At 50.0% G+C, this 165,000-nt stretch carries 107 protein-coding genes, 3 tRNA genes and 1 rRNA gene (1 of these 111 only partly in view); 62 read left to right on the forward strand and 49 right to left on the reverse strand.

Translation table 11 applies throughout. The annotated features are described in order from the left end of the window. Positions 1 to 212: 212 nt before the first annotated feature. The 4 genes from ACN0YN_RS24435 to ACN0YN_RS24450 form a co-directional block, all read right to left on the reverse strand. A complete protein-coding gene (locus ACN0YN_RS24435) occupies positions 213 to 2,828 on the reverse strand; it encodes a PQQ-binding-like beta-propeller repeat protein (RefSeq protein ID WP_417387652.1) in 2,616 nt (871 codons plus the stop codon). A gap of 342 nt (positions 2,829 to 3,170) precedes the next feature. Then, on the reverse strand, positions 3,171 to 4,481 hold the full coding sequence (locus ACN0YN_RS24440; RefSeq protein ID WP_417387653.1) for a DUF1501 domain-containing protein: 1,311 nt from the start codon (positions 4,479 to 4,481) through the stop codon (positions 3,171 to 3,173). Between the two features lie 84 nt (positions 4,482 to 4,565). Continuing rightward, the gene (locus ACN0YN_RS24445) at positions 4,566 to 6,545 is read right to left on the reverse strand and encodes a DUF1549 domain-containing protein (protein WP_417387654.1); all 1,980 of its coding nucleotides are present in this window, start codon (positions 6,543 to 6,545) and stop codon (positions 4,566 to 4,568) included. Positions 6,546 to 7,110: 565 nt separating this feature from the next. Then, positions 7,111 to 7,632 (reverse strand): hypothetical protein, encoded by a 522-nt coding sequence (locus tag ACN0YN_RS24450; RefSeq protein ID WP_417387655.1) that lies wholly within the window; start codon positions 7,630 to 7,632, stop codon positions 7,111 to 7,113. Positions 7,633 to 7,777: 145 nt separating this feature from the next. Between ACN0YN_RS24450 and ACN0YN_RS24455 the strand changes: the two genes are divergently transcribed. The 8 genes from ACN0YN_RS24455 (at position 7,778) to ACN0YN_RS24490 (ending at position 17,644) form a co-directional block, all read left to right on the forward strand. After that, positions 7,778 to 9,823 (forward strand): GDSL-type esterase/lipase family protein, encoded by a 2,046-nt coding sequence (locus tag ACN0YN_RS24455; protein WP_417387656.1) that lies wholly within the window; start codon positions 7,778 to 7,780, stop codon positions 9,821 to 9,823. Between the two features lie 59 nt (positions 9,824 to 9,882). Next, complete coding sequence (locus ACN0YN_RS24460) at positions 9,883 to 11,028, forward strand: hypothetical protein (RefSeq protein ID WP_002649541.1); 1,146 nt, start codon at positions 9,883 to 9,885, stop codon at positions 11,026 to 11,028. Positions 11,029 to 11,344: 316 nt separating this feature from the next. After that, entirely contained in the window at positions 11,345 to 12,046 is a 702-nt protein-coding gene (locus tag ACN0YN_RS24465; RefSeq protein ID WP_417387657.1) for a hypothetical protein, read from the forward strand. Positions 12,047 to 12,122: 76 nt separating this feature from the next. Beyond that, positions 12,123 to 12,755 carry a hypothetical protein gene (locus ACN0YN_RS24470; RefSeq protein WP_417387658.1) on the forward strand — a complete coding sequence of 211 codons (633 nt, stop codon included), beginning with the start codon at positions 12,123 to 12,125 and terminating at the stop codon, positions 12,753 to 12,755. Positions 12,756 to 12,888: 133 nt separating this feature from the next. Then, a complete protein-coding gene (locus ACN0YN_RS24475) occupies positions 12,889 to 13,272 on the forward strand; it encodes a BlaI/MecI/CopY family transcriptional regulator (protein WP_417387659.1) in 384 nt (127 codons plus the stop codon). 3 nt (positions 13,273 to 13,275) lie between these two features. Next, the gene (locus ACN0YN_RS24480) at positions 13,276 to 15,264 is read left to right on the forward strand and encodes a M56 family metallopeptidase (RefSeq protein ID WP_417387660.1); all 1,989 of its coding nucleotides are present in this window, start codon (positions 13,276 to 13,278) and stop codon (positions 15,262 to 15,264) included. Between the two features lie 422 nt (positions 15,265 to 15,686). Next, positions 15,687 to 17,111, forward strand: coding sequence for a cytochrome B6 (locus tag ACN0YN_RS24485; protein ID WP_417387661.1), 1,425 nt, complete (start codon positions 15,687 to 15,689; stop codon positions 17,109 to 17,111). 377 nt (positions 17,112 to 17,488) lie between these two features. Next, on the forward strand, positions 17,489 to 17,644 hold the full coding sequence (locus ACN0YN_RS24490; protein ID WP_417387662.1) for a DUF3309 family protein: 156 nt from the start codon (positions 17,489 to 17,491) through the stop codon (positions 17,642 to 17,644). A 21-nt stretch (positions 17,645 to 17,665) separates the two neighbouring features. On the opposite strand, the gene ACN0YN_RS24495 is transcribed toward ACN0YN_RS24490, so the two are convergent. The 4 genes from ACN0YN_RS24495 to ACN0YN_RS24510 all read right to left on the reverse strand — a co-directional run bounded on the left by ACN0YN_RS24495 (position 17,666) and on the right by ACN0YN_RS24510 (position 24,352). Further along, a complete protein-coding gene (locus ACN0YN_RS24495) occupies positions 17,666 to 19,090 on the reverse strand; it encodes a sulfatase (RefSeq protein ID WP_417387663.1) in 1,425 nt (474 codons plus the stop codon). Between the two features lie 423 nt (positions 19,091 to 19,513). Further along, positions 19,514 to 20,212: a hypothetical protein gene (locus ACN0YN_RS24500; RefSeq protein ID WP_417387664.1), complete on the reverse strand. Its 699-nt coding sequence runs from the start codon at positions 20,210 to 20,212 to the stop codon at positions 19,514 to 19,516. Between the two features lie 214 nt (positions 20,213 to 20,426). Beyond that, positions 20,427 to 23,321, reverse strand: coding sequence for a COR domain-containing protein (locus ACN0YN_RS24505; RefSeq protein ID WP_417387665.1), 2,895 nt, complete (start codon positions 23,319 to 23,321; stop codon positions 20,427 to 20,429). A gap of 509 nt (positions 23,322 to 23,830) precedes the next feature. Beyond that, entirely contained in the window at positions 23,831 to 24,352 is a 522-nt protein-coding gene (locus ACN0YN_RS24510) for a hypothetical protein (protein WP_417387666.1), read from the reverse strand. Positions 24,353 to 24,634: 282 nt separating this feature from the next. Here ACN0YN_RS24510 and ACN0YN_RS24515 point away from each other — a divergent pair, with 282 nt between their 5' ends. Continuing rightward, positions 24,635 to 26,176 carry a hypothetical protein gene (locus ACN0YN_RS24515; protein ID WP_417387667.1) on the forward strand — a complete coding sequence of 514 codons (1,542 nt, stop codon included), beginning with the start codon at positions 24,635 to 24,637 and terminating at the stop codon, positions 26,174 to 26,176. A gap of 62 nt (positions 26,177 to 26,238) precedes the next feature. Here the strand turns inward: ACN0YN_RS24515 and ACN0YN_RS24520 are convergent, their stop codons facing one another. The 3 genes from ACN0YN_RS24520 to ACN0YN_RS24530 all read right to left on the reverse strand — a co-directional run bounded on the left by ACN0YN_RS24520 (position 26,239) and on the right by ACN0YN_RS24530 (position 27,830). Beyond that, positions 26,239 to 26,688 (reverse strand): DoxX family protein, encoded by a 450-nt coding sequence (locus ACN0YN_RS24520; RefSeq protein WP_417387668.1) that lies wholly within the window; start codon positions 26,686 to 26,688, stop codon positions 26,239 to 26,241. A gap of 169 nt (positions 26,689 to 26,857) precedes the next feature. Next, positions 26,858 to 27,292: a cupin domain-containing protein gene (locus ACN0YN_RS24525; RefSeq protein ID WP_417387669.1), complete on the reverse strand. Its 435-nt coding sequence runs from the start codon at positions 27,290 to 27,292 to the stop codon at positions 26,858 to 26,860. A 46-nt stretch (positions 27,293 to 27,338) separates the two neighbouring features. Then, complete coding sequence (locus tag ACN0YN_RS24530; RefSeq protein ID WP_417375423.1) at positions 27,339 to 27,830, reverse strand: carboxymuconolactone decarboxylase family protein; 492 nt, start codon at positions 27,828 to 27,830, stop codon at positions 27,339 to 27,341. Between the two features lie 118 nt (positions 27,831 to 27,948). Between ACN0YN_RS24530 and ACN0YN_RS24535 the strand changes: the two genes are divergently transcribed. After that, complete coding sequence (locus ACN0YN_RS24535) at positions 27,949 to 29,430, forward strand: PLP-dependent aminotransferase family protein (RefSeq protein ID WP_417387670.1); 1,482 nt, start codon at positions 27,949 to 27,951, stop codon at positions 29,428 to 29,430. Positions 29,431 to 29,436: 6 nt separating this feature from the next. Here the strand turns inward: ACN0YN_RS24535 and ACN0YN_RS24540 are convergent, their stop codons facing one another. Continuing rightward, complete coding sequence (locus ACN0YN_RS24540) at positions 29,437 to 30,114, reverse strand: PH domain-containing protein (RefSeq protein WP_417387671.1); 678 nt, start codon at positions 30,112 to 30,114, stop codon at positions 29,437 to 29,439. Positions 30,115 to 32,151: 2,037 nt separating this feature from the next. Between ACN0YN_RS24540 and ACN0YN_RS24545 the strand changes: the two genes are divergently transcribed. From ACN0YN_RS24545 to ACN0YN_RS24560, 4 genes are all read left to right on the forward strand, one after another. Beyond that, positions 32,152 to 33,765, forward strand: a complete 1,614-nt coding sequence (locus ACN0YN_RS24545; protein WP_417387672.1) for a sulfatase — start codon at positions 32,152 to 32,154, stop codon at positions 33,763 to 33,765. 184 nt (positions 33,766 to 33,949) lie between these two features. Beyond that, complete coding sequence (locus ACN0YN_RS24550; protein WP_417387673.1) at positions 33,950 to 36,958, forward strand: PVC-type heme-binding CxxCH protein; 3,009 nt, start codon at positions 33,950 to 33,952, stop codon at positions 36,956 to 36,958. Positions 36,959 to 37,061: 103 nt separating this feature from the next. Continuing rightward, positions 37,062 to 38,861 (forward strand): exo-alpha-sialidase, encoded by a 1,800-nt coding sequence (locus tag ACN0YN_RS24555; protein ID WP_417387674.1) that lies wholly within the window; start codon positions 37,062 to 37,064, stop codon positions 38,859 to 38,861. Between the two features lie 244 nt (positions 38,862 to 39,105). Next, the gene (locus ACN0YN_RS24560; RefSeq protein WP_417387675.1) at positions 39,106 to 40,287 is read left to right on the forward strand and encodes a fasciclin domain-containing protein; all 1,182 of its coding nucleotides are present in this window, start codon (positions 39,106 to 39,108) and stop codon (positions 40,285 to 40,287) included. Positions 40,288 to 40,349: 62 nt separating this feature from the next. Here ACN0YN_RS24560 and ACN0YN_RS24565 read toward each other — a convergent pair whose 3' ends face one another. Beyond that, positions 40,350 to 40,970 carry a GntR family transcriptional regulator gene (locus ACN0YN_RS24565; protein WP_417387676.1) on the reverse strand — a complete coding sequence of 207 codons (621 nt, stop codon included), beginning with the start codon at positions 40,968 to 40,970 and terminating at the stop codon, positions 40,350 to 40,352. A gap of 346 nt (positions 40,971 to 41,316) precedes the next feature. Between ACN0YN_RS24565 and ACN0YN_RS24570 the strand changes: the two genes are divergently transcribed. The 3 genes from ACN0YN_RS24570 to ACN0YN_RS24580 all read left to right on the forward strand — a co-directional run bounded on the left by ACN0YN_RS24570 (position 41,317) and on the right by ACN0YN_RS24580 (position 51,030). Continuing rightward, positions 41,317 to 46,503 (forward strand): PVC-type heme-binding CxxCH protein, encoded by a 5,187-nt coding sequence (locus ACN0YN_RS24570; RefSeq protein ID WP_417387677.1) that lies wholly within the window; start codon positions 41,317 to 41,319, stop codon positions 46,501 to 46,503. Positions 46,504 to 46,998: 495 nt separating this feature from the next. Next, a complete protein-coding gene (locus ACN0YN_RS24575; RefSeq protein ID WP_417387678.1) occupies positions 46,999 to 49,383 on the forward strand; it encodes an ABC transporter substrate-binding protein in 2,385 nt (794 codons plus the stop codon). 417 nt (positions 49,384 to 49,800) lie between these two features. Then, positions 49,801 to 51,030 carry a serine/threonine protein kinase gene (locus ACN0YN_RS24580; RefSeq protein WP_417387679.1) on the forward strand — a complete coding sequence of 410 codons (1,230 nt, stop codon included), beginning with the start codon at positions 49,801 to 49,803 and terminating at the stop codon, positions 51,028 to 51,030. 126 nt (positions 51,031 to 51,156) lie between these two features. Here the strand turns inward: ACN0YN_RS24580 and ACN0YN_RS24585 are convergent, their stop codons facing one another. The 5 genes from ACN0YN_RS24585 to ACN0YN_RS24605 form a co-directional block, all read right to left on the reverse strand. Beyond that, complete coding sequence (locus ACN0YN_RS24585) at positions 51,157 to 54,069, reverse strand: protein kinase domain-containing protein (protein ID WP_417387680.1); 2,913 nt, start codon at positions 54,067 to 54,069, stop codon at positions 51,157 to 51,159. 56 nt (positions 54,070 to 54,125) lie between these two features. Further along, a complete protein-coding gene (locus tag ACN0YN_RS24590; protein WP_417387681.1) occupies positions 54,126 to 54,758 on the reverse strand; it encodes a sigma-70 family RNA polymerase sigma factor in 633 nt (210 codons plus the stop codon). Between the two features lie 233 nt (positions 54,759 to 54,991). After that, entirely contained in the window at positions 54,992 to 56,641 is a 1,650-nt protein-coding gene (locus ACN0YN_RS24595; protein ID WP_417387682.1) for a hypothetical protein, read from the reverse strand. 15 nt (positions 56,642 to 56,656) lie between these two features. Then, positions 56,657 to 58,576, reverse strand: coding sequence for a multiheme c-type cytochrome (locus tag ACN0YN_RS24600; protein ID WP_417387683.1), 1,920 nt, complete (start codon positions 58,574 to 58,576; stop codon positions 56,657 to 56,659). A gap of 283 nt (positions 58,577 to 58,859) precedes the next feature. Next, entirely contained in the window at positions 58,860 to 60,602 is a 1,743-nt protein-coding gene (locus ACN0YN_RS24605) for an adenylate/guanylate cyclase domain-containing protein (RefSeq protein WP_417387684.1), read from the reverse strand. Between the two features lie 333 nt (positions 60,603 to 60,935). Between ACN0YN_RS24605 and ACN0YN_RS24610 the strand changes: the two genes are divergently transcribed. From ACN0YN_RS24610 to ACN0YN_RS24660, 11 genes are all read left to right on the forward strand, one after another. Further along, a complete protein-coding gene (locus tag ACN0YN_RS24610; protein WP_417387685.1) occupies positions 60,936 to 62,123 on the forward strand; it encodes a multiheme c-type cytochrome in 1,188 nt (395 codons plus the stop codon). A 39-nt stretch (positions 62,124 to 62,162) separates the two neighbouring features. Continuing rightward, the gene (locus ACN0YN_RS24615; protein WP_417387686.1) at positions 62,163 to 63,905 is read left to right on the forward strand and encodes a cyclic nucleotide-binding domain-containing protein; all 1,743 of its coding nucleotides are present in this window, start codon (positions 62,163 to 62,165) and stop codon (positions 63,903 to 63,905) included. Continuing rightward, positions 63,902 to 64,726: a hypothetical protein gene (locus ACN0YN_RS24620; RefSeq protein ID WP_417387687.1), complete on the forward strand. Its 825-nt coding sequence runs from the start codon at positions 63,902 to 63,904 to the stop codon at positions 64,724 to 64,726. The genes ACN0YN_RS24615 and ACN0YN_RS24620 overlap by 4 nt, the downstream gene beginning before the upstream one ends. Beyond that, on the forward strand, positions 64,723 to 66,855 hold the full coding sequence (locus ACN0YN_RS24625) for a hypothetical protein (RefSeq protein ID WP_417387688.1): 2,133 nt from the start codon (positions 64,723 to 64,725) through the stop codon (positions 66,853 to 66,855). Before ACN0YN_RS24620 ends, ACN0YN_RS24625 begins: the two co-directional genes overlap by 4 nt. A 412-nt stretch (positions 66,856 to 67,267) precedes the next feature. Further along, positions 67,268 to 67,717, forward strand: a complete 450-nt coding sequence (locus ACN0YN_RS24630; protein WP_417387689.1) for a general stress protein CsbD — start codon at positions 67,268 to 67,270, stop codon at positions 67,715 to 67,717. A gap of 50 nt (positions 67,718 to 67,767) precedes the next feature. Then, the gene (locus ACN0YN_RS24635) at positions 67,768 to 68,070 is read left to right on the forward strand and encodes a hypothetical protein (RefSeq protein WP_417387690.1); all 303 of its coding nucleotides are present in this window, start codon (positions 67,768 to 67,770) and stop codon (positions 68,068 to 68,070) included. Positions 68,071 to 68,162: 92 nt separating this feature from the next. Beyond that, positions 68,163 to 68,660, forward strand: coding sequence for a hypothetical protein (locus tag ACN0YN_RS24640; protein WP_417387691.1), 498 nt, complete (start codon positions 68,163 to 68,165; stop codon positions 68,658 to 68,660). Positions 68,661 to 68,679: 19 nt separating this feature from the next. Then, positions 68,680 to 68,877: a hypothetical protein gene (locus tag ACN0YN_RS24645; RefSeq protein WP_417387692.1), complete on the forward strand. Its 198-nt coding sequence runs from the start codon at positions 68,680 to 68,682 to the stop codon at positions 68,875 to 68,877. After that, positions 68,874 to 69,329 (forward strand): phage holin family protein, encoded by a 456-nt coding sequence (locus tag ACN0YN_RS24650; protein WP_417387693.1) that lies wholly within the window; start codon positions 68,874 to 68,876, stop codon positions 69,327 to 69,329. The genes ACN0YN_RS24645 and ACN0YN_RS24650 overlap by 4 nt, the downstream gene beginning before the upstream one ends. A gap of 40 nt (positions 69,330 to 69,369) precedes the next feature. Further along, positions 69,370 to 69,582 carry a hypothetical protein gene (locus ACN0YN_RS24655; protein ID WP_417387694.1) on the forward strand — a complete coding sequence of 71 codons (213 nt, stop codon included), beginning with the start codon at positions 69,370 to 69,372 and terminating at the stop codon, positions 69,580 to 69,582. Between the two features lie 65 nt (positions 69,583 to 69,647). After that, positions 69,648 to 70,850: an AI-2E family transporter gene (locus ACN0YN_RS24660; protein WP_417387695.1), complete on the forward strand. Its 1,203-nt coding sequence runs from the start codon at positions 69,648 to 69,650 to the stop codon at positions 70,848 to 70,850. Between the two features lie 45 nt (positions 70,851 to 70,895). On the opposite strand, the gene ACN0YN_RS24665 is transcribed toward ACN0YN_RS24660, so the two are convergent. Next, positions 70,896 to 72,452, reverse strand: coding sequence for an alkaline phosphatase family protein (locus ACN0YN_RS24665; protein ID WP_417387696.1), 1,557 nt, complete (start codon positions 72,450 to 72,452; stop codon positions 70,896 to 70,898). 324 nt (positions 72,453 to 72,776) lie between these two features. Here ACN0YN_RS24665 and ACN0YN_RS24670 point away from each other — a divergent pair, with 324 nt between their 5' ends. Then, positions 72,777 to 73,382 (forward strand): ANTAR domain-containing response regulator, encoded by a 606-nt coding sequence (locus ACN0YN_RS24670; RefSeq protein WP_417387697.1) that lies wholly within the window; start codon positions 72,777 to 72,779, stop codon positions 73,380 to 73,382. A gap of 6 nt (positions 73,383 to 73,388) precedes the next feature. On the opposite strand, the gene ACN0YN_RS24675 is transcribed toward ACN0YN_RS24670, so the two are convergent. The 6 genes from ACN0YN_RS24675 to ACN0YN_RS24700 all read right to left on the reverse strand — a co-directional run bounded on the left by ACN0YN_RS24675 (position 73,389) and on the right by ACN0YN_RS24700 (position 77,862). Next, complete coding sequence (locus tag ACN0YN_RS24675) at positions 73,389 to 73,664, reverse strand: GlsB/YeaQ/YmgE family stress response membrane protein (RefSeq protein WP_417387698.1); 276 nt, start codon at positions 73,662 to 73,664, stop codon at positions 73,389 to 73,391. A 77-nt stretch (positions 73,665 to 73,741) separates the two neighbouring features. Further along, entirely contained in the window at positions 73,742 to 75,139 is a 1,398-nt protein-coding gene (locus tag ACN0YN_RS24680) for a DUF2254 domain-containing protein (RefSeq protein ID WP_417387699.1), read from the reverse strand. 192 nt (positions 75,140 to 75,331) lie between these two features. After that, entirely contained in the window at positions 75,332 to 76,315 is a 984-nt protein-coding gene (locus ACN0YN_RS24685; protein WP_417387700.1) for a PRC-barrel domain-containing protein, read from the reverse strand. Between the two features lie 215 nt (positions 76,316 to 76,530). Then, positions 76,531 to 76,734, reverse strand: coding sequence for a CsbD family protein (locus ACN0YN_RS24690; protein ID WP_417387701.1), 204 nt, complete (start codon positions 76,732 to 76,734; stop codon positions 76,531 to 76,533). An 88-nt stretch (positions 76,735 to 76,822) separates the two neighbouring features. After that, on the reverse strand, positions 76,823 to 77,014 hold the full coding sequence (locus ACN0YN_RS24695; protein WP_417387702.1) for a hypothetical protein: 192 nt from the start codon (positions 77,012 to 77,014) through the stop codon (positions 76,823 to 76,825). Between the two features lie 119 nt (positions 77,015 to 77,133). Beyond that, positions 77,134 to 77,862, reverse strand: coding sequence for a PRC-barrel domain-containing protein (locus tag ACN0YN_RS24700; RefSeq protein WP_417387703.1), 729 nt, complete (start codon positions 77,860 to 77,862; stop codon positions 77,134 to 77,136). A 730-nt stretch (positions 77,863 to 78,592) separates the two neighbouring features. Between ACN0YN_RS24700 and ACN0YN_RS24705 the strand changes: the two genes are divergently transcribed. From ACN0YN_RS24705 to ACN0YN_RS24740, 8 genes are all read left to right on the forward strand, one after another. Continuing rightward, positions 78,593 to 80,068, forward strand: coding sequence for a sigma-54-dependent transcriptional regulator (locus ACN0YN_RS24705; RefSeq protein WP_417387704.1), 1,476 nt, complete (start codon positions 78,593 to 78,595; stop codon positions 80,066 to 80,068). Positions 80,069 to 80,542: 474 nt separating this feature from the next. Next, positions 80,543 to 80,710, forward strand: coding sequence for a DUF1328 domain-containing protein (locus tag ACN0YN_RS24710; RefSeq protein WP_002647858.1), 168 nt, complete (start codon positions 80,543 to 80,545; stop codon positions 80,708 to 80,710). Positions 80,711 to 80,840: 130 nt separating this feature from the next. Beyond that, complete coding sequence (locus ACN0YN_RS24715; protein WP_417387705.1) at positions 80,841 to 81,137, forward strand: hypothetical protein; 297 nt, start codon at positions 80,841 to 80,843, stop codon at positions 81,135 to 81,137. A 231-nt stretch (positions 81,138 to 81,368) separates the two neighbouring features. After that, the gene (locus ACN0YN_RS24720) at positions 81,369 to 84,791 is read left to right on the forward strand and encodes a PAS domain S-box protein (RefSeq protein ID WP_417387706.1); all 3,423 of its coding nucleotides are present in this window, start codon (positions 81,369 to 81,371) and stop codon (positions 84,789 to 84,791) included. Between the two features lie 393 nt (positions 84,792 to 85,184). Next, positions 85,185 to 85,343 carry a YqaE/Pmp3 family membrane protein gene (locus ACN0YN_RS24725; RefSeq protein WP_366055319.1) on the forward strand — a complete coding sequence of 53 codons (159 nt, stop codon included), beginning with the start codon at positions 85,185 to 85,187 and terminating at the stop codon, positions 85,341 to 85,343. A gap of 51 nt (positions 85,344 to 85,394) precedes the next feature. Further along, positions 85,395 to 86,147: a TrkA C-terminal domain-containing protein gene (locus ACN0YN_RS24730; protein ID WP_417387707.1), complete on the forward strand. Its 753-nt coding sequence runs from the start codon at positions 85,395 to 85,397 to the stop codon at positions 86,145 to 86,147. A 1,260-nt stretch (positions 86,148 to 87,407) separates the two neighbouring features. After that, positions 87,408 to 88,355: a carbonic anhydrase gene (locus ACN0YN_RS24735; protein ID WP_417387708.1), complete on the forward strand. Its 948-nt coding sequence runs from the start codon at positions 87,408 to 87,410 to the stop codon at positions 88,353 to 88,355. A gap of 576 nt (positions 88,356 to 88,931) precedes the next feature. After that, entirely contained in the window at positions 88,932 to 89,117 is a 186-nt protein-coding gene (locus ACN0YN_RS24740) for a hypothetical protein (protein WP_417387709.1), read from the forward strand. Positions 89,118 to 89,455: 338 nt separating this feature from the next. Here the strand turns inward: ACN0YN_RS24740 and ACN0YN_RS24745 are convergent, their stop codons facing one another. Next, entirely contained in the window at positions 89,456 to 90,874 is a 1,419-nt protein-coding gene (locus ACN0YN_RS24745; RefSeq protein WP_417387754.1) for an OprO/OprP family phosphate-selective porin, read from the reverse strand. Between the two features lie 547 nt (positions 90,875 to 91,421). On the opposite strand from ACN0YN_RS24745, the gene ACN0YN_RS24750 reads away from it, so the two are divergent. Together ACN0YN_RS24750 and ACN0YN_RS24755 are read left to right on the forward strand one after the other, a co-directional pair. Then, positions 91,422 to 92,780, forward strand: coding sequence for a two-component system sensor histidine kinase NtrB (locus ACN0YN_RS24750; protein ID WP_417387710.1), 1,359 nt, complete (start codon positions 91,422 to 91,424; stop codon positions 92,778 to 92,780). Beyond that, positions 92,777 to 94,138 (forward strand): sigma-54-dependent transcriptional regulator, encoded by a 1,362-nt coding sequence (locus ACN0YN_RS24755; RefSeq protein WP_417387711.1) that lies wholly within the window; start codon positions 92,777 to 92,779, stop codon positions 94,136 to 94,138. Before ACN0YN_RS24750 ends, ACN0YN_RS24755 begins: the two co-directional genes overlap by 4 nt. Before the next feature lie 46 nt (positions 94,139 to 94,184). On the opposite strand, the gene ACN0YN_RS24760 is transcribed toward ACN0YN_RS24755, so the two are convergent. The 4 genes from ACN0YN_RS24760 to ACN0YN_RS24775 all read right to left on the reverse strand — a co-directional run bounded on the left by ACN0YN_RS24760 (position 94,185) and on the right by ACN0YN_RS24775 (position 100,772). After that, positions 94,185 to 94,595: a hypothetical protein gene (locus ACN0YN_RS24760; RefSeq protein WP_417387712.1), complete on the reverse strand. Its 411-nt coding sequence runs from the start codon at positions 94,593 to 94,595 to the stop codon at positions 94,185 to 94,187. Positions 94,596 to 94,923: 328 nt separating this feature from the next. Continuing rightward, complete coding sequence (locus ACN0YN_RS24765; RefSeq protein WP_417387713.1) at positions 94,924 to 96,378, reverse strand: DUF1501 domain-containing protein; 1,455 nt, start codon at positions 96,376 to 96,378, stop codon at positions 94,924 to 94,926. 44 nt (positions 96,379 to 96,422) lie between these two features. After that, positions 96,423 to 99,242 carry a DUF1553 domain-containing protein gene (locus tag ACN0YN_RS24770; protein WP_417387714.1) on the reverse strand — a complete coding sequence of 940 codons (2,820 nt, stop codon included), beginning with the start codon at positions 99,240 to 99,242 and terminating at the stop codon, positions 96,423 to 96,425. Positions 99,243 to 99,296: 54 nt separating this feature from the next. Further along, positions 99,297 to 100,772, reverse strand: coding sequence for an Nramp family divalent metal transporter (locus ACN0YN_RS24775; RefSeq protein WP_417387715.1), 1,476 nt, complete (start codon positions 100,770 to 100,772; stop codon positions 99,297 to 99,299). Positions 100,773 to 100,920: 148 nt separating this feature from the next. Here ACN0YN_RS24775 and ACN0YN_RS24780 point away from each other — a divergent pair, with 148 nt between their 5' ends. Then, a complete protein-coding gene (locus tag ACN0YN_RS24780) occupies positions 100,921 to 103,719 on the forward strand; it encodes a sialidase family protein (protein ID WP_417387716.1) in 2,799 nt (932 codons plus the stop codon). Between the two features lie 109 nt (positions 103,720 to 103,828). Here the strand turns inward: ACN0YN_RS24780 and ACN0YN_RS24785 are convergent, their stop codons facing one another. Both ACN0YN_RS24785 and ACN0YN_RS24790 read right to left on the reverse strand, forming a co-directional pair. After that, positions 103,829 to 104,308, reverse strand: a complete 480-nt coding sequence (locus tag ACN0YN_RS24785; protein ID WP_417387717.1) for a hypothetical protein — start codon at positions 104,306 to 104,308, stop codon at positions 103,829 to 103,831. 80 nt (positions 104,309 to 104,388) lie between these two features. Further along, complete coding sequence (locus tag ACN0YN_RS24790; protein ID WP_417387718.1) at positions 104,389 to 104,805, reverse strand: hypothetical protein; 417 nt, start codon at positions 104,803 to 104,805, stop codon at positions 104,389 to 104,391. Between the two features lie 243 nt (positions 104,806 to 105,048). Here ACN0YN_RS24790 and ACN0YN_RS24795 point away from each other — a divergent pair, with 243 nt between their 5' ends. The 4 genes from ACN0YN_RS24795 to ACN0YN_RS24810 all read left to right on the forward strand — a co-directional run bounded on the left by ACN0YN_RS24795 (position 105,049) and on the right by ACN0YN_RS24810 (position 113,688). Next, a complete protein-coding gene (locus ACN0YN_RS24795; protein ID WP_417387719.1) occupies positions 105,049 to 105,558 on the forward strand; it encodes a HEAT repeat domain-containing protein in 510 nt (169 codons plus the stop codon). A 51-nt stretch (positions 105,559 to 105,609) separates the two neighbouring features. Further along, a complete protein-coding gene (locus tag ACN0YN_RS24800) occupies positions 105,610 to 107,649 on the forward strand; it encodes a PQQ-binding-like beta-propeller repeat protein (protein WP_417387720.1) in 2,040 nt (679 codons plus the stop codon). 288 nt (positions 107,650 to 107,937) lie between these two features. Further along, complete coding sequence (locus tag ACN0YN_RS24805) at positions 107,938 to 112,026, forward strand: response regulator (protein WP_417387721.1); 4,089 nt, start codon at positions 107,938 to 107,940, stop codon at positions 112,024 to 112,026. A gap of 3 nt (positions 112,027 to 112,029) precedes the next feature. Further along, a complete protein-coding gene (locus ACN0YN_RS24810; protein ID WP_417387722.1) occupies positions 112,030 to 113,688 on the forward strand; it encodes a Glu/Leu/Phe/Val dehydrogenase dimerization domain-containing protein in 1,659 nt (552 codons plus the stop codon). Between the two features lie 13 nt (positions 113,689 to 113,701). Here ACN0YN_RS24810 and ACN0YN_RS24815 read toward each other — a convergent pair whose 3' ends face one another. The 4 genes from ACN0YN_RS24815 to ACN0YN_RS24830 form a co-directional block, all read right to left on the reverse strand. Further along, on the reverse strand, positions 113,702 to 116,236 hold the full coding sequence (locus ACN0YN_RS24815) for a response regulator (protein WP_417387724.1): 2,535 nt from the start codon (positions 116,234 to 116,236) through the stop codon (positions 113,702 to 113,704). Further along, positions 116,229 to 117,737 (reverse strand): ATPase domain-containing protein, encoded by a 1,509-nt coding sequence (locus ACN0YN_RS24820; protein ID WP_417387725.1) that lies wholly within the window; start codon positions 117,735 to 117,737, stop codon positions 116,229 to 116,231. The genes ACN0YN_RS24815 and ACN0YN_RS24820 overlap by 8 nt, the downstream gene beginning before the upstream one ends. A 626-nt stretch (positions 117,738 to 118,363) precedes the next feature. Continuing rightward, positions 118,364 to 120,865, reverse strand: a complete 2,502-nt coding sequence (locus ACN0YN_RS24825; protein WP_417387726.1) for a hypothetical protein — start codon at positions 120,863 to 120,865, stop codon at positions 118,364 to 118,366. Between the two features lie 21 nt (positions 120,866 to 120,886). Then, a complete protein-coding gene (locus ACN0YN_RS24830; protein WP_417387727.1) occupies positions 120,887 to 123,400 on the reverse strand; it encodes a DUF1549 and DUF1553 domain-containing protein in 2,514 nt (837 codons plus the stop codon). A 283-nt stretch (positions 123,401 to 123,683) separates the two neighbouring features. On the opposite strand from ACN0YN_RS24830, the gene ACN0YN_RS24835 reads away from it, so the two are divergent. Then, entirely contained in the window at positions 123,684 to 125,111 is a 1,428-nt protein-coding gene (locus ACN0YN_RS24835; protein WP_417387728.1) for a DUF1501 domain-containing protein, read from the forward strand. Positions 125,112 to 125,303: 192 nt separating this feature from the next. Beyond that, positions 125,304 to 126,680, forward strand: coding sequence for an FAD-dependent oxidoreductase (locus ACN0YN_RS24840; protein WP_417387729.1), 1,377 nt, complete (start codon positions 125,304 to 125,306; stop codon positions 126,678 to 126,680). A gap of 93 nt (positions 126,681 to 126,773) precedes the next feature. On the opposite strand, the gene ACN0YN_RS24845 is transcribed toward ACN0YN_RS24840, so the two are convergent. Then, positions 126,774 to 126,847, reverse strand: a tRNA-Arg gene (locus ACN0YN_RS24845). 440 nt (positions 126,848 to 127,287) lie between these two features. Between ACN0YN_RS24845 and ACN0YN_RS24850 the strand changes: the two genes are divergently transcribed. Together ACN0YN_RS24850 and ACN0YN_RS24855 are read left to right on the forward strand one after the other, a co-directional pair. Next, the gene (locus ACN0YN_RS24850) at positions 127,288 to 128,568 is read left to right on the forward strand and encodes a right-handed parallel beta-helix repeat-containing protein (RefSeq protein ID WP_417387730.1); all 1,281 of its coding nucleotides are present in this window, start codon (positions 127,288 to 127,290) and stop codon (positions 128,566 to 128,568) included. A 29-nt stretch (positions 128,569 to 128,597) separates the two neighbouring features. Further along, positions 128,598 to 129,704 carry an alpha/beta hydrolase gene (locus tag ACN0YN_RS24855; RefSeq protein ID WP_417387731.1) on the forward strand — a complete coding sequence of 369 codons (1,107 nt, stop codon included), beginning with the start codon at positions 128,598 to 128,600 and terminating at the stop codon, positions 129,702 to 129,704. A gap of 12 nt (positions 129,705 to 129,716) precedes the next feature. Here ACN0YN_RS24855 and ACN0YN_RS24860 read toward each other — a convergent pair whose 3' ends face one another. The 6 genes from ACN0YN_RS24860 to mprF all read right to left on the reverse strand — a co-directional run bounded on the left by ACN0YN_RS24860 (position 129,717) and on the right by mprF (position 140,189). After that, positions 129,717 to 131,786, reverse strand: a complete 2,070-nt coding sequence (locus ACN0YN_RS24860; RefSeq protein WP_417387732.1) for a serine hydrolase — start codon at positions 131,784 to 131,786, stop codon at positions 129,717 to 129,719. Positions 131,787 to 131,893: 107 nt separating this feature from the next. Then, a complete protein-coding gene (locus ACN0YN_RS24865; protein WP_417387733.1) occupies positions 131,894 to 132,742 on the reverse strand; it encodes a DUF6159 family protein in 849 nt (282 codons plus the stop codon). A gap of 136 nt (positions 132,743 to 132,878) precedes the next feature. Then, on the reverse strand, positions 132,879 to 133,895 hold the full coding sequence (locus ACN0YN_RS24870) for a prenyltransferase/squalene oxidase repeat-containing protein (RefSeq protein ID WP_417387734.1): 1,017 nt from the start codon (positions 133,893 to 133,895) through the stop codon (positions 132,879 to 132,881). Positions 133,896 to 134,030: 135 nt separating this feature from the next. Beyond that, positions 134,031 to 135,308, reverse strand: a complete 1,278-nt coding sequence (locus ACN0YN_RS24875; protein WP_417387735.1) for an FAD-dependent oxidoreductase — start codon at positions 135,306 to 135,308, stop codon at positions 134,031 to 134,033. Positions 135,309 to 135,578: 270 nt separating this feature from the next. Further along, a complete protein-coding gene (locus tag ACN0YN_RS24880) occupies positions 135,579 to 137,639 on the reverse strand; it encodes a glycogen debranching protein (RefSeq protein WP_417387736.1) in 2,061 nt (686 codons plus the stop codon). A gap of 3 nt (positions 137,640 to 137,642) precedes the next feature. After that, the gene (gene mprF / locus ACN0YN_RS24885) at positions 137,643 to 140,189 is read right to left on the reverse strand and encodes a bifunctional lysylphosphatidylglycerol flippase/synthetase MprF (protein WP_417387737.1); all 2,547 of its coding nucleotides are present in this window, start codon (positions 140,187 to 140,189) and stop codon (positions 137,643 to 137,645) included. Between the two features lie 358 nt (positions 140,190 to 140,547). Between mprF and ACN0YN_RS24890 the strand changes: the two genes are divergently transcribed. Continuing rightward, complete coding sequence (locus ACN0YN_RS24890) at positions 140,548 to 141,516, forward strand: YybH family protein (protein WP_417387738.1); 969 nt, start codon at positions 140,548 to 140,550, stop codon at positions 141,514 to 141,516. 63 nt (positions 141,517 to 141,579) lie between these two features. Beyond that, entirely contained in the window at positions 141,580 to 143,373 is a 1,794-nt protein-coding gene (locus ACN0YN_RS24895; RefSeq protein ID WP_417387739.1) for a protocadherin, read from the forward strand. An 87-nt stretch (positions 143,374 to 143,460) separates the two neighbouring features. On the opposite strand, the gene ACN0YN_RS24900 is transcribed toward ACN0YN_RS24895, so the two are convergent. Then, the gene (locus ACN0YN_RS24900; RefSeq protein WP_417387740.1) at positions 143,461 to 145,131 is read right to left on the reverse strand and encodes an arylsulfatase; all 1,671 of its coding nucleotides are present in this window, start codon (positions 145,129 to 145,131) and stop codon (positions 143,461 to 143,463) included. 359 nt (positions 145,132 to 145,490) lie between these two features. Here ACN0YN_RS24900 and ACN0YN_RS24905 point away from each other — a divergent pair, with 359 nt between their 5' ends. The 4 genes from ACN0YN_RS24905 to ACN0YN_RS24920 all read left to right on the forward strand — a co-directional run bounded on the left by ACN0YN_RS24905 (position 145,491) and on the right by ACN0YN_RS24920 (position 149,485). After that, positions 145,491 to 146,231 (forward strand): PDZ domain-containing protein, encoded by a 741-nt coding sequence (locus tag ACN0YN_RS24905; RefSeq protein ID WP_417387741.1) that lies wholly within the window; start codon positions 145,491 to 145,493, stop codon positions 146,229 to 146,231. Positions 146,232 to 146,531: 300 nt separating this feature from the next. Continuing rightward, positions 146,532 to 147,023 (forward strand): ATP-dependent zinc protease, encoded by a 492-nt coding sequence (locus tag ACN0YN_RS24910; protein WP_417387742.1) that lies wholly within the window; start codon positions 146,532 to 146,534, stop codon positions 147,021 to 147,023. A 42-nt stretch (positions 147,024 to 147,065) separates the two neighbouring features. Continuing rightward, positions 147,066 to 148,316: a RimK family alpha-L-glutamate ligase gene (locus tag ACN0YN_RS24915; RefSeq protein ID WP_417387743.1), complete on the forward strand. Its 1,251-nt coding sequence runs from the start codon at positions 147,066 to 147,068 to the stop codon at positions 148,314 to 148,316. An 8-nt stretch (positions 148,317 to 148,324) separates the two neighbouring features. Further along, entirely contained in the window at positions 148,325 to 149,485 is a 1,161-nt protein-coding gene (locus tag ACN0YN_RS24920) for a succinylglutamate desuccinylase/aspartoacylase family protein (protein ID WP_417387744.1), read from the forward strand. 237 nt (positions 149,486 to 149,722) lie between these two features. Here the strand turns inward: ACN0YN_RS24920 and ACN0YN_RS24925 are convergent, their stop codons facing one another. Together ACN0YN_RS24925 and ACN0YN_RS24930 are read right to left on the reverse strand one after the other, a co-directional pair. Further along, entirely contained in the window at positions 149,723 to 150,253 is a 531-nt protein-coding gene (locus ACN0YN_RS24925; protein ID WP_417387745.1) for a carboxypeptidase regulatory-like domain-containing protein, read from the reverse strand. An 85-nt stretch (positions 150,254 to 150,338) separates the two neighbouring features. Further along, entirely contained in the window at positions 150,339 to 151,277 is a 939-nt protein-coding gene (locus tag ACN0YN_RS24930) for a DUF1559 domain-containing protein (RefSeq protein ID WP_417387746.1), read from the reverse strand. 572 nt (positions 151,278 to 151,849) lie between these two features. Between ACN0YN_RS24930 and ACN0YN_RS24935 the strand changes: the two genes are divergently transcribed. The 4 genes from ACN0YN_RS24935 (at position 151,850) to corA (ending at position 156,947) form a co-directional block, all read left to right on the forward strand. Next, positions 151,850 to 152,590 carry a DUF2071 domain-containing protein gene (locus ACN0YN_RS24935; protein ID WP_417387747.1) on the forward strand — a complete coding sequence of 247 codons (741 nt, stop codon included), beginning with the start codon at positions 151,850 to 151,852 and terminating at the stop codon, positions 152,588 to 152,590. Between the two features lie 34 nt (positions 152,591 to 152,624). Further along, on the forward strand, positions 152,625 to 153,539 hold the full coding sequence (locus tag ACN0YN_RS24940) for a hypothetical protein (RefSeq protein ID WP_417387748.1): 915 nt from the start codon (positions 152,625 to 152,627) through the stop codon (positions 153,537 to 153,539). 607 nt (positions 153,540 to 154,146) lie between these two features. After that, positions 154,147 to 155,706 carry a GNAT family N-acetyltransferase gene (locus tag ACN0YN_RS24945; RefSeq protein ID WP_417387749.1) on the forward strand — a complete coding sequence of 520 codons (1,560 nt, stop codon included), beginning with the start codon at positions 154,147 to 154,149 and terminating at the stop codon, positions 155,704 to 155,706. A gap of 161 nt (positions 155,707 to 155,867) precedes the next feature. Further along, the gene (gene corA / locus ACN0YN_RS24950) at positions 155,868 to 156,947 is read left to right on the forward strand and encodes a magnesium/cobalt transporter CorA (protein WP_417387755.1); all 1,080 of its coding nucleotides are present in this window, start codon (positions 155,868 to 155,870) and stop codon (positions 156,945 to 156,947) included. A gap of 78 nt (positions 156,948 to 157,025) precedes the next feature. On the opposite strand, the gene ACN0YN_RS24955 is transcribed toward corA, so the two are convergent. Next, positions 157,026 to 158,603, reverse strand: a complete 1,578-nt coding sequence (locus ACN0YN_RS24955) for a sialate O-acetylesterase (protein ID WP_417387750.1) — start codon at positions 158,601 to 158,603, stop codon at positions 157,026 to 157,028. Positions 158,604 to 158,757: 154 nt separating this feature from the next. Between ACN0YN_RS24955 and ACN0YN_RS24960 the strand changes: the two genes are divergently transcribed. Then, complete coding sequence (locus ACN0YN_RS24960; RefSeq protein WP_417387751.1) at positions 158,758 to 159,702, forward strand: polysaccharide deacetylase family protein; 945 nt, start codon at positions 158,758 to 158,760, stop codon at positions 159,700 to 159,702. 11 nt (positions 159,703 to 159,713) lie between these two features. Here ACN0YN_RS24960 and ACN0YN_RS24965 read toward each other — a convergent pair whose 3' ends face one another. Together ACN0YN_RS24965 and ACN0YN_RS24970 are read right to left on the reverse strand one after the other, a co-directional pair. Next, positions 159,714 to 161,939 (reverse strand): acetylxylan esterase, encoded by a 2,226-nt coding sequence (locus tag ACN0YN_RS24965; protein ID WP_417387752.1) that lies wholly within the window; start codon positions 161,937 to 161,939, stop codon positions 159,714 to 159,716. A gap of 162 nt (positions 161,940 to 162,101) precedes the next feature. Beyond that, positions 162,102 to 162,404, reverse strand: coding sequence for a hypothetical protein (locus tag ACN0YN_RS24970; protein WP_417387753.1), 303 nt, complete (start codon positions 162,402 to 162,404; stop codon positions 162,102 to 162,104). A 710-nt stretch (positions 162,405 to 163,114) separates the two neighbouring features. On the opposite strand from ACN0YN_RS24970, the gene ACN0YN_RS24975 reads away from it, so the two are divergent. The 3 genes from ACN0YN_RS24975 to ACN0YN_RS24985 all read left to right on the forward strand — a co-directional run. Then, positions 163,115 to 163,188: transfer RNA gene (locus ACN0YN_RS24975), tRNA-Ile, on the forward strand. 91 nt (positions 163,189 to 163,279) lie between these two features. Then, positions 163,280 to 163,352: transfer RNA gene (locus ACN0YN_RS24980), tRNA-Ala, on the forward strand. A gap of 755 nt (positions 163,353 to 164,107) precedes the next feature. Next, positions 164,108 to 165,000, forward strand: a 23S ribosomal RNA gene (locus tag ACN0YN_RS24985) (it continues 1,996 nt past the right edge of the window).

Here is a 165,000-nt window from a genome sequence, read left to right on the forward strand (position 1 = left end):
ATCCTCCATGAAATGAGACTTCACCAGTCTACCAGACTTACCGCATTCGCGCTAGACTAAAATGTGACGCGCTCTAACGTATCGGTGAATTTTAAATTGTGTGAAACTGCAGTGCAAACCTGTGGGCTGAAAATCTCGGGATGCACGGCGACGTCTCTTCATTGTTTCTTAACCCTGCAAATAGTCAACTTGCGATTTGGAAACTTTTTTCATCAGGGGCGTTCCCAGACGGCGGGCAGTTTTTTCGAAGCTTCTCCATAGGTCTGAGAGACAATAAAGCCACTGGCCTGGGATGTATAAAAAATCCGTCCGTTGGAAACGACGGCTCCCAGACACTCGCGCGAGTCAATCGCGGGGCCGGTGGAAACCAGCTTGCCGTCGTCTGATAAATCGATCATATCCATATTGGCACCCAGTACATAAGGTTCGGAAAGCGTGAACCGGCAGCAGGCATAGTTATGGCCGATACTGTTCACGACTTTACCTGTCTGGTGGTCAAATACATTGCCTTTACCGCGGAGCGCATTGGAAAAGATGTAATCCTTGCCGACCGTAACCACATTCAAAGCGGAAGTGACCGCATCGGACTGCCAGACCAGGGAGCCGTCTGTTGCATCCAGGCACCAGACAAACCGGTCCTGTGTGTCTTCATTCGCACGGTTGTATCCACCTATGTAAATGCGTCCGTCGCGGGCACTGAGTGTGCATTTGGAGGTGACATAATATTTATTGGTCAGCCAGATGACGTCCCCTGTCTGGGGATCGATACAGGCGGTGATACCATTGTTTTCGACGGGTAAGCCACGACGTTTTCGCTGACTGCTGGCGTAGCCGAAAAAGGTGGAGTAAAACAGCTTCCCGTCCAGAATGGCGATGCCACAATCGTTGCCGCCGCGACCGTACTCGGAGAAATCTTTCTCCCAGACGACTTTGCCGGTATCGAGATCCCAGGCCCAGATGCGCGGTCGATGATCGCGGGGGTAGTAGGGATTGTCGTTCGAATAAATCCAGCTCATGACTTCGCGGCCATCTTCTGTAACCGCTGGTTTGCCGCCAAAGGTGAAGGCTTTCTCTGTTCCCTGGGCCGCATATTCACCAGACCCGGAAGCGTAGATGGCGATGTTACCGGCTACGACGGGGGGAAACTGTCGGCTCCAACTGGGAGAACCGGTGAAGGGGGCTTCCCAGAGCAGATCTCCGGTGGCGGCATCCAGGCACCGCATGACCGACTTCTTCATTCCGGCCTGTGGAATCAGCAGTTTACCATCGATGTAAAGTGGCGAAGTAAACGAGAGATAAACGTCGGGCCAATAGCGTCGCCAGAGCATACGGCCGGTATCCTGTTCGACGGCAATGATCTGTCCTTCGGCGGTATGAGTATAAAGGCGACCGCCGCCACAGACGGGCAGGTGTTTGACGGTGCCTTCCAGGCGACGCGCCCACCGCATCCGCAGTGGTGGTTTTAAGCCCTGGGCATTCGCATTGGTGCCACCAAAATCGCCGTAGTTGGTGTACCAGTCGAATTCGGGTTTGGCGAGAGGCCCGGTAATGGGGTTGCGGATTTTCCAGAGTTCCAGATCCTGCGTTGGCAATGCGACATTTGTTTCAGGTGTTGTACCGTCGGCGTTGAGAATATACAGGTAACCATCTTCACAGGGGACATAGATTTTCTGGTCGGCAATGGCGACGGGAGCCGTAATCGGCGCGTTGAAGGCGGTTTTGAATTTCGTTGTGTTCTTATCTGAGAGAGAGACAACATACAAAACGCCATCCAGACCGCCGTAGACAATGTGTTTGTCTGTGATCACCGGCGGGCAGACCGAAGGTGCTTCACAGAGCACGTCTGTGGTTTCAGAATCGAGTGTGTGACGGACCAGTCCGAGGCCGGCTTCGGGGCGAACGCGATAGACATTGTTGCCGCGAATACTGACCGAGGCAAAGCCGAGCAGGCCGGGATCGCGGATGGAAGTTTGCGTGCCTTTAAGATAGTCGGCCTGGATTTTGTCGCCGTCCAGCCGCATGACTTCGACGCGGCCTGCGTTGTCGCGACGATGCCATTGTACGAAAACGTTACCGGCGGCATCTGCGCTTTGACCAAAGGTGGCGGGGAATTCCGCACCGGCGTACTTGGGGATTTCTCCCACGACCTGTAGCTGAGGGGCAGTGCCTGTGTCTTTCAGAAAGACTGTACGACCGCCGGCGGGGATCACCAGAGAATCGCCGGCCAGACAGATATCGCGGGAGCAGACAAAGTGATCCCGCCAGGTGACACGATCTTTACGATGTTTCAACCAGTCTGCACCACTCCAGCGATTGCCATCAAAGTCGACGACTTCTTTGACGAAGTCCCAGGTCCAGACGACTTTGCCTTCGGGTTCCACGGCATAAACCTGTGCACCCAGGGTCGCGAAATAGACGCGGCCCTGATTGACGACCGGGGCAGAGAAGATCGGTTCCCGGCAATCCAGCTCTTTGATAACGGCGCCGGTTTTGAGATCGAATACGTAATAATAGCCGGCGGCGGTGCCGACGTGCAGATAGTTGTCGATGATGGCAGGTGAAGCGACATTATTACAGTTTCCCGGTCCCCCTTTGGTGGCATGTTTCCAGAGGATGTTGCCGGTCTGCCCATTGATCGCGAAGACGACGCCTGCGCCATCAATCACATAGACGTTACCCTGGCTGACAACGGGTGAAGTATAAATGCCATCGGTTAAGGGGACGGCGGCTGCCAGTGAGAGAGGCGTTTGAATTGAGAGTTCAGCGGCATTCCCCGAACGCTGGCTGTCTCCTTTCAGCTGCAGCCAGTTTTCTGCGGCTTGCGTCAAGGAACAGCAGAGAGTCAGTATCAGGCAAATCTGAAACCAACAAAAGCAGTGGCGGGATCGTATCATCATCGTCTTTCCAGACTGCGGTTTTGAGGAAAAACTGGCGGGACTCAAGGTCGGATACTCATAATTAATTGTGGATCATCGTGGTTGTGGGGAAGGACTTTCAAACCTCATATCAATGAATTCACATATTGATCATAGACGCCTCAAATTTAAGAGTCCACCATTTTCCGGGTAATTCATTGAGATCAGCGAATATTTTTTAAGGTTGCTAATAATAAAAAAACGGCTCCCGGAAGGGGGAGCCGTTTTCGATTCAATTCTGAAATCGTGCTCGGTTTAGAGAAGCTTGGTAACGGCTTCGCCATCGTGGGCCACTTTGAAGGGGCGACCGTCAGGTGAGAAGATTTCCTTGTCCAGCGGCAGATTCAAAGCTGATGCGATGGTCGCGTTGAAGTCAGCCGGCAGTACGCCGTCAGCATCAACGCTCTGTCCACCTTTATCTGATTTGCCGTAGAACTGGCCTCCCTTGATACCGCCACCCATTAAGGCAGCAGAGAAGACGCCGGGATGATGGTCGCGGCCTGCGTTCTGGTTGATCACAGGAGTACGACCGAATTCTGTGGTGAGCACGACCAGTGTTTCATCGAGCAGTCCGCGTTCAGACAGATCCTTCAGCAGATTGCCGACGGCTTTGTCCATGACGCCTGCACGGCTGGGAAGAATCCCGTCGTCGTAAATATCACGGTGCATGTCCCAGCCACCAAAGGTGACTTCGACGCAGCGAACGTTGTTCTCGACCAGGCGGCGTGCCAGCATACATCCCTGACCGAATGAGTTGCGGCCGTATTTGTCACGGTCTTCCGCTTTTTCTTCATTCAGGTCGAAGGCTTTCAGTTCATCGCTGGAGAGCAGGCTGGTGGCCTGAGAATAAAAGTCCGTGTAAGCCAGGACGTTTTGATTCTTGAACTTGGTCTGAAACTTTTTGTCGAACTTATTGATCAGATCAATGCGTTTTTCAAATGTGTTTTCAGAAAGGTAGGCAGGAGTATCTGTGTTCTCCAGCCCGCGATTGGGGTCACCAATCGGCAGTGGGCTGTAAGAAGGGTCCAGAAACCCTGAACTCGGGTGTCGGGCGGGCGCACTGATGAGAACGGTATCGGGCAGATTTTTATTCTGACGTCCGCGGAAACGCTGAATCCACGGTCCCATGGAGGGGTGCCGGGTCGAAGCAATTTCCTTGTAGCTGGTCCGCATCAGGTATTCACCCGGACCATGGGCGCCGGTTTCGGTATACATGGAATTGATGACGGCCATCTTGTCGAATTCTTCTGCCAGTGTAGGAAGAAATTCACTGATTTGAGCACCGGGCACGTTCGTTTTGATGCCTTTGGTGTCCCCCTGGTTTTTATGACCCGGTTTCAGGTCGAAGGTATCCAGGTGGGTCATGGCGCCTGCCATATACAGGTAAATCAGGCGTTTAGCTTTTCCGGCGACTGGTGCGCCTTTGGCACCTTTACTTTTTGCCGGAGCAGCTTCCAGCATGTTGTTGAAGACGGGCAGAACGCTGACACCCAGAGCGGATTTGGCAGCGTATTCCAGAAACTGACGACGACCCACTCCATCGAGTTTTTTATAAATTTCTCTCATCTGTTTGCCTTATATATTGATTTGGTTTGTTTGTTATTTGCAAAGCCGACTCCCGCCGTTCGAACGAGGGGAGTCGGGTTGGTTTTATTGAATAAACAGGAACTCGCGTGTATTGACGAGTGACCAGATCACATTTCCGTAACCTGCGGGACCATTGGTTTCGATTTCTTCCATGGCAATTTTTGCCTCAGAGTCGTCGGGACGACGGTTGAGGATCGTCATGAAGATGACATCGACGCCATCTTTAATGGTTTTCTGCTCGATCACGTTGTTATAGATCGTAGAACCTTTTTCCAGCATCATGTGAGTGACAGGGCCGTTAAACATGAACAGCACCTGAGGCACGGAGCCTGTGTCGGATGATGCGGAAATCAACTCACGATCGGACTGACCGAAAGTACGCAGGAAGTGGCTGGGCGAAACCGGTGAAGGGAGTTCTGAAGCCCGGGCCAGCAGCTGGCCTTTGTACCGGTATTTCTTTTCCCGTTTGTAACGGTTCCGGTCGATTTCTTCCCGTTTCTTGTTGTCTGCGTCCAGGACTTCCTGGGCGGTAGCTTTATTCAGGTCGACGGCAATGATTTCCGTTTCCATTTCTGCAGGCAGTTCCCGGTATTCTTCGGGATCGACAACGGCAATCGTCAGGAAGGAATCCCAGGCCTGTTCGGCTGTCATGCGACGCAGAACCGGACCCGGAAAGTGATAGAGTTCGCTCAGCGGGACATCCTTGGTGGAGGCCTGTCGCTGATAGGTTTTTGTGTTTAACAGAATTCGCAGATATTCCTTCATATCGAAATTCAAACGCTTCATTTCTGATTCGAGAAATTTCATCAATTCGGGGTTTTCTGCGACAGTGTCGTCCATCATATCGTCGACGGGTTCGATCTGTCCCCGACCGAAGATCTGTGTCCAGAGCCGGTTAGCAATGGTCAGAGCAAAGCGGGGATTGTCTTCTGAAACCATCCAGCGGGCGAATGCCTGACGCGGAGTTTCCCCTTTGCGGATATCAGCCGGCTTACCAAAGATGGTTTTGGGTTCCACAACTGACTTCGGCTTCGCATCGGTATAGGCGTAGTCGTGAGGCAGTTGGATTTTCCGGTTACTGTCATTAACGACCATCATGTTCACACGGATCATACGGTTGAACCGACCCTGATTGCGACGACGGTCTTTTTCTTCCTGATCGAGTTCCGCGTATTCTTTGCGCAGACGGCTGTTGGGATCTTCGCCGGTATAGAACCGTTTGTCACGACCATTCGCACGTGTGGAAGAACCAAACGTGAACGCAGCCATTTCGTAGAACTCTTTCTGTTTCCAGCGATCGAAAGGATGATCGTGGCACTGGGCACAGCCGATGCGGGTTCCGAGGAAAATCCGCACGGTATTATTCATGTTGTCCAGCGGCATGCCGGAATCACGCTGCATGTAACCTGTGGCGGGGTTCTCCCAGATCAGGCCTTCTGCGGTGATCATTTCGCTGACCATTTTGTCCCAGGGCTTGTTCTCTGCCAGTGACTGTTTAATCCACTGACGATAAGGAGAGCCGTCAACGTTGTTATTCAGACGGTCGGTGTAACGCAGGACGTCGGCCCAGTAGTTGTAGAAGTGGCTGGCGTAACCATCGCTGTTCAACAGGCGATCGATCAGCATCTTGCGTTTGTCGGGATGGCGTGATGCCAGAAAGTATTTTGTTTCCCGGTAGGTCGGAATCGCGCCGGTAACGTCGAGATAGACGCGACGCAGAAACTGTTCGTCGGTCGTCATCGGGTTGGGTTCCACTTTGTATTTGCGATAGTTCGCTTCAACGAGCTTGTCGATCTCTTCTGCTGATTTGATCGCTGAAGAAAGTTTGGTCGTACTGACCGGTTTGGATTTGACCATGAATCGTGGCGGGAGCGGTTCTTCTTTTTTCGGAGCTGCTTTCTTGGCGACTGGTTTTCGTCGTGGTGCTGCCTCGGTGTCGGGCAGGCTGGAGAAGACGATGACGGCAAAGACGGCAACACAACAACTGCTTAGCTTCCAGTGCCGCGCGAGCACAGAGCGGCGACCGATTTGTTTTCCTGACATGCAATAACTCCCAGAGTCGTTCCTTGAATTGTTCAGAGATGACAGAACGCCAGACCCTTATTCAGATTAGCGTCTGGACCTGTATTCAATATTCTATACAAAACAGATCAGGAAAAACTAATGCAAAGCAGATTAATTTTATCTTAACCGACAGGATTATCTGCTTAGATAAGGGTACAAAATGTAACTGGTGACAGGGCTTTTTTCGGTCTCTTTTCGCCGCTGATTCCTGTGTTGGAAACACAGCAGGACCAGCAGCAGCCAGTCTGAAGAATCGCGACACGAAACAGGCTGCAAATGATTGCAGGTGATCAGAGCCGGGGGATCAGTCGATTTATTAAAATCGGCACGATTTTGCAGGACTCCGTCGATACAACCGTTATTTTCTGATGTCGTCTGTTGAGAGCATCGGCACTCCTGAAGATAGGATGCGGGTCATCGCTTTCAGAGCGACTTCGGAATTCTTTATCAGAACGTATCAGTGGTTTTCCAGATGAAGGATCAGACACTTGGAAAGTTCTGAGTTTCCGGATTCTGAGGAGCCCAGTAAATTCACCAGGGTCATCTAATCCTGCTTCTTCTTTTTCTTCTTTCTCTTAAAGGGTGGGTCGATCGGTTCTGCTTTGCCGTATTTGAATTGAGATTTGGGATCGGCCAGTGCCTCGGTCCAGAGTGCATGCAATCTGTCGCGTTCCGAAAGTTGATACCTTACATTACCGATGGCTGGAATTTCTACCGTCAGTCCATACCAGGCACCCAAAGACCGTTCCGCTTTATCTTCTGAAGCAGGGAGCCCCCAGTGCATCAACAGGATGACATGGCAGAGGGCGAAACGATCCTTGTGTTTCAGGTTTTTCACCAACCATTTGATGTCATTGGCTGACAGCTTTCTCGCAAACTGATCTGCGCGGCGGGAAATGCGGGGAAACATGCCAAAGAAACCCCCTTCAAATCTGACATCAGAATTATCGAGAGCGGGTTCGGGCTGTTTCAATTCCGGTTTCTCGCCGACGCGTGCAGTGAGCGTTGTTGTCGAAATCAGCAAGATCGATAGCGTAGCAACTGTAATCAAAAATGAATTGCGCATACTTGTCTCCGATCTGACTGATGGTTTCAGATTGTCGGGAATTCTCTCAATTTAGCAGACAAACGAAATTGAACGCGTTACAATGCAGGTCCGTTTTATTGTAACTGTGATATCCTCGTCCAGGCAGCTCAATCGGAGGTTTTTTGTGAACAGTCCTAATCCAATTCACGCCGGGTTTTTCCTCTCTCAATTCAATCTCAACAGATCCTGGCGACTGGCTACTGCTCTGACAGCGGGAATGCTGTTACTGTCGGGATTCACTTTTGCCGCTGATCCCGATGAGAAGGCACAGTGGAAGTATCAACCGGAGTTGCTGGAACCGTTCTGGCAGGGGGATACGGTCCGCGGGGAATCGGTTCTGTTTATTAAAGATCCCCAAACAGGGGAATCACATGCATCGGTTCTGTTTCCGATCGACAAAGTTTTGAAAGTGAGTAATTCCGCAGGGACGGAGACATATGAAGAGGGCCGCGACTACCGCTGGAAACCGGGTACGCACGAAATCATTCTGACTGCGAATTCGAGAATCAATTCGCAGACGCCTGCTGACCTGCGTCGTCCCGATGGCTCACAGCGACATAAACTGACACATCGCGACGGGAATGGCGAAATCTTTTTTGGCGGGAAACTTGAATACCATAATATGCAGACCTGCATTACCTACACTCACGAGCCGGTGAACTGGCAGGGGACTGTACCCGTTTTTGATAAGAAAACACTGCCTCGGACGATTCAGAAACTGCGCGAGCAGAAGCCGGTTTCCATCGTGTTGATGGGAGACAGTATCTCCACGGGCTGTAATGCCTCGGGCTGGGCGGGTGAAGCGCCGTATCAGCCGGCGTTTCTCGAACTGCTGCAGCAGCATCTGGAACATCAGTATCAGACGAAGGTCAAAGTCACCAATCCTTCAGTCGGAGGCAAAGACACGCGCTGGGCTCTGACAGAAGTCGATCAGGTGGTGGCGCCGCAACCCGATCTGGTGATCATCGCGTTTGGCATGAACGATTCCGCCGGTCGCTCTGCCAAAGAATATCAGACCAACACGAAAGCCCTGATGGAAGAGGTACGAAAGAAACTGCCGGAAACCGAATTCATTCTGGTCGCCCCAATGCTGGGCAACCGGGACTGGGTGCGACTCAAACATGAGCTGTTTCCCCAGTATCGCGATGCTTTGGCAGAGCTCTGTGGTGCAGGAATTGCGCTGGCGGACATGACTTCTATCTGGACCGAATTCCTCAAACAGAAACAGGACTGGGATCTGACCGGTAACGGCGTCAATCATCCCAATGATTTCGGTCATCGTGTTTATGCGCAGGTTCTGTCAGCCTTGCTCGTTCCACCAACGGTCACTGTTTCAACAGCAGCAGAGAGTCCTGCTCCCGAAGAGTTGATGCTGTGGAACGGTCACGCACCGATCGATAAGGAACATTTCAAAAATGAAGATACGAAAATTACCGTGCATCGTCCGGCAAAAGGGAACGGGGCCGCGATTGTGATCTGCCCGGGTGGCGGCTATCAGCGTCTCGTAACCGGCGGAGAAGGGCACGGCATTGCGAAGTGGCTCAATCAGCATGGGATTGCCGGGATCGTACTGGAATACCGGATGCCCCACGGTCGTACGTATGTGCCTTTAATGGATGCCCAACGGGCGATCCGTCTGGTGCGGGCGAATGCCAAACGCTGGGACATCGATCCCAATCGGATCGGCATCATGGGCTTTTCAGCCGGCGGCCATCTGGCTTCGACTGCGGCGACACACTTTGATAAAGGAAATCCCCAGGCCAAAGAACTCGTTGATCGCGAAAGCTGCCGTCCCGATTTTGCCATCCTGGTCTATCCCGTCGTGACGATGGGCGAAAGTACGCATGGGGGCTCGCGTAAAAACCTGCTGGGCGACAATCCGACTCCGGAGATGGTAAAACTGTTTTCCAACGAAAAACAGGTGACCGCAGAGACACCTCCCATTTTCCTGGCGCATGCCGTTGATGACAAACCGGTGCCCATCAAAAACAGCCAGGATCTGTATGCGGCTCTGCAGGCGAAGAAGATTCCTTCCAAACTGCTGGAACTTCCTTCCGGCGGTCATGGACTGAATGGCTATAAAGGCCCGATGTGGGACGCCTGGCAGAAGCAGTCAATGGAATGGCTGGCCAAGCTGAAGATCATTCCGGAACAGGACGCGAACGATTGAAGAATGTTGAATTGAAGAAGCTGGACTTCGTTTCTCATTGAGTCACCAGGAGAATCAACGTGCTGTTACAGATAAAACTGATGGGAAATGCTTTATATATCTCTCTACTGATTCTGATGCCAGTCCATGTATTCTCTGTCTCTGCTACTGGAGCGGAACCAGATAAACCCCGGGCGCAGGCTGAGTCGAAGGAACCTGCATCCGGGGAACAGCAGATCGAAACGCTGCAGGATCTGATTCGTGAGATTGAACGCAATGAGAAGTTCTATGCAGACCAGCGGCTCAAACTGACACGAGTTTACGAAAAATTTCCCAAAGCGGCAGACCCGGATCAGCAGATTCGAAAACAGTGGGACTATTCACTCACGCTACAGGGACAGAAATTTCGACTGGAAGAGAAATCCAAAGGGCGTTTAAAAGTGGGATATATCGGGGCAGTGAAAGTCCCGAAGAACGGTCCTAAAAGCAGATACAGTGAGTCGGAATCAATTCAGGTTTTTGATGGAACCACCTTTCGCAGTTTGCGGAAGTTACTCATCGAGACTCCAGAGAACGCCGAGCAAACTCACTCCCAGCGTCAAGGTCAGGTTTCGGATGAGTACCCGAGCCTGACGAACCTGGCCCGGCCGCATATGTATCTGCTCAGCAGTGGAGCCCCGAAGGTTCCTCTCTCCACGTATATGAAAGGGGCGCCAGCAGTATTGGCGTACCCGAACCCTTCTTATGTTGCTCCCGGTTCGAAAATTGAAACTCAACTCTTAGCAGATCGTGAATTTCAGGGGCACAAATGCAAGAGGGTGCTCATTGATGTCATTCTCTCCAACGGAACCCGTCATAACGGCTGGGAACTCTGGCTGGCTGTGGATCGAAACCTGCTGCCTGTGCGGAATTTGAGTTACACGTACCGCTGGTCAACAGAGATGCCCATTGCGGAATCGACGGTCGATGAATGGCGAGAAGTCCAACCCGGTGTCTGGATACCTGTGAGGTTTCACACCGACCGATACGATTCGTTCGTGATCAAACGGGAAGGGAAACAGCAGCTTTCGTGGCGGGAAAAATTCCATGTCACCAGCATCTCGCTTGATCTGCAGCAACTGTCTGAAACTGTTTTTTCGAATCTTGATTTCCCAGCAGGAACTCGGGTTTATATCAAAGAAGAGGGAACCGTCACGGAACGCAAAGAAGAAAAAGCAGATCCCTGAAAGGGGGCTCATTTTTTTCTCGATTCTCTCACTGATAACATGATGAAGTGGTATGCCTGAATTCTCATAGAAGGTAGTGATCTCTTGGTGCGCCGCAAACAGAAGCAACCGAAATTACAGCAGACGGTTTCGATTCCGGAAGAGACCTGCTTTTACTGTGACTATGTAGATGAAGACAGTTAGTCATTTAGGGGAGGTTACCTGGACTGGTGTAGGTAGTGGGTGATCAAAATCGAATCAGAGGGACTCATCTCCTGGATTCATTATCTCAAATCAAGTTAATCTCTCTGATACGCCCCAAAAGGGATTAAACTGAATGAAACTAATGAGTATGGCATTCGAACAGGAAGAAACACAATTTGTTTCCTCCTTTCCCTCTCGAGCTAGTGATCCTGAATATTATGCTGCCCTTGATCTTGCTGTCCAGCAATTCTTAACGTTCCTGGAAACGGTTGAAGGGCCGAGCTTGTGGTATTCCAGAAATAGCTCACTTTTCAGTTTCTACGCTCGTGATTCCCAACATGAAAATGATCGTGTACCACCATTGGCGTTCGTCAAAATCTCCGGGTTTAACAGTTACCATTTCAATTCCTCACCTGTCTTTTACAAGATTGAATATCCTTTGCCACGCGAAGCACGTCCCTGGGTTCCAGCGTCCGCGCAAATTGTGGAGGAGGGGGCTCAGACGGTACCACGTGATGTCATTCCCAGAGTTAAAAGGCGGCATGGGAATAATAATCTCTGGTCAAGTGCCTGGGTTACTTTAACAGCCAGTGGTGAAGAGATGGCGGCAACCCAGTTATTAAATGCGATTGCCGCTTCGGATACGAATCCGAGTCGAACGCGTGCCCACTGGATGTGGTATATCTGCCCGGTCTGTGACTTGCACTCTCCCCATTACATGGTGCACTGTGAGCGTTGTCGTTTTTCTTTTCCTCCAGAAAATGAGATGAAATCAAAAGGCCTGTATCGGACAGTATCCGCTCCTGACGGCATTATCGCACCTGAAACGGATTGATCAGGAACGAGAACAGGCAAATTTCTGTTCGCCAGGTTGTCGGTAGATTATCGATAAATATGAGAAATAAGAGTCTATGAAAATTACAGGAATCAAGCATCAGTGGGGGGATCGACTTCTGGAACGGTGGGGGCCCGATCCGGAATCATACAATGTCTATCGGGAATACGATTTTCCAAACTATCAATTACTCAGATATCTCGAAACGATAGAAGGGCCGGATCTCTGGGTTGGTACTTCACATTCGATGATGAATTTCAATGCCCGGGATGCGGAAGACCCCTCCGATCATGTGCCTTCTCTGGCGTGGATACACGCATCGCGTGAACCAGGCTGGTATCTGCTGGAATATCCGATGCCTCAGGAATTCTGTCCCTGGTTCAATTTGAAGCAGGGACAGCAGGATTATTCTGAGGCAACCGTCACAACTTATACATATGGCGTAGAGTCGACAGCAGAGATGTTACTGGCTGCGATCGCAGCTGCGGAAACCAATCCCGAACGCACGCGAGCTGACTGGTTGTGGTATATTTGTCCCCGATGTGAGTTTCACTTTCCTCAGTACCGGTCACAGTGTGAGCGTTGTGGTTCACATCTGCCGAATCAGGAAGTGATGCAGGCCAGGGGGCTTTATCGGAAATCTCGTACTCCGGATGGGGCCGTAGTTCCCCGTCAGGCGAATTTGCACGTGACAGAGACGCAGGACTGATTTTTTTGATCATCGTATGCTTGTATGCTTACATTTCTAAAACGCTAATAAATTAGCTTTTCGTATTGACACGCCTTGCGTAAACGCTAATAATTTAGCGTATCAGTTTTAAAGAGAATTTAGGGATCGGGAAATGTCACAGCACATCGAACTCAGTCGGCGGGAACGTCAGATAATGGATTCGATTTATTCGCGCGGCGAAGCGACGGTGCTGGAGATCCAGAGTGATCTGCCGAACGCACCAACTCCGACCGCGATCCGGACCATGCTTCGCATTCTGATGGAAAAGACCATCGTGCGCAGGCACAAGCAGGGGCGCGAGTTTGTGTATGCACCTACGTCGCCACGGCGACCTGAAGGGACGAAAGCGTTAAAGCATGTGATTCAGACCTTTTTTGATGGTTCGTTCAAACAGGCGTTAGCGGCCCAACTGACCAGTGGCGATGAAACGCTGACCGACGACGAATTGCGTGAGATGGTCAAATTAATCAAAGCAGCTCGAGAAAAGGGGAATTAAGCGATGGATATACACTGGAAGCTCATTGCGTTCATCGGGCAGCCCGATTTCCTGCTGGACCTGGTGATCAAGTCGACTGCGATTCTGATTACAGCTTTTCTCATGACGCGGCTGTTACGACAGGCGAGCGCCTCCATGCGGCATTCGGTCTGGGGCGTTGCGCTCCTGGCGGTTCTGGCGTTGCCTGTAATCAATGCCAGTCTGCCGAAATGGACAATGGGGGCATTTTCCCTGTCACAGACAAATATTTCCAATCCGATTCAAACTGCATCCGCAGAGTTGCCTGTTAAGAAAGCGATCCCGTCTGTCCCTGCAAACAGTGTGATCAGCCAGCCACAGATATCGGCTCCAGCCGCGATTGCAGATCAGGAACTGCTTCAACGCAGCGAATCCGTCGCAGCGTCTGCTTTTCTTTCCAAGGCAATGCAGTGGTTGAGCGTCTGCTGGTTGACTGGAGTGGTGCTGATGTTTCTGCGACTGGCGGTGATGTCGGTTCGACTTCAATCGATTGGTCGGCAGTGTGAAGTGGTTTCAGAAGGACGCCTGTTTGACATGCTGCAGACCTGTCGCGAAACAATGGGTTGTACGCAGCCTGTTACCTTACTGGTGAAAGAGGAATGGACGATGCCGATGACCTGGGGCATGCTGCGTGCCTCGATCCTGCTGCCTCGCGAAGCAGAACAGTGGTCGGATCAGGAAGTCCGTGGTGCGCTGCTGCATGAACTGGCGCATGTCGTACGTCGCGATTGTCTGCTGCAGCTGTTTGTGCAACTGACGTGTGCGATTTACTGGTTTAATCCGCTGGTCTGGCTGGCGGCCCGCTCAGTGCATTTCGAACGCGAACGTGCCTGCGATGATATTGTCTTACGAAATGGGACACGGGCTTCTGACTACGCCGACCAGCTGCTGCAGGTAGTCTCGCGTTTCCAGTCGGGGCGCAGGATGAAATATCTGGCGGTCTCGATGGCGTCTCGCAACGGCTTTGCAGAACGCTTGCAGGCGATTCTGCAGGAGACTCAGGATCGACGGCCGGTCGGCTTGCGAACGACAATGGCTCTGGCGGTTGCCTTTGTCGGGTTGACTGGTCTGCTGGGAATCTTACCGGTGGCATTCAGCGGGACAGCCCATGCGCAACAGGTTGAAACGACTCAAGAGGGTAAACAGCAGTCCCAGGCGGCGTCGCTCAGACAGTCATCACAGCCTCAACCGCCGACGAAAAAAGACGAACTCTCTATTACGGTGAAGCCAAATTCGGTCTTACCTGTGCAGGCACAGGTTCCCCAACAGCGACAGTCCCGACAGGAGCCACTGCTTCCCTCAACTAAGCAGAACAAATTACAGTCGATTCCCGTCGCTCCCACGCAGGCACCTTTCAAGAATGGGAGTCGTCCCGATCTGGTTCAGGCGCTGGAACGGCCGCCGGTACGGTCGCTGAATGTGGTATTCGCCCATGATCCGGGGATCGGAAATTACGACGGCATCGTTGGTCGTCCTACTGATGTCTGGAATTCGGTCGATATTGGCACGACGGCTGTCGACTATATGCGGTACAGCGACGCCACTTCGAGTACGGCCCGGCTGCGGGTGACCCGACATGACGGTGAGTGGGGAATCAAGGGGCAGAGCGGAATTTTCCAGGGTTATATTTATCACAACTGTCGCTGTGTGGATCTGGAAACAAAAGTCCTCGACCTGCCGGCGGGCAAGTACAAAATTTACGTCTTTGCCCACGGTGATGCCCCTGACCAGAATGCGGAGATCGAACTGAAGGTCGGCGCGCGGGTGATTGGTAAAAAAGCGACCGCCAATGACGGGACCTGGGATTATCGCACACAACCTTACCGTGAAGGTCTGCAGTACGTCAGTTTCAACTTTAAGAAGAAGGTGGGCGAAGATGTAACAATCATCAGCCATCGCGGTCCCACCGGTTACTCAATGTTCAATGCCATTCAGATTGTGCCTCTGAATGAACCTGCGGGCATCAGAAAGTGATTTCCTCTCCTCGTAACGGGCGATGACGACGACAGGCAGGACATCTTGTCTGTCTGTTTTCAGCAATTGAACTGTGGATAGTCTCTGTTCGTGCTGACTTCCCATAAGCCACGCTGATCGAAAAACAACCACCCATCGGTTGTTTGACAATTCCTTTCAGATTAATACCGCATCAACCTGATTCTGTAATGTGCATAATTACCCGTTCTAAAGCGATTTGACGAAGTCGTCATTTTGAGACGGTTGCTGCATTGGCATAGTATCTGCTCTTTCACTGATTTGCCGAATCATTCAAACCGTCACCTCAATCAGGTGTTTCAGGTCAGTCGGCTCTACAACCGTCGGGTTCTCCATTCGGAACGGCAGACGTTGATTGTAGAGGAATCAAATCAGATGAACCGCTTTGGAAAAGGGACAGTCTCATGCAACGCTCACGGTGGAACAGAATCACGATGCTCGGTTTAGTGACCGGCGTTCTTTGCACGTCTTTTGCACCCGCTTTGAAATCACAGGAAGCAGAGCAGGTAAAACCAAAATTGCCCGCGCAGACTTACATGCCTGTCGTACCGGACAAACCATTTGAGGAAGTCATGCAGGCAGACGTGGCGGCGAAACCTGAAGTGATGCAGAAGCAGGCGGACCTGTATGAACAGCGGTACGACATGAGCGATCAACCTTCTGAAGCGAAGATGTCTGCCGGTCGTAAAGCGGTTCAGGATGGCGTACGCGTGAAGCTGCCGGAAGGCGTGACCTGGGAGCAACTCTCGGCAGCGACTCCCGAACGAATTAAAGAGACGAATACGTTTCCGTATGGATTCCGACCTTTGCCTCATACCAAACATCCGGTGGGAGGACAGGTATTTCCCAAGCAGCAGATTGACGCCATGCAGAAGCTGGAAAGCCGCGATCTCTCGCGGTTCGATGTGGACTTTGATCTGCCCGATCATCTGACACCGGAATTTCCGCCTCCTATTTTTCTTTCCGGCCGTCCTGACCTGGGTGATGTTTCGCAGGGGCAGGTGCTCTCTATCAAGAATTATTACAAACTGCTGAAAGGGAAAGTGACTCCCGTGCAGATGGAAGGGATGCGGTTACTGCTGACTCCGTTTCCGCAGCAACAGTTTAACCAGACGGAAGACCGCAAAGTGAAAGAGGCGAGTCTGGGAGTGACCTGTCTGGACTGTCATGTGAACGGTCATACGAATGCGGCCTTTCATTTGAATCCTGATACCCGACCGCAGGCAGCACGTTTTCGCCTGGATACAGTCAGTCTGCGCGGCATGTTCAATCAACAGATACATGGGTCAAAGCGATCGTTGCGGAGCGTCGAAGATTTCAGTGAGTTCGAACAACGAACCGCCTATTTTGATGGTGACCATGTAATCGCCGCCAAGAAAGGCGTGCATCTTCCTGATCGCAGCGACGCCGTCGCCATGATGGCCCAGATGCAGAACATGTTTGATTTTCCCCCGGCTCCCAAACTGGATGTCTTCGGAAAATTGATTCCGGAAAAAGCGAGCGAACTGGAAATGCAGGGTCAGAAAGTCTTCTTCGGGAAAGGTCGTTGTGCCGAATGCCATCCTGCACCGTTCTACCTGGATGACAAAATGCACGACCTGCATCTGGAACGGTTCTATAAAACCGAAATGATCAACGACCAGTACAATATGCCCGATGGGCCGATTAAAACATTCACACTGCGTGGGATTAAAGATTCACCCCCGTATCATCATGACGGTCGACTGTTGACGCTGGCGGATACCGTTGAGTTCTATAATCTGGTGCTGCAGACCGATCTGACGGAGCAGGAAAAGCAGGCCCTGGTTGCCTTTCTGAAGTGCTTATAACGGAAATGGCCGGAACGAATCTGAACACATTCGTTCCGCTGGCTGGGGCCTTCTGTTCAGACCCGGGAAGCAGACACTACGAACTGTTTTCCGGGTTCTTTTATGCGCGGTAGATCGCTCGTCTGCTTGTCTGCCAGCGTGGTTTCAGATCGCGCGTTTTACCGAATAAACCAGTTTATCATCGACGTTGGGGACAGAATCTTGAAACGAAATAAACCCTGTAAAAACAGGGTTCTCAATCAAATCTGAGGAAAATAGACCAGGTTAAGATTTGGCGGCACACAAACTGCATTTCAATGAGAGAGACAAAGAAGTGTCTGTTCCGTCGCGGCGTTTCAAAGCGGAATCAATGAAGTCTACATCTAAGGAGCGAAGCCATGCTGGGAACCATTTTACTGGTCATTCTGATTCTGTTTCTACTCGGAGCATTACCCACCTGGGGATACAGTCGCAACTGGGGCTACGGACCCAGCGGTGGCCTGGGACTGGTGCTGATAATCATCCTGATCCTGGTTCTGCTGGGGCACATTTAAAGTGTGCCTGAAAACAAGAGATCAGGGGGCTTGCTTCTGCTTGTTTTTGCCAGGCTTTCGGTTACGTCCCTTGAGCTGGTCCAACTGCACGGACAGCGCTTTGACGGCGTCGGCCTGCTGTGCAGAAACGTTGACGTTTTCGAGCGGGTCGGTGCTGTGATCATAGAGCATTTGTGAGACCTGCTTGCCTTTGGGGAGTGAGTACTCGGTGTAACGGAACTGATCGGTGCGAATGGTATCGCCGTTTTTGAAGCGGCTGACGGCGGCCTGCTTCCATTCTGCTTTTGAGTCTTTCATCAGGCCGACAAAGCTCTGCCCTTTCAGATGTTTTGGCTGCGGAATACCAGCCAGATCGCAGAGTGTGGGGTAGATGTCAATGGATTCAATCAGCGGTGTGCGGCGTTCTCCCCCTTTGATGCCCGGTGCCCGTACGATGAGAGGAATGTGCAGCGAACTTTCGTAGCAGCTGTGTTTGCACCAGAGCGTGTGGTCACCGAGGTTCCAGCCATGATCGCCCCAGAGAACGACGATGGTGTTGTCGCTCAGTTTCAGACGATCGAGTTCCGCCAGCAGCTTACCGATTTGTGCGTCGGTGTAGCTGACGCAGGCGTAATAGCCGTGAATCAGATTGCGGGCGGTTTCTTCAGAGACCGGGCCCTTTGCGGGAATGTCGGCGTACGCACGCAGTTCGCCGAACGAGTGAATCGATTCCTGAGGCGCATCCTGGGGAACTTTATAATTGTCTGGCAGCTGGATCTTGTCGTGGTCGTACAGATCCCAGTATTTCTGTGGCGCAATGAAGGGGAGGTGCGGCTTGAAGAATCCGACCGCCAGGAAGAAAGGCTGATCCTGTCTGTTCAACTGCTGGAGTTTCTCGATGGCTTTTTCTGCCAGTACGCCATCCATGTACGCGTTATCGGGGACGTCGGCAGATTCCCAGGCAGGGCCTTTTTTCTTGTTGCCCAGCTTCTGTTGTGCGGCGTGCTTTTTCTGGTTTTCCGGTCGCTGATACCACTGGACTCCGGTTGGTCGCCACGCCGGTTCCGACCAGCCCTGCTTGTTGTCAGCGGGGTGATGGAAAATCTTTCCCAGCGACGCCGTGTAATAACCGTTCTGTTTGAACTGGGTATTCATGGTTGTAACATTCGGCGCATCGCGTTCGGCCCAGGTGAGAAAATTGACAAAGCGATTCCGCGCGGGACGGATGCCGGTCATCAGACTGGCCCGCGAAGCACCACAGGTCGGCACCATGCAGAAGGCCCGTTCGAACAGCACGCTGCTCTCGGCCAGCTTGTCGATATGAGGCGAATGAATGTGCTGCTTGCCATAACAGGCCAGTTCGGGTCGTAGATCATCAACGGCGATAAACAGGACGTTAGGACGCTCCGCAGCAGAAACGGGAGCGGCACAGAACAAAGCAAACAGCAGCAGACTCAAGCGGTACATCTTCAGTGGTCCTTGAAATCGAGTGCAGGATTTAAGGGGGCGCGACGTTTTGTCAGCGAACCGGCTTTCTTTCTGTCTCAGTATATCAGTCGATTCGGGGGGAGTCTTGTCCTACCTGAAGCGTGGCGGAAAAAAAGTGACTTTTCACGGGGCTTTTGAATAACGAATAGTTCCCGCCAGGCAGGCTAGCAGGATCACAGCGGCGGTAACCAAAGCGGAATACATTACAGCAAATACAAGGCTCGTCATTTTCTCTCTCCAGCGAATTCGTAGTGTGAAACTTACCAGCGGAGTGCCGGCATGGAGAGAAGTATCGCAGAGAGGATTAAACAGACGCTGAAGCGAAGATAAAATTTCGTTCATCTTCGTAAAAATGAATTGTTACGCTCAAACACTGGCTGGGATGAATCAATTCAATGCTGATTAGCGCTGTTGTTCAACCGACCAGCGGGCAAAGGTGTTACCACGTTCGCTTCTTCGATGAGAGTCCGCCTGCGGATACAGGCCCGGTGGGACATCGCTGACGGCAATAGAGGCGTTGAAACGGTTGGGGTAGTATTCCATGATTTTATGGAGTGATTCATTCGCAGCGAAGCCAGCGACGGTCAGAAATAATGTGGATGATTGTTCATGGGGGATGATGCGCCCGGTATAATCACCGCCGACGTGGATGCGTGTGGAAGAGAATCCGGTTTTCAGTACACCTGATAAATCAGACTCGATCCAGGCTTTGGTCGAACCGGCTGACTGCAGCGTGCCTTCGAGGCGGCCACCTATAAATGCATGGCAGAAGTTATCTGCTCTGATATACCCGTCCGGCCTGACATCGCCGGTGATAATGATTTCTGAGAAGCCGTTCACGTCCAGAGTGGAGTACAGATTGCCGCAGACAATAATCGTGCCTCCTTCCGGAGCCGAGACTTTATGCAGACAGTCCCCTTCGATGATGACGGCCTGTTTCTCTTCAAGAAAAATGGCACCCGAGTCACCCGTCCGCTGCAGCCAGGGATTGGATGCTTTCGCGCCCCGCTGCTGCCAGTATTCCAGCGAATAAGAGAATGCCATATCCATCATCACATCCGCATGGGCAACACGAACCTGTATTTCAGTAGAGACGGGCATGGCGTGAGACGCAGATGAATTATAGGACCGTGAGAAGAAAAGTTGAAACTCTAATTATCTACTCGGAGTGTGTTTAGTTTCACTGAAGATAGTGTTCTCAGACGTCGACACATGAATGTCAGTGTAAAAAGAAGTAAAGTATTATTGAACATCAAAGGCTTTAGAAAGTGTATTTGCATCTATATCAAATATATCGCATTGAAATTGATCAGTATTATCTTTCATGATTTAACGAAACACGTAGATCATATTTATCTGCAAACTGCTTATGAACCCAGAAATAGTTGTATTGTTTGTCCTGCACACATACGAGACCACCAAAACTGTTATAAGGATCTTTGTCTTTTAAAATGGCATGAAGTTTTCGTAATAACTCTCCTTGAGCATATATTTCGCGAGCAGGTTCTAGATTAGTGTCATTATTATTAACTAGCCAATCACTTACATGAGTTCCAACATCAAGAAAACTTTCAGCAAAAGTTTTGACAAAATCCAACTGTTTCGCAAACGTCTTATCGTCTGTTTCATTCATTACGTATTTTGTAGTTGAACTAGCGATCGGAAGTACAAGGCTTAAAGTTGCTGAAAGTACTTTTAGATAAGGGGCAGACTGTCTTACCCATTCTCGAGATATTTGAATTTCGTAAACACCAAGGCGTTGATCGCCTGTCAAAACTGGTAATGGTAACCTTGAATGTTCGCACCACAATGTTAAACGAAATTTATCAGCAATCCATTTTGGTTTGTCTAGGAAATTAGGATCAACTGGTTCGAAACTAAATAAGCGCGGTCCTTCTTTAGCAGGATCTGTCAAAGTCATCATCAATGCTGCAAACTGTTCATCAGCTTGGCTGATCAGTCGTCGCAAGCTTGTACCTACTGTTTTAAATCCTGTTTCCATGCCAAGTTTAATTTCTTCCTGCCCCTGTTTTAGCTCTTTAACAGCATGGAAAAAATCTGGTCTCGGAGCAGTAGTTGTAAGTTTATCGTTAATTAAATGAAATTTTGCACACACTGGACATCGAACTTTATCTATCCCTTCTTTGATATAATCGATCATTTCATCGAGTTTTAAGAGCCCTTTACAGGATGGTTCACAGGGAACTGCAAATTGACAATTCAAACCTATCCAAAAAGGCTCAACGAGCCAACGAACTTCTTCGCAGAGTAAATGGAGAAAGCGTTCAGGATAAGCGGCTCGTACCTTAATATAGATATCACCTCCAACTTCCTCGATAAAAGCTCGACCATTTGGACCATCATCAAGGATCATCCCTGTCTTCCAGTGACGACTATTAAAGAAATTATTCCGGCCAAGTGAGTACCGATGAAGTCGTACTATTAGACGATACATCAAACCTTCTACTCTGACGGTTCTTCCAGTCTCTGCATCTACTAGACGACAGACTTGTGTCCTTTCGGTGTCACCTGGTTCTGACTCTTTTGGCCATTCCTGCTCCCAGCCTTCACTCCTTCGTCCAGGAACCAGTTGTGCAACAAGACTGCATTTGGGCGCATGTTCTTCGGGGATTACAACTCGATAAGAAAGGTCGAATCGTTCCATAAGTTTTAAGAAGACTGGGTGCAATTCGTCAGGATATCGTTCTCGAACAGGCCGATCGGAAGCATTCCAGATTTCCTTTAATCGATCATGTCGTACTAAACCATTCTGTTCCTTTACTTGCTTATCCTCTAAAACATAACTAATGGCTTTGCTCAACCATTCTGGTTTTAAAATAACAGTATTTCGTAATTCAGCATCGCCATCATAGTGTATGAGGTGTCCCAACTCATTCAGAATTGCTGCATAAGTGTTTGCGAGTTTATTTGTAACTTTAAGTTGGTTACAAGTTGATTGGAATTGTTTGAAAGTGATGTAGGGTTGTGCTTCACTCATTTCTCTGAGGCTATCCAGAACATTCTTCCAGTTGGCTGGAACAGTCCGTCCAACAGAAGGGATTTCTGCAGCTGTTTTTGCAATAGCTTTTTTAAGTTCTTCTAATCCATTTTTTTTGTGGCTATCAACATGATGGAAACTCACAATTAAGTCTCCAAATTCATCACGGAGTGATTGCTCGTCAATGTGAGCTAATCGTTCCTTAGGACCTCCGTGGGTAGCAACAACAAAAATCCTAGGGCGTTCTTCCTGTCGACTTTCGTCATAAGCTCGATGTTTGACCATCTTAATCCACTCATCTACACAGCATTGCTCAGGACCGCGACGTGGGTTCCAAACTGCCAGATAAATCGCTGGTGTAGTGAAAAATAGCTGATGCGTATGTCTGTAGATATTCTGACCACCAAAATCCCAACCATTAAAAGTTATTTTCTTTCCACTCTCATCATCTGTGAGAGTAAGTGTCTTGATATCTACCTCAACACCATGAGTAGTCTTTCTTTTTTCAATCCAAGGGTCTCCCCGTAGGGCACCGAGTAGGCTTGTTTTACCCACTTCTCCTTCGCCGATGAGAATCAATTTGGCTTCATTTAGGGTTATTTTTTCTTCGGCTTTTGCCTCTAAGTATTCTTGGATAGCCGAGAATCCAACCTTTTGTGCTGCACCTAATTCGTTATTTAGCGGATTATCACTAAGCTCTAGAGTCAATAACTTCTTATTAATCTGTACTATCGAATCTGGGAGATCTTTTAGTTCGTTTTTCTTTAGATAAATTCTCCGTAAATTTGTTAGCTCTCCAATCCAATCTGGGATTTCTTTTAGTTGGTTCTCATTGAGATTAATGGACTCTAATTTTGTAAGTTTTCTCAAACATTTGGGAAACGAGGTCAAGATATTTCCGGAAATATCAAGTTCTCTTAGTTCGTTTAATTGATCTAACCATTTCGGCAAGGATTTGAAGTTGTTTTGGGCGAGATTTAGTACTTCCAGTTTTTTTAGCTGCATTAGCCATTTTGGAAGCTGCTTAAAGTCATTGAATGATAAATTTAATTCTTGTAACTTTGGAAGTTTGAGAAGAGATACGGGTAATTCATTGAGTTTTCCTTGGCCCAGTTCATAGCTCGGATAACTTAAGTCGAGGTGATTCGACTTTGTATACCGGGCATCGGCAATCTTTTTTTCTGCCTTATAATATGAAGAATTTCGAGCCAAAATGATTTTTCCTAATGGTTGCAGCTTAATTCTTAATTATTGAGTAATTCAATATTCACAGATCATTCGCGGTGTTATTGATGTGTTCAGTTGACATAAGGTCATGCTAGTGTTGTCTGTATTAAAATACAAGCAAACTATCCACAAAGATAATATTTGTAAAAACGAAGTTATCAGAAGAATTAGAGGTTGTAGTCTTTTGAAGATGAAACAAAGACAGGAATTACATCACTGATTAGTATCTATTGAAACCAAACTCTTATTTGACTTTGGATCTGTTTTTTTCCAACTTACTATCACGGTAAAGCAATCTAAATGATTACTACTATTTGTTTGAAATTGTGGGTGATAGATATGTTCTAAGAGAGAAGTGATACCCATGCCTATGGTAGGAATCTGAGGATTTCAAAAAAAAGTGGCAGGTCCAAATTTTTATGGACCTGCCACGAGTTGCTTTCAGTTCATATTAATCTTATGGACCTAGTATCCAGGTGACTCTTTTGCTTTCTTTACCAGCGGCGGAACGAACCGTAACAGCCGCCACCATAGTATCCCCCGTAACCGCCGCGCCCTGTGCTGGCGTAGCTGGGGATGAACTGATCGAAATAAGGAGCGAGTGCGTTGCCTCCTGGGGGTGGTCGGAAGATGACGCCGCCGTCAGGAAGAGACTCAATCATAGGCGGTGTTTCCGGAACAGGCTCCAGCCCAGGCTCCGCGGGAACCTGTGAGGTGTAGGAACTCATCTGCAGTGTCGGCGTAATCTCTTTCATTGGTCTGGAGCGTTTCCAGGCGCCGTTCTGATGGATCAACCATTGACCCTCTTCGGTCTCAAACATCCAGTGACCGTCGTGGAAGTGGTAACGCGCCCGGGTCGCGTCGTCGTAATTCAGATGAGCGGTCCCTTCACGGACGATGGGATCCAGCTGGATGGTGTCACTGGCTTTAGAATCCTGTTCCGCTGCGGACAGGAGCAGGGGGCTGATAGCCAGCGCCGCTGCGATGGTGAAGACTTTCAATCCAAGGTCTCTCATTGGTATTCTCCTCTATGGTTGTTCGAGTAAACAGTCATTCTGGAACAGCGACCTCCATTATAGTCACGCTCGGATCGATCAGCGAAGAAAAAAGTGGATGAAAATAGAAATATCAGTTTGCCGCATGCGGTGTCATCGATCTTGATTCGCACCACGTCTGCGTTTAATACGTGACGATTATTATTGGATTCGCACAGCGGAAACCGCTACACTGCTTTAAAATTACGCCCATCGTCATTGCCTTAATCGGTAGTGCCATTCAATTAAAGCCAGGAGCATTTCATGATTCGTCTGCTACTGTTTGCGATTGTGTTTGTACTGACCACTGCGGTTCAAGCGGAAGATTCGACGGAATACGATGTCAGCCTGTTCGCTTTTGACGACCAGAGCATCCCGTGGAAGTCGAACCTCAAGTTGACGATGACGCCGCCGAAGAAGCATCCGGACAATCCGCTGATCCCCATCGGTAAAAAGGGAGCCTGCGATGCAGGGGGCGTTCAGTTTTACGGTTCGATGATTGAACACGAGGGAAAATATAAACTCTGGTACGTTGCTCTGGACGATACCGTATTCAAGCGGGCGTACCAAGGCCTGCGTGTCGCCTATGCAGAGAGTGACGATGGCATTCACTGGACCAAACCGAATCTCGGGCTGGTCGAATATCGAGGCAATACCAACAATAATCTGGTCGCCGTCGATCCTCCGGAAGCCTGCACGATCCACATGATCGTGCTCCACGAAGCGGACGAGCCCGATCCCACGCGTCGCTTCAAGATGATGATGAATGTGCAGACCCGTCTGGCCGCACGGAAGAAAAACGTCGCGACCTCGGTCGCTTTTTTCAGTGCAGACGGACTGCGCTGGCGGGCTGCCACCAAGATGGAGTTCGAGAACGGCCAGATCAAAGATGAATACCGCACACTGCCGCCCGTGCATTTCGAACAGGGTGGGCTGTTTCGCTGGAAGGGTATGTACCACCTCGCCGGTCAACAGATTACTCCCTGGGTGTATCAGGCCGATGGCAAAGTGGCGGGGCGGGTGATGACGACGTATCGCTCGCCGGATCTGATTCACTGGCAGGAAGCGCCCGCATTCGGTTTCATGCGCGGCACCGCAATTGGCATTCCCGGCAAGCCCGCTGAAGATGAGGAAGCACATTTACCTTCATCGGTGTGGCATCGCAACAATGTGCTGCTCGGCGTTTACGGGATCTGGCGGGGCGCTGCCGAGTGGAAAGATCGCATCATCGATCTTGGCCTCAATATCAGCAACGATGGCATTCACTTCCGCGAACCGATCCGCGACTACGTGCTGATTAAAGCCGGTCAAGTTGGCGAGTGGGACGTAGGCGGCCTGCTCCAGGGACAGGGCTTCGCTCATGTCGGCGACGAGACCTATATTTACTACGGTGCCTGGGATCTGACGGTAGCCCCGAAGTTTCCGCCACGTGGCGGCGTGGGAGTGGTCACGATGCGACGTGACGGCTTCGGTTATCTGTCGCGAATCGACGAAAGTGCCGCTGCGGTATTTGACACGATGACCATTCACCCACAGCAGAACGGCGTCCGACTGATCGCGAATATTGACCAGGCCAATATCGGATCCCCGCCGCGCGTTGAGCTGATTGATAACCGGGGCAAATCCATCGCCGGTTATTCCGGCAAGGACGCTGCCAGGCTCACTCACAACGGCACGCGTCAGGCGATCGTCTGGCCGGCCACAAACAGCGACGATATTGCGGTCACCGAACCATTCTCAATTCGGGTTACACTCGACAACGACAGCAGCGCACACATCTACGCGCTTTATGTTGATCAGCAATGAACCGGGCAGTGATTGAAACGGTGTGATACGGTTCTATTCAACAATTCAAATGTGAGAGAGACTTAGTTTTCAGCAGGCTTTCGTTGCAGCTGCGGATGTGTGGCCAGCAAAAAGGCGGCGGCGGAGGCGGTCCAGACGGAGAAGGAGAGGGGGCCTTCGGGTCCGGTGCCGAAGGTCATGCACAAGGCGAATGTCAAAAGTAACAGACTGCTGGCGAAGGCAACGTAGCGTAACTGAAAGCCGATCAGCAGACCGATGGCCAGCAGGACTTCCAGGATGGTAGCGGCCCAGGCAAACGGCAGGACCAGTGGTTCGGGCAGGAACCAGAGCAGCAGGCCGGTAAAGTCGACGAACGGGGAAAAGCTGCCCCAGGAAACTTCCCCGGTGCCGGCTGCGCCCCACAAGCCAAAGCGATCGGCGACGGCGGAAAGGAACGAGGCTGCCAGAGCCAGGCGGACAAAATAGAGGGCAATACGGGTGAGACGTTCAGGACGCGTGGAAGGGGGATTCACGGTGTTGCTTTCTGTAGATCAATCACAAGTTTCGTGTTTTTCGTGGTAGTTCATTTCCTGACATCAGCCATCAAGAGATTGGCTTAGTTGATAGCGACTTCGTAGCACAACCGGGGCAAAGGCCCTGCGGCTAATGAGTGTGTGCGACGGTTTAATTTATGACGCTTTTTTATTTGGGTTCAGGGATCACCAGTTGTTTTGCATCGGAGGGATGCACCATGGTGACGATGAAGCGGGTTCGTTTTTCAGGATCGGGGTTGCGGCCGATGCGGTGCAGGATCATGGCGGGTTCGAAAAACGTGTCGCCGGCTTTGAAGGTCTGCAGAGGACCATCGCCGACCTGAAATTCGAACGTGCCTTCGATGATGTAGCCGGAGACGGAACCGGGGTGCCGATGCGGCGGGCTGCCTGCGAGAGGATCGAGGGTGACTTCCAGCATCGTGGCCGTCATACTTTTGCCGTTCTGTTGCAGTTTGAGTTCATCCGCACGCAGCACTTTGACGTGGACTTTCGGTTCTGCTGCGCCTGCTGCAAACGTGAATGCAGCAAGGCAGCAGACGCTGATGAAGAACAGGGTAGCTGATGAGACGCTGTTTAATTTCACAGTAGAATTCCCAGGCTAGTATCCGTAAATTTTTTCTGACAGAATTTCAGGCATGAGCCAGTTCGTTGCGCTTGGCGCGGAGGAGCTGGTCTATGAAGCCGTGATCGGTGTGGAAGGCAATGCCCAGTCGATTCCAGGTGTTGATCATGCCGACGGCAAGTGTGAGTTCACTGATGCCGGCTTCGCCCCAGGCGTCGAGTGTGGCCTGGTACAGATCATCGTTGACGTAGCGGGTGTCGGAGATTTTGGTCAGGGTTTCGGCCCAGCGAAAGGCGGCTTTTTCCTGTGCGGTGAAACAGGGGGCTTCTTCCCAGACGGCGGCCTGGTTGATGCGTTCGGGAGTTTCTTCCAGCAGGCCGAGGACCTGGGTGTGATAGTTCACACAGAAGGAGCAGCCGTTGATCTGTGAGATCCGCAGGCGGATCAGTTCCAGGAGTTTCGGGCCGAGCGTGGTCTGCTCGAGCAGTTCTTCGATGGCCATCAGGTGCTGGGCGGCTTTGCCGACATGTTTGTAATAATTGACGCGGGTTCCGGACATTTCATTGTCTCCTTATCTGCAAATGTGTGGGAATGAGCTGCTTGTGATGCTCTGATTATACCAGTACGATGGACCCGTTAAAGAACCACTTTGGGTTAATCAGTTGGGGCCACTTTTCATGAGCCGACGTGCTAAAGAACGATTCGAATTTGAAGCGATTTTTATTGAGAAATCGGCGAATCAGAGTCAGTATCAGCAGTTAGAGGATCAGATTCGCGAAGGGATTTCCAGCGGGATGCTGACGCCAGGCTCGCGGGTCCCCTCCAGTCGCAAGTTATCGCAGATGCTGGGGATTTCGCGGAATACGGTGCTCGCCGCGTATGAGCAGTTGATTTCGGAAGGTTACCTGGAATCGGAAACCGGTTCGGGAACGCGGGTCGTGCAGTTTCCGCCTGAGGCGTTTGAGTTTGGCAATGCAAAACGGACGCAAACGTCGGAGAATAATTTCAAAGCGTCTTTGTCGGCATCGGGAAAACTGCTCGATGAGTACGCCAGCTGGATGCCGGAATTTGCTGCCCAGGCGGAGCCGTTCCGACCGCATCTGCCTGCGGTGAAAGAGTTCCCGCGGGCAGCGTGGAATCGTCTGGCGAATGAACAGGCCCGCTGGTCGATGCGGCATCTGGAACAGTGTGATGCCCAGGGGTATGAACCGTTGCGGTCCGCGGTTGCTGAGTACATGGGAGTCTCGCGGGGTGTTTCCTGCAGCAAAGAGCAGGTGATCATCACATCGGGAGCGCAGCAGGGATTGCACCTGGTGACGCAGGTACTGCTGGAGCCACGGGATGAGATCTGGGTGGAGGAACCGGGCAACGCGCCCGCCAACCAGTTACTGGAACTGCTGGGATTTAACATCACTCCGGTGCCCGTGGACCGGGAAGGGATCGACCTGGCACGGGTGCCCGCGCGGAAGAAGTCTCCGAAGCTGATGTATGTGACGCCGGGCGGACAGTGGCCAATGGCGATGACGATGAGCCTGAATCGCAGGCTGGAATTGCTGGCGGAAGCGGAACGGCAGCAGAGCTGGATTATCGAGGATGACTATAATGGCGAGTTCCGGTACATGGGGCGCCCGCATCCAGCGCTAAGCAGTCTGGATCAGCGCGGCAGAACGATTTATATGGGCTCTTTCAGCAAGCTGCTGTTTCCGGCGATCCGGCTGGGGTTCCTGATTGTGCCTGAACAGATCGCAGGTGCTTTTGCGTACGCCCGCTGGCTGAACGATCGGTTCTCTCCACCGTTGATGCAGATGGTGCTGCATCGATTTATCGAATCGGGTCAGTTCCTGAAACACATTCGCCAGATGCGATCGTTGTACCATACGCGTCAGACCTGCCTGTATGACGCATTAAAGAGCGAGTTTGGGGATCAGCTTGACCTGGAACTGCCCGAATCGGGCATGCATCTGGTCGTGCAGGGGAAGACGGCGAAACAGGACCGGGCCCTGATGGACGCGGCACAGCGGGCCGGTGTGGAATTTCATCCGGTGCACATCTATGCCCGGGAACCGAAACAGGCCCGCGGGCTGATCCTGGGCTTCGCGGCTTTTGATGAGAAGTCGATCAGAAAAGCGGTCCGCGCGTGGGCGGCGGCGTTCAAGTGATTAATCCTACTGATATTCGCGAATGATGTCGATCACCCGCTGCGGTGACTTCAGTCCGCGAACGTCGATCTCCATGTCATCCTGGCCGGAGCTGGAGATTGCTATGTGTCCGACGCCAACCAGGCGATCGAAGAAACTCTGATCCACCTGCATGTTGCGAACGTCATCGTGCTGCACTTCGCTCGTTTGTTTGGAAAAGATGCCCTGAGTGTAGATTGTTCGTTTTGAAGTCACGGTCACGGATCGGAACCGGGTCTGAAGCCACCAGTACGACAGAATTAAGCCCCCTGCTAAGGCGAGAATCAATCCGGAATACAACTGGATCAACTCGTCGCGACCCATCACTGCCCCGACAATACCCCCGATGATAACCAGCAGACACCCAAGAAACGAGAACGGATGATTACCGAATATCGCCGGGTGCACGGTGAAGAGTTCCTGCTCAGCCTGAGACACCGAGGTATCCCGATGATGGGCCCGCGCCGCGACCACCTTTGGATCGTCGTCGCGAAGCAGGTGACCGGCGGGGGCATCAATCTTGAAGACCTGACCACAATTGTCATTCACACAGGTGACGAGCTCGCCAATCGCAGTGGGATCGACTGTATTGGCCGCTCCACAGTGGGGGCATTCATAGGCGAGAGTTCGCGTTGCATGGCTGGTATGTGTTTCGGAATCAGTCATCTGTAAATCCCCTGCAGTTGCTATGAACGGGGCCGCCCATGCGGCCTTGTGGAGTTTCACTTCAACATGATGCGAATATCGTTCCACCCGAGCGGGATTCGTGGGGCGATGGCTGATTGCTCCCCAGGTGAAGATGTTTTGCTGGCAGGATCGGTCGGCCGGCGATCACTGTGGTCGTTCGAGTGCCAGTGATCGTCGGTTGAAAATCCTGATATATGAACCGGGGACTGACGGTGAAGAGTCGTCGAAAGCTTGAACTCGTGGCTTCGTTTCTGGAAGGCCCGGCGTTTGTGAGGCTGGCAATACGTGATTGAACGTGAGCCGCATGAGTCGTTTAACGCAGTTCATGCAGATTAATTGATACCAACGAAACTATGCGAATTGAAAACAAATGGGGGCTCCGGATATGATTCCTGGCTTACTTCTTTTTTTCTTTCGTGTGGTTTCGTGTTTTTCGTGGTAGCTAATTTTCTTGCTTCAGTCGTCAAGAGGCAGGTGTGGTTGATGACAATTTCGTAGTACAACCGGGGCTAATGATGAATGTTTTCGGTTAATAATGCTGCTCTTCGCAATCTTTATTTCATTTGATCGGTTTCATCACGCGGTGAGAAACTTGCTATTATTTTTTTAGAAAACCATTCCACTCGAAAAGAAAACAGAATGAATATCAAAGAAGAAAGCAGAATACAAAAGAATAAGAAAATCACGACAAATTCTAAACGTTCCCACAGATGAGACAGATCAGGCCAGATGTGAATTATTATGAGGTCCAATCCAAAAACACTTAAAATGAGCAACACACTCGAGAGCCAGGAGAGCAATGCAATAAATAATATTTCACCTTTGAGTCGTAACCGCGAATTTCGGTACGCCATAAATAGCCAGATCGCACCGGACATCACACAGAATAAAGTAATAAATAATGCGCTGAGCATCTCAAGCACCTGTTTGTATTAAGAAAAAACATCTGCAAAACCGTCAGTTTAAACCAGTCTCACCCGGTATTTGAATCAACGAATCGAATCCCCTCCTGGATCAAGTGAATAATTGTTTCAATCACCTTTTTCCTAATCTTACTACATTGATGGTTTCTGGTTCTGCATAGCTTTCCAAATTTGAAACTGATTTAACATTCAGTGAGCTTTCACTGACAGCTTTCTGCTCACTTTGCCTGGTCCGGATGTGCATCCGGGCTCACCCTTTTATTACTTTCGTGTGGTTTCGTGTTTTTCGTGGTAGTTCCTTTTCTGGCTTCAGCCATACAGAGGTCGGTTCGGTTGATGACAAGTTCGTAACACAACCGGGGCTGATGCCCTGCGGCTAATCTGTTCTATTGTGAATTGTGTAGAACTTACTAAGCCGGCTGTTTCTTCTTCAGTGGTTCGGGAATTTCATCTGCGGGGGTGGGGGTGCTTCTTTTATAATGACCTTTGTACTCTGAAATGAGCTGGTTGTGACAGTCACTGTTGGGCGAGCCAACAGTGCCACCCGATCAAGCCAACAGTGCCACTCGATGGCTGATTATTTTCTACCACGAAAAATACGAAACTTCGCGAAAAAGGAATGAGTTGGATGTCAGGTTCTGGGTGTCGTGGGTCACTTTTCAATAATGCTTTCGCCTGGATGATCGGGACATGCGGGGTTTCTTATCTGGCTGGTTTTGTATTTCGTTTTGAATCGGTGATCGGAAATTGGGTTTCCCGTTCGAGGATGAATCTTATGCAAGGGCGCGGGGGGAGCAAGTGGAAATTCGGAACGATGTGGCGATACAGGTTGATCCGGGGACGATGGATTGCGATGTTGAAGCGGTGCCGGGGCGAGGGGACTGCGATGTGCGGCGACCCACACGAGCACTTTCGGAACCTCTGTGGTTACAGGCAGTGCAAATCTGGAAAAAACGGGCTGTTTTATAGTGAAGAAGCGGAACAAGCGACGCGTGTTTCAGTGCACTGTAAACTGGTCACGCGCGCGACACGTTTTAGCGTTTATCTCTGCTGGCTCGGTGGAGTCAAGATGAGTTTATGCAGGAAGAAACAGATGAAAGGGAGACAGAGCAGCAGTACTGCGATTTGTGAAGCAGGTCGGAAGTCTGGTTCCGGTCCTGCCAAAACTGCCAGCTTACTTGATTCAACCGGGCAGTCTGGTACAGTGAAGTCTCAACCAATTCGTCCGCGTGCTCAGACGATGATTTATGAATCTCAACCAGGAGCAGTTTTCGTGAAACGTTTTCCCCGGTTCGTCATGGTGCAGACTCTGGTCTGGTGTTGTCTGGTCGTCTGTCTCTGTCTGAATGCGGTCTCTGTGAAAGCCGCTCCCGCGCAGCCTAACATCGTTGTGGTGCTGGTAGACGATCTGCGCTGGGACGAACTGGGCTGCATGGGACATCCGTTTGTGCGGACGCCACACATCGATCGGATCTCCCGCGAAGGGGCCCGGTTCCGCAATGCCTTCTGTTCCACGCCTCTCTGTTCTCCCGTGCGGGCCTGTCTGCTGACGGGACGCTACACGCACAATCATGGAATTTTCGATAACATCAACCGCAGCGAACACAGCCATACGCTGAAGACGTTTCCACAGGAACTTCAAAAAGCAGGTTACGCGACTGCGTATGTCGGAAAATGGCATATGGGGAATGACGATACCGCCCGCCCCGGTTTCGATTACTGGGTGAGTATGAAGGGGCAGGGGACTTCGTTTGATCCAACGTTGAACGTTAACGGCGAGCGGATTCAGTTTACCGGGCATACGACGGATGCTTTGAATCAGAAGGTGAATGAGTTCGTCGCAGCACAGAAAGAGAAGCCGTTCTGTATTTACATCGCGCACAAGGCGCTGCATCCGGAACTGACGCAGCGCGACGATGGGAGTATTACCGATCCGTCCGCAGCGAAGTTCATGCCGGCTAAACGACACGAAAAACTATACAGCGATGATGCGATTCCGCGTCGTCTGAACGTGGTGGATACGCTCGAAGGAAAACGGGCGTTGAAACGAAGTGTGCCGGGACTGCCGCCGTTGAGTCAGAAGACGGGGACCGATGATGAAGTGATCCGTGATCGTCTGCGGATGCTGGCCGGCATTGATGAAGGGCTGGGTTCGTTGTGTGATCTGTTAGAGTCGCAGGGAAAACTTGACGACACGGTCATTGTCTTCACCAGCGATCATGGTTACTGGTACGGCGAACATGGTTTGAGTGTGGAGCGACGGCTGCCTTACGAAGAGGGGATTCGGGTGCCTCTGCTGGTGCGTTATCCCCCTGTTATCAAAGCGGGGACTGTGATTGATGAATTTGCTGTGAGTGTGGACCTGGCACCCACGATGCTGGATCTGGCGCATGTCAAAACCGATCAGAAGTATGATGGTCGCAGCCTGGTGCCTTTGCTCAAAGGAGAACATCCGGCGGACTGGCGGCAGTCGTTTCTGGTGGAGTACAACAGTGACACCGTGTTTCCGCGACTGGTCAAAATGGGATACACGGCGGTACGCACGCCACGCTGGAAATACATTCAATACAACGAACTGGAGGGGATGGACGAACTCTACGATGTGCAGCATGATCCTTATGAAATGAAGAACCTGATCAACGATCCGGCTGAGAAAGAGACTATCAAAAAGATGCAGGCAGAGCTGAAACAACTGATGCAGGACTGAACGTTCACGCGTTGCAGACAGGTACTTGCATCAGCGGATACTGATTTAAAGAAAATGGATCAGAATCGGGATCGGATGCTTCAACTTGCTGTGATTCCTGCTTTATAATGCAGAAAATATATTATTTAGGGATGTTTAATATTATCCCGTTCCCCGCCTCCTGAGCCTTCAACAGGATTGATTCATGCCTTCTTATGTACCTGCCTCACGATTTCGTATTTCTGTGTTCGCCTTCGTTCTCATATCGGTTTTGCTGACCGGGCTGACGCTGACCGTGCAGTCGGCTGATAAAACGGAGAGCAAACCCAAGGTCGATTATTCAGCTGAGATGCCTCGGATTCTGCCACGCACTCCGGAAGAGGCGTTGAAGTCGTTCAAGATCCATCCTGATTTTGAGATTCAACTGGTGGCGGCAGAGCCTCTGGTTCGCGATCCCGTCGCGATGTGCTTTGATGCCCGCGGTCGTGCGTATGTAGTCGAAATGCCGGAATACAACGATGCGAACAAGGAAGGTTACAGCTCGGTCAAACTGCTGGAAGATACTGACGGCGATGGTCAGTTCGACAAGAGTTATCCGTTTCTGTCTGACATGACACTGCCGACCGCTGTCTTCAGTTATAAGGGGGGCGTCTTTGTCGGGGCACCGCCTTACGTGTATTACTGTAAAGACACCGACGGAGATCGGATTGCTGATGTTCGCGAAGTGGTGATGACCGGATTTGGTCGCGACAAAGGCGATGAAGGAATGATCAATTCCTTCCGCTGGGGGCTGGATAACAAAATTCATTTCTCCACAGGCATCGATGGCGGGAATGTGACGCTCGCCGCCGACAAAGAGAAGAAGGTTTACAACACCAAAGGGCGCGGCGTGATTCTGGATCCGGAAACGCGCACGATTGAACTGACGACCGGAGGCGGACAGCATGGCATGAGCCTGGGGAACTGGAATCGTGAGTTTGTCTGCGCCAACAGTATCCCGATGCAGGTGCTGATGTACGATGACCGGTATATCGCCCGCAATCCTTACCTGGCTCCGCCGGCTGCTCCGGTTTCGATTGCCCCCGGTGGAAAATTCACGAAGCTGTTGCGCATCAGTCAGGTTGAACCGTGGCGCGTGCTGCGGTCTCGCATTCGTGCAGCGAGTGAGCGGGGGGATTACGAAAAGGGTCAGCCTTCCGGTTTCTTCACTGCAGCGACGGGGATTACCGTTTATCGTGGCGGTGCCTGGCCTGCAGAATATCAGGGGAATCTATTTGTCGGCGAGCCGGCAAATAATCTTGTGTATCGTGCTGCTCCCAAGCCGGACGGACTGTCGCTGGTGGCGCCGCGTGCTGACCAGGATGCGGAGTTTCTGGCTTCGACGGATGTCTGGTTCCGACCGGTTCAATTTGAAAATGGGCCGGAAGGTGCTCTGTATGTATTAGACATGTATCGCGAATTAATCGAAGGGGCGCCGTTCATTCCGGAAGAAGTGATCAAGCATCTGGATCCAGTTGGCGGACAGGACAAAGGGCGGATTTATCGCATCGTTCCCAAAGGATTTCAGCAGCCTGAATTGGCCGAACTGACAAAATTGAGTTCACAGGAACTGGTAGCGTTACTCGAAAGTGATAACGGCTGGACACGCGATACCGCGCAGCGACTGTTGTACGAGCGTCAGGATACTTCGGTTGCCAGCGAACTGAAGCAGTTGGCGGCAGGTTCTTCAAAACCAATCACCCGGGCGACGGCACTCTGGTCGCTGCAGGCTTTGAAATCGCTCGATGCTGCGATGTTGCTGAAAGGGCTGCAGGATGAAAGTTTCCAGGTTCGCAAGCAGTCATTGAAAATCGCCGAACAGTATGCGGACGCGAAAGCGATTCAGCAGCAGATGATTGCATTGGCGAAAGATCCTTCGCTGGAAGTACAGTATCAGGCGGCATTCTCGCTGGGAGCATTTGAATCGTTGGCGCGCAATCAGGCGCTGGCGGATCTGCTGGAGCGACGCGCCTCCAATCAGTGGATGCGGATGGCGGTGCAGAGTTCGCTGGATCAGGGGGCCGGCGAAGTCTTCGAAATTCTGATTAAAGATGCAGAGGCATTGAAAGAGAAACAGATTGAGCAGTTTCTCGTCGCATTAGCCGTGCAGATTGGAGCCCAGCAGGAAGCGGGGAATGTGAAACGGGTGCTGACTTCACTCGCATCACTGCCGACTTCCGATCAGAAGCTGGCGGAGGTTCTGTTTCGCAATCTGCTGTCTCGTGCTTCCAATGAGACCAAGCAGGTCGTGGCGAAATCTGAGAGTGATCAAATCAAGAAGCTGCTGACAGGGATGATGCAGACAGCGATTGCCCAGGCGACGAATGACAAGGCTGCGGTGAAAGCACGTGTGGAGGCGATTCCGACATTGAGTATTGGACCCTTCGATGAAACGCAGGAGGTGTTTGAAGAATTGCTGTCGGTGCAGCAGCCTCTGCCGGTTCGCCAGAAAGCGATCACGGCGCTGGGTCTGGTCAACGATGACCGTGTCGCGGAACTGCTGATTGAAGCCTGGCCTGGGTTGAGTCCGCAATTGCGGATGAGTGCCGTTGAGACGCTGTTTTCCCGTAAACCCTGGCTGGTCAGTCTGCTGGATGCGGTGAAAGCGGGAGACATCAATCCCGGTGATATTGGTCCGGAGCGGGTGCAGTTGCTGAAAACGAATCAGGATCCAGCCGTCAAAAAGCTGGCGGAATCGCTGTTTCATAATGAACGTCTCACCGGACGTTCTGATGTGATCAAAGAGTATCAGTCTGCATTGAAACTCAAGGGGAATGCCGCCAGCGGGAAAGAGGTCTTCAAGAAATCCTGCTCGGCCTGCCATCGTCTGGAAAATGTGGGCATCCAACTGGGAGCCGACCTGAAAGCGATTAAGGACCGGGGAACGGAAGCGGTGCTGCTGAATATTCTCGATCCCAACCGCGAGGTGAAGCCACAATATGTCACGTATCTGCTGGTGACGACGCAGGGGAGGACAATCACCGGTCTGATCAAGGAAGAGAATGCCAACAGTATCACGATTGCCCGGGCGGATGGCACGAGCGATACGGTGCTGCGGATCGACATTGATGAGCTGATCAGCTCGCGTCTGTCATTCATGCCGGAAGGACTGGAAAAGCAGATCAACAAACAGGAAATGGCGGATCTGCTCGCCTATTTGAATTCGATCAAATAGCTGCGGACGGTTTCCGTTTGGCACGAATGGCTGAAAGTCGGTCCGGTTTTGGATAAGATATAGAAAAACCGAAAATCGACTTTCTGCGCTGAAAGGTCAACTTATGAAAACTGTGCTGCTGTTGTCTGTCTGTTTGCTGTTTCCCGCTGTATTGAACGCCGCGGATGATCTGATTTATCAGAGTGGATTTGAAACCGATCAGGTGGGAACCGTACCTGCAGGCTGGTCAGTTTTTCTTCCCGGGACGACACCGGATGTGAAAGTTATCGCGCAGGGGGCTGGTGGGTCAAAACATGCTTTGAAGAGCGTGCGATCCTCCTCAGGCGGTTTGACAGCCATCACGCAGCGGTTTTCAGAGCCTCAACAGAGAGTGTTGATTGAACTTTCATTTGCCTTTTCAACGGGTGCGGGGCGATCGTTAAATCTGTGGTCGTTCGAACCGGAGGGGACTGATGCGAGCCAGTTGAATCTCTGTATTCAGAATGGCAGGCTGCAACAGTATGACGGTCGCACACGATCGTGGCGATTGATTTCCAGTGATGTTAAACCTTCGAAGGACCCGGCGGAGCCAGTTTGGCATCGACTGCGGATTCTGGTTGATGCGCAGCAGTCTGGCATTGATTTCTGGTTATCGAAACCGGGAGAGGATACGTTGCCGGATTCTCCCACGAGGACTCTGCACGTTTATCGCAGTGACCTGGATCTGGCGGGGTTTGCGGTCGTCTCGGGGACACGGCTTGCAGAGAAGGCGTGGTATCTGATTGACGATCTGCAAATTAAAGCAGGGGCACAACTGCCGAGTCCGGGCAAAGTGGAACCATTGCCGGAACCCGTGACGCTCTGGACGGGGCCGCCGATCCCCGCGGATGTCGAAACGATTCCTGCTGTCCCCGGCATGACGCATCAGACCATTCATCGGGCTGAGAAGGAGGGATACAAGTTTCTGCATGGCGCTGCCATTATTGATCATAATGGGATTCTGTATGCGAACTGGGCGAACAGCCCGGAAAATGAGAATGGACCACATGAAACTTTGCAAGGCAGGCGTTCTCTTGATGGCGGAAAAACCTGGACAGAACTGGAAATGATCGGCCCCGGTTTCGAGGGTCCTGAGCGACACAGTCATGGCGTCCTGCTGGAACACCAGGGAAAATTGTGGACGATCTGCAGTCGGTTTGGCGTGGGTAAATCAGCCAGGCGATTTCCCGGTTTAACAGGCGAAGCGTTTGTGTTAAATGAGAAGACGGATCAGTGGGAGTCAAAGGGCAACGTGATGCAGAACTGCTGGCCTTATGATGAACCGGTTCGCATGCCCGATGGGAATCTGATTACCGGCGGCCAGGATCAGGACGGACTGCCGGTCGTCGCCATCAGTCATGGGGATGATCTGCTGCATTGGGATACGGTACTGATTCCATATCCGCCTGAACTGGCTCCCTCTTTTGCTGAGACTACGGTTGGTCTTGATGGAAAGAATGTCCGCGCGATCATTCGTGGAGGAGGGGGGACGGCGTGGGTTTCGACCAGTCAGGATAACGGTCGCAGCTGGTCGGTCGCCCGGCCTGCCAATCTGCCCATGCCACGAGCCAAGGCGTACCTGGGGATGTTGAGTACGGGGCAGCAGTATCTGGTTTCTAATTTAAAGAACAGGGATACACTGGTGATTTCCGTCAGCAGGCCCGGCGAATCGACGTTCAGTCGCATGTGGACCATTCGACAGGGAAAGTCAGGACCGCCGCGGTTTACCGGGTTCGCGAAAGGCAAGCAGTGGTCGTACCCTTATGCACATGAGCATGACGGGAAACTGTATGTTGTGTATTCAATCGGGAAAGAGGATTGTGGTCTGTCGATTCTGCCGGTGAAGTCTTTGCAGGTTGACTCTCCAGCAGCAGTTGGTAACTGAATTGTTTCAGGCATCTTCTGATCTGCCGTGCCTGTTCTCTTAACCGGTTCTTAATCAGATATTGCTATCACTTTTTGGAAAGGAGCAGTCAGGAATTTCTGGAATCTTCTCAAACTGCTGGTTGTCAATCAGCCTTGTCGATCTAAGGTATTAATAGCTTGGAAACAGTAGTGGCCACTTACGTTTCTCTTAAGTTACTTAGAAACCGAGTCAACTATATCTCATCACCCAAGGAGTCTGATTGATGAATCGCTTACTTAAGCAGTCAGCGGCTGTGGCCACCGCTTTTGCTGTCACATTGTCAGCCACGCTGATCCATGCCGCTGAAAAGAAAAACATTGTAGAAACTGCGGTTGAGGCAGGATCGTTTAAAACACTGGCAGCTGCACTAGGGGCTGCTGACCTGGTCGGAGCATTACAGGGGGATGGCCCGTTCACGGTACTGGCTCCCACTGATGCCGCTTTTCAGAAGTTACCCGCTGGCACAGTAGAATCATTATTGAAGCCGGAAAACAAAGATCAGTTGATAGCCATTCTCAAGTATCACGTCATTTCAGGTAAAGTTCCTGCCAGCAAGGTGACAAAGCTCAAAGGAGCGAAAACACTGAATGGACAACGCGTGGATATCATGGCTAAAGACGGAAAAGTGAAAGTTGATGGTGCTACCGTCGAGGCCACTGACATCATGTGCTCTAACGGCATTATCCATGTGATTGACGAAGTGATACTACCCAGTGAGAAGAGCATTGTCACAACCGCTGTCGATGCAGAGAAATTTAAGACTCTGATCACTGCTGCCAAGGCTGCTGGTCTGGCGGATGTGCTGTCTGAACAGGGACCTTTCACGGTATTTGCCCCAACGGATGATGCCTTCGCGAAACTGCCGGAAGGGACTGTTGCTTCACTGTTGAAGCCTGAGAATAAAGACAAGCTGGCTGCGATCCTGAAGTATCATGTTGTCGCAGGACGGGTCTATTCAGAAGATGCCTTGAAAGCAGGGAAAGCGAAAACCTTGCAGGGTAAGCCCGTGATGATCAAAGTGGAAGACGGCGTTGCAAAAGTCAACAATGCCAGGCTGCTTATGACCGACCTCGATGCTTCTAACGGTGTCATTCATGTGATCGATACAGTGATCATACCACCGGAAGATAAGAAGTTCAGCGCAACCGAAGCTCGAGAAAAAATCAAGCATGCGGTAGCACGGGGAGCGAATCTCTATAACTGTGGTGATTATCACGCAACAGCTCAGCTCTATCAGAAGACGATGCAGGACGTCCTTAAAACTACGGACAGTATGCCTGCAAGCATTCGCATGAACATGAAACATGCTCTGAATGAATCGCAGCAGATGAATTGTGTCTCACAACAGGCCTGGCGATTGAGAACGGCCCTGGATCATGCTTATACAGAACTCTCTTCTTTGTAAAATGATATCCTGAAATCATTCGCTCCCGTAGTCACTTTATGTCTGGTGGCTGCGGGAGTTTTTTAATCGATATTGGAAATGAGTGCCTGCAGGGATGGTTCCAGTTTACCTGTGCGAAACATGGCCACGATGGCGACGTGTTCGTAGTAGATTTTCATCGGGTCGTTCGGTTTCTGGAAACCTGCCAGGAAGTGACGGCGGAGTCGGGAGACGAGAGTGACCCAGATGGACATCAGGCCCTGCTCGGGAGATTTGGCGACAATCGACTGATGGAACTTGATGTCGAGTTCGGTAAGCTGCATATAATCCCGGCTTTCGCAGGCGGCTTTCATTTCGTCGAGCAGCTCATCCCATTCCTGAAAGTCGGCTTCAGACAGATCAGCAAAGATCGACTTCAAGGCAAAGGATTCGACCGTTTGTCGGAGAGGGATAACCAGTTCCTGCATGGATTCAGAAGAAGCAGGAGCCACGCGCATGCCACAGTTTGGTTTGGATTCGACCATGCCTTCATGAGCGAGCTGCTTGAGAGCCTCGCGAATGGGGGCCCGACTGACCTGGAAGCGTTCCGCCAGGCTGACTTCTCTTAAGGGCATGCCTTCTTCAAATCGTCCGGTGATGATTTCCATCCGTAACTGTTCGACGATGTCCTGGCTCTGATTCGCGGCTGACTCGATCTGGGACATGCTGTTTCCTGGTTGATTTGTGGTACAGGTCTGGGTTGATTAGGGGTTTACTATTCTGGGTAATTGTGAACAATATTGCAATTCTTATTTTGGGATTACTGATTGGTAGCGATTGCAGGATTTATGAAAACAGCTGGAAAATGTTCATTGTTTCGTGTTTTTAAGAAAACGGGGACAGGTTTCTGGATTTTGGCAGTGTTGCAGAGATTGTATACAATTAATGCTTTGTTTGGTTGACATACCACCAGCGGGCAGCCAGACTCTTAGGAAGAGCGTTTCCTGAAAATCGTCGGTTACCAGGCTTTTAAGTCTGTGTGCCAGGCTTCTACGAGTTGGAGAATTCCAGATGCTTCTGTCAGTCACAGATGTTTTTCAATCCGCCTGTTCCAATCGGTTTCGAGGTCTCGCGGTTCTGATATTGAGTTTTGTTTTTCTGCCTGGCATCCTTGGGGCTGCTGAGAAGAATGTCGAAACAGGAAACCGCCTGGTCTATCTCGATCAGGATGATCCATACTATGTTTCGCAGCATTTCCCCAAGCTGACGACGCCGCAGTGGTATGGAGATCCAGCCGTCAAAGCAGTCTGTGTGCTCGCGATTGACGACATGCGGGATGTTCAGAAGTACGAAACCTATCTGCGCCCCATTCTGGAGCGACTCAAAGAAATCAACGGCAACGCGGGCGTCAGCATCATGACCTGCCGCGTAGATCCGGTAGACTCTCATCTGCAGAAATGGATTCAAGAGGGAGTCAGTATTGAGGTACACACCTATGATCATCCCTGTCCCCTGTTGAAGGATCGGGATTTCGAAAAAGCCAAAGGGACGGTAGATCGCTGCGTCGATCTGCTGAACGAAATCCCTCACAGTCAGCCGGTGGCCTATCGCATGCCCTGTTGCGATTCCCTGAATACAGTAAGTCCCCGGTTCTTTACTGAGATTTTCAACAGCCGGTCTTCCCAGGGAAATTTTCTGCAGATTGATACTTCGGTCTTCCATGTTTTCACCGACAAAGATCCGGAACTGCCGAGAGAGTATGTTGTCGATCCGGACGGTCAGGGACGGATCGAGAAGTATGTTCCCGTGGATCGGGGTTTTGTGAATACCATCTTCGACTATCCCTATCCGTACCCGATTTCACGCTTGTGCTGGGAGTTTTCTTGTGTGACGCCCAGTGACTGGTCCGCCCAGCATCGCCAGAAACCGATGAATCCGCTCACGGTTCGCGACTGGACCGCGGTGCTGGATGCGACGGTTGTCAAACAGGGAACGTTTAATCTGGTCTTCCATCCGCATGGCTGGATCAGTAATGAGCAGGTCATCAAACTGATCGATCATGCGACTGTCAAGCATGGAGCCGCGGTGCAGTTTCTTTCGTTTCGGGAAGTTCTCGACCGGATGAATCAGCATCTGCTGGCGGGTCAACCTTTGCGAAATCAGCAGGGGGCTGATAATGGAGTTCGGCTGCTGGACTTGAACGGTGACGGTTTCATGGACGTCGTGATCGGCAATCAGAGCGTGCAGAAGACACGAATCTGGAACCCGGATCAGCAAAGCTGGAGCGAAAGTGCCTTTCCGACTCAGCTGGTTTCAAAGTCTGCTGCCGACGGGACCCAGTCAATTCGCAGTCGCTTTGGTATCTTGAATGGTCAGGTGGTGTTGTTCACACTGACTCCCGATGAATCGAACTCCTGGCGTTTTGATGGCAAAAACTGGATTGAAGACAAAAGACTTCTGGCCGGTTTACCTACAGGCGAGGAGTCATTGTTCATTCTCAAAGCAGGCATCGATCAGGGACTTCGTCTGCGTGATTTGAACCACGATGGTCAATGCGAGCTGATCGTTTCGAATCCCGCTCAACAGGCTGTTTTCAAGTGGTCTGTGGAAGATTCAAGATGGCAGCAGCTTCCCTGGTCGCTTCCCGAAGAGGCGTTTCTTGTCGATGCAAAGGGCCGTGATGACGGTCTGCGGTTTGTAGATATTAATGAAGATGGCTTTGAGGATGCACTCTTTTCCAATGAGAGCCGCTATTCGCTGCATCTGTTTAAATCGATTGAGGAAGGCTGGCAGCAACTGTTTGATAAACAGAGAAACGATGCTGGCGAAGTCCCTGCGATTTCACGTAATGGCACGAATAACGGTGCCTGGTTCCACTCGAAACACCTCTGGGTTCAAAATGAAGATACTGCCAAACTGAAACATCTTGTCGCCGGCAAGTCATTTGAAGAATTAATGCAGTTACAGGGACCGCAACCCAGGTCTCCTTCTGCTGCACTTGAAAGCATTCAAGTCAAACCCGGATTTCATGTGGAACTAGTTACCGCTGAACCGCTGGTACAGGATCCGGTCGCCTTCGACTGGGGACCTGATGGAAAACTCTGGGTGACAGAAATGGCGGACTATCCACTGGGAGTGGATGAAAGCGGTAAATTCGCCGGGCGGGTTCGTTATCTGGAAGATACTGATGGCGACGGCAAGTATGACAAGTCGACTCTGTTTTTAGAGGGGCTGGGATATCCTACCGGTGTCATGTCGTGGCGGAAGGGGGCGATTGTGACAACCGCGCCCGAAGTCTTTTATGCAGAAGATACCGACGGCGATGGGAAAGCGGACCTACGGGAATCACTTTATACCGGCTTTGGTGAAGGGAACCAGCAGCATCGCGTCAATGGCCTGCGGTGGGGGCTGGATAACTGGATTTATCTGGCCAACGGTGATTCCGGTGGCGATCTGTTGTCTGTCAAAACGGGAGAGAAGCTGACGTTTGGGCGGCGGGATCTGCGCATCAGGCCGGACTCCGGATTAATGGACCCGCAGTCCGGGCAGACTCAGTTTGGTCGGGAACGGGATGACTGGGGGAACTGGTTTGGCAGCAACAACAGTAACCCCGCGTTTCATTATGCATTGGCAGATCACTATCTCCGCCGTAACCAAAGTCTGATTGCCCCGGATGCGAAAGTCCAGGTTTCCATTCGACCCGGCGCTGCCACGATATTTCCTGTCAGCAAGACGCAGGTTCGTTTTAACGATTTCAATAAGGTGAATCGTATTACGTCCGCCTGCGGCCTCTGTTTCTATCGAGATGAATTACTGGGAAGCGAATACGTGGGTAATTCGTTTATCTGCGAACCGGTCCATAATCTGGTGCATCGAGAGATTGTCGCTCCCAAAGGGACCACGTTCACCAGCCAGCGGGCAGAGAATGAACAGGATTCCGAGTTCATGGCTTCGACGGATAACTGGTTTCGACCCACAATGGCTCGCACCGGTCCTGATGGCGCGATCTGGGTGGCGGACATGTATCGTCATGTAATTGAGCATCCGCAATGGATTCCGCAGGAGATGCAGGAAAAACTGGATCTGCGTGCCGGGAAAGAGCAGGGGAGAATCTATCGAATTGTCAAAGATGAGACTCCGCTGCGTTCGGTTCCCCGGCTGGATCAGTTGTCAGATTCGGAACTGGTACAGGTGCTGGAAAGTCCGAACGGGACTCAGCGTGATATGGTTCATCAGTGGATCGTCAGTCGGAAACTGCTTTCGACAGTACCAGATTTGAAACGCATGGTAGCAATGGGCAAAGCAGCAACAGCCCGTTTGCATGCCCTGTGTATTTTGGATGGATTAAGTAAGGTTACCGCGGAAGAAGTGCTCTCTGCTTTGTCAGATTCGCATCCGGGGGTACGCCGCCATGCGATCCGGATTGGTGAAAACTTCGTGAATGAGTCACCGGCGATCGGTTCAAAGTATTTGAACCTGGTGAATGACACTGATCCGCAGGTGCAGATGCAGCTGGCTTACTCACTGGGGGAATGGAACTCACCGGAAGCGGGAGCTGCGTTAGCGCGGCTGGTATTAAAGCATGATCGGGACGTTTACCTGCGTACTGCGATTTTGAGTTCGACTGGTTCCCATCTGGATTCCTTTACAACCGCGTTATTTCAGGAACTTAAGGGGAAACAGCCTCCCGCAGAGAGCTTTAACGCGTTGGTGGCGATGGTGGTTGCGAGCAAAGATCAGGTCACATTGCAGCAGATCTATCAGGTTGTCGGGAAGCAAACAGCCGGGAAACCATACGAACCGTGGCAGTTCCGTGCTGTTGCGACTCTGCTTCAATCTCTGGGGAGACGGAATCAGACTCTTGCACAGTTCTATCAGAAATCTGATCCACAATTACAGGCGGTACTTGATCAGCTGAAACCCCTGTTTGCAGCAGCACGGACTATCGTTGCGGATGAAACTGCTGCTGTGCAACAGCGTCGAGATGTGATTGCTTTGCTTGGACGTGGTTTTGCACAGCGTGATGAAGATCTGAATCTGCTGGCTGATCTGCTTTCTCCCCGCAACTCGCGTGAACTGCAAAGCGCCGCGGTTGCGGAACTGTCACAATTCGGAACTCAAAAGACACCGGAAATATTACTTGAACGCTGGAAAAGTTTCGGTCCCGACCTGCGTGCTGAAGTGTTGAAAGCTTTATTGAGTCGCAGTGCCTGGAGCCAGTCTGTTTTAACGGCTCTGGAGCAGAAAACCATTCTCCCGGCTGAGATCGACGCTTCCAGTCGCCAGCTTCTGTTAAGCAGTAAAGACAAAAACATTCGCAAGCGGGCAGAACAGCTGCTGGCTTCAACCGCGAACTCGGATCGAATGAAAGTTGTGGAAGAGTATTCCAAAGTACTGGAACTCAAGGGAAATGCGGAGTCGGGACATCAGATCTTTGTGAAACGCTGTTCGGTCTGTCATCAGCTGAATCAGGAAGGGAAACCAATCGGCCCGGATTTATCAGCGTTAACTGATAAATCAACTCAGGCACTCATCACAGCGATACTGGATCCGAACCGGGCGATTGAAAATAAATATGTGAGCTATCTGGCAGTCACGGTCAACGGTCTGACATTTAACGGGCTGCTTGCCTCGGAGAGCGGGGAAAGTATCACATTGGTTCAAACTGATGGTAAATCTAAAACTCTGTTGCGGAATGATCTGGAGGAACTGATCAGCACGGGGAAATCACTGATGCCGGAAGGATTGGAGAAAGATATGTCTCCTCAGGATCTGGCTGATGTGATTGCTTATCTGAATGCAACGGAACTCCCCCGCAAAACATTCGAGGGAAATGAACCTGCTGTTGTGCAGGCAGAGGCACTCAGAGGAGATTACTTTTTGACTCCACAACTTGCTGAAATTTATGGCCAGACGTTGAAGTTCGAGAATAAATATAAAAACCTGGGGTACTGGCAGAGTGAAAATGACCGGGCCGTCTGGATCATGGATGTTCCGAAGTCCGGGAAATATGACGTGTACCTGGAATATGCCTGCCCACCGGGAGTTGCCGGTAATCTGATGCAGCTGGAAGTGACAGGTCAACGTCTGACCTGGCCCGTTGCCGCGACGGGAAGCTGGGACGTTTATCAGAGTCGCAAAGTCGGTACGATCTCCGTTCCCGGTGGCCAGACGAAATTGACGGTCCGCAGTGATGGAAAAATCAACAAAGCATTGCTGGATCTCAAAACAGTCCGTCTGCGTGTTGCCAGTCAATAAATATTGACCGAATCTCTTTAGCAGTTAGACTGGCTGGACGTGTCAACCTGGCCAGCAACGGAGCCGATATCTACTTCATTATGCCGGTTATTCTGATTCTGCTATCTCCGAAATCCCTGTTTTCGGTGCAGAGAAAACTCTGCACCTTCTGGAAATAATTGGTGAAAAACAGGTGTCAACTCCAACGTTCTGCCGTTATTGGAGGTAGATAGGTACAGCGAGTGTGTACATTCCCTGTTCTCGTTGATTTTTCATGAATATTCTATCGAGTTTGGAAAAAATCGATTGCGTAAATATTTTTATGAACGATGATTTTGTATATCTGTAAAAGCCTCACTATTCAATCTCAACGCGCTGTGAAAGTGTTCAAGGGGACACTGTGGCTTTGAGGTGAATCGATATTTCTCTAAACTACTTAGACGCCTGACTGGAAACCTGCATTCCGGGGCGTAAACAAACCTCGTTTGAGACGATCGTATTTCTGGGAACTGACCCGTGTCGGACAAAGGTTATCAAGATCCCATAGATGGTGAAGAAACCGTCGATGAATTTCCGCCCGTCGACCCTGCGCAGGAAGAAACGGTCGATGAAATTCCGCCGATCAACATCAAAGAGATCGACAAGACGATGATTGGCGGTGACAGTGTCACCGGTAAGTCGTCGTTTCATCCGGAAGGGCCATCTGCTGAAAAAGCGGCCGCCTGGATTGGGAAGAAGCTGGGGAAATACACCATTTCCGGCCTCTTGGGACAGGGGGGGATGGGGGTCGTTTACAAGGCGCACGATACAACGATCGAACGTGACGTTGCCATTAAACTGCTGCCAGCCGAGCTGGCTTCCGATAAAATGATGCTGGATCGGTTCCTGGCAGAAGCCAAAGCCGCAGGTCGCTTAACCCACCCGCATGTTGTTTCCATACACGAAATCAACCAGGAAGGTGACATCCATTACATCGTGATGGAGCTGATGTCAGGTGGCAGTACGGACGACCATCTGGAGTCGATCGGGCCTTATTCTCCACTGGAAGCATCGCGAATTATTGCAGATGCCTGTGAAGGATTGATGGTGGCTCATGCTTCCGGCCTGGTGCATCGCGATATTAAACCGGGAAATCTGCTGCAGTCAGCCCACGGGACGATCAAGGTTGCTGACTTTGGACTCGCAAAACGAATCATCCAGCAATCGATGCAACTCACCCAGGATGGTCAGTTGATCGGGACGCCTTACTTCATGAGCCCCGAACAGTGCGAGTCCAAACCGGTCGACATGCGGAGTGATATTTATTCTCTGGGAGCAACGTATTACACCCTGTTGACGGGAGATCATCCCTATGAAGATGCCGGCAGCATCGTGCAGATCATGTATGCCCATTGCCATGCAGATATTCTTGATCCCCGTGATGTAAATTCCAGCATTCCCGATAAATGCGCTGCTATCATCAGTAAGTCGATGGCCAAAAAGCCGGAAGACCGTTACCAGTCTGCCAAAGAAATGCTGCTGGATCTAAAGGCCATTACAGCGAGTGCAGAAAAGTATGATGATACAAAAATACTGAGCCAGGAAGAGCTGGAAGGATATCCTGCAACAGCTCCTGCTTCGAAAACAGCACCCTGGCGCAGTACGGTGTTTAATACAGTTATTTTTCTCGTGACTTTTCTGTTGTTGACGCTGGTTCCTTACTATTACTGGAATAACAGTCATCCTCAAAAAGTGACTGAGCCGGCTGTTGCGAAACAACCAGCGGGACCTGCTTCCCAGGGAGTCACCAGCGATAAAATCATCCTGGCAACTTCCACTGCCATGACCGGTGCCAATAAGGAACTGGGAACGAATATGGTCATGGGAATGCAGGCCTGTTTTAAATCGATCAACGAGGCAGGTGGAATCGGTGGTCGTCAGATCGAACTCGTTGTGAAAGATGACGGGTATGAACCGGACCAGGCTCTGAATAACATGCACACCCTGTTTGAAAAGGATAAGGTGTTCGCAGTGATCGGGAATGTCGGTACTCCGACTGCCCAGGTGACTGTTCCTTATGCCAATGAGAACCAGTATTTATTCTTTGCACCTTTCACCGGAGCACAAAGCCTGCGACGCGATCCTCCCGACCGCTATGTATTCAATCTCCGCGCCAGCTACGCTGATGAAACAGCGGCGATGGTGAACTATTTTGTTGAGAAGAAAAAGATCGCACCGGAAAAAATTGCTGTGTTTGCACAAAATGATTCCTTTGGTGATGATGGTTTTGCCGGAGTGGCGAAAGCTCTGGAAAAATACAAAATCCAACCGGAAAATATTTTCAGGGTTGGCTATGAACGTAATACTACACAAATTACGGATGCGGTGAAACAGATTGAGCAGAACCAGGGGCGTATCGAAGCATTGATCATGGTGGCAACTTATAAACCTGCCGCGTTAATGGTGCAGAATCTCAAAGATCGTAATCTGAATATTTATACTGCCGCGGTTTCCTTTGTGGGTAGCGAACTGCTGGCCCAGCAGTTTAAAGAAATGGGACCGCAATATGCAGATGGGGTGATTGTAACTCAGGTGGTTCCCTACTATCTTTCCAGTGCCACCGGTGTATTACGGTACCGGAATGCTATGAAAAAGTTCTACCCTCTCTCCAAGCCGGGATTTGTTTCGCTGGAAGGGTTCATTGCGGCAGAATGTCTGGTGGAAGGCTTGAAAGGACTGGAAAAAGCCGGCAAACCGCTGACTACAGAAAATCTGATCAATGCTCTGGAACAGATTAATGGTCTGGATCTGGGGATCGGTCCGATCATTAACTTCGGCCCCTCGCGCCATCAGGCTTCCAACCGAGTCTGGGGTACAATTCTCAATAATAAAGCACAGTACAATGAACTGGATATGCAATAAAGGCTGCCTGACTGGATTACAATCTGGTGGCTTGAGTTAAAATTGTGCTATATTCTGCTTTATTAAAAAACTATGAAATTGTCGGTAGCTGACCTGAAATGGTGTTCGTTATAGAATTGCGGGCCCATTTGATTCTTACCTGCCTTCCATCGAATGTAGATCGTAAGTCTTGCTGATGAAACCAGATGGTTCCGCTTGAAGTCAGTTCAGGTATCTATTTTATCCGATCTGCTGAAACTGTTGTTATTCGCATTTGTTCCAATTTTATCAGATTGATCTGATGGCGGCTTTCCCTGAGGAAGTTGTCGTCAATGAAAACGACTGCACTACAGGCCTGTTGAAACGGGAAGCAAGTCGATTTCACAATGGTGAACCGGGCAAATACCAGCTGACTTCAGAATTCCTTGAGGGGTCAACATGAATTCTGAATCATCATCTGGAATCATTGAACGACCGGAAACCGTTTCCGAGCGGATTACATTAGAGGTTCTAGCATCACGATTTGTTGAAGAGTATCGCCGCTGGCTGAATCCTTCTATCGATGCTTATGCGAATTCCTGTCCGGAGTATGCCGACGAAATTCGTGAAAGTTTCCCTGTCCTGATCGCCATGGAAGAGTGGAAAACGGATCAGGAATTGACCAGGTTGCGGAGACAGATTCCAGCTGATTTTAAGATCACCCAGTTGGGAAACTGTTGCCTGCAAAAAGAAATCTGCCGAACTCGGACTTCGATTATCTATGCCGCTGCGCAAGGTCCACAGAAAAGAAGGGTTGCTGTCAGGCTATTGCCCTGGAAGTCTGACTGTTCCTCTCGCCTGCGGGATCGATTTCTTCGTGAAGCCCGTCTGGTTTTACGACTCAGGCATCCCAATATTATTTCAGTCGACAGTGCCGAGCAGGATCAGGGATATTCTTATGCTGTCATGCAGCTGATTGCAGGAATCAGTCTGGATCAGATTTTACATGGTCTGATGCAGCAGCAGACAGGGACCCGATACCATGAGCAGTCAGTACCACAGGCCGGTTACCTGTTTGAAGAACAACTCCCTCAGGTAGTACAAGTTTTCATGCAGAATTACTGGCGGTTGATTGCTACTCTGGGATTACAGGCAGCAAATGCTCTGCGATTTGCTCATAGTCGTGGAACGTTACATTGTGATTTGAAGCCGGGTAATTTCATTCTGAATCGGGAGGGACACTGCTGGCTGACCGGTTTCTGCCTGACACAACAACCGGAGGGCACGCTCAAGCAGCAGCGGGTTCAGTCTCTGTTATATCAGCCTCCAGAACGTATCCAGGGGGAAGTCGACGAACGCAGCGATCTCTATTCGCTGGGTTGTGTACTGTATGAACTCGCGACACTCTCGCCGGTTTTTCAGGCCAGGAGTTCCAGTGCTTTGATCGAGCAGATTCTCAGTGGGAGATACACACGTCCGCGTGAAATCAACAGCGAGATTCCAGCCACTCTGGAAAGTATCATTACTGGCTGCCTCGCCAGATCAAAGCAGGATCGATTTCAGTCGGCTGATGAACTGAGTGTTGCTCTGGTACGTTTTATTAACGGTCGAGCGGTTAAGTCTCGCATGCGTTCGGAATCGAATGGACGAAAACGATGGTCAGGCTTCGGTAAAAATAATATCGGCTAGACTGTGTCCAGTTTTATTGTCGCGTTTCCAGCGCAACTTGGGCCGAGTAGATTAGATTGAGAGACGCTATGGTTACATGTGATGCGCTCTCGCATATTCGACGGTCTCGTATCGAATCATCGGTTTTCAAAAGCGAGGTGGCCCCGGTCTGTTTGGTCCCCGGGGAGGTCGGTTCCCATGCTCACCACGACGAGGACCGTCATGTGGTGAATGAGGATGTCCATTTGACATGTGGTAAACTGCATTGGGGAACTTTTTCCTAAATTCTTCCATGAGTTGATCGTGTTGATCCCACATCAGCCAGCTTTCAACTTCGTTGCCGGCATGATGGTAGGTTCTGGCAAGTTCTTCCAGCGAGTGTATCAGATCGGTGTAAACACGTTGTGAGTTCGGATCGGCTTGCAATTCAGGTTGCAGAATTTTGATCGAACTTTGCAGAAGGCTGATCGCTTCGTTTTCACTCCCTTTTTTATTCAGGACTTCAGCCAGTTCTGATTGAAATTTAGCCAGCCAGATACGGTGATCCGGAGTATCTGGAAACTGGATGATCAGTTCTTTCTGTAGTCGGACGGCCGTCCTGAGTGAGAGTTCGGCAGTATCGTGCCTGGTACGGATTTCATCGGAGTCCCCTGGCCGAGTGGTCATTTTATTGAGTCCATGCGCGAGCTTGTTATGCGCATGGATCAGAGAAATTTTATATTCCGGAATGGTAGGGTAATCAGAGACCAGACGACTGGCATGCTGAATCGCTTTCTCCAGCCGTTGAATGACGCTTTGGTCAATCTCCTCGGGTTTCACACGGCGGATATCGATTCGTTCATAAGATTTGACCACTGCCTGACGGTAATCAGCGACATGTGGGTGCTCTTGTACCAGGGTTTCCAGAATCTCCAGAGCACGGGCCTGCTTTTTCAGGTCCTGCGAAGTTCGTGCATAATCGGCGGGAATCTGCTCCTGGAGACATAATGCGAGCAGGTAACGGTACTCTGGATTGGTCTGGTCTGATTTAATCAGCTTTTCAAGAATTTCTATTGCCTGTTGGACATTGAGCTGATCATTTTCGGATGGTCTGGATCCCTCAGGTGGTGAACTCAGATCCATTTCCGGCATTGCATTTCCCAACTGGTCAGGATGGAACTGGATGGCTTTCAGAAAGTAAGTCCGTGCAAGTTCAAACTGCAGGTCTTCCTGATCGGGATGGGCGGTAATCGTTGACCGCAACAGTTTCTCAGCACGCTCATGTGCTTCAGTGGCTTCGTTCTGTTGACCCAGATAACGGAATGTACGGCCGATTTCGTTGCATAAATTAGCAATGATCAGCGCGTTCGATTCGCCAGTGTTCTGTTGGTACAGATTGAGGGATTTCTGGTATGAAATCAGGGCCGAATGAAAGTCCCCCAGGCGACGATGGATATCTCCGATTTTACGCTGTGCGTTCGCCGCCTTATTCTGGAACTCTTCCTGTTCGCCTGTTGAATCGGCCAGCTGCTCATAAAACTGGACCATGCCTGCCAGCAGGTCTGCCGATTCACGTGACAGAACAGGCTCCCCATAACCATCCCCGCCTCCGGATACTTCAGTGGAATGCAGCCGTGCAGGGACAAAGCGATCAAAGACACGGTCCAGCGCATTAGTTGCCAGTTGAGCCGATGCTTCTGCTTTCTTACGTTCCCGACGTTCCCTTTCAAATCCCACTGCCATGGAAATGCCCAAAGCGAGCATCAACAGTAAAGCTAGTCCGGAAAGTGAGGCGACTGCAGGGTTACGGCAGCTCCAGCGCCACAGATACTCGATTGGTGAAACCCGCTTTGCCCGAATGGGGCGATTTTCCAGAAACCGTTTAAGGTCTTCAGCCAGTTCACTGGCCGACTGATATCGATGCTTCGTATCGGTGGCGATCGCTTTGAGAATGATGGTTTCCAGATCCCGTGGGATGCGTGGATTGATCCGCCTTAGTGAGGTGATCGTGCCATGTGTGATCTGTTCAATCATGGCATGTCGGCTGGTTCTCTCTATTGCAAAGCGTTTCGTTAATAGTTCATAAAGTGTGATTCCCAGTCCGTAGATATCACTCTGGCGGCAGGTATCTCCCCGAAACATTTCCGGAGCCATGTATCCCAGTGTTCCCACGATGTCTGTCGACTTACTGAGGTCGCTCTGCTCGGCGGCCCGTGCCAGTCCAAAATCGGTGATGCATAATAAGCCGTCACGATCGAGGAGCAGATTTCCTGGCTTGATGTCGCGATGCAGGATTCCCCGGTCGTGTGCATATTGCAGGGCATTTGCTGCCTGAATTCCCAGTTGCGCAATATTGGCAGGCGTAGCAACAAACTTTGCAAAGTCCGCTGAATTCGGTCTTTCGAGATCCGAACGCTCCAGAGGTTGAAACTCAATCGTTTCATCCAGAGCAGTGGAAATGTCAGTGCCGGTCTGAGTTTCAGATCCAGGTTTGACTGCCTGGCCTTTGAATTCCGTATCCTCAGCGGTAGCGACAATTTTCTGTGTCAGTTCATCCAGTCCGACGCCTTCAATCAGCTGCATGACGTAGTAATGAAAATTTCCGTTTTCACCGACACCGAAAACCGGGACGATATTCGTGTGATGCAGGGAAGCAGTCAGTTCCGCTTCTCTGCGGAATCGTTTCAATTGTTTGTCATCAAGCAGCGAATGACGTGGCAACAGTTTTAAGGCGACACGGCGATTGAGTGATTCCTGGATGGCTTCGTAGACGACACCCATGCCACCACGGCCGATTTCCCGGACAATTTTAAAATCCCCCAGTTGTTCCGGTGCACTGGCACCCAGGGAGACTTTACCCTGGGCTTGAGCTGCATGCTTTCCGCCTTCCAGGGCAACGATTGCGGGAAAGATTTCTTCGATTTCACCTGCCAGTTCCGGATAGCGGTCTGCATAGTCAGAAATTTCTGGTTTATCACCCTGACGAATTTTAGCAATGAATTCGTCTGCGAGCTGATCCAGATCGATGGTTCCTGGCGGAGTCAGATTCTTGATTGATTGAGGTGAATCGGGTGATAACATTAACTGTTGTCCTGACGATTTCAATCTGTGAAGAAACACGCTTCGAAAAAGTCTGTTTACTCTATAATACCGGGTATCTGAACCAGAATGGAGCGTAATCTGGTCAGAGCACGAAAATATCGCATGCTGGCTGTTTTGGGTTCAATTTCCAGAACTTCTGACGCCTCAAGGTTTGACAGTTCTTCAAAATGCCTCAGGACCAGAATTTCCCGATCAATCTCATTGAGTGACTCCAAAGCTTCACGCAGCTGAATAGCCAGTTCTTCCTTGAGGGCCGCCTGACTGGGGGAAGTCATATCACCCAGAAGTACGTTCGCAATCTGAAAGGATGTCGACGCTGAAAAAACGCGACGCTTGGCTTTTACTTCTCGACGCACATCTCGTTTTTGTGCCCCCAGGTGTCGACGGTGTACGTCAATCAGTGTCTGTCCAACGATCGTTCGCAACCAGATAAAAAAGGAAGTTGCCGGGTCGTTCAGAAAATGTTCAATCCGAGTGGCAGCATCAAGATATGCTTCCTGCAGTATGTCATCCGCATCAACGCGACCGAGCAGTCGTGAATCCAGTCGAAAGTTGACAATACGCCATAAACGGTCCCGATAACGGTTATATTCGTCCGCAAGCACCCCTTCCGGATTCTCTCGTAACCGGTTGAGAAAGATCTCAGGGTCTTCGTGCTCATCAAACAACCAACAAATCTCCCAGTCAGTACAGTATCGATTTCATGAATCGTATCAGGCATCCGGGCTTGGCCGGAGAATAATGAGGAGATTGTACCCGATTGCCAGCAATATCGACAAGTCGTGCCGATCATGCGTGTTTTCTGCGAGAAAACCGCCCGACTGATCACAGTTATCGGTTATTGGTAAATGAGAGGACTGGATTTCAATACGTGGATGCAGCTGCTGATGACGGATCTACTTTAAAATTTCGCGAGAAATTCGAGCCGAGCCCCCGAGCCGACTCCCCTCGACTCCTGTTTGCCCACAAAACTGTCGAGGAGCATAATCCAATGTTGTCCGATGGCTTTCTGGTAGCGAATTGCACCCGCCATCGCGCCATCGTTAATTCCCTGTGTGTTTTTGCGACCACCTATTTCGAAAATCAACTGTTGCCGGGTTTTATCATAAAACAGCTGATAGCCCAGGCTGGCTCCCGCGGCATCGGTGGCCTGATTGCTCAGGGGGGCACCATATTGTCCCAGCCCGGGTGAGGCGAACAAAATTCCGACCTGTCCCAGGGGACCCCCCGCCAGTGTGCCACGTGCAGGAGAAGTAAACTGGTCAATTGCCCAGAACGCATTGAAATAGACCAGGTCATTTGAATGATGAGGCGTCAAAGAGAGCTGACTGAATAGCAGTTCTCCCTGACCGGAAACAGCCGTTGCTCCTTCGTGAGGAAACGAGGCAAGTACCTGGAGCGATGAGTTGTAGGTATTGTGGAATCCATGCAGACGCTGGATCGCACTCAGTCCAAATGCCGTATTGCTGCCGAACTGCTGATTACTGGAATAGACGGTAGCAATATCCGCGTTAATCGTACTGACAGCCAGATCTGTTTCTGTGAAAATACCATACAAGCGGGCATCCGGGTCTCGTTCATTATTGTTGCGGTTGATATCACTCTCTACATACACACCAGTGATACGCATATTCAGAATGCCTCCGCCATTCACTGTGTTACGCGTGACAGTCACGGCATCGACCATGTCTTCGTTGATCAAAAGCCCCTGTTGAAATGACATCGGTTGTCGTCCCACAGAGAACCCTATGTCGTAGCGATGGACATCATAGGGGTCCAGATTCGGAAAGATTTCGCCGAAATCTCCTTCGAAGAACAGCGTCTGAATATTTGCGTTCAGACCATCCAGCCACTGTCCATCGTGGAATTCGTAGCTGGTGAATAAACGAGACGCCGTCAATTCCTTGTCCAGCGATCTCAGACCGACGACCAGTCGTTCTGTCCCGGAGAGATTCAGTTGTCCGAACAGATCGAGCCGGTTGGCCCACTCAGTGACATTGGTTCCAGTACGATTATTAAAATAATCGAGGGATGTACGGTATGTTCCAAAGACCCAGAACGACGGACGCCAGACAGCACCTGTCGGCAGCACGATCCCTTGGTTCAGGAATCCGACATCCAGAAACTTCTCATTGGTTTCGATCAATAAGTCAGGTCGTGCCGGGATGGGTTGCAGGCCGATCGCATGATCGTCCAGTGGTGTTTCCGGACTGTAATGTTCCGAACAGAGCAGCCATTCTCCCAGGTGCGCCAGCGGCTTAGCGGGAGATGACAACGCTTCTAATGCCAGCTCTCCCAGCTTCCAGGGGAGGGGAGCGTGGTCGTGATTGACATAAGGGTCATATTCAACCCGGTCCGCATAGGGGTTGATATAATAGCTGTCGAATTCATCATTTTCCGTCATCTCCTGAAACTCTAACGCTGCTTCCGGAGAAGGCGGGAGGCTGACGCGGCCCGGTTCTTCGGGATCTTGCGCAATGGCAGTCAGCGGACACAAAAGCAGTGCGCCCGTGACGATCATCAACAGAAAATACCGTGCGTTAGATTTCATCTGCGTCATTTAATTTCAGGGAATACAAACCGTCTCGACTTTTTCATATAACACCATGTGGCCATCAACGACACCATCTGCGATATCACGGGCAGACATGCCATAGTCAAATCCCACATCAGAGATTTCATGTACCAGATTGACCGGCACCATACCTGCGATCAATTGAACGCGTATCGTATAATTTCCCGGTCCGGTTAACTGTCTTCTCGAAACATGATAGTTTGCCAGTCGACTGCCTTTGGCTTCGATATTCTGCTTCTGCTTTCGTGCTCCAATGGGGCGTCCCAGTACTGTGAACGGACGGGTTGCCGGCCGAAAGTAGGGTAAGGGATCCAGAGAGTAAGGAACATTTAAGACCTGCTCTCGTTCTCCCCCGCGAACATTACGCGTGATAAACCGGGACTGCAGAGTAAACAGCTGACGATCCAATGGGATTTCTCCATTATGGACGTAGAGTGAATGCGAATCGCGTATATCGCCGTTCGGGTCGAGATCGCCAGATTGAAATACCAGTCGTCCGTTTTGATCCCAGACCATGGTACGCAAAAAGACAACCCGTTCTGCATCAAAACCAGTTGGGACTCCATGTCCGAGCGTGATGTTGGAAACAGGGACCGAAAATTTCAGGTCGTACCATTTCGCTTTCTCAACCTCGATTTCCCCCAGGTGATACCCCGCTCGTAAAATCTGCAGACGTTGAGTGGCTGCTTCTCCCAGCAGTTCATATTGATCGTTCAATATTTGTCTGGCTTTTATCCGCATGATCTGGTCTCCCCAGGGAGGCGGGAAGTAATCTGTGTCTGTTACATGTTTTTCAAATTCGGGTGTTCCCCAGCCGGCAGCATCGTCAAAGCAGAGCCATTCCCGCATCGTTGCCAGGCCCGTATCGGGAGAAGGAGGCGTATCTTCCTCGCGCACTGCAGCAGGATTGTGAGGGAACAGACCGCGGTGAATGATCGGGTAATCCGGGCCAATCATCATATGGTTTGTATGTTTCCGCACGGGAGTTTTGACATTACCAACGACTGCTGCGGGAGAGTAGGTATAGCCCAGCGCTTCACCGGGGACGGCTCCCATGTGACAGTCCTGGCAGTTCTCTTTACACTTTTTAGCAGCAGGCGAATGTTTGAATTCACTGAAGGCATCTTCGAGTCGAAATCCGTTGGGAGCAAATACGTCATGGCAACTGCCACAAAAACCGGGTGTGATCAACTGGAAGAACTGATAGGCTTCTGCATGAATCTCCCGTCCACGAATGGCTGGGTCGTCATTGGTTTTAAGCACACCATACTTATCTGGATTTGCCAAAACCTTGGCCAGATTTTCTCCTCCCATCGGGCCGTAAACGACCTGATTGATGTCGCCGCTGACCAGAGCCTGGCGTCCTGCTCCTTTTCCCCAGGCCTGATTAATTCGATGGCATGAGACGCAGGTCACACCTTCACGAGAGGAAGGGGGACGATCGAGATTACTCATATTGATCGGCTCTGAAAGCGCCATTCCCACTGGTGTATGACAGCGGATGCAAAAATCACCCAGCGTGCCATTATTCAGTTTGATCAACTTGTTGGACATCGCATTAAAAACCGGGCTCAACTGAGCGTAGGCATGCGGTGAGACGGACCATTCCCGATAGTGATCCGGATGACATTTTGCGCACTTGGCAGCGGAAGGAAAAGGATCATTTTCATAGCATTCCGCGTGTGCACGATCGACGGCAAGCTGCATCACCTCATCCAGCTTGCCTGCTGGTTCAGTTTTGGCTGGTTCCGTCTGATGAGGAGAAGAAGCGGAAGAGAGTTTGGCGTATCCCTTGTTCTCTGCTTGAACACATTGCTCGTAAATCAGAGGCAGTATGAATCCGCAAAACAGCAGTCCCAGCGTCAACTGGTGATAAACTGTGATTTTATTTTTTTGAGGAGAGGATTCCATTCCTGCGCTCCCAGGTTCAATCGATTTCAGGTCAGACAGTCAAGCCTGAAGAGGTTAAGGCGCACTGCGCCTGTAAGTTGCCTTAATAGTCATAATCGGAATAATCGATATATCTGTTGAGGTAATAAATAGTTCTATATCCAATTAGAAAATGTTATTGAAATCTTTCTAAATTGATTTCGTATAAATCAAATCACTTAATGGGCTTAGGGGAATTAATGTCTGCGGAGCATAAAACGGTGTGGAGAGAGTTCAGACGTGTATCCCGTTCCACATTGGGGATCTATTTATTCAAATTCACAACACCGTCCCAGTTTTCCGGCGCTTTGTAATTTTTGCTGGCGATTTGCAGCAGCAGAAAATCCTTCGCTCGATCTTTGGGGGGGAGATAGCCGAGCAGATCAAGGGCACTATCCCAGTCGCCATCAATAAAAGCATCAACCGCAGCTTCGAAGTCCTGGATGTTCTGATTTGAGATCGTGCTTTTTCCCTCTGAGGGAAGCAGTTCGTACACGGAAAATGGTGCCTCAAATCCGGCAGGGCGAAATAATCCAATGTGACGACAACGGCCTTCCGACTCCGGCATGAAATCACGAACATCGGCTGCCGTTTCTTCGTCAATTAATATGGGGACCCCTATCAGTTTCGTCATGTTTTCCAGTCTGGAAGCCAGATTCACGACAGGTCCAAACACGCCCACCTTAGCCTGTTCCCTCGTTCCGATCTTACCCGCGATTGCATTCCCACGAGTAATTCCGATGCCGACTTCAAAACCGCTCAGTTCATTCAGGTCTGTGCTGTTAGAGATCTTGAACATCTGCTGAATTCGTAATGCTGCCTTGCAGGCTGGCAGTGAACCTTTTGTTAATGGTAAAGGCCAGCCCCAGAAACCCAGTGCGCTGTCACCCTGAAAATCAGCGATGACTCCATTTTGATTGATAATACTCTGGGTCATCACTCCCAGTGCATTTTTCAAACGATTCAGAAACTGCTGAAGGTTCTTTCCTGCCTGCTCCGTCATGTGTGAAAAACGGCGCAGATCACAGAACAGGACGGCTGTTTCGGTTTCCGTTGGTTCGAGTGTGTGTTTCGCGTTTTCTTCAGATACGACTCTGATAATCGCAGGGGAGAAAAACTGTTCAATGCCGGAGAAGCGATCTTCCAGTTTACGAACCCGGCGGATGGCAGACAGCATATGCGCCAGCAGTTCCACCAGATTCATATCATCCTGCAGGTCTAGCGTGGAAAGATAAGCCTGTGAAGGCGACTCTTCGCCAAACCGTCCACAGACGTAAAGACACCATTTATGGTTCCCTTCTGTTTTCACCGGTGTGCAGAAGGCCCAGCGGCCATTAGCCAGTGGTTCCCCTTTTCGACTGTTTTCTACTTCAATGGCGGTTTCGCCATTTCGTAATGCGTCGCGTACCAGAGAGCGCACGATCGAAACACGTCTGAAGCCGGGAACGGGTTGTTCCCACTGTGCGACGCTCCATTTTTTGGGTTCATCACTCTGAATCACAGCGACGACATCAGCATGATTCATCACATCTTTAAGCAACAGGGCAGCCTGTTTGGCGAGATTCATTTCATCTTTGGAAAGCCACAAACTGGGAACCGCTTTGGAGACAATTTCGATGCGAAAATCTGTGACACGTAAACTGGCTTCTGTCAGGATTCCAGAGTCGGTATCCAGGTCATCCATAATTTGAAGGACACCATTATTGGCATTTCTCTCAATCGAGAGGAATTGTGTCTCGCCAATCTGGAATGTATCTCCTACGGATAATACGAGCTCACTATGAAACTGTTCTCCAAACTTGATCTGATTGAGCACGCTAGGAAAACAGCGAATTTTAAACTGATCCTGCTGATGTTGAAATTCAGCATGCATACGTGAAATCGTGGAATCCCAGGGGACAGCGCAGTCATTTTCAGCACTGCGTCCCAATAGCATTTTTTTGGCTTCCGGAATGTGCCATTCAATTTTTTCACCGGGGCGGGGGCCCTGAGCGATCAGATGTATCATCGACTGGTCCTGATACGGTATTTTCTAAAAATCGTGAGCTGAATAAGACAGACTGAAAATTGACTGATAGATGCGATCATGTCATCTGGTGTTTAAACGGGAATTTCCGGGAATGGTAACCGTAAATTCACTAATCCTTCTGGAAAAATCTGAATCCAAATAAATTATGAGTAGTGATCTGCTACAGCAGCCCGTTATTTCTCTAAGTGCTTTGTTGATTTCGCGTGAGCATTCAGGGCCGTCTTTCTGAGAATTCTTGAGGAAAGATTGACCTGCTACGCGAAGAGAAGCGCCGTCCCGTCTCCTGTCACATGTAGAAGAAAGAATCTCGGAATGCATTTCGACTACTGCAGAGTCCGCTCGTTTAAACTGGTGAATTATAAGTACTTGTTACTGCTGACTGGCTTCCTGCTGACGCTTTCAGGCTTGTTCATTTCTTCTGAAATGTATGCAACTGAAGATGCGCCTCAATCCATGTTTGTTACCACTGATTCAAAGAATCCAGCGGATCAGACAAACAGGATCATGGGGGTGACAGCCGCCGATTGTAAGAAATGCCATCCTTCTGAAGTGGCTTCCTGGATGAAGACTGTTCATTTCCAGTCTCCGGATATTCGGCTTTATAAGTTTGAGGGTAATACAAAAAAATATGCCACTGCGATGGGATTGACGAGCGCAGAGCTTCTGGGGGATTCGCTCTGTGCTGACTGTCATGGGACGAAAGCAATCCGTGACGGGCAGGTGAAAGTGATCTCTGGTGTCTCCTGTGAAAAATGCCATGGTGCCTCGGGAGGGGAAGAAGGCTGGTTAAATCGCCATCAGTCCTATCATGCTTCGATGCCGGTTCCCCGTGCTGACGAGACGGCCGCGCATCGGGAAGCGCGCCTGGATTATTGTGATAAAGCCGGCATGAATCGTTCGGCTAACCTTTATGGTTTATCCAAAGCCTGTTTTCAATGTCACCTGGTTGGAAATGAAAAACTGATCGCAGCCGGACATAAGGCAGCGAGTGCCTTTGATTTTGTATCCTGGACCGGAGGCGAGCTGAAACATAATTTCCTGGTTGATAAAACAACCAATGCCGCAGCCCCCTCACTGTGGATGGAACGCACAGGGGGAACCGCCGAGAACCGCAGACGGATGAAGTATGTGGTGGGAACACTGGTTCAACTGGAGACTGCGCTGCGATTAAGAGCTGATGCAACGAATCCAGCCGTGATTCCACAATTAAGCGGCGTCATCGCTGCAGCCAATGGTCAATTGACTCAGATTAATGCTCTCGCGCCAACGCCGGAAGTCCAGGCGGTGACGGCTCTGATTACTCCCATGTTTGGGACATTGTTTGCCCCGCTCCCAACTGACAGGGAAACCTACAGCACCGCTGCAGATAAAGTTGCCGAACAGGCAAAACAGTTCTCACAGAATCATAATGGGGAGCAGTTTTCCAGTCTGGATTCCATGATTAACCGTCTCCCACCACACTACTCTCAGCAGTATCAGGAAAAATATCTGAAGAACTGAACCATAGCCTGTTTCCAGATCGATTTGAGTAGAACATACATGTCTGAGCCATCCATCTCACGTCCGCGTCGCTGGGATAAACCTTTCTCGCTCGAAGCGGGCAGTGAAGCAGAAATGACAGATGTCGAAGTGGAAGCCCTTCTCTGTAAGAAACCTTTTTCGGAGATTGATGCTTCAGGATTTAAGCGTTCGATACCCCTGCATGATATCCTCCGCAATGATGCCCGCATCGTGGGATTTGACGATGGCGATATTATTGTTCGTCGGGGAGACTGGGGGAATTCGGCTTTCTTTGTGCTGGCGGGAAATGTGCGCGTCGAACTGGAAGGGGGGGAGTCTTCCTTACCGGATGAAATTCTTGGGCGTCGTCGCAGTCAGTCAAAATCGTTTTGGCAGAGTCTTTCTCAACTCTGGGGCAATCATCGCGTTCCGGAAGTTCGCGAGGTAGCTGTGTTACGGGACAGCCAGTCTTTACAAAGCACCCGCACGACCAGCGGTGGCACACGCATCTACCTGCAGGAAGTGTCTGCGGTTCTGGATAAGTATCGTACTGCTCAACTGAAAGAGGGACACTGGTTCGGCGAACTGGCTGCATTGGGAAGAACCAGCCGGGTCGCGACGGTTTTTTCTGAAGGTGTCTCGCAGTTACTGGAAATCCGCTGGCAGGGGATTCGTGATATTCTCAGATATGACCAGAATGGTGGATTGAAAGCATACATCGAAAACGTATTCCGAGAACGGGCACTGGCAGCATTCTTAAGAACAGACTCGTTATTTCAGGACTGTCCACAGGAACTGATGGAACGTATTGTTGCGCAGGTCGAATTCCAGACCTTCGGAAATTATGACGCTTCCAGACCATTTAAGGACATGGTTCAGGGGAATCAGAGTTCGTCAGCGGCTGGAGAACCAGTCATCGTGGAAGAGGGAGCGATTCCTCATGGAATTGTCATGATCCGCAGTGGCTTAGCGCGTATCAGTCAACAGTATTATAACGGACGGCGTACGATTGGTTATTTATCCCCAGGCCAGATTTTTGGACTGAATGAAGTTCGCGATGCGCTTCATGCTGACTCCCCCGTTCCCTATCGTGCACAATTGAGTGCAATCGGGCATTTGAATGCCGTCGTCGTCCCCGTTCCTCTGGTGGAAGCACTTTTACTGCAGAACCAGGGAGCGCATCAGAAGTCTGCGGTTCCGTCACACACGTCCCTTTCTCAAGACAGCAGGCAGTCTGTCAAAATCAAAGACGATGCTCTGCTGAGTCAATTGATTGACCAGGATTTTGTGCAGGGGACTTCACTGATGGTGATCGATCTCGAACGCTGTACGCGATGTGATGATTGTGTGCGTGCCTGTGCGACTGCGCATGACAATAACCCGCGTTTTATTCGACATGGGCCGATTCTAAATCAATATATGGTTCCGAATGCCTGCCTGCATTGTGTGGACCCGGTATGCATGATTGAATGCCCTACAGGGGCAATATTTCGTGATCATGGTAATGGTGATATTGTCATCAACGAGCAGACTTGCATCGGTTGTGCTCAATGTGCGAGTAATTGTCCCTTCGATGCGATTCGGATGGTTGATATACGCGACTCTGCAGGAGAACTGATCGTCGATTCAAAAACACTCGCGCCTCTGACTCAGGCGACGAAATGCGATCTCTGCATTGATCAGCGGGGGGGGCCTGCCTGTGAACGAGCCTGCCCGCATGATGCTCTGTTTCGGGTGAATATGCAGGAATCGGCCAACGTGCAGGAGGTCTTCTCGCGATGAAACTGTATCCCACGCAAACTATCAGGAACTGTTCCATTTTTGGGGTGATCGCTGCGGGATTGCTGGCCGGGGAATATCTTTTTTCTATTTCGCTTGCTAAAACCTCGTTTGCTTCAGGTACGCTGTTGCTGTTCTGTATTATTTTTCTTGCCGGCTATCAGCTTCGGAAAAAATTATCATTCCTGTCGATGGGAAGTGCGACAGCCTGGCTGCATTTTCATATCTTTATTGCCTTTCTTTCTTTTCTACTGTTTTTGATGCATGTGAAACTCCAGATCCCTCATGGATTGCTCGAGAGTATGCTCTATCTGACGTACTGGATCGTATTCCTGAGTGGTCTGATCGGTTGGTGTCTGTCGCGAGTCATTCCCTATCGTCTGCTTTCCCGGGGACAGGAGGTGATCTTTGAACGGATTCCCATGCATCGCAGGAAAATCAGAGACTCTGTCGAAGCACTGGTCTTTGATAATCAGGATACTTCCCGGGGACCCGCTTTACCTGATTTCTATGAGAAGTATCTGAGAACGTTCCTGTCAGGTCCACGAAATCAGTTTCGTCATATCCTGCATTCTCGAAGACACCGGCATCAGCTCTCACAAAGGATCGCTGCACTGCGTCCTTTTCTCAATGAGCAGGAGCGTGTTGTGCTGCAGCAGATTGAACACCAGATTCAGATAAAAGATGACCTGGATTATCAATATGCACTTCAGGGAACACTGAAATTGTGGCTCTTCGTGCATGTTCCGTTTACCTATTCTCTGATTGTATTTGCCCTGTTCCATACCCTTGCCGTCTGCGCATTTGCGAGTACGAACGGATGACCGAACCACTACAGTCATTCGACTGGAAAAACAGTAATTACGAGCGACCCGCTAATGACTGGGTTTGTGGGAAAATGTGCGAACTGGGAGTTCCCTGTCGTCTGGGGCCGAGTGAAAAAGGTGCCTGTCAGGTCGTAAGTCAATGCGAACCGCAGGAGAAGGGGGGCAAATACCATTGCACACGTTCTGCGATGCATGGAGGAAAATGTAAATCCGATCCTGCTTCTGACGGAACCTGTTGTCAGTCAGATACCAGCTGTCGACCTCGTCGCAGTCTTCCAGCCAGACGTCGGTTACTCGGAGTCAGTATCGCTGCAGCCTCTATCTGTATCGGACTGTTCCTGTTTCATGGCAATACCCCGTCGCGGCTGCTTTCTCCCGGTGAAGTAATTGCTTCCCATGCCACAATCGAAGCGGACTGCAGTGCCTGTCATTCTGCTGCGGAAGGGGGAATGAATTCCTGGTTACATACCGCCTTTGATTCTCAGACTGCGAATCGGGATTCTGCATTATGTCTGAAATGCCATGCTGATCTGGGGACGAATGCATTATTCGCGCATGGTCTGTCACAAAAAGAATTAATGGCTTTGACAAAACAGGCTCAAACGGGAGATGCGCGCAAACCATTCGCTTTGCAACTGACAGCTCTGACCGATCCACGTGCTGAGAACCAGAAGCTGACGTGCGCAACCTGTCATCGGGAACATCATGGTCGTAAAGCGGATCTCAAACATTTGACAGATCTGCAGTGTCAGACCTGCCACACCCAACAGTTTGAGAGTTTTGAGCATGGACATCCTGCGCTCGGCGATTATCCCTATCAACGCAGGGCTCGGATCAACTTTGATCACAATGCTCATCTCAATCGATACTTTGTAAAAGGAGAATTCAAACGCACCATGCCTGACGGACGCGGGGCAGAATCCTGCAGTGAGTGTCATACCCCGGATGCAGCAGGTCGATTGATGTTAACGGGGACTTTTGAGAAAAATTGTGCCAGCTGCCATGAACCACAGATTAAAGATGTTGAATTCCCGGGAATCCCCTTTGTTACTCTGCCGGTCATTCCCCAGTCAATGCTAGGGACGGAACAGATCTGGCCGCGCACTAAAGGTACATTTTCATCAAGCCGTTTACCTCGTTTCATGGAATTGTTATTAGAATCGGATCCAGGTTACCAAAACGCACTTGCGGAGTTGGGTACACTTGATTTTCGCAGATTAAGCGAAATCAAACCGGATCAATATCCTGCGGTTGCTGAAATAGCAGCGGCAATCACCCGAATGTTTTACGATATTTCGCATCACGGCGAAGCTGCCGTCAAACAGCGTCTGGGGAATTCCGGTCCCGCCTATCTGCAGTTGAAACCGTCCATCGTTCCCAGCATGGGACAGGCACAGAAGCTCTGGTTTTCCAATTCTGTAAAAGAAATCAGAAATCAGCCGGAAAATGGTACGGTAACCAGTCTGAACTTTCGAAGAGTAAAGGATCGAAATGGTTTTCTTGAAGTCAATGTCAGTAATGGCTGGTCTCTGAATCATTCTGATTTTACGATCCGCTATCGCCCGGTGGGGCATGCAGATCCTTTGATCAGAGGCTGGCTGGATCAAGCGGTTCAAAAATCATTCGAAGGACTGGCTCAGGATTCTCTCTGGCAGATTCTTTCCAATCCGAGCGGTTCCGGTAGCGAAGATGTGTCAGGAGCCATGGCTTCCGGGCGCTGTCTGATGTGTCACTCCGTTGACCAGAATGCAGAAACGGGAAAAGCGAAAGTGAACTGGCGTGCCTTTTCCGGTCAAGAGGCGTCTGAACCCCTAACACATTTCTCGCACGCGCCGCATTTGTCGATGGGACAGCTACAGAAATGTGAGTCCTGTCATTCGTTTGAACCGCAGGAAACCGGATTGAAGGGGATCTGGAAGAGTGAGTATTTTGTCCGCGATGCGAAATCGCTTGCCTGGGAAATTAATCGAAACAGTCAGGAATCCTGCAGCAGTGGATTTCGATCTGTCAGTCGCGAAATGTGTGCTACGTGCCACAACAGACAGACCGCTACACAAAGCTGTCTGCAATGCCACAGCTATCATGTCCATAATGCTCGAACGATGAAAGACAGCCGGACGAATTGAGCCGGAAAATCTGTTCATTTCTGAAGTTATTTCAATCCGTCAGGCATATTGTTGGCACGAATCTTTCTCTGGTGAATCAATCGTTCACCTGTCATCCCCTAATCAATCGATGATTGTGACTCTCTCGTGCAAACAGAGAAAATTGATCGAAAGGGAGTCAGTTTGGCACACTGGCGACCGTTCCAGAATCGCATTACGAAATCCATTCTGCTGGCGTGTCGTATCACCAGCAAATGATGGAAATCGGCATTTCAGACTGCATTTTAAGGGTTTTTCTGTGATCTCAAACTGATTAATTCAAGGGGCAGAGAGTGAATATGCGAAGTGGCATGCTAGTTGCTTTTTACGTTTCATAACGTTCAGCGTTTCAAATGAGATTAATCAACCCAACATTTAAGGTAAGGAGAGAATAATGACCACTCGAGAAGAACTTCGCGGTCACTGGAATGAAATTCGGGGACGCATTGAAGAACGATGGAGCCAGCTTAATTCGAGTGATCTAGATGGGCTGGAAGGCAAGACAGATCAACTAGTCGGAAAAATTCAGCAAAAGACGGGTGAAACCAGCCGTGATATCCAGAAAGAACTGGATGCGATCGTTGAGAGCTTTTCTCATTCAGCCTCCACAATGGCGGGTAAAGTGGGTGACACTTTCAATGAAGCAGTAAAAAATTCGAGAGAGCAGTTTGCCCATGCATCAGAAGCCGCCCGCGAACAATATGAGCAGGTGAATCAGTCGGTTCAGAAAGGATATCGCGAGGCGGAACGGACAGTACGTAAGCATCCCGCTGAGTCAGTTGCTGTTGCCTTTGGTACAGGTTTGATCGCCGGTGTGATTGTCAGTCTGGCGTGGCGTCGATAGTACTGAATCGAATGCTCAATCTTAAGACCGAATCTAACAGGGAGTTAAAAATGATTCATCAATACGAAGACCTGGAAAAGAATATTGTGCCTGTCTCACACGATCAGGTGGAACAACAGGTTGCCTCAAAATCTTCACAGGTATGTCACTATGTCGATGAGCAACCGGTCAAATCCGTTATGATCAGTCTGGGAGTCGGCATTGGGGCAGGGTTGTTACTGGGTTCTATGTTCCGTGGTTCAGTCAAACACTTTTCACGGGATCAGGCTTTTATGGACCGGGTAGGATGCAGTATTCGGGAGTCACTGTCTGAGATTGTTCCCGCTTCTATGAAGAAGCATTTTCGTTCCTGATGTCGGAGCAGAGAAACAGGTATCGGGAACAGTTTCCATTTTTGGAGAAGTAAAACCGGGACAATATAAAGTTTCAGACAGGAGCCTGAATCGTGGCCAGTCAGCCTGAAGACAAACGAGCAAATGAGATACGTCGTGCGATGCATGAAATCCGCTGTGAACTGGATGACGATGTCAGCCAGATTAAGCAATCTGCATCGACCCTGACGGACTGGCAATACTACATCAGACATTATCCCTGGGCGTGTGTTGGCGCAGCAGCAGCGTTTGGTTTTTTGATTGTCCCCAGAAAATTGAAGGTGAGTAATCCTTATACGGACGAATTATTGAAGCTGGCTAAGAAGAAGCGTCTGGTCATCAATAAAGCAGACGATGATGATGAAGTAAAAGCAGGGGTTGTAAAAACCGCGTTTACATTTATATCCGGACTGGCCATGCGAGCTGCCGTAGCACAGGTTGCTCAACATCTGACTTCGATTTTAAATCAGGACCAGGGGAGCAGGAATCATGCTGGTGCTTCCGATCAGACAGAGGCATCTGCTCCAGCTGCTCCCAGTCCTTATACGAAACATTTCGATCGGAGATTTTAAGCTAATGAGTCCCTATCAAATGCAGTTTAAACACAAAACACGACCGTTGAGCGAAAGCAGGTCACAGGCTGAGGGACTGAAAAATGTCGCAGGCCCTGCAGTAATTCTAGCGGATGTGAAAGAACGCTTGCGTGAGCAGATCTGTGAGCATCCGGCTGAGGCTCTGAAAATCAGTCTGATTACTGGTATCTTTGCCGGATGGTGGGTGAAACGATGATTGGTCAGAACGGAACTGTGCAGTCGGAATATAAACCTGATATGCGAGGTGACCTGGGTGACCTCGGTGCAGATTTACTGGCTCTGAGTGAGCTTCAGGTTGAGCTTCTGTCTGTGGACACACGCGATGCGATCCGAGAATCTTTTTCTCCGACAATTTTTCTGGCTCTGGGACTCGGGCTGTGTGCAGGAGCATTTCCTGTATTGCTGTTAGCATGTGCCTGGTGGATGAGCAATGCATTTGAATTAACCCTGGCTTCGAGCATGCTGACGGTCTCCGTTTCAGGTCTGTTTCTTGCCAGTGGTTTTCTTTACTTTGCCTGGAAAGGTTTTAAGAAAAGCTTACGTACATTACAGCGTTCGGGAACAGAATTACGCAGTAATATCGATTGGATTAAAACTATTATTTCTGATAAGCACCGTAACCGTCAGAGTCCTTATCAGAGGAAATAAGATCGATCTTGAAAAAAATGAATTTGAAAGGAAATCAATCATGAATATGTATACCACCTCTTCTCAAAATGCCCAGACAATGGATCGAGAAACAGCAGCGAATGCGGCTCGCGTAGAGAATTGCGACCAGTTGCAACCGGTTGATGATTTCGTCGATTATGTTTCTACTTATGCACGACAGAACCCTGGGACTGCAGCCTTATGGTGCTTTGGAATCGGATTCATCGTTGGTTGGAAACTGAAGCCCTGGTAAGAAAGCATCAGCATGACAGGGAGACGCTCTCTCTGCTTTGATATTTACCGATAAGGAGAAGGTCCGTGTCCCTCACATCATCATCGATAGAATCCGATTGCCAGCACCGCAGTCAAGAAGTTCGAAGCGGTGATGATCCGGACGCTGACTCTTCTTCCAGTACTCAAGAGCAATTGAGGGAAGAGCAGGCAGTCTCAGCGACTGTTTTGAAAGACAAAGTTGAGATTCAACCCTTTGGCCGCATTTCATTGGCTATTCTTGCGACTCTGGGTGTCGTTCATGCGTTGTATTTTGCCCGGGCGATATTTATACCCATCGCGCTGGCGATTGTTTTATTCTTTCTTTTGGCGCCTGTGGTGCGGTTTCTGTCACGTGTCTGTCCGATTCCCGAGTCGCTCTCCGCTGCGATTGTCGTACTCTCTCTTACGTTTACTATCGGTCTGGCCAGCTATTTCCTGGCAGTACCGATTTCGGACTGGCTTTCGAGCGCTCCTGCCACATTCAGGAAAGCCGAACAGAAGCTGCGTTTCATCATTGACCCGGTCGATAAAATCGATCAGGCTTCGTCCCAGGTTTCTGACATCGCTGCAGGAAAAGAGAAAGACGATGTCGTCAAGGTCTCCATTCAACAGCCACCAGTGACCAGCTACCTGTTAAGTTCAACCGTTAATTTTCTGGCTGGTGTGACCATCACGGTGGTACTGGTTTATCTGCTGCTGGCGATGGGGCATCGGACTTTGAATTCAGTCGTCGAGTTGATGCCGACTCTTACAGACAAGCGTGGTCTTGTGACGATGATTCGTAGTGTTGAGCATGGCATCTCCCAATATCTGGTGACCATTACTGCGATTAATATCGGGCTGGGGATTATTATTGGAACTGTGATGTGGTTCCTGGGACTCCCCGATCCTGTCCTTCTGGGAATCATGGCTGCCACTCTCAATTTCATTCCGTTTGTGGGCGCATTTATTGGTGCAGCCGTTACTTTTTTGATCGGAATTGTTTACCTGAATACGCCTGCAGAAGCTGTTATTGGCCCATTGATGTATATTGTGATTAACACACTGGAGGGGAATGTCATTACGCCAATGATTTTAGGGCGTTCGATGAAGCTCAACCCTGCACTGGTTTTTATCTGCATCATCTTCTGGGGCTGGGCCTGGGGAGTTGGCGGTATTTTACTGGCTGTTCCCCTGATCGGGATGGTCAAAATCTCTTGTGACCATTTTGAATCTCTGCAGCCAGTCGCACGTATTCTGTCGGGGTGATCTGGCACTCAGGAAAGAGTATCCGCGTACAGCCGATTTACTCTCTTAGTCTTTCTGATTCTGCGGATTGTTGATCGCGCTTTCACCAGGCAGACGTGGCGTTTCCAGTCCCAGTAACTGCAGACAGATTGGTGTCATGTCGATAATACGAGGATTATCAGGCAATTCAAAATTGTCGGGCAGTCCCGCTGCGATCAGCGGCGCGGTGGAATCTAGCTTATGCAGTGAACCATGCGAACCGGCTGGATTACACTTCATTGCCGGCAGACAGAATTCCTTACCCAGTCGGGCTGTCACCCAGATGTTTCCCGTCTTTTCGGAAAAGCCTGTTGCGATACGTTCAAAGGCGTTTGGATAGTCACCGAATTCCAGCTGATTGTCAGATGTGACCTTTGCATCGACGGCACTTAAGTCACCGTCCCAGATCCAGGCGGTTCCGTAGATATCGAGGCCATTACCTGTTGAGTCCGGGGCCGGTTTGAAAACCAGATGTCCCCGATCTCGTGTATGAACGTAGAAAGCCGGCCGGTCGGTACCGTTCAATCCGCTGTTATGATCGCACCACATCACCTGATCGATTTCCGGGTAGTTTAAAAGGCACTCAATGACTTCAGTGCGACGATCCCATAATTCCGGTTGCATATAGATTTGTGCTGACCGCATATTCGGACAGACCATTAAATCTTCTGAGCTGTTCCAGGGTTTCCCTGCATCTACGACTTTGAACTGTTTGAGTACTTCGTTTAAATCAATTCCCGAATTCTCATCCAGATCACTCTGAGAATGATCACCTGTCATCAGGATTACATGCTTCTCCAGAAACTGATCGATTCCGCCGAGAACTTCAATCAGTTTACCCAGGTGGCTGTCGACATTCTGCAGGGTTGTCACTGCGTTTTCAGGACCTTCTGAGTGGCTGTCAAAATCATTATTGGGAAAATAAGCCAGAGTAAAATCAGGAAGACAATCCTGTTCTGCCATTCCCAAAAGGTAGTCGGCTGTTGTATCGTCATGGAAACCAAAACGTCGCGTTACACCCCCTCGTACCGAAAGCGTATTTCCATAAAGGGGGGTCGAAACAAACTCTCCCAGAAACATCGTATGCGGCCCGATCATTGATTCTGCCAGGGTTACTCCCGGAGCCAGATTGAGGAGTAAAGGAGTGCTGGTTTCGTGTGCCACGGTCCCCCGATACCACATAAAGTTGACGACTGCATCGGCCAGCGTTCCGTGTTGCTCGATTCGTTCGAAAATCGTAGGGACCTGGAGGCGGTCCATATTCAGTTTGATTTGAAAATCATTGACATATCGTTCCATGCCTTCATTCATGATCGCCGGCAGATCGGAACCAAAATAAGCGACTTCATTCTCGCCTCGATCGTACCAGTAGGCACCAGAGATACCATGTTCGAAAGGATAAGCACCCGTCGCCAGCGCGCATGTTGCTGCCGGCGTAATCGAGGGGAAAATGGATGTACATTCCCTGCGTAAAACTCCGCGTTCGATTAACTGCTGAAAATTCGGCAATAAACCTTTTTGCAATGCAGGTTGCACGACTCGGGAAGCCAGAGCATCAATAATGACTAATATGACTTTTTTCATTTGTGTTTTATCGCTCCCGGCCAGAACTCAATCAGAGTGTGTGAGATCTGGCCAGTAATAAAATAAGTGGAATCATCAGATTACCATTTCAGTTTAAAAAGAACAATTCGTGTGACGATGTGCCTTCCTAATAAATACGTTCTCAACAGAACTTGCTTTCCGAGTTCAATATTTCGGGGATGAATATTCGTAGAATTCATCAGACTGCCATTTCAAAAAAATGAAACCCGGAATATGGTGAGAGAAGCGTTAATTTGATCTAATAGGACCAGATTGTATCTTTTAGCGCCAGTTCTGTAAAAAAAAGCGGACCAGGAATCTTCGATGATGGAAATGGAATCTCTTAAGATTCTGATTGCACATAATAATAGTGAGACTCTGAAACTCATTCAAAAGGCAGCGTGTAAATTAGGGCACCAGATTATTGATGCGGTTCAAACCGGAGAGGCTATGATCGAGGTTTGCAGCGCTCACCTTCCGGATCTCGTCATCAGTGGTGTTCGTATGCCTGACATGGATGGGATTCGAGCCTTGACCCTGATTGGGAAAGAGACTCCCATACCGGGAATAATTGTGACTCCCAAGTCTGATCTTGAACTGGTGGAGACGGCTGCCCTTGATCATATTATGGCCTGGCTGGTTGAACCGATTCGTATGGTTGATCTTGGTCCTACCATTCTTCTGGTACATCGACGTGCTGCAGAATTTGCTGAGCTTCGACAAGAAAATCAGGATCTTCGTGTTGCACTGAACGATCGAAAGACCATTGAGAAGGCCAAGGGAATTCTGATGAAAACAGCAGGTCTTGATGAAGGGACAGCGTTCCGTCAGCTTCAAAAACTCGCCAGTCGTAAACGCATGAAACTGATTGAAATTGCACAGGCAATCATTACCGCTGAAGGTGCCTTCGATCTGGTCCAGGAAAACTGAGTTCGTTTATTTCTTCCGAAATGAAATCAGACTGAGTAGTGCCACAAACAGGGCAGCCCCGATAATCGACCACAGAATGGGAAATGGTTGATCGCCAAATTGAATCGTCAGTAATTCGGGGAGCCCCAGCTTGCCCGAAATCCAGGTTCCCAGCAGGGCACCGATGAATCCCAGTGCGATCGAAGTCAGGCAGCCTCCACGAGAATAACCTGCCAATGACTGGGCAATACCACCACAAATAGCAGCGACTAACAGTAATAATAAAAATTGAAAGATTCCCATAACAGTGTCCTCTCTCGTAGTAAAAATTCTGATTATCTGAATACTGGTTCGTAGCAGATCTACGCCAGTTTGATGTTTCAGTTGGTCTGCAGACTGGACTCCAGCAAGTCGTTTAGCTGACCGAAAGCCTGATGAAAAGTATTTCGGTCTGCCTGGATATTATGCTGCTCTTCAAACGCGGTCTGTAATGCTTCTGCTTCCTGTTGGATGACTTCAATATCTTCCGAGCGAGAAGCATGGCTGGCGATTCCTGCCAGTGCCTCCAGCAGTTTCAGTGAAACGGCGGTGTTGCTGGAACCATATTCACGAATCATGCCGAATGAACGTGTCAGTACTTCTGCAAAGCCGTCGGCTGTTGTCACTAATACACGAGGTACCGATTCGCTGTCTCGCCGAATCTGGCTGGGATTGGATCGTTCTACAAGTCTACCCAGAGAGCCTCCCAGTCGATCCACACAACTCATGGCAGTAAAGGGATCGTTGATTCCCGGGGACAGGGCCCGTACAGCGATTTCAACCAGTTCTCGGGCTGCATAGCTGACATCCTGGCGGGGAGTGCGACGCAGGCCGATAATGATGACTCGATTTATCGTATTGACGACCTTTTTTATCTGTTCTTCAGAATCTTCTTCTGTTTCCGTTTGATCCTGGAACCAGACGCGTACCAGCAGTTGTTCTTTTGTGATGTAATCTCCGGGCTTGCACTTCAGTTCTACTACTCCGTTCAATTCCTGTCCCAGCGAGACCAGGCTTTCCCCGTCAATGCCTTCGATATAACCCTCCAGTTCCGAGGGAACTGTAATATTATGTTTTCCAACACCAGCTAAAATTTCGTCAAATGATTGATAGTTCTGTTGTTCAAGTTCTTCTTCATCAGTTGCTTTTTCCGCTGCGTCTCCGATCAATTCAGGAAAGAGTCGGTTAATGGCTTCGTCCAGATCCCGGGAAACCTCTGAAATAATGGTCGGTGCCTGAATGGCGGTAGCCACATGATGAATAAACCAGATCAGCATACCCATACTGATTACTCCGAGAATCAGACCAACGGCCGTTCCCACCTGTGGAGTAAATGCGGGGAAGTCTCCATGTGCCTCTCGCACCTTCTGCAGAACCAGCATGCAATACAGACTCGTTCCGATATACTGACCGATTACCAGATCGGCGATGCTGGCACCCATCACATTTCGAACCAGTCGGGAACCATACTGCGAAGATGCAATGGATAAAGTCACGATGGTGATCGAAAATACGACTCCTGCCAGGGCAATCGTGGCTCCCGCTACAGAGGAAAGGGTAGAACGGGCGGCAGAGGCAGTTGTTGAAAGCCAGCCGAGTTTACGGTCAGATGAATCCAGCAGGCCATCCAGTTGATTTGTTCCAAATGCCAGCAAAATCGCCATGAATGCCATAATGGACGGGACAAACCAGAAACTGGTGCGAAAAGAATCCCAGAGATTCTCAAGTCGTGCTCTCATACTGCAGGTCTACTCCTCGTATTTCGTTGTTTCTCTAAGGTTGTCTTACTGGAATGCAGGATTGCTGCTGCTGACTGTCTTCAATTATGGCACTGATCTGTCTAAGAATGATACAAAAAAAGCCGTGAGCAGTAGTAATTTACTCCTCACAGCTTATTTAACTCTGGAGCATTATTTATTTGCCGTACCGACTCAGGTATCGAGTTTCAATTTTACATCACGGTCTTTATGCTCGATGTCTATCCGATAACGTTTGTGAAGTTCTTTCGAGAAGTCCGGGTCTGCGAAATCAGGCCAGTTATCTTCATCGAAGCCCTGGGCTCCTTCCAGCTGTTGCTGAGTCACATTCAAAACCAGAATCTGTTCTTCAGGATCCTCGGGATTCTGTTTCAGTTCAAAAGCTTTAAACGGCACGGCGAACATTTTATTACCAACACCGAGGAATCCTCCGTAGGTAACAGCTGCATATTGCACATTTCCGTGTGATACGTTGATGACAATATCTTTGATTTCACCAACACTTTTTCCCTGTGAGTTCTGAATATTCATGCCATTCAACTGGCTGATTCGTACATTTGATCCTGAAGTTTTAGGATCTAATTTACTTGCTTTATTTGAACGTTTTTCCTCTTTGCTCATTTTTTTATGTTTGACTTCATAACGTTTGTTGAGGTCGGTAATGTAGTTCGTATCCGCAAAGTCGGGCCAGTGATCTTTATCAAAACCAGACGCACCCTCGAGCTGTTTCTGAGAGACCTTCAAAACCAATGTCAGTTCATCGGGTGAATCTGCTTTTTGTTTCATATTGAATGCTTCAAAGGGGACAGCGAACATTTTATTTCCTACGCCGAGGAAACCACCGTAGGTAACAGCTGCATATCGAATTTCCCCTGTTGACGTATCCATGACAAGGTCATTGATTTCGCCCAGACTCTGTCCTTGAGGGTTTTCGATGTTCATACCAATTAATTTACTGGCGCGGGTCACCATTCCCGCTTTTTTCATATGTTTTCTTTCAGCCTTGGATGCTTTTTTATCTGCCTTTGAAGTCTTCGAAACATCTGGCGATTCCACTTTCTCTTCATTGGGATTGTCAAAAGCATGAGCGCTTCCGGCCAGGCATAAAGCAGTGACACTAAACGCAAGAATACTTGCGAGTGCAGTATAACGTTTCATTTCAGTTCTCCTCGGGTATCAAAGAATTTGATTTAGATGTGACCAGAAGTAATTAACTATCACAGCTGATAATAGTTCATTTAAGACAATGCAGTTGACTGGCCCTCATTGAGTGGTGCTATACCGTTAAAGCGAAAAGTCGCTGGCAGTCCTGGATTATCCTCAGATATTATTATCAGCTGATGATAGTGCTGATTCATCGCTGGAAATCAGTTTCAGCAGTGGCATGAGCTTTCAAACTGAGCCACCTGCTTTTCTGCTTCTTCCTTCGCGATGCCATATCGTTCCTGAACCTTGCCAACCAGTTCGTCTCGTTTACCGTCGATCTGGTCGAATTCATCATCGGTCAATTCTCCCCATTTCTGTTTAGCCTGACCTTTGATCTGTTTCCATTTACCTGCAAATTGGTCTGAATTCATCACTCTTCTCCTGTATTGGAATATTCGTCTAAAAACTATTCTTAACTGCTGATTACAGACTGGAAATCAGCAAACAACTCATTTTTGATTACTCTTTTTTCTTGATGTCAACACCGATGTTGCCATCACTTTTGTCGCGTTCTACTTCAAGTTCACCGCCTGGGGTTTCAATATCGAGTACTTTTTCTTTTTCTTCACAGCCCGCCAGGGTGAAAGCAGTAGCTGACATCAGCAGCAGGGCTATCGATAAAAAGCATGAATTGATGATGTTGTTTTTCATAACGGTTTCCTTTTTGCTAAAACTTACCTGGCTCGCTGTATGCGCACCGGGAGCCCGTTAAAAACTCATGTTGAATGGCTCTGTCAAATCAGAGGTGTTATCAGAGAAAACTGGCTGCTCTACCAGTAGGTAGGGCGTCCGTAGAAATCATAGAGTTGTGTTTCATAAGCGCGATTCACTGGCAGACGCGGATCGTACAGCGGAGCATTTTCAACCTGTTCTCGTGTTAAATCTACATGTGCTTTTTGATTTTCCCAGGTAAAATGAGTGATCCAGTCGAATGCGATGATCACTTTCTTACCGGGTAGCCAGTTACGAGTATCTATTACCAGATACCGTAAGCTCCAGCTTTCTGTATCCACGATAATGTCTTCCACATGTCCGAGCGTATCTTCCATACACTGGATATTGTAACCTGTGACTTCGCTGACACTTCGTAGATGGGGGTCACCTTTCCCGGCAGCCACCCGTTCTTTGAGTTCAACGGTTGTTGTGGAGTGATTCAGTATGGGCGCAGGTGAGTTCCCCCAGTAAACGGGCCAGTTATAGAATGTAGTTAGCGCTGATTCGTATTGTCGGGAAACTGGTTGATCAGTCTCAACCAGTGGTGCTGCTTCAATGTTGGCTTTTGAAAGTACTGTTGGTAGTTCTAGACTATCCAGATCCGGTTGTTCAATTGCAACGGGAGATACCAGAACCTGGCGATCTGTCAGCCAGTCTCCAGTATCTACCACGAGATACCTCACAATGTTGGTATCATCGTCAAAGAGAAAATCCTGAACGGTTCCACAATCTCCATCGGTAGCCAGAACCTTGTATCCTCTAAGTTCATTCGTGCTCCGAAACATATCTGTCTCCTTTCCTGGTTCTGTCTGGAGACGAAATGCAGATCGTGTGCCATTCCGTGGATTTTCCATTGATTTAGCTGGGATTTCATTGTTTTCCATGCACAAGGTTCTTTATTTTAATGACTACTGTCTGATTTCAAATTATTCTCAGATCTCATTGCTGCGTTCGAAATCTCATTTATTAAAGGTTCTGATCGACCGCTGAGAAACCGGTATGCTTGACAATCAGTCAGCATTTAGTCGATACACAGCCAGGAAATAAAAAAAGCCCTGCGGCGTACATGGTTGTTCGCCGCAGGGCTGTCATAGGCCTGCTGATGACCCTGCTCCGGGAGCAGGGCGTGGATACTTAAAGTGTAACGAAGGCCTGTACACAGTCAATCATCCACAAGCCGGAAATCGATTTATATTGCTTCATTTACAGAGAATGGAACCCGTTCTCGACTGGCTGAGTCGACCCGATAGAGCCGATTTCCGATTGTAATCACAGATTGAGAAAACCTCTTGAACAAGCTTCTTTGACGTTATAATGCCCATTGATTACCTGGTGTTTTTTATCTACAACGAGAGAACCTTTTCGTCTGAACCGATTATTGTCACGGTTCGGGAAGGCAGTTGAATTGTCAGGGATTTCTTTTCAGACTCTTTGTAATGCAGAAATCAGCTTGCTAGAATAGCGCAATTCTCTGAAAGAGATCCTTTCATATTTAAAATCAGTTCGGATTAAATTATGTCTCAGGCATTAGTGGTGGATGATGATCGTACGGTACTCGAAATGGTACGTCGATCACTGGAAAAAGTGAACGTCGACGTCATCACTGCGGGTACCGCCGAAGAGGCGCTGGAAGCCATTCGTGAGAAGGCTCCCGAAGTTGTATTACTGGATATTATGCTTCCTTCAGTTTCCGGTTTAGATGTTTTTCGGGAAATCCATCAACTGGACCGACGCTTACCAGTCGTGTTTATCACGTCATCCAGCGAAAGTAACCTTGCGATTGAAGCCATGCAGCTGGGGGCGTTTGATTACCTTGCCAAGCCACTGGATCTGCCAAAATTGAACCAACTGGTCCAGAAAGCTATTGAGACACGGCGGCTGATGAATATCCCGGTTGCTTTGCCGGTAGGTGATACAAAATCCAGTAAAGGTGATCAGTTTGTAGGTCGTAGTCCACAAATGCTTGAGGTGTTCAAGTCGATCGGACGGGTTGCTGCGGAAAATGTCAATGTACTTATCCGTGGAGAAAGTGGTACTGGTAAAGAACTTGTTGCCCGGGCCATTTACCAGCATAGTCCCCGCTCCAAAGACAGTTTTATGGCTGTCAACTGTGCTGCTCTCACGGAAACGCTGCTGGAAAGCGAACTGTTTGGCTATGAAAAGGGGGCATTTACTGGTGCCGACCGACAGCGAATCGGAAAATTTGAACAATGTAATGGCGGGACAATCTTTCTTGATGAAGTAGGCGATATGTCTCAATTGACGCAGGGAAAAGTCTTGCGTCTGCTGCAGGAACAGAGGTTTGAACGGGTTGGTGGAAACAAGACGATTGAAACCGACGTCCGTATTATCGCCGCTACGAACCGCAACCTGGAAGAGATGGTTAAAGCTGGTTCATTCCGTGAAGATTTATTCTACCGACTCAACGGGATGACCATTTCGCTGCCTCCTTTACGTGAACGTGGTGATGACATCGCATTACTGGTCGAGCATTATCTGAATGAAGCCTGTTATGAAATGGGGCGTACTGAAACGGAAGGTGTCTCTTCTGAAGCTCTGGAGTTGCTGATTCAATATCCCTGGCCAGGAAATGTCAGGGAACTTCAAAGCGTGGTTCGGCAGTCTTTGTTAAAGAGCACTTCTCCGATCATTGTTCCTTCATTTTTACCAGATGAGTTATCCAGAAGGTTCAATACGCAGGCGGTCTCCCTGGAACCAGAAAATGATATTTCAGGTGATGATGATTTTCCTTTATCCGATCTACGTTTGTTTGTGGATCAACGTCTCGCGGAACAATCAACAGATTTGTACAGCGAAACGCTGGAAGCCATGGAACGCTATCTGTTGACACGGGTCTTGAATGAAACAGGGGGTAATCAGACTCGCGCTGCAGAAATTCTCGGCATCACACGAGGCAAGATCCGAGATCGCATTGCACAGTTTGGCATTTCTCTTGAAAAAACGGTCAGTATTGAAGATGACTCGCCTTAGTCATTCTTAAAAACACATTTGCCGTCAAGCAGACACTGCGATTACTCTTCTAAAGTGGTAGTCCCCATCTTTTCTGTATTTTCTGATACAGCTGTGAGCCAGAAATCCTGTTCCAGGCCAGGGTGACAAGCGGTCGCTTAACGCGCAAACGAACTTCCCAGCGAGCGATCAGCAATCGATCTTTCACACTATCTCAGTGAAATATGATTCATGTACGGATTTTGTCAAAGTTCCAACATCCTTTCTTATAAAGCCTTATGTCAATCTGTTGGGCTGGCGTTTCAACTTGGCACAGCGATTGCGATGTTAGTAATCATCGCAGCAATGTGATTGAAATTGAAACATGCAAATCGAATGAGCCAGGGGGCATTCCTGGTCGGCTGGTTGAATTGAAACTCAATACTCCCAGCCGGATCGGAATTGAAAACCCGGTATCCCAGGGATTTCCATCCCGCTTATTGAAAGGGTAGCACAATGTTGAGTTGGGCATTAATGTTTTTAGTAATTGCACTGGTAGCAGGACTCTTTGGTTTTGGCCTGGTCGGCGGTATGGCCTATGGCGCAGCGAAGATCTGCTTTTTTATCTTCCTCGTTTTAGCAGTCATCAGTCTGCTGACTGGAAAAAGAGTCCCTACAGAATAAGCCTTTGAATAAAGTCACATGTACTTGATTCAAAACTGCTGGGATGATCGACCGACGGCGCTCAAATGGGCGTCGTCGGTCCGATTTATCATATCTTCGCAGTAAAGAGGCATTTTAGTGGAGAAGACCGATGCAAAACGTAACTATTGTCATTCTGATCATAGTAGCAATTATCGCTATGGTATTAGGTGGTTGGATTTCGTTTGCAGACATGGACGACAGTGCAACCATGACGATCCATAAAAGTGAAGTGAAAAAGGATACAGAGGAGGCTGTCAAAAAAGGAGAAGAGTTAGTCAAAGATGCAGCCAGAGAAGGTAAAAAGTTGATCGACAATACTGAGGATGCTGTAGATTCTGGTGAACCTGCTGAGAAAGAAGTAGAGTTCGAGCCTGAACAATCAGAAGTTTTAGAAACTCCCAGATAATGTAACCTGTGTGATGATGAAACAAGTGTTTTGAAGTTGTGTCCGAGATGTGCGATGCTGGGATTCCTTCCATTTCATAGCGATATTAGTAACACTATCCCCTCTACAGAGTTCCTGCTCTCATCCGGTAGTCGTGGTAAAATCAATTCCATTCTGTTAAGTTACTGTCATTCCCCCTTCAGCGTTATCACTAAGTTTTTCTAATCTTTTTCCAGTCGGGCACGAAAACGAATGGGACTCCCTTCTAATCCAGAATTCCCGAGCAATGCCTTATGGGCATCCGATGACCGGTTGCAGACAATTGTCGATTCCGCGATGGATGCAATCATAACCATGAACATTGATGGTTATGTACTGGACTGGAATCGGCGAGCCGAAGAAATATTTGGCTGGTCCAGAGATGAAGCCACTGGAAGTTCCGTCTCAGAATTAATCATCCCTCCTCAATACCTCAATCAGCATCAAGATGGACTTCGGCAGTTCAAAGCTACCGGGGAAGGACGGTTGATCAATAATAAAGTAGAGTTGACGGCACTCCGCAGGAACGGTCATGAGTTCCCGATCGAAATGATCATCACACAAATTGAATGGCAAGGGCAGGATATTTTCAATGCTTTTGTTCGAGACGTTTCTGACAGGAAAGAAGCCGAACAGCTGATTGCCCGTGAGAAACTTGAGGCCGCATTATTACAACAGGCGAGTTTTTCATCGTCTACCAGCGACGCGCTCGAAGATGCATTGCGAATCTGTGTAGCCAATCTGGGAGACATTTCAGGTTGGCCCGTTGGTCATGCTTACCTGCTGAACCAGGGAGGAAATCGTCTGGTCTCTTCGCGAATCTGGCATCTGGCGAATCGAGACCACTTTCTGGATTTACGCGATGAATCCGAGAAGCAGACATTCGTGCGTGGTGAAGATCTTCCCGGTTATGTCTGGAGTCGAGGCGAACCTGTCTGGGTCACGGACTTTGAAAATGAAGAGACCATTAATCAGAAAAGAGATTTTGCAGCCTTTGGTGTGAGATCTGCTTTTGCATTTCCAGTTAAACTTGATGGGAATGTGATTGCTGTGGTTGAATTCTTGAATACCAGGCTCATTTCTCCGGATCTGAATCTACTGGCGTTATCACGCGGGGTGAGTAATCTTATCAGGCATGTCATCGAACGGGTTCAATGGCAGGAAGAACGTACCAGACTGGCGGCCATTGTTGATTCTTCAGGGGATGCGATTATAGGAAAAGCACCCGATGGTACGATCACTTCCTGGAATAACGGAGCCGAAGTGATATACGGTTGGCTGGAAGAAGAAGTTATCGGAGAGACCGTATCGATTCTGCTGCCTCCGGGGATGGCCCGTGAAGAATCTGAAATATTGGAAGCGATGAAAACGGGACGCAGGCTGGATCAGTTTCAAACGAGGCGTATGCGAAAAGATGGAACCATCATCGATGTGGCCATTACTGTTTCTCCCATTCGCGGGATGGATCATCAGGTTGTTGGGTCATCAAGTATTGAAAGAGATATCACTGCCCGTCGACGTCGCGAAGAGGAACTCAGCAAAGCCAAGGACGAAGCCGAACAGGCTACTCGCACCCAAGGCGAATTTCTGGCTAATGTCAGCCACGAACTCCGCACCCCTATGAATGCGATTCTGGGGATGCTGGAATTGACATTACAGGAAGATCTGTCAGCGCTCAAACGGGATTATCTACAGACAGCAAAAGATTCGGCAGACTCCCTTCTTTTGCTGGTCAATGATATTCTTGATTTTTCCCGATTGGAAGCAGGGCGTTTTGAACTGGAACCGGTTCCATTCAACTTACGGGTCATGCTCGACGAAGCTGTGAAAACACTTTCGCTGCGCGCCTGTGAGAAAGGTCTGGAATTAATCTGCCGCATCGATAAAAGAGTGCCGATGCAGGTTCTGGGTGACCCGGTTCGCCTGCGTCAGATTCTGACAAATCTGGCCGGTAATGCGATTAAATTCACAGAGCAGGGGGAAGTGGTTGTTGATGTCAAAGTGATTGAGCCTTCTGTCGAACAAAACGGAGGCTCCGAGGAACAACGATCTGACAAGCCACTTCCCAGGCTTCAACCGGGAGAAATACCCCTGCTGGAATTCAGCGTTTCTGATACAGGGATTGGAATCGCTGCGGAAGATCAGAAACGCATCTTTGCTCCTTTTGCACAAGCGGATGCATCGACAACGCGGCACTATTCTGGCACGGGGCTGGGACTGGCGATATGCCACGAGCTGATTGGCTTAATGGAAGGGGAAATGCACCTGTCGAGTGAACCGGGAAAAGGGAGCCTCTTCTCATTTCGTGTCAGCCTGCCGGTAGTCGAACCAGAGGAATCTGACATGAATGGCGACGAATCGTCTGTGTCTGAATTACGAGATCTACCCGTGCTGGTCGTAGATGATAATCAGACGAATCGGGTGATTCTTGAAGAAATGCTGTCAAACTGGTCCATGTCTCCCACACCCGTTGACTCTGCGCAGGAAGCACTAAATCAACTCTCTGCAAGTAGCGATAAAGAAAAATCTTATCCACTGGTGATTGTGGATGCCCTCATGCCGGAAACAGATGGCTTCATGCTGCTGGAACAGGCGCGGGAAGAAGGGCTGCTCGATTCGGCGACGATTCTAATGCTGTCTTCCGCCGATCATCAGATTTTCAGCGAGCGATGCCAGGGGCTTGATATTTCTGCATTTCTGGAAAAACCTGTGTCACAATCTGATCTGCTGGATGCCATCATGACTGCCTTGAAAGGACCACAACTGGAACGTTCCAGTGTGTCCCAGATCAGAGAATCAAAACAGTCTTTAAGGGTCCTGGTGGCTGAAGATACTCCTGCGAACCAGAAAGTGATTACTGCAATTCTGAAGAAGCGGGGACATCAGTGTGTCATCGCCGATAATGGTCGTGAAGCGGTTGATTATCTGCGAAATGAGTCATTTGATGTCGTACTGATGGACGTGCAGATGCCTACGATGGATGGTCTGCAGGCAACTACTATAATCCGCGAGAACGAATATGGATCGGGTGAGCACACTCCCATTATTGCCATGACGGCATATGCAATGCGCGGGGATCGTGATAAATGTATTGCTGCTGGCATGGATAGCTATATCTCTAAACCCATCGATGCTCAAAAACTGATTCTGATACTGGAGCGACTGGCAATGCGTCATCAAAAGAACAACTTACCCGGGAATAGTCCTGCAGGTTCAAAACTCTCCCCTCAAGAATCAGCAAATGAAGCGTTACAGAAAACATCCGCATCGAATCATTCATCTGTAAATCACAGTCCAGTCATGGATATGCGAGCCGCGCTCAAACGAGTCGGTGATGATGTTAATATTCTCAACGATATGGTCGACTTCTTTTTTGAAGATGCCCCCGGTCTTCTGAAAGAAATCAATGCACAGTCCGTTGCCGGAGATGCGGAAGAACTGATGCGGGCAGCTCACAGTTTGAAAGGGCTCTGTGCCAACTTTAATGCTTATCCAGCTGTGGAAGCAGCTAAAAAAATTGAAGAGTATGGACGCGAGGGAAAGTTGAGGGAAGTACCTGCAGCGATTCCCGAACTTGAGTCGGAATTCACTCGACTTAATGAACAGCTCTGTGTTTGGAAGTCTGAGAATTCCTGATCTAAAGAGTCTGGTTGAATTTTTCGGGCCAGAAGTGTCTCGCCAGAGTCTTCCTGGACTGATGGCTCCGCATTCAAACTGGTCGCACTGCTGCCAGGATCGCATTGAATTTCCCGTTTTCTCTCCTGAATTTACGGCATATAACCCCTGTTTTTCAGGGTGTACAGATTGTGTTCACATGATTGAGGCTTTGGTATGGGATGTGCTTTCTATATTCCTGAGTCAATTTGAAATGTTTGATCCGGAAACGAATTCGGATCGTTTACAGAACTATTGAGAAATCAGTATCCGTTTCAAATGGCATTATAACAGATTGCATTAAGCAATTCAGAAAGGAAATAGACAATGTCAACTCAATACCCTCAACATGTTCAGCCACAGTCTTCTACTTTCATGGATGTGATCAGAATTATCCTGGCAATCATTTTGCCGCCAGTGGGAGTACTGATGCAGGTCGGACTGGGAATGCATTTCTGGTTGAACATCGTCTTAACGCTGTGTGGTTATATTCCCGGGCTGGTGCATGCCGTCTGGGTCATTGCGAAAAAATAATGGAATCGCATGAAGTTCAATCAACAATCAATCTCTGAACTGAAATAAGTCATGTATGCGATTATTTCACTGATAGTGATTATCGTCATATCGATTATTGTGGTCCGAGTGGCGACAGTGGCATTAACGCTGACAGGACTTTCTACTCCACTGGCACGATTCCAGGCACGGTCTGCTTTTACCAGCACCGGTTTTACATCCAGTGAGACAGAAAAGGTCATGCGACACCCTGTTCGTCGTCGGATCATTATGATGTTGATGATTCTCGGCAACGCGGGAATCGTAACTGCGATTTCTTCTCTCATCATCTCCTTTGTTGGTGCAGATTCCAGTTCTGGTCTCTGGTTACGTATTGTGCTTCTGGCCGGTGGTTTATCATTACTCTGGTCGCTCGTGTATAGTGAATGGATTGACCAGCACATCTCCCGCATCATTCAATCGGCTCTGCAACGTTGGACTGATCTTGAAATTCGAGATTATGCCGGACTCCTGCATTTGACGGGAGACTACATTGTAGTGGAGTTGAATGTAAATCCGGATGACTGGCTGGCAGAAAAAAAACTGACTGAGCTCAAGCTGGACACAGAAGGGATCCTGGTGCTGGGGATTGAAAAACCGGATAGCAGCTATGTCGGCGCTCCGCGGGGGGAGACGCGTCTGGAGATTGACGATCGCGTCCTGCTTTATGGAAAAGCCAGTGTGTTGAGAAATCTGGATGAGCGGCGGTCCGGTGCCGCCGGTAACTGGGAACACCATAAAGCAGTCGATGAACAGCAACGAAGTGAACAGGTCTCTCAGATTTAATCTGATTCTATTGGTCTGCATTCGATCATCTTCCACTGAATAAATTCCTCTTGACCTCGCCGAGCGGTTTACCAGGATAAGCGTCTAAGTGAGTCGCGCGCGTGGTCCAGTATTTGAGCAGGTAAACAGCACGAACCTGTAATGAGATCAGCACTATAAAAGTCTCTCATTACAGCACGATTTAAACCAAAGCCTGCTCAAACGCACTCTGTGGATCGACACACAACGCCCCGGTTTCGCCCCGGTTTCGCCCCGGTATGATCCGGTGTCACTCCAATATCGGTAGCATATCAGCAGGTATCGCCAGGTTTTGTAGTTCAGCTCCGCTTGACTCAATGGTGCACTTCGACAAAATCGCCACCACAAGTAGAGAGCAGGGCGGAATAAACATTCCAACCAGGTAACAGTCAGGCATAAAGTAAATCCATTCAACATCAATTTCATCCTTGTAAAAAATGTTCACTGCAGCAGAAGTCTGAAGAGTTCTTTCGTCAAGTCAGTCCGTTTTCCCGGAGAAAATATGGGGCACCTGTTTGCAATAACCATTCATCAGGCAGAGATTTCTGGAAGACAGATCCTACCAGATTTCACCCGTAGCCTTAGATGTGAAAATCCTGAAGTACTTCCGGCAGGCAAAGACAGATGACGCTTTTTTTCAGGAGCCGAAGTTGCAGATCATTTACTCTCGCGTCCTGCATATTATTGCGTCCGGGGTGCAATATCTTGCATGTGATTTCTCGCAGGATCGGATTGCTGATCCATAAATTGATTTGAGAACGGATACGAACAGAAAAATTTTCAATTCGAAAACCACTACATATCAAGGCATATAATTCATCCGGAGTCATCAATGTCGATAATTTAGATCAGCCGGTATGCTGATTGCATTAGGGAAAATTGTTTGTTCATTTTCGAAATCCAGATAGTCAGCAAGGCAAATCTTTCGCTCAGGCTGACGACTTAATGTGTCTGGCCTCGTTGCAATATTGAAAATCATTTTCACCCCTGCCTGGTGTAACATCACTCAGGCTCACGTTTACTTACAATGTTACCATCGGTATTCCCGTCTACATGTTGGTTGCACAGGTGGTCATGAAAACTATTCCAGTGGCATGACCCGGATCGCTCTGGCTGGAACGTCCTGATATCCAGCCAGAGCATGTTTTAAAACTTGTGATTACTCCTGATTTGGATGTAGTAGAAACCTGAGACAAGGAGATACTGATGGTTCCTTCACATATAAAATATAAATGTCAATGTATGAAAGAATCTTTGAATCATGGCAATATGGAATTCGTGGAACTGTTAAGGAGTGAATATCAGCAGAAACAGGTTTCAACAACAGATACGGATTCTGAAAATCAATCGGGGATACGAATTTCAAAAAGTTATCTTGAACAACTGGGGTACCCGGGAGAGGTTTCACCACAAACTCCCAAGGCTGCAGTGCTGACCTGCTCTGATGCACGCGTCTCTGTACTGGACCTGTTTCAGCAACAGCCGAACCAGATATTTGAAGTACAGTTAGCTGGAAATGTTGCTTCCACCGAGTGTCTGGGAAGTATTTCCTATGCAGTAGAACATCTTCCCTCTATTGAGGGGGTCGTTGTTCTGGGGCATACCGGCTGCGATGTCGTTACAACTGCCGTAGATCAGTATCTGAACCCCAGGCCGGATACAACTCCGGCTGACAACACAATTCGTTCCCTGATCAATTCCATCACACCTTCCGTTGAAATTTCAGCATCGGCTTTGTCCTCTAACCCGGACTTATTACAGGGGCGTTTTCTACGTGAATCACTGGACCGGACTCGATTGATCGATACTTCAATTTTTGTAAATACAGCCGCGATGGCCTGGAAAATACAGGAATTTGTAAAGCGATTATCACGACAGGTTCCAGTCTGCTACGGAATTTATGACCTCGCCTCCTGTCGTATATTGCATGTTGATCTGGAACATCGGGACGGTTCTTTATTGTTTGGTCTGGGGAATGCCCCTGGAGTGATTGATTTGAGTGATGTGGCAAAATGTCTGTCGCTCTATTTGAAAAAGATGAATACGTTTGATGCAGCCCGATTTGCAAGTAATGGTCTGAATCAGAAAACAGAGAAAGTGTGGGAGAGTCTTTCCGGTCGAAAAGAACCGGCTGTAGCTACTCACAAAAGCAGAACAGGTAGAGAGAATACCAGCAAACTTCACCAGTGAATGAGTGGGTTGAAAAGTGATGCCTCTCCATTGCATTCAGTTTGACAATCCAATCATTCATTTTAATGATACATCCCGGTGGAGCCTGTGCTCACAGGGATCAGTGATAGGACGTCAACAACAACAGAGTTGGCAATCGTGATTAAGATAACAGAAGCTCTTTTTGAGCAGGAAATGTAATCCAGTTTTCTTAAGCTGGGTATCAAATGATTTTCGTGAAGGATTCATTTTGTGATCAATTCACTTTTGGGTAATGGTCGTCTAAAAGCGAATCTGGTCACACAAATGAGGAGTCGTGTTCCGTCGTGCCGGTTTCCTGAGATTAATCAGTTGCGCATGACCTTTGCCCATGCGAATGGGAAGTTCAGTTTATTTCTCGACAGGAGTTAACGTAGTTTGCCAGTCACCTTCATGTGCTTACTTTGGCGGGTAGCTAGCATGATGGGTGACTGGCAACTACGTAATTTCTATCAAAGCTTCTGAGCTTCACGGCGGACACGTTTCTCTTTTCTCGACAACAGTCAATCGGGCCATCGCTCATTTTTTTCCCTGCATCTGCTATAAGCAGGGATCGTCTTGGACTCAGGTTACCTGCTTTATCCACTGGTAAGCAAATCTCAGAGCCAGCCACATCTCCCGAGTCTCTTCCATTCTGCCCTCCGTCTGAACGGCTTTGATGATACTTCCGTCAATCTGGAGGTAGGCCAGGCAGATCCCGACTTGAAACAGGGGACTTCAATCTCTGTCTATCAGGCTAATTGAAGGCAGCATACACTGCCACATAAAGTTTCGGGAAATGGAAAAAGCACTGATGAAGATCTGGACGTGTGACTGATTGTGCAGGTTGGTTTTGGGTTCTGTTTCAGCAGAGTTCGCAGTTGAAACCTGCTGCATGGTCATGCATCTGCCCTGAGTGACCGTTATTTCGATCAGCCGGGATTCTGATGGGGAACTTTACTCGAAGCATCGGTCAGCCTGAAAAAATAACCTTCAACCCGAAGTCAGGTTGAAGGTTTCAAATTTCATTCAAATGAACTCTGGCAGTATCTTGTGGAAGGGAACCTTTGAACGATTGTCACTTCCGTTCTATGTGATGCGCTCTAGAAATCAACCTGAGCACGTACCGCCAGGATATCGGCATTACTGTTATCAATCACGGGACCATTCACATTAGAGCTGCTGTTCAGGAAAGCATGAATGTAGTTAAACTGGAACTTGGTGAATTGATTCAGATACCAGTTCACTCCCAGCGTCAGGTCAGTCAATCGGCCCCCCTGAATATTCTTGTCGTTCAGGTCGATATAAGACCAGCGACCTGCCAGTTCCCAGGCACCGCAGCCACAATCTTTACCGACTGGGTCGAGGGGAACCACGCGGCCAAAAACCCCCCCCTTGCGATTATAGGCTCTGGATTCACCTGTCAGAAAGTATCCGAATTGAGCATAAGCACCAGAGAAGTTATTGGTAGGCCCATTCCGTTCTTTGACGACCGTATAGATGACTTCAGATTGGGCATAAAATGAACCGACGGCATATGCCAGTTCGGCATTAAACATACTGAAGTTCTGGGTAGGAATCAGCCCGGTATCTACAAAGGGGGGCACGGCTAAGGGGACACCGACGGGAACCTGAGCTGCTCCCCCTGTCTCCGAGACGAAAATTTCCGGCTGATTACGATATTGCACAAGATTGTTTGCCGGGTTAGCGAATGTGAATCCACCACCGATGTGCAGCAATCCATTCCCATCGCCATTATCAATCAACAGGTGAGTCAGGCGGGTGGCGAGACCAAAGCCGCCACTGTCACCAATATTGCCTCCGTAAGGGCCGGTGGGAAAACGAAAGCCGGACACGGCATATGTCGACTGTTCATCTTCTGTATTGCCAAAATACATGGCTCCGATTTGTCGGAAGGGGAGAAAGGCAAAAGGCAACGCCCGTTCCAGGAATGTCAGTTCCTTGACGCTGGTCAGACCATCCATGCCGAATGGTTGTCGATACTGGCCGACTCTCACGTTGTTGCCACCCAGCACGTCGCGAACTTCCAGCCAGACATCCATGAAACTGGGACGACCCGGAAAAGCAAAGTCCATTTCCAGCATGTAACCGACATTTTCCCAGGCATCACCTGTCGCAGCCAGTCGCGCACGACGAAAGTCGGCACCATTCTGGACGTCACCGACCGCCTGGATATTCGCGGCATCCTGGATAAACCCGACCGCATCTGTCTGGAAAAAACCTGTCAGACGTGCCGTGGGAAACTTATTACTGTCGCTGGAATCTCCAAACATGTACTCAGGTAAATCAGAGTCATATTCGTCTTCCCCCATTGATGCAGCGGGGGCAGGAGGGATTTGACTCGTGAATTGAGCTGGTTTTACCTGCTGCGATTTCAACTCATCTATTTGCTGCTGCAGGATCTGCAGTTGCGCTTGAATTCCTCTTTCATCCTGATCAATCTCCGGAAGCTGAGCTCCGGCACCGGACAACTGAAAAGTGAATAACCAGAGCAGGGTCATAACCACGAACGAACGATTTCTAAAAGTTCTCAACGGTTGGCGCACGTTTTGATACTTTGGATTCAGAACAGATCGTCGTTTTCCAAAAGTATGTTTCTGATGCATTAAATTTTTTCCCAATTCGATCATTTTCAGTTATTGTTCAGGCGACCATCTCTCCGTTTGAGATCGCAGAGAAAACCGGGTTGAGCACAAGCTATAAACAAGGATTTTTTATCAACGTGCCCGGCTTACTTACCTGATACTCGGTATCGGAATAACCGTTAAATCTCGTGATTATTTCAGTCGAAAATTCCAAATCGGAAGATTTTGATTAAAGGTTTGTGCAAACAACTGCACGGTACCTGCAAAATTCTGCAGGTAAATTATTCAGAGGGGAGCGTGATTTTTAAAATATTGAGAAATTACAGTTTGAGGTTATAATATTTTGTATGCAAAAGGTTTGCGTCAGATCGATTTCAGCCGTTAAGTGGTCCTCCAGGCAGTTTGAAGTGTACGCATAAAGCAACGATTGAATGTGAATGTAGGGAGGGCAGGGATTCGATAGATGTTTCATGTCTATGAGACGCGTGTCAGTCGCGGATTTCAACTGGCTATCGCTGGTCTGACGATACTGAGTCTGACTGGTTTGATTGTGACGCTTTGGATTCTGGCGGATTTCCAGCATGAACAGGAAATTGTGGCACGAATCATCCGAGATCTGCCTGACAGCGATCTGGCGGTCGCACGGGAGCTGGCCGGGGAATTACGATTTCAGTCACAGTTATCGATCCTGCTCGTATTAAATATCTGTGTGACTGCGGTTGCCCTGGCTTTGCTGGTTCGAGCCTATCTGAATAGTGAACGCTCTTTGCGCGAGGTCAAAGTTCTGGCAAGTGATGTTCTCGCGAGTATGGATCAGGGAGTCCTGACAACGGACCGGGAAGAAGTCATCACCAGCATCAATCCGCGCGGCATGGAGTTGCTCGGTCTGCATGGCAACGTAGTCGATCAGCCTTTGTCCGTAGTGGGGATTGAGCACACGCTGCTTTCAGTGATCTGCAGTCATGTCAATGCACATCATTCTCCCGTCAGAGACTGTGATTATACGATAACAACGCAGGGACATGAGCAGACTCTCAGAGCAGGCTGCAGTTTACTGAGGAACGAGCAACAGGAAGAACTGGGGACCGTCATCCATGTTCGCGATGTTACTGAGCGTGCTTTGATGGAACAGCGACTGCGAAGAATGGAACGTTATGCAGGTCTGGGGTCACTGGCCACGGGGCTGCAACACGAAATTAAAAATCCGCTGAGCGCGCTCTCACTGCATGTTCAGCTTCTGGATGAAGCGCTGGTGGGGCAGACCACCAGCCCGGAAGTCAATGAAATGCTGGGGGTGATCCATACAGAAATTATTCGGTTGACTGCCGTGCTGGAAGGATTTCGGGACTACGCCTCCATGTCTGAGCCAGGACGTTCGGACGTTGATTTGTCAGTCCTGATCAAAAAGCTGGCGCGGTTCATTCGACCACAGGCGGAACAGCAACAGGTGAAGGTGGAGGTGAATCTTGCAGAAGGACCTCTCCCCACGATCAAAGCAGACTCGGTTCACATGGACCAGGTACTCCTGAATCTGGCGTTAAATGCCATACAGGCAATGCCTGACGGAGGCACTCTTACGATTGGTTTACAACAGGAAGGGGAATGGCTGCGGATTAAGGTGACCGATACCGGGAAGGGGATTCCGGTGGAATATCGAGATCGAATCTTTGACCCTTACTTTACAACCCGTAATGACGGAACCGGCATGGGACTTGCACTATGTGAAAAGATTGTAAGACAACATGATGGTACCATTGATTTGAAGACTGGTGCTGGTGGAACAACTTTTTCAGTGATATTGCCAATAAACGAGAAACTATGAGCTCTGAGGGATTCGGAATACTGATCATTGATGATGAACCCAACATTCGTTCGGGGCTGGCAAAAGGTTTAGCTCGCGAAGCCGATGTCGTGGAGACGGCATCGAGCGCGGAAGAAGGGCTGGCCAAATTCCGCGAAGGGTTCTTTCAACTGGTCATTGCCGATGTTCGCTTACCGGGGGAGATGGACGGACTGGAACTGATTGATCAGACTTTGCGGATCCGACCACAAACAACGGCAATTGTCATCACTGCGCATGGAACCGTGGAAACAGCAGTCAAATCCATGCGACTGGGGGCCTTTGATTTTATCACAAAGCCTCTCGATCTGGATCTGATTCGGCACCAGGTACGCAAGGCGCGAGAGCATCATCGGTTACAGATTGAGAACCTGGAATTACGCAATCGACTCGTGAATGCCGGCGAGGTTTCCAATATCATTGGGAACTGCGCCGCGATGAACGATGTGTTTCAGCAGATTCGTCAGGTGGCAGCGACCGATGCGACGATTCTGATTCAAGGTGAAAGTGGCACGGGTAAGGAACTGATTGCCCGGGCCGTGCATGATTTAAGCAATCGTTGTAGTGGTCCTTTTATTGCCGTGAATCTCGGTGCGATGCCTGAAACACTGCTGGAGAGTGAGCTGTTCGGACATGAAAAAGGATCGTTCAGCGGTGCGACCCGACAGAAGCCGGGCTGCTTCGAGCAGGCCCAGGGAGGGTCGCTGTTTCTGGATGAAGTAACAGAAATGCCTGCCAAAAGTCAGGTCGATCTGCTTCGCGTCCTGGAAACGCAGCAGTTCATGCGGGTGGGGGGCGAAGAAGTCTTTACCAGTGATGCCCGTATTATTTCTGCCACCAACAAATCAGTAGAGCCATTGATTGAAGAAGGTTCGTTTCGTGAGGACCTGTTCTACCGCTTGAATGTCATTCCCATTCATATTCCGGCACTGCGCGAACGCAGAGATGATATTCCCCTGCTGATTGAACATTTTCTGACGCACTTCTGTCAGAGGCATAACCGCCCGTTGAAGCAGGTTTCCCCCGAGGCAATGCAGAAGTTTGTCACAGCACGCTGGCCTGGAAATGTTCGACAGCTTCGTAATGTCATCGAGCGACTGGTGGTAACATTACCGGGCGAAGTGATTCACGCGTCAGATCTGCCCGTTGAATTGAATCCCGAAGTATCGTCCACATCCGTTCCCGTTAAAACGCTGGTCGAAGTGACCGAAGAAGCAGAGAAGGCGGCAATCACGGCAGCATTGGCTTCCTGTGATTATCATCGCGAAAAGACAGCCAAACTGTTAGGTGTCAGTGTGCGGACGCTGCATTATAAAATGAGCCGTTACGGCTTGCATTAAACGGCTCAGCTCTGTTCTGATGATTTCACTTCGGGCCCGGTACGTGTTACATCTCTGACTCTCGAATTGATTCCATGGAGGCCTGTCTGACGGGGACCGAGATATCAACATACCAGTCTTGCTGATCAGCTGCATGATCAAGGCTGGCATTCGATACGAGATTCTGTTCCCGCTCCCGTTTCATCTGGGCCAGGGTCTCGCACAATTTGTCAACCTTCGATACCAGCACCGGATCATCTTGCCAGTTTAATTCACTCGTGGCTTCGATTAACTCCTGGGTGACCGGGTGATTTTCAAACACGGTGCGTTTAGGATTTAACGGTCTTCCCTCTGCATCCACATGGATCAGGTGGTTACAAAGCAGCAGAGAACCTGAAAAAAACGAAACGAGAATAATACACAAGACAGCTGGATTGAGCAGTAGAGAATTCAACCACGAAGTAACACGTTTAAACATGATGCCTCCTGCCGGTTTCGAATGAATTGTTTTTAAAACTGCCTGCTTTTTTTCTGATACTTTTAAATGGTTTTGATTTTCCCGAACCGGGACTTTTACATGAAATATAGACGCTTGGCCTGACTCGGAAAGAATCAGGCAGAGAGGGTTTCCTATGATCCTAGCGTTTTGAATTAGGATTGCTAATTAATTGTGAAAAGATTTTCACATTTGTTTAAGAAGACATTTCGTCTCAATTCAGCAGGAGGGGATTCCCTTGGCTGTAAAGATGTAAACTCTTTTCAGACAAGTGTTTTTGTCAGGAATTGCTGGGAAGAAGTAGATCTGCTCAGGCCAGAATTTCCTGTATGACCCGGGGATCATTGCCGACTCCGGTCAGGCGTTCTTTCAATCCATTGCGTTCAATAAACAGTTCTTCGTGGTTTAGACCCAGTAAATGCAGCATCGTCGTATGCCAGTCAGGTACGCTGACGCGGTTCTCGACGGCTGCAAAGCCCAGTTCATCGGTGGCACCCCAGACCAGCCCTTTTTTCACCCCGCCCCCCGCCATCCAGGTACACAAGGCGTTCTTGTTATGATCGCGACCAGATTTTCTGGCATCTTTATTCGCAGCCAGTTGGGCAATCGGCAGGCGTCCCATCTCGCCTCCCCACATGACCAGTGTGTCGTCCAGTAAGCCGCGCTGTTTCAGGTCTTGAAGCAAAGCGGCCACAGGCTGGTCAGTCCGCTGGCAAGCTTTCTTCAGGGTGGAGGCGATGGAGCTGTGCGTATCCCAGATCTGGCTGTTGATGAAGAGCTGGACGAACCGCACGCCGCGCTCAACCAGACGCCGTGCAATCAGACAGCGGCGACCATAAGATTCCGTCACAGACTGATCGATGCCATACCGTTTCTGAGTCTCCTCCGTTTCCTGCGAGAGATCGAGCGCATCGGAAGCAGCGATCTGCATGCGGGCGGCCAAAGCGTAAGAGGAAAGCCGCGCTTCCAGCTGATGATGGTGTGACCGTTTTCGCTGATGGATTCGATCCAGGCGGGTGATCAGATCGCGTTCCAGTTGTGTGACTGCAGCGGGTTGTTCGTAATCGGGTTTGAGATTTAAAACAGGAGAACCGGTGGCGCGAAATCGGGTTCCCTGATGTTGTGCCGGCAGAAAACCGGCTTGCCAGTTTTCAATCCCGTTCACAGGCAGTCCCAGCGGATCATCCAGCACAACATAAGCAGGCAGGTTCTGGTTCTCACTTCCCAGCCCATAGGAGACCCATGCGCCCAGGCTGGGGTGCCCCGTGAATTCGCTGCCCGATTGAATTTTATAGAGCGCCGGTTCATGGGTGAGATTGGTCGTGTACATCGACCGGATCATCGTGATTTCATCGACCTGCTTTGCCAGGTGTGGCATGATATCCGAGACCCACATCCCCGATTCACCATGCTGTGCAAATTGAAACGGGCTGCGCATGATGGCACCCGCCTGGGCAGGAAATTCGACTTCACCGGCGATTTTTTGAAAGTAATCTTGGCCATGATGTTTGTCCAGATAAGGCTTGGGATCAAACAGGTCCATCTGACTGGGACCGCCATTCATGAAGAGATGAATGACGGATTTGGCACGCGGCCGGTGATGGGGGCCGAACAGGGGAGTCTGGTGAGCCGGTTTCGGTTTTTCCTCGGCGTACAGATCCCGTTGCAGTAACCAGGTCAAAGCCGCTCCCTGCAGACCCGTGGAGACCTGCTGAAAAAAACTGCGTCGAGGAATTTCGCTTTGAACAGAGGTTTCCGGATTCATTCGACTCAACTTTCTGCTGCAGTAGGATTGATCAACAGACTCAATCAATCGATGTATTGAAATTCGGCCAGATTAAAGATCGCATGACAAAAGTTTGTCAGTGATTTTTGAGCTGCTTCCTCTGCAGTGGTTTTCGGGTTTGCTTTCAACCACTCCTGATTCAATGCGTTCATCGTCTCGATTCCAATGGTAATTTCTTCCTCAGATGCCTCGCGGCCAAATGCCAGCCGGTAGATCAGTTTCACCTGATCACTCGGACTGTTGCCAGCCTGATTGCGGAGGTTCACAGCGAATTCGGTCGCCAGTCGATGAATCATCTGATCGTTGAGTAAGTGTAGCGCCTGGGGGGCAACCAGGGATTCACCACGTCGAACGCAGTTTGGTCCCATCTGCGGATAATCAAAGTTTTCCAACAGCGTGGGAATCTGTGTTCGTCGCTGCAGCACATAGATGCTTCTGCGCCAGCCCTGATCGGAAGCTTTAGAGGTCACCAGTCCATCGCGACGTACATCAACCGGATCAGCCGGTCCAAACGGAGTTTCATCCAGCTGCCCCGACAGGTAGAGCAGCGTATCCCGCAGGACTTCCCCTTCCATCCGCTTCAAAGGCATCCGCGAGAGCAGACTGCCATCCGGATCCTTTCGCAACGCTTCATCCGACACTGCTGAAGTCTGCCGATAAGTTTCTGATGTCACCATCAACCGATGCAGGGCTTTCAGGCTCCAGTTCTGCAGGACAAATTCGGTTGCCAGCCAGTCGAGCAGTTCCGGATGAGAAGGGCGTTCTCCTGCCCGACCAAAGTTCTCGGGGGTCTTGACGATCCCTCTGCCAAAATGATGCATCCAGATGCGATTGACCATGACCCGCGCAGTCAACGGATGATCCGGCTGAGTCAGCCAGCGGGCAAACGCCAGTCGTCTGCCTCCCTTATTTTCCTGTTGAACGGGCCTGGAAATCACCTCTAACGGATTTTCTTTGCCGGAGAGGACAGCAGGCACACCCGGTTCGACAGGACGACCAGGTGTGAGGTAGTTGCCGCGCATGAGAATATAACTGGGGGAAGGGGTTCCCCGGGACCAGAGGGCACGAATCCGCGGTTGGGGCTGCCGTCGGGCTTCTAATGCTTTGATCTTCTGCTGCAGCTGATCGCATTTCTGTTTGTATTGCGGGTCGGCTGCTTCCAGTGATTTGGCCTGCTTCTCCATCTGCAGTTGCTGGGTCTGAGCTGTCAGTGCAGCGATTTCCTGCTTGAGGTCCTGAACTTTGGCAGACAGTTCCTGTTCGCGCTGCTGATATTTATCGCGCTCTTCCTTCGGTATAGAGGACAGCGTCCGCGGTCCCTGCGATTTGAGCCAGTCGTGTTCGTCATAGGCTTCTTTGAAGATCGCAGTCAGGCGATAATAATCGCGTTGCGGAATCGGATCAAACTTATGGGAATGGCAGCGGGCGCATTTGATGGTTAAGCCCAGCACAGCGGAGCCGAGGATGTCCATCTCATCAGCAATGACTTCCAGACGATCGGGGACAAAATTCGTGATGTCCGCAAACGTACGATCGGGCGCGGTTCGCAGAAAGCCTGTCGCGACCAGGCAGTCGTACACCTCCGGCGTGATTTTTCCCGACTGATAATCGACCAGTTCATCGCCGGCAATCTGCTCTGTCAGAAAACGGGAGTATGGCTTGTCTTCATTCAGAGACCGAATGACATAATCGCGATAGCGGTACATGTGAGGCCGCAGTTTGTCTTCATTCTGTGCGCCTTCCGAATCGGCATAGCCGGCGGCATCCAGCCAGTGCCTCGCCCAGCGTTCCCCATAGCGACGGGAGGCGAGTAGCTGGTCCACCAGTTTATCATAGGCCCGCGGATCGGTATCGTTGAGAAACTGTTCGATTTCCTCAGGCTGCGGCGGCAGGCCGGTCAGGTCGAAATAAAGTCGTCGAATTAAAGTTCGTTTGCTGGCGGCAGGAGACAGGCTCAACCCTTTTTGTTCCAGTCGCTGTAAAACAAAAGCGTCGATCGGATTCCGGACTCGATCCTGCCCTTTGACCACCGGTACCGTTGGCTGCTGCGGAGGTTGAAATGACCAGAAACCGCGGTCTGCTTCCGTTACGAGTTCTTCGTTCTCATTTTGCGATAATTCGACTTCAGGTAATTTCAACGCAATCCACTGCGAAAGAAGTTCCCGTTCATTGTCCTGCATCGGTTTAACACTGGCAGAGACCAGCCTGCGCGGGGGTGGCATTTCACCTGCATGAATCCGTTTGAGCAACAGGCTGTCTGACGCATTGCCCGGTATGACTGCGGGACCGGATTTGCCCCCTTTGAGAATAGATGCTTTCGTTCGCAGGTCCAGACCAGCTTCCTTGCGACGCCCCCCATGGCAGACAACACACCGTAAATGCAGCAGGGGAATAATATCATGCTGTGTGACAGCAGGTACTGTTTTAACCGCCGTGCGAAAGTGGGCACCCGCATTCAGCCAGTCTCGCAGCGATTGCAGTTCCTCTGTGCTCAGGTGATTTTTCTCATCGGGCGGCATCTCACCCGCGTCGATCATCTGAAACAACAGGCTGGCGTCCGCGTCTCCCGCCTGGATGATGCGGCCCGACTCGCTCCCTTTCAGAATGCTTTCGGGGGAACTCAGATCCAGACCTGCTTTTCTGGTTTTTGCATTATGGCAGCTGAGGCATTTCTGCTCGAAGACTTTTTGAATCCGGCTTTCATAAACCACCGGTGTTTGTGCAGCGGGATTTTCAGCAGCGGCAGAGAGTGAGGGAATCGCAGCGCAGAACAGGATCGCGATTAAAATCGTTCGCTGAATAAAAAGTGTGCGGCGTTCTCGGAATGATGCAAGGGGCTTCACAGGGGGGAGTCTCCATGATCGAATGAGCACTCTCGTTGTACACTATAGTCTGCCTCATTTCAGCGATAAATACAAGTCCCATAGCATCGCCAGAGACAGACATCCATAACAGATCGCACACAAAATCAGTGCCCCGCGCCGCCAGAGACGAGGTCGTAGTTCGTTGGGCAGCAGTGTTGAGTTGACGATCAGGATCTGCACCGCAGCGATTGCCAGTACCGGACCGGCGACGGCTCCGAGAATCTTGAACAGAGATAATGCATGGCCCCAGTTCACCGCCAGCAGTCCCCAGATCGTGGCAAGTGTCAGGAAGAAGTAATACAGCCTGCTGATGCTCATTCGACGACGTTCGCGTACCTGCGGGCTGGCCACCCAGACGATATCGGTCACCGTACGAATCAGAACGTCGGTATTGCTCAAGTGGGTCGACATCAGCACCCAGAACCCGTTCAACAGTGCCAGCCACCAGAATCCTGACCAGAGATGTTCTGCCATGTAACGGGCCTGGAAAGCGCCTGAAGCCATATGGTCCATCTCCGTATTCTCAGGGATGACAGCTGTCGCCAGATTGACATTCAAAAACATCCCGATCAGGCAGCCCATGCCCCAGAGCCAGATCTGATCTGCTGACACATACTTCCACCAGGATCGCCAGTTTTTGAGATTCTCCTCCGTAATGGGAAACACCTGCCCCGTTGCGGACAGCTGTACTTCGCTGTGACTGAACGCACTCGAGATCGAGCCAACCCTGCCGCCCATGCCGAAACCTTTATCGCGGTACCAGTTCGTGATCACCAGGTTACCGATGCCTCCCGAACCCGCAGTCGCAGCAAAAGCGGCCAGTAATAAGATGTCAATATCTGCGGGGAGGTTTCCAAACTGAAAGAAACCACTCAGCGTTTTCAGCCAGTGCTCAAGCGGAACGAAGAGTACATTCACGACGATCAGGAATGAAAAAATGAACGCGATCATGACCCAGGAAAAATATTCCAGCATGCGTTCAATCGTCTTGCCGGAAAGCAGAATTCCGACCGTTACCAGAATCACGACATAAGTTAAATAACTGAGGTACGTGGCATCGCCTTCACCGGCGAGATGACCGGCAAACGCAGCGAAGAGGACGGAAGCACAACCTGCCGCCAGAGCAGGGACCCCCAGTTGAGCGATCGCAGCGAAGATGTAGCCACTGGCCCAGAAACGGGAACCGGGCCGCAATCGCATGATGCCGACCAGAATCGGTTCGCCTGTGTAAAGTGTGTAACGAATCGCTTCCAGGTTGAACAGCAGCTGCAGCACAATCGCGACCGTAGCAATCCACAGAATCCCCAGACCGTATTTGACGGTGATCGTCGGGCCGACCAGCCATTCGCCTCCCCCGATGGAACCCGCCAGCAAAATCGCTCCGGGTCCAATCGTGCGAAATAAATTGCGAATCGTAAAAGGGGGCGGTGCAGGCAGATCACCGGTCGTCCACGGTGGCAGTTTTCCGCTGGTGGTTGGTTCTGACTCCTGATTTGAATTCGTGCTCATCACGTATTACTTTTCTCTACAGGCCTGACAAAGTTGTTGTTCTCGGACGGACTGACTGTTCGGAAAGGGTTCGATTGCGCATAATCAATAACGTTATAACAGAGACCATTCAGCAAATCATTGAAAACTAAAGAAAAGTACAACTCCTATGAAATTTGCGCTCACATTATGCCTTCCCCTGTTTCTGGTTGTTTCGCTGACCACTGCTGCTGAACCGCTTGTTCCCCCTGGCTGGGATGCTGCGCTCGCCGGCGATCAGGTTCTGGAACGGTTGATTCCTGTTACAGGCAAACAGGTGAAGGGGGCCCACGATGCGGAAATGGTCCTGTTGAATGACCGTGCTTTTATCGTAGCAGAGGTCAACGATACCCGTGCCGGGGAAAGTGCCGGCTGGCCTGAAATCTACTGTGCACTATCCATTGTGAACCTCAAGACGTTAAAAGTCGAAGCCGTCATTCCTTTCGCGCGCAGCGGTCAGAAATATGAAAATGAAACATTACCCGTTGGTGCCTGTTTTGTGCCCCGGATTCTGAAACATGATGAAAATACCCTGCGTTGTTTTTTTGCCAGTGAGCAGCCCGGCAAGCGACAGGCTCAAACCTGGTATATCGATATTGATATTCCGGCCCGTGCTTTCGAAAACAAAATCCATAAAGTCAAACTGAAAACCGCTGCCGGTACCTTTGACATGCAGCCACAGTATTTTCATGCTGATGCTGTTGCGAGCGGATTCAGGAAACCGATCAAAGATTTCGGATTCTATCTGTTTGATTCCTTCAAGAACTGGGGAGATCAGACTTATATCGCCATCAATAATTTCGCCGGAAAACAGAACGCACTCGCCCGTATGAATGACAAACATGATACCGTCGAAGTACTCGGGCACTATAACGAACCACAGTCCGCACAACTGAGTGAATCGGCCGTCAATCGTCTGCCAGACGGGACCTGGATGGCCATCTGCCGCAATGATGGCGGCGATCGCAATTACTATTTTACTACCAGTCCGGATGGCATCAACTGGACACAGGGCACACCAGTCGCGGCAGTTCCCAATGGGACCAACTCGAAACCGACCTTCGATAAATTTGGTGATGTCTATTACATGGGCTGGCAGGAAGCGACTCGCATTGATGGCGTGAATCGCAGTGTCTTCAACATTGACGTATCCCGGGACGGAAAGACGTGGCAGCGTAAGTATCGGTTTGAAACGCCTCACTCATTTCAATACCCGGCTTTTGCAGAATATGAAGGGGCCATCTGGCTCTGCGTCACACAGGGAGATACTTCACCCAGCCGCAAAGAACGAATCATGTTTGGTAAACTGGAAGAAACAGGCGCCTTCGCATCTCAAACCGGGCTGCAACGAAAGCCGAAACCCAAAGCGGTCGTTCAACCTGCAGTTCTGCAACCGGGCGTCGAACTCTTTACCGATCGCCAATACACACTCCAGGAAGTCCCCGATCTGTTAAAAGGGCGCTCATTCCTGAAAACAACGATCGAAGGATATGAAGCGGTCTGTAAAGATGCGGGTACACTCTACGCGTTGACTCCTGCCAGACGACCCGGAGCAGCGACCCGGGAACTTGATCTGATCCGACAGGGGTTTGAAAAAGTCGATCTCCCGGAATTTCCACTCTTCCCGGGAGAGATCAACCGTGTGACCACCTGGCAGAAACAGGTCAAGGCAGGGGAACATCTGCGATTTAAGAAACTGGTGTTGCTCGTAATGGGGCAGGGGACGCGCGTGACAGTGACAGCAGCGACCCCCGTGTCCAAATCCGAGCAGCAGGCAGAAATTAAGAATATGGAACGTCTGGCTGATCTGGCGCTGGTTCCACCTGTTGTGAATACTTCACCGTTACCAGAATACGATTATGACAAACTCGACTACGGTATGACGATTGGAATTGAAAGAACTCCGGGCGGACGACTCTGGGCCTGTTGGGTTGCGGGAGGTGACAGTCCGAAAGCATTTTTCGTGCTCGCTTCCAGTGACGATGATGGGGCGCACTGGTCGCGGCCGCGTGTCGTCCTGGATTCCCATTCGCCGGAACATCCCATCGACCGCAGTATTCTGGTGGGTAATCTCTGGACCGATCCCCTCGGACGGCTCTGGCTGATCTTTGATCAGTCGCTGCATATGTTTGATGGAAGAGCGGGGGTCTGGGCGACAGTTTGTGAAAATCCCGATGCCGACCATCCCCAATGGTCCGAACCACGGCGCATCTGGCATGGCGTGACCTTGAATAAACCAACGGTCCTCTCCAGTGGTGAATGGATGCTGCCAATCTCTCTGGATCAGCGCAGCGGTTTTGGCCCGTTTAAAGGTTGTTTTAAGGAGTTAGATTCCCTGCGTGGTGCGAATGTCTTCGTTTCGACCGATCGGGGAGCCACCTGGCAACGCCGCGGTGCCGCGACCTTTCCCAACCCAGACTGGCACGAACATATGATTGTCGAACGCAGGGATGGTTCACTCTGGATGCTGGCGCGAACTGCCAAAGGGATCATGCAGACCACATCCACAGATGGCGGGCGAACCTGGGCAACTCCTTCATTGCCTCCGCAAATCCGTCAGCCTAACGCGCGTTTTCATATCCGACGACTGGCTTCGGGACGGCTGCTCCTCGTGAAACATGGAGACCAGATAGACAAGCATCAGGGACGTGTGCAGTTAAGTGCCTGGCTGTCGGACGATGATGGCATGACCTGGCAGGGGGGGCTGGTGATTGATGAGCGAAAAGGGATCTCTTATCCCGATGGCTTTCAGGCACCGGATGGTTCGATTTACATTTCGTATGATCGGAATCGATCCACGGATGGCGAAATCTTGCTGGCAAAGTTTACTGAGCAGGATATCCTGGCGAAAAAACTGGTCAGTCCCCAATCAAAGTTAAAGCAGCTGATCAGTAAAGCGACCCATCCGAAAAAAGAGAAGCCTGAGTAAACCGCATCAGCTGGCGAATGCAGCCTGTATGGAGCTGTCGTTAAAATAAATCACCGCCTGCTGTCCGGAGAAGGCAGGCGGTGATAAGTTATCTGAGACGGTTTTGAAATCAGGGTTTCAACTGGTGCTTGCCGCCGGCAAACTGCTGATGACAGGCGTTACAGTTTTTCAGCATCGACTGGTAGTGCAGCTGTGCTGCTTTAAAATCTTTGGCTTTCGCTGCTTTATAAAGCTGACCGCCTGCTTTGCGGACTTCGATACTGTGCGCGTCCCACTCTTTGCGGTCTTTTCCGGGATCATGCAGAAGTAAAAGGTTGCCCCCTTCTGCAAGAATCAGCGAGTCGGCTTTGATCGTTTTCCAGGCACTGCGGTCAGCTGGTTCTGTCGCCATTGCCTGTTTGAGTCGTTTGTAGGTTGGCTGGAACACGTATTCCATAAATTCGTGCATATCAGGTTCAACCGGTTCGCCGGCACTCATCTTTTCATTTGCTGATTCCGCCTGCACAGTGGAAGCGGAATGGAATGTCAGCATCAGACCAAAAAACAGAGTAAAACAGACAGGTAAGATCATTTTTATAGACAGGTTCATTACAGGGAATTCCTTATAAGGTGAAGTATCGGGAAGATCGAATGAGTATTTTTCAAGATCTGCATGCAAGGGGTTCATGGTTAAATCAGCAGAACCTGAAGCTGCAGATAAATCTGCGCGTGTTGATCAGCGTGTATTCTGACTTCATGAAAAAAACATGAAAACTGCCGGTTCGAGGCCTCCCTTTCAAGGATTCCCGAATCCACAGTCTCCAGGTCAGACTGTTCCTTCTCAACAGAGATTTGAACTCTGTTTTCAGGCAGAATATCGAGGACAAATGGATGGGAACATTTTTCCTGGACAATGCCGGGGAAGAGCGGGTGTGAGTGCCAGCCAGCGGGGAGTGACTGATTTTGTAAAGGCGGATGGAACTGCTGCAGGTGTAGAGATAACTGCTGCCCCGTCATCCCTTCATGGCTGTGTCCCCAGCGTAAGGGAAGACTGACCACAATAAGCAGGAGTGGGAAAAGCAGAAGTCTACCGAATCGATGCCGCATGCCATTTCCAGTTTCAATAATTCCTGGAGGTTCATTTGCTGTTAAGAGACCGGAGACCTGATTGTAATGTTTTAAATGGAATTCAGCAATCTTGGCAAACTGCCTGTTTGTGCTTGTACCGGCATAAATCGGATTTGCAGTTCCACACGGGAAAGACTGGTGTCTTTTGATTTGCGGAATGTTATAATTGAAGCAGTTTATAGAGAGCAGCAATGACCGTCCCGCACAACAGGAGAGATGTGAATGACCGACGAGCGTTCAACCCAGCCACAGATTTCTGAATGGATCAGTCAGCTCGACAGCACTGACAGTGAGTTGCGTCAGGCCGCACGGAAAGGTCTGACAAAACTTGGTAAACCAGCAGTCCCTGCATTAGCGGAAGCATTGGCAGATGATTCCGAAATGCGCCGCTGGGAAGCTGCCAAGGCACTTGAAACCATCTGCGATCCGGCAGCGATACCTGCTTTAGTAGAAGCATTGACCGATGACACCAGTGTGAAATGGGTGGCCGGCGATGCGTTGATTGCCTTAAACGAAAAGGCCGTGCCGGAAATTTTACACGCGTTAATCAAAGATCCCGCGGTGTTCAGAGATGGCGCCTGTTTTGTGTTGCATCATCTGGCCTCTGATAATGAGGATTTGCGAGATAAATTGACTCCCGTGATTCAGGCAATGAAATCACTGGATTCGTCAATGCACGTACCGATTCAGGCACTTGAGGCACTCTCTAAATTTTCCAAAGTCGACTCCTGACCCTTCTGACTTTCAATTCAGATCCGTTTTCATTATTTGAATGAGCAGCCAGTGACATTTGAACCAGTACCCCCTGCGCGAGGGATTATCGTTCAACTGCGTCAGGCAGTCTGGCTGCTGTTGTTGCTTTCGCTGCTGACCTGCTCGGGATCTTTATTTGCGCAGTCAGACGCTGCCAATCCGTTTCTACCGGCGGATGTCAAAGAGGTCGGCTGGCCTTCCGTCAGGGGCCTGCATTTTGACGCACATTCCCCTGAAATCCACATCGCCGATAACTGGCCTTCCGCAGGGCCTCCGGTTTTGTGGGTGAAAGAACTGGGACAGGGGTATTCTGCTTTTGTGGCAGAGGGCAATCGTGTCTATACGCTGGGGCAGAACCTGCAGGGACAATATGTGTATTGTCTGGATGCCCGTTCCGGAAAAGAGATCTGGAAGTACTGGTATGACTGGCCTTATGAATTGGCGGGAGTCTATCCGGGACCGCGGGCCACACCCACGCTGGCAGCAGGACGTCTGTTATTTGCCGGACCGAGTGGGCTGCTTGGCTGCCTGGATGCGGAGAATGGAAAACTAATCTGGTCACGAAATCTGGTAACAGACTTCAAGGGTGATGGGGGAACCGGCTTTGGTTACGCCTGTTCGCCGACAGTCGTTGATCAACTGGTCATCATGCCTGTCGGCGGTCCCGGGGCAAGCCTGGTCGCGTTGCATCTGAAGGATGGAAAAACGGCCTGGCAGGCGGGGAGTCAACCAGCCAGCTATACCCCCGCCATGCCCATTACCCGCGAGGGGCGAAAACTGATTGTGGGGTACCTGGAAAATGCACTGGTTCTCCACGATTTGAAAACGGGGGAATTACTGCTGGAGCATGAACTGTCAGAAGGGTACGACGAACATTCCTCCTGGCCACTTTACCGGGAGCCTTATTTGTGGATTGCCGCTCCCTTCAGGGCCGGATCTCAACTGTATGAAATCCCCTCGGAATTTGAAAAAGGGACGACGCTCAAAAATATCTGGCGCTCACGGACCATGTCGAATGACGTCCTTTCGAGTGTTCTGGTGGAGGGACATATCTACGGTTTCGATATTTTTGATCAACAGTCAAAAACGCAACGTCCTTCGCGGGGAAAATTCCGCTGCATCGACTTTCTCACAGGAAACGAATTATGGGAGCAGGGCTCAGGCAGACCGGAACGTTCAAATAACGATACATCGGACGAGATCGGTCAGGCCGGGATCATCGTTGCCGATGGTAAGTTAATATTACTCAACGAACGGGGCGAACTGATTTTGCTGAAAATCAATCCGGAAGAATGTGAAATTCTGGCGCGGTGTTCTGTGCTGGCCGGCGAACTGACCTGGACGCCACCGATTCTGCATCGTGGTTGTGTTTATCTGCGCAACCAGTCACGGGCGGCCTGTATTTATGTGGGGGAGCCTGAATTCCTGCCAACACAGCAACAGACATTGCGTGTGGATGAGATACCGCAGGAACAGTATGTGGACTGGGCAGGGCAGATACTTTCGATTGAACCGGAGTATGCCTTTGACCTGCCTTCTCAGAGCTGGCTCTGGAACTGGTTTTTCTGGTCCTCGGGTTTGCTGCTGGCCAGTCTGTTGATCGCGCTGGTCCCTGCCAGTCTGGTTCGCGTTGAACGTCGTTTATTCACTTGGGTAATCTGTTATCGAACGCTCGCGTTTTTAGGTGGTGCACTGGGGACCACCTGGATCAGTGCCTGGACCCGGGATTTTGTTTTTACCTGGCCGCTCTGTCTGTATATTGCCTTCGATCCTGTTCTGGCTGTCGTCCAGTTTCGCAGATCGCAGCAGCGTTCTCTCTGGCGCGATTATCTGCCTCTGTTTGTCTTTGCAGGTATTTCGATTTGCTATTTTCTTTTATGTCGACGTCTTAGTCTTGTTTTCGAATGGGCCTTTCTCGCCGGTCCAATCGGGGCGCTTCCGCTGGGGTTACTGGAAGCACAGCTTTCGAAAGAAAAGTTCAGTGGGATCTGTTTTTCCCTGATCTTAAAGCTGATCACTTATGCCGGGTTTTATGGAAGCGGCATTGTCGTGCTCTGGCTGAAATACTGAGGGGAGGCAGCATCTGTATCCACCTGTTTTCAATGTGTGGGGCATCAGGTGATTCCTTAAAATCGATCATTTCCGGATGAAAGTCCAGGAGATCTTTCCGAAGTTTTAAACAACCTGTTTCCAAAGCGCTGTTTCCTGCATAGAATACATGTAAACGCATACGATGCAACAAATTGCAGATTGCAGTCGACTGACGATTGCAATGAAAATGCCGCGCCGGAAAGGGGGCTGAGGCACAGCCGTTTTTTCCTGATGCAGGCATCGTATGTGTCAGGAAGGATCAGCTCCATGTGCGCTTCCATCGATCGAGAACAGGTTGCTCCCGCAGCAAAACAGCATACGTTTACCAATGAGCCCCCTTCCTTCTGGCGCTCACTGTTGTTAAAGAATACTCTGTTCGTCGCAGCCGTCGTTGTTTTAAGCGGCGGGATTCTCGGGCACCTGGCTTATGTCGCTGCACGCGAGATTATTCATGACAATATTCACCTCCGTCTGCAGCTGGTTGTCACAGACCGGGCTGCACTGTTCGAAGAATATGTAAAGCAGCAACTCGAACGCGCTGCTCTGGTGACGAATCGCACCAGCCTCCATGAATTGATCCATGAATTCAATGACGGCGAAATCGATCTGGACTCGTTCCGTGAGCAATCGGAGCGAATTCTGGAAGACACAAAATTTGGAAGCTCATCCGGCTTTCGTGATCTGTGGATCGTCAATCCGCAGGGAACCGTCATCACCGCGACCAATGATGATTATTTGAGTAAGACCTACGCGGGTGATCCCGGATTTCTGGAAGGCAAAGAGCATCCACGCCTGGATCTACCCCAGGAAGTCAATGGTCGCTATCTCACTTATCTGGTTGCACCGATGAATGATGAGACGGGAAACCTGCTGGGCGTCCTCATGGTCTGGCTGGATGTGACCCCGCTGAAAGAAATACTGACGAATCGCGTTGGCCTGGAGAAGACGGGGGATTTACTGGTTGCGACCAAGCAGGGAGATCATGTTCGCTACCTGTTTCAACCCCGTGACAGCGATGAATGGTCTGTCCCCATCGCTGATGTGCCGGCAATGGCCAAGGCACTGGAGGACGAAAGTGGATCAGAGGTGATGGATTACGACGGCGATCGGGTGCTTGTCTCTTATCGCCCCGTGAATTATCAGCCGGATCTGGAAGCCCCCTGGGGAATGATTGCCAAAATCAGCCTGGAAGAAGCCTACGCACCGGTGACTTATTTGCGCAGGCTGCTGCTGTTGCTGCAGATGGGGCTGGTCGTTTTCGGGATGGTCGTTTCGTTTCTGGTGGCACGACGCTTTACGCGGCCCGTATTAGGCCTGGCGACTTCCGCCTCAAAAATTGCGCAGGGAAATCTGGATGTCCGGGTTCCCATCAATTCGTCAGACGAAGTGGGCATGCTGGGGTCGGCCTTTAATCATATGGCAGAGGAACTGTCGGCTTCCCGAGAGGAACTGGAAGACCGGATCGAACAACGGACGGCTGAATTAAAAGCTTCACAGAAACAGTTCCGGCGGCAGTCGCAGATTCTGCAGTCCATTCTGGACAGTATGGGCGATGGTGTGATCGTCGCAGATAAGGATGGAAATTCCGTATTCTGGAATCCGGCCGCAGAGCAGATTGTTGGCATTGGTCCGCAGAATGTGGATCCTGAAAAATGGTCTCAGATTTATGGATGCTATCTGGCGGATGGGAAAACCATGTGTCCCTCGAGAGATCTGCCTCTGGCGCGTGCGATGCGGGGAGAGTCGCTGGATGAAGTTGTGTTGTATCTGGAGAATCCGGATATCCCGGAAGGGACCTGGATCAGTGTGACCGCCCGTCCGCTCAGGAATGATCGTGGTGAGTTACGAGGCGGCGTCATTGTGATGCGGGATATCACCGAGTCCCGCGCCAACCAGGAGGAACTTCAGTCAAGAGATGAAAAGAACCGGGCAATTCTGGCGACGACACATGAATCTTATATTGCCATCAACGAGAAGAGCATCATTTGTGAATGGAACGAACAGGCAGAAGTAACCTTTGGCTGGTCGCATGAGGAGGCGATAGGACGTTCTCTGGAAGAGACGATTATACCGGAACGTTACTGGGTACAGCATACGCATGGTGTTGAGCATTATCTGCGATCCGGCGAAGGGCCATTACTCAACAAACGGCTGGAACTCTCTGCGCTGCACCGCGATGGTCACGAATTTCCCGTGGAATTAACCATCACGCCGGTTCCCCAGGGAAATGGATTTCTGTTTGCCGCTTTTATCCATGATATCACCGAAGAGAAACGGGCAGAGGAAGAATTACGACAGGCAAAAGAAGCCGCCGAAGCGGCCAGTCGTGCGAAAAGTGCATTTCTGGCAACCATGAGTCACGAAATTCGCACGCCGATGAATGCTGTGATCGGGATGACAGAGCTGCTGCTCGATACCGAACTGAATTCCACTCAACACGAATACCTGACGATGGTGCAGGAATCGGGGGAATCGTTACTTTCGGTGATTAACGATATTCTGGATTTCTCGAAGATCGAAGCGGGGCGATTCGATCTTGATAAAGCGCCATTCCATCTGCGGGAAAACCTGGGAGATACGATGAAGTCTCTCGCGGTCCGTGCGCATCACAAGCATCTGGAGCTGGCATTCCATCTCGATTCGGATGTCCCGGATACGATTGTCGGTGACCGCTTCCGTTTAAGGCAGATCATTGTCAACCTGGTCGGGAATGCCATTAAATTTACAGAAGAGGGCGAGATTGTTCTGGATGTGAATTATGACTTTCAGTCAAAGAATCAGGTGCAGCTGCATTTTGTTGTGCGTGATACGGGAATCGGAATTCCTGAGGACAAACAGCAGCAGATCTTCCAGGCGTTCGAACAGGTCGATGAATCGATGGCCCGCCGGTTCAGTGGTACGGGGCTGGGACTGGCAATCGCCTCTCGTCTGATTGAAATGATGGGGGGAAAGATCTGGGTCAACAGCGAAGTCGGCAAGGGGAGTGAATTTCATTTTACGGCACGTTTCGAATTAACAGAAGAAGAGGTTCCCGCCAACGAACCTTTATTGAAAGCGGAGCTGGACGGATTGCGGGTGTTGATTGTTGATGACAATCAGACCAATTGCCAGATTCTCGAAGAGATGCTGAGAAGCTGGAACATGCAGACGCAATCCATCAATCGAGGCAGTGATGCTTTGGATGTCATGCACGCCAGCCAGCAGGCGAAGCACCCGTTTGACCTGGTGCTGGTTGATGCCAATATGCCTGTCATGGACGGTTTTTCTGTCGCAAAAGCCATCAAGCAGGATACCACACTGGGCAGTGCCGTCATCATGATGATTACTTCCAGCGACCGTCAGGGAGAAATATCCCGTTGCAAAGAACTGGGGATCGCCGCCCATCTGATTAAACCGTTAAAGCAATCGGAGTTGTTCAATTCGATCGCAGAAACACTGGGAATGAACGGGGCACCTCAGCATGAGGTTCGAACGGCAACCGCTGAACTGGCACGACGGATTCCCCCTCTGACGATCCTGCTGGCAGAAGACAGCCTGGTCAACCAGAAGCTGGCGCTCGCTCTGTTAGAACCTCATGGACATGATATCTCAGTTGTCCTCAATGGCAGAGACGCCGTTAAAGAGAGGAAGGCCCGCGATTTCGATCTGATTCTCATGGATGTGCAGATGCCTGAAATGGATGGGCTCGAAGCCACGCGACAGATTCGAGAATACGAACAGGAAACGGGAGAGCACGTTCCCATTATCGCGATGACCGCGCATGCGATGAAGGGAGACCGCGAACGCTGTCTGGAAGCCGGCATGGATGGTTACGTTTCTAAACCGGTTCGTGTCAGAGAGCTGTATACGACCATTGAAGACTGCCTGCATCTCAATTCGGCAGAAGCACTCACGGAAGAAATACCGATTCTGGATTTGAACGAGGAGGGGGAGGCTGTGAATGCTGCAGATCACAATTCCACATCGAGTCAATCAGAAGAGTCTGATGATCCTGATACAGAGAACATTATCGACTGGCAACAGGCGATGGATAAGTCTGAAATCCCCGCAGAAGCGCTCAATGAACTTGGACAGATCTTTCTGACCGAAGCGCCAAAATTATTGTCAGAAATCAGAGAGGCATTGAAAGATAATGACGCACAGTCACTCAGACGCGCCGCCCACACATTGAAAAGTTCGGCTGCTCTGTTTGAAGCGCATCCCGCTGCGGAAGCCGCGTATAAGCTGGAAATAATGGGGAAAGAGAAAAAGCTGAGCGAAGCCAGGGAGGCACTGGAGAATCTGGACCGGGAATTCGATCGATTACTCCCGGCGGTTGCCGACCACATTGAGTCAACTACTTCAGAAAAGGAATAAACGATGAATACGGCATCTGGGAATACAGTAAAAGTACTTCTGATTGAAGATAATCCGATTCACATTGGTCTGGTGAAAACCCTGCTGGCAGAATCAAAATCTCCCATATTTCAACTTCAGTATGCCGGCACTCTCCAGGCAGGTCTGAACCAACTGGATGCGGCGTCGGTGGATGTCGTGCTCCTCGATCTGACTCTGCCTGACAGCGAAGACCTGGATACATTTATCAGAGTTCGTTCCTTTGCCCCGGCGATACCGATTGTCATTGTGACCAGTCTGGATGATGTCAAACTGGCAGCCAAGGCGGTTGAAGCGGGAGCTCAGGATTACCTGGTGAAGACGCAACTCAGCAGGACTTCGCTGATTCGGTCGATACGATATGCGATCGAGCGGACCAGGGTAAGAGACGCTGAATGGGATTCTCCCATGTTTCGTCTGGCCCAGCGACAGTTTCTGAAAGCAGCGCAGTTTATGGGACTGGACGATAATATCAGGCAGCGCCTGTTGTTCCCGCAGCGAACGCTGGCGGTGACGTTACCTTTTCGGCGGGATCATTACACCGAGGTCGAAACAGTGTTTGGCTATCGCGTTCAGCATATTCTGACCATGGGCCCGACCAAAGGGGGGATACGCTATCACCAGGATGTCAGTCTGGGTGAAGTCTCTGCACTGGCGATGTGGATGAGCTGGAAGTGTGCGCTGGTGCATCTTCCATTTGGAGGAGCAAAGGGGGGAGTGCGGATTGATCCGACTGGTTTGAGCAGCCACGAACTGCAACGGTTAACGAGACGCTTTGCGACAGAAATCAGCCCGATTATTGGACCTGATAAAGATATCCCGGCACCCGATATGGGGACTAACGAAAGAGTCATGGCCTGGATTATGGACACTTACAGCCAGGAAGTCGGTTATACCGTGCCTGCGGTTGTCACCGGAAAACCGCTGGTACTGGGGGGAGCCCGCGGCAGGAATGAAGCGACGGGACGTGGCGTGGTTTACCTGATTCAGGAAGCGGCAAAACACCTGAAACTGAACCTGAGTGAATGCACGGCAGTGGTGCAGGGTTTCGGGAATGTCGGCAGTCACGCCGCTCAGTTTCTGAGCGAACTGGGAGTGAAGCTCATTGGGGTGAGTGATGCCACCACGGGGATTTATAATCGACACGGACTATCGATGCCTTCACTTTTGGAATATGTGGCGGAAAACCGGTTTCTGGAAGGTTATCCCGAAGGAGATCACATCAGCAATGAAGAACTACTGGAACTGAAGTGCGATATTCTGGTTCCGGCAGCGCTGCAGAATCAGATTACTGCAGAGAACGCCGACCGCATCCAATGTAAACTGCTGGCGGAGGGAGCCAATGGTCCGACGACTCTGGAAGCGGATGAAGTGCTTAATGAAAAAGGAGTTTTTATCCTGCCTGATATTCTGGCGAACGCTGGTGGCGTGACCGTTTCGTACTTTGAATGGGTTCAGGATACGCAGAACTATATGTGGACGCTTGATGAAGTAAACGAACGCTTGCATTCAATTCTCAAAGACGCATTTCAACGAACGCTGAATCGCGCGCAAAAGAATCAGTTTGATATGCGGACCGCTGCCATGATTGAAGGGGTGGAACGTGTTGCCCAGGCCAAACTGGCTCGGGGATTGTATCCGTAATTCTGAATACAAACTATTGAGTATAGCGTGCGACAATCTCAATCAGTTCTTTGATATTAATCGGTTTGCTGAGAAAAGCATCACAGCCACTGGCCAGGCAGCGGGTCATATCGCCGTGCATCGCATCTGCAGTGAGTGCAATGATCGGTCGGTTATAGCCGAGGCGGCGCAGTCGTTCTGCAGTCTGATATCCGTCCAGTCGAGGCATCTGCATGTCCAGCAGAATCATATCAAACGAATGCTGATCCTGTTCAACCCGTTCGATTGCTTCCAGACCGTCATTGGCCGATTCGACATCTGCTCCGGATTTCACGAGAAACTGCTTCACGAGATAACGGATATCACGACGGTCATCGACGACCAGCACATTACATGACAAAATCGGCTGCTCTTCCTGTGATTTTGATGCGACGAAAGTCAGATTCTGTTTTTTCTCAGGGTGAATCAACGGAGCAGAGTCGACCAGCCCGGCGTGGATTTTACAGGTGAAAACTGTTCCCTTCCCGGGTTGGCTGGAAACCTCGATCTTTCCGCCGAGTATGTGAGCCAGTCGCGAACTGATCGCCAGCCCCAGTCCGGTTCCGCCGAAAGAGCGGGTTACGGAAGTATCGCCTTGAGAAAATTCCTGAAAGAGCTGGGAAAGCTGTGTGTCGGTGATGCCAATGCCGGTGTCGATGACTTCAAACTGAATGACAGGAAGCTCACCCGATGCATCATACGAGATGACAAGTCGAATCGAACCATCAGACGTGAATTTGACCGCGTTCCCAATCAGGTTCACTAAGATCTGACGCAGTCGTTTCGGGTCGCTTTCGATCAGGGCTGGAATGGTCGTCGCATATTCAACACTGAAGTCGAGCTGTTTTTCCAAAGCACGAACCTGCATCATGGAGTACACATCAGCGATCAACTCATCCGCGGCGAAACGTTCTGACACGCATTCCATTTTTCCTGCTTCAATTTTGGAAAGGTCCAGGATGTCATTGATGATGTCCAGCAGGAAACTTCCGTTTTTCTGAATCATTCGCAGATGACGTAATTTATCGGGATCATTTTCTGATTCGGCAAGTAAATCAGCGTAGCCGAGAACTGCCGTCATGGGAGTACGTATTTCGTGGCTCATGTTGGCAACAAATTCGCTTTTGGCAGCACTCGCCTGTTGACCGATTTTAAACAGTCGCGCATTGTCGATGGCAATCGATGCCCGGCGTGCCAGTTCTTCGGCTGTTTTGAAATCGCTGAGTTTGTGACGAAACGCCGCATCGGTCCGAATCAATGTTAAGACACCAAACTGCTGGTCGCGTATGCCCAGCGCAACGACAATTAATGATTCCGCGCGCAATTCACGCAGCAGAGGCAGATGCTCTGGGGTAGGGACGACATCACTCAGTAACTCATCTGTCAGATTCTCAATAAAAACGGTTTCGTTCCCGAACAGATGAGGATTGGCAGGCAGTTCTTTCATTTGAGAGTCTGTATCGGCCTGCATCAGCTGCTCTGCCAGCATCGATGCGCCCGGTTCCGCATGCGCAATCTTCATACGCCGGATGTTATGATCATCGCCGATCAGTTCCAGGATGGCCCAGTCGGCTAAGGTCGGAACACACAGTGAAGTCACATTTTCCAGCGTCGTTTCAAAATCCAGCGAAGCAGCAAGCGTCATGGTTGCTTCACTCAGGAACCGTTCGATTTCAGCAGCGCGCTGTTCGCGTTTTTCCTGAATTTTTTCCGCTGTGATATCCCAGAACAGACCGGCGAAATGTCCGGGGTTTCCCATTTCCGATTCAACAGATTCACCCATCAATTCCATCCACCTCTGTTCGTTGCCAGCGTACAGGATGCGAAATTCCTTCTCGAATGGCTTCTTTTTTCGGACGGAAGTTTCCCAGACTTTTTTGAGTGCTGGTAAATCATCGGGATGGATCGCAGAATAAAATCGTTCCAGCGAAACAGGTTGTCCAGAAGGCAACCCGAGTAGACCATAAATGGCATCAGACCAGTACAGGTTGTCGTTCTGCAGCTCCCACGCTGCCATGCCTCCTGCTTTTAGTGCCAGCGAAAACCGTCTCTGCTGAATCTCCAGATTCTGATTGACTTCGTTTCGTTCTTTCAGCAGGTTGCGCACACTGTATTGGCGCTCCCGGTCTCGCAGGTTTGCCCGGATAGTATTAATAAAGACTGCGATCCGAACCGGTCGTCGAATCAGGGTGACATTCCCCAGTTCCTGTAACTGATTGAGGGAAGGTGAAGTATGTTCTCCCGAGATGAGTAAGACCACGATGGGAAGATCGGACCACGCCGGTTGACGGGACAGTATTTCTGGAATCAGACGATTCTTGTCTGTTTTCAGATATTCTTCTGCAATCAATGCGACGGCGGCATTTCCCTGGCTCACCTGGTTACAGAGTTCCTGCAGGTTGGCGCAAACCCGGGTTTCGATCCTGGCATCTTCCAGGACCTTCACACAAAACTCATTATCTTTTGGTGTCGGAGCCAGAATCAGCACACAGAGACTGTCGGAATCCTCTGTCACTGATTCTTTACTCATGCTCTCTCCCCAGCAGTTTTGAGATTTTTCCTGTGTAAGTAGGCGTCCCACTGAGAATCCCCTGAAATTCGTCTAAAGGCGCACCAACCCTGATGACACCATCTCGCATTTGAAATTCTCGTATCGTCCGCTCATGGGAGCCCGTTCGCTTCTTCACCACAGAAATGGCCTGCCGCAGTTCTCCTACCGCTTCAAAGTAGCGAAACAGGATAACGGCATCTGCCAGGTAACTGGCATCGACGGGGGTCGCCATATGACCGAGCATCCCATGCTGGGCGACCACGAGGAAGGTCAGGATTTTCCGCTTGGCTAATGTCTTCAGGATTTCGTGCATCTGCACAATCAGAAAACGCTCGTGAGGCATCGCGTTCATATACCCGTTCAGACTGTCAATCACCACAACAGAAACCCGCTTGCCATCGTTACTGGGGCGGATGGCTTCGCGAACCTGACAGGCGAACTCACCTGGCAGTAATTCACCGGGATCCTGCTGATGAATGACAATATTCCCCGAATCGAGATGTTCCTGGAGTGGCATGTTTAAACTGGCAGCCCGCTCCATGAGAACTTCACGCGTTTCATCGAAGATAAAAAAGACCGCTTTTTCGCCGCGACTTGCCGCTGAAATTGCATACAGCATGGCAGTGGATGATTTACCGACACCTGCCGGCCCCATGAGCAGAGTACTCGTTCCGGGAGAGAGGCCCCCGCCTACCAGCTGGTCTAAGGAAGCGTTACCACTTAAGACGAGTGGGTAATTCGTACTTTCGACCGGCTGTTCCTGTCCCTTACGGGGAAACAGGTTGAGCCCTCCCGTCAGCAACTGGAAGTCATGGTTGCCTCCCTGAAATTTCTGGCCTCGATATTTGATGACCCTCAGACGTCGGCGTTCGCCCCCGTAATCACCCATCATGTGTTCCAGACGGATCACACCATGCGCAATACTTTGTAACTGCTGATCGGCATCATGGGCAGTATTATCGTCAAGCATGAGCACCGTACAGTTGCGCCCGGTGAAAAAATGCTTGAGGGCCAGGATCTGGCGGCGATAACGCAGGGGACTTTGTGCCAGCAGCCTCATTTCGGAAAGTGAATCGAAAGCGACGCGCGTAGGTTTGCTGCGTTCCACGTGTTCCAAAACCCCGCGAATCGTTTTACTTAATTCCACTTCAGAGGGTTCGAACATGGAATACTGTGAGGCAGTGGAGTCAACCAGCTCACTGGAGTCAACCAGCTCGTAGACTTCAATGTCTTTCATAGTCCAGCCGTGGGAAGCGGCGACTGCTTCCAGCTCTTCTTTTGTTTCCGATAGAGTTACATATAATCCGGTCTCACCATTTTTAGCTCCTTCCAGCAGAAACTGGAGGGCGAGGGTTGTTTTCCCTGTGCCAGGGTCACCTTCGACTAAATAGACCCGGCCGGATGTGAAACCACCTTCAAGAATAGTATCTAATGCATGATTCCCTGTCTGCACCAGCTTTTCACGATTCGAATCTTTCATCATCGCTTTCTCACATTCAGGTAAATGTTGTTCCAATAATGATAAGGTTTGATATTTGTCGGCCCTGAATCACATCTCTGACAGACTGGAGGAACAGTCGAATGCAGGATTGTGATACACAATAAAGTGAGTTGACTACTCAGGTTAAATAAACCCCACTTGTTGAGTTATTATCAGCAGGCCAATTCTCTCTGTCTACTGGCTACTCAAGAAAAGTCCCTGCACCGTAGCGTCATTCAGGGCAGAATCGAGACATGCGATATTTTTTCGTAGTCATTCTTGAAGTGAAAAATGTGGTGATTAAGCGGGCCTCAGTGATACCGTAATTGATACTTATGGACCGGGAACTCCTGAAAATAAGGGGAAACACTACCGGAGAGGAAGTCGTTCCTCTCCTATATTTTTTTGAGCCGATTTTTAACAGGAGCCCGACACCGACATATAAGAGTCTGTTGAAGACAATTTGTCGCAGTGTCAGATTATTGAGGCGAAAACGGGGGCGCAGCACCGATTTTCAAAACGGGATTGGATCGAAAACCGACTGTAGAGAAAAGGAAAAGTGATCAGAGTCGAGATAACGGTAGCTACAATTATTGTGAAGCTGGAGAGACGTTACCTCAATCCTGTTATTTCTTTGCAGGTTGAGTCACATTCACGGTGATCAGCTTTGACCAGGCGGCGAATTTATTATCTGCAGCCGCCGCTTTTTTCGCGGTTGAATTCGCTTTGTTTGTTGCCTGAGTTAAGGCGGTTTCTGCTCGTTTCAGGCGATCTTCAGCAGACCGATTTGCTTTCAAAGCGGTATCATACTCCGCCTGCGCCTGTTTCAGTTGATCTGCATTCTGCTTCACCTGTTCCAGTGTGGCTTTGAGTTTCTCGGCTTTTGTTTTGGTGGTTTCCAAGTCCGACTTGAACGTTTTAATCAATGCTTCGATACGTTTCACCTCGGCAGCCGCCGCTTCGGTCGCAGGAACATTATGCTGGTATTGGGTAACGCCGACTCCCATTAAAGCAAACTGATACTGGCCAGGTTCGATCTTAAAGTTACCGTTGGGTTTGAATTCGATGACCAGCGTTCCCTCTGAATCTTTCTCGGCAATATTCACTGTCGGAGGACGGCGTAACAGTCCAAACAGCTCACTCGGTTCAATCGTCAGGTTTCCTTTACGAGTCCCTTTGCCAGCCAACTGAATCGGGATTTCCAGTTTCTGATTCAGCTCCACATTCCAGACTTTATCCTCTTTCGGTGTAATAATGACGGGAGCCTCTTCATCTTCATTCACGGCCAGCGGGATACGTGTCGTCAGACGGGAACGGACCCGGATGGCATCCGAAAAAACATGGCCCCAGATCAGCGAAGCGAATTTGGCTTCACGGACTTCCTGTTTGTTATTGATGAGTGCTGTTCCCACGATCTTAATTTCACCCGCCCAGCGTTTCGCGTCAGGAGCTGCAGAGAGGACCAGCAGGCCTCGATCCGTTTTCCCACTCAGAACAAGCGGCGTTGCCGTGACGCCTGGTGGCAGTCCTTCTGCAGTCACAGTGATATCGCCGGTAAAACCATCCTGTCGCGGGGCAACAATCCGCACCCCCCAGTTGGCACCCCGCCTGAGCAGAGGCGTGACAGCGAAACCGGTGCGGTTGGTAGGCAGAGTTCTTTCCGTTGATGCGAGCAACTGAAAATCAGGAGTCGGCTCTCTGATTGCCAGCCGATAAATATGAGCCGGGCTGCCACCCCCAAACTGATTCAATACGACCACTTCATATTGCCCATCCGCATCCGCTGTAAATGAAGCTGACGCGTCCACGGTATCAAAATTGATCGCATCTTTATTGTCGGTACTGAAAAAAGAAGCCAGATCATCGTTCTCTGCGACTTTCTTGCGTGAGACTGTTCCCTCTGTCGATTTTGTGATCTGATAAACTTCAATGTATGGATCCACCTTCGATTTCATGCGGTCTGCGATGACTTCGAGAAAATAAGTTTTCCCTTTGGTCGCTTGAAACTGATAGACATCCTCTTCATTGGGTTCATTGAACTGCCCGGCAATTTCAACGGGAACCGAAACGTTTTGTATTTTCTTTTCAGCGGATTCCAGAACAACAGGGGCTGTGGCAAATCCAACACTGATACTGTTTGAATTTTCCAACTGGAATTCATGCCCGTTCAGAATTCCCTGGCGCGGCTTCCAGGGCTGATAACCGGCAGGCGGCGTCGCGACTTCGGGGAGCTGGATTTCCACTTCGATCGATTCCAGTTTCTGTCCATTCACTGAGACGGCATTCCCCAGGCTGCCACCTGGTAAATTGCGTCCGTAGACGGTATACACATTCCGGGAGCCCGGCTCACCCGCAGGTGGGAAGACAAAATCGATGTGTGGACGATCGGAAATACTCAGTCGATAAAAGTGTTCAGAACCGCCTCGGTACAGGATGTCGGAAACCGCGAGGAAATATTCCTGGTCCTGTTCCGGCTGGAGTTCCAGAAATGGATCGCGTCCATACCAGTCCCGGTTGCGGGTGACTTCCCGTCCTTCGGAATCGTAGACCACAACCTGGCCATCCAGGCGGGAATCGACTCGTTCTGCAAACAATTCAACAAGGACGCGTTGCCCCCCCTTTGCTGTAAATCGATACCAGTCGATACCTCGTGAGGGAACGCTGCCGGTCACCGTTGAATTGACTTCAACCGCTTGAGCTGTTTCCCGACTTTCATGGGAACCGGTTTCAGCGACTTCCCGACTGTTGGCAGGCGCAACAACAAACGGTCGCGCTGTGGACAACCCGAAATAAGAGACGGCTCGGACTTCGTAGATTCCTGGGGGTACATCATTCGCAACACTGACTTCAAACCGTGAGCCTTGAATTCTCGGTTCCGGGTATATGTCATCTGCAGGCAGCATGACCGGTTTCGCTGTAATCCCCGGATGAGAAAATCGAAGTTCGCTGGCATCATCCAGATTCGATCCGATGATTGACAGTTCGACTGTTTTTCCCGCAGGCGCTGCGAACGGTCTGATCTGTCTGAGATCCGCAGTCGGTAGTTGTGCGGACACCGGCTGCTGACAGGATAGAAACAGCAGCGAAAAGAAACAGACGTTTAAACTCAAACGATGGAACGTTTTCATATTTAATTCATTCATCGTGATTTAATGGTTAAACAAAAATTCTTTGGTGTTGATGATCACCCAGATAATGTCTTCGTATGCCTCTTTCACAGCCTGTTCTTCTGAAAGTTTCGTAGGATCGGCTGTTGATTGTTGACGTTTCTTGGCCAGATGCGCCAATGCGGTGTCGAGCTCTTCCTGTGTGGGTTGTCTCGACATGGTCAACAGATATAGTTCTGTGATGTGAGTACGATCATCCTTGGATTTATCGCGCGCCAGTTCCAGGGCTCTGCCATTGGGAGCAGAGAGAATATTCTGGATCGTATCGGAATTAATCAGATGCAGGCTTTGGGCCAGATCTGCGTTTGCCGTGCGTTCACATTCGCAGGCGGTGTCCATCTGGGGGCGACCAAAGACGCGCAGGAAGAACGATTCCACATTCGCGGAATCATCGGGTAATGCTACTGCTCGTACTCCCACGGGCTGATGATTGAAGTTATTTCTGGCACCGGCGGCATCATTCATCGCGTCCAGCATGATTTCCGCAGACAAACGCCGTGGATAATATCGGGCATAGTTCTGATCGTCATCCTGGTTAAATTGATTGGGAAACGAACTGAACTGGTAGGTGCGGCTGTTACAGATCACGCGGCACAACTGCTTCAGATCGTAATTCGATTTCACGAATGACGCAGCCAGCTCATCCAGCAGTTCCGGGTGTGTTGCCGGGTTGGTAATTCGAATATCATCTTCCGGTTCAACCAGTCCGCGGCCGAAGAAATGTTTCCAGTAACGGTTCACCAGCATCTTGGCGAAGAAGGGGTTCTCAGGGGAAGAAATCCAGCTTGCCAGATCAATTCGCGGATCGCGACGGGCAGGGATGTCCAACGCTTCCCCATCGAGGGGTGTTGGTTTCAACTCGCGATTGGTGTTCGGGTTCTTCGCGACGGCAACCATGCGTTTGTGATAAACCGTGTCATCTTCAGGCAGCTTGTAAACTTCTTTGCGCCCCAGTGTGGTGAAGAAGGCTTGGAAGCCATAGAAGTCATCCTGGCTCCATTTTTCATAGGGGTGATGATGGCACTGGGCACACTGAATTCGTACGCCGAGAAACACCTGAGCGATGTCAGACATTTGATCTTTGGGATCTTTGACAGCCCGGTACCAGGAGACAGCGGGGTTCGTTCCCGGTTTCCCTTTTGCAGTCACCAGTTCCGTGACAAATTCATTATAAGGCTTGTTTTCAGAGAGACTGGTGCGAATCCAGGAGTGAAAACCAAACGTTTCCCGTGCTACCTGTTCCAGGTTGCCGCCTGCTTTGTTTCGCAGAATGCCCGCCCACTTGGAAGCGAACAGATCAGCGTAGCCGGTACTGTCTAACAACTCGTCAATTTTTCGTGCCCGTTTATCGGGGCGCTTGTCCGAAAGAAACTCGCGGGTCTGTTCGAGAGTTGGAATCCGTCCCGTCATGTCGAGGGTCACACGTCGCAGGAAGGTGGGATCGTCACAGGCTTCTGAGGGAGGCAGTCCCAGGACTTTCAACTTGGCGAAGATATGCTTGTCGATAAAATTCGTGGGATCAGGCAGATCGGGAGTAGGCTTTCCCAATGGAATCGTTGCCATAAAAACCGCAACATGTTCCTGGAACCGCACCATGACTGACGTTGTGCCGGTCATGTCTTTGATTGTGACCAGCCCATGATGATCCACGTCTGACATCTTAGGCTGGTTAGGTTTATACTCGGCAACCCGGGTGATGTCCTGAGTCGTTCCATCAGAGAAGTACGCGGTAACCGTTAACTGCTGCTCGGAATGTAAGGGGAGCACTCGGTTCTGGGGATAGATTTCAATGTGTTTGACAGTAGGGCTGGTCTCAGGATCATAATGCATGCCTTCCTGAATCCAGCGCTTGATGAGTTCGTACTCCGCGCCTCCCTTTTTAAAACGGCTTCCCCCTCCGTGAGGGAGTTCCCCTGTTGCTTTACGGAGCAGCAAGCTTGTTTCAGGAGCGGCGGGAGAAACGCGACGTCCCAATGATTCTTTCGTGAGATATTCAAAATCATTCGCAGGTTCAAAACCGAGCAGGGAAAGATGAAAGTTGTTCTTCCCGGAAGGAGTACCATGACAGGCACCACTGTTACAGCCGCCGCGGGTCAGTTGAGGAATCACGTCATTGTAAAAATTGACAGGCCGCTGCTTTTCAAAAGAAGAAACTTCAACGGAAAATTTGACCGTCAGTTGCTCATTCAACCGGGCGGTGATGGTGGCGCTGCCGTTAGACAGCGGCGTCACAATACCGGTGGGGCTGACTTTAACAATCCCTGCCGGCAGCAGTTCATATTTGACCTCCCGGGTGACATCGCGCTGGGCTCCTGTCTGATCATCTTTTAATGTCACCAGCAGTTGCTGGCAGGCATCGGGATCAGTCAGTTCAATTGTCTTTGCCTGGCGAGGGAGATATCCGACCAGCTCCGCAGCTTCCGCAGACCCTGGATACGAAATGTAGACAGTAGTCAGACAGAAAACCTGCAACAGTATAAAAGAAATCGATTTCATAGAGCTTCCCGGATTTTCAGGCTCAGATGGATCACTTTTGGCTGTAAATTCAACCGTCTCGAAAAACCTCGTTTCAGGAGACTAACCGCACTTAAAGTGAGCTAAACTGGCTGCTGAATCGGATTTATCGATCATTATTGTTCAATCAGTTCAAATTTCAGAAGTTTCTGAATTAAATTGAACTTGTATTTCCATTCTAAACGATGCAAGATACATTACAATACGTTGATGTGTACTAGTTTTCAAAGCGAATCGAGTTTTTTTACCGATTGGGATGATTGCAATGGGTGTGAAATCCGGAACAGGTCGCTGTGCGGGTCCGATGAAACGTCGTACATTCCTGGAGTTCGGCGGGGCCAGCCTGCTGGGACTTGGAATGAATGATCTGCTGCGACAGCAGGCTCTGGCGAAATCAATGGGCGATTCACTCGAAGACACCTCAGTAATTTTCGTCTGGCTTCCTGGCGGTCCTCCACACATGGAAACCTATGATATGAAGCCCGGTGCGCCGGCTGAATATCGTGGGGAATTCCGACCGATTCACACGAACGTTCCCGGTCTCGATGTCTGTGAAATGCTTCCGCAGCACGCCAAAATTGCAGATAAGTTCAATCTGATCCGTTCCATTCATCATGAATTCGCGGATCATGGCGGCGGACACAAACGCCTGATGACAGGCCGGGTTCCTGCCACGCCTGTCGGCACCATTAATGATGCTCCCGCAGTGAGTACCATCGTCAAAAAGATGCTCGAGAAGAACGGCAACGAAATGCCGGTTTGTGTTTCCGAAGTCGATGCATCCCGAGCTTCCATCGATACATTTGCCATGGGCCCCGCATATCTGGGACCTTCTTCAACTCCCTTCATGGTCGCCGGCAATCCCAGTGATCCGGATTTCAAAGTCCAGAACATCGGCGTCAAGTCCTCCATGGAAACGCGACTGGATGACCGGATTGCCATGTTAAAGGGCATTGATAACTTCCGCCGCGATGTTGACAAGAGCGGCTCCATGAAAGCCATGGACAGCTTCAATCGCCAGGCAATCGATATGCTGACCAGCGAAAAAGTTCGCGCTGCATTTGATCTGTCACAGGAACCGAAAGAACTGCGAGACCGATATGGCTGGAATGCTTACGGACAGCGGGCCATTCTGGGACGGCGACTGGTAGAATCAGGAGTCCGGTTTGTGACGATGGTCTGGGAACATCCTTTTCCTGGAAAAGCTACGCCGAAGACAGCCGCCTATAACTGGGATTCCCATGCAGTCAACGCACACCTGTTTAAAGACTGTGACTGGCGCCTGCCTCCGTATGATCAGGCGGTTTCTGCTCTGATTGAAGACCTCTACCAGCGTGGTCTGGATCACAGAGTCTTACTGGTGGTCACCGGTGAATTTGGACGCACGCCAAAAATTTCCGTTCAACGTGGAACACAGACTGGCGTCATGCAGCCCGGCCGTGATCATTGGCCCAAAGCCATGTCGGTTCTGGTATCAGGTGGCGGGATGCGAACAGGTCAGGTGATTGGTGCGACCAATCCCAAAGGAGAATACCCGGTTGAACGGCGGATGACTCCCAACGATCTGTGGGCCACCGTCTATCGTCATCTGGGAATCGACTACGAGCACGTCCTCCACGATCTCCAGGGACGTCCCGTCGCCATCCTTCCCTTTGGCGAACCAATTCCCGAACTTGCTCCGGTCTCTGCCTGAGATTCGGAATACCATTCCTTAAGCTAATGCCGGAAGACAGAGTCTTTGCGCTCGCTGATCAGCCAGTCTTCTAATCTTTCAGACGTTGATCTGTATTCAGAACGCGCTGTGGGTATGTTGCGACCCGCTTGAGTGAATGCTATTTTGACGGGTGCACTTATAGCACGATTCACTCCTGCCGGATTAACAACCATGACCATTGAGACTGAGTTTATTAATAAATGCTGGGATATACCACTGCGCGCCAGCGTAGATGTCGCTGTGATTGGCGGTGGCTCTGCCGGCGTCGCTGCCGCTTCGGCAGCCGCCCGTAACGGGGCTTCGACAATTCTGGTCGAACGCTACGGTTTTCTGGGAGGAACTTCAACGGCCGGGATGGTAGGCCCCTTCATGACGTCCTACACACCCGATGGTAAGCGGCAGCTGGTCGCCGGTCTGTTCCAGGAAGTCATTGATCGCATGGTAGCGATGGGAGGCGCCGTCGATCCTTCCACAACTGAAGCCGGTTCTGCGTGGGGATCTTTTATTGAACTGGGACATGCTAATGTGACTCCCTTTCATGTGGAAGCACTTAAGATGGCAGCTCTGGAAATGGTCTGCGATTCCGGTGCGCAGATTCGATTTCATACTTCGTTCGTCGATGTCATCATGGACGGCGATCGTATTTCTGATATTGTCATACTGGATAAAGGGGGGCTGGGACTGTTGCGCCCCAAAGTTGTCATTGATACTTCCGGAGATGGCGACATTGCAGCGAAAGCGGGAGCGCCTTTCAAAGTCGGTCGTCGCGAAGACGGCAAGATGATGCCGGTAACCTTATTTCTGACGATTGGCAATGTGGACGATGATCGCGTTGTTGCCTGGATGCGCGAGCATGAAAAACTGCATCCGGGCGAACGCCTGTTTGAGTGTATTGTCAAGCAGGCACGCGAAACCGGCGACTGGACTCTGGAACGCGAGTTTCTGAACATCTATCGCGAGCCGACAGCCGGGCAATGGCGGGTGAATACGACCCGTGTTCAGAATATCGATGGGACGAATCCCGATGACCTGTCTCGCGCTGAGGTCGAAAGCAGACGTCAGGCCTGGGATCTGATTCGTTTTTTCCGTTCGCATTGTCCCGGTCTGGAAAACGCACAACTGCTCGCCACAGGCAGCCAGGTTGGAGTGAGAGAAACGCGACATATTCTAGGCGACTATGTGCTCAATGGTCAGGATGTTCTGGATGGACGCAAGTTCGAAGATGGAATCGCCCAGTGTTCCTATCCGATCGATATCCATGATCCGCAAGGCCCCCGCGGCCGTCTGGAAGGGATTCACGCCGATCATTACGAGATTCCCTATCGCTGTCTGGTGCCACGAAATGTCAGCAATCTCCTGGTAGCAGGCCGCCCTATTTCAGCAGATCACGAAGGAGCCGCTTCCGCTCGTGTGATTCCACCCTGTTATGCGACCGGCGAAGCCGCAGGGACCGCCGCCAGCCTGTCGCTTCAGCAAAACGTTACACCCCGCGATGTGAATATCGAACAACTGCGAAAAACACTGCAGGAGCAGGGGGCGGTCGTTTAGATTTCCATCGAACTGCAATGATTTCAGAGAGACCAAAAAAAGAGCCTTCTTCGCTGTGAAGAAGGCTCTTTTTGATTGATCGACTTGAAAAAATACACCCGAAGGGATTCGAACCCCTAACCCCCGGTTCCGAAGACCGGTGCTCTATCCAGTTGAGCTACGGGTGCCTGTCAGAATAATGGACTATTCTGTTGCAATTCAGGTTCCCCCAATCATTGGAATGTTCCTGATTTTTGCGGTTGCCTGCCTGTGTACTGCAGGTGCAACCTGTTGCCACTGTTTATGTTACTAAAATATGAAACAGATGCAACTGTTGCGGAACGCGATTCTAGCATTCCACGCGTAAAATACAAGTCGCTCTGCATCGAGAAACTCAATCGCCCGATTTTGTCTGTGATTGACTGCTTTCTTACCGCTTCCTTTTTCCGACTCCCGCTCGATGCTGCTTGACTATCTGAGCCATTTCGGTTGTGATGGTTGAATTACGAAAGAAAGTTAAGCTGGTGCAAGTCCATCGGATGGAATTGCATATTAAGAGTGAATAGCTGTTTTCAAAACGGTTACCTTCCCGCCCCCTGATCTGATTTGAAGAGAGGTCCTGCCTGCTATGAAACGTTCTCTTACTACTGCCGGAGTTTCGATATTGTCATTGGCTTTCGTACTTTTGATCAGCTCAGTTTCCGTGTTGGCGGGACAGGAAAAAGAGGGCGGCCAGAGCAAACCCAGACTGGCAGGGGCGCGCCCTGTGATTCATGCGATCAATTATGAATCCATTCAACAGGCGCTGGATGCTGTGCCTGCGGAAGGGGGAGTCGTCATGCTGCCTCCAGGCAAATTTGAGATTGATGAGCCGCTGGTGATCACCAAAGGGGATGTGCTGCTGATGGGCTCTGGTTCTGCAACACATATTCATAATAAGAATGAAGAGGGTAAGGATGCGATCCAGATTCATCCACCCGCAGATATGAAGCTTCCCGATGGTAAAAAGGATCCCAAACCGCGGATCTGGCGCGTGCAGTTACAGAACTTTCGTGTGACGGGAACGGAAAAAAGTGGTAAAGGAATCAATGCCAAATGGGTTCAGGAAATTTACATTCATGGCGTCACCTGCAGCTATCATGGCAGCGATGGAATCTTTCTGGATTTCTGCTTTGAAGATCCCCGTGTGTCCGATTGCCTGATTACTTATAACAAAGCCACGGGACTGAATACGGTTGGCTGTCACGATATTGTCGTGTCAGCGAATCATTTTGAAGAGAACCTGGATGCGCTGAAATGTGCCGATGGATTCAATCTGTGCATGAGCGGCAACAACCTGGATGACCATCTTCGGGATGGAGTGATCATTGAAAATACCTATGGCTCTATCGTCTGTGCCAACATGATTGAAGAATGCCAGGGGAGTGCCATCATTCTGGATAATGAATGTTATGGTATCACCATGTCTGCCAACGTGATCGCACATAATGGCAAAGGTATCATTCTGAAAGATGCCCACGGCTGTGCCGTCAGTGCTAACACATTTACGTTGCTGGCTGAGGATGCACTCTGGATCGGACCCAAGTCGGGGCGGATTACGGTGACAGGCAATAATTTCTCCAACAGCTATATCGGGAACGGGCAGGTTAAACGCCGTACAAATGATTTGAAGGCCGCCGGCCTGACGCTCGATAAAACTCGTGGCGTCACTGTTTCCGGAAACCTGTTCTCATCCGTTCGTCCCAAAGCAGTGGAGGTCATTGAGCCGACGTCACATGTGATCTTCGGGAATAATCTGTTGATCGACGTCGAATCCGATCATGAAAAACTGACCGATTCCCTTATCAAAAATACGCTGATCGCTCCTGCGGAAGCTGTTAAAACAGAGGCGAAATCTTCTGAAAAATAGTCGGATTTCAGTTTAAGAAAGGTGCAGACGTGTTTTTAAGATATTGCTGTTTCTTTGTCTGTTTGATTACCTGTCACCCGGTTTTGTGGAGTGCAGACGGTTCAGAGAATCGAGATCAGAAGGTTCCCGTTTATCGGGAACATCTGGATCTCTCCTATTATCTTGATTCCGCCGGGAAGAAGCAGCCGGTTCAGAGTTGGGATGACTGGAAAATTCGTCGCGGTCATATTCTGGCGAACATGCAAACCGTGATGGGCCAGGTTCCCCGTCCGGAGAAACCGGTTCCCCTGGAGATGCAGGTGCTGGAAGAAACGACCGTTGGTTCTGTCAAACGGCTGAAGATCTCGTATCACACCGACGATTTAAAGCAGCGCGTACACGCATATCTGTTTGTGCCGAAAATGGCAACAGCGGCGCATCCACAGCCTGCGATTCTCTGTCTGCATCAGACGAATTCCAGTACGGGAAAACAGGAACCGGCGGGGATAAAAGGCCTGCCGAATCTGAAGTATGCGCTGGAACTGGCAGAGCGGGGCTATGTCACACTCGCGCCGGATTATCCTTCGTTTGGTGAATATCCCTACGATTTCAAAGAACATCCCGAATACCGCAGTGGCACGATGAAAGCCATCTATGACAATATGCGGTCCATTGATCTGCTTCAGAGTTTGAATTATGTCCAAAGAGATCGCATCGGCTGCATCGGGCATTCACTGGGAGGGCACAATACGATGTTTACGGCTGCCTTTGATCCCCGGATCAAAGCGCTGGTTTCCAGTTGTGGGTTTACCCGTTTTCATAAATATTATGGCGGTAAACTGAAAGGCTGGACCAGCGATCGCTATATGCCTTTGATCAACAGCGAGTATCAGAACAATCCCGATCTGGTTCCGTTCGATTTTACTGAAATCGTTGCCAGCTTCGCCCCCCGCGCGTTTCTGGCATGTGCGCCGGTAAGCGACAGCAATTTTGAGGTGTCCGGCGTGAAAGATGTGATAAAGATTGCATTGCCCGTCTATCAGTTATCTGGGCAGCCGGAAAATCTCAAAGCCGCCTATCCCGAAGCAAAACATGATTTTCCCCCGGAAACACGCGAAACGGCTTACCAGTTTTTTGACCAGCATCTGAAGCAGTGAACCGGCACAGGATCAGTTTGACTGGAACTGATCTTTGCGGGGCCAGCGTTCGATGCGATTTATCCAGGTATGCATGGGCGCATCAATCAGAGCCGACAGTTTCTTTTCATCGATTCCACTCCGCGCGTTAAAGAGAATCGCCCAGTTGATCCGATCGAGCCTTCTGACCAGGAGTGTCGACGTTCCATCCAGTGAGCCGGTGTGCCATTGATTGGAGTTGCCGGCGGTATCGATGGGGCGGACCATCCAGCCGCAGGCATAGTAGGCGTCTTTGGGTTTGCCTTTCTCATCGAAACCGGCGCGCCCCGGCGGGCGTTTCAGCATCAGAGAAATCGTCGGGGCTTTCAAAATGGGACAGCGGTCCGGGATATTGAAAGCAGTTGCAAAGCGCAACAGGTCTGGTGCCGAAGAAATCCAGCCACCATGGGAGTCCATCGCTTCCAGGTACCAGGCACCGTAAGGAGCAGGGACCTGCTTGCGTAGATTGGCCGCAAAGACAGAGCTCCCCTCCCGGGCACTGTGGTACTTGACTTCTTTCTCGCTGCGACCCTCGAGAAGGGTTTTGCCCAGTTGGGTCTCATTCATGTGGAGTGGTTTGCAGATTGTCTGCTGGATATAGTCTTCGTAACTCTGACCGCTGACTTCTTCAATGACCCGTCCCAGCAAACAGTAGCCGAAATTGGAGTAAGCGTACCTCTCCCCAGGTGTGAAATCGAGTGGCTGCTCCAGCATGATCCGGATAATATCATCGATCTCTGCCGGAGCGGGTTTCCCCAGCTGTTTTGCAAAATCAATCGAACGAAACATCGGATCAAATGAAGCCTCCCGATCCCAACCAGCGGTATGATTCAGCAGTTGCTGGATGGTAATGTCTTTCAGTCGCGGATCCACTTTCTGCTGGGAAAGAAGAGGGCGATACTGCTTTAAGATCTCAAAGACACGATCGTCAAGCTTCAGTTTTCCCTGTTCCACCAGTTTCAGGATGGCGACGGCGGTGATCGGTTTGGAAATACTGGCGATCCGAAACTGACTGTCGGGTTGTACCGGTGTTTTTGTTTCTTTGTCTGCATATCCAAAGCCCCGGGCATACACGAGCCGACCACGATAACTGACGGCGACAGCCATTCCCGGCGGGTTATGCAGCATCATGAAATCTTTAATCGCATCATCCAGAGAGGTCATTTCTTTCTGATTCAGACCCGTCATGGGGATGGCATCCGGTGATTTCCAGAGTGGTAACTCAACCCGTTGTACAGGCACGACCTTCTCCCAGATTCCAGTAAAGTACGGCTGATTGTTAATGGAATAGGCATCGAGACTGACCAGCTGAAAATTATCTGCGAAGTTCTTCTGATTTGTTTTCTGAAACTCATCTGGCGTGAGATGAAAGTAACAGATCCATTCAGGGCCGGCTGCTTTCGACCAGATCGCATGGTAGAAGACCGCTCCATCCACCACATAGCCACTCAGGTCAACGAGTCGAAAACCTTTCGCTGTATAATCATCAAATGTTTTCTGAAACTGATTTAACGGAATCTGACAGCTGGCTTCCCACGCGGTTGCTTTTTGTTTTTTCCAAATCCCTGTGTGTAGAACCTGGTTGTTGACAATGTAGCCGTCCAGTTGAAGGGGAGCGTAGCCTTCCTCTTTTAAGGATTGCAGGGTGGACTCAAGTTGATCGCTGGAAAGCGAGTGTTTGAGTAGCGTGTCGGCTTGCGACGCCTTATTAAAAATAACGGCAAATCGCGGTTCGCCCCGTTTCTCATAGCCGCTGATCACCTGCGGATAAAATTCTTCAGTCGCCAGCTGTTTTAATCGGTCGTCCAACTGGTTGCCATCCAGACCATGAAAGGCTTTCCACTCTTTGGGGTTCGGTTCTTTGACTCCCAGAGCGGCAAATCGCTCTGCGCGCTGGCCTTCATAAACACTCAGATCAGTCGCTGTAAAACCCAGTTTTCCCCAACGTGTGATTTGTCGCTGATAGATTACCGGGTTTAACTGCAGCTGTAGTTCAGGCTCTTCAGCAGTCGCTGTCACAGGTATATAGGAGAGGCACACTATTATGAGAATTCGCAAAGCCATCGAGTAGCCCTCAGTATGAAATCAGTGGAAACGAAAGATCCACTCGATCATAGATACTGAGACGAACTGACTTCAAGGAAATTCTGACAGACGGTGACACTACGGGCTTATTTTTGATTGAAGGCGTGTGCGATCAGTGCTCGGTCAAACTGTTCTGGAGCTTCGCCTTCGGCAGCGAACAGGTAAATCGCGGCGATCAGAATCGCATTGACGGCAGAGGAGACCAGCGAGATCAACAGAATAAACAGAATGGCGCAGCCAATGAGGACACCGCCTGCCACCGCATTTCCCGTTGCAATCAGCATGCCGCCGCCGACCATCATCAGAAATACGGGAATCATGATCAGAAACATGATGGCGCCGATTCCAAAATTAGCGACCAGCGATTCTCCCCATGTTTCGCGCAGCACACTTACCGAACGTTTCATTGCTTCGAATGGATTCTTTTTTTCTACAACAAGCACTGGTATGACAAAGTAAGTGGTGATCGACCAGGCCATTCCCAGAAGACCGGCGACGATTTGGCCGATTCGCTCCGAGCGGGATTCAATCATTTTCAGAATAAAGCCGACCGTTGCACTGACCAGTGCCCAGCCTGCAATTTGAGGTAGTCGATTGAGGGCAGCATTGAATCCGTCGCCGACAGTGGGGTTCCCCCCTTTCAAGCGGATAATCGCGCAAGCCATCAGGGCTGAGTTGAAAAAGATCATCACAAAATAATTGACAAAATAGAAGGCGAATAAAAGCACGTACGCCAGAGGATCCTGGGGCGCCTGCTGGTCGTTCATAATGGTATCGATGTATTTACTGTTCCAGAGAGGCAGAGTGAAGCTGGCTAAAACCAGCAGGCAGGAAATACCGCTCATAATGGGAAACAGCAGCAGTTCCTTGTCCAGCATTAACACTCGAAAACTCTGTTTCGATAACGCCCAGCCATTCGAAATCCGTTCAAACATGGTCTGTCAGCCTTCTGATATGAATCTGAAGTATTAGGGGATTAAGTCGCCATTCACTTCCGTTTTTTTAACGGGCAGCAGGCTGGTTGAGGTTATATCAGATTGGCCGACATTAACGGAATGGGAATTGTGGTTTTTAGTTTACTTCAGGCAGGGTGAGTAACAGAGCCACTGTGGCCCAACTGCTGCCTGTGACCGAAATAAACTGATCTTTTCCATAGGGAAAACCGGTTTCAAAATAAGTTTGAAACGGTTTTGCATGGCTGATCACATGCCAGGAACCATCGTCCTGTTGAGTGTCGATCAGGTATTGAATCCCTTTTCTGATCGCGGGTTGGTCGACATCAATCAGGTGAGATCGTAACAGTGCAACCAGGACCGTTCCCGTTGCATAGGCATCACTTTTCATCTCGGGCAGTTGAGACCAGCCGCCGTCTCTGTTTTGCAGTTTCAATAACTGGTCTACGGAAGTTTGCTGAATCGGCTCGTCGATACCGAGGATCTGGAAACAGCGTAACTGAAAGACACGTTCTTCTGTCGAAGCCGGTTTCAGATCAAGCAGCCACTGTTTGGCTTTCGCGATGCGGGCTGTGATTTCGGGCTGTTGAGCTTCACTGCCATATATCTGTAGAGCCCTGATGACGAAATAGTTGGTATTGGTGTCCGAAGACATGGAAGGAGGTCTTGTGGAATTTCGGGTCCAGTGTGTGCGCCCCTTGTCACGTTCCAGCAGATATCCTGTGACAGCAGTCGTCACGTCATCCGGTTTTTGACCTGCCAGTTCGAGTGTCCACAATGCATAGCTGGCCGTATCGGGGCCGCCTCCCTGTCCCTTACCGGCGCGATAATTTTCCAGCCCGCGTTTCAGATGTTTTGTGGTATGATCTATCTGTCGCTGAAAATTTGCCTGATCGATTTTGAATCCCCGCTGGCGGGCTTCATCCAGAACCAGAACTGCCAGGGCCTGATTGTGGCAGGTGAAGCATTTTCGTTCGCGTGCCGATCCCGCGGATGCTGTTTCGATCAGGGGAATCGATTTCTGAATTGCACTCCTGACCTGAGCCGTGTGCTCAACCTGTTCACCCGCCAGTAATGAGATGGGGACACACAATGCCAGAGTCAGAATCGAACAGCTGAAACAGATTCTATCCATGCCGCTTTTCCTGGTACTGTGTTTCAATAAATCTGATCTGGAAAAAACTGATCCAGACCAGAATTCATTTTAACAGTAGGGGAATCAAAAGGGCAGAATCTTTTCTTTTTTAAAATACGAACCGGTCTCTGAGTCTCAAGGGGAGATGGGAGTGCTTTTTTTCGCTGCCCGTTCCGGGGTCTGGATATGTTCCGGCAGAAAGCCCAGACCGATCAGTTTACCTGCGGTCCGCTTAAGAATCGGAGCTAATAAGCTGGCAAACTTTCTGAATACCCAGGAAATGGAGACCGGTTTCCCAGGAGCCGTGTGTCCACCAAACAGTCGCTGGTGCGCAAAGACCTGCATACGTTGCGTTTTCAATGCGGGGCGTTCCCGGCGGTTTTGAACCTCTTGCAGATCAGCCAGTGTCACCACCCCCTCGTACAGTTTATCTGCCAGTAGATTCGCAGTGGCGACCGCATCCTGTACTGCCAGATTGACCCCGACGCCGCCGACAGGCGACATGGCATGGGCGGCATCGCCAATCAGTAACAGGCCTGGCTGTGCCCAGTTGTTGATATGATTCAGTTGGACTGTCAGGAGTCGGACTTTATCCCAGCTGTCGATTTGTGCCACTCCTTCCCCCAGATCGGGGAGAATATCCAGAATTCGCTTGCGGAACACGTCCAGACCTTCCTGCTTGATTTCGTCAAAGAAACCTTTATGAATAATCAGTCCTGCCTGGAAATAGTCTCCGCGGTCGATCGTGATCAGCATACGACCGTCTTTGATACGCGCCAGGGTGTTGTCATCAATGTCTCCCTGTTTTCCCACGCGAAACCAGAGAACATCGATGGGAATTCCCTTTTCGATCACTTCGACTCCGGCGTCAATGCGCATCTGTGAGCCTCGACCATCGGCACCGACAACGAGATCGGAAAAGATTTCGTATTCCCCATCCAGTCCATTCACCTTCACGCCGATGACATGCGATCCGTCATAGATCAGATGTTTGGCTTCGGCCTGCAGATGCAGCTGGAAGTTAGGGTATTCACTCGCATGACGGGCGAGCATATTCAGAAAGTCCCACTGGGGGGCAAATGTAATGAATTTGCATTCGGTAGGCAGATGAGTGAAGTAAGGGCCTGAGATCTGCTGACCTTCAAAGTTCAGATTCAGCGAGTCAAAATGTTTGTCCGCGATACTGAGAAACTCATCTAACAGTCCCAGTTCATATAATAACTGCAGCGTGGACGGGTGGATCGTGTCGCCACGAAAATCACGCAAAAAGTCTTTGTGTTTTTCGAGCACAATGACTTCAACGCCTGCCCGGGCCAGCAGGTAACCCAGAAAGAGGCCGGCAGGGCCACCCCCGACAATGCAGCACCGTGTTCGAATTTGAGATCCGTGGAGAGGGGGGCGGGATTCACTCACAGCGTGTTACCTCCTGTAAGACTGACGTTGATGAATCTGAGTATCGGGAGCGCGATTCCGCAGCATAGGAATCTTCAAATGATGTTTCAAGATGAATCCGTTTGTTCGCTCTTTTCCGGATTGGATTTCGGTTTTCGGAGTCGGTGTGAAAAAATCACGATGACGAATACGATCATGACTCCTCCAAAGACACCAGTGATTCCATCCATTGTGTTCCCTCCAGTCTATATTACAGAGGACCCGTCTGATGAATTCAGCACACTATTCATTTTAACCGGTTTGTCTGATCAGTACTACCACTGAGTGTGCCTGGACATCGTAAGTGTCTTTCGTAATGGAACCCAGGTTGTCTGGTTCCAGAATATCATCCGGACTGGACTGTGCGGTATCTACGACTCGTTTCCATTCTCTCGGAGTCCCTTCATGGATTCCAAAACAGCAGGTATTGGCAGCGGCATTGATCATAACGTAGATATCTGCGTCCTGTTCTGCACTACCGTGCAGGCAGAAAGCCAGTGTTCTGGATGAGGGATGCAGGTCTACATAGCGCGTGACACCGTACCATTTGATCTCCTCACGCCAGAAATGAGACCGGCACAAGGAAGAATGAGCTTTGCGAAATGCAATCAAATGTTTCACAAAGCGAAACATATCCTGGTTGGTTTCCAGGCGACTCCAGTCCAGCCAGCTGGTTTCGTTATCTTGATTATAGGGGTTGTTGTTTCCTTCCTGGGTCTGCAGAAATTCATCACCCATGCGAAACATGGGTGTGCCGTTAGAAACCATCAGGAGGGTGAAAAAGTTTTTAACCTGCTGTTTTCTCAACTGGATAATTTCCTCGGGGGCGTCAATTCCTTCCCAGCCACAATTCCAGCTGTAATCGTGAGTCCCATCCTCGTTGTGCTGGCCGTTCTCCCAGTTTCGCTTCTGGTTGAATGAGACCATATCATACAGGGAGAATCCGTCATGAGAGCTGATATAGTTAATACTCTGGTAGGGTCTGAGAGCATGCAGGCAGTCATCTGGAAAGAGATCGCAACTGCCGTACAGACGCGTCATCAGGTCTGCCACCTGTCCCGCATCACCCCTGACAAATTTTTGCAGCGTATCCCGGTAGGCAGCATTCCACTGCATCCAGCGGTGTCCGGGAAAACGTGATCCCAGTTGAAAGGCTCCTCCTGCGTCCCAGGGTTCGGCAATGAACCGTTTGCCTGCCAGGGAAGAGTCGGAACCGATCTGCCCGAGTGTCGTCGGGTTCGAGTCTTCAATGCTGCCGTCTTCTTTTCTGGTGAGCACGCTGGCCAGGTCAAAACGAAATCCGTCCACGTGCATTTCATTGACCCAGTAATGCAGACTGTCGACGATCATTTTACGGACGGCCCGGTTCGCTGTATGCAGTGTATTGCCCGCGCCCGAATAATTCGCGAAGGGGTCTTCGGGGTTGTCTGTTAAAATGTAGTAAGTCGTATTATCGATGCCTTTGAAGCTGTAGGTGGGGCCACACTGGTTGCCTTCACCCGTATGATTGTAAACGACATCGATAATGACCTCGATTCCTGCCTGATGCAGTGCCTTGACCATTTCGCAAAATTCAATATGTCGTTCACAGGTCTCTTCCGACCTGCAGTATCCATCGTGAGGGGCAAAGAATCCGAGAGGCATGTATCCCCAGTAATTGCCGTCAAGCGTATCGAACTGATAAACGGGCAGCAGTTCGACGGCCGTAATCCCCAGTTCCTGCAGGTAAGGGATTTTTTCGATGACACCTGCAAAGGTTCCCCGGGCATTTTCCGTCACACCGGAGTTATCCCGTTTGGTAAATCCCCTCACGTGCATTTCGTAGATAATCAAATTAGAGGTATGGTGAACCGGTTGATCATCGTCCCAGTTGAACGCACATTCGATGGACTGCAGAACCGACAAAGGAGCCCGGCCCATATTACTGCCTGGATGACAGGCAGCCTGTCTGTCAAAGTCGGGTGGGAAGAAGATGTTTCGTGAGTAAGGGTCAAACAGCAGCTTTTCCGGGTCAAAGGCATGCCAGTCATACGGGCCTTCAGGAGAAGGACCATCCATCTGGTAAGCATAGTATTTGGCAGGTCGGATTTTCGCAGCCGGGATGCGACAGTGCCAGATTTCAGCCGTTTTATTGCGGTGTGGATCAAAGTGAAAAACATGAACCGGGTGATACAGATCGTCTTCAGCAAAAAAGAGCAGTGAGACCTGCTCTGCATGTTTGGAATAGATGGCAAAATTATAAGCGTATTCAGAAGGAACCCAGGTCTCCCCTAAATGCACAGGAGAACCTTCAATTTTATCCCAGTGGTCCATGTCTTAAGTCCGATTTGAATTTGACTGGTTCTTTGCGATGATCGCTACAACATCAGACAATATTTGAGGCAGTGCCATTCCGCCCGGTGATGCCAGGTATTTGGGAGTCCAGACGGGATCAAATTTCTCTTTATAACTTCTTAAGCCCTCAAAGCCATAGAAGTGATCGCCATAACGAAATATTAAATTGGCAGCCCGGTTCCAGACAGGGGACAGGGGGCGATTTTCGATGCCGGACAGGGGCGCCATTCCGAAATTAAACCACTGATAACCTTCCTGCCGGCCCCAGAGAAGTAACTCTGCAAACAGGTATTCCATGACCCCTGGAGGAGAGTCGGGAATATGCCGCATTAGATCAGCTGAGAGTTCGTCTTTGCCTGCCCCCTCCAGTACATTGGCAAACGCAATAATATTTTTCTGCTGTCTGACGACGGCGATCGGGAACTGCATCAGGTAGGCTTCATCGAAATAACCGAGCGAAAAGCCTTTTTCACTGATCGCTTTCGCCTGGAGCCAGGCATCAGAGATCTGTCTGAGCTCACCCAGTATTTCCGGTACACCTTCCCGGGGAACCAGGGAAAACTCACACTCTGCCGCTTCACAATGATTGATGCCCTGTCTCAATTTGCGACGCTTACCGCCTTGCAGGTCAAACGAATTCAGGGGGACGCGGGCTTCTTCTCCCAGCTTGAGGATCGTCAGTCCCTGATCCAGATAAAGCGAGAGATTCTCCGGTTTAACCTGATAAAAGACGGGCCAACCATCATAGCGGTCAACCAGTTCGCGGAACTGCCAGATCAGTTCACTCCGTTCCGCTTCCGCCCCGATCGGATCGCCGAGCGAAATCCAGGATCGTTTTTGTACGCCATACATGATGCAGGCTGTCTGCTGGTCATTGAACAGCAGAGATTTATCGCCCAGTAATGCCAGTTGAGTTGAAGTCTGGGGTGACGCTTCAACCAGTCGTTTTACTGACTCCATTTCAGCGGGCGTTGGTGGCAGGGAACGAGGTTTGTGAGCTGCAACCAGTCTGGATAATGCAAACAGCAGGATGACAGCAATCGCACCGACACTGCCTCTTAGAAAACGGGATGCATCCCCTTTGATCGTAAAAGCCCACCAGAGTTCGTTCGAGTATTCGACATGTCGATAGGCAAACATGCCCAGCCAGATAGAACAGATTACGATTGTCAAAATGGTCGCTGCCCAGCCCAGACTGAAACGGGCATGGATTAAAGCTCCCTTTCGATAATACTGTTTGCGACTGATGAGTAACGCGAACAGCAGCACACTCAACAGAATTGCTTCTTCAAAATCAAAGCCTTTCATCAGTGAGGCAACGATGCCCACGCTTAAGAAGCCGGTAATCAGCCACCAGGCTGAGTCCAGTCTGCGCTGCAGCCCCCGGGCCAGAACGAGCAGAGCTGCGCCCGCTAAGCTTCCCAGAAAATGAGAAACTTCAATCAGTGGCAGGGGGAGTGTTTGCTGCAGGTGCCCGATGCGGGCTGTGACGATTGGTGTTGCTCCGGAAAACAGCAGTACGGCTCCCGCCAGTAAGGTGCATCCGGAGAGAATCATTGGGGTAATGGCTGACGACCAGCGGCTCGTTTCCTGGATCACACGTGATGCCAGGCCTCGATTGAGAGACAGTTCATGCAGGCCGAGCAGGATGACTGCAGCAAACAGGGGGATCAGATAATAAATGACTCGAAAGACCAGCAGGCAGGCGAGAATTTTTCCCGAATCGGGGGATGCCAGTAGCGTCAGCATTACCAGTTCAAAAACACCCACACCCCCGGGGACATGCGACAGCACGACCGTTACGGTGGCCATCAGGAAGATTCCCAGAAACTCACCGTAACCAATGGTCAGATCGGGAGCCAGCAGCGTGTATAGAATGAACGCAACCAGAATCAGATCGATGGCAGAGACTGCCAGTTGCAGTACTGTCATCCCCGTGCCGGGAAGCTTTAGTTCGATTCCTTTGACGTTGATCGGTTTCGTTCGAATCAAAGTCAACGAAGTGTAACAGGCGGCCACAACCAGCAGGATATATCCAACAGGCTGCACGTTATCAAAGGGAAAGTGGAGAGAGGCAGGGATCGGAAACGGGTGAGAAATGAAGATGATTCCAGCTAAGGCAAACACACCAATCCAGTAGGTGGTACCCAGCATGATGACCAGTTGCAGAATTTCAACCGCGGATAGTCCCCAGGCGGAATAGAGGCGATAGCGGACCGAAGTGCCTCCCAGAACGGCACCGAAGTTATAGCTGGTGACAAAACCGGTAAACGAAGCGAGCGAGATTTTTCCCAGGGGGAGTGGATGCTGTATCGCACGGACGGCGAGATAGTCATATCCGATCAGAACCAGGTAATTCAGAACCGTCAGCCCGCCGGCCGCCCAGAGTCGCCAGGCCGGGATATGGGAAATGGCATTACGAATATCATGAATGTTGTAATGCTTCAATTCCCGCGACAGCAGCCAGATTGCTCCCATGAAAACTGCAATGACAGCCAGGGGAGCAAGTTGTTTAAGACGATGAAGCATCAATGATTCTTAATAACAAAAGTGCTGAAGGCTCTGAAGTAACAAATTCGGGTTCACTGATGGGTGTCTGCAGGATTGATATCCTGACTGTTATCAGTGAGAAAGAGAACAGTCATGGAATAAATTCGTCAACAATGTTTCGAATTCGTCAGGTAATCATTAGAGAATCAGGTAGTCGATTAAATGTTGATTCCGTTAGGTTAAACAGCTCATGAATTTTCTGAAACAGATCATAAATTATACGTGCAATATTGAATAGACAGGAATAGAATAAAAGCACGGGCTGTGGCTTCTGGAGCAGTCTGTCGACTCTCTCACAACGCAAGCGAATTTCACACCATATCTGAAAGATGTCTGAATGAATCTTTTACAGCGATTGACCCGATCTGGTCTCACCGTATCTGCTTTCTCATTGTTTTTTATGTTGGACAGCTCTGCTTTGCAGGCACAGTTTCAGAGGACCCCACTCACTGCGAGTGGTGAACCGGAGGTAGCAGAACCTCAGGCTAAGCCAACTCAGTCCGGAGCGGAAGCCGCTGTCAAAAAAGTGGCAGAGATGTTTAAACAGGCTTTTGATACAGGGAATGCCGAGAAAATCGCCAGTTTCTGGGCTCCCGAGGGAGAATACATCGAAAGCGGCGGAAGACGTCTGGTGGGCCGACCTGAAATTCAGAAAATGTATACGGAATACTTCAAAAACAACAAAGATGCGAAAATCCAGATCTCGGTCGACGCGGTACGCGAAATCGGTGATAGTCTGGCAATCGAAGAGGGACGGACGGTTGTGACTGTTCCCGAAGCTCCACCTGCATTCAGCCAGTACACCGCGACTCATGTGAAGCAGAATGGGAAGTGGAAGGTGGCCAGTGTCAAAGAGACGGCGATCTCGCCTTCAGTTTCTCAAATCAACTTAAAGGATCTGGAATGGTTGATTGGAACCTGGACCACAGAAGATGAAGGCGTCACATTGAAGACCGTTTATCGCTGGTTGCCGGGAAAGAAATTTATCGAAAGAACGTTTAGCGCCAGTGCTGGTAAAAAAACGCAACAGCTGGGGGTTCAGATCATCGGTATCGATCCACTGAGTGGCGATATCATGTCATGGACCTTCAACACTGATGGGAGTCATGCCATTGGGATCTGGATGCCTGTCGAAGCTGGCTGGGCAATTGAATCTCGCGGTGTCATGGCGAACGGCATGCTCACGAGTGCTAATAACATTGTGACCAAAATCGATAAAAATGGTTGTCGCTGGCAGTCAGTGAATCGGTTTGTCAATGGTGTTGAACAACCAGATGCACTCGAAGTCGTCTCCAAACGAGATTAGCTTCCAGGGACGAACGCTCGTTAAAATAAAATAGAAATCATTCTGGATTTGGGGATATTAGATATGAGATTATTCATCACATTGATCGCTGTAACAGCAGTCTGCTTTTGTAATCCTGAACTTTCGCAAACCTGGGCTCGTGGCGGGTTTGGTGGAGGTGGTTTCCGCGGTGGTGGAGGCGGATTCGGAGGAGGCGGTGGCTTCGGAGGTGGAGGCAACTTTCGCGGAGGCGGAGGTGGTGGTTTCGGCGGAGGTGGTTTTGGTGGCGGCGGAGGCTTCGACGGTGGTGGCGGTTTCCGCGGTGCTGGTGGCGGTGGACTTGATGGAGGTGGTCGCGATTTTGGCGGTAACGGTCTGAATGGTGCAGGCGGAAATCTGGGCGGTAGAGGTGGTTTTGATGGGAGCCGCTTTGCCAATTACGGCAGTCGATTTGATACTCCCAGTCGCTTCAATGATAAGAGTGGATTTGATTCCAATTTTATGAACCAGGCACGTTCATTTGATCAATCTCGAGGAAATAATTTTGACCGGGGTAATTTGAACCAGTTAGGCGGCAATGGAGACCGGGGCTTCCGGAATTCGGGCTCACTGAATGTTGGCGATATGAATTTCAATAATCGTCCGACTCAGCAGGGGCTCAGTAATTTTCTGGGTCTGCCTTCTGACGCCGGGCACAATGCGGTGACCAATTCTCATCCTTATGTGCAGGATTTTACCGGACGCGATACGATCAACCGATCGATCAGCTCCGGATCCGGTTCCGGAAATATTTATCATGGTCCTAATGGTGGGGTCGCAGGCGGTGGTACTTATACGGGGCCTCGCGGAAATACCATCACCGGTGGTGGCGCCATTGGTCCTGATGGTGGCCACGCAGCCGGTGGCACGATTGACGGGAAGAACGGCGGTTCTGCGACCGGGGGACGCGTTGTTGGCCCGAATGGCGGATCAGCCGCTGGTGGCAGAGCCGTTGGTCCCAACGGTGGAACAGCAGCGGGAGGACGTGTGGTCGGCCCGGATGGTGGCAGTGCGGCCGGCGGTCGTGTGGTCGGTCCCAATGGTGGAAAGGCCGCCGGTGGAGTTGTCCGCGGACCCGGGGGTGGAGGAACCGCTGGTGGTGTGATTCGTGGTCCGAATGGAGGTTATGCTGCAGGCTTTGTGCACGTTCCACCTTCAACCCGTTACTATCATGGTGCCGTGATTCGCGGTGGATTTGTTGGATACGGGATGTACTACCCCGGCTGGTATGCTGCTCATCCAGGCGTCTGGTATGTTCCCGGCTGGCCGGCTGGTTATGCCTGGAGTGTCTGCACCTGGGACTCGATGATGGCCTGGCTGACATTGGCCAATGCACAGCCGCTCTATTATGACTACGGTAATAATGTGGTCTACCAGGATAACAGCGTCTACGTGAACAACCAGGATGTTGGTACCTCAGAAGAATACACTCAGCAGGCCAGTCAGCTGGCTTCGCAAGGCGCGTCTGCTGATGTCAGCGATCAGAAAAACTGGATGCCTCTTGGCGTGTTCGCCCTCTCCCCGAGCGGGCAGACAAAATCTGATTCCGTTGTGGAACTGGCCGTCGATGCCCAAGGTATCATTCGAGGCAATTATACTGATACGAAAACCAATAAAACCCAGCAGATTGAAGGCTCCGTCGATAAGAAAACGCAACGAGCGGCCTGGACGGTGGGTGATGATAAAAATACCGTCTATGACACAGGCATCTATAACCTGACCAAAGACGAAGCACCACTGCTGGTGCATATCGGGAAAGATGAGACCCAGCAATGGCTCATGGTTCGTATTACTCAGAAGGATAAAGATAAATCATCAGGCACTTCCGCCAGTGAGTAATCACAGTGGAAATTAAAAACCTGACGAGTGCTCTTTCACAGAGCTGGTCATTTCTGGCCAGCTCTGTTTTCGTTTCTGCAGGCCACTTTATTTTTTTAAAGGTGCCAGGTAATCAATGCGATAGTCTTCCGGAAAGGGGAGTACAAAATTGGCTTCAGCCCAGGTCTGCCACTTCTGGTCGAGTTGCTTTACGGTCTCCGGATGCTTTGCTGCCAGATCATTCAGTTCTGTACGATCCACGGAAATATCATACAACTCCCACGGACCACCGCGCAGCGCCGAGAGTTTCCAGCGACCTTCCCGGATGGCCCGGTTCCCCTGGTGTTCAAAATAAAGTGTGCGTTCCTGCTGGGGGAAATGATTGATGGGGATCAGGAGACTCTGTCCAGGCAGGGGAAGTGTTTTTACGCCATTCCACTCGGCAGGGTAGATGATTTGCGCCGCCGTCAGCAGGGTGGGGACAATATCGATAATATGGGCGGGCGTGGAAACAATGGCTCCCTGCTGTTTGATCTGTGCAGGCCAGTGTACGATGCCAGGCGAAGCAATCCCCCCTTCGTGGTTATAGTGCTTGTAAAGTCTCCAGGGAGTATTCGAAGCGTTCGCCCAGCCGGAACCGACACTGTGATGGGTATCCGGGCCTCCCATCTTTTCAAGTTGATCTCCCCAGTAGAGGGTATTATTTCGGCTGGACCGGATATCAAACCCGAAGGGATCCCATTCTGCACAGGCACCGTTGTCGGAAGTGAAAATAATCAGCGTATTCTCCAGCTCATTGTTCTGCTTAAGGCTGGTCAGGACACGTCCGATATTCTGATCCATACGATCCACCATCGCGGCGAAAATTGCCATGCGTCGCGCCAGATCTTCCCGGCGATCGGTGGGTAGTGAATCCCAGGCAGGATTCACACGGGCTTCTGCTTCACCCCAGTCCCAGTATCGTGAACGGGGAGAAAGCTTCGTCTCCGGCGGCACGATCCCCATTTTCTTCATACGTGCCAGTCGTTCTTCGCGGATTTGATCCCAGCCCACATGGTAGCGATCAGCGTACTTGCGAATTTCTTCTTTGGGGGCATGCAGAGGAAAATGGGGCGCGTTGAAAGCAAGGTATAGAAACCAGGGTTGTTCCGGGTTATGTCTCCCCATACGCAGAAAATCGATCGCATAATCGCCGAGTGCATCAGTGCCGTAGAATTCACCCCTGGGGTAGGTGTGAGTTGCCTGGGAAGCGGGGAGCCTGGTGAAGTGATTCACGTCCCAGAACGTTTTGGCGCTGACCAGAGTGCCGTAGAATTGTTCGAAACCAAGCTTGGTCGGATCTTCGGTTCCCAGATGCCATTTCCCGGAGAGGAATGTGCGATAGCCTCCCTGTTGCAGGATCTGGGCGACAGTAATGGCCTCGTCAGAGATGTGTCCCTGATACCCGCGCTGGTTCAGATTACGTGTCATATGTCCCAGCCCGATCCGATGTGGATACTGACCGGTCATGATCGTTCCACGCGACGGACAGCAGCGACCCGTATTATAAAACTGAGTCAGTCGCACACCCCGGGCAGCCAGAGCATCCAGGTGGGGCGTTTTGATTTCACCACCGAAACATCCCAGGTCACTGTAACCCAGATCGTCGGCAACAATCAGCAGGATATTAGGCTTCCGCTCGGCACTCCAGCTTTGCTCAGACCAGCAGAGGCAATTCATGAGTGCGAACAGGGAACAGAGAAACCAGAAACGAAATGAGGGGAGCGCTGGAAGTGTCATAGTAAGTGTTCTCTTTTCAGTGAGGCCTGGCTGTCATGAGAGCAGGGCAGTTTGTGTTACCGGGTTCCCGTTTTCTGTCAGAACTGCGGTTTGATCATGCAGCTTACACGCTCTGTAGTGCTGGTTCCAGAAGGAGTCTCAGATTTCTATTTGAGCCTGTTTTGGGCTGAGAAAGGGTTTGTGATGATGTTGCAAATAATCATCAGATTTCGATTTCCGTGTTTGACAAGATATATGCGTAAGCTAGGATAGGGTAAATGCGTTGAGTGCGGCAGTTGTTGGATTGCCTTGATAAGAGAAGCTCCGCAGCCAGAAATATCATGTGTCGTGTACATATTTTGAGATAAAGGGTTACAAAGATGAAACTGCAGAAGTCTATAACGAGCAAGGGCTTGCTTTGTCTTCTCACACTCTTTTTGGTGGTGAATTACGAATCTCAGGCTCAAGAAGCACCTGCCAAAAAACAAGCCGCTTCTACTGCGCGTCAGAAGTACGCTGCTTTGATGAGTGATGCTCACAAAGCCCGTCTGGATCAGCATTATGCGAAGTACTATAAGGCCACACTGGGCGTGGTTTGCACAGATGCTTCCGGGCCATTGGCTGCCCATTTGACCAACGGGGCACCCGACTGGTGGACCGGTGTTGGCACCAATCTCGATGGAAATCCAGGCTACGGAGTTGTGATTATGCACGTTGCTCCCGGATCTCCCGCAGATCAGGCAGGCTTAATGAAGTACGACATTATTCTGTCATTCGGCAGTCATCGTCTGGCTTCCGTTCGTCAGTTGAATTCGCTGTTAGCCAAAGCTCAACCAGGTCAGGACGTCAAGCTTTCTGTCATCCAGGTAGGAGAACAGGGAGCCGTCAGCACCGTTGATGTCACACTGGGCTGGTCAGAACGGATCAACGCTCCCGCTCAGGGGAATCCTCCACGGACGTTTACCCCTCAGTATCCTTCCGCTGCTAATTTTGGAAACGATGATGAATATCTCGTCAATCCTAAAGCACCACTGCAGTATCAATACGCTGCTCCTTATGAATATGCTCCCAAACTGGATCCATCGGTCCCCATGGATTTCGGAACGACTCCGATGAAATAATGCGAAGTCAAGCATTCAGATTTTTCTACCAGACAGGCGATACCGTATGACGGTGTCGCCTGTTTTTTTATGGAGTTTACAGGCAATATGCTGGCGTGCCTTAATGATGTCAATCTGAAGTGATCTGCGTGAGAAACCATGAACTGAATCCCATTCGTAGCAGGCTATCGTGAGGAATAAGGAGCTGTAATCAGTAAGAGAATCAGTGAAATCAGGTTGCAGAACTGGAATAACACGTTATTTTGATGTAAACTGGAAATCTCTGACTTCAATGAGAGCAAAGGAGGCCATGCAGCAAACGTGACAAGAGCACTGCAGAAGGAAAAAAAACGGAAAACTGGTCTGCCAGTTATAGGTTGGCGAGAGTGGATCAGTCTGCCGGGGCTGGGAATTGAGAGTATTAAAGCAAAAGTAGATACTGGCGCGAGGTCGTCGTCTCTGCATGCTTATGATTTACATCAGTTCGAGCGAGACAATGAAAAATGGATTCGTTTTAAGGTCCATCCCGTGCAACGGAAAACGCGCGAGGTGATTGTCGCTGAAGCACCGATTTTTGAATTCCGTTCTGTGCGCAGTTCCAGTGGAAAGGCGAGTCTGCGGCCCGTCATCGTCACGAATATTGAATTGCTGGGAGTCAGCTGGCCAGTTGAATTAACGCTCGCCAATCGAGATGAAATGGGCTTCCGAATGCTGCTCGGTCGTGAAGCATTTCGTCGACGTTTTTTAGTCGACGCCGGACAGTCTTACTATGGTGGGAAGCCGCAACAGATTAAAAGGCCAAAACCGGTTTAGATGAATTAAACGATAACCGTTCAGGCGACAAAAGGATATTTCATGAAACTTGCAATTCTTTCATGCAGCCCCAGGTGTTACAGCACGCGGCGTCTGCGGGAAGCGGCAGAGCAACGTGGTTTTCAGATCAAAGTTTTGAATACACTCAAATTTGCCATCGACCTCAAACAGGCGGAACCAGATCTCTATTTCCGCCAGAAGTCGATTTCTGATTATGACGCAGTCCTCCCTCGAATCGGAGCCTCCATTACCTATTTTGGTACAGCCGTGGTCCGGCAGTTCGAGCAGATGGATATTTTCTGCGCGAATTCTTCTTCCGGCATTACCAATTCTCGTGATAAACTTCGCAGTCTGCAAATTCTGAGTCGGCATCAGATCGGGATTCCGCAAACAACGTTTGTCCGTGATAAAAAAGACGTCTTGCCCGCCATTGAGCGTGTAGGAGGCGCACCTGTAGTGATCAAACTTCTGGAAGGGACTCAGGGGATCGGAGTGCTCCTGGCCGAATCTGTAAAATCAGCGGAAGCCATTATCGAACTCCTGCAAAACCAGAAGCAGAACGTTTTGATTCAGAAATTTGTCGCCGAAAGCAAGGGGCGGGACATCCGCGCCTTCGTCGTCGGAGACCGGGTAGTCGCAGCAATGCGGCGCGTAGCGCAGGGGCAGGAGTTCCGCAGCAATGTGCATCGTGGCGGCCTGACGGAACCAGTCATCCTTGATGAAACCTATTGTAAAACAGCGGTTCGCGCAGCGCAGATTATGGGTCTGCGGGTTGCCGGCGTTGACATGCTGGAAGGGAAAAATGGGCCACAGATCATGGAAGTCAATTCTTCGCCTGGCTTGGAAGGAATTGAGAAATGCACCCAGCTCGATATCGCCGGTGCGATCGTCGATTACATTTCGGCTCAAGTCGACTTTCCTGAGATCGATCTCCGACAGCGGCTTACCGTCAGTCGCGGATACGGGGTGACTGAAATCCATATTCCGGAAGGTTCAGAATATGTGGGGAAAGCCATTAATGAATCTGGACTGCGTGACAAAGATATTAACGTTTTGACCCTCTATCGTGGTACAACGGTGATTCCCAACCCCCGTTCCGATCGGAAACTGGAATCACACGATCGATTACTCTGTTTTGGTAAGCTGGAACTGATGCGCGATCTGGTTCCTTCGAAAACTCGCCGAAAACGTCGTCCCAAAGTTCAGGATCTGCCAGATTTGCCCGTGGCTGTCGAAGTCCTGACTGACGCCGTCAAGGAGACCGCCGAATCAGCGCGGTCGGGAAGGGATTGACGACACACATGACAAAACCGCGACGACGCAAGCCAATCGATCAATGGAACGGTGAATCTATTCCGGCTGGACAGTCGCGCGACGTCAAGCTGGCTGTCAGCGAAAGCTACAGCAGTATGAATGTCAAAATTCCCATTCACATCCGACGTGCTGAGGAAGACGGGCCGGTAGTATTTGTAACAGCTGCATTGCACGGCGATGAGATCAATGGTACGGGGGCGATTCGTGAGCTGATTCAGGATGTCGACTTTCATCTACTGAGAGGCTCGGTCATTCTGGTTCCGGTGCTCAATATTCTGGCTTTTGATCGTCACTCCCGTTATCTTCCTGACCGTCGCGATTTGAATCGTTCTTTTCCAGGGTCGTCAAACGGGAGTCTTGCCAGTCGTATGGCGAGAATCATCTTCGATGAAATTGTCTCCCGCTGCGATTATGGCATCGATCTGCACACTGCCTCGGTACGCCGCACGAACTACCCCAATGTTCGCGGGGATCTGAGTAATCCCGAAGTGAGCCGTCTGGCGAAGGCGTTCGGCTCGGAAGTCATTATGAACGGGAAGGGGCCGGCAGGCGCATTTCGTCGTGAAGCCTGCAACATCGGATGTCCCACAATCATCATGGAAGGGGGGGAAGTCTGGAAAGTCGAACCGGGGATCGTCGAGTCCGCAGCACGGGGGGTCAGAAATGTCCTGCGCGATCTGAAAATGCTGGATGGCGAGCCGGAATCACCCGATTATCAGGTCATCGTCGATAAATCGACGTGGGTTCGTGCAGAGCGGGGCGGCTTCCTGAAATTCCATGTCAAACCTGGTGACATTATTGAAAAGGATCAGCCACTGGCGACCAATACCACTCTGCTGGGGCGAGAACGCAGCATGCTGTATGCTCCCTTTGATTCTGTCGTCATCGGTATGACCACGCTGCCTGCGATCAGTCCGGGTGAGCCTATCTGTAACCTGGGAATGTTGCCTGAGGGAACCAAGCCATCGCAGATCCGTCGATTTCGACGTGAGGAAGGCGGACTCGAAGGCCAGGTCGTCGAAGAGCTGTCTACCAACCTGGTGGTTGTAGAACCGAGCGATGAAGCAACACAGCTTCATTTTGAACATCATCATCAGCGTGAATCAGACTCACAGCCTGAAACGGAAGAGCCATCAGCGGCTGAATAAATCCCAGATTCAGGAGATCTGATCCCGATTTCTTCAGAAGTCTGCTGCAGAGATCTGCCTGGATCTCTGCAGTCCGACTTTCTGCATGGGAGCAATGGCCGATCGCATTTCGACCAGGTCCGCGTTCAAATAATGCTAGTGCGCATCACATTTAACTATAGCATCCGTCAATCTAATCTACTCGGTCCAAATGTAGCTGGAGACGCTACAGTAAAACTGGACACAGTCTAGTCAGGTTTACTTGGAGGTTAACGCGAAATCGAAACTGTTCTTCCCATCCACGACTTCTTTTTTGAGTTCTGATTTCGTGTTATAGCGTTCCGGGATGGCATCTTTTTTGAATGTATCTTTGGGTAATTTGATCGCTGCAACGCCATCATTCTCACCGCGAAACGTTTCGATCGGCAAAGTCTGAGAGATGCCCCCGTCGTCATCACTGTTTTGGGTGGGAACAGGTCCACCGGTGATGATGCTGATTCTATGAGGGCCAAGCAGTGCGCCTTTGGCATTTTCTTTGAAAATTAAAGTGTATTTTCCCGCTGAATCTGTTCGTCCGGATGATGGATTTCCTTTGTCCGGAGAAAAGATTACGACTACGTCTGCCAGAGGCTTGCCGTCCATTGTCACCACACCTGAAACGGGGGCCAGTTTTACTTCATCCCCCCCTCCTGAGCATCCCAGGCAGCAAACCAGTAAGGCAGCTGTGGTGAGCTTGATCGAGATGCCTGTCGGCATCAATTGTCGAGTTAATTTGGTTTCCGTTTGCATTAAAGTCAGTTTCCGGTCATAAAAATCTGGAACCCGGTTGCACCGAGATGGTGAAACCGGGGTGAATTAACATCGGTATTCGGGATTAGAATTCGCCGATCACATTCTTGTCATTGATGGCAGTCAGATAAATCAGAGTTTCGCCATCGATATTTTCGCTGACAAATTGCACACGACCATCACCCAGCAGGAAGTGGCAACCACCTGCATGCGAACTGCTTAACGTCCAGGCATACTTCAAACCATCGGTCTGATTAATACCGTTGATCAGGTAAATTGTGGAAGGAATGGGGGCCGTCGAAGAACCCTGCCAGTTTCGAACCAGCGCTGTGTGCCAGTACCAGTCGGCGTAATTACCGGCTGTGGCGGTATTGACAGGTACTCCACCAATCCAGATTGCGCCTGATGCCCGGTCTTCCGTTGTGCGTTCACCAATAACCAGTACATTGCTGACGCCATCTGTAATATCCCGGATTCTGGTAACCGCATGGTTATTCCAGGCTGATGAATATCCTTGTGTCGTAGACGCAGTCAGGATGCGGGAAGGTGAATACAAGGCTGGATAATTAGATTTACCATATGAGTTGATATTCGTATTGATCCCTTCCATCGGGTCCGAAGGGCAGTTAAAAGCCGGGATGACCAGATTAACTACAGATGGCTGAAGTACCACACCTGCCTGGGTACGCCAGGGGGCGTTCATATTGATCTGGTTATAAATGTTCGTCTGATCCATAAAGGGCAGCAGCATCACGCTATAGCCAATATAGCTTTCAGTAGGGATATCACCGGCCAGAGTACGGGCACTTTCTACCTGCATCTGTGGGAAACAGCGGTGTGTTTCGTGATAGTTGTGTAGAGCCAGGCCGAGCTGTTTCAAGTTGTTTTTACAGGAACTTCGGCGTGCCGCTTCCCGCGCCTGTTGCACAGCTGGTAATAGTAAAGCAATTAAAATGGCGATGATCGCAATCACCACCAGGAGTTCGATCAGCGTAAAACCCCGTTTTCCATGTAACTGTCTCATCTTCGTCTCCGAAAAGCATAAAAGAAATAAGAAAAGGAAAAAACCAGAATCTTGAATTCTTATCAGGCTTTCAGAGCATCAGAAAGCAGTCGCATACGCAGCAATATTGAGACAGACAGGGTTGGATCAGGACACGCCTCATAAGGAGGCTTAACAGGAAATGCCGGGTATTTAATCTCGTGATAAGAGCGCAAAACTTGTGACTTGAAAAAGAATCAACAGCAGAAGAATTGCGAGTCGGGTATCAGAGATTAAGGGGTGTAGAGAAGGCCGTTGATGCTGCTTTATTCAAGTGAACGCCTCATTTAACACACGAGAATTCAAATCGGTACGGAGAAAAATTGAGAAATTTTTCGTTTAGACTGGTAACCAGGAATGTCAATAAATGCATTTCCTTATCTGGCATGTAGTTAGGATGGCAAAGAATTTTTAAAAAATTTCAGTCCCGGGTTGGTAGAAGTTACCTGGTCGTCGTTGGTTTCCGCATTGAAAATATCTTTGACGAAAGGGGGGAGATGGGGTATTGTTGGAACTGGTAGAGGAGCTCAAACTCAATTCTCCTGGAGCTGTCGATGAAAATTCCCGTGATTGAAGGCATCATTGACCGTCGTATTCTGGCAAACTACCGGGTGGATCCGGATGCCATGGCCCGCGTTCTGCCGGCCCCCTTTCGCCCCCAGTTGATTCATGGATATGCCATTGGTGGCGTTTGTCTGATCCGACTAACGAATGTCCGGCCCCGGTGTGCCCCCTTTTCCTGGGGGATTCGTTCCGAAAACGCTGCCCACCGCTTTGCCGTCGAATGGGAAGTGGATGGTCAGACGCATCAGGGGGTCTACGTAAATCGTCGGGATACCGATTCCTGCCTGAATGCCCTGGCGGGAGGTCGAATCTTTCCGGGTACTCATCACCACGCCCGGTTTGCTGTCGAAGAGACTGTTGATTTTTTCTCGGTCGAAATGCAGGCCAGGGATGGTCAGGCCCGGATCCAGGTGACAGGTTCCGTAGCGGATGATTTGCCGACTTCGTCCATCTTTGCTTCGGTTCAGGAAGCGTCTGACTTTTTTGAACAGGGGGCACTGGGCTACTCTCTCAGCAACAGAGCAGGGCACTTTGATGGTCTGGAATTAAGTTGCCGGGACTGGAAGGCGGAACCGTTACAAATCGAGTCCATTGCATCCAGTTTCTTTGATGATCCTGAGCGTTTTCCGCCAGGGACTGTCGAATTTGACTGTGCCCTGCTGATGAGGGGCATTCCCCATGAATGGCACAGTCGCCAGGATTTGTGTTGCCCGGAAACGCTCCCGATCTGATCGATTTCAACTCATTCTTAAAAGGAACACTCGAATGGATGCCCGTGTTTTTCTGACGTTGATCGTTCTCGGACTGACTGGATCTCCCGCCAAAGCGGAATCGAACACCCCTTCTGGCCCTGAAGCAGAGCAGCGGGCCCGGGAGGTTCTGCGCGAATGGAGTGAAGAATGCCTGAGCTTCACAGGAGTACGAGGTGAGTTTCTTAGAATAGATTACGATGACGTATTTGAGCAGGAAAAGCATTCAGTGGGGTCATTTGGCTATCTCAGCTCTCAGCATGCTTTCATTCAAGTCAGACCCGCACCCCAAAAACCTGACCCGGACTCTCTGAAAAAGACCAACGATGGGCGTCCTTATGAGTATAAAGAAGCTATCAATGATGAATGGCGCTGGCAGAAATCTTGTGTTAGAAACATTGATCACATGGAAAAAACGTACGACGAGTACAAAATTAACAATTGCCCCCCATCTGATTCAGAGCCGAAATGGTATGAGTTCATCTTTGAAATCGATAACATAGCACCCATTCTGCCTGGTGTTCCTAATCAGGCGAAATTTGATGAGTTTATTTCTGAATCTTTTCTGAAGGTCGTTGGGGAAAATGACACTCATATCATTATTGCCGGCAAGCCAAAAAATCGAAGGTTCGCAGCCAATTTTCGTGAATTCAAGCTGCGACTGGAGAAACGCCCCTGGAGATTAAAGGCGGTGCAATATATTTACCCATCAGGTAATCAGAGTGCCGTTTATCTCTTCTCCCATGTGGAATTCAATCCCCTGGAATGGGATGAACCCGATCTGTGCGGTTATCGGAATATTTTAGATCGACCAGTTGTTGTTCGGTGGCCCGAAAAAGCAAAAACAAGCTCGACTCAGGAAGAAACGGGGCCGCAGATAAACTGGACCGCCGTCAGGGTTGGGTTAACCTTTTTATCTTTGGTCTTCTAAGACTTGCGAACTTCAGCATTACAAACGGGAAATACTCCTGATGACAGATAAGAGAGCGAGCCAGCTTAACCTGATCGGTACACTGTTTTTAGTTCTGGGTCTGATTTCAATTTTCAATCTTGTAATTTTGAGAAATATGGAAGATCAGATCAAAGAGAATTCTGAAACTATAGCAAACCTGGAGTCACTCGATGGAAGTAAAAATGAAACCAGTGATCAATTTGATTCGGTACTCAGCAGCATGCTGATCGGGATGTTTATTGCATCTCTTACCTTTACACTGGTCTGTTTTTTAACAGGAGTGTGTCTCCTGAAGCGAATCAGTTATCGGTCATGTCTCGTCGGCGCAGCGATAATCTGTCTCATCTTCCCTTTGGGGACGGCTCTGGGAGCCTGGGCTATCTTTGTGTTAACAGCCCGGGATACTAAATCTTTATTCATCGATTTAACTCCTGTAGTATGAACTGGTACGAAAAAATGTCTTACTGAAGGAGGTCCTGGCTTCATCTGCAGAGAAAAGGATTTACGGGGGCTGTTCAAAATCAATCGTGTCAACGATAATGGAATGGTGCACTGTCCCTGCAACTCATTCTCTTAAGGATAACTGATGGAACCGCTTGATCTGAAGGATTTTGAATGGAAAATTGAAGTCCGCCCATTAACGATGGATGACTTTGATGCCCTGGTGGAAATGGAGAAACTTTGTTTTCCCGGCATGCAGACCTGGGGGCGGGAGCACATTGAAAGTCAACTCAAGCATTTTCCCGAGGGGCAACTCTGCGTGGAAATCGACGGTCGTCTGGCGGCTTCCTCGTCCAGTCTGATTCTGACGTTCGATCCCAGCCTGGAGTGGCATAACTGGAAAGCGGTTGCCGACGACGGGTTTATCCGCAACCATAATCCCAAAGGAGATACTCTGTACGGGATCGAAATCATGGTCCACCCCGAGTTTCGAGGCATGAAACTCAGCCGGCGACTGTATGATGCTCGGAAAGAACTCTGCCGACAGAAAAATCTGACTCAGATGATCATCGCCGGCCGAATTCCGGGATATCATCAGTACTCTGACAAAATGTCGGCCCGAGAATATATTGACCAGGTTGTGGAAAAAGCGGTCTACGATCAGGTTTTGACGGCTCAACTGGCGAACGGTTTTTCTGTCCAGGGGCTGATTCCTGATTATCTTCCCTCTGATACTGAATCATGTGGCTACGCGACTTTTCTGGAATGGACGAATCTGGATTATAAGCGCGGTGCCAAGCGTCGCTTTCATCATCCGGTCGAACCAATCCGCATCTGTGTCGTGCAGTACCAGATGCGCTCGATCAAAAATTTCGACGAATTTGCACAGCAGTGTGAGTTCTTTCTCGACACCGCCTCCGATTACAAATGTGACTTCATTCTGTTTCCGGAGCTGTTTACCACGCAGTTACTGTCCTGCGTGGAGGCGACCAGGCCCGGTCAGGCAGCCCGTCGCCTGGCGGAATTTACGCCTCAATACCTCGATTTCTTTACGGAAATGGCCGTCAAATACAATGTCAACGTGATTGGGGGCTCACAGTTTGTCGTTGAGCATGGCACGTTGTTTAATTCGTCTTATCTGTTCGGCCGTGACGGAACCATTGGGAAGCAGGATAAGATTCATATCACTCCCAGTGAACGCAAGTGGTGGGGTGTGAGTTCAGGCAACCGGGTTGAAGTCTTCGAAACAGATTGTGGCACGATTGCTATCCAGATCTGTTATGACATCGAATTTCCGGAACTGACCAGAATCGCGGCACAGAAAGGGGCCCAGATCGTATTTGTCCCATTCAACACCGATACGAGGCACGGTTATCTGCGGGTCAGACACTGTGCCCAGGCCCGCTGCGTTGAAAATCACCTGTACGTAGCCATCTCAGGTTGTACGGGAAACCTGCCTTTCGTCGAAAATGCGGACATCCACTATGCCCAGTCCGGTATTTTTACCCCTTCCGATATGGAATTTGCCAGTGATGCGATCGCAGCGGAATGTAATCCGAACGTCGAAACCGTGATCATTCATGACCTCGATTTCGAACTGTTAAGGCGTCACCGTGAATCGGGCAGTGTACAGAACTGGAACGACCGCCGAACCGAACTCTACCGGGTGGTTTATCAGGAAGATGGTAACTCATTCGAGATTTAACCTGCTGCAGTTCAGTCTGATCTCGCGGTCCGAGCCATGATTTTCTAAAATCCGGCTCGGACTGCCTGCGAAACCTTGCGCAGGTGGAGTTACTGTTTCTCGCCCCATTAAATCCAGGTGTGCGAATGAGTGATAACAGCTTTTCCAGCGAGCAGGTGACCATGCTTGATGCCCATCGTAATACATCAAAAAAAGTGGGAATGCCTCCCGGTTCTCTGATCCATGTCGCGGATTTCAATGAAGAAGATACCCGTATCTCTGTGATCGACTATGGTCCCATTGATGTCGAAGAGCCCAGCGTGGAAACGGTGGAAGACCTGCTCAAATTCCGGGAGAAGGATTCGATTACCTGGGTCTGTCTGGAAGGTTTGAAAAATGTCGAAATCACCGAGTTGATCGGCAAATATTTTGATATTCATCCGTTAGTGCTGGAGGATATTCTCAATACTCATCAGCGACCCAAATTTGAAGAATACGATCACTACCTGTATATCGTACTGAAAGGTCTTTCCCTGGGGGAGGAGGGGGGCGAGACGGATGAGTTTAATGTCGACTACGAACAGATCAGCATTCTGGTATTCGATGACTTTGTCTTTACTTTTAAAGAGTGGAAGGACGAACTGTTTCTTCCGCTGATTCAACGGATTCGTTCCAGTACCGGCCGCATCCGGTCTCTGGGTTCGGATTACCTGACATATGCGATTCTGGATAGTATCGTCGATCAGAACTTTGTGCTGTTGGATTCGATGGATGAACGGATCGATGCGATTGAAGCAGAATTACTGTCTGAACCCACTTCAGACACACTGGTATCCATTCAACGGCTGAAGCGGGAGCTGATTGATATACGCCGTTCCACATCACCGCAGCGGGAACTCCTGTCGTCGATCCTGCGCTCTGACCACGAACTGATCGGCGAGAAAACTCATATCTACTTTCGCGATGTATTCGATCATGTCCTGAGGATTTCGGAATCGGTCGATTCCTATCGCGATATGCTGGCAGGCCTGCTGGATATCTATGTCTCGAGTGTCAGCAATAAGATGAACGAGGTGATGAAAATTCTGACGGTTTTTGCCTCGATCTTCATTCCCCTCACGTTTATCGCGGGGATTTATGGTATGAATTTTGAAGATATGCCTGAGCTCCGCTGGAAATGGTCTTATCCGATCCTCTGGGTCATCTTTATTACGCTGCCTGTGATCCTGCTGATCTATTTCAAAAAGAAAAAATGGCTGTAAGCGGGACCGATAAAATAAAAAACGCCTCAGAGAACTGAATCTCTGAGGCGTTTTCGATTAGTGAATCAGCAATATTGACTACTGATTGTTGATTGTCACTCCTGGCCAGTCATCCGTACGGAACGGAGTCACGGGCAGACCCTCTTTATTCTGAACATTACAGATCGGGTTATCAGCCCAGGCGTAGCGAACGGCAGCGGGATTCATAACCGCATCACTCCAGACTTCGATTTTATCGCTGCCAACGATTTTCGCATTGGCTTTGACAAACTTCTTGTCTTCACCGGCGATGGTGAAACCAATGGGAGTTGTCACGTCGAATGTGTCGAGTCCACCGCCAACATGATCAAAGGTCAGAATCGCTTTGTTGCCTTTGACTTCCATTGACTTATAGCGGGGGCTCTGGTGTACGACTTTCACGCCGTAGTCTTTTGCCAGTGCCCAGCGGGCCAGACGCATGGCGACATCCTGTTTGTTTTTGGGATGAATGTCGGAAGCTTCACCCAGATTCAGAATGACGGCTTCTCCTGTGTTAGGGAGCGCATCCATGGTCATGGTCTGTGCTTCTCGCAGTTCAGCCCAGTCGCTGTCAGCAGGTTCCGGTTTTTCACTTCGGAAATCAGCCAGTTGGACCCAGTAGAAGGGGAAATCGCCCTGTTTCCATTCATCACGCCAGTTCTGGATCATGTAGGGGAACAGTTTGCGATACTGATAGGCGCGGCTGGCATTGGACTCGCCCTGGTACCAGATGACCCCTTTGATTCCGTAGCCGATGGTCGGATAGAGCACGCCGTTATAAATGTTGGACGGACGATGATTACCGGTCAGCGGATTACGAGGAGCCCGTGGACGCTGCGGTGCGGTTTTTCCAGCTGCTTTGGCTTTTTTAACGGATTCTTTCCACTGATCCAGTCGTTTGTTGTAAGCAGCGACAGCTTGATCGTGGTTGTAAGTCTCTTCAGTTTTTTTCCATTTTTCCAGCATCTCTTTGAAAGCGGGTTCGTCTTCCAGACGTTTACGATTCACCCAGGCTTCCGCAGAAGATCCACCCCAGGCATTGTCAATCAGGCCGATGGGGACATTCAACGTCTGATAGAGTTGACGACCAAAGAAGTAGCCGACCCCCGAAAAGTTTCTGACAGTCTCGGGAGTACAGGCTTCCCATTGACCATTGAAGTTATCCTGGGGTTCTTGAGTACCAACCTGAGGTACCGATATCAATCGGATTTTGGGATAGTTGGCAGTCATGATTTCCAGATCGGCATCGTTGGATGATCCGACAGTCCAGGCCATGTTGGACTGACCCGAGCAGATCCAGACTTCACCGGAGAGAACATCTTTCAGTGTGATGGTCTCTTTTCCTTTGATGGTGATTTCATAGGGGCCACCCACTTTGAGTGGTTCGAGTGTGACTTTCCATTTCCCGTTGTCGTCTGCAGTTGCAGAATGGGTCTGTCCATTGACGGTGACGGTGATCTTCTCACCCGGATCAGCCCAGCCCCATAACGGGTTTTTCTGCCCCTGTTGCAGGACCATGTGGTCACCGATAATTGCGGGAAGTTTGATTTCTGCTTGCGCCAGATTTACATTCAATGCATTCACGGTGATCAGCATCAGCAAAGCGGCTGCAAGTCGTTTCAGTGAGGTACAATTCATTTGTAGTTCCTTGCAGGATAAGTAGAATAGAGAAGTGGTAACGATCCAAATCCACTTATAGCTTGATCTGATTGATTTCAGAATTCAAGCGAACCCTTTCAATTCGCGACATCAAATTCTGTATTTCATTTCTCGTAACTCCATCAGGTGATTTATGAAACGTCAATTGATGATGACATGGTTCTGTGTGATTGCTCTGGTGAGTATCGCGTCTGTTCAGGCGGAAAACAAAAAAACAGAGGAAAAGCGTTACGTTATCATTCACGCTGACGATGCCGGGATGTCGCATTCGGTAAACCAGGCGACCATCGAAGGCATGCAGAAAGGAATAGTCTCGTCAGCGAGCATTATGGTGCCCTGTCCCTGGTTCAAAGAATTTGCAGACTATGCAAAACAGCATCCGGATCAGGATTTTGGAATTCATCTGACATTGAATTCGGAGTGGAAAAATTATCGCTGGGGGCCGGTTGCTTCGCGCGATCAGGTACCAAGCCTGTTAGACGGGGAACAGTATCTCTGGGACAACGTCGGGCAGGTGATGCAGCATGTGAATGTGAAGGACGCGGAAAAAGAGCTGAGAGCCCAGATCGAGCGAGCCAAAAAATTTGGAGTGCCATTGAGTCATCTTGATACTCATATGGGAGCTGTCGTCAGTCGACCTGACCTGCTGGAGATGTATGTGAATCTGGGGATTGAATACCAGCTTCCCGTCCTGTTTGTAAATAATCTGGATCCGAAAAAATATGGCCTGATTGCAGAGAAGGGGAAAGAACTCAAATCGGTCCTGGAAAAAAACGGCTTACCCGTGCTGGATGAACTGGTGCAGTTTTACGGCGAACCCGACTACGATAAGCGAAAACAGGCATATCTGGAAAAATTACGGGCACTCAAGCCGGGAGTGACGCAGATTATTATTCATTGTGGGATTGATAATCAGGAACTGCAGAACATCACCCACAGTTCCTCACGCCGCGATGGAGATCGACGTGTTTTCACCGATCCGGAGGTGATGAAAGAAATCAGGGATCTGGGGATTGAAGTCATCACCTGGAAACAATTTCATGAGATGGCAAAGCAGAAAGTGGCTGTGACAGAATAAACATCAGGCCATCAGTTCTGCTTCTCAATCTGCTTCAACCAGCCTTCCAGCGTGAAATCGGGGGCCCCCTTTTCTTCAGGTTTGAGGCATGCCAGTTTTTTCGGATCGATATGTCGAATGTGGAAATCAACCAGCGTCGCCCCCCGTTGATGCAGGTCTGTGCCATACAGTCGCTCAAAGGGAATCTGGTTGGCATCTCCCCAGATCCCGGAGTTGATCGTGGGCAGCTCCCTGATTTCCTGTTCGGTCAGGGCTGGTGTGCCTAACTGCTGATGAATCCAGAGCAGGGCGGTGGGATGAATCATATAAGGCCTGTGTCCTCCTCCCGCTTCAAACCAGCAGTTGACTTTTCCTGCTCCGCCTTGTGATTGAAAAATCTGAGCTGCTGCATTCACTGCGGACTTAGTGCCTCGCCAGGCAGTGCCATCATCATCAGAATCAATGATCCAGTCTGCATCGCCGTTCATGACAAGTACAGCACAGTCAGGGGCGGCTAAAGCGAGGAATTCAGACCAGGTGCAGGATTCACGCAGCAGCTGATTGGGAACTTTCGTGCAATATTTACTCCGAAGCGTCGCATTGTCATATGCCCAGCCGGAGACAATCGCCATTTTCAGGCGGCGTTCGAGTGCCGCCATCCAGCTGGCAACGGCTCCTCCCAGTGAATTCCCTGCCACGCCGATTCGGGAATGATCAACGTCGTCACGTTCCTCAAGGAAATCGATGCTTCGCATGGTGTCGAATACGAGTTTGCCCATAATGGGGCGACCTGCATTCCAGGCGCGTTCGTGGATTGCCTTCGGGTCATGCGCCCGTGTTCCGAGTTTGCCTTGAAAATGGCGTTCCTCTTCGCCGATGGGGTCGATTGCCAGGCAGATGAGTCCTGCTTTGGCGTACGCCTGCGCTGCATAATTATATTGCCACTGGCTTTTACTGCCGCCATGACCATAGGTCAGCACGATCGCCGGTGCACGTTTCTTGATTTTCAGGGGACGATAAACGATCGCGGGAATGCGGGAACCAGGCTCGCTGGTAAAGATCCATTTTTCCATCACGATATCATCGAGAACAATTTCGCCCCGCTTCTCACTGTTCAATGCCACTTTCTTTTCTGGGATTCCCAACTGGTCACGTAGTTTCTGCCGGGTTTTTGACTTCCAGTCTGCAAAATCGGCTGGAGTTGGTACTGGTTGATCTGACTCCTTCTCCAGCGGCTTCGCATCCCAGACTGCAGTGTTGATCGCATAATATTTATTCACAAACGGAGGTTTTTTGCGACTGGCATACCAGATCCGAAAGCGATTGTCGGGAAGTTTTATGACCGACTGACTGGTGACATAATGCGATTCCCAGGCGCGTTCCGGGTCAGGCTTCAGGATCGGATTGTCCGGATGTTTGTACCACTTCAGTCCGTCAATACTCACGGCAAATCCGAGGGCTGTTGTGTTTTTTCTCCCGGTCCAGTAGCTGCCATACCACATCAGATAGACATCATCAATCTTCAAAACCGTCGGATAAAACAGCCGCCCGGATTCCCAGTCCTGATCGACTTCGAGTACAGGATCTGGTGAGACCCGCCAGCGTTTTCCATCCAGACTGGAGGCGTGCTTGAATCGCCAGGGTTCTGAAGAGACGTCGGTAAACCACATCTGGTAAGTTCGACCCGTTTTAATGATGGTAGGTGCATAGACGTGTTTCAATTCAGCGTCTCCCGGCTGGGTCCAGTGGATCCCATCGATGCTGGTTGACTCATTTAGTTCATGCAGACCGGTCTGGTCCTGAAAATCTGTATAGGAAAACCACATACGCAGTTGTCCATTTTCCCGTAATGTCCGTCCATTTGGAGACCGCAACAGAGTGGGAGTCAGAATGGAATGCCGATTCTCTCCCAATTGGAATACAGGATTCGCAGCTGTTTTCTGGAACTGGATGCCATCACTGCTCGTTGCCAGTCCCAGCTGAAATACACGGTTTTTCACCGAACCTTGAGAGCCGCTATACCAGAGGGAATACCGGTTGCCTTCAAAACTGACACAGGGGGCAAACAGATGTGTATCGTCAAATTCCCCGGATTTTCCCAGCGTGATCACAGGTCCTTCGGAATCACGTACCCAGTTTTGAGTCGTCAGCCACGGCCGCAGTTCTCTGGGAACAGGGGATTCGGCTGAGAGCAGGGCAGGCTGGCACAGGAAAACCAATGAGAAAAGGGAGTTGAGATACAGGGAGCACCAGTTCATGGAAGGCCTCACTGGGGAAAGTGACCGGGTGGATTGTTGAACTGATCGTAAACGGCTGCTGTCTGAATCTCAAAATGTATTTCAAAAAAAATCCCCTGCAGATAAAAGGATCTGCAGGGGACCATTTTCAAAGATAGAAACAATCTATCTTTTCAGGAGGTTCTATTGTGGGGGGCTGTTTGCTGTGGGGTTTTCAATACAGCAGTTGCCCCCGGTTTCACATTCGGCAATTTGTTTCTCGCAGCTGGTTTTCGCGTTCAGGCAGCATTGTTCTGCCTGTTCACAGCAGAGGAGGTTTTTCAGGCAGCAGTCTTCCCTGGTGGTAGTATGGCAGCAGGTCTGCCCCTGTTCACAGCAGGCCAGGTTCAGATCACAACAGTTGGATAGATTTGTTTGTGAATGAGCAGAAGCAGTCATTCCCAGCCCGACAGACAACATGGTGGCAGTAATCATTTTCGATAACATCTGACGTCTCCTTAAGAATGGATCGGTATTAAAAAAGCTGATATTCGCTGAAACTCAAGTGGGTGGTTTCAGAAAATCAGCAGATCCAGACGCAGTGCAACAGATATAACGGACGTGAATTTGCCTGTGAATATGTGGGGGCTTTGAATGTAGTCTGACCAGATGGAATTGGCAGACTGGGATCATGTAGCGTAGAAATTCCTGTCTCTGGTGCAGGTAATCGACTTTTAGAGGTCGCAGCGACCTGCATGACACGGCACTGGCAGTCATCGCTTGAAGCGGGTTTGACCGGGTGATGGCCAGGAGATACATGCGAAGGACAGCAGTCTGGGCCGGTCAACGAAGCTGAATTATCGTGCTGCATATTTGCAGTACAACTTCCGCTACTGGAAATGGTCAAACTGGACAGTAATGCCAGTGATAAACCAGATTTAAGTAGCAGATTGAACATGATATGCTGTGCTCCGACAAAACCAATGCAGTCAGGGAAGCCGTAGAAACAACAAATTCCCTGATGACTACAAGGTAATACGGCATCAGGTTGTGATCTGTTGGAAAACAGTTTCTGTACCGGGAAAAGCAGGGTGCGAACCTGTTCGCAGGGAGCGTGTCTTTTTTCCGGTGAAGAAAATGTGATTTTTTGTGAAACTAGTGTCGAAAGAGACTTTACAGCAACAACATAAGAAGACAGAATACGCGTCCTCTTATTGGGGCGTATAGCTCAGTTGGTTAGAGCGCAGCTCTGATAAAGCTGAGGTCCGTGGTTCGAATCCACGTACGCCCATTTTTTTCTTCTCTAAGAGGGACTCCGGTTTTTGCAGCTTTTAAGTTGCATGTCTGGAGTTTGCCAGCAATGTTATTGTTGGCATCTATTAGGGGACGTAGCTCAACTGGGAGAGCGCCGCCCTTGCAAGGCGGAGGTTGCCGGTTCGATCCCGGTCGTCTCCATTTGTGTTTTAGAGGACCACGTTTGCCTGGTGAGGTTTTAAAAAACGGGTCTTAAAAATTCTAAAACACTTTCTGGGAATTTTGGTTCCCGTGAGTTGACGGGCGGTTTCGGAATGGTTAAGATCCCGCTCCTTCACTTGGGTTTAACAAAGGCTGTTAAGCGTAAGTGGTTGTTGCAAAGAGATTTGCGGCAAAAACTGTCCGGAGGGATTTGAAATACTTTTTGGAAATTTAGGTTTCCTTGAGTTGACGGGCAGTTTTGAAAAGATTAAGATCCCGCTCCTTCACTTGAAGTTAACAAAAGTTGTTGGTTGCAAGTGGTTGTCGCAAAAGGGTTTGCGGCAAAAACGGTTCGAAGAGAATTGAAAATCTTTTTCAAAAAACTTCTCCCGGACGGTTGACTCGCTGAGAGTAATCGATAAGATGACTCTCTCAGCTGACTTAAGTCGATTGAATCAAATTCAGCACTGCTGGTTTTGATTCAGCTGATTTTGGTTGGCTGTTTTTCTCTGGGGATGACCCTGAGGATCAACGATCTTTGACAATTTGGTAAAAGTAATAAGTGGCATCTATAAACATAGAGTTCTCATGTTGCAATACCAATTCTTAGGAATTGTATTGCTACCGAGGTTTTGTTCTTAGGCAAATCGACTCAAGTGCAAGGTTGTTATGCAAGACCTTGTGAATTGAGATCGGGTTGTAATGTTTTTGGCTCCCGCGAGACAAAGTGTCGAGTGTGAGGTAAAAATTATTACGGCTAAGCTATTAAGGGCGTATGGGGGATGTCTTGGCATCAGATGGCGATGAAGGGCGTGGAAGACTGCGATAATCTTGGGGAAGTTGTCAAACGAGCGTTGATCCCGAGGTTCCTGAATTATCATACACTGAATACATAGGTGTATGAGGCACACGCGGTGAACTGAAACATCTCAGTAACCGCAGGAAAGGAAAGCAACAGCGACTTCGTTAGTAGCGGCGAGCGAAAGCGAATCTAGCCTAAACCGTCTTGCTTCGGCATGACGGGGTTGTGGGGCTTGTCATTGTGGAGTTACAAAACTGTTTGCTAGAAGAATTCGTTGGAAAGCGAAACCATAGAGGGTGACAGTCCCGTATTCGAAAGTAATCAGACTTCCGACAAGTACCCGAGTAGGTCCGGCCACGTGGAATCCGGACTGAATCTGGGAGGTCCATCTCCTAAGGCTAAGTATTCTCTGATGACCGATAGTGAAAAGTAGGGTGACCGAAAGATGAAAAGAACCCCTGTTAGGGGAGGGAAAGAACCTGAAACCATACGCTTACAAGCTGTCGGAGCACTATTATCTTCGGGTAAGTGTGACGGCGTGCCTTTTGCATAATGATCCGGCGAGTTACCGTCAATGGCTCGATTAAGGCCTTCCGGGCCGAAGTCTCAGCGAAAGCAAGTCTGAATAGGGCGTTTTGTCAGTGGCGGTAGACGCGAAACCAGGTGAACTACCCATGAGCAGGTTGAAGCGCGGGTAAGACTGCGTGGAGGACCGAACCCACCTAGGTTGAAAACTGGGGGGATGACTTGTGGGGAGGAGTAAAAGTCTAATCAAACCTGGAGATAGCTCGTTCTCTCCGAAATAGCTTTAGGGCTAGCCTTGAGCCACTACGTAATGGGGGTAGA

Origin of the sequence: Gimesia sp., assembly GCF_048260065.1 — a bacterium.
In the GTDB taxonomy this organism is placed as follows: Bacteria; Planctomycetota; Planctomycetia; order Planctomycetales; family Planctomycetaceae; genus Gimesia.

Excerpts from the sequence above, each read along its gene's own strand:
- ACN0YN_RS24785 (WP_417387717.1), bottom strand. The coding sequence starts at position 104,308 with ATGAACCTGTCTATAAAAATGATCTTACCTGTCTGTTTTACTCTGTTT.
- ACN0YN_RS24620 (WP_417387687.1), top strand. The coding sequence starts at position 63,902 with ATGAAACTGTATCCCACGCAAACTATCAGGAACTGTTCCATTTTTGGG.
- ACN0YN_RS24685 (WP_417387700.1), bottom strand. The coding sequence starts at position 76,315 with ATGAAACGTTATACTGCACTCGCAAGTATTCTTGCGTTTAGTGTCACT.
- ACN0YN_RS24530 (WP_417375423.1), bottom strand. The coding sequence starts at position 27,830 with ATGTCCGGAACCCGCGTCAATTATTACAAACATGTCGGCAAAGCCGCC.
- ACN0YN_RS24450 (WP_417387655.1), bottom strand. The coding sequence starts at position 7,632 with ATGCGCAATTCATTTTTGATTACAGTTGCTACGCTATCGATCTTGCTG.
- ACN0YN_RS24920 (WP_417387744.1), top strand. The coding sequence starts at position 148,325 with ATGACAAAACCGCGACGACGCAAGCCAATCGATCAATGGAACGGTGAA.
- ACN0YN_RS24515 (WP_417387667.1), top strand. The coding sequence starts at position 24,635 with ATGATTCGTCTGCTACTGTTTGCGATTGTGTTTGTACTGACCACTGCG.
- ACN0YN_RS24595 (WP_417387682.1), bottom strand. The coding sequence starts at position 56,641 with ATGAAATCTAACGCACGGTATTTTCTGTTGATGATCGTCACGGGCGCA.
- ACN0YN_RS24645 (WP_417387692.1), top strand. The coding sequence starts at position 68,680 with ATGCAGTTTAAACACAAAACACGACCGTTGAGCGAAAGCAGGTCACAG.
- ACN0YN_RS24945 (WP_417387749.1), top strand. The coding sequence starts at position 154,147 with ATGGAACCGCTTGATCTGAAGGATTTTGAATGGAAAATTGAAGTCCGC.
- ACN0YN_RS24765 (WP_417387713.1), bottom strand. The coding sequence starts at position 96,378 with ATGAATCCGGAAACCTCTGTTCAAAGCGAAATTCCTCGACGCAGTTTT.
- ACN0YN_RS24705 (WP_417387704.1), top strand. The coding sequence starts at position 78,593 with ATGTCTCAGGCATTAGTGGTGGATGATGATCGTACGGTACTCGAAATG.
- ACN0YN_RS24725 (WP_366055319.1), top strand. The coding sequence starts at position 85,185 with ATGGATGTGATCAGAATTATCCTGGCAATCATTTTGCCGCCAGTGGGA.
- ACN0YN_RS24870 (WP_417387734.1), bottom strand. The coding sequence starts at position 133,895 with ATGGATAGAATCTGTTTCAGCTGTTCGATTCTGACTCTGGCATTGTGT.
- ACN0YN_RS24830 (WP_417387727.1), bottom strand. The coding sequence starts at position 123,400 with ATGAAATCGATTTCTTTTATACTGTTGCAGGTTTTCTGTCTGACTACT.
- mprF (WP_417387737.1), bottom strand. The coding sequence starts at position 140,189 with ATGCTTCATCGTCTTAAACAACTTGCTCCCCTGGCTGTCATTGCAGTT.
- ACN0YN_RS24970 (WP_417387753.1), bottom strand. The coding sequence starts at position 162,404 with ATGTTATCGAAAATGATTACTGCCACCATGTTGTCTGTCGGGCTGGGA.
- ACN0YN_RS24880 (WP_417387736.1), bottom strand. The coding sequence starts at position 137,639 with ATGGACCACTGGGATAAAATTGAAGGTTCTCCTGTGCATTTAGGGGAG.
- ACN0YN_RS24720 (WP_417387706.1), top strand. The coding sequence starts at position 81,369 with ATGGGACTCCCTTCTAATCCAGAATTCCCGAGCAATGCCTTATGGGCA.
- ACN0YN_RS24445 (WP_417387654.1), bottom strand. The coding sequence starts at position 6,545 with ATGTCAGGAAAACAAATCGGTCGCCGCTCTGTGCTCGCGCGGCACTGG.
- ACN0YN_RS24790 (WP_417387718.1), bottom strand. The coding sequence starts at position 104,805 with ATGCGGCATCGATTCGGTAGACTTCTGCTTTTCCCACTCCTGCTTATT.
- ACN0YN_RS24625 (WP_417387688.1), top strand. The coding sequence starts at position 64,723 with ATGACCGAACCACTACAGTCATTCGACTGGAAAAACAGTAATTACGAG.
- ACN0YN_RS24605 (WP_417387684.1), bottom strand. The coding sequence starts at position 60,602 with ATGATACATCTGATCGCTCAGGGCCCCCGCCCCGGTGAAAAAATTGAA.
- ACN0YN_RS24475 (WP_417387659.1), top strand. The coding sequence starts at position 12,889 with ATGTCACAGCACATCGAACTCAGTCGGCGGGAACGTCAGATAATGGAT.
- ACN0YN_RS24480 (WP_417387660.1), top strand. The coding sequence starts at position 13,276 with ATGGATATACACTGGAAGCTCATTGCGTTCATCGGGCAGCCCGATTTC.
- ACN0YN_RS24490 (WP_417387662.1), top strand. The coding sequence starts at position 17,489 with ATGCTGGGAACCATTTTACTGGTCATTCTGATTCTGTTTCTACTCGGA.
- ACN0YN_RS24570 (WP_417387677.1), top strand. The coding sequence starts at position 41,317 with ATGCTTCTGTCAGTCACAGATGTTTTTCAATCCGCCTGTTCCAATCGG.
- ACN0YN_RS24730 (WP_417387707.1), top strand. The coding sequence starts at position 85,395 with ATGTATGCGATTATTTCACTGATAGTGATTATCGTCATATCGATTATT.
- ACN0YN_RS24580 (WP_417387679.1), top strand. The coding sequence starts at position 49,801 with ATGAATTCTGAATCATCATCTGGAATCATTGAACGACCGGAAACCGTT.
- ACN0YN_RS24610 (WP_417387685.1), top strand. The coding sequence starts at position 60,936 with ATGCATTTCGACTACTGCAGAGTCCGCTCGTTTAAACTGGTGAATTAT.
- ACN0YN_RS24905 (WP_417387741.1), top strand. The coding sequence starts at position 145,491 with ATGAAACTGCAGAAGTCTATAACGAGCAAGGGCTTGCTTTGTCTTCTC.
- ACN0YN_RS24545 (WP_417387672.1), top strand. The coding sequence starts at position 32,152 with ATGAAAGGGAGACAGAGCAGCAGTACTGCGATTTGTGAAGCAGGTCGG.
- ACN0YN_RS24805 (WP_417387721.1), top strand. The coding sequence starts at position 107,938 with ATGTGCGCTTCCATCGATCGAGAACAGGTTGCTCCCGCAGCAAAACAG.
- ACN0YN_RS24465 (WP_417387657.1), top strand. The coding sequence starts at position 11,345 with ATGAAACTAATGAGTATGGCATTCGAACAGGAAGAAACACAATTTGTT.
- ACN0YN_RS24655 (WP_417387694.1), top strand. The coding sequence starts at position 69,370 with ATGAATATGTATACCACCTCTTCTCAAAATGCCCAGACAATGGATCGA.
- ACN0YN_RS24715 (WP_417387705.1), top strand. The coding sequence starts at position 80,841 with ATGCAAAACGTAACTATTGTCATTCTGATCATAGTAGCAATTATCGCT.
- ACN0YN_RS24630 (WP_417387689.1), top strand. The coding sequence starts at position 67,268 with ATGACCACTCGAGAAGAACTTCGCGGTCACTGGAATGAAATTCGGGGA.
- ACN0YN_RS24780 (WP_417387716.1), top strand. The coding sequence starts at position 100,921 with ATGAAATTTGCGCTCACATTATGCCTTCCCCTGTTTCTGGTTGTTTCG.
- ACN0YN_RS24540 (WP_417387671.1), bottom strand. The coding sequence starts at position 30,114 with ATGACTGATTCCGAAACACATACCAGCCATGCAACGCGAACTCTCGCC.
- ACN0YN_RS24440 (WP_417387653.1), bottom strand. The coding sequence starts at position 4,481 with ATGAGAGAAATTTATAAAAAACTCGATGGAGTGGGTCGTCGTCAGTTT.
- ACN0YN_RS24745 (WP_417387754.1), bottom strand. The coding sequence starts at position 90,874 with ATGACCCTGCTCTGGTTATTCACTTTTCAGTTGTCCGGTGCCGGAGCT.
- ACN0YN_RS24510 (WP_417387666.1), bottom strand. The coding sequence starts at position 24,352 with ATGAGAGACCTTGGATTGAAAGTCTTCACCATCGCAGCGGCGCTGGCT.
- ACN0YN_RS24585 (WP_417387680.1), bottom strand. The coding sequence starts at position 54,069 with ATGTTATCACCCGATTCACCTCAATCAATCAAGAATCTGACTCCGCCA.
- ACN0YN_RS24565 (WP_417387676.1), bottom strand. The coding sequence starts at position 40,970 with ATGTCCCAGATCGAGTCAGCCGCGAATCAGAGCCAGGACATCGTCGAA.
- ACN0YN_RS24550 (WP_417387673.1), top strand. The coding sequence starts at position 33,950 with ATGCCTTCTTATGTACCTGCCTCACGATTTCGTATTTCTGTGTTCGCC.
- ACN0YN_RS24560 (WP_417387675.1), top strand. The coding sequence starts at position 39,106 with ATGAATCGCTTACTTAAGCAGTCAGCGGCTGTGGCCACCGCTTTTGCT.
- ACN0YN_RS24615 (WP_417387686.1), top strand. The coding sequence starts at position 62,163 with ATGTCTGAGCCATCCATCTCACGTCCGCGTCGCTGGGATAAACCTTTC.
- ACN0YN_RS24495 (WP_417387663.1), bottom strand. The coding sequence starts at position 19,090 with ATGTACCGCTTGAGTCTGCTGCTGTTTGCTTTGTTCTGTGCCGCTCCC.
- ACN0YN_RS24690 (WP_417387701.1), bottom strand. The coding sequence starts at position 76,734 with ATGAATTCAGACCAATTTGCAGGTAAATGGAAACAGATCAAAGGTCAG.
- ACN0YN_RS24735 (WP_417387708.1), top strand. The coding sequence starts at position 87,408 with ATGAAAGAATCTTTGAATCATGGCAATATGGAATTCGTGGAACTGTTA.
- ACN0YN_RS24700 (WP_417387703.1), bottom strand. The coding sequence starts at position 77,862 with ATGTTTCGGAGCACGAATGAACTTAGAGGATACAAGGTTCTGGCTACC.
- ACN0YN_RS24650 (WP_417387693.1), top strand. The coding sequence starts at position 68,874 with ATGATTGGTCAGAACGGAACTGTGCAGTCGGAATATAAACCTGATATG.
- ACN0YN_RS24600 (WP_417387683.1), bottom strand. The coding sequence starts at position 58,576 with ATGGAATCCTCTCCTCAAAAAAATAAAATCACAGTTTATCACCAGTTG.
- corA (WP_417387755.1), top strand. The coding sequence starts at position 155,868 with ATGCTTGATGCCCATCGTAATACATCAAAAAAAGTGGGAATGCCTCCC.
- ACN0YN_RS24710 (WP_002647858.1), top strand. The coding sequence starts at position 80,543 with ATGTTGAGTTGGGCATTAATGTTTTTAGTAATTGCACTGGTAGCAGGA.
- ACN0YN_RS24850 (WP_417387730.1), top strand. The coding sequence starts at position 127,288 with ATGAAACGTTCTCTTACTACTGCCGGAGTTTCGATATTGTCATTGGCT.
- ACN0YN_RS24930 (WP_417387746.1), bottom strand. The coding sequence starts at position 151,277 with ATGAGACAGTTACATGGAAAACGGGGTTTTACGCTGATCGAACTCCTG.
- ACN0YN_RS24965 (WP_417387752.1), bottom strand. The coding sequence starts at position 161,939 with ATGAACTGGTGCTCCCTGTATCTCAACTCCCTTTTCTCATTGGTTTTC.
- ACN0YN_RS24935 (WP_417387747.1), top strand. The coding sequence starts at position 151,850 with ATGAAAATTCCCGTGATTGAAGGCATCATTGACCGTCGTATTCTGGCA.
- ACN0YN_RS24890 (WP_417387738.1), top strand. The coding sequence starts at position 140,548 with ATGAATCTTTTACAGCGATTGACCCGATCTGGTCTCACCGTATCTGCT.
- ACN0YN_RS24835 (WP_417387728.1), top strand. The coding sequence starts at position 123,684 with ATGGGTGTGAAATCCGGAACAGGTCGCTGTGCGGGTCCGATGAAACGT.
- ACN0YN_RS24840 (WP_417387729.1), top strand. The coding sequence starts at position 125,304 with ATGACCATTGAGACTGAGTTTATTAATAAATGCTGGGATATACCACTG.
- ACN0YN_RS24810 (WP_417387722.1), top strand. The coding sequence starts at position 112,030 with ATGAATACGGCATCTGGGAATACAGTAAAAGTACTTCTGATTGAAGAT.
- ACN0YN_RS24675 (WP_417387698.1), bottom strand. The coding sequence starts at position 73,664 with ATGGGAATCTTTCAATTTTTATTATTACTGTTAGTCGCTGCTATTTGT.
- ACN0YN_RS24925 (WP_417387745.1), bottom strand. The coding sequence starts at position 150,253 with ATGCAAACGGAAACCAAATTAACTCGACAATTGATGCCGACAGGCATC.
- ACN0YN_RS24820 (WP_417387725.1), bottom strand. The coding sequence starts at position 117,737 with ATGAAAGATTCGAATCGTGAAAAGCTGGTGCAGACAGGGAATCATGCA.
- ACN0YN_RS24485 (WP_417387661.1), top strand. The coding sequence starts at position 15,687 with ATGCAACGCTCACGGTGGAACAGAATCACGATGCTCGGTTTAGTGACC.
- ACN0YN_RS24960 (WP_417387751.1), top strand. The coding sequence starts at position 158,758 with ATGAAACGTCAATTGATGATGACATGGTTCTGTGTGATTGCTCTGGTG.
- ACN0YN_RS24955 (WP_417387750.1), bottom strand. The coding sequence starts at position 158,603 with ATGAATTGTACCTCACTGAAACGACTTGCAGCCGCTTTGCTGATGCTG.
- ACN0YN_RS24750 (WP_417387710.1), top strand. The coding sequence starts at position 91,422 with ATGTTTCATGTCTATGAGACGCGTGTCAGTCGCGGATTTCAACTGGCT.
- ACN0YN_RS24470 (WP_417387658.1), top strand. The coding sequence starts at position 12,123 with ATGAAAATTACAGGAATCAAGCATCAGTGGGGGGATCGACTTCTGGAA.
- ACN0YN_RS24795 (WP_417387719.1), top strand. The coding sequence starts at position 105,049 with ATGACCGACGAGCGTTCAACCCAGCCACAGATTTCTGAATGGATCAGT.
- ACN0YN_RS24695 (WP_417387702.1), bottom strand. The coding sequence starts at position 77,014 with ATGAAAAACAACATCATCAATTCATGCTTTTTATCGATAGCCCTGCTG.
- ACN0YN_RS24825 (WP_417387726.1), bottom strand. The coding sequence starts at position 120,865 with ATGAAAACGTTCCATCGTTTGAGTTTAAACGTCTGTTTCTTTTCGCTG.
- ACN0YN_RS24915 (WP_417387743.1), top strand. The coding sequence starts at position 147,066 with ATGAAACTTGCAATTCTTTCATGCAGCCCCAGGTGTTACAGCACGCGG.
- ACN0YN_RS24635 (WP_417387690.1), top strand. The coding sequence starts at position 67,768 with ATGATTCATCAATACGAAGACCTGGAAAAGAATATTGTGCCTGTCTCA.
- ACN0YN_RS24755 (WP_417387711.1), top strand. The coding sequence starts at position 92,777 with ATGAGCTCTGAGGGATTCGGAATACTGATCATTGATGATGAACCCAAC.
- ACN0YN_RS24535 (WP_417387670.1), top strand. The coding sequence starts at position 27,949 with ATGAGCCGACGTGCTAAAGAACGATTCGAATTTGAAGCGATTTTTATT.
- ACN0YN_RS24900 (WP_417387740.1), bottom strand. The coding sequence starts at position 145,131 with ATGACACTTCCAGCGCTCCCCTCATTTCGTTTCTGGTTTCTCTGTTCC.
- ACN0YN_RS24860 (WP_417387732.1), bottom strand. The coding sequence starts at position 131,786 with ATGGCTTTGCGAATTCTCATAATAGTGTGCCTCTCCTATATACCTGTG.
- ACN0YN_RS24865 (WP_417387733.1), bottom strand. The coding sequence starts at position 132,742 with ATGTTTGAACGGATTTCGAATGGCTGGGCGTTATCGAAACAGAGTTTT.
- ACN0YN_RS24760 (WP_417387712.1), bottom strand. The coding sequence starts at position 94,595 with ATGTTTAAACGTGTTACTTCGTGGTTGAATTCTCTACTGCTCAATCCA.
- ACN0YN_RS24940 (WP_417387748.1), top strand. The coding sequence starts at position 152,625 with ATGGATGCCCGTGTTTTTCTGACGTTGATCGTTCTCGGACTGACTGGA.
- ACN0YN_RS24815 (WP_417387724.1), bottom strand. The coding sequence starts at position 116,236 with ATGAGTAAAGAATCAGTGACAGAGGATTCCGACAGTCTCTGTGTGCTG.
- ACN0YN_RS24895 (WP_417387739.1), top strand. The coding sequence starts at position 141,580 with ATGAGATTATTCATCACATTGATCGCTGTAACAGCAGTCTGCTTTTGT.
- ACN0YN_RS24555 (WP_417387674.1), top strand. The coding sequence starts at position 37,062 with ATGAAAACTGTGCTGCTGTTGTCTGTCTGTTTGCTGTTTCCCGCTGTA.
- ACN0YN_RS24680 (WP_417387699.1), bottom strand. The coding sequence starts at position 75,139 with ATGAGAGCACGACTTGAGAATCTCTGGGATTCTTTTCGCACCAGTTTC.
- ACN0YN_RS24500 (WP_417387664.1), bottom strand. The coding sequence starts at position 20,212 with ATGCCCGTCTCTACTGAAATACAGGTTCGTGTTGCCCATGCGGATGTG.
- ACN0YN_RS24670 (WP_417387697.1), top strand. The coding sequence starts at position 72,777 with ATGATGGAAATGGAATCTCTTAAGATTCTGATTGCACATAATAATAGT.
- ACN0YN_RS24665 (WP_417387696.1), bottom strand. The coding sequence starts at position 72,452 with ATGAAAAAAGTCATATTAGTCATTATTGATGCTCTGGCTTCCCGAGTC.
- ACN0YN_RS24775 (WP_417387715.1), bottom strand. The coding sequence starts at position 100,772 with ATGAGCACGAATTCAAATCAGGAGTCAGAACCAACCACCAGCGGAAAA.